This window comes from Streptomyces inhibens, from assembly GCF_022221585.1.
GTDB lineage: Bacteria > Actinomycetota > Actinomycetes > Streptomycetales > Streptomycetaceae > Streptomyces > Streptomyces inhibens.
The window spans coordinates 6,595,505-6,826,190 of record NZ_CP084681.1 but is presented as its reverse complement, the minus strand read 5'-3'; the positions used below and the strand labels follow the sequence as shown (position 1 = coordinate 6,826,190).

The window sequence follows — 230,686 nt, the reverse complement described above, 5'->3', positions numbered from 1 at the left end:
GTGGTCGGTTCGTCCGCGATCAGTAGCTCGGGGTTGTTGACCAGCGCCATCGCGATCATGGCGCGCTGGCGCATACCGCCGGAGAACTGGTGCGGATGGTCGTCCACACGCTTGTCGGGCTGCGGGATGCCGACCCGGTCGAGCATCTCGATCGCCCGCTTGCGCGCGGTCTTCTTGTCGACGTCGTTGTGGACGCGGTACGCCTCCACGATCTGCTGGCCGACCGTGTAGAAGGGGTGCAGCGCGGACAGCGGATCCTGGAAGATCATCGCCATCTCGCGGCCGCGCAGCCGGCGCACCTCGTCCGGATCGGCGGAGACCAGCTCCTTGCCGTCCAGCCAGATTTCGCCGGACATGTTCACCTTGCTGCGCTGCTGGCGGGAGGCCCGGTGCAGCCCCATCACGGCGAGCGAGGTCACGGACTTGCCGGAGCCGGACTCGCCGACGATGCCGAGCGTCTTGCCCTTCTCCAGGCTGAAGGTCAGGCCGTCGACGGACTTCACCACGCCGTCGTCGCTGGGGAAGTGCACCTTCAGGTCCCGCACTTCGAGGAAGGCGGAGGGCGTCCGAGAGCCGGCCGCGGCCGGCTCGTCCACCGCTGTGGCGGTCTTGTCCTCGGAGGAGTCGGTCACGAGAGCCTCACCCGCGGGTCGACGGCGGCGTACAGAACGTCCACCACCAGGTTGCAAATGACGATGAAGAACGCGGCGAGCAGGGTGACGCCGAGAATGTTCGGCAGGTCGTTGGCGTTGATCGCCTCGACGGCGAAGGCACCGACTCCCTTGAGCGAGAAGACCTGTTCGGTGATCAGCGCACCGCCGAGCAGCAGGCCCAGGTCCATACCGAAGACCGTGATGATCGGGGTGAGCGCGGCCCGCAGACCGTGCCGTACGACCACCTTGCGCTCCTCCAGGCCCTTGGCGCGGGCCGTACGGATGTAGTCCTCGCTCAGCGTCTCCAGCATGCCCGCTCTGGTGAGCCGGGCGTAGAGCGCGGAGTAGAGGAAGGCCAGCGTGACCCAGGGCAGGACCAGGGTCCGGGCCCACAGGAACGGATCCTCCAGCAGCGGCACATAGTCGCTGCGTTCGAAGATCGGCCACTGGTAGGTGAACAGGGCCAGCGCCAGGGCGCCGGTGAAGAACATCGGGAGGGAGACACCGGCCAGCGCGACGCCCATCGCCATCCGGTCGAAGACCGAGCCGGGGCGCAGCGCGGACAGCACACCGGTGGCGACACCGGAGACGACCCAGAGCACGGCGGCACCGGCGGCCAGCGACAGCGTCACCGGGAGCCGGGACTGGATCTCGGGCCAGACCTCGATATGCGTCTTGAAGGAGTAACCGAAGCACGGCACATGGCACTTGGCCGCTTCCGGACCGAATTTGTAGTCGACGCCGACGAAGATGCCCTTGAGGAATTCCCAGTACTGCTCGTACACGGGCTTGTCCAGGCCGAGATTCTTCTTGACCGCGGCGATGTCCGCGGGCGTGGGGGCCTTTCCGATGTACTGCTGGGCAAGCTGGTCGGTGGTCTGCCCGGCCAGTTTCGGCAGCAGGAAGAAGATGCCGAAAGTGACCGCGCTGACGATCAGCAGCAGGATCACTGCGCTGATCAACCTGCGGATGATGTACGAGAACACGGGGATGCGGCGTCGGCGCCGCGAGCCGGCCTGGGCCGGCCCGCGGACACCAATGCCTTCACCTGCCTTCCAGGGCTGCTACTTCTTGACGCCGATGTTGAGGTAGTCGTACTGACCGCTGAAGGCCGAAGTGGACACCAGGTTGGTGGCCTTGGGCGAGCGGTACATCAGGACCTTGAAGTAGGTGAGCGGGACCAGCGCCGCCTGCTCCATCGTCTTCTTGTCGATCTCGGCGTACGCCTTCTCGCGGGCCGCCTTGTCGGTGTTGGCGATGGCGCTCTCGAGCAGCTTGTTGATCTCCGGGTCGTCCAGCTCAGAGAGGTTGGTGTTACCGGACTGGCTGATCGCCTTGCCGTTGAGGATCTGCTGCAGGTAGCCGTAGCCGGTCGGGAAGTCCGAGCCCCACTGCATCATGATCAGGCCGACGTTGTTCTTCTTGTTGAACTTCGGCACACCGGCGTAGTCCGAGAAGTACTTGCTGGTGGGGTACGACTGGATCTTGGCGGTGACGCCGATCTTCTTGAGCGAGTCGATGACCGAGGTGGCCGCGTCGACCTCGTCCTGGCGGTCGTTGCGGGCCAGGATCGTGGTCGTGGTCTTGCCGGCGCCGCACTTGTCCCAGTGCTTCTTGGCCTCGGTCAGGTCCAGCTTGTCACCGTCGTACTTCTGCGGGTACAGGTCGTACTTCTGGTAGCCGTCGATGTCGGTCGGCAGGACCGTGGAGGCCAGCTCGCCGCGTATCGGGCCACCGAGCGAGGTCTGCACGGCCTTCTTGTCGATCGCGTACTCGACGGCCTTGCGGCACTCGATGTTGTCGAACGGCTTCACCTTGGTGTTGAGCGCCGTGTAGACCAGACGCTGACCGAGCGCGTTGTCGGTGTTGGCCTTCTCCTTGGGGTCCGTCAGGAGCTGGGCCTGCGTCTGGCCGTCGACGCCGCGGCCGGCCAGGTCGACCAGGGTGTTGCCGGACTGGAGGTCCTTGTCGATGGTCGACTGGGCGACCTTCAGCTTGAGGACGATCTTGTCCGGCAGCTGCTTGCGCAGCGGGTCGGTCTTCGCGGACCACTGCGGGTTGCGGACGAGGGTGAGCTGCTTGCCCTCCTCGTAGCTCTCGAACTTGTACGAGCCGGTGGACAGCACGGACTTGGTGTAGTCCGCGCCCTTGTCCTTGGCCTGCGGGACCGGGGCGGTCTGCGGGGCGCTGACCAGGTAGTCGAACTCGGCGAACGGCTTCTTCAGGTGGAAGACGATCGTCTGGTCGTCAGGGGTCTCGATGGACTTCAGACCGGCCTTGCTCTTGTCCTTGTAGGGACCCTTGTAGCCGCCGTCGTTGTCCTTGAGGAACTGCTGGAAGTAGTTCGGACCCAGCGAGAGGGTGTCACGCGCGAAGTTGCTGCGCTCGACGGCGTACTTGACGTCCTGCGAGGTGACCGTGGAGCCGTCGTCGTACTTGACGCCCTTGCGGAGCTTGTACGTCCAGGTCTTGCCGCCGTCGCTGGGCTTGCCCATCGACTCGGCGAGGTCCGGGGTCAGCTGGTTGCCCTTGGAGCCGGGGCCCGGCTTGAAGGTGGTCAGCGGGCGCGCGTAGAGCCGGCTGAAGTTGTAGATGAAGGCGTAGTACGTGTTGCCCGGGTCGAACGACTCGGGGGCGTCGCTGATCGCGTAGGTGACCGTGCCGCCCTTCGCGTCCGAGGCGTTGACGATGCCCTTGGTGGCGGCGTTCGCCTCGCCCGAGCCCTCCGAGGAGCCCTTGCTCCCGCTGCAGCCGGCCAGCAAAAGGCCCGCACTGGTGATGGCCGCGACCGCCGCGACCGGAACTGACCTTCGCATGATGGTCGGTGTCCCCTTCGTTCGTCGAGAAACGTGAAACTTCGAAACGTCACAAACACAGTTGAGACATCTGGGCGGGCGCCCCGCACCGCCGTCAGCGGCTGCGCGGGTCCAGCGCGTCCCTCAGACCGTCACCGAGCAGGTTGAACGCGAGCACGGTGACGAAGATCGCGAGGCCGGGGACGATCATGTACTGAGGGTCGACCTCGTAGTACTTGACCGCCTGGTTGAGCATGCCGCCCCAGGACGCCTGAGGCGGCTGGATGCCGACGCCCAGGAAGCTCAGCGCCGCCTCGAAGAGGATGTTGGAGGGGATCAGCAGCGTCGAGTAGACGATGACCGGACCCACCAGGTTGGGCAGCAGCTCCCGGAAGAGGATGAACGGGCCGCGTGCACCCATGCCGCGGGCGGCGTCCACGAATTCGCGCTCCCGCAGCGACAGCGTCTGCGCGCGCACGATCCGCCCCATGTACGGCCAGTTGAAGAAGCCGATCACGAAGATCAGCACCGAGATGTGCAGCGGCAGACCCTCCAGACCGAAGGCCCCGCCCTGCAGCGACGCGGAGATCGCGATGGCGAACAGCAGCAGCGGGAAGGCCAGGAAGACATCCATCATCCGGCTGATGAAGGAGTCCACCCGCCCGCGGTAGAAGCCGGCGACGACGCCGAGGACGGTGCCGATGGCGACCGACAGCAGGGTCGCGCCGAATGCCACGATCAGCGACACCCAGGAGCCCTCCAGGATCCGGGCGAGCAGATCGCGGCCGAACTTCGGGTCCACGCCCAGCGGGTGATCCCCGCTCATACCGCCGAAGTCGCCCTTGGGGAGCGTGGTGTTGGGGTCGATCAGCGACTGATTGGGACTGTTCGGGTCCAGACCCAGCAAGGCCTGGAGGGGGCGCGAGAGCGCGGCGACGGCGATGAGCAGGATGACAACGATGGCACCCGCCACCGCAACCTTGTCCCGCCGGAAGCGCAGCCATGCGATCTGCCCGAGCGAGCGCCCCTCGATGCGCTTGCCCTCCACGCCCTTCAGCACCGCTTCCGGCTGCGCCTCAGCAGCCGCCCCGGTGGTCTCGATCGGTGCGGTCACGGTGCTTTTGACCCCTCTCGGCCGACGATGGCCGGCCCATGCCCGCCGCGGTAGCGGCCTGATTCACATCACTGGTGCAAGTCCTCGGGACATCGCGGGAGTTCGCTCGGTCGAAGCCGGAAGGCTCGCGCGACGCCGTACGGGATGACGCTCGTACAAAGGACCGAGGCCCTCTGTTTCGGGAGTCTTCATCCCACTCGCGATCACTCACCAGTCCTGAAGGTGAATGGATGCGTAACTGTGATGTGGTCCACGGCTTTCCGTTATACGGACAGCAGTTCGGGCTGAGCGGAGCGAAAGCCGGCGGGAGAGGGCCTCAACCGCCGGGCGTACTGGGCGAATTCACCCCAAGATCGACGCCGGAGCCGCGCCGGAGTGGCACGGTCGGGAGTCGGAGACAGACTGTCAGTAAGGGCGCGGGTAGCCGTAGCCGTACGAGGGCGCGGGCGCGACGGCCGACGGCTGGGCGTAGCCGTCGCGGTCGAAGAAGGGTCGGGCGGAGGCCCGCATCCACATCCCGACCGGGTCGTACTCGTCGTTCATCGCGACCGTGGAGACCGGCAAGCCGTCCGGAACCGCACCGATCGACTGCTGGATCATCAACCGCACCGAATCCACCGATTGTTGGCCGGTGTCGTACAGATCCAGCCCGATCGCCAGATAAGGGGCGCCGAGCGCGGGCTGTACCCAGGCCCGGCGCAACGACCGTACGGCGGGCGTACGGTGGGCGTTCTGGGCGAGCAGGGCGTAGAACTGCGGAATGTCGATGACCGGTTCCGAGATCCGCAGCGGTCCGGCGGGCAGCCGGTCGAGGCCGCCGGCGATACGGCGCAGATCCAGCCAGGGGATGCCGACACCACCGCCGGGAGCGTGCGGATTCAGCCACAGGCCCCAGCGGTCGGGGAAGAGCGAAGCGGCGATCTCGACGCCGGTGACGACTTCGTGGTCGCGGTTCCAGCCGGAGGCGGCGAGTTCGGGCGCCGAGGTCACACACGGCGCATAGCCGAGGCCGTCGACCTCCATGTTTCCGTACTGCGCATCGGGCATACCGGCCCGGCCGTGCCAGAGCAGCATCCAGACCTGGCCGGCGGCGAGTGCCTGCAGCAGCGCCTCATAGGCGTCGTAACGGCCGGGCGAGACCTGCTGTAGCAGCTGCTCCAGCTGTCCGGCCGCCGCCGGTCCCTGATGCGCACCCGCGCTCACGTGTCCGTCCCTTCTGTCAGCAGGGCACGTGTGGGTGCGCCCGCCCGTCATCCAACCAGCTTACGAGTGGTGCGGAGAGTAGAAGGGCCGCACACGCTCCAGCATCCAGTCCGCGACCGGGTCACCCTGGGCCAGATCGAGCATGACGAGCTGTACGGGCCAGGGCACCGGGACGGCGCCGAGCGCACGTCCGAGGGCTGCCAGGACCGTCTCGCGGGCGCTGCCGTCGTGCAGTGCGGCGGGGGGTGCCGCGACCTGAACACCGACGAACAGTGCGGGCGTGTCGCCCTCGACACTTGCCAGGGCACGTCGGGCACTCAGGACAATTCCGGCGCCGGAGAACTCCAGTCCGGCGGCGGCCAGAAAGTCCACCGGCTCCTCCTGCCAGTCCGGTTCGAAGAGCCGCACCCGGCCGCCGCTCGGCAGCGGGCCCGATTCATGACGCCCCTCCCGGCACAATTCGGCCACCGCGGGCGGCGGCAGCGGAACGCCGATCATGCCGTCGGGGTTGACCGCGATACCGATCCGCGGCGGCAGACCACGGGCGAACTCCCGGGCCGGGGCCACGGTGAAGGACATGTGCGAGCCGACGACCCTCAGGAACTCCTGCTCGGAACTGAAGACCGGGACATAGGCCGCACCGTCGATCTCGACGGTGGGCAGATCGAGGCCGCGGGAGCCGGGCCCGGCGCTCTCCGGGCCACCGCCGTTGGGCAGCGGCACCCACACCCGGCTGCGGCCAAGGACCTCGACGATCCGCCCGCCGGCGCCCGGATGCCCGACCGAAGCGCCCAGCACCTCTTCGAGCTCATTCGCCGGCCACGCCAGCTGCGGTATCCCCTGCTGCTCCGGAAAAGTCATCTGCACCCACCCGCTCCAAAACCGCGCCGTCTGGCCGAAAACACTAGACGAGAAAGCGGGAGGTGGAGCGTGCGGGGGCGGGCCCGGGGACAGGTGCACGCCGCTGACCGAAAGCGGCCGTCTCCTCAGTCGAAAGTGACCGTCTCCAGTGCGGTCGCCGCCCGACGGTCCAGCAGGACCGCCGAGCCGAAGCCCTTGGGCAGACGGGTCGACTCCGCCGCGTCGACCAGTCGGGTCACCGCCCTGCGGTGCCGCGCGAAGGCGTACCCCGATACCCCGCGCCCCCGCGACTCCTGGCCGGACAGCGCCACCTGGGGCGGTACGTCGAGCAGCACCAGATGCAGCCCGCGGCCACCGCGCGCTGCCGACCGCGCGATCCAGCGGCGCACCCACGCCAGCGTCCCGCAGTCGTGCACCACCACACTGTCGCCGGAGCGCAGCGCACGGCGCAGCGCCAGATAGTGGGCGGCCCGGACCAGCGGGCGGTACAGGCCGTAGGGCAGCCGGCGCAGCCTGCCGCGCTCCCAGCGCTCGCGTACGTCCTGCGAATCGATGCGGTGCACCGTGACGCCGTGCCCGTCCAGCGGTGGCACGAGGCGATGCATCAGGGTGCTCTTGCCGCTGCCCGGCAGTCCGGAGACCACGACCAGGTCACCGGCCGGAAACCGCAGCTCGGTGGTGGCGGACCCGGTCTCCTCGGCGCGCAGGTCCTCGACCTGGGCGCCGCGCCCCGGGCGGACGACGGACCGCGCCGGGCGCCGGGCCCGGGATCCGGCGGACGACGCCACCGGCAGGGCGTCCGGGGGCACGGCCCCTGCAGTGGCCGCGCATGCCGCTTCCCTGTGCACCGTGATCGCCCTCCCCGCCCGCTACTGGTCCGGTTGGAGTCCGTCCCTTACCCGCAGAGTGTCAAGAAAAGGTAATGCCCATCAAGGCGATTGTCCGATCTGCCCACGTCGTGGGCGGTGCGCCGACCGGGTCTCCTGTATCCGGCGATCCCGTGCAATGATGTGGCCGCCACGTGCACATCTCAGCTCACCTGTGCACCGCCAACTCCATACCGGCCGCTTGAATCCGCGCGGGAGAGTCCCCGGCCGCCACGGCGGGGCGCCGAAGGAGCAAGTCCTCCCTTGAATCTCTCAGGCCCCTATACCGCGCGGGCGAGGCAGATCTGAAAAGCGAGCCACTGCCCGGCCTACGGGACGGCTCCACCCAAGGTGCAAACCGGGTCCGTTCGTGGGATCCCGGTGAACCTCTCAGGTTCCGATGACAGATGGGGAGAACGTCTTGTCACCCATGCCTGGGAGCCCAGAACCATGACAGATGCCCCCCGCCGCACCGCGCTGGATGCCACGCACCGCGCGCTCGGCGCGACCATGACCGACTTCGCCGGCTGGGACATGCCGCTGCGCTACAGCAGCGAGCGCGACGAACATGTCGCCGTCCGCACCCGCGCCGGTCTCTTCGACCTCTCCCACATGGGCGAGATCACCGTCACCGGCCCGCAGGCCGCCGACCTCCTCGACTATGCGCTGGTCGGCAACATCGGCGGCGTCAAGACCGGCCGCGCCCGCTACACCATGATCTGTGAGGCCGAGGGCGGCATCCTCGACGACCTGATCGTCTACCGCCTGGCCGACCAGGAGTACATGGTCGTCGCCAATGCCTCCAACGCCCAGGTGGTGCTGGACGCGCTGACCGCGCGCGCCGGCGGTTTCGACGCCGCGATCCGCGACGACCGGGACGCCTACGCGCTGCTCGCGGTGCAGGGCCCGGAGTCCCCCGGCATCCTCAAGGCGCTCACGGACGCCGATCTGGACGGTCTGAAGTACTACGCGGGCCTGCCCGGCACGGTCGCCGGTGTCGACGCGCTGATCGCCCGTACCGGGTACACCGGCGAGGACGGCTTCGAACTGTTCGTCCGGCCGGCGGACGCGGTCGCCCTCTGGGAGGCGCTGACCGAGGCCGGCAAGGACGTCGGTCTGGTCCCCTGCGGTCTGTCCTGCCGCGACACGCTGCGCCTGGAGGCGGGCATGCCGCTGTACGGGCACGAGCTGACCACCGCGACCACCCCGTTCGACGCGGGCCTGGGCCGGGTCGTGAAGTTCGAGAAGACGACCAACGGCGGTGACTTCGTGGGCCGCGCCGCGCTGGCGGCGGCCGCCGAGCGCGCCGAGACCCAACCGCCGCGCAAGCTGGTCGGTCTGATCGCCCAGGGCCGCCGCGTCCCGCGCGCCGGATACCCGGTCGTCGCGGCCGACGGCACGGTCATCGGCGAGGTCACGTCCGGCGCCCCCTCCCCCACGCTCGGCAAGCCGATCGCCATCGCCTACGTCGACGCGGCCTACGCCACACCGGGTACCGAGGGTGTCTGTGTGGACATCCGTGGAAGCCATGAGCCGTACGAGGTCACCGCGCTGCCGTTCTACAAGCGGCAGAAGTAGCGGTTCACCCACGGCAGGCCCGGCAGTGGCGCGCCCGCGCGTCTCACTGTGCAAGACCCTCCCCCAGACTTCGTCCGGGTGGGGTCCCCCAGCGGCAGCTGGGGGAGTGCCCCGATTCACGATCACACCCTCGCGTACAGGAGAATCGAGCCATGAGCAACCCCCAGCAGCTGCGCTACAGCAAGGAGCACGAGTGGCTGTCGGGCGCCGAGGACGGCGTCTCGACGGTCGGCATCACCGAGCACGCGGCCAACGCACTCGGCGACGTCGTCTACGTGCAGCTCCCGGAGGTCGGCGCCACGGTCGCGGCGGGCGAGACCTGCGGTGAGCTGGAGTCGACCAAGTCGGTCAGCGATCTCTACTCGCCCGTCGACGGCGAGATCGTCGAGATCAACGAGGATGTCGTCAACGACCCCTCGCTGGTGAACTCCGCCCCGTTCGAGGGCGGTTGGCTGTTCAAGCTGAAGATCAGCGGCGAGCCGGGCGAGCTGCTCTCGGCCGACGAGTACGCCGCCTTCATCACCGGCTGAGCCGTCCGGCCCCTCCCCCACTCGCGGCTTCGCTCGAGCGGGGGACCCCCACCCCGCCCCTGACTCCTCCAGGAAAGACTCATGTCGCTTCTGAACAGCTCCCTCCATGAGCTCGACCCCGACGTCGCCGCCGCCGTCGACGCCGAGCTGCACCGCCAGCAGTCCACCCTCGAAATGATCGCCTCGGAGAACTTCGCCCCCGTCGCCGTCATGGAGGCCCAGGGCTCCGTCCTGACCAACAAGTACGCCGAGGGCTACCCCGGCCGCCGCTACTACGGCGGCTGCGAACACGTCGACGTCGTCGAACAGATCGCCATCGACCGCATCAAGGCCCTCTTCGGCGCCGAAGCCGCCAACGTCCAGCCCCACTCCGGCGCACAGGCCAACGCCGCCGCCATGTTCGCCCTCATCAAGCCGGGCGACACCATCCTGGGCCTCAACCTCGCCCACGGCGGGCACCTGACCCACGGCATGAAGATCAACTTCTCCGGCAAGCTCTACAACGTCGTCCCCTACCACGTCGACGAGAAGACCAACCTCGTCGACATGGAAGAGGTCGAACGCCTCGCCAAGGAACACCGCCCCAAGCTGATCGTCGCCGGCTGGTCCGCCTACCCCCGCCAGCTCGACTTCGCCGCCTTCCGCCGCATCGCCGACGAGGTCGGCGCCTACCTCATGGTCGACATGGCCCACTTCGCCGGCCTCGTCGCCGCGGGCCTGCACCCCAACCCGGTCCCGCACGCCCACGTCGTGACCACCACCACCCACAAAACCCTCGGCGGCCCCCGCGGCGGCGTGATCCTCTCCACCCAGGAACTCGCCAAGAAGATCAACTCCGCCGTCTTCCCCGGCCAACAGGGCGGCCCCCTCGAACACGTCATCGCCGCCAAGGCCGTCTCCTTCAAGGTCGCCGCCTCCGAAGAATTCAAGGAGCGCCAGCAGCGCACCCTCGACGGCGCCAAGATCCTCGCCGAACGCCTCATCCAGGACGACATCAAGCAGCACGGCGTCTCCGTCCTGTCCGGCGGCACCGACGTCCACCTCGTCCTGGTCGACCTGCGCGACTCCGAACTGGACGGCCAGCAGGCCGAGGACCGCCTCCACGAGGTCGGCATCACCGTCAACCGCAACGCCATCCCCAACGACCCCCGACCCCCCATGGTCACCTCGGGTCTGCGCATCGGCACCCCGGCACTGGCCACCCGCGGCTTCCAGGCCGAAGACTTCCGCGAGGTCGCCGACATCATCGCCGAGGCACTCAAGCCCACCTACGACACCGAAGCCCTCAAGGCCCGGGTCACCGCGCTGGCGGACAAGTTCCCCCTTTACCCGTCGCTGTGACGCGTCTCATGCAGTGAGCCCTCGCACCGCCGGTGATCGGCGGGCGAAGGCTGAACGGGCCGTGAGCCCGGGGCCGTTGGTCCCGGGCTCATGGTCTGCATGCTCGATTTCCCCTTCCCCTTGTGCGAAATCGCGGCGAATTCTGATGATTCGCGAGAAATAAGGTGTCAGCTGCACACGGCAGCGGCCCTTCAACGGCGAGGGGGCAATCGGCAACGGCAGGACGGACCACTCACCCCATGGACATGAGCGCGGGCGACCGGAAGGGGCTCAGCCTCTTCGCCCTCATCATGATCGGCATAGGCTCGATCTTCGGCTCCGGCTGGCTCTTCGGCGCCGGTGCCGCCGCCCAGGTGGCGGGCCCCGCGGCACTGCTCGCCTGGGTGATCGGCGCCGTCTTCATCGGCATGATCGCGATGACCTACGCGGAGGTCGGCTCGGCCTACCCGATCCCCGGCGGCATGGCCCGCTACGGCCATCTCTCCCACGGCCCGGTCCTCGGCTTCCTCACCGGCTGGGCGGTATGGATCGCGGTCGCCTCGCTCATCCCGATCGAGTCGATCGCCGCCACCCAGTACATGACGTCATGGGGCTTCGCCTGGGCGAAGGACCTGGTCGATCCGGCCGGCCAACACCTCACCCTCTCCGGCACCGGTGTGGCGCTGATCCTGACCGTCGCGCTCTGGCTGACCTGCTACTGGTCGGTCCAGCTGTTGGCCCGGGCCAACACCGTCCTCACCCTGGTCAAGTTCGCGATCCCGGTGCTCGCCGTGCTCGCGCTGATCGGGTCCGGCTTCCACACCTCGAACTTCACCTCGCAGGGCGGCTTCGCCCCGTACGGCTGGCCGGCCGTGCTCACCGCCGTCACCACCTGCGGTGTGGTCTTCGCCTTCAACGGCTTCCAGGCCGTGGTCAACCTCGGCGGTGCCGCCAAGAACCCGGGCCGGGCCATCCCGATCGCCCTGGTCGGCGCGCTCTCGCTGGGCCTGGTGATCTATCTGGCGCTGCAGACCGCGTTCCTGGGGTCGGTGCCGCCCGAGCAGCTGGCCCGGGCGGGCGGCTGGCAGGGCGTGGACCTCAGCTCGCCGTTCGCCGATCTCGCCCAGCTGCTGATGTTGCACTGGGTCGTCATGATGCTGCAGTTCGGCGCGTTCATCTCACCGGCCGGATCCAACATCGCCAACGTCGCCTCGGCCGCGTACATGGTCACCAATCTCGCCGAGACCGGCTTCTTCCCCAAGAAGCTGGCGGCGGTGCACCCGCGGTACGGCACCGCGCGCCCCGCGATGTGGGTCAATCTCGGCTTCTCCGCCCTGCTCCTGGTCACCGTCGGCCGCAGCTGGCAGGCGCTGGCCGGGGTGGTCTCGGCGGCCATGGTCATCTCGTATCTGATCGGCCCGATCGCGGTGGGTGTTTTCCGGCACACCAAGCCGAATCTGCCGCGCCCCTTCCGGCTCCCCGCCGCCACGATCCTCTGCCCCGTGACCTTCGCCTTCGCCGCCTGCGCCCTGTACTGGTCGAAGTGGCCCGACACCGGCAAGGTGACCCTGCTGACGCTGGTCTCCGTGCCGATCGCGGCGCTGGTGCTGCGGCGCAAGGGCGAGACGCGGCTGCTGCGGCAGTTCGCGCCGGCCTGGTGGATGATCCTCTTCCTGGTCTGGATGGCGACCCTGTCGGCGCTGGGCAGCCCGGATTTCGGCGGCCGCGGCATCATCCCCGGCGGCCTGGACATCGCCCTGGTCGCCCTCTCGGCGCCGGCCTTCTACTTCTGGGCCGTACGCGCCGGGATCGCGGCCCACCGGGCCGGGCTCCCGGGCCCCGACCCGGTGCTCGACCGGACCCACGGCCACGCTTCCGACCGGACGGCGGGCAACGCGGAACCCGCGCACAGCCCCGCCCCCGCCGCTCCCGTATCCGCTTCGACACCCCCTGTTACCCCCGACGACGGACGCCCGATGGTTTCCGTCTGACGGCACCGCGCCGGGTCCGGGTTACGCTCGACAATCGGCGCAGAAACGTACCTCCTGTCCCATAGCTCCACCGTCCACCACGAGCAGACAAGGGAGTCCGCCCCCGTGGCCATCTCCGTCTTCGACCTCTTCTCCATCGGCATCGGCCCCTCCAGCTCCCACACCGTCGGCCCCATGCGCGCCGCCCGGATGTTCGTCGGACGCCTCAAGAAGGACGGTCTGCTCGCCCAGACCACCTCCGTACGCGCCGAACTCTTCGGCTCCCTGGGCGCCACCGGCCACGGCCACGGCACCCCCAAAGCCGTCCTCCTGGGCCTGGAAGGCCACTCCCCCCGCACCGTCGACGTCGAAAGCGCCGACGACGAAGTCGAACGCATCCGCACCACCAAACGACTGCGACTGATGGGCGCCGAAATAGGCACCGCCCACGAAATCGACTTCGACGAATCCACCGAACTCATCCTCCACCGCCGCCGCGCCCTGCCCTACCACGCCAACGGCATGACCCTCTTCGCCTACGACACCACAGGCGCACCCCTCCTGGAGAAGACCTACTACTCCGTGGGCGGCGGCTTCGTCGTCGACGAGGACGCGGTCGCCGGCCAAAACCCCATCGTCCCCGACGACACCGTCCTGGGGCACCCCTTCCGCACCGGCGACGAACTCCTCCGCCTGGCCCAGGACACCGGCCTGTCCATCTCCGCCCTCATGCTGGAGAACGAAAAAGCCTGGCGCACCGAGGAAGAAATCCGCTCCGGGCTGCTCGACATCTGGGGCGTCATGCAGGCCTGCATCCAACGCGGCATGTCCCGCGAAGGCATCCTGCCCGGCGGCCTCAAGGTCCGCCGCCGCGCCGCGAACTCCGCCCGCCAACTGCGCGCCGAAGGCGACGCGCAGGCCCGCGCCATGGAGTGGATCACCCTCTACGCCATGGCCGTCAACGAGGAGAACGCCGCCGGCGGCCGCGTCGTGACCGCCCCCACCAACGGCGCCGCCGGCATCATCCCCGCCGTCCTGCACTACTACATGAACTTCGTGCCCGGCGCCGACGAGGACGGCGTGGTCCGCTTCCTGCTCGCGGCCGGCGCCATCGGCATGCTCTTCAAGGAGAACGCCTCCATCTCCGGCGCCGAGGTCGGCTGCCAGGGCGAGGTCGGCTCCGCCTGCTCCATGGCCGCCGGCGCCCTCGCCGAAGTCCTCGGCGGCAGCCCCGAACAGGTCGAGAACGCCGCCGAGATCGGCATGGAACACAACCTCGGCCTGACCTGCGACCCCGTCGGCGGCCTCGTCCAGATCCCCTGCATCGAACGCAACGGCATGGCCGCCGTCAAGGCCGTCACCGCCGCGAAGATGGCCATGCGCGGCGACGGCAGCCACAAAGTCTCCCTCGACAAGGTCATCAAGACCATGAAGGAGACCGGCGCCGACATGAGCGTCAAGTACAAGGAGACCGCACGCGGCGGACTCGCCGTCAACATCATCGAGTGCTGAGGTTGTAGGCCCTGACCAGCGCGTTTCCTCTCTTTCAGCGCTGTCAGGGCCTTCTCTGCGCACGCGGCGGAAAGCCCCTGAACCGCCCTTTACCGGTCGGCGGAGGCCTTCCCGAGCAGCGAAGTGAGGATCGACTCGGCGTGTGTCCATAGCAGCGCGCCGCCGATCCCCGGTACGACACGGCGATGCGCACCGGGCATACGGGTAGCGAGCAGTGCTCCGTTGTCGGGAGAGTGGCTGGTGTCCCGCTCGCCGTACCAGATGTCGACCGGTACATCGATCTCGTCGAGGGCGAACGGCCACCGCCCCATGGCCAGGACCGTGTCGCGGGCGTAACCGGCCGCACCTTGGACAAAGCCCTCGTCCAAGGCCCTGCGGTAGGCAACCGCGAAATCAGGATCCCGGTACACCGCGAGGTCGCACCCCGGACTTCCGGTCATGACCATGCCCCACATCGCCTGCGCGCTGAAGCCCGCGAAGAACTCCTCGGCGCCCACCGGGTCGCACGCGGTCCGCTCGACCAGGCCACGCAGATCCGCCGCCAGCGCGGAAGCGAACTCCGGCGCGGCGACCTCATCCGCCCCGGAGACGACAGCCAGTGCGGAAGCGACGCCTTCCTCGGCACAGGCTAGAGCGAACGGCGCACCTTGCGAGTTCCCGACCACAGCCGGGCGCCCCAGCCCTCGTAGCACGCCGAGTTGACGGATGTCACCGGCGAAGTCGGAGAACGTCCGACCGGGTGCGGGTGTGGAGACACCGAGCCCCGGGCGGTCCACGGAGACAAGACGCACTCCGAGCGCCTCAACGACACCCGCGCCGAACCCGAGCCACCGGCTCGTGGCCGCACCCGGACACAACACAACGGGCGCCCCGTCCGGCGGCCCCCACTCGGCCCACCCGAGCAACCGTCCATCGGACAGACGGCTCTCACCGAGCCGGGCAGGTTCGTCGGCGAACACGGTCATGATCAGCATCATGGTCAGGGACGGGACGCTTCGCACCGGATTTTCGCCGTAGCCCTGTCCAGGGCGATCCGGCCTTCCTCGCCCGCCCCCTCCTGGACACAGGCCAGGGGCAGAGCCGCCATATGTCCGCGACCGTACTTTCGGCCGGCGGGCTCACCCTCGCGGCGGAGGCACGGCAGACGCAGGGCGCCGCAATGTGGACGGAAGGCCCACCCGTGTCAGGAGAGTCAGTGACCACCGCCGTACCCGAGTCGCCCCCTGTGCCCGTCCCCGTGCCCCGGCGTCGTATCGACGCGCTCGATGCCCTGCGGGGATTCGCGCTCTGCGGGATTCTGCTGGTCAACATTCCACAGATAACCCATATGCGGGGTTATAGGGTGCCCGGTGAGTTGCTGCCCGTGCGCGAAGCACTGGACCTGTTCGTCCAGCACCGGTTCTTTCCCCTGTTTTCCTTCCTCTTCGGGCTGAGCTTCGTCCTCTTCCACGAGGGCGCCGCGGCTCGCGCAGCCAAGCCCCGCGTTCTGCTGTTGCGCCGGCTCCTGGCGCTGGGTGTGCTGGGCGTCGGGCACCACGCTCTGCAACCGGGTGAGGCACTGCTGCCGTACGCGATCGTCGGTCTGCTCGTACTGCTGCCCTCGACCCGGCTCTCGCGCCGGCTTGTGCTGATCGGCGGCATCGTGCTGACCGTGGCCGGTACGACCTTGGTCAGCGGGGGGCAAGCGGTGATCCCGGGGCTGTTCCTGCTGGGTGCGGCGACCGCCCGTTACGGCGTCGCGGACACGCTGGAGCGGCGTGACGGCCAACTGGCCGTGCTGCTCGCGGTGTCCGCGCCCGCCGCCGTGGCCGCCGCCTTCTGGCAGCGGGACGCCTGGGCGACCGACCTCGGCCCCCGCGCGGCGTCCGTCGCCGGGCTGCTGATGGCCCTCGCCTACGCCTGTGGCTTCCTGCTGCTGTTGCGCACCCCCCTGCGTGGCGCCATGGCGGCGGTCTTCGCGCCGCTGGGTCGGATGGCGCTGACCAACTACCTCACCGCGACGTTGATCGTTGTCGCCGTCGCACCCGTGCTTGAACTGTTCGAGTCCACCCGCTGGGGCGCGGCGCTCGGCCTGGCCGCCGTCATCCTCGCCGTGCAGACCGTCCTGAGCCGCCTGTGGCTGAGCACTTTCCGGTACGGGCCGCTGGAGTGGGCCTGGCGGTGTGTGACCTGGTGGCAGCTGGTGCCGATCACCAAGTCACAGGGTCGGCGCGGGCACTGAGCCGTACGACCGGAGAATCAGCAGGCCGTGACAGAGCCCGTCTCCCAGGCCCAGGCGGCGATCTCGACGCGGTTGCGCAGCCGCAGTTTGGCCTGGATGCCGGTCAGATGTGTCTTGACGGTGGACAGGGTGATGGACAGTTCGTCGGCGATCTCCTGGTTGGTGCGGCCGCGGGCCACCAGGCGTACGACCTCACGTTCGCGCTCGGACAGCGACGTGAGCGGTGCGAGCCCGGCGGCCTGCGAAGGGGGCCGTCCGGCCAACGGCCCCTGTTGTTCGCGCAGGTGCTCCAGGAGGCGCAGGGTCACCGCCGGCGAGACCAGCGCGTCGCCGCGGGCCGCGGCCCGTACCGCCTCCAGCAGCAGCTCCGGCCCGGCGTTCTTGAGCAGGAACCCCAGCGCGCCCGCGCGCAGCGCCCCGTACAGGTAGTCGTCCTGGTCGAAGGTGGTGACCACGACGACCTTGAGCGGGGCGACGGCACCGGCGCCCGCAAGCGCGCGGGTGACGTCCAGGCCGTCCAGCTTCGGCATCCGCACGTCGACCAGACACACATCGGGGCGCAGCCGCCGGGCCAGCTCCACACACCGGGCGCCGTCGCCGGCCTCCCCCACCACCTCCAGGTCCGGCTGGGCGTCGATGATCAGCCGAAATCCGGTGCGCACCATCTCCTGGTCGTCCGCGATCAGGACCCGGGTGCGTGCGCTGGGCAGAGCATTCATGCCTGCGATCCTCCCAGCCCGGGCGCGGCGGTGACGGGGCGCTGCGGGCGTACGGGGAAAGTGCCTGCCACCTGCCAGCCACCGTCGGGTGCGGTGCCGGCGGTAAGCGTGCCGCCGACCGCCTCGATGCGTTCGCGCAGGCCGATGAGACCGAAGCCCCCGCTCCTGCCACCGGGAGGCATCGCGCCTGAGGGTGGGCCGTTGACCACTTCCGCCGTGAGTGTCCCGGGGCTCGCCGTCAGGCTGACGCGTGCGTCCCGCGCGCCGGGCGCGTGTCGGGTGATGTTGGTCAGGGCTTCTTGGACGAGGCGGTGCACGGTGGTTTCCACCTCGGGGTCGAGTTCGGCCGCACGCGCCTCGGCGGACACGTCCAACCGGGCGGTGGGGTGGCCTGCCTGCCCGAACCGGGATATGAGCAGGGCCAGTTCGGCCAGGAGATCGTCGGGGCGTACGGTGCCGCGGTCCTGCTCGCGCAGGACGCGTACCAGGCGATGCATGGAGTCCAGGGTTTCGTTGCCCGCCTTTTCGATGCCGCGAAGCAGCGGCTCCACCTGCTCGGGGGCGTGCTCGCGGATGGCCAGGGCGGCCTGGGCCTGGACGACCATGCCGGTGACGTGGTGGGCGACGAAGTCGTGCAGATCATGGGCGAGTTGCAGCCGCTCCCCTTCGCGTACGGCGATGATCGCCCTGGCCCTGCGGTCGTCCAGCATCCGCAGATGGCAGCCGAACCCGGCCGCGGCCACGGCGGCCAGCAGCAACAGGGAAGAGAACCCGGACCAGTACGCGGCATACCGCAGCCCGCTGCGCGCCGGCCCGGCCACGATCGTCGCGCCGAGCAGCAGGCACAGGCCGAGTGCGGCCCATGGCCGGGCGGTGCGCGCGGTGCGGGCAAGGAGCACAAGGAGCACGGCGGACTCCAGCGTCCCCGAGCCCGGCCCGCCCTCCGACGCCCATACCAACCACCCGGTCACCGTCAACGACAGCCCGGCGGCCACGACAGCGCGCCCCTCGATCCGCACCCGCACGGGCGCGAACACCACCACCGCCATGGCCACCCCCGACAGCACCGGCAGCCACGCACTGGCGGGGAGGGTGCGCATGTACTCCAGAGGCATGCGGCTCCAGATGTCCGCCAGCCCCATCAGCAGGAGCCACGCCGTGATCAGCGCGGCCAGGGTGCGCCGCCCTCTCGGCGACAGGGCGGGAAAGCCGTCTTCGTCCATGCGTCAAATCTACGGATGCATCGTCAACCGGCCGGAGCATGTCCGCCGTTTCCCGCCCGTGGCCTGCACCCTTGAGGAGCGGCAGCGGAGGCCGATCACGGCGCGTCTCGTCCTGACCACGCCGCTATCTGCCGATCTCCCAGGCGAACGGCGGGAGTTCACGGGCCCGGGAGTAGATGTCCAGGGCGTGGTGCGCGGGGACGAAGGGGTGCACACGGGCGCCTTCGAGGCCGGCCAGGATGCGGGCGCAGTGCTGGACGCAGCCGGCGACCTCCCGGCCGTTGCGGTCGACGATGGTGGCGGCGTCGTGCGGGCCTTCGCACGGGGTGGGGTCCTTGGCCGCGGCGGCCGGGCAGCGGCTGTGCGGGGCGGTGGGTGGTGCGGCCCCCTCGTGGGCCGACGGGTGCGGTAGTGGCTGGTTCATGCGCGATGTCCCCCTGATGGCACGGTGGTACCTGGCGTGAGCGGTGCCGGTGGCCGGATCGCTCCCACGGCCCCGGCGCCCAGGACAGTGCTGCTCGGTGCGGGGCGCGTCCATGCCGCCTTGGGGAAGACCTGGTCCGATCGTCAGCTATTCATGGAAATGCGCTTCAGGGGGACGGAATCAGGAGCGGTCGGGGCGGCGGAGGGCGAACGGCTCCAGGAGCAGGGCGAGGGCGAGCAGGGCGGCGGCCAGGAGCCAGCCGCCGAGGACATCGCCGGGCCAGTGGACGCCCAGGTAGACGCGGGTGAGGCCGACCCCGGCGGCCCAGAGGGCGAGCACCGCGCACCAGGTGCGGGCGATGGAGGGCCGGGCGCGCTGCGCGATGCCCCAGGCCAGCAGTCCGGCCGCGAGCGCCGAGGTGGTGGCGTGGCCGGAGGGGAACGCATGGCCGGAGGCGTGCCCGGCCCAGTCGACGGCCGGCGGACGGGGGCGGGCGAGCAGCTCCATCAGGCCGTAACGGAGCGCCTGCCCGACGGCGAGGACGATCACGGCGCAGGTCACCGCGCGGAGCCGGCCGAGGGCGCTCCGGCCGGCCAGCAGGCCGGCGAGTACGGCCATCGCGTACGGGGTCACGCCGGTGCCGGTGGCCGTCAGCGCGCGGGCCAGGGAGCGCAGCGGCTCACCGTGGTGTGCCGTGGACCAGTGGACGGCGCCCCGTTCGGGGGCGAGCGGGGCGCCGTGCCGTACGGAGACGGTGACGGCCGCGGCGGCGAAGAGCGCCGCGCAGACCGCGGCGAGGGCGATGAGCGGGCCGGTACCGGGCCGTCGGTGCGGGCCGGGGCGGAGGCCGGGGCCCGGCTCCGGCCGGTGGCCGCCTTCCGGTTCCCGCCCGGACGCCGTCACCTCGCTGCCACCAGGGGGCGCAGCCGGGTGGCGCGGAGGCGGTCGACGGCGGAGGCCGCACGGCGGGCGATCCGGCCGAGCCGCCGGTCGCACAGCAGCAGGGCGACCGCGGCGGCGGTGATCCGGGTGTACGGGCCGCCGTCGATCGAGGCTCCGCCGAGGGCGAGGTGGTTCACGGGGGTTCTCCTTGGCGGCGTGGTGCCTCGTGCGTGGTGCGGTGGTGCGGGGTGGTGCGCAGCCGTGCGGGGGTCAGGCGCCGGGTGGCGTCCGGGGGCCGGTCGTCGTTGCCGGGCGTTTGCGGGAGCGGAGCAGTTCGACGGCGAGCGGGGTCAGCGACACCAGCACCACGAGGGCGACCAGCGGCAGCAGATAGCGGTCGACGTTCGGTACGGACGCGCCCAGGGCGTATCCGGCGAGGGTGAGGCCGAGGGTCCAGATCAGGCCGCCGGCGATCTGCCAGAGGGTGAAGGTGCGGGCGGGCACGTTCAGGGCGCCGGCCAGCGGGTTCAGGACGGTGCGGACGACGGGGACGAAGCGGGCGAGGACGATCGCCTTGGCGTGGCCGTAGCGGGCCAGGTACTCCTCGGCGCGGGCGGCGCCCTCGTGCAGCCGACGGGCGCGGCTGCGGGTCAGCAGGGCGCGGCCGCCGCGTCTGCCGATCCAGTAGCCGGTCTGGGATCCGGCGAGCGCGCCGGCCGCGGCGGCCGCGAGCACCTGCGGCAGCGCGAGATGCACGGCGCCACCGGTGCCGGGGGCGCACAGCAGTCCGGCGGTGAACAGCAGGGAGTCGCCGGGCAGGAAGAAGCCGACCAGCAGTCCGGTCTCGGCGAACAGCACGACGGCGACGCCCAGCGCGCCGAACGCCGCGAGCAGCGAACCGGCGTCGAGCACATTGACGGCGGCCTGGGTCACGCCTGTCACCTGCGCAAATGCGGCGGCTACGGCCATGTCGGCAGGCCCTCCCATAATGGGTTGCGGGCCTGCCGTGCGGCCGACCCGACCGACTACAGTCACGTAGACGGTCTACGGAACTGTAGACGACGAAAAAGGTGAAGGGCGTTCCATGTCGGAGACATCACCCGTGCAGCGGCGCCCGTCCGGCGAGCTGGAGGCGAGCGTCCTCGCGGCGCTCTGGGCGGCCGACGGGCCGCTGAGCCCCGCCGAGGTGCAGAGCGCCCTGGGCGGCCGGCTCGCCCGTACGACCGTCACCACGATCCTCACCCGGCTGCACGACAAGGGCGCGGTGTCCCGCTCCCGGGCCGGCCGCGGCTTCGTGTACTCGCCGATACAGGACTCCGCGGGGCTGACCGCCCGGCGGATGCGCAGCGAGCTCGACAAGCAGGACGACCGCACCACCGCGCTCGCCCGCTTCGTCTCGCAGCTGACCAGCGAGGACGAGCAGCTGCTCCGGTCGCTTCTGGAGGGTGCCGACGGCGCCCCGGAGGAGCCGGCCGCCGGTCCGCGGTCCGGCCCCGGGGCCGCCCCGTGATCGTCGCCGTGTGGATTCCGCTGCTGATGCCGCTGCTCGCGGTGCCGGCCGCCCGTCGGCTGGCGGAGTCGCTGCCGCCGCGCGCCGCGGCCTGGCTGCTGACCGGCTGCGCCGTCGCGCTGGCCGGCTGTACGACCGCGGCGCTCGGCCTGCTGGTGGCCGCCGGGGCGCTGCGGCTGCCACCGGTCGCCGCCCTGGGCCATCTCTCCCTGCCGCTGCTCGGCGGCGATCCCGACGTGACGGTCCCCGTGGCGTATGCCGCCGGTGGGCTGCTCACCGTCTGCGCGGTCGCCGTCGTCCACCGCGCCCGCCGCCACGGCACCGAGCTGCGCACCGCCCGGCGCAGCGCCGAGGCACACCCCGTGTCCGGCGACCTGTGCGTGCTGCCGGACTCCGCGCCCGACGCCTACGCCCTGCCGGGGCGGCCGGGCCGGGTGGTGGTCACGGCCGGCATGCTGCGGGCGCTGCCGGCGGCCGAGCGGGAGGCGCTGTTCGCCCATGAGCGTGCCCATCTCGCGGGCCGGCACCATCTGTTCCTGCTCACGGTCGCGCTTACCTCGGCCTGCCATCCGCTGCTCCGCTCGCTGCGGGCGCCGCTGGCGTACGCCCTGGAGCGCTGGGCCGATGAAGCGGCCGCGTCCCGGGTGGGCGACCGCCGGGTCACGGCCCGGGCCATCGGCCGCGCCGCGCTGGCCGCCCGCCCGCATGACCGGGGGCCGCTCCGTCCCGGCGCCGTCCTCGCCGCGACGGCCGGCCCCGTACCGCGCCGGGTCGCCGCCCTCCTGACCCCCGACCGGACAGCCGGTCACCCCCCGATACGCACCGGCTTCCGCGGCCGCCGGCTGATCGCCGCGGCCCTGCTCGCCTGCATCGCCTTCTCCGCGGGCGCCGCCCTGGACGCCGCGGCCGACCTGCACGAGACGGTGGAGGTCGCCCAGGGAGAGACGGCGCGCTGAGCTGCCGGGGAACGGGTGGCGGGCCCTACTCTCCCGCCCCGGTTCCCGTGTGCGCCCCGGTTCCCGTACCGCCGCCCTTCCCCCTGCCGACCGTGAAGCCCAGCGTGGCACCGCCGCCCGGGCGGTGGACGGCGAAGGCGTAGCCGCCATGGGCGGTGGCGATCTCGCGGACGATGGCGAGGCCGAGGCCGGAGCCGGGCAGGCCGCGGGCGGCCGGCGCCCGGTAGAAGCGGTCGAAGACCCGGGTGAGGTCGGCTTCGGCGATGCCGGGACCGCGGTCGAGGACCTCGATGCGGGCGCCGATGACCACGACCTCGATCGGCTCCGTCCCGCCCGCGTCGAACTTGGCCGCGTTCTCCAGCAGATTGGTGAGCGCACGGTGCAGCGCGGCGGGGCGGCCCTCGACCACCGCCGGGCGCGTGGTCCGTACGGTGATCTCACGGCCGGTGCGGCGCCGGGCGGACGCGGCCGCCTTCTCCGCCACCTGGGCCAGGTGCACCTCGGACAGCGGGTCGTCGTCGCGCTGCCCGGCCGCCAGATCGACCAGCTCGTTGACCAGATCGCTGAGTTCCCTGGCCTCGCCCGCCAGATCGGTCAGCAGCTCGTCGCGGGCGTCCGGCGGCAGTTCCTCGAACCGCTTCAGCAGCGAGATGTTGGTACGCAGCGAGGTCAGCGGGGTGCGCAGCTCATGGCCGGCGTCCTGGACCAGGCGCTGCTGGTCCTGGACCGCGCTGGCCAGCCGCCCGAGCATGTCGTCGAAGGCCCGCCCGAGCCGGGCGACCTCGTCCCGGCCCGCCACCGGCACCGGTACGTCCAGCCGCCCGTGCTCCGCCACGCTCTCGGCGACCGAGGTCAGCCGCACCAGACGGCCGGTGATCCGGCGCGCCAGCCACCAGCCGGCCGCGCCGGACAGCGCGATGACCGCGGCCGCCAGCAGGGCGGTGCGCTGCTGGCGCGCGGAGAGCAGATCCTCGGTCTCGCTGAACTTCTGGGCGACCTGGACGGCCCCGCGGCCGCCGCCGAGCGCGACGGTGGCGACGTGGTACTCCTCGTCGCCGATGTCCGCCTCCCGCTCCGTGTACCCGCCGGCGTGTGCGTCCGTGGCGATCCGGCGCTCCGCGGCACCGACCGGCAGGGCCGGGCGCCCCAGCTCGACGATCCGGCCGCCGGCGCCCAGGATCTGTACATCGGTACGGGTGGGCCGGGTGAGGTCGTCGCGCGGCCCGTCGTGGTCGGGGTCGGCGGTCGCATAGTCGGAGGGCGCGAACGGCTTCTCCCGGACCTGGGTCCGCAGATCCCGTACGACCCCGGAGAACACCGACTTCTCGTCGACCCGCACCAGCCGGGCCGCCGCGTCGTAGCTGAGGAATCCGACGAGCAGGGTCACCGCGGCGGCCCCGATGGCGAACGCCACCGCGAAGGCGGTGCGCAGGCTGGCGGGCTTACGGGTGCGCAGCCAGGCGGCCGACCCGCCGCCGCGCACGGCACGTGTCCAGGCACGCAGCCGGGCGCGCAGCCGACGGCCGCGCCGGGCCCGGGGCCCGGAGCCGGCCCGACCGCCGCGCCCGGGCATCTCAGTCCTCCCGCAGGACGTAGCCGACGCCGCGCACCGTGTGGATCAGCGGGCGGCTGCCCGGGACATCGACCTTGCGGCGCAGATAGCCCACGTACACCGCGAGGTTCTTCGAGCCCGGTCCGAAGTCGTAGCCCCAGATCCGGTCGTAGATCGTCGAGTGGTCCAGGACGATCCCGGCGTTGCGGGCGAGCAGTTCCAGCAGCTCGAACTCGGTCCGGGTCAGCTCCAGCTCACGCTCCCCGCGCCAGGCACGGCGCGAGGGCCCGTCGATCCGCAGATCGGCCGCCTCGACCAGACCGCTGTCCGCCACCCGGACGTCGTACGCCCCACCGGCCGCACCGGCCTCGCCGAACTCACCGGCCTCCTCGCCACCGGCGCCGTACTCCGCCCCGGGCGCCGCCGCGCCCGCCGTCGTCCTGCGCAGCAGCGCCCGCAGCCGGGCGAAGACCTCCTCGACCTCGAACGGCTTGACCACATAGTCGTCGGCCCCGGCGTCCAGGCCGGCGATCCGGTCCGCCGTCTCGACCCGGGCGGTCAGCATCAGAATCGGGGTGCGGTCCTGCTCGGCCCTCAGCACCTGGCACACCTGCAGCCCGTCGATGCCCGGCATCATCACGTCCAGCAGGATCACGTCCGGCCGTTCGCGGTGCGCCGCGGCGAGCGCCTGGATGCCGTCGGCGACGGCGGTGACCTGGTACCCCTCCAGGGTCAGGGCACGCTCCAGCGCGGTGCGGATGGGACGGTCGTCCTCGGCGAGCAGTACGGAATGGGTCACCCGGCAAGTCTGCCAAGGCCGCGGGGGTGCGGCGGCGGCCGGCCGGTCCGGCGGTGGGTTTCTTACCCGGCTCTCACCCGGGGTCTTACCGGGCTCTCACCCCGGCCACGCCCTCGGCTTACCCCTTGCCGACACGGTTGCCCCGTGCCGGACGGGCCTCGCGCGGCGACCCGGCCGCGACGAGCTCCCAGCCGGTCGCCACGACTCGGCACACCTCGGGAAGAACACGACACCGTATGAAGATCACCCTGCTGCTGCACAACGCCTACGCCATCGGCGGCACCATCCGCACCACCTTCAACCTCGCCGCCGCGCTCGCCGACCGGCATGACGTCGAGATCGTCTCGATGATGCGGCACCGCGAGGTCCCGCGGTTCACCGTGGACCCCCGGGTGCGGCTGGTGCCGCTGGTGGACACGCGGGTCGGCAGCGAGGACATGGCGGACCCGCGGTTCGGCGAGCCCGCGCGGGACTTCCCGCTCGCCGAGAAGCGGCACCACCAGTACAACCGGCTGATGGACGTGCGCGCCGCGGAGTTCCTGCGGACCACCGACGCGGACGTACTGATCGGCACCCGGCCCGGCATCAATGTCTACCTGGCCCGCTTCGGCCCCCGCCGGGCGCTGCGGATCGCCCAGGAGCACCTCCGGCACGACGCGCACAGCAAGCGGCTGCGCACCGAACTCGCCCGCCACTACCGGACGCTGGACGCCCTGGTCACCACCACCGAGGCCGATGCCGCCGTCTACCGCGCGCGGATGCCGCTGCCCGGCGTACGGGTGCTGGCGGTACCCAACATCGTGCCCGCGCCGGCCGGACCGGCCTCCTCGGGCACCTCGAAGGTGATCGCCGCGGCCGGCCGGCTGGTCCGCGGCAAGCGCTTCGACCTGCTCATCGAGGCGTTCTCCGCGGTCTCCGCCAAGCACCCCGACTGGCGGCTGCGGATACACGGCGGCGGCGCCGAGCGCGCGCAGCTCCAGGGGCTGATCGACGGGCTCGGGCTGGCCGATCGGGCGGTGCTGACCGGGCCGCGCTCGCCGATCGAGGCGGAGTTCGCCAAGGCGTCGATCGTCGCCTCGGCCTCGGACGCCGAGTCGTTCGGCATGACGCTCGTCGAGGCGATGCGCTGCGGAGTGCCCGTCGTCAGCACCAACTGCCCGCTGGGCCCCGCGGAGATCATTCACGACGGCAGGGACGGGCTGCTGGTGCCGCCCGGTGACGGGCGGGCGCTGGCCGGCGGGCTGCTCGACCTCATCGAGGACCCCGCGCGCCGCCGGGAGATGGCCGAGGCCGCGCTGAAGAGCTCGCGCCGCTACGACCCGGAACCCATCGCCGAGCGCTATCAACTCCTCTTCCAGGAACTGTGTTCGACCCGCACCGGCCGCGCCTGGCAGCGCGCTCTGGGGCGCGGCCGGGCGCGCGCCCGGAGCGTGCTGCGGCGGGCCCTGCGGCGGTAGAGCCAGCGGCTCTGGCGAGCCGGCGGTGCCGGTCCGGTCGGCGGGACCGGCCCCGCCTTCAACCCGCGTACGGCGTAAGGAACTTCTCGACCACGATCTGGCGTCCCCGGTAGCGAACATGCTGAACTGCTGGAACGAAACTGAATCGCACGGAACTCCCGGAACGCTCGGCTCGCACAGCACGCAGGAACGCACGGAAACGCACGAAACGCAGGGCACACGGAACACGCTGCAACGCAGTTGATGCTTCGAGCAGTTGACGCTTCGAATCCGCAGGTCCGATCGGCAGGAGGCCGTTCATGCTGCACGGTGTCGATGTCAGCTCCTACAACACCTCGTATTCCACCGAGGGGCTGGACTTCGTTTTCGTCAAGGCCACCGAAGGCCGCTCCTACATCAATCCCCACCAGTCCGCGCAGGCCGCGAAGGCCCGTAAAGCAGGATGCGTGGTCGGTTTCTACCACTTTCTGTGGCCGGGGAATATCGCCGCCCAGGCGAAATACTTCGTCGAGAAGTGCGCATCGGTCCAGGGCGACATCCTGGCCTGCGACTGGGAGCGCACCGGCGAGGGCACCTACGCGAGCAATGCGCAGAAGGATCAGTTCCTAGTCGAGGTGAAGAAGCTGCGGCCCACGCACCGCGTGATGCTCTACTGCAACCGCGAATTCTGGCTCAACCACGACACCACGTCCTACGCCGCCGACGGCCTGTGGATCGCCGACTATGTCTCCGCCGGGCATCCGCGGATCAAGGCGAAGTGGCGCATCCACCAGTACACCGACCGGCCGCTGGACAAGGACGTGGCGGCCTTCGAGAGCAAGGCCGCCCTCAAGAACTGGGCGCGTCCCGCTTAAGGTTTCCTTTCGGCACGCGGATTCGCGTATCCAGGAACCGTGCGTACGCGCCAGGGGAACACTGCGTACGCCGCACAGGAACAGCGCGTCACCAAAACCGCACGACGCAGCACGAGAACAAGAGGAGCAGCCGTGAGCGACCCGGCGTCCAAGGCCCTGCAGCAGGAGATCGCCCGGGATCTCCAGGTGACCGCGTCCTTCGACGCCGAGCAGGAGATCGAGCGCCGGGTGGCCTTCCTCACAGAGCGGCTGACCTCCACGGGCCTGCGCTCGCTGGTCCTGGGCATCAGCGGCGGCGTCGACTCCACGACCACGGGCCGGCTCTGCCAGCTCGCCGTGGAGCGGGCCCGCGCCGCCGGGCACGACGCGACGTTCTACGCGATGCGGCTGCCGTACGGCGTCCAGGCGGACGAGAAGGACGCACAGCGGGCGCTGGAGTTCATCCGCGCCGACCGGGAGCTGACCGTCGACATCCGCCCGGCGAGCGACGCGGCGCTGCAGGCCGCGGTGGACGGCGGGCTCACCTTCCGTGACGCCCACCACCAGGACTTCGTCCACGGCAACATCAAGGCGCGGCAGCGCATGATCGCGCAGTACGCGGTCGCCGGTGCCCATGACGGTCTGGTCGTGGGCACCGACCACGCGGCCGAGGCGGTCTCCGGTTTCTTCACCAAGTTCGGTGACGGCGCGGCCGATGTCGTGCCGCTCACCGGGCTGACCAAGCGCCGGGTGCGGGCCGTCTCGGCGGCGCTGGGCGCCCCGGCGGAACTGGTCGGAAAGGTTCCGACCGCCGACCTGGAGACGCTCGACCCGGGCAAGCCCGACGAGGACGCGCTCGGCGTGAGCTACGACCAGATCGACGACTTCCTGGAGGGCAAGCCGGTCGACGACACCGCCTTCCAGGCCATCGTCCGCCGCTACCGCCTCACCGATCACAAGCGCGCGTTGCCGGTCGCGCCGTGAGCCGTGGCCGGTCGCGCCGTGAGCCGTGGCCGCTTCAGCGGCCCGGCAGCTGCCCGCGGGAGGGGCGGGGCCCCACCCCCACCCCTCACATGTCATGGACCGGCTAGGGGACTGTCACCGTCCCGGTGCTAAATCGTGGGCGTGAGCGGGCATGCATCCGGCCATGGGAAGCCACGAAGTGCGATCGGAAGATCAACTGTCAGTGGGTCCGCCTACGCTCCAGGGCATGGGTTACGCAAACCTGCGCGAACTCCAGACCGCGCTGACCACCGCCTCCGACCTTGCCTCCGCCCTGCAGTCCGCGCCCACCCGGCGCGATGCGGACCAACTCGTCGACGTCCTCCGCCAAGCGCTGACCGCTGCCAGCTCGCTGGGCGCGGAGACCGGCCCGACCGGCTGCGCCATACATCCGAACGGCGCGGTCGACCCGTTGTACGGCGACCCGGAGGACCCCCTCCCGCCGGGCTACGGAAAGTGCCTGCTCTGCAACGACCGCCGGCGCCGTGCGGACGCCCACCATCCGCACGCCCGCCCCCACGCCCGCCCGCATCCGCACTGGCGGCGACGGCTGAGCGCCTAGGGGTGGGCGACGGGGCAGGACTACCATCCGCGCATGCGACCTGCCAGATACAGCGATGAGGATCTCGAACAGCACTCCCTGCGCCGACGGGTGTCCGACGACGGACAGCGGTCCGGGTTCGAGCATGACGTCGACCGGATCCTGTACTCGACGCAATGGCGGGCACTGGCCGGCAAGAGCCAGGTGGTGGCCAGCGCCGAGCTGGGCGCGTACCACACCCGGCTGACGCATTCGATGAAGGTGGCCCAGCTGGGCCGGCGGATGGCGGAGCGGCTGGAGCGCCAGTACGGCGGGCCGAATCCCGCGCTCGTCGAGGCGGCGTGCATGGCCCACGACATCGGCCATCCGCCGTTCGGGCACGCCGGTGAGCTGGCCCTGCGCGCCACGATGGACGAGCTGCACTTCGCGGACGGGGTGCTGGACAGCTTCGAGGGCAATGCGCAGACCCTGCGGGTGCTGACCTTCCTCGCCGCCCACAAGTACCCGGGCCATCGCGGACTGCATCTGACCCGCGCCTGTCTGGACGCCGCCACGAAATACCCGTGGGAGCGGGCGCCGGTCGACCAGGATCCGGCGCGGCATGTGAAGTGGGGGGTGTATGTCGCCGACCGGGAGGCGTTCGCCTGGGTGCGGGCCGGCCGCGAAGACACCGCAGTACCGGTCGAGGAGCAGGTCATGGACTGGGCGGACGATGTCACCTACGCCTGCCACGACGTCGAGGACTTCTACCGTACGGGCCTGATCCCGCTGGCCGCGCTGTTCCCGCCGGACGGCGCCGCGGGCGGTGACACCGAACGGGAGATCCGCCGCTTCCTGGACTATGTGCAGGCCAAGCGGGCGCGGGAGGGCGAGCCGTTCGACCGCGAGGCGGCGCTGGTGATGATGGCGGACATCGGCAAGCGGCTGGCGGTGCCCGCCCCGTACAGCGGCAGCCATGAGGACGCGGTCGCGGTCAACCGCCGCACCGCCGATCTGATCTCGTACTTCACCCGCGGGATCGAGCTGGAGGTGGGCGGCCCGGCGGCGATCCGTTACGGGGCGCGCCTGGTGATCCCCGAGGAGCGGCGGGCCACCTGCGATCTGCTCAAGGAGCTGGTGTGGTGCTACGTCATCGACCGCCCCGCGCTGGCCACCCAGCAGCACGGCAAGCGGCGGGTGGTCGGCGAGCTGCTGCGCTGGACGCATGACGCACCCGAGCTGCTGCCGCCGGACCGCGCCGAGGAACTGGCGCTGCACGGCGACCGGCTGCGCGCCGCGGCCGACCATGTCGCCTCGCTCACCGAGGACCAGGCGCTGGCCCTGCACCGGCGGCTGTCCGGCACGGGCCTGGGCTCGGTCAACGACAACGTGTGGCTGTAGAGCGGAGGACGGGGGCCGGGGGCCGGGGAGGGACGAGGGGAAGGCGGCGTGGGCGCGTCGCGCCCACGCCCCCCAGCACGCCCCGTCCCCCGTCCGTCCCGTCCCCCGTCCGCCCCGTCCCCCGTCCGTCCCGTCCCCCGTCCGTCCCGGCCCTCCCCCGTCGCAGCCGCTATTCGTCCCCGCCCCGCGGCTTCTTCTCCGGCCGTAGCGCGATCCGGCCGAGCGCTGCGGCGACCACCAGCGCGGCCACCGCGATCAGTACGGAGTCCGGTACGCCGTTCCCGATCCGCGTCACCCCTTCCTCAAGCCGGAATTCGGCGTCCGCGTCGAGCATTCCGGGCAGCGCGCTGGTCCCGTTGAAGCGCAGGAAGAGCACGCCGATGCCGATGAAGAACAGCCCGGACAGCAGCGAGGTGGTGTGCAAGCGCAGCTTTCCGAGGGTGAATTCACGGCCGCGCAGCCAGCCGCGGCTGCCCAGCTTGCAGCGGTCCCACAGCAGCGCCAGGACGAACAGCGGCAGCGCCATACCCAGCGCGTAGACGGCGAGCATCGAGGCGCCGTAGACCGGTGAGCCGCTGACCGCCGTCACCGTCAGCACCGCGCCCAGGATCGGGCCCGCGCAGAATCCGGCGAGGCCGTAGACACAGCCGAGCAGGAAGGTGGAGACCGCCGACCGCGGGGTGATCCTGGCGGCGGCGGCCTGGGCGCGCCGGGAGGCGAATCCCAGGCCCAGGATCTGTGCGAGGCCCATCGCGATGACGACCCAGCCGCCGACGGCGATCAGCAGATCGCGGTGGCCGTTGAACAGCCGGCTGGCCGCCGTACTGGCCGCGCCGAGCGGCACCAGCGTCGTGGCCAGCCCCAGATAGAACACGCCGGTGCGGGCCAGCAGCCGGCCGGGGCCGGTGAGGGAGTACGCGAAGAACGCCGGCAACAGCAGCGCGCTGCACGGGCTGAGCAGGGCGAGCGCACCGCCCAGGAACGCCGCGAGGTAGCCGATGTCGGTCACTTCCCGGCCCCCTTGGCCGCCGGCCCGTTCTTGGCCGCCCGTGCCGCGGCGGCCTCGACGGCCTGCGCGAAGACCTCGGTGGGCTGGGCCCCGGCGACCGGCCGGCCGTTGATCAGGAAGGACGGTGTGGACTGCACACCGAGCTGGTAGCCCTCGTCCTGATCCTTCTTCAGCGCCCGCTCGGCGCCCGCGCTCTTCATGTCCGTACGGAACTTTTCGAGGTCGGCCACGCCGCTCGCGCGGGCCAGGTCGACGAGCTTGTCCTCGGCGAGCGCGGCGCCCTTGCGGGTCTTGGCGTACAGCGCGTCGTGCAGCTGCCAGAACTTGCCCTGCTGCCCGGCGGCCCAGGAGGCGCGGGCGGCTCGTTCGGAGTCGGCGCCGAAGACGGTGAAGTTGCGGAACTCGATGCGCAGGGTGCCCGCGTCGACATACTTCTTGATCAGCTCGGGCTGGGTGTCGCGGGTGAAGCGGCCGCAGAACGAGCACTGGTAGTCGGCGTATTCGACCAGGATCACCGGGGCGTCCTTCTTGCCGACGGCCAGCGGGTCGCCGTCCGCGCGCCGGCTGGTCCGCCGGGCGAGGTCGTCGAACATCTTCTGCTGTGCGGCGTCCTCCTGGGGGTCGACGGAGGCGGCGGCCTCGGGTTCATCGGCGCCGGTGGTGCCGCGACCGCCCTCGACGGACTTGCCGACGGCGATCCCGATGGCGATCACGGCCACGACGAGCGCGAGGACCGCGCCGATGGCGGCCAGTTTGCGGGTGGGAGAGGCAGAAGTGGGCATGCGGAAGCTCCAGACGTACGGGGAGGGAATTTCGGCCTTGTGCGTCGGGGCAGCGGCCTATATCCGCAGTACGGGGAGGAGCGCGGTGTGGTCGACGGCGGGCGCGGTGCCCGTGGGCGGCCGGGCGAGCGCGAACTGCGCGGGCAGGTCGGCGGCGAGCGGCCCCGGGCCGGTGATGGTGGGGGCAAGGGGCTCACCGCGGTGCGGGGCGGGCAGCGGGGCGGACTCGTCGGGCCCCGGAGCATGCCGGTCCGAGCACCTCTTGGGCACGGTGGCCACGGCCGGGCGCGTTGTGTCCACAGCGGCGGTCGCGTCGGCAGGGGCGTTCGCGTCGGCAACGGTGCTCGCGTCCGTCGCAGGTGTGGCCGCGGCGGTCGCCGCCCGGCCGGCCAGCCAGGCCTGGTCGCCGCCGATCCGGCACAGCAGCGGCCCGAAGGTGACCGCGAGGAGGAACAGCAGCGTCAGCGCGGCCGAGCGGCGCACGTGGTGCATGTCCCTTCCTCTCCGTACCGGGCGCGAGCATGAACAGCCCATCCTACGGATCGCCGGCGCGCGACCGGAGCACCGGCCGGATGGCAGGGGTGTCAGCGGTCGGAGACCCGCATCTCGAACCAGGTCGTCTTGCCGCGCGGCAGCAGATCGACGCCCCAGCGGTCGGAGAGCGTGTCGACGAGGAAGAGTCCTCGGCCGCTGGTGTCCATCTCCTGGACCGGCATGAGACAGGGCAGACCACGGGACGGGTCGCGTACCTCGATACGGATCCAGCCACGGCGGCGGAGCATCCGCAGCCCGAAGGTGCGGGCGCCGGTGTGCCGTACGGCGTTGCCCACGAGCTCGGAGACGAGCAGCACGGCGTGCTCGGCGAGCTGGGGCGTCAGGGACCACTGTTTCAGGAGTACGGCGGCGGTCAGCCGGCGGGCGATGCCGGCGGACTGGGGGCGGGACGGGAGCCGGACCTCACCGAGGGTGGGCTCGCCGACCAGATCGAGTGCCGCGGACACCGGGCCGCAGGGAGCCGGTGCCGGGGTTCTGTCCGCACCGGGGATGCCCCGACGTGCGGCGGCCGTATCGCTCCGCGGCCGCGGCTGCTCCATTCCTTCGAGGCCCGCCATGTCCCCCATCATGGCTGTTACTTGGCGGTCACGGGGGCGGAACCGACGTAATCCATTGCCCGGAATTGTCGGTTCCAGACCCCCTGCGGGACATATGCCAACGGCAGTTAAGGTTCCGGCGGGACCGGGCTGACCTGCGACGACGCCTGGCATACGAATGCTCAACCCGGTGCGTCAACAAGGTTGCCTTAAGCCGCGGTTAAGTTTTCCGCGATTCGCCCACACGAGGCATCCAGTCCCGGCCAAACCTCACACACCACGCCAACAACGGTCGTTTCAGCGGAACTTGGCCTTGCCGGGGCCCTCCTCGACGAAGCTCCGCATCCCGGTCTCCCGGTCCTCGGTCGCGAACAGCCCCGCGAACCAGTTGCGTTCAACCGTCAGACCGGTGTCGATGTCCGTCTCCAGGCCCACGTCGACGGACTCCTTCGCGGCCCGCAGCGCGAGCGCCGGCCCGGCCGCCAGCCGCGCCGCCCAGGCGTGCGCCTGCTCATGGACCTCGGCGGCCGGCACCACCCGGTCGACCAGGCCGATGGCGAGCGCCTCCTCGGCCTTCACATGACGGCCGGTGAAGATCAGGTCCTTGGCCTTCGAGGGGCCCACCAGCCGCGCCAGCCGCTGGGTGCCGCCGGCGCCCGGGATGAGGCCGAGCAGGATCTCCGGCTGGCCGAGCTTGGCGTTGTCGGCCGCGATCCGGAAGTCGGCACAGAGCGCCAACTCACAGCCGCCGCCCAGCGCATAGCCGGTGATCGCGGCGACCACCGGCTTGGGGATCCGGGCCACGGCGGTGAACGAGTCCTGGAGCGCCTTGGAACGTACGACCATCGCCGAGTGGTCCATGGCCTGCATTTCCTTGATGTCCGCGCCGGCCGCGAACACCTTCTCGCCGCCCCAGACGACAACGGCGCGCACATCGTCGCGGCGGGTGACCTCTTCGGCCAGCTCGCGCAGCCGGTCCTGGGTGGCGATGTCCAGTGCGTTCATCGGCGGGCGGTCCAGGCGGATGGTGCCGACGCCGTCGGCCACCTCGAGATTCACAGTCATGCGGGAAGGTTAGTATGCGTTAACGGTGTCGGGCCCGGTGCGCTGTGTCACAGTGCACCGGGCCCGCCGCCGTTCCGGCCGCCTTGCTGCTCGGCTACTGCTCGGCCTTCCACTTCTCCCAGGACAGGTTCCAGTCGCTGAAGCCGTTGTCCGGCTGGATCGTTTCGTCATGCGAGTTCTTGACGATGACGACGTCACCGACGACGGAGTTCCGGAAGAACCAGGCCGCCGGGGTGGAGCCGTCGCCGCCGCCGCGCTGGTCGAAGAGGCCCACACAGCCGTGGCTGGCGTTGCGCGCGCCGAAGGTCGGCCTGCCCGACCAGTAGTTGCCGTGGATGAACGTGCCGGACGTGCTCAGCCGCATCGCGTGCGGAACGTCCTTGATGTCGTACTCGCCGCCGAAGCCGACCGTGTCGCCGTTCATCCGCGTCACGATGTGCTTCTCGCTGATGACCATCGTGCCGTTGTACGTCTCGGTGCCCGGCGCCCCCGCGGTGATCGGGATGGTCTTGATCGTCTTGCCGTCGCGGACCACGGTCATCTTCTTGGAGCCGGCGTCGACCGTGCTGACCTGGCTGCGGCCGACGGTGAAGGAGACCTTCTTGGCCTGGGTGCCGTAGACCCCGGGCCGGCCCTCGACGCCGTTGAGGTCGAGCTTGAGGGTGACCTTGGTGCCGGGCGCCCAGTACTTCTCGGGGCGGAAGTCGAGCCGGTCGTTGCCGAACCAGTGGCCCTCGATCGGGACCGACGGCTCGGCGCTGACCTTGATGGCGTCCTCGACGGCCTTGGGGTCGGTGATACCGCGGGTGAAGTGGATCGAGACCGGCATCCCGACGCCGACCTGCTGGCCGTTCTCGGGGCTGTACTGGCCGATGAAGGTGTTCTTGGGAACGAGCGTGGTGAAGGTCGAGTGCTCGGCGGCCGCCCGGCCCTGGCCGTCCACCGCTATCGCGTCGACGGTGTACTCCGTCGAGGCGCCCAGATGGCCGCTCGGCTGCCACAGGGCACCGTTGCCGGATATCTTCCCGTCGACCTCGTTGCCCTTGCCGTCCTTGACCTTGACGGACCTGAGCCTGCCCTTCTGGGCGGTGACCTTCAGTGCGCCGCTGGTGGCGACGTCGTCGGCGCCGTCCTTGGGCGCTATCGTCACGGCCGCCTGCGAGGCGGCCTTGTCGCCGCCCGCCTTGCCGGCCGGCTGCTTGTCGTCGCCGTCATCGCCACCGCACGCGGTCACCAACAGCAGCATCGCGCCGAGCACTACGGCGAGCGGGCCCCCGCCCTTGTTTTTCGGCCACCGACGCCGGCGAGCCGGCACCCCCGGATTCGGCTGGACGTTCACGACTGGCCCCTTTTCCCCTCGCACGGCCCGCGGTCCCCCGCACGCGTCTGCGGACAGCCGCGCGCTTGCCGTTAGATAACCACACAGCGGTGACAGTGAACTCCCCGCGAATGTCACCGTTTAGTCCCAAGTGCGGGGGTGGGACAGGGGGATGGTGCGGAGGCGGGGCGCGGACCGGCTCACGGAGCCGGCCGGGCGCCACTTCGGTTCAGCGCGGAACCGGCCCGCCACTGCGCCCACGGCATGTTCCAGCCACCGAGGCCGTTGTCCGGTGCGACGATGCGTTCCGGGGAGTTGTGCACCACTACGGTGTCGCCGACGATCGACTGGCCGAAGAACCAGCCGGCCGGGGTGTGGGGGCCGCCGCCCTTGATGTCCTTCAGCCCGACGCAGCCATGGCTGGTGTTGAAGCCGCCGAAGACCTCGGGCGGCGCCCAGTAGTTGCCGTGCAGAAAGGTCCCGGACCGGGTGAGGCGCATGGCGTGCGGCACGTCCGCGATGTCGTACTCGCCGCCGAAGCCGACGGTGTCGCCGTCCATCCGCGTCATCGAGGCCCGCTCCAGGATCACCATCCGCCCGTTGTAGGTGGGGTTCTCGGCGTCGCCGGCGGTGACCGGCAGCACCGCCACCACCCGGCCGCCGCGCCGCACCGTCATGGTGTGCCGCGCGGCGTCGATGCTGCTGACCTGGTCCCGGCCGACCCGGTAGCGGACGGTCCTGCGCTGCGTCCCGTAGGTGCCCGGCCCGGCCTTCACCCCGCGCAGCCGCAGCTGCACGGTGATCTCGGTGCCCGGACGCCAGCGGTCGCGCGGCCGGAAGTCCAGCCGGCGGTGGCCGAACCAGTGGGCGGCGACCTCCACGTGTGGCTCGGCGCTGACTCTGACGGCGCGTTCGACGGCCGCGCGGTCGGCGATCGGCCGGTTGAAGACCATCGAGAAGATCAGTCCGGTGCCGACGGTGGCGTCGCGCTGGGGCGAGAAGTAGCCGGCGTAGTGCCGGGTGGGCGCGGAGGTGGTGAAGGTGGTGTGGCGGGCGGAGCGGCGGCCCGCGCCGTCCAGCGCCACCGCGTCGACGGTGTACTTGGCGCCGAGGTGGAGGCGTCCGGGCGCCGGGCGCCAGACCATCCCGTCCGGCGAGATCCGGCCGGCGACGGACCGCCGGCCGGCGCCCCCGGTCCGGCTGACCTCGACCCGCTCCAGCCGCCCCTCCGGCACCCGGATCTCGAACCGCCCGTCGGCGCGTACGCCGTGTGCGCCGTTGTGCGGGACGACCCTGATCGTCTCCTCCGGAGTGCGCGGGGTGCCGCCGACGATCACGTCCGGGTCCCCGCAGCCGGTCAGCGCCACCGCCCCGGCGATCCCGGCCACGGCGGCGAGGGCGACGCGGATCCGGCGGGCCGCCCGCCCGGTCGCCCGGTGTCCCGCCCGGCCCCGCGCCCGGTCCGTCATGCGCCCGCGCACACTCCCGCGGTTCGTCGCTCGGTCCCCTGCTCGGCTCTGCTGATGGGCGGTCATATACCGAATTGTGACGGATGATGCCTGAGTTAGGAGGTATGCCGCGTAACGGAATGTCACGGACAGGGCATGGACAGAACAATGAGCCCCCGTGCCGGGAAACGTGAGGCAACGCCCGGTTGCGGGAAGAACAACGGGGAGGGCGGAGTCACCTGCACGGCCGGGACCGCCGGGCCGGGGGCACCGCCCGACCGAGCCATGAGCCGCAGGAGGCCGGCACGTGTCGAGCGCACCCGAGCAGGAGGCGGTGGCGGACGAACCACTCGCCCCACCCGCGGACATCCGCCCCGGCAGTCCGACGCCCCTGGGGGCCCGTTGCCGCACCGGGCCCGATGGCGTCACGGGAACCAACTTCGCCCTGTGGGCAGGCGGCGCCGAGGCCGTGGAGCTGTGTCTCTTCGACGACGCCGAGCACGAGACCCGCCATCGGCTGACCGAGCTCACCCATGAGATCTGGCACGGCTTCGTGCCCGGTGTCCGCCCCGGGCAGCGCTACGGCTACCGGGTGCACGGCCGCTGGGACCCCTGGACCGGCGCGCGCTGGAATCCGGCCAAGCTGCTGCTCGACCCGTACGCCAGGGCGGTGGACGGCGACTTCGGCGCCCGTACGGAGCCGTCCGGCACCGGAGCCGCGCTCCCCGCCCAGCTCTACGGACATGTCCGCGACTGGCCGCAGCAGCAGATCGCCGACACCGTCCGCGACGACCGCGACTCGGCACCGTACGTCCCCAAGGCCGTTGTGGTCGGCGACGACACCGGGGACGACGGGAGCCACGACGAATGGCAGGATGACCGCCGCCCCAAGACACCCTGGCCGGATTCCATCCTCTACGAGCTGCATGTGCGCGGCTTCACGATGCGCCACCCCGGTATCCCGGAGCAGCTGCGCGGCACCTACGCGGGCCTGGCGCACCCCGCCGCGCTGGAGCACCTCGTCCGGCTCGGCGTCACCGCCGTCGAGCTGCTGCCCGTCCACCAGTTCGCACACGAGGACCACTTGGTGCGCCGGGGGCTGCGCAACTACTGGGGCTACAACTCCATCGGCTACTTCGCGCCACACGCCGGTTATGCCGCCACCGGCACCCGGGGGCAGCAGGTCGGCGAGTTCAAACGGATGGTGCGGGCGCTGCACGACGCCGGCATCGAAGTGATCCTCGACGTCGTCTACAACCACACCGCGGAGGCCGGCGAGCTGGGCCCGACGCTGTCCCTGCGGGGCATCGACAACCGCGGCTACTACCGCCTTGCCGGCGACGCCCGCCGCTACGCCGACTACACCGGCTGCGGCAACACCCTGCATGTCGTACAGCCCCATGTGCTGCGCCTCATCACCGATTCGCTGCGCTACTGGGTCACCGAAATGGGCGTGGACGGTTTCCGCTTCGACCTGGCGGCCGCGCTGGCCCGCTCCATGCACGACGTCGACATGCTCTCCCCGTTCCTCGCGGTGATCGCCCAGGACCCGGTGCTGCGCCGCGTCAAGCTGATCGCCGAGCCCTGGGACGTGGGTTCCGGCGGCTATCAGGTCGGCGCTTTCCCACCACTGTGGACGGAGTGGAACGACCGCTACCGCGACACCGTCCGCGACTTCTGGCGCGGCGCCCAGCACGACGTCCGCGACCTGGGCTACCGGCTCTCCGGATCGAGCGACCTCTACGCCTGGGGCGGCCGCCGCCCGTACGCCTCGGTCAACTTCATCACCGCGCACGACGGTTTCACCCTGCGCGACCTAGTCACCTACGAGCACAAACGCAATGCGGACAACGGTGAGAACAACCGCGACGGCAACAACGACAACCGGTCGTGGAACTGCGGCGCCGAGGGCGAGACCGACGACCCGGCGGTGACCGCGCTGCGCCGCCGCCAGCTGCGCAACCTCCTGACCACCCTCCTACTGTCCACCGGCGTGCCGATGCTGGTCGCCGGCGACGAGATGGGCCGCACCCAGCACGGCAACAACAACGCCTACTGCCAGGACAACCCGACCAGTTGGCTCGACTGGTCGCTCCTGGACGACCCGGGCTGGCGCCCGCTGGCCGATCTGGCCGCCCGCCTGATCGCGCTGCGCCGCGCGCACCCCGTACTCCGCCGCCGGGCGTTCTTCTCCGGCCGGCCGGATCAGCAGGGCGGTCTGCGCGACCTGGCCTGGTTCACCGCGGACGGTACGGAGATGACCGAGCGGGACTGGTACACCCCGGGAGCCACGCTGGGCATGTACCTCTCCGGGAACGACATCTCGCAGCGCGACGCCCGGGGCATCCGCATCGTCGACGACAGCTTCCTCGTCGTGCTGCACGCCGGCGCCCACCCTCGCCCCGTCACCCTCCCCGGCCCGCCCTGGGCCCGGGCGTACGAGCTCCTTGTCGACACCACACGGGAGGAGCAGCCGGGGACGGCGGAGACCGGGTACCCGGCCGGCAGCACGCTCACCCTTCCCGGGCGGTCGGTGATGCTGTTCCGGGCGGTGCCGGGCTGAGGCCGGCGGCCCGCCGCACCGGCGCGGGACGGCGGCCCGGCCGGGCTCAAAACAACAGCCCGGCAGGGCCGTTCGGGAAAATTCCCAGGAGCGTTGTCAGTGGTGCACCTTACGCTCGCGAGTGATGGCCGAGACCACGCGAACGCCCGAGACCGACCGGACCGCCCCGACCCGACACTCCGCAGTGCGCTCGCTGTTGCGCCTGTGGCCGTTCGTCCGCCCCGTGCGGGCGCGGCTGATCACGGCCGCGTGCGTGGCGGTGATCGCCTCGTGCATCGGACTGATCATCCCGCTGGTGCTCAAATGGCTGGTGGACGGGCCGGTGGCGGAGCGCGATCCGGGCGGGGTGTGGCTGGGCGGCGGGTATGTGCTGCTGCTCGGGCTCGCGGAGGCGCTGCTGTTCGGACTGCGGCGCTGGCTGGTGGCGCGCCCGCTGGCCGGGGTCGAGGCGGCGATGCGGGAGGCGCTGTACCGCCATCTCCAGCGGCTGCCGGTCGCCTTCCACGACCGCTGGCCATCGGGCCAATTGCTGTCGCGCGGCACGACCGACCTTCAGCTGCTGCGGATGTTCCTCACCTTCCCCCTGACCTTCTTGCTGGTCAACGGCACCACCATCCTGGTGGGTGGGGTGATCCTGCTGGCCCAGCGCTGGTCACTGGGGCTGGTGCTGCTGGCGCCGGTGCTGCCGCTGATGGTGCTGTGCTCGGTCTTCGAGGCGAAGTACGGGCGCGCGGCGCGCCGGACCCAGGACCAGCTCGGCGATCTGACGACGGTGGTCGAGGAGTCGGTGCTCGGCATCCGCATCATCAAGGGCTTCGGCCGCCACCGCAGCCAGGCGCGCGCCTTCAAGGAGCTGACGCAAAGGCTCCGTGCGTCCGAACTCCGCAAGGCGCGACTGCTGGCCTGGATCTGGGGGTGCAACACCGCATTACCGGAGATCGCGATCGGCGGCGCCCTGGTGCTCGGCACGCTCCAGGTGGCCGACGGCGCGCTGTCCGCGGGCACCCTCGTCGCCTTCCTGTCGGCGGCGCTGGCGCTGCGCTGGCCGGTGGAGTCGATCGGCTTCCTGCTGGCCATGAGCAACGAGGCGGCGGCGGCCACCGACCGGTACTTCGAGGTCATGGACGAGCGGGCGAGGGCGGACGACGGCGACGACGCGGACGGTGGCGGCGGTGACGGCGGTGACGGCGAGCGGACCGAGGGCAGCGACGTCGGCGCCAACGGCGGCAGCGGCAGAGACAGCGACCGCGACCGCGACCGCGACGACGACGACGCAGCCGGCGGACTGGTCTTCTCCGGCGTCGAGTTCCGCTACCCCGATGCCGCGCCGGACAGCCCACCCACCCTCAAGGACATCACTCTGCACATCCGGCCCGGCGAGACCATGGCGCTGGTCGGGGCGACCGGCAGCGGGAAGACCACACTGACCGCGCTGGTACCACGGCTTTACGACCCCACCGCCGGCCGGATTACCCTCGACGGGCGCGATCTGGCGACGATCGGCCGGGGCGAGGCCCGCGCTCTGGTCGCGGTGGCCTTCGAGGAGCCGACGCTCTTCTCGGCGACCGCCGCGGAGAACGTCCTGATGGGCGGGGAGCACGCCCAGGAGTCCGATCTCCGGCGGGCGTTGCGGGTGGCGCAGGCCGACGGATTCGTCGACGCCCTGCCGAACGGCGGCGCGACCGAGGTCGGCGAGCAGGGCCTGAGCCTGTCGGGGGGACAGCGGCAGCGGCTCGCCCTGGCCCGCGCCGTGGTCGGCCGGCCGCGCTTCCTGATCCTCGACGATCCCCTGTCGGCCCTCGACGTTCACACCGAGGCGTTGGTGGAGGCGGCGTTGCGCCAGGTCCTGGCGACCACCACCGCCCTGGTCGTCGCGCACCGCCCGTCCACGGTCCTGCTCGCCGACCGGGTGGCGCTGCTGTCCGACGGCCGGATCACCGCCGTCGGCACCCACCACGAACTACTCCGGGACAACCCCGAGTACGCCACGCTGATGTCCGGCGAGGGAGAGGGCGCCCGATGACGACCACCACGACCGGCCAGCCACCGCACCCACAACAACCCGAGCCCGGGGACTCCTTCGCACAGGACCGGCTCCCCACCCCCAAGGGCGCCTCCCGCTCCCTGCTCGCCTCCCTGCTGGCGCCGCACCGGCGCCGTCTCTGGGCGGTGGCCGTCGTCCTGCTCCTCCAGCAGGCCACCGTGCAGGCCGGTCCGCTGTTGGTCGCCTATGCGCTCGACCATGCGGTGCCGGCGCTGCGGGCGGGCGACCACGGGCCGCTGATCGCCGTGGCGGTGGTGGCGACGCTGTGTGCCGCGCTCTCCGGCGGCCTGCAGTTCGGCTTCATCCGGATCTCCGCCCTGGTCAGCCAGGATGTGCTGCTCGACCTCCGCGGCCGGATCTTCCGGCACGGCCAGGCGCTGAGCCTGGACTTCCACGAGCGCTATACGTCCGGCCGGCTGATCTCCCGGGCCACCACCGACGTGGAGGCGCTGCGCGAACTCCTCGACGAGGGCCTCCAGGAACTGATCACGATCGTCCTCTCGACGGTCTTCATCACCGCGACCCTGCTCTACCTGGACTGGGGTTTCGGCGCGGCGGCCCTCGCCTCCGCCGGGCCCCTCCACCTCTTCGTACGCTCCTTCCGGCAGCGCTCGCAGCGGGTCTACAGCGCGAAGTCCACGGCGATGGCGAGCGTCATCGTGCAGTTCACCGAGACCCTCAACGGCATCCGCCCGGTGCAGGCGTTCCGTCGCGAGCGGCCGAACAACGCCGCGTTCGCCCGGCTCAACCACCACCACGAGCGGGTCAACGGCTCCGCGCTCCTGGAGATGGCGCGCTATGTCGTCTCCTCCCGGCTGGTGGCCAATATCGCGGTCGCCGCGATCGTCCTGTGGGGCGCCTACCGCGTGGCCTCGGGCAGTCTGGCGCTCGGCGTGCTGGCCGCCGTGGTGCTCTATCTGCGCCGGCTCTACGACCCGATCGACCGGCTCGGCATGTTCCTCAACTCCTACGAGTCCGCGGCCGCTTCGCTGCACAAGATCGCCGGGCTGCTCGCCCAGCGGCCCACGGTCCCGGAGCCGGCGGCGCCCGTCACGCTGCCGGCCGTCGCGGCCACCCGGCCGGGGCGCGAGGTCGCCTTCCACGACGTCCGTTTCGCCTACCGCACCGGCGGCGAGGTGCTGCCCCGCTTCGGGCTGAACCTCGCGGCCGGCACCACCGTCGCCGTGGTGGGGGCCACCGGCGCCGGCAAGTCCACCCTCGCCAAGCTGCTGGCCCGCTTCTACGACCCCACCGAGGGCCGGGTCCTGCTCGACGGCGTCGATCTGCGCGAGCTGTCCACGGCCGAGCTGCGCCGGGGCGTCGTCATGGTGACCCAGGAGGCGTTCCTGTTCTCCGGCACGGTCGCCGACAACATCGCCATCGGCCGCCCGGACGCCACCCGCGAGGAGATCGAACTCGCCGCGAAGGCCATCGGCGCCCATGACTTCATCACCGCCCTGCCCGACGGGTACGACACCGACGTCCGCAAGCGCGGCGGCCGCATCTCCGCCGGTCAGCGCCAACTGGTCGGCTTTGCAAGGGCCTTGCTGGCCGACCCCGCCGTCCTCATCCTCGACGAGGCCACCAGCTCTCTGGACATACCCGGCGAACGCGCGGTGCAGCGCGCCATGGACACTGTCCTACAGGGACGTACGGCACTGGTGATCGCGCACCGCCTCTCGACGGTCGAGATCGCCGACCGGGTCCTGGTGATGGCCGACGGCCGGATCGTCGAGGACGGCTCACCCGCCGAACTCATCGCCGACCGCGGCCGGTTCGCCGCGCTGCATCAGGCGTGGCGGGACAGCGTGGGGTAACGGGCGGAGTCGATGCGGGGGGGGGCGGATGACATGACGGACACCGCGAGGGGGCCGGGCGTCCCCGACCACCGCAGTGCCGGGCGCTATCTGTGGTGGCTGGTGGCCAGTCAGCGCGGGCGGGTCGCGGCGGGGGCGTCGTACGGGAGTCTGTGGATGACCGGGCTGATGCTGCCGCCGTATGTGCTGTCGCGGGCGATCGACGAGGGGCTCGCGCCGGGGCGGATGCCGGCGCTGATCGGCTGGACGGCGGTGCTGCTGGCCGTCGGGGTGCTGAACGCCTGGCTGGGCATCATGCGGCATCGCACGATGACCAGGATCCGGATGGACGCCACCTTCCGTACGGTGCGGGCCATCGTCGCGCACACCCTGCGGCTGGGCGCCGCGCTGCCCCGCAAGGCGACGGCCGGGGAAGTCGTCACGATCGGGATCGGCGATGTCGGCGTGATCAGCCAGACGCTGACGATGACCGGGCCGGGCGTCGGGGCGGTGCTGGCCTATGTGGTCGTCGCCGTGCTGATGCTGGCCGTCTCGCCGCTGCTCGCCGTGGTCGTGCTGCTGGGCGTACCGCTGCTCGCGGTGCTGGTCGGGCCGCTGCTGGGGCGGTTGCAGGGGGTGGAGACCCGGTACCGCGAGCGGCAGAGCGGGCTGGCGGCCCGGCTGACGGACCTGGTCGGCGGGCTGCGGGTGCTCAACGGCCTCGGCGGGAAAGAGGTGTTCGCCGACCGCTACCGGCGCGAGTCCCAGGCGCTGCGGAGCGAGGGCTACCGGGTCGGCTCGGTGACCAGCTGGATCCAGGCGCTCGGCGTCGGCCTGCCGACGCTGTTCCTGGCCGCGGTGACCTGGCTCGCGGCGCGGATGGCGGCCCAAGGGACCATCACCGTCGGCGAATTGGTTGCGGTCTACGGGTATGCGGCGGCGCTGGTGGTGCCGGTGTCGTTCTTCATCGAGGGCGGCTACGACCTCACCCGGGGGCTGGTCGCCGCCCGGCGGGTGGTGCGGTTCCTGGATCTGGATCCGGATTCCGCGGGGGGCCGGAGAACGGCGGCCGCCGCGCAGGACGCGCCCGAAGCGGCGTCCGCGCTACGGGATCCGGCCTCGGGCGTCGAGGTGGTGCCTGGGCTGCTGACCGCGCTGGCCGCCACCCGGCCGGCCGAGTCGGCGGCGGTGGTCGACCGCCTGGGACGGTTCGCGGATTCGGCGGCGACCTGGGGCGCGCTGCGCCTCGACGAGATCGCCCTGTCCCGGATCCGCGACCGGATCCTGGTCGCGGACAACGAAGCGGATCTGTTCGCCGGGACGCTGCGCGAGGTGGTCGGCGGACGCCGGGACCGCACCGAGGAGGCGATCGACCGCGCCGTCCGTGCGGCCCTGGCCGAGGACATCGTCCGCGGTCTGCCGGACGGCCTCGACTCCGTGGTCGAGGCGCAGGGCCGCAATCTCTCCGGCGGGCAGCGGCAGCGCCTCCGCCTGGTGCGGGCGCTGCTGGCCGACCCCGAGGTGCTGCTCGCGGTCGAACCGACCTCGGCGGTCGACGCGCACACCGAGGCGGGCATCGCGGCCCGGCTGCACTCCGCCCGGGCGGGCCGTACGACCGTGGTCACCAGCACCTCACCGCTGTTGCTCGACCGGGCCGACCTCGTGTACTTCCTCGTCGACGGCAAGGTCACGGCCGCCGGCAGCCATCGTGAACTCCTCGCCGGGCAGCCCGGATACCGCCGCCTGGTGTCACGCGGCGAGGACGAAACAGAGGGCGGGGCCGAAGTGGCCGTGACCGAGGAGGGCGCGCGATGACGGCGAGCACCACCCGCACCACGGGAGCCGACGATCTGCCGGACGGTGCGGCGCTGCCGGTGGCCGACCCGGCCACGACCCGTCGGGCGGCGAGGCGGCTGATCCGGCTGGACGGGCGGGCGTTCGCCCTGATGCTGGCGCTGAACGCGCTGGCGGCCGGCGCCGGCCTGGTCGGCCCGTGGCTGCTCGGCCGGATCGTGGACACGGTGCGCAACGGCGGCGGGGTACGCACGGTGGACCGGCTGGCGCTGGTCATCCTGGTGTGCGCGCTGGCGCAGCTGCTGCTGGCGCGCTACGCCCGCTATGTCGGGCACCGGTTCGGCGAGCGGACCGTGGCGCGGGTCCGCGAGCAGTACGTCGACCGGGCGCTGGCACTGCCCGCTGCGGCCGTGGAACGGGCCGGTACGGGCGATCTGACGGCCCGCGGCACGACGGATGTCACCTCGGTCGCCCGAACGCTGCGGGACGCCGCGCCGGAGGTGTTCATCGCGGCGGCGCAGGCGCTGTTCCTGCTCGGTGCGGTCGTGGTGCTCGATCCGCTGCTCGGGCTGTGCGGGCTGGGGCTGCTGAGCGGCCTGCTGGCCGTCCGGTGGTATCTGCGCCGGGCACACACCGCGTATCTGGCGGAGGGGGCGGCGACCTCGGCGCTCGCCGAGCTGCTCGCGGCCACCGCCGCGGGCGCCAGGACCGTCGAGGCGCTGGGGCTCCACGAGCGCCGGACGGCGGCGAGCGAGCGGGCGATCGAGCGGTGCCGCCGCACCCGTACCCGCACGCTGTTCCTGCGCAGCGTGCTGCTGCCCGCCGTGGAGGTCTCGTACGTCATCCCGGTGGTCGGCGTGCTGCTGGTCGGCGGGGCGCTGCACGGGCGGGACGGGATCAGCCTGGGTGTGGTCGTCTCCGCGGCGCTGTATCTGCGGCAGTTGTCCGAGCCGATGGCGACGATCCTGCTCTGGATCGAACAGTTGCAGAGCAGTGGCGCCGCCTTCGCCCGCGTCGAGGGCCTGGGCCGGACCCCCGCCGCCACGAAGGCCGTCCCGCACCAGTCCGCGGCCCCCTCCCCCGCCCTCCCCACCGACGACCGCATCGACGTCACCGCCGTCCACTACGCCTACGACAACGGGGCCGCCGGCCGCGGCCCCGACGGCGACAGCGCCCCCGACCCCGCCCCCGACCGCGATGTCCTGCACGGCGTGGACCTGACCATCCGCCCCGGGGAGCGGATAGCCCTGGTCGGTCCCTCCGGGGCCGGCAAGTCCACCCTGGGGCGTCTGCTGGCCGGAATCGACGCGCCGCGCAGTGGGTCGGTGACGGTCGGGCGGGTGCCGATCGCCGAGCTGGACCCCGAGGTGCTGCGCCGCCAGGTCGTCCTCGTCACCCAGGAGCACCATGTCTTCCTGGGCACCGTCCGCGACAATCTGCGGATCGCCGCGCCCGATGCCGATGACACCGCGCTGCGCGCCGCGCTGGCCGCCGTCGGAGCCGAGTGGGCCGAGGAGTTGCCGGCCGGCCTGGACACCGAGCTGGGTGCCGGCGGGCACCGCCCCGACGGCACCCAGTCCCAGCAACTCGCCCTGGCCCGCGTGGTGCTGGCGGATCCGCACACACTCATCCTCGACGAGGCGACGGCGCTGCTCGACCCGCGCACGGCACGGCACACGGAGCGCGCACTGGCCGCCGTGCTGAAAGGCCGTACGGTCATCGCCATCGCCCACCGTCTGCACACCGCCCATGACGCGGACCGTGTGGCCGTCATGGAGGGCGGCCGGCTGACCGAACTCGGCACCCACGACGACCTGGTGGCGACGGATGGTGCGTATGCCGCGCTCTGGCGGTCCTGGCACGGATAACGGCACGGCGGAGCCGGGTTACCCGTGAGGAAGATCACAAACCGTCCGGTTTCCGGACAGCGATTTCGCGCAACGGACGGTTTCCGGCCAATTAGTTGAGCGGACCCTGACAACAAGCCAGGTGCGGTGGGACTCTTCCCGGCAACCGCCGCACGGGCCCCCACAGCACCACGCCCCGCGGCAGGCGATTTCCACTGCACCATCCGCTCCACCAGTACGTCAGGAATCTCGCGTACGTCTCCCCCCACACGCTCCAAGTGTTCTGCCTCGCTCTGCCCGGACGGCCGCTTCGCCGCCCGGTCCCCCTCGGCCGCCGTCATGTAGCGGCCACCGCAGAAGGAGTCAGTGTGAGACGCACCCCCCATAGACGCGCCGTTGCGACCGGCGCGTTGGTCGCCGTCACGGCGATGCTGGCCGTCGGTGTTCAGGCCGGCACCGGCACGGCGGCCGCCCCGCGGCCGGGCACCGCGCATGCCACGCCCGACCCCGGCGCACTGCCGGTCAAGCTGTCCCCGTCCCAGCGTGCGGAGCTGATACGGGCAGCCGGCGCGACCACCGCCGAGACCGCGCGGGAGCTCAAGCTCGGCGCGCAGGAGAAGCTGGTCGTCAAGGACGTTTCCCGGGACGTCAACGGCACCACGCACACCCGCTACGAGCGCACCTACCAGGGACTGCCCGTCCTCGGCGGTGACCTCGTGGTGCACGAGAGCAAGAGCGGCAAGCTCAAGGGCGTGACCAAGGCCGTACGGTCCCAGCTGAAGGTCGCCACCACCACCGCGAAGGTGAAGCCGGCCACCGCCGAGGCGAAGGCCGTCAAGTCGGCCCAGGCGCTCGGCTCGAAGAAGACCGAAGCCGCCAAGGCACCGCGCAAGGTGGTCTGGGTCGCCGACGGCAAGCCGGTACTCGCGTACGAGACGGTGGTCGGCGGGCTGCAGGAAGACGGCACCCCCAACCAGCTGCACGTCATCACGGATGCCACGACCGGCGCCAAGATCTTCGAGTACCAGGGGATCGAGAACGGCGTCGGCAACAGCGAGTACAGCGGCAAGGTCACCCTCGGGACGTCGGGCTCGGCGCCGAACTTCTCGATGACCGACCCCACCCGCGGCAACCACAAGACGTACGACCTCAAGCACGGCTCGTCGGGCACCGGTTCGCTCTTCACCGACGCCGATGACACCTGGGGCGACGGCACACCGCAGAACGCCCAGACGGCGGGTGTCGACGCGGCCTACGGCGCGCAGGAGACCTGGGACTACTACAAGAACGTGCACGGCCGCAGCGGTATCCGCGGTGACGGCGTGGGCGCCTACTCGCGCGTCCACTACGGCAACAGCTATGTCAACGCGTTCTGGGACGACGGCTGCTTCTGCATGACGTACGGCGACGGCAGCGGCAACGCCGCCCCGCTGACGTCCATCGACGTGGCCGGCCACGAGATGTCGCACGGTGTCACCGCGGCCACCGCCAACCTCACCTACAGCGGTGAGTCCGGCGGCCTCAACGAGGCGACTTCGGACATCTTCGGTACGGCGGTGGAGTTCTACGCCAACAACGCCGCCGACCCCGGTGACTACCTCATCGGCGAGAAGATCGACATCAACGGTGACGGCACCCCGCTGCGCTACATGGACAAGCCGTCCAAGGACGGGGGGTCGGCGGACTACTGGTCGAGCAACGTCGGCAACAAGGACGTGCACTACTCGTCCGGTGTCGCCAACCACTTCTTCTACCTGCTGTCCGAGGGCAGCGGCCCGAAGGACATCGGCGGCGTCCACTACGACAGCCCGACCTTCGACAACCAGCCGGTCCCGGGCATCGGCCGGGCCAACGCCGAGAAGGTGTGGTTCAAGGCGCTCAGCCAGTACATGAGCGCCAACACCAACTACGCGGGCGCCCGTGACGCCACTCTGAAGGCCGCGGCCGACCTCTTCGGCCAGGGCAGCGCGTCGTACAACACGGTCGCCAACACCTGGGCGGCGGTCAACGTCGGCTCCCGTGTCCCGGACGGCGGGGTCACCGTCACCAACCCGGGCAACCAGACCAGCACCGTGGGCCAGGCGGCAAGCCTGCAGATCAAGGCCACCAGCGGTACCGCGGGCGCGCTGTCGTACGCGGCGAGCGGGCTGCCCGCCGGGCTGTCGATCAACGCGAGCACCGGTCTGGTCTCCGGTACGCCGACCACGGCCGGCACCGGCACCGTGACGGTCACGGTCACCGACGCCGCGAAGAAGACCGGTACGGCCGCCTTCACCTGGACGGTCAACCCGGCCGGCGGCGGCAATGTCTTCGAGAACGCCGACGATGTGCAGATCCCGGACGCCGGCGCGGCGGTCACCTCGCCGATCACCGTCAGCCGCAGCGGCAATGCGCCGAGCACGCTGAAGGTCGGGGTGGACATCGTGCACACCTACCGCGGTGACCTGGTCATCGACCTGATCGCCCCGGACGGTACGGCCTACCGGCTGAAGAACTCCAACGCGATGGACTCGGCGGCCAATGTGAAGACGACCTACACCGTCAACGCCTCCTCGAAGGCCGCGAGCGGTACCTGGAAGCTGCGGGTCCAGGACGTCTACGCACAGGACAGCGGTTACATCAACGGCTGGAAGCTGACGTTCTGACCCAACGGCAGCACTTCGGCGTCACCCTCGTGTGAAATAGGCGGGTCGGAAGAGCACACCGAACCACAACTGACCTGCTGGACAACCTAGTTGGGCGTCGTTCCCGGAACTCCGGGGGCGGCGCCCAGCTCCGTTATGCGAACAGCGATCACCTCCCTGCGGACGATTTTCAGCCAAGTTGTTAACACCCTCCTGACATGAACGCGTTCGAATGGCAGTCTTCCGGACGCAGTCACACCCGCATCGCTTTGCACCCCCACCACTTGGCAAAGTTGAAGGAGCACGCGTGACCCCCCACATATCCCGTAAGACCCGTGTGACCGGTACCGCCCTCGCTGCCGCGGCCCTGCTGGCCGCCGGCATCACCGCGGGTACCGCAGGCGCCTCGCCCGCACAGACCCCCACCGCGGACGGTTCGCCTCTCAAGCTCAGTGCCTCGCACCGCGCGGAACTGCTGCGTGACGCGAGCGCCGTCAAGGCGCAGACCGCCAAGGAACTCGGTCTCGGCGGACAGGAGAAGCTGGTCGTCAAGGACGTCATCAAGGACGCCGACGGCACCACGCACACCCGCTACGAGCGCACCTACGGCGGACTGCCCGTCCTGGGCGGCGACCTGATCGTGCACACCGCCAAGGGCGGCGCGATCAAGAGCACCACCAAGTCGACCGACAAGACCATCAAGGTGGCCTCCACCACGGCGAAGATCGCCCCGCAGGCCGCCGCGAAGTCGGCGCAGGGCACCGCGGCCAAGTCGCTCGCCGCGAAGAAGGCCGACGCGCAGACGCCCAAGAAGGTCGTCTGGGCCGCCTCCGGCACCCCCGTCCTCGCCTACGACACCGTCGTCAAGGGCGTCCAGAAGGACGGCACGCCCAGCCGGATGCACATCATCACGGACGCCAACAGCGGCAAGAAGCTGTTCCAGTACGACGAGATCCGCACCGGCAAGGGCGAGAGCGAGTACAGCGGCAGCGTCGAGCTGGGCACCTCCAAGGAGGGCAACGGCTTCACGCTGACCGACGGCGAGCGCGGTGGTCACAAGACCACCAACCTGGAGAACGGCGAGTCCGGCGACGGCAAGGCCTTCACGGACGACGACGACGCCTGGGGCACCGGCAAGCCCGACGACCCGCAGACCGCGGCCGTCGACGCGCACTACGGTGCGGCCGAGACCTGGGACTACTACAAGACCGTGCAGGGCCGCAGCGGCATCAAGGGCGACGGCAAGGGTGCCTCCTCGCGCGTCCACTACGGCGACAGCTACGTCAACGCCTTCTGGGACGACAGCTGCTTCTGCATGACGTACGGCGACGGCGAGGGCAACAAGAAGCCGCTCACCGCCATCGACGTCGCGGCGCACGAGATGTCGCACGGTGTCACCTCCGCCACCGCCAACCTCACCTACAGCGGTGAGTCCGGCGGCCTCAACGAGGGCACCTCGGACATCTTCGGCACCTCGGTCGAGTTCTACGCCAAGAACGACAAGGACCCGGGCGACTACCTCATCGGCGAGAAGATCGACATCAACGGTGACGGCACCCCGCTGCGCTACATGGACAAGCCCAGCAAGGACGGCCAGTCGCAGGACAACTGGGACTCCAACACCGGGGGCCTGGACCCGCACTACTCCTCGGGCGTCGCCAACCACTTCTTCTACCTGCTGTCCGAGGGCAGCGGCGCGAAGGAGATCAACGGCGTCAAGTACGACAGCCCGACGGCGGACGGCTCCAAGGTCGAGGGCATCGGCCGGGACAAGGCCGAGAAGATCTGGTTCAAGGCCCTGACCGCGTACATGACCTCGAACACGGACTACAAGGCCGCGCGCGAGGCGACCGTCAAGGCCGCCACCGACCTCTACGGCAAGGACAGCGCCGAGGTCAAGGGCGTCGAGGCCGCCTGGACCGGTGTCGCCGTCAAGTGACGCGATGCGCAGGAACGCGCTGATCGTCCCGGGGTAACGTGAACCCGGAGCGGGCGGTGTCCGGAGACCCTCCGGACACCGCCTTCGCGTGTAACGGGGGTTCCGGATGAGCCGAATGACCAGAGTGCTGCTGGCCGACGACGAGACGATGATGCGGGCCGGTGTGCGCGCGATTCTCGGCGCCGCGCCCGATATCGAGGTCGTCGCGGAGGCCGCCGACGGCCGCGAGGCCCTCGACCTGGCCCTGCGTCACCGGCCCGATGTCTGCCTGCTGGACGTCCGTATGCCGCACCTGGACGGCCTCGGCGCCGCCGCCGAACTGGCCAAGGCGCTGCCCGAGACCGCCGTGGTGATGCTGACGACGTTCTCCGAGGACGAGTACATCGCCGGCGCCCTCGGCTCGGGCGCCGCCGGCTTTCTGCTCAAGTCCGGGGATCCACGGGAGCTGATCGCCGGAGTGCGGGCCGTCGCCGAGGGCGGCGCCTGCCTCTCGCCGTCCGTCGCCCGGCGCGTCATCTCCCGCCTGGGGGACGGGCAGTTGGGCCGGGGCGCGGCCGCCCGCGCCCGGGTCGCCGAGCTGACCGGCCGCGAACGCGAGGTGCTCGGCCTGGTCGGCGCCGGGCTGTCGAACGCGGAGATCGGCCGGCGGCTGTTCCTGGTCGAAGGCACCGTCAAGGCGTATGTCAGCGCGATCCTCGCCCGTCTCGGCGTCAAGAACCGCGTCCAGGCGGCGATCCTCGCGTACGAGGCGGGCCTGGTTCCGGCCTCATGACGCCCCGGCGGCGCCCGGACGCGCGGCGGCTGCGCGCACTGCTCCCCGGGTTCGCGCTCTGGCTGACGCTGTGCACCCCGCCCGCCTGGACGCTCGACGCCCCCTCGGGCCTCCAGCGATGGGCGACGCTGGCCGGTTTTCCTCTGCTCGGTCTGTCCGTGCTGCTGCGCAGGTCCTGGCCACTGGTGTCGGTGGCGATCCCGCTCGCGACGAGCCTGGTGCTCTCGGTGCAGCTGTTCACCGCCGCGTACTGCCTCGCCCTGGCCGTGCTCGGCTATCTCGCCGGTGTCCGGATGGTGCGCGCCCGCCCCGCGCTGTGGTTCTTCGCCGGGATCGCGGCGGCCGGTGTACCGCTGTGCGCGGTCGTCAGCCGCAGTCTGTGGCCCTGGTTCAACTTCTTGATGGCGCTGCTGCTCAATGTGGTGCTGCCATGGCTGCTGGGCCGCTATCGCCGCCAGTACGGCGAGCTCGTCCGCACCGGCTGGCAGCTCGCCGAGCGCATGGAGCTCGAACAGCAGGCGGTCGCCGACCGTACCCGGCTGCGCGAACGCGCCAGAATCGCCGGCGATATGCATGACTCCCTCGGCCATGACCTGGCGCTGCTCGCGCTGCGGGCCGGGGCGCTGGAGGTCGATCCCGGGCTGGACGCGGACCGCCGGGCGGCGGCCGGGGAGCTGCGCGAGGCGGCCGGCGCGGCGACCGAACGGCTGCGGGAGATCATCGGCGTCCTGCGCACGGACGATGAGAGTGCGCCCCGGGTGCCGGCGGACGAGAGCGTGGAGCGGCTGGTGGAGCGCGCGCGGGCGTCGGGGATGACGGTGACGCTGGAGCGGGTGGACGAGGAGGCCCGCGGCTCCGGCGAGGCGCCGGGCGGCGACCCCGTGGCCGCGCTGCCGCCCATGACCGGCCACGCCCTGCACCGTGTCGTCCAGGAATGCCTGACCAACGCCGCCAAGCACGCACCGGGCGCCGCCGTCCACCTCCGGCTCGTCCGGGCCGCCGGGCAGCTGCACCTCACCGTGGCCAACGGTCCCCGCCCGGCCGGTCCCGCGCCGGATCCGGTCTCCGGCGGCAGCGGGCTGGTGGGCCTGGACGAGCGGGTACGGCTGGCGGGCGGGACGCTGCACAGCGGCCGGACGCCGGTGGGCGGCTTCGCGGTCACGGCCCGGCTGCCGCTGACCGGCGGGCCGGTCACCCAGGCCGGGGCGCCCGAACCGACCGCCGCCGCACGGAAGTTGGCGCAGGCCCGCCGTCAGGTACGGCGCCGGCTGCGCCAGACGGTGGCCGTCCCGCTCGCGGCGACCGCCGCCCTGTTGCTCCTGATGGCCGTCTTTGCGCTGGTCAGCTCCCCGTGGACGGTGCTGGAGCGGGCGGACTACGACCGTCTGCGGATCGGTATGCCGCGCGCGCAGGTGGCCGACGTGGTGCCGTTCTTCTCCCTGGACTCCCCGCCGGACGGCACCCCGCCACCCCCGCACGGCTGGTCCTGTGCGTACTACAGCGTCCACCCGGACACCGTCTCCGCCTACGAGCTCTGCTTCGCCGACGACCGACTGGTCGGACGAGGCGTCGTCCACCGCCGGGACCGCTAGGGCGATCCGACATCCCCAACTCGCTTACCGTGCAGGTGAGTCGACGGATTCATCCGGGCCCGGAACCCTGCCCTACCGCCGCGTCCGCCGATATGGCTGATTCCACCCCCTCATGCGCTCTTGTACCTACTCCCTCCTGGGGGGAGGCTGCGGTGTGGCGTCGATGGGCCCCGGCGCGACACCGGACATCCGCACACCGCAACTCCGCTGTGATCACACCGAGTTGAGGAGGCGAACGCCGACCGTGTCAGCGCAGCTCCGCAGCCGCCCGCGAGCGGGCAGGGGTATGTCCACCGGGTCACGTCGCGCCCTTGGTTACGTACCAGTAGTTCACATTCCGCCGGATTTCCCGGCCGTCGTCCGCGGGAAGGCTCACCGGGTACGCCGTTCCCCCCTCGCGACGCACCGACGACGCAGCACACATTCCGCCGAGGGCGCTCCCGACCACCGGCCGGCGCAGCATCGACTCGGCCGGCCGTGTCATCCGCCAGCCGAGTGAAAGCGGACACGAGCGCCCATGCCCGCACCCGGTCCTCCTACCGTGGAGCGGATACAAAGGACAAAACCCCGCAAAGCATCACAAGCCCAGGTGAGCCCATGATCGGTCGCATCCCTGTTCTGGACATCCGCCCGCAGATCGATTGCGGCCGCCGCCCGGCGAAGGCCGTGGTGGGTGAGACCTTCGAGGTCTCGGCCACCGTCTTCCGAGAAGGGCATGACGCGGTCGCGGCCAATGTGGTGCTGCGCAACCCCGCCGGCCGCTGCGGCCCCTGGACCCCGATGCAGGAGCGGGCGCCCGGTACCGACCGGTGGAGCACCGAGGTCACCCCGGACATCGAGGGCCGCTGGACCTTCACCGTCGAGGCCTGGTCCGATCCGCTCGCCACCTGGCGCAAGCACGCCTCGATCAAGATCCCGGCGGGCATCGACAGCGAGCTGATGCTCGCCGAGGGCGCCGAACTCCATGAGCGGGCGGCCGCCGATGTCCCCAAGAGCGACGGCCGGGAGTCGGTGCTCAGCGCCGTGGACGCGCTGCGCAACCCAAAACTCCCCGCCGCCACCCGGCTCGCCGCGGCGCTCTCCCCCCAGGTCATCGAGGCACTGGAGCGCCATCCGCTGCGCGAACTGCTCACCGTCTCGCGCCCGATGCCGCTGGTCGTCGAGCGCCGCCGGGCCCTGTACGGCTCGTGGTACGAACTCTTCCCGCGCTCCGAGGGCGCCTTCGTCGCACCGGACGGTACGGCCGTCAGCGGCACCCTGCGCACCGCCGCCGAGCGACTGCCGGCCGTCGCCGCCATGGGCTTCGACGTGGTCTATCTCCCGCCCGTCCACCCCATCGGCACCGCCTTCCGCAAGGGCCCCAACAATGCGCTGTCCGCCGGCCCGGACGATGTCGGCTCCCCCTGGGCCATCGGTTCGGCAGCCGGCGGCCATGACGCCCTCCACCCGGACCTGGGCACCTTCGAGGACTTCGAGCACTTCGTACGGACCGCCCGCGATCTGCGGATGGAGGTGGCGCTGGACTTCGCGCTGCAGTGCTCGCCCGACCACCCCTGGGTCACCCTGCACCCCCAGTGGTTCCACCACCGCACCGACGGCTCGATCGCCTACGCCGAGAATCCGCCGAAGAAGTACCAGGACATCTACCCCCTCGCCTTCGACACCGACTTCCGCGGGCTGGTACGCGAGACCGAGCGGCTGCTGCACTTCTGGATGGCCAAGGGCGTACGGATCTTCCGCGTGGACAATCCGCACACCAAACCGGTGGCGTTCTGGGAAAAGGTGATCGGCGACATCAACCGCACCGATCCCGACGTGCTCTTTCTCGCCGAGGCCTTCACCCGGCCCGCGATGCTGCACACCCTCGCCCAGATCGGCTTCCACCAGTCGTACACCTACTTCACCTGGCGTAACACCAAGCGGGAGCTGACCGACTACCTCACCGAGCTGTCCGGCGAGAGCGCCTCCTACCTGCGGCCCAACTTCTTTGTGAACACCCCGGACATCCTGCACGCCTACCTCCAGGAGGGCGGCCGCCCGGCCTTCGAGATCCGCGCCGTGCTGGCCGCCACCCTCTCCCCCACCTGGGGCGTCTACGCCGGATATGAGCTCTGCGAGTCGACGCCGGTACGCCGCGGCAGCGAGGAGTACCTCGACTCGGAGAAGTACCAACTCAAGCCGCGCGACTGGGATGCGGCGGCCAGAGAGGGGCGCACCATCGCCCCGCTGATCACCGCGCTCAACCGCATCCGCCGCCGGCACCCTGCCCTGCAACAGCTGCGCAATCTGCAGTTCCACCGGGTCGACAACGACGCCGTACTCGCCTTCTCCAAGCGCGCGGGTCACGGCGACGCGGCCGACACGGTGCTCACGGTGGTCAACCTCGACCCGCACCACACCCACGAGGCGACGGTGTCGTTGGACATGCCGGAACTCGGCCTCGGCCGGCACGAGTCCTTCCCGGTGCGCGACGAGCTCACCGGCGATACCTACCACTGGGGCAGGGACAACTATGTGCGCCTTGAGCCGGGCCGCTCTCTCGCGCCCGCTCATGTGCTGTCGCTGCGACCGTCCTCACCGATCGGAGGGTCACCCAATTGATCGTCAATGAGCCAGTCCCCGACACGTTCGAGGACACCCCGGCGAAGGACCGCGATCCCGACTGGTTCAAACGGGCCGTCTTCTACGAAGTCCTGGTGCGCTCCTTCCAGGACAGCAATGGCGACGGCATCGGCGACCTCAAGGGCATCACGGCCAAGCTCGACTATCTGCAGTGGCTGGGGGTGGACTGCCTCTGGCTGCCGCCGTTCTTCAAATCCCCGCTGCGGGACGGCGGTTACGATGTCGCCGACTACACCGCGGTGCTCCCCGATTTCGGCGATCTGGCCGACTTCGTGGAATTCGTGGACGCCGCGCACCACCGCGGAATGCGGGTCATCATCGACATGGTGATGAACCACACCAGTGACCAGCACCCGTGGTTCCAGGAATCGCGCAACGATCCCGAAGGGCCGTACGGCGACTATTACGTCTGGGCCGACGACGACAAGCAGTACGCCGACGCCCGGATCATCTTCGTCGACACCGAAGCCTCCAACTGGACCTTCGACCCGGTCCGCAAGCAGTACTACTGGCACCGCTTCTTCTCCCACCAGCCGGATCTCAACTACGAGAACCCGGCGGTCCAGGAGGAGATGATCTCCGCCCTGCGGTTCTGGCTCGACCTGGGGATCGACGGCTTCCGGCTGGACGCGGTGCCGTATCTCTACGTGGAGGAGGGCACCAACTGCGAGAATCTGCCCGCCTCGCACGCCTTCCTCAAGCGGGTCCGCGCGGAAATCGACGCGCACTACCCGGACACCGTCCTGCTGGCCGAAGCCAATCAATGGCCCGAGGATGTCGTCGACTACTTCGGCGATTACGGTGTCGGCGGCGACGAATGCCATATGGCCTTCCACTTCCCGGTCATGCCGCGCATCTTCATGGCGGTACGCCGCGAATCGCGCTACCCGGTATCGGAAATCCTCGCCAAGACCCCGGCGATCCCCTCCGGCTGCCAGTGGGGCATCTTCCTGCGTAACCACGACGAGCTGACCCTCGAAATGGTCACGGACGAAGAACGCGACTACATGTACGCGGAGTACGCCAAGGACCCGCGGATGCGCGCCAATATCGGCATCCGCCGACGGCTGGCCCCGCTGCTCGACAACGACCGCAATCAGATCGAACTGTTCACGGCCCTGCTGCTGTCGCTGCCCGGCTCGCCGATTCTTTACTACGGCGACGAGATCGGCATGGGCGACAACATCTGGCTCGGCGACCGTGACGCGGTGCGTACCCCGATGCAGTGGACGCCGGACCGCAACGCCGGTTTCTCCTCCTGCGACCCGGGCCGGCTCTTCCTGCCGACCATCATGGATCCCGTCTACGGCTACCAGGTCACCAACGTCGAGGCCGCGATGAGTTCGCCCTCCTCGCTGCTGCACTGGACCCGCCGGATGATCGAGATCCGTAAGCAGAACCCGGCGTTCGGGCTCGGCAGCTACACCGAGCTCTCGTCCACCAACCCGGCGGTGCTGGCCTTCCTGCGGGAGTCGCCGGGCACCGGTGGCGCGGACGACGACCTGGTGCTGTGTGTGCACAACTTCTCGCGCTTCGCACAGCCGACGGAGCTGGATCTGCGGGCGTTCAGCGGCCGCCATCCGGTGGAACTCATCGGCGGCGTCCGCTTCCCGGCCATCGGGGAACTGCCGTATCTGCTGACCCTGGCGGGCCACGGGTTCTACTGGTTCCGGCTGCGCAAGAACGCGGGAAAAGCAGCCTAGCGCCGGTGCCCTGACCGGGCACGGGCGCCGAGGACACCGCCCGTACGCGGCCGCATGGCGCGTACGGGCGTTTTTTGACCTTTCGTTCGGGCAGTCTCCCTACTACCGCACGGGCCGGGTGAGCCCTCGTCGGTCCCCGGCTCGGGAGGGGGACCGCCGCGCAGCGGAAGCGCACACGCCGAAACACCGCTGCCGTACGGACGGTCTCGCCCGGCGCTCTTGCCGGAGTACGTCCGGGGGGGACCCCCACAGCGCCTCCGTCCGGGGGTACCGCCACCGCGCCACCGCACTGTGAAGGCCGCATTCCGGGACACTTTGCCCTACCTGTCGTGTGCCCGGGGAAAGGACGCGACGCCATGTCGGACACCGCCCCGACCCGTGCCACCCGAAACAGCCCTGACCGCCGCCCGCTCGTCACCGCACCCGATCTGCTGTCCTCCCTGGCACCCCTGCTCGCCGAATGGGTGCCACGCCAGCGCTGGTTCGCCGGCAAGGGACGGCTGCTCACCGGCTTCACGCTGCTCTCGGCCACCGAACTGCTGCCGTGCACCGCCGACGGCAGCGCACCGGGCCTGCTGCAACTGCTCGTGCGCGCCCAGCAGAGCGCGCCACCGACCCGTACCCCGGCCGGCGGCGACCGCTACCAACTCCTGCTGGGGGTGCACCCGGCGCTGTCGCCGCAGCTGGCGCCCGCGGTGATCGGCCGCCCGGCCGGCGGCCCGCTGCGTGGCCGCACGGTCTATGACGCCCTGCTCGACAACCGGCTGTGCGGGCTGCTGCTGGAGCGGCTGCGGGTACCGGGACGGCTCGGCGCGCTGCGCTTCTGCCGGGAATCCGACGTGGACATCCCCTCCGGGCTGCCTGCCCGGCCGATCGCCGTCGAGCAGTCCAACTCCTCGATCGTCTTTGGAGATTCGTTCATTCTGAAGGTCTTCCGGCGGATCGAACCGGGCATCAACCCGGATCTGGAGCTGCCGCGGGCGCTGGCGGACGCCAAGTGCGCGCGGGTGCCGGCGCCCGCCGCGTGGTTCGAGTCGGCGACCACCGAGGCGAACGGCGAGGCGACGACGCTGGGCGTGCTCCAGCCCTTCCTGCCGGGATCGGCGGACGGCTGGCAGCTGGCGCTCAATGCGCTGGCCGTACGCGCCGACTTCACCGGCTCGGCCCGGGCGCTCGGCCATGCCACCGCCGAGGTGCACACCGCACTCGCCCAGACGCTGCCGACCACCGAGCTGCGCCGCCCGCAGCTCAATGTGATCGCCGCCCAGATGAACGAGCGGCTGGAGGCCACCGCCCGTGCCGTGCCCGTACTGCAGCCCTACCGCGCCCGGCTGCGCACCGCCTTCGACGCGCTCGCCGCCATGGGCCACGACGGCCGCAGCTGGGCGGCCCAGCGCATCCACGGCGATCTGCACCTGGGCCAGACGCTGCGCTCCGCCGACGAGGGCCGCTGGTCACTGATCGACTTCGAGGGCGAACCGGCCCGTCCGCTGGCCGAACGGCGCCGCCCGCAGCCGGCGGTGCGCGATGTCGCGGCGATGCTGCGCTCCTTCGACTATGCCGCGCGCAGCGGGCCGGCCGGTGCCGACCCCTGGGCGCTGGAGTGGGCGCGGCGCACCCGCGCCGCCTTCTGCCGGGGATACGCCGAGGCCGGCGGGCTCGATCCGCGCTCCGCACCCGAACTGATGCGCGCCTACGAGACCGACAAGGCCGTCTACGAGGTGCTCTACGAGGCCCGGCACCGGCCGGACTGGCTGGCCGTCCCGATGGCCGCCATCCGTCGGCTGGCGGCGGGCGGGGAGCGGGCCGTGGAGGTGGACGGGGCCGGCCCGTCCCGGACCGACGGCCGGGGGTGAGGGCGCCGCAGACGATCCGCCACACCGCCGCCCGTACGACTCCCAGTGATCCGACCGACACCCCGCCCCCTAGGAGGCACTTCTCGTGACCGCCCGTCCGCCGTCCCGCCGCACCACTCCCGACACCGTCGCTCCCGGCGACCCCGCGTCCGCCTCGCGACCGCCCGCTCCCCGGGAGGCGGCCGCGGCACCCGACGGGGCGGCCGAGCCCGCGGCCCCGTCCCCCACGGCGAGGCCGCGGCCCGGGGGCCACGGGGTCCGGGCCGCCACCCCGCTGTCCGACGAGGACCGCGGCCGGCTGCTGGGCGGCGCCCACCACGACCCGCACGGGCTGCTCGGCGCGCATCCCGTGCGCGGCGGGCTGCTCATCCGGGTGCTGCGGCCGTGTGCGCAGGGCGTCACCGTCCTGGCGCCGGGGCTCCGCGCCGACCTGCACCCCGAGGGCGACGGGCTGTTCGCCGGGATCCTGCCGCTGCACACCGTCCCGGACTACGAGCTGCTGGTCGACCACGGCACGTCCACCGTGACCGTGCGGGACCCCTATCGCTTTCTGCCCGCGCTCGGCGAGATGGATCTGCATCTGTTCGCCGAGGGTCGCCACGAGCAGCTGTGGCAGGCGCTCGGCGCACGGACCATGGACCACCAGGGGGTGACCGGCACCCGTTTCACGCTCTGGGCGCCCAACGCGCAGGGCGTCCGGGTCGTCGGCAACTTCAACTGCTGGGACGGCACCGGCCACCCGATGCGCTCGCTGGGCTCCTCCGGCGTCTGGGAGCTCTTCCTCCCGGGCATCGGCGAGGGCGAGCTGTACAAGTTCGAGATCACCCGGCCGGACGGCTCCAGGACCGTACGCGCCGACCCGATGGCCCGGCGGACCGAGTGCCCGCCCGCCACCGCCTCGATCGTGGACGCGTCGCACCACCGCTGGCAGGACGACGGCTGGATGGCCCGGCGCGGTGAGCGTCCGGTGCACGAGGCGCCGTTCTCCGTCTACGAGGTACACCTCGCCTCCTGGCGCCCCGGTCTCACCTATCGCCAGCTGGCCGCTCAACTCCCGTCCTACGTCAAGGACCTGGGCTTCACCCACGTCGAGTTCATGCCGGTCTCCGAGCATCCCTTCGGCGGCTCCTGGGGCTATCAGGTCACCGGGTTCTACGCGCCCACCGCCAGGATGGGCACCCCGGACGACTTCAGGTTCCTGATCGATGCGCTGCACCGGGCCGGCATCGGGGTGCTGATGGACTGGGTCCCCGCGCACTTCCCGCGCGACGACTGGGCACTGGCGGAGTTCGACGGCCGCCCGCTGTACGAGCACCAGGACCCGGCACGGGCCGCGCACCCGGACTGGGGCACCCTGGAATTCGACTACGGCCGCACCGAGGTGCGTAACTTCCTGGTCGCCAACGCCGTGTACTGGTGCGCGGAGTTCCATATCGACGGGCTGCGCGTGGACGCGGTCGCCTCGATGCTCTATCTCGACTACTCGCGCGAGGACGGCGGCTGGACCCCGAACGTCAACGGCGGACGGGAGAACCTCGACGCGGTCGCCTTCCTCCAGGAGATGAATGCGACGGTCTACCGCCGCTGCCCCGGTGTCGTCACCATCGCCGAGGAGTCCACGGCGTGGGACGGTGTCACCCGCGCCACGCATCACGTCGGGCCCGGCGGCTTCGGCGGTCTGGGCTTCGGGCTGAAGTGGAACATGGGCTGGATGCACGACTCCCTCGGCTATGTGTCCAAGGAGCCGGTGCACCGTAAGTACCACCACGGTGAGATGACCTTCTCCATGATCTACGCCTACTCCGAGAACTATGTGCTGCCGATCTCGCACGACGAGGTCGTGCACGGCAAGCGCGCGCTGGTGTCGAAGATGCCCGGTGACTGGTGGCAGCAGCGCGCCAACCACCGGGCGTACCTCGGTTTCATGTGGGCCCACCCCGGCAAGCAACTCCTCTTCATGGGGCAGGAGTTCGCCCAGGGCGCGGAGTGGGCGGAGAGCCATGGGCCGGACTGGTGGCTGCTCGACCCGTCCTACGAGGCCGAGCCGGACCACCGGGGCGTACGCGATCTCGTACGCGAGCTGAACCGCCGTTACGCCGCCACGCCCGCGCTGTGGGAACGCGACACCGATCCGGCCGGCTTCTCCTGGATCGACGGCGATGCGAGCGAGGACAATGTCTTCTCCTTCCTGCGCTTCGCCGCCGACGGCTTCCCCCTGATCGCGGTCACCAACTTCTCCCCCGTCGTACGCCATGCCTACCGGCTGGGCGTCCCCGACCACGTCCCCGCCTGGCGCGAGATCCTCAACACCGACGATCCGCGCTATGGCGGCAGCGGCGTCGCCAACCCCGACCTCCTCAAGACCGAACCGACCCCCTGGAACGGACGCGCCGCCTCCCTCGCCCTCGTCCTCCCGCCGCTGGCCACCCTCTGGCTGCGACCGGCCTGAGCCCTTACGGCGCGTGCTTGTCGGATCCTGCTCCGTCCGCCGCGGCATCGACCGGCGCCGCCCCCGCCATGCCCCGCCTCAGAACGACCCCGAGTCCCCGCCGAACCCAACCGTCCTCCACGTCCCCATACCTGGCTCCTCACGTGCTCGTACCCCCTGCGCAACCGGCCCCGGCCGGCTGCGTTTTCCCCGTCATCTGCATGGTGCCAGGGGGCACTGACAATCGACCCGCGGCGGGGAAAGCAGCAGGTCAGAGCGGCATGAAGGGCAGCTTCACCCCGGGTACGCCGAAGGGGCGGGTGCCGGATCCGGCACCCGCCCCTTCTCCCCTCCTACGCGGCCCGGGGCTCGGGGAATCAGACCTTGGCGGACGTCTTCGCCGCCCCGCCGTCACGCGGCTCGATGATCTGCGCGGCCGGCGGCCGGCCGTGCGCGTCGTCGACCAACGTCTTCTCGTCGAACGGCACCCGGCCGGCCAGCACCTCCGTCACCCGGGCTTTGTCGATCTCCTTGGTCCAGGTGCCGATCAGGACCGTGGCGACCGCGTTGCCCGCGAAGTTGGTCAGGGCGCGCGCCTCGCTCATGAAGCGGTCGATACCGACGATCAGTCCGACGCCGTCGACCAGTTCGGGCCGGTGCGACTGCAGTCCGCCGGCCAGCGTGGCCAGGCCGGCGCCGGTGACACCCGCCGCGCCCTTCGACGCGATGATCATGAAGACCAGCAGCGAGATCTGCTGGCCGAGCGCGAGCGGCTTGCCCATCGCCTCGGCCACGAACAGCGAGGACATCGTCAGGTAGATGGCGGTGCCGTCGAGGTTGAAGCTGTAGCCGGTCGGGACGGTGATGCCGACCACCGGCTTGCTGACGCCCAGGTGCTCCATCTTCGCGATCAGCCGGGGCAGCGCCGACTCCGAGGAGGAAGTGGAGAGGATCAGCAGGAATTCGCGCGCCAGGTACTTCAGCAGCTGGAAGATGTTGACGCCGGCGAACAGCCGGAGCAGCGCACCGAGCACCACGATCACGAACAGCAGACAGGTGGTGTAGAAGCCGACCATGATGATGGCCAGCGACTTCAGCGCGTCCAGTCCGGTCTCGCCGACCACCGCCGCTATGGCGCCGAAGGCACCCACCGGCGCCGCCCACATGATCATGGAGAGCACCCGGAAGACCAGCTTCTGGAGGTGCCCGACACCGCGCAGCACCGGCTCGCCCGCCGAGCCCAGCGCCTGCAGCCCGAAGCCGACCAGCAGCGCCACCACCAGCGTCTGCAGCACCTGGCCCTCGGTGAAGGCGGAGACCAGCGTCTTGGGGATCATGCCGAGCAGGAACTCGGGCAGGGACTCGCCGCCGCCGCCCTCGGTCTGGGCCTGGCCCGCGTGCCGCACGGTCTCGGTCAGATGCAGCCCGGAGCCGGGCTCCAGGATGTTGCCGACGACCAGGCCGATGGCCAGCGCGACGGTGGACATCACCATGAAGTAGCCGAGGGCCAGTCCGCCCACCGCGCCGACCTTGGCGGCCTTACGGACCGAGCCGACGCCCAGCACGATGGTGCAGAAGATGACCGGCGAAATCATCATCTTGATCAGGTTCACGAACCCGGTGCCGAGCGGCTTGAGCTCGACGGCGACACCCGGGGCGGCGAAGCCCACGATGATGCCGAGCAGCACCGCCCCGATGACGGCGATGTAAAGGAAGTGGGTCCGGTCCCGCTTTACCGGCACGGTCTCCTCGGTGATGCCCCCACGCGGCGGGGTGTGTGCAGCCACGGCTGCCTCCTCGGGTCTACGGCTGTGCGCTGATCTGCGGCTCTGCGACACAACAAGTCCCGGCGACTATGCACGCCGCTGTGGCGCCCGTCACCCTTACGTACATTTCGTTCACGTGAAAGTGACCGTGCAGACTGTTCTGTATGCGACTCCCCCGACCCCGGCGACCCCGCCGGCTGCGCGGCCCCCGCAGCCTCGCCGGGCAGCTCTTCGCCATGCAGGTGGTGCTGGTGGCGGTGGTCGTGGCGGGCTGCGCCGTCTTCGCGTACGTCAGCGCCGGCCGGCAGGCAGAGGAGACCGCGCGGCGGCAGGCGACCGCGGCGGCCACCGCCGTCGCCGACTCCCCGGCCGTGGTGGCGGCGGCCCGCACCAAGGACCCGACGGTCGCGCTCCAGCCGTACACCGAGCGGCTGCGGCGCGACGCGGGCGTCGACTTCGTGGTGGTGATGGCCCCGGACGGGACGCGCTGGACGCACCCGGAGCCGTCCGCGATCGGCAAGAAGTACCTGGGGCACATCGGCCCGGCGCTGCACGGCAAGATCTTCCCCGAGACGCATATGGGCGTGCTCGGCCCGTCCGTACGGGTGGTGGCGCCGGTCCGTGACCCGCGGCGCGGCGGCCGGATCACGGCGCTGGTCAGCTCCGGGATCACCATCAAGACGATCAGTCAGCAGCTGCGTGACCAGGTGCTCGCGCTGGTCGGGGTGGCCTCGGCGGCTCTCGCGCTCGGCGGGCTGGGTACGTATGTGATCAATGCCCGGCTGAGGCGGCACACCCATGGGATGAACGCCCAGGAGCTCAGCCGGATGCACGACTACCACCAGGCCGCGCTGCACGCCGTACGCGAGGGGCTGTTGATGCTCGACGGGCAGCGCAGGGTCGCCCTGATCAACGACGGCGGACGGGAGCTGCTGGGACTGTCCGGCGATGCGGTGGGCCGGCTCGTCACCGAGCTGGGGCTGCCGGAGCCGCTGACCGAGGCGCTGCGCTCGCCCGGTCCGCGGGTCGACGAGCTGCATCTGACCAGCGAGCGGGTACTGGTCGTCAACTCCGCACCGGTCTCCGGCGGCGAGCACCGCGGCAGTGTGGTCACCCTCCGCGACCACACCGAACTCCAGGCGCTGTCCGGCGAGTTGGACTCGGTACGCGGCTTCACCGAGGCGCTGCGCTCGCAGGCGCACGAGGCCGCCAACCGGCTGCACACGGTGGTTTCGCTGATCGAGCTGGGGCGGGCCGAGGAGGCCGTGGAGTTCGCCACCGCGGAGCTGGAGCTGGCGCAGGCGCTGACCGACCAGGTCGTCGGCGCGGTCGCCGAGCCGGTGCTCGCCGCGCTGCTGCTCGGCAAGGCGGCGCAGGCCAATGAGCGCGGCGTCGAGCTGACGCTGACCCCGGACAGCCGGATCGACGACGGGCTGCTGCCGCCCGGGCTGCCGGCCCGCGATCTGGTGACGGTGCTGGGCAATCTCATCGACAACGCCATCGACGCCGCGGCCCCGACCCAGGAGCACGGCGCCATCGAGCCGCCGCGGGTGCGGGTCACCGCGCGGGCGGCCGAGGGCGAGCTGCTGCTGCGGGTGGCGGACAACGGGCCGGGGGTGGCCGCGGAGGCCGCCGAGGAGATCTTCCGGCGGGGCTGGAGCACCAAGCAGAGCGGGACCGGCCCGTTGGCGCGGGGCCGCGGGCTGGGCCTGGCCCTGGTCCGGCAGGCCGTACGGCGCAACGGCGGCACCCTCACGCTCGACCGGGCGGCGGAGGGCGGCGCGCGGTTCACCGTACGGTTGCCACTGCGGGCGGAGGCGACGGCATGACGGCCCCGCCCACGGCGTCAGCCGGCGCCGGCGCGGCGGCCGGTCCGGTCCGTACGGCCGCGAAAGCCCGTGCGGCCACGAGAGGATGTGCCCGGTGACCTCCGCCGACATCCGGGTCCTGGTCGTCGAGGACGATCCGGTGGCCGCCGCCGCGCACGCCCTGTACGTCGGTCGGGTGCCCGGCTTCACCGTCTCCGGCACCGTGCACTCCGGCGGCGACGCCCGCCGCCACCTGGAGCAGCACGCCGTCGATCTGCTGCTGCTCGACCTCTATCTGCCCGACGGCCACGGGCTGCAACTGGTGCGGACGCTGCGTGCGGCCGGCCACACCGCCGACATCATCGCGGTCACCTCCGCCCGCGATCTGGCGATGGTGCGCGAGGGCGTCTCGCTCGGCGTGGTGCAGTACGTGCTGAAGCCGTTCACCTTCGCGACGCTGCGCGACCGGCTCACCCGCTACGCCGAGTTCCGCGCCACCACCGGGGAGGCCAGTGGGCAGGACGAGGTGGACCGGGCGATCGCCGCACTGCGCTCCCCGCGCCCGGCCGCGCTGCCCAAGGGGCTGACCGCGGCCACCCTGCGGGCGGTGACCGATGTGCTGCGGGCCGCCGAGAGCGGGCTGACGGCCACCGAGGCGGCCGCCGACGTGGGCATCTCCCGGATCACCGCGCGCCGCTATCTGGAACATCTCGTGGAGAGCGGCCGGGCCGCCCGCGCCCCGCAGTACGGCCAGGTCGGCCGCCCCGAATTGCGCTATCGCTGGTCGGGCCATTGACCCGCTGTGAGCGGTGACTTACTTTCAGCGGGCAGTACGCCGTGGTTGGTTGACCGTGGTGTGTTGACCGTGGTTCGTCGCTGGAGGTCGTGCCGTGCGCCCCACCGCCCCGCTGATTCTTCTCGCCGCCGCCGTCGTGGCCGCCGGCACGCTCACCGCCTGCGGCAGCGGGTCCGGGAGCGACAGCAACACCGTCAAGGTCGCCTTCATCAAGGACACCAACAGCAAGGTCACGGTCCGGGACGACTACATCCGCCTCGTGGCGAAGCAGTTCGAGAAGGACAACCCCGGCAAGAAGGTCAGACTCGTCCCGATCCAGGCGTCGGAGAACGACTACTACACCAAGATCCAACAGATGATGCGCTCCCCGCGGACCGCGCCGGACCTGGTCTACGAGGACACCTTCCTGGTCAACTCCGACATCAAGGCCGGGCTGTTGCGGCCGCTGGATCCGTACATCGGCAAGTGGGACGACTGGCGGCAGTTCGAGCCGGCCGCCAAGGCCGCGGCCAGAGGGCAGGACGGCAAGACGTACGGCGTCCCGGACGGCACGGACACCCGCGGGCTGTGGTTCAACAAGAAGATCTTCAAGAAGGCCGGGCTGCCTGCCGACTGGCAGCCCAGGACCTGGGACGAGGTGCTGGACGCGGCCCGGACGATCAAGAAGAAGGTCCCCGGCGTCATCCCGCTGAACGTCTTCACCGGCAAGGGCGCGGGCGAGGCCGCCGTGATGCAGGGCTTCGAGATGCTGCTGTACGGCACCGGCGAGAACCAGCTCTACGACCCGGGCAGCAAGAAGTGGGTCACCGGCACCAAGGGCTTCAAGGACAGCCTGACCTTCATCGACACGGTCTACAAGGAGAAGCTCGGGCCCGAGGTCTCCGATGCGCTCAGCCCCAACATCCAGACCAATGTGGCCGCCGAGCTGCTGCCCGAGGAGAAGCTCGCCATCGACCTCGACGGCTCGTGGCTGGGCCAGCAGTGGCAGAAGACGGGCGGCGGCAACCCGTGGCCCGAGTGGTCGACGACGCTCGGCCAGGCGCCGTTCCCCACCCAGCACGGCACCCCGCCCGGGAAGGTGAGCCTGGCCGGCGGCTGGACCTGGTCGGTGCCGCAGCGGTCCCAACAGCCCGATCTGGCCTGGAAGTTGATCCAGACCTTCCAGTCGAGGCAGAACGCCCTGGAGTGGTGTGTACGGGGCGCCCAGATCGCGGTCCGCAAGGACGTCGCGGCCGACCCGCGCTATCTCAAGTCCGTGCCCGGTATCGGCTTCTTCACCGGGCTGGTCAAGATCAGCCAGTACCGGCCCGCGCTGCCCGCCTATCCGAAGGTCGCCGCGGCGATCGGTGAGGCGATGGAGGCGGTCACCGCCGACGACTCCTCGCCGGACAAGGCGGCCAAGGACTATGACACGGCGCTGAAGTCCCTCGTGGACGGCCGAACCGTCGCCAAGCCATGACCGGCGCCGTCGACAGCACCGCGCCCCGCGCCGGTACACCGCGTGCCCGCACACCGCATGCCCCTACGCCGCACACCCCGAAGGCCCACCGCGCCCGTACGCGTCTGCTGCGCTGGTCCCCGCTCGCCCCGGCCACCGTCCTGCTGCTGCTCTTCCTCGCCGGCCCCATCGGCTACTGCGTCTATATCGCCTTCACCGACACCCAGTTGACCGGCCAGGAGTCGGCGTCCTTCGTCGGCCTGGCCAACTTCCGGCAGGCCTTCGGCGACCCGGCCTTCCTCAACGCGGTCGTGCTGACCCTGGTGTTCACCGTGATCTCCTCGATCCTCGGACAGAACACCCTGGGTCTTGCGCTGGCCGTTCTGATGCGGCGGGCCTCGCGGCCCGTACGGTCCCTGACCGGTGCGATGGTGATCACCGCCTGGGTGCTCCCGGAGATCGTCGCGGGCTTCTTGCTCTACACCTTCTTCGAGCGGCGCGGCACCCTCAACGCGCTCCTCGGCTGGCTCCATCTGCCCACCCAGAACTGGCTGTTCACCCTGCCCATCCTCGCCGTGTCGTTCGCCAACGTCTGGCGCGGCACGGCGTTCTCGATGCTGATCTACTCCGCGGCGCTCTCCGAGATCCCTCAGGAGATCACCGAGTCCGCCCAGGTCGACGGCGCGGGCGGACTGCGGCGGCTGTGGCACATCACGCTGCCGATGATCCGCCGCTCCATCGGCACCAATCTGATGCTCAACACCCTCCAGACGCTCTCCGTCTTCGGGCTGATCTGGGCGATGACGCGGGGCGGACCGGGAAACCGCAGCCAGACCCTGCCGGTGTTCATGTACGACCAGGCGTTCCTGAAGTCCCTGATCGGCTACGGCACCGCGGTGGCGCTGCTGTTGCTGCTGGTGGGCGCGGTGTTCTCGGTCGTCTATCTGCGCCTGATGCGCGAGGAGGTCTGAGCCGTGCCGCTCCTCCACCGTCTCCCCCGCCGCCTCCTCCCCCAAGCTCTCCGACAAGCTCCGAGCCGGGGGCGCCGCCAGCGGCTGGCCGCCGACGCCGGGCTGCTGGTCGCCGCGGTGGCGTTCGCGATTCCGCTGGTCTGGCTGGTGCTGTCGTCGCTGGATACGGAGGCGACGCTGCGGGTGCGGCTGCCGAAGTCCCCGACGGTGGACAACTTCTCGGCGGTGCTGACCGACGAGATCACCTTCACCCCGATGCTCAACAGCCTGCTGATCTGCGGCGGTGCCACGCTGCTCACCGTGGCCTGCGCGGCGCTCGCCGCCTATCCGCTGTCCCGCTTCCGCTCCCGCTTCAGCCGCCCGTACCTGCTGACGATCCTGTTCTCGACCTGTCTGCCGATCACCGCGATCATGGTTCCGGTCTACGGGCTGTTCGTGCAGGTCAATCTGATCGACACCCGGTACGGCACCGCGCTGTTCCTGGCCGCCGCCCAACTCCCGTTCGCCATCTGGCTGATGAAGAACTTCATGGACGGGGTCCCGAGGGTCCTGGAGGAGGCGGCGTGGACGGACGGCGCCTCCTGGTCGCAGACCCTGCTGCGGGTGATTCTGCCGCTGATGGGCCCCGGCCTCGCCGTCGTCGCGATCTACACCTTCATCATGATGTGGGGCAATTTCTTCGTGCCCTTCATGCTGCTGCTCTCCCCGGAGCAACTGCCCGCTTCGGTAAGCATTTTCAATTTCTTCGGCAATTACGGCGCCATCGCGTTCGGCGAACTCGCGGCATTTTCGATCCTGTACTCGACACCGGTCATCCTGCTGTACATCCTTATCTCCAGGCGGCTGGGCGGCGGCTTTGCGCTGGGCGGTGCGGTGAAGGGCTGAGCGCGACTCCTTGGCGGAAAGCCCGCCCAGGCCAGACCGGAAAACCGGCTGACTAGTAGCTTCCTACGACTTTCAACCCTGTGTATCCGCACGATAGGTGCGAAGCCACTTCGTCACTTACCGTGTGCCGGTGAACACGCAAGCCGGGGAGCCGCGCACGCCCCCTTTCAATGCCGAAGCCGCCCGCCGGCTCCGCGAGGCCCTCGGCATGACCCCCGCCCATGTCGCCTACGGAATATGGGCCGCCTACGGAATACAGATATCGCCCGCGACGGTGGCCTCCTGGGAATTGGCGGAAAGCGCCCCAACGGAAGCCGAACTGACCGCGCTGGCCGGCGCCCTGTGGTGCGCCCCCGCGGAGCTCCTCGGCGCACCGGGCACCCTGCGCGAATACCGCCTCGCGCTCGGCCTCGCCCCCGACGACCTCGCGCTGCGCATCGGCATGGACCAGAGCGCGTACGAGCGGCTGGAGGCCGGCGGGAAGTGGAGCGGCAACGACCGGCAGGCCGCGGCGCTCGCCGAGCAGCTGGATCTGCCGCTGCCCGCGCTGATCCGGTTCACCGGGCAGGACAAGAAGCTGACCGAGCTGCTGACCAGCGCCGCCGCCACCCGCTGGCAGGCCTACGTCCGGCCGGTCGGCAAGCTCGTCCCGCTGCCCAAGCAGCACATCCAGGACGTCCTCCAGGAGCTGCACACCGACTATCAGGCGTCCATGACGGCTACGCTCAACTGGGGCGGCGGCGAGGGCACCGATGACTCCGGCAAGGCGGGGCGCGCCTTCCTCGACGACATCCTGGCGGAGTTCTGGGAGCGGGTCGGCAGGCAGCGCCCCTGAGCCACCCCTGAGACATCCCGTCGGCCACAGGTCGGACCGCCGTCCCCCCAGAGGATGACACCGGGGACGGTGATGGCACTTCCGGCCGGTCCGGGTTCGGTCCCCGCGGGTGACGCCCCGATGACCTGCGCATTCAAGAATGGGGACGTCGAATTTTCCGTCCCCTTTCAGGAGTACCCGTGTCCCACGCGGCCGCCGTTTCCGGTTTCCCCGGTTTTGCCCCCACCCGTGCCGTCGCCGCGCGGGCTACGGATCTGAGCAAGGTCTACGGCCAGGGGGAGACCCGTGTGGTCGCGCTGGACTCCGTCTCGGTCGAGTTCGGCAAGGCCCGGTTCACCGCCATCATGGGCCCGTCCGGCTCCGGCAAGTCGACGCTGATGCACTGCATGGCCGGGCTGGACGCGATCTCCACCGGCTCAGCCCGGATCGGCGATGTGGAGCTGGCGTCGCTCAACGACAAGCAGCTGACGCGGCTGCGCCGGGACAAGATCGGCTTCATCTTCCAGGCGTTCAATCTGCTGCCGACGCTGTCCGCGCTGGAGAACATCACGCTGCCGATGGACATCGCGGGCCGTAAGCCCGACCAGGGGTGGCTGAACGCCGTCATCGAGACCGTCGGCCTGTCGGGGCGGCTCACGCACCGGCCGGCGCAGCTCTCCGGCGGTCAGCAGCAGCGGGTCGCGGTCGCCCGGGCGCTGGCCGCCCAGCCGGAGATCATCTTCGCGGACGAGCCGACCGGCAACCTCGACTCCCGCTCCGGCGCCGAAGTACTGGGCTTCCTGCGGGAGTCGGTGCGGGCGATGGAGCAGACGGTGGTGATGGTCACCCATGACCCGGTCGCCGCCGGCTATGCCGACCGGGTGGTCTTCCTCGCGGACGGCCGGATCGTCGAGGAGCTCCACGACCCGACCGCGGACGCCGTCCTGGAGCGGATGCGGCTCTTCGAGGCCAAGGGCCGGACGAGCTAGCCAAGGGCCGTACCGGCTGACGCGGGCGCACCGCGCGCCGCCCTTCCGTATCCCGAGCACCGGACCCCAGGACTGACACCACCACCATGCTGCGTACCGCCCTGCGCAATGTTCTTGCGCACAAAGCCCGATTGATGATGACCGCGCTCGCGGTCCTGCTCGGCGTCGCCTTCGTCGCCGGCACCCTCATCTTCAGCGACACCGTCGGCGAGGCCGTCAAGAACGCCTCCGCCAAGAACCTCAAGGACGTGGCCGTCTCCGTACAGGCCATCTCGGCCTCCGACGGCCCCATGCCGGAGCCGGGCGAAAAGCGGGCCACCGCCCTCGACAACAAGCTCGCGGACCGGATCCGCGCACTGCCCGGCGTGCAGTCCGTACGGACCGGCGTCACCGGCTCGGCGACGCTCGCCGACACCGACAACCAGCCGATCGGCAACGGCTGGCAGAACCGCGCCACCAACTACCAGCCGGGCAAGGACGGCAAGGACAGCCGCTATCCGCTGGTCCTGGGCCGCGGCCCGGCGGCCGACGACGAGATCGCGCTGGCCGAGACCACCGCGAAGGCGGCAGGCGTCGCGATCGGCGACACCATACGGTTCGCCACCGACGGGCCGGTGCTGAAGAAGCGCCTGGTCGGCGTCGTGGCGAGCGACGACCCGCAGGTGACCGCGGGCGGCAGCCTGGCTCTGTTCGACACCGCCACCGCGCAGAAGCTCTATCTGCACCCCGGCCAGTTCGACGAGCTGATCGTGACGGCCACGCCCGGCACCGACCAGCAGGCGCTGACCGCGAAGGTCCGCGAACTGCTGCCGAAGAAGCGGGCCGAGGCGACCAGCGGCAGTGAGCTGGCCGCCCAGCAGTCCCGGATGATCGCCGAGCAGAACAGCACGATGAGCAAGACCCTGCTGACCTTCGCCGGTATCGCCCTGTTCGTCGGTGTGTTCATCATCGCCAACACCTTCACCATGCTGATCTCCCAGCGCAGTCGTGAGATCGCGCTGCTGCGCGCGGTCGGTGCCTCGCGCCGGCAGGTCGTCCGCTCGGTGCTCGCCGAGGCCGGGCTGCTGGGGCTGATCTCCTCGGTCGTCGGCTTCGCACTGGGTACGGGGATCGCGGTGGGGCTGCGGGCGGTGCTGAACGCCAACGGGGCGGGCTTCCCGGACGGGCCGCTCGTCATCAGCCCGACCGCGGTGCTCTCCGCGCTGGGTGTGGGTGTCGTGGTGACCGTACTGGCCGCCTGGCTGCCGTCCCGTAAGGCGGCGAAGATCGCGCCGGTGGAGGCGCTGAGCAGCGTCGAGGCGCCGCCCGCGCTGCGCAGCCTGGTCGTCCGCAACATCATCGGCTCGGTGATCACCGGTCTCGGCGTCGCCGTGATGCTGTGGGTCTCGACCCTCAGGTCCGGTGACGATCTGCCGATCGCCATGCTGGGCTCGATGCTGACGCTGATCGGCGTGATCGTCCTGGCGCCGCTGCTGTCCCGTCCGCTGGTCTCGCTGGCGGGCCGGGTCACCACCCGGCTGTTCGGCATCGGCGGCAAGCTGGCCAAGGAGAACGCGCTGCGCAACCCGCGCCGTACGGCGGCCACCGGGTCCGCGCTGATGATCGGCCTCACCCTGATCACCGGTATGACGGTCGTCGGGCATTCGGCGCAGCTGGGCATGGACAAGATGGCGGCCAACGGGCTGACCGCCGACTACCAGATCAAGACCTCGACCTATGTCGGGCTGGATCCCCGGCTGTCGAAGAAGGTCGCGGAGGTCCCGGGCGTCGAAGCGGTGGCCCCGTTGCGCGGCACCGGCTTCACCTCCAAGGGCGGCTTCGGCTACATCCGGGGCACCGACCTCTCGCAGATCGACAAGGTCACCCACCTCACCTTCCGGCAGGGCTCGCTGGATGCCGTACGGGCCGGCGGTATCGCCGTCTCGCAGACGGTGGCCAAGCAGCACGGCTGGCGGGCCGGTGACACGGTGAGCGTCGGGTTCGACGACAAGAAGCAGACCCGGCTGAAGGTCGCCGCCGTGTACGCGGACAACGAGGTGCTGGGTGAGTCCTTCGCCGATGTCTCGCTGCTCGACCCGCATCTGACGCAGGTGAAGAACGAGGAGCTGCTGGTGAAGGCGGCCGGCGGCGGCTCCCCGGCGCTGGTCAAGGACATCCGGCGGGCGCTCGGCGACAGCCCGCTGTTGAAGGTCCAAACCCGCGACGATCTCCGCAAGGAGACCGCCGGCCAGATCGACACCGTCGTGAACATGGTCTACGGACTGCTGGCCATGGCCGTCATCATCGCGGTGGTCGGCGTCGTCAACACCCTGGCGATGTCGGTGTTCGAGCGGACCCGGGAGATCGGGATGCTGCGGGCGATCGGTCTGGCGCGCAGCGGCATCAAGCAGATGGTGCGGCTGGAGTCGGTGGTGATCTCGCTGTTCGGCGCGGTGCTCGGCATGGGCGTGGGCATCTTCCTGGCCTGGGCCGGCGGCAAGATGGTCGGCTCGTCGTTCCCGACGTACGAGATGGTGCTGCCCTGGGGCAGGCTCGGCCTGTTCCTGCTGATCGCGCTGGTCGTGGGCGTGCTGGCGGCCCTGTGGCCGGCCCGGCGGGCGGCCCGGCTGAACATGCTGGAGGCCATCGGCTCGCAGTGATCCCGCACCACGAACGGCGGCGCGCCTACCCTCGACCGAGGGGAGGCGCGCCGCCGTTGTGGTCTGCAAAAGCGGGCTCAGAAGACCGACTCGGCCTCGTCCATCCGCCACTCGGGCACCGTCTTGAGCTCGGTGACCGCATCGGCCAGCGGCACCATCGTGATGTCGGTGCCGCGCAGCGCGGTCATCTTGCCGAAGTCGCCGCGGTGCGCGGCCTCCACGGCGTGCCAGCCGAAGCGGGTGGCGAGCACCCGGTCGTACGCGGTCGGGGTGCCACCGCGCTGGACATGGCCGAGGATGACCGGGCGGGCCTCCTTGCCGAGGCGCTTTTCCAGTTCGATGGCGAGGTGGTTGCCGATGCCGGAGAACCGCTCATGACCGAACTGGTCGATCGCGCCCTTCTTGTAGTCCATGGTCTCGGCGGCCGGGTGCGCGCCCTCGGCGACACAGACGACGGCGAACTTCTTGCCCCGGGCGAACCGCTCCTCGACCATCGTGACCAGGTCGTTGACGTCGAAGGGGCGCTCGGGCAGGCAGATGCCGTGGGCGCCGCCGGCCATGCCGGACTCCAGCGCGATCCAGCCGGCGTGCCGGCCCATGACCTCGACGACCATCACGCGCTGGTGCGATTCGGCGGTGGTCTTGAGGCGGTCGATCGCCTCGGTCGCGACGCCGACGGCGGTGTCGAAGCCGAAGGTGCGGTCGGTGGAGGAGATGTCGTTGTCGATGGTCTTGGGGACGCCGACGACCGGCAGTCCGGCGTCCGACAGCATCCGGGCGGCGGTGAGGGTGCCCTCGCCGCCGATCGGGATCAGGACGTCGATGCCGTAGTCCTTGGAGTGGTCCTTGGCGTCCTCGCAGGCCTCACGGAGCCGGGCGCGCTCCAGCCGGGACGAGCCGAGGATGGTGCCGCCGCGGGCGAGGATGCCGCTGACGGCTTCGAGGTCGAGCTTGCGGAAGCGGCCGTCGAGCAGACCGGCGAAGCCGTCCTCGAAACCTATGACCTCGTCACCGTGGCCGGTGAGGGCGCGATGGACAACAGACCGGATCACAGCATTCAGGCCGGGGCAGTCGCCGCCTGCGGTGAGGACTCCGATACGCATCGTGCTGTGTCTCCTGTGCTCGCTGTCGGTTCCTGACCCGGTCCGATTGTTTCACGGTCCGACAGACACCCGCCTCACTCTTGGCCCCTACCCCTACTGTCCCCGCACGGGCTCCACAAGGGAAACTGGGAGAGCGACTTAGCCACACGCGCAGGTATTGTCAAGAGGGACAAGCGCACAATAACGGCTGATTTTGACCTTGTGACCAACGGAATGGATCGGAGAGCACGCGTGACGCGCAGCGTGTACGTGACCGGTATCGACCGCGGCGACGGCCGCCAGGTCGTGGAGCTGGGAGTCATGGAGCTCCTGACCCGCCACGTCGACCGGGTGGGGGTCTTCCGCCCGCTGGTCCACAACGACGGACCCGACCGACTGTTCGACCTGCTGCGGGCCCGCTACCGGCTCACCCAGTCCGCCGACACCGTATACGGGCTGAGTTACGAGGAGGCCGCCACCCTCCAGGCCGAGCGCGGCACCGACGAGCTGGTCTCCCGGCTCGTCGACCGCTTTCACGCCGTGGCCAGGGACTATGAGTACGTCCTGGTCCTCGGCTCGGACTACGCCGCCACCAGCCTCCCGGCCGAGCTGAACCTCAATGCCCGGCTCGCCAACGAATTCGGCGCCGCGGTGCTGGCCGTCGTCGGCGGCCAGGGCCAGGAGGCCGAGTCCGTACGCGCCGAGGCCCGCAACGCCTACCGCGCCTACCACTCGCTGGGCTGCGATGTCGTGGCCATGGTCGTCAACCGGGTGGCCCCCGAGCATCGCGAGGCCGTCGTCGACCGGCTCTCCGCCCGCCTGCCCGTGCCCTGCTACGCGCTCCCCGAGGACGGCTCGCTCTCCGCGCCGACCGTCGGCCAGATCGTGCACACCCTGGGCGCCGAGGTGCTGCTCGGCGACGACTCCGGGCTCGCCAGGGACGCCCGTGACTTCGTCTTCGGCGGCGCCATGCTGCCGACCTTCCTCAAGGCGCTCACCCCCGGCTGCCTCGTGGTGACCCCCGGGGACCGGGCCGACCTGGTCATCGGCTCGCTCGCCGCGCACAGTGCCGGCGCCCCACCGATCGCCGGTGTGCTGCTCACCCTCGACGAGAAGCCCGGCCCGGACATCATGGCGCTGGCGAGCCGGCTCGCCCCCGGGACCCCGGTCGTCTCCGTACCCGGTGGGTCCTTCCCGACCGCGGCCGAGCTGTTCGCGATCGAGGGCAAGCTCAACGCCGCCTCGCCGCGCAAGGCGGAGACCGCCCTCGGCCTGTTCGAGCGGCATGTGGACACCGTGGAGCTGACGAATCGTATCTCCGTGGCCCGCTCGGGCCGGGTCACGCCGATGATGTTCGAACACGAGCTGATCGAGCGCTCCCGCTCCGGCCGCCGCCGCGTCGTCCTCCCGGAGGGCACCGAGGAGCGGGTGCTGCGCGCCGCCGATGTGCTGCTGCGTCGCGACGTCTGCGATCTGACGCTGCTGGGCGAGGAGGAGGCGATCCGCAAGCGCGCCGCCGACCTGGCCATCGACCTGGCGAACGCCCAGATCATCGACCCGCAGACCTCCGAGCTGCGCGAGCGGTTCGCCGAGCGGTACGCCGCGCTGCGCGCCCACAAGGGCGTCAGCGTCGAGCTGGCCTTCGACGTCGTCGCGGATGTCTCCTACTTCGGCACGCTGATGGTCCAGGAAGGCCTGGCCGACGGCATGGTCTCGGGCGCGGTGCACTCCACCGCGGCCACCATCCGCCCCGCCTTCGAGATCATCAAGACCAAGCCGGGCGCCCAGATCGTGTCCTCGGTGTTCTTCATGTGCCTGGCCGACCGGGTGCTGGTCTACGGCGACTGCGCGGTCAACCCGGACCCGAACGCCGAGCAGCTGGCGGACATCGCCATCCAGTCGGCCACCACCGCCGCGCAGTTCGGTGTCGAGCCGCGGATCGCGATGCTGTCGTACTCCACCGGCACCTCCGGGTCCGGCGCGGACGTCGACAAGGTCCGTAAAGCCACCGAGATCGTCCGCGAGCTGCGCCCCGATCTGCTGGTCGAGGGCCCGATCCAGTACGACGCGGCGGTGGACACGGCGGTCGCGCAGACCAAGCTCCCCGACTCCGACGTCGCCGGCAAGGCCACCGTGCTGATCTTCCCCGACCTCAACACCGGCAACAACACCTACAAGGCCGTGCAGCGCTCGGCCGGTGCGGTCGCCGTCGGCCCGGTTCTGCAAGGCCTGCGCAAGCCGGTCAACGACCTCTCGCGCGGCGCCCTGGTCCAGGACATCGTCAACACCGTGGCCATCACCGCCATCCAGGCGCAGGGCGCCCAGCCCGGCGCCGGGCACACCGCCTGACCCGGCCCCCGCACCCGTCCCCCTCCCCATCGGAAAGCGCTACATGACTGCCAATGCCACCCGCGTCCTCGTCCTCAACTCCGGCTCCTCGTCGGTGAAGTACCAGCTGCTCGACATGGGCTCCGGCACCCGGCTCGCCGTCGGCCTGGTCGAGCGGATCGGTGAAGAGACCTCGCGCCTGTCCCACACCCCACTGGCCACCGGCGGCGACAAGCGCGAGACGGAAGGCCCGATAGCCGACCACGACGCCGCGCTGAAGGCCGTCGCCGCGGAGCTGGCCGCGGACGGTCTCGGTCTCGACTCGCCGGAGCTGGCCGCGATCGGGCACCGGGTGGTGCACGGCGGGCTGAAGTTCACCGCCCCGACCGTGATCGACGACGCGGTGCTCAAGGAGATCGAGCGGCTGGTGCCGGTCGCGCCGCTGCACAACCCGGCCAACCTCACCGGCATCAGGACCGCCCAGGCGCTCCGCCCCGACCTGCCGCAGGTCGCGGTCTTCGACACCGCCTTCCACACCACGATGCCGGAGTACGCGGCCCGCTACGCCATCGACGTGGAGACCGCCGACGCCCACCGCATCCGCCGCTACGGCTTCCACGGCACCTCGCACGCCTATGTCTCGCGCAAGACCGCGGCGCTGCTGGGCAAGGACCCCTCCGAGGTCAATGTCATCGTGCTGCACCTGGGCAACGGCGCCTCCGCCTCGGCGGTGGCCGGCGGCCGCTGTGTGGACACCTCGATGGGCCTGACGCCGCTGGAGGGCCTGGTCATGGGCACCCGCTCCGGTGACATCGACCCGGCGGTGACCTTCCACCTCAGGCGGGTGGCGGGGATGTCGACGGACGAGATCGATGTGCTGCTCAACAAGAAGAGCGGTCTGGTCGGGCTGTGCGGCGACAACGACATGCGGGAGATCCGGCGCCGGATCGACGAGGGCGACGAGCGCGCCGAGCTGGCCTTCGACATCTACATCCACCGGCTGAAGAAGTACATCGGCGCCTACACCGCGGTGCTCGGCCGGGTCGACGCGGTGGCGTTCACCGCGGGCGTCGGCGAGAACGCCGCCCCGGTGCGTGAGGCCGCCCTCGCCGGTCTGGAGGAGCTGGGCATGGCGGTGGACGCCTCACGCAACGCCGTACGGTCCGACGAGCCCCGGCTGATCTCCCCCGACTCCGCCCGGGTCGCGGTCGCCGTCGTACCCACCGACGAGGAACTGGAGATCGCCCAGCAGACATACGCCCTGGTCAACGCCTAGACATTGGTGTTTCCACCTACCGGAATATTCCGCTCTGAAACAAACCGATAGGATTCCGCCATGCGCCGTTCCAAAATCGTCTGCACCCTGGGCCCCGCCGTCGACTCCTACGACCAGCTGAAGACGCTGATCGAGGCCGGCATGAACGTGGCCCGATTCAATATGAGCCACGGGACCCAGCCGGAGCACGAGGAGCGGTACCACCGCCTCCGCAAGGCTTCCGAGGAGACCGGCCGCGCCGTTGGCGTACTGGCCGACCTCCAGGGCCCCAAGATCCGCCTGGAGACCTTCGCCGACGGCCCCGTGGAGCTGGTGCGCGGCGATGAGTTCGTCATCACCACCGAGGACGTACCCGGCGACAAGACCATCTGCGGTACGACCTACAAGGGCCTGCCCGGCGATGTCTCCAAGGGCGACCCGGTCCTGATCAACGACGGCAATGTCGCCCTCCAGGTCACCGAGGTCGACGGCCCGCGGGTGCGCACCATCGTCATCGAGGGCGGGGTCATCTCCGACCACAAGGGCATCAACCTGCCCGGCGCCGCGGTGAACGTCCCCGCGCTGTCCGAGAAGGACATCGAGGACCTCAAGTTCGCCCTGAAGATGGGCTGCGACATGGTCGCGCTGTCCTTCGTGCGGGACGCCAAGGACGTCCAGGACGTGCACCGCGTCATGGACGAGGTCGGCCGCCGGGTCCCGGTCATCGCCAAGGTCGAGAAGCCGCAGGCGGTGGCGAACATGCAGGAGGTCGTGATGGCCTTCGACGCCGTCATGGTCGCCCGTGGCGACCTGGCGGTGGAGTACCCGCTGGAGAAGGTCCCGATGGTGCAGAAGCGCCTGGTGGAGCTGTGCCGCAGGAACGCCAAGCCGGTGATCGTCGCGACCCAGATGATGGAGTCGATGATCACCAACTCCCGGCCGACCCGCGCCGAGGCGTCCGACGTCGCCAACGCCATCCTCGACGGCGCCGACGCGGTCATGCTCTCCGCGGAGTCGTCCGTCGGCGCCTACCCGATCGAGACCGTCAAGACGATGTCGAAGATCGTCGAGGCGGCCGAGGAGGAGCTGCTCTCCAAGGGCCTGCAGCCGCTGGTGCCCGGCAAGAAGCCGCGTACGCAGGGTGGTGCGGTGGCCCGTGCGGCCTGCGAGATGGCCGACTTCCTGGACGGCAAGGCGCTGGTGGCCTTCACCAAGTCCGGCGACACCGCCCGCCGGCTGTCCCGCTACCGCGCGGCCCAGCCGATCCTGGCCTTCACCACCGACGCCGCCACCCGCAACCAGCTCACCCTGAGCTGGGGCGTGGACAGCTTCGTGGTGGAGCACGTCGACAACACCGACGCGATGGTCGACCTGGTGGACGCCGAGCTGCTCAAGCTCCAGCGCTACAGCAAGGGCGACACCATGCTGATCACCGCCGGTTCGCCCCCCGGCGTCCCCGGCACCACCAACATGGTCCGGGTGCACCACCTCGGCGGCCAGAGCGCCTGACCCGGCCGTCATGACGAACGGCGGTGGGCCGCCCCCTGTCGGGGGCGGCCCACCGCCGTTTTCGCGACTCCCGGAAAAGCTCCGGCCGGGTGGTTCTCCCGGTCAGTTCTCGATGGTCACATGCATGCCCGGGACATGGAGATTGCCGCCGAACTGGCCCGCCTGGTCGAGCTTCACCTTGGTGAAGTAGGCGAACGGGACATTGATGGGCGGCGGGTGCTCGGGGTCGAACACGATCGGGATCAGGCCGAAGAGGTTGCCCTGCAGCCGCTCGGTGTACAACGTCACCTTGCCGCCACGGATGGTGGACGTGGACCCCGGTGTCGACCGGACGTGGTACTTCTTGCCGGACGCCGGGTCGTCGACGATCTGGTGGAGATCGCCGATGTCGATGCTGTCCGCCGTGAACTTCAGGGCCTGCTTGGTACGGCCGCCCTGCGTCGTGACATTGACGACGCCCTCGTAGTCCAGGCCGCGCAGGGTGAGCCCGCTGGACTCCAGGTGCCAGGGGGCGTCGGGCAGGGTGACGGGCGTCTGCTCGTCCTTGCCCTTCTGCTTGTTCTCGACGACACAGGGGAACGCCTTCTTGCCGCTGGCGTCCTTGCCGTCCAGGCCGCCGCCCGGCAGGGCGTTGTCCGCCGCACCCACGGCGCCGTGGACGGTGTCGTTGACCGTCTTCGACCCGTTCGTGGCGGCGTCACCGGCCTTGTCGGCGCCGTCCTTGAGGCCGTCGACCGTGTCCGTGACCGGCTTGGTGACCTTGTCGGTGGCGGACGCCGTGTCCTTGGCCGGGTCGCCCGTGGCCGACTCGTCCTTGGAAGCGGACGCCGACGGCGAGGGGCTCGGGGAGGCGGAAGCGCTCGGCTCCTCGGACTTGTCGCCGCCCAGGAGACCGCCGAGCGCGTCACCGATGCCGCCCAGCAGACCCCCGTCGTCCTTCTTCTCCTCGGAGGCCGACGGCGACGGGGTCGCGGAGCCGGAGGGCTCGTCGGTCTTCGCGGAGCCGGACGGCTCGGGCTCGGGCGCCTTGCTCGCTTCCTTGCTCGCCGAGGGCGAGGGCGAGGGCGAGGCGGAGGGCTTGTCGGACGGCTTGGCGTCGTCCTTCGTGTCCTTCGCGCCGTCCTTGGACTTGGTGTCCTTCTCGTCCACCTTGTCCGGGGCGGTCACGCACGGACCGTCCTTGTAGGGGCTCTTGGGCGCCGACTTGGCGATCGCCATCTGGGGCGTCAGCCCCATGCCCATGAGCACGGCGGACGGCATCGCGGCGATGGCTATCGCCTTGCCCGCGGGCACGTGCAGCCGAGTCAGCAGCGGCTTCCTCGGTGCCGCGTGCCTCGGCCCGGTTCTCGCCCCGGCGGCTGCGTTCTCCTCGTGCAGCTCGTCACCCGGCACGGTGCCTCCCGTTCGTTCCGTTGGTCGGGCTCGTTCCTGACAGGTCGTCCAGTCCGTTGCCCGACTCCGGGTCGTGACCGGTCGCCGCCGCGGGTCGCGCATCGACGAAGACCGGCGGGCCGGCCGTGGGACGAGCCGGCTCGTCGGCCCCGTCCTCCGCCTCGGCGGCCGCCTTGCCCGGTGCCCAGGAGACGCCCAGGGCTCCGCCGATCAGCCCCAGAAGGAAGCCGACCAGGAAGGCGCCGAAGTTCGAGACGACCAGGGAGACCAGGGAGAGCAAAATCGCCGCCACGCCCGCAAAGACGCGCGAGGCCGGCTGGAACCACATGGTCAGACCGAGCACGACCAGCAGTACGCCGATGATCAGCGAGCCGGCGCCGGCGGTGGTCGCCATGCGGACGGTCAGGGAACCGATCGTGAGATTCGCGTAAGGGAGGTACATGATCGGGATGCCGGCCAGCAGAGTCAGCAGACCGCCCCAGAACGGGCGGAGTCCGCGCCATTCCCGGAACGAAAGCCGCTTCCGGCCGGAAGTCTCGATCAGCCGTGGTCGCGTTTCGGCGCTCATGTCGTACAGCTCCTCGGGACTGGCAAATCGGTGGTTCTGAGCTGGGGTGTGCTACTTGGCGCTACCCGGCGTACGGGCACGGGGAACGGCGTTGGCCGCACAGCTCGCCCCGCGCCCGCACGCTCAGTGCGTCAGTAGCACTCGCTCTTGCCCTTGGCGACGCTCATCTTGAGGCCGCTGAGCTTGAACGTGCCGGCCGTCGTGGCCCAGGCAGTCTGCTTGACGTGGGTCAGCACGGCCGAGTCGGCTTCCTGGGCGAAAGAGCCCGGGTCTGCCTTGTCGCCCTTGTGCATGCCGGGGCCCTTGGACGTCGAGCCCGCAGCAACACCGATGTTGATGTTGTTGAAGGTCGCGTCCGCGTCCAGCTGGTCGAGGTCGATGTAGAGGTTCTTCGCCTCGACAGGCGTGTCACCGCCACCGGCCGACAGCTTCATCGACACATCGCCGAAGACCGGTACCGGCACCACCACCGACTGGCACAGGTTCTTGATCTTGGCGCTCGAGAACCCCGAGACCGCCACCGGAACCTGCTTGCCGCCCTTCTGGGCGTCAATGGCTCCGTACTGAACGAAGCCGGTGCCTTCCAGCCGGTCGGTGGTGACCTTGAACTGCTGGCCGGACACGCTGAACGACGCCGCGAGCGCACCCTGCGAGAGGGCGACACCGATCGCGGCAGTCGCCGCGACGCTCGGCACCATGACGACGGCGAACCGCTTCCATCTGGTCCCGCCACGAGCCAGGGACTCCATGACTTTCCTCCTTCTCGGACGTACATCTCCGGTACCCCTCGCCCCGGTTGGGACTGCGGTACCTGGGATGGGAGAAGTGCTACGTCCTCGGGAAGGAGAGCGCCCGTCCTCGGAGGCACATCGTGTTCCGAACACCGGCGATCACCCCCGAGCGACAACCACTGGCCACGCTCTCGCGCAACCTCCTGGACAGGCCCTGCCGGATGGGGCAGAGACCCCCCTGTCCACGGCCGGCGCCACTGCCGCCGACCACTCGGTGGGGACCCCAAGTACCCCGCTGCACCGACCGGATGCCGAGCTGCGGGAAGGGACCGAGCGTGGCCGATCGTGGTGCATTCGCGGCCGCCGCACAAGGGGCTCGTTACTTGCGGGTAACGGCCCGATAACCGAGGGGCGACCGACCGGGATCGACCGGGCACACAGGGTCGCCACTCGCTACGAAGGGGCATTGGGCAATTGCGGACACAGCGCCGCAAGGGGGTCGTCGGGACTTACTACAAGTAACAGCGGCTACGTTTACCAAGTTTTGGTAAAACGTAGCCGCTGTTCCGTTTGTTTGGTCAACGCCGGGAGGTCGTACAGGTCAGAAGCGGGCGACTCGGAGACAGCGGGTCAGAACAGCACCCGGGCAAGCGCGGTACGCCCCGCCGTCACCCGCGGATCATCCGCCCCGATGACCTCGAACAGCTCCAGCAGCCGCAGCCGCGCGGCCTCCCGGTCGTCACCGGCCGTCCGCTTCACCGCGTCGACCAGCCGGCCGAACGCATCCTCGACATGACCGCCGACCAGATCGAGGTCCGCGGCACGGATCTGCGCCTGCACATCGGCCGGGTTCTCGGCGGCCTCCTTGCGCACCGCCTGCGGATCCAGGTCCTGCACCCGCTGCAGGAGTTCGGCCTGCGCCAGACCGAGGGTGGCCTCCGGGTTGGTGGGGTCGTCGGAGAGCACGTTCTTGTACGCCTGGATGGCACCGCCCAGATCGCCGGAGTCCAGCGCCTGATTGGCGGCCTCCAGCAGCGCGTCGTACGGACCGACCGGCGCCGGCGCCTCGGCCGCCGGCTGCTCGCCCGCGGCCTGCGGGTCGACCGGCGCCCCCACGATGCCGAACTGCTGCTCGGCGGCCTGCACCAGCTGGTCGAGCACCTGCCGGATCTGCGCCTCCGGGGCCGCGCCCTGGAACAGCGGGATCGGCTGGCCCGCGACCACCGCGAAGACCGCCGGGATGCCCTGCACCCCGAACTGCTGGAACAGCATCTGGTTGGCATCGACGTCGATCTTGGCCAGCACGAACTTGCCGGCGTACTCCGCCGCGAGGCGCTCCAGCAGCGGACCCAGCTGCTTGCACGGCTCGCACCACTCGGCCCAGAAATCGATGACGACCGGAACCTCGGTGGAGCGCTGCAGGACGTCCTGCTGGAACCCCGCCTCATCGACGTCGAACACCAGACGGGCACCGCTCACGGGCGCCTGACCCGTACGGGCGGCCTCGGCGCGCGCCTGCTCCGCCTTCTGCTTCGCTTCCCCGGCCGCCTTCACGGCTGCGAGGTCGACGACTCCACTCATGGACATATTGCGTGGCTGCATGGGTCCATCCTCCCCCCTGGACGGTCCGTTCCGAAAAGCGATCCGGAAAGCGATGCGGTCGGCGACGCAAATGGTGCGGAAACCGGTGCTGCGGTAGCGGTCCGGCCGCGCCGCCGGACCTTCTGCCGGGCACCGCATCCGTCCGTACGCCCCGCCGGAATGCCGGCGTACGGACGGGTTCGCTGCCCGTTCGGTCCCGAGGAGGACCTGTGTCCGGTCCCGAGGAGGACCGTCGTGCGCGGCCGTGGGTCCCCACCCACAGCCAGTGGCTGTCGCTCTTACGCTACGACCCGTAGCGTAACTCGGGGCGACCCCCGCACGACAACCGGTTCCGGCCCCGCACGAAGTGATCTCCCTCACGGGGCGCACGGGGAATCCCGGGGCTCACGTCTTACCGGCCGGTATGGTCGCCCGCATGCACCACTCCGCCAGCCCCCGCAAGGGCCGCACGGGCCGCCCGCGCAGCGTCGAGACCGACCATGCGATCCTCCGCGCGACCCGTGCCGCGCTCGTCGATCTGGGCTGGGGGCGGCTCACCATGAGCGATGTGGCGGCCCGCGCCGGAGTCGCCAAGACGACGCTCTACCGCCGCTGGGCCAACAAGAACGAGCTCGTCGTAGACGCCGTGGCGGTCCTCTTCGACGAGCTCGAACTCCCCGACCGGGGCTGTCTGCAATCCGACATAGAGGGTGTGGTGCTGCAGTTCGGGGCGCTGCTCGCGCGGCCGGAGACCAAGACGGCCCTGATGGCCGTGGTCGCCGAGTCCACCACCGACGAAGCGCTGCGCGAACGGATCCGCTCGGCGATCGTCGACCGCCAGAAGCGGCTGGTCGTGCTCGGCCGCGAACGCGCCCAGCAGCGCGGCGAACTCCCGCCGGACGGCACCGGACCCGAGGGCGAACTGGCCGCCGCACAGGCCGTCGGCCTGATCTTCGACGTCATCGCCGGCGCGATCGTGCACCGCACCCTGGTCACCGCCGAACCGGTGGACCCCGCATGGGCCCACCAGTTCTCGACGGTGCTGCTCGCGGGTCTGCGCGGCCTGAGCTGACGGCCCGCCGGAGACGCCCTAGACCTGGTACCGGTCCGCCCGGAACAGCTCCAGATGCCCGGCCACCCACGCCGAGGTCCGCTCCAGCCCCTCCTCCAGCGACACCCGCGGCTCCCACGAAGCCCATTCGCGCGCCCGGGAGTTGTCCGACAGCAGCCGCTCGACCTCACTGCCCGAGGGCCGCAACCGCTCGGCGTCCACCACCACCTCGGCCTCCCGGCCCGAGGCCGCGATCAGCGCCTCGGCGAGCGCCCCGATGGCGATCTCCCGGCCGGTGCCCAGATTGACGACCTGGCCGAGCGCCCGGTCGCAGTCGGCCATCGCCAGGAACCCCGCCGCGGTGTCCGTGACATAGGTGAAGTCGCGGGTCGGGGTGAGCGAGCCCAGCTTGATCTGCCGGGCGCCCGAGTGGAGTTGCGCCAGGATCGTGGGGATCACGGCACGCGCGGACTGCCGGGGCCCGTAGGTGTTGAACGGCCGCACCACCGTCACCGGCAGTTCAAAGGCGTGCCAGTGCGACAGCGCCATCATGTCCGCGCCGATCTTCGAGGCGGAGTACGGCGACTGCGGCTGCAACGGGTGGTCCTCGCCGATCGGCGCGGTCAGCGCGGTCCCGTAGACCTCACTCGTGGACGTGTGCACCAACCGCCGCACCGCATGCCGCCGGCAGGCCTCCGCGACATTCTCCGTACCCACCACATTCGTCTGCACATACGCGCCCGGCGCGTCATAGCTGTACGGAATCCCGATCAGGGCGGCCAGATGGAAGACGGTGTCGCAGCCGGCGACCGCGTCCATCACCCGGCCCGCGTCCCGTACATCCCCCGCGATCATCTCGACCGGACCGCCCGGCGCCAGATAGCGCGCCAGATTGCCCTTCTCCGCATACGGCTTGTAGTGCACAAAGGCGCGCACCTGCGCCCCGGCCTCGACCAGCATGTCGACCAGGGTGGACCCGATGAAACCCTCGGCCCCGGTGACCAGAACCTTGCGTCCCGCCCACTGCTGCGTACTGCTGTTCATGCTGACTCCTTCATCGTGAGGTGATCGGCGTACGGGTGGCCGGCCAGCGCCAGCGCCTTGGCGGCCAGCAGGTCGGCGGCCCGCGCATGGGTGCCGGGGTCGGCGGCCGCGCCCATCGCGGCCAGCCGGTCGGGATCGGCCAGGAGCGGGGTGACCAGTGCGTCCAGCCGCTCCGCGGTGGTCTCCGCGTCGGCCAGCAGCAGCGCGGCCCCGGCATCGGAGAGCACCCGCGCGTTGTGCGTCTGGTGGTCGCCCGGCGCATGCGGATACGGCACGAGGACGGCGGGCATCCCGATCGTGGCCAGCTCGGCGACGGTCGCCGAACCGGCCCGGCACACCACGAGATCAGCGGCGGCATACGCCAGATCCATCCGGTCCAGATACGGCACCGCCTCGGCGACGGCGACCCCGCCGTTCGCCACCAGCAGCGCCCGGGTCTCCTCCAGGGCCGCGGGCCCGGTCTTGATCAGCAGCCGAAGATCGGTGCGCGAGCGGTAGCGGCCGGCGAGGCCCACCGCGGCCTCGGTGAGCCGGGCCGCGCCCAGGCTCCCGCCGTTGAACAGCAGCAGCCGGGCCCCGTCCGGGACGCCCAACGCCCGCCGCGCGGACGGCCGCAGCCGCGCCCGGTCCAGCTCGGCCAGCGGCCCCACCAGCGGCATCCCCACCGTCTCGGCGCGCTCGCCGCCCGCCAGATGCTCCCGGCTGCGGTCGAAGGCGAGCGCGAGATGCGGGGTGAGCCGGGCCGCGAACTTGTTGGCCCGGCCGGGCACCGCGTTGGACTCGTGGACCAGGCTCGGCAACCCGGCCAGCCGCGCCCCGACGATCACCGGGGCACTCGGATAGCCGCCCATACCGACCGCGACCTGGGCGTTCTGTTCCTTGAGGATGGCCCGGCACTGGGCGCCCGATCGCAGCAGCGCGGCCGGCAGCAGATAGCGTCGGGCGCCGAGCGAGGGATCGAAGGGGATCATGTCGACGGTGTGCAGCCGGTATCCGGCCTGCGGTATCAGCCGTGTCTCCAGCCCGCGTTCGGTCCCCACGAAGGAGATCACCGCGTCGGGCACGGCCCGGCGGAGCGCGTCGGCAAGGGCGAGTCCGGGGTAGATGTGGCCGCCGGTGCCGCCCGCACCGATCACGACAGAGAGTGGTGTGCGCATGGCCGCCACGCTCGCCCTGTGCCCTAAGAAGCTTCTAAGAGAGGTGTTTGGCAGCCTATGTCCATGCCGCCCACTCCCGGGAACACCCCAGCCGCCAAGATCCTCGTCGTCGACGACGAACCGGAGGTGCGCGCCGCCGTGGAGGACGGCCTCGCCGTGGAGGGCTATACGGTACGCGGCGCCGCCGACGGCCTGGCCGCCCTCTCGGAGGTGGCCGCCTGGCAGCCGGACGCCATCGTCCTGGACGTGATGATGCCCGTCCTGGACGGCCTGGCCGTCTGCCGCCGGCTGCGCGCGCTGGACGACCGCACCCCGATCCTCGTACTGACCGCGCTGGACTCGGTCAGCGAACGGGTCGACGGTCTCGACGCCGGCGCGGACGACTACCTCGTCAAACCGTTCGCCCTGGACGAGCTGGTCGCCCGCATCCGGGCCCTGCTGCGCCGCGCCGCGACCACCGCCGTCGAGGACACCCGGCTCTCCTTCGACGACCTGGTCGTCGACCCGCTGACCCGCACCGGCCACCGGGCGGGCCGCCCCCTGGAGTTCAGCCGCACCGAATGGGCACTGCTGGAACTCCTTCTGCTGCACCCGGGCCAGGTGATGCCGCGCGAGATGATCCTGGAGCGGGTCTGGGGCCGCGACTTCGGCCCCGACTCCAACTCGCTGGCCGTATACATCGGTTATCTGCGCCGCAAACTGGAGGCCGGCGGCGAGAGCCGCCTCGTCCACACCGTGCACGGCGTCGGCTACCGCCTGGACCACCCGGAGGGCCGATGACCGGCACCCGCGGCCTGGGCGCCCGCTGGCGACGCCGCCGCCCGCTGCGCACCCGGCTGGCCCTGGCCGCATCCGCCGCGGTGGCGCTGGTGGCCATCGGCGTCTGCGCCGCCGCCTTCGCCATCATCCACTACCAGATGACCCGCCAGCTCGAACTGAACCTCGCCCAGACGGCCACCCAGCTCACCCAGCGGACCCGCAACTGGGGCCCGACCCCGGGCGACGCCTCCTGTCAGTACCAGGCCGTCCCCTGCGTCCAGATCGTCCCCGCCGACCCGGCCAAGGACCCGCGCAAGGGCTTCACCACCCTGCCGGTCACCGACGCCACCCGCCAGGTGGCGAACGGCGAACGCGCCGCGTACTACAGCAAACTGACGGTCGCCGGCCGGCCGGTGCGGATGTACACCACCCGCCTCCCCGGCAGACACGAGGCCCTCCAGGTCGCGCTGCGCTCGGACACCGTCGAACGCGGCGTCCAGCACGCCGCCTGGGCGCTCCTCGCGGTCGGCGGCGCCGGCGTCCTGCTGGCCGCCGCGCTCGGCTACTGGGTCTCCCGTACGGGCCTGGCCCCGGTCGCCCGCCTCACCGCCACCGCCGAACGCATCGCCGCCACCCGCGACGCCCGCCACCGCATCGAACTGCCGGCCGGCTCCCCGGCCCGCGAGGACGAGATCACCCGCCTCGCCACCACCTTCAACACCATGCTCGCCGAGCTGGAGCAGTCCGTCACCGCCCAGCGCCGGCTGGTCGCCGACGCCTCCCACGAACTCCGCACCCCGCTGACGGCGCTGCGCACCAACGCCGAACTCCTCGCCCGCGCCGACCGCCTGACCGACGCCCAGCGCGACCGCGCCTCGGCGGCCCTCGGCCGTCAGCTGCGCGAGGTCACCACCCTCGTCAACGACCTGATCGAACTCGCCCGCGACGAGGAGCCCCAGCCGCTGGTCGAACAGGTACGCCCGGCCGCCCTCCTGGAACACGCGGTGGGCGCCGCCCGCGAACACTGGCCGGAGATCACCTTCACCACCGCCATCGCCCCGTCCACCACCGAGCTCACCCGCCCCGGCGTCCCCGCCCGCCTCGCCCGGCTGTTGTCCAACCTTCTCGACAACGCCGCGAAATTCTCACCACCGGGCGGCCCCGTGGAGACCGAACTCGCCCGCGTACAAGGCGCTTTGGAACTGACCGTACGCGACCACGGCCCCGGCATCACGGCGGACGACCTGCCCCATGTCTTCGACCGCTTCTACCGCGCCGAGTCGGCCCGCGCCCTCCCCGGCTCGGGCCTGGGCCTCGCGATGGCCCGCCAGATCGCCCGCGCACACGGCGCCGACCTCACCGCGGAACAGGCCCCGGGGGGCGGCGCGCTCTTCCGGCTGCGGATGCCGGTCCCCTAGGCGGCCACCGGCGGCCCGCCCCACCCGGGCCGCCCCCCCCGGGGCGGCAGCCGTTCAGAATCCGGCCGGCTCGGTGTAGATGCCCCACTCGTCCCGCAGCGTGCCGCAGATCTCGCCGAGTGTGGCCTCGGCGCGTACGGCCTCCAGCATCGGCTCGATCATGTTGCCGCCGTTCCGTGCGGCCTCCAGCATCGCCTTCAGCGCGGCCTGTACGCGGGCGTCGTCGCGAGCGGCCTTGCGCTCCGCGAGCACCCGCACCTGCTCCCGCTCGACCTCATGGCTGACCCGCAGGATCTCCAGATCGCCGGTGACCGAACCGTGGTGGCAGTTGACGCCGACGACCTTCTTGTCGCCCTTCTCCAGCGCCTGCTGGTAGCGGAAGGCGGATTCGGCGATCTCGCCGGTGAACCAGCCGTCCTCGATGCCGCGCAGGATGCCGGAGGTGATCGGACCGATGGGGTGCTCACCGCTCGGGACCGCGCGCCTGCCGCGCTCCTTGATCTGCTCGAAGATCTTCTCGGCGTCCGCCTCGATGCGGTCGGTCAGTGACTCGATGAACCACGAACCGCCCAGCGGGTCCGCGACATTGGCGACACCGGTCTCCTCCATCAGCACCTGCTGTGTGCGCAGCGCGATCTCCGCGGCCTGCTCACTGGGCAGCGCCAGGGTCTCGTCCAGCGCGTTGGTGTGCAGCGAGTTGGTGCCGCCGAGCACGGCCGCCAGGGCCTCGACGGCGGTGCGTACGACGTTGTTGTACGGCTGCTGGGCGGTCAGCGAGACGCCGGCGGTCTGGGTGTGGAAGCGCAGCCACTGCGCCTTCTCGCTGGTCGCGCCGTACACGTCCCGCATCCAGCGGGCCCAGATCCGGCGCGCGGCGCGGAACTTCGCGATCTCCTCGAAGAAGTCCAGATGCGCGTCGAAGAAGAAGGACAGACCGGGGGCGAAGGTGTTGACGTCCAGGCCGCGGGAGAGGCCCAGTTCCACGTAGCCGAAGCCGTCGGCGAGCGTGTAGGCCAGCTCCTGCGCGGCCGTCGCGCCGGCCTCACGGATGTGGTAGCCGGAGACCGAGAGCGGCTTGTACGCGGGGATGCCGCGCGCGCAGTGCTCCATCAGGTCGCCGATCAGACGCAGATGCGGCTCGGGCTGGAAGAGCCACTCCTTCTGCGCGATGTACTCCTTGAAGATGTCCGTCTGGAGCGTGCCGTTGAGGACGGCCGGGTCGACGCCCTGACGCTCGGCGGCGACCAGGTACATACAGAAGACCGGGACGGCCGGGCCGGAGATCGTCATCGAGGTCGTGACATCACCGAGCGGGATGTCCTTGAAGAGGACCTCCATGTCGGCGGCGGAGTCGATGGCCACACCGCAGTGCCCTACCTCGCCGAGCGAGCGCGGGTCGTCGGAGTCGCGGCCCATGAGGGTCGGCATGTCGAAGGCGACGGAGAGGCCGCCCCCGCCCGCCTTCAGGATCATTTTGTAGCGCTCGTTCGTCTGCTCGGCGTTGCCGAAGCCCGCGAACTGGCGGATCGTCCAGGTCCGGCCCCGGTAGCCGGTCGGATACAGCCCACGCGTGAAGGGGTACTCGCCCGGCCAGCCGATCCGCTCGAACCCCTCGACCGAGTCCCCGGGCCGCGGCCCGTACGCCGGCTCGACGGGGTCGCCCGAAAGCGTGGTGAAGTCCGCGTCCCGCTTCCGGGCGGAGTCGTACCGAGCCTGCCAGCGGCGGCGGCCCTCATCGATCGCGTCAGCGTTCATACCTTCGAATTTACTAGGACGTCCTAGTACTTGTCGACGGCAGAGGGCCATGAGTCGTGGTGCATTACCGTCCGTAACCGCTACGGACAACGCAAACGCGCCCGTCCACCGAAGGGACAGGCGCGTAGGAGGAGGTCGGCCGGCGTCAGACCTTGACCGGCTCCGGCACATCGCCGGCGATCAGCGGCTCGATCTCCCGCACGACCTTGCGCTCCACGAAGAACGCGGCGGTGGGGATCGTGCCCGAGATCAGCACCCACAGCAGCTTGCCGAACTGCCACTTGGCCTTGGAGCCCAGGTCGAAGGCGAAGACCAGGTAGATGATGTAGAGCACGCCGTGGATCTGCGAGACGACGAGGGTGAGGTCCTTGCCCATCCCGAAGCCGTACTTGAAGATCATGCACGTGCAGAGCACCAGCAGCATCACGGCGGTGATGTAGGCCATCGCCCGGTAACGGGTCAGGACGCTTCGCTTCATGCCCATGAGCGTAACCACCCGTTCCGGGGCGATCTTCGCCACCCCCCTGCGGACGCCGGACCGTTGTGTCCATGGACGCCGGACCGCCCTCGCCGGAAGGCCGGCCCGCGCCTACTCGTCCTTGAAATCCTCCGCCGCCACCCGCAACGGCCGCAGCATCGCGAAGATCTCCGCGCACTCCTCGCCGTCGTACGCCCCGAGCCCGAAGTCCATCGCCATCAGGTCACGGGTGGCCGCGTCACACACCTCGCGCCCCTTCTCCGTGATCGAGGCGAGCGTGCCCCGCCCGTCATTCGGATTGGGCCGCTTGGCGACGAGCCCGGACTTCACCAGGCGGTCGACGGTGTTGGTCACCGAGGTCGGGTGCACCATCAACCGCTCGCCGATCTTCGACATCGGCAGCTCACCGGCCTTGGAGAAGGTCAGCAGCACCAGCGCCTCGTAGCGCGCGAAGGTCAGCCCGTACGGCTTGACCACCGCGTCCACCTCGGACAGCAGGATCTGATGCGCGCGCATGATCGAGGTGATCGCGGCCATCGAGGGCACGGCGCCCCATCGCTGCTGCCACAATTCGTCGGCGCGCGCGATGGGATCGAAAGCAAGGCTGAGCGGCTTCGGCACGCATCTGACCCTACCCGGCGGTCATATTGTGGTCAGCCTTGTCTCAGTTTTCGGTCGTACGAACCGGTCCGAGCGTTCCCTGCGCCCCACCCTCCGTACGCCGTACCTCCACCATCACCGCCACCACGCAGACGGCCCCCACCACCCCCGCGGCCGGCATCACGACCCGTAGGGGCGCGTACTCCGCTGCCACGCCGGCCAGCCCCATCGCCAGCCCCATCGCCGTCATCCGCCCTGCCTGCATCACCGTCATCGCCTGCCCCAGCAGCTCCTCGGGGACCGCGGCGACGAACCACCGGTCGACACCGAAGTTGTACGAGATCCCGGTGCCGGTCAGCACCAGCAGCAGCACCGCCCAGCCGAGCGAGGGCCGTGCGGCGAAGCCCAGCGAGGGGAGCACCGTGAAGACGCCCATCGGGAACGTGAGCCGGGCGCGGGTCCGCGGGCCGAGGAAGGAGCCCACCAGGGTCTCGGCCACCACCGCACCGATGGGCATGCCGCACATCAGCAGCCCCATGCCGGCCGGCCCGACGCCGAGCAGATCGGAGTAGGGGATCAGCAGCGCCTCCGGAACCACGACGAACGCCGGCGGCAGCCAGGACAGCAACAGCAGCGCGCGTACCCTCCGGTCCGCCAGCAGCCGCCGGACCCCGCCCAGCGAGGCGCCCAGCAGGGCACCGCGCTCCGCACCCCGCGCCCCGTCACGCGCCGGCCGCGCCACGGTCCCCAGCCGCAGCAGCAGCGCCGAGCCGGCGAACGTGGCCGCGGTGATCGAGAGCACCGCCCCGGGAGACGCGACGGCCAGCAGCAGACCCCCCGCCGCGAACCCGGCGAGCTGCGCGCTCTGGTTCACGATGCGGATCACCGAGCGCCCCAGGACGAACAGCTCCCCCTCTCCGAGGATCTCCCCCAGCGTCGCCCCGCGCGTCCCGGCGAAGACCGGCGCGATGGCGGCGATGACGCAGCGCAGCACGAGCAGCACCGCGACCGGTGTGCCCGGCAGCACCATCCCCGCCGCGGCCAGCGCGCACAGCACATCGCAGCCGACCAGCACCCGCCGGGCCGGATACCGGTCGGCGACGGCCGACAGCAGCGTGCCGCCGACGACGTACGGCAGCAGCCCCAGCGCAAAGGTCAGCGCGCTCAGCAGCGGCGAGTCGGTGAGCGTGAAGACCAGGACGGACAGCGCGATCTCGCAGACGACCACGCCGAGCGAGGAGAGCAGATGCGCGGCGAAGACGAACCGGAATTCGGGGACGGCGAAGACCGCGCGATAGCCGGCCGAGCGCTCCTGGTCCGCACTCGGGCCCGGACCGGCGGGCGGATCGGGGCGGGCATCGGTGCCCGCATCGGTGCCCGCATCGGGGCAGGCTGGGGTACGGCCCGGCGGCACGGGCCCGGAAGGCAGCGGCATGACGGAAGCCTGCCGGAGGCCGAAGCCGCCTCGTAGTCTTTCGGCTGCAGCCGAATCCCGGAGGGAGGGGGAGCGCGGCCATGCCGATCAACCTGCATTTCGGCGCCGACGATCTGCTCCGTATCCGTTTCGCCATCTCGCCCCTGTGCGAGACCCATGAGGCTGTACGGACCCTGCGCCGCGCCGACCGGCACGGCTATCACACACCGTGGCTGCGCCGGATGCGCGCGACGGTGGCGGGGCTGGACCTGACACCGCTGTGGCTGTTCATGCCGTCGCCGCCGCCCGGCTACACACCGGATTTCCTGGGCCGCCCGCCGGACACCCCGATGGCCGATTTCGACGAGGAGCTGGCACGGCTGCGGGCCACCGACCCGGCCCTGGCCCGTGCCGAGATGGCCAAGTCCCTGGCGTGTACGCCGGGTGCCGCGGAATCGGCGCGCGGCCGCGCGGCGCTGGCGGATCCGGCCCGGGCGATCCATGAGCTGGCCGATGTCACCGAGCGGGCCTGGCACGCGCTGCTCGCCCCGGACTGGCCGCGACTGCGGGCGCTGCTGGAGGCCGAGATCGGCTATCGGTCGCGCCAGTTGGCGGGCGGCGGACTCCAGCGGCTGTTCGCCGATCTGTATCCGCGGCTGTCCTGGTCGGACGACACGCTCACCGTCCGCACCCGTACCGATGTCCTCCAGATGCAGGATCTGGACGGCCGCGGGGTGCTGCTGCTGCCGAGCGTCTTCGTATGGCCGGACGTGGTGAGCGGCTTCGAGCCGCCGTGGCAGCCCACCGTCATCTATCCGGCGCGCGGTATCGGCGGCCTGTGGAGCGAACCGGAGACCGGCCCGGCGCTGGCGCGGCTGCTGGGAGTGAACCGCGCCGCCGTACTGGCCGCCCTCGACGCGCCGTCGACCACGTCCGCCCTGGCCCACCGTCTCGGCCTGGCGCCGTCGTCCGTCTCGGCGCATCTGTCCGTGCTGCGCGACGCCGGTCTGCTGGCCTCGCGCCGGCACGGACATCAGGTGCTGTACGAGCGCACACCGCTGGGCATCGCCCTGGCGGCCGGCGGCTGAAGCCGCCCCGGGAGCGCTCAGGGGCGGCTCAAGAGCTGCTCAGGGGTGGATCAGGGAGCGGCCGGAGGCTGCTCGGGGTTGCCGGGGGTTTCGCCCCCGGCGAGGTGGCGCTCGACGGTCTCCACCTTCGACGTCAGGCCGTCCGTGACGCCGGGCCGGATGTCGGCCTTCAGCACCAGCGAGACCCGTCCGCAGCGTGCCTCGACGGCCGCGACGGCACGCTTGACGACGTCCATGACCTCGTCCCATTCACCTTCTACGGAGGTGAACATCGCGTCCGTACGGTTGGGCAGCCCCGACTCGCGCACGACCCGGACCGCGTCGGCGACATACTCGCCGACGTCCTCACCGACGCCCAGCGGGCTCACGGAGAAGGCAACGATCATGCGTTCACCACTCCTTCTTTGCGGGCGCGGGCCGCGATCACGCCGGCCTCCTCCTCACGCTTGAGGACCCGGTCCCCGTAAAGGCCGCCGAACGGCACGACCGCGAGCAGGAAGAAGAAGGCGACGCGCTTGAAGGGCCACTTGGTGCGGTTCCACACGTCCAGCAGCAGCACCACGTACGTGATGAACAGCAGGCCGTGGATCAGGCCGAGCGGCATCACCAGGGAGTCGTAGTCGAAGGCCAGACGGAAGCCGGTGCCGAAGATCAGCAGCGCCGGGAAGGAGATGGCCTCCGGGATGGAGGCCAGGCGCAGGCGGTGCAGGGCGGCGGCGGTCTTGATGTCCACGGGAACCTCGTTCGGGTGGCGGGCGAGGAGCACTGCTTGTGCAAGAGTTCACAAGCTTCGTCCCATTGTTACAGCCGCCCCGTGGATCACCGCGCCGGGGGGAGGTACAAGACGACCGCCACCGGGTCCGCCCCGGCCGGCATCAGGGAGAACTCAGGGCGACGTCAGGGGCGAAGGACCTCCCCCACACGGCCCCGGCCGACTACCGTCTGACGCGTGGCTCAGTTTCGGCTCCAGGGGAGCAAGGTGCTCGCCGTCGATATGACCGGCGACGCCGTCAAGGCGAAAAACGGTGCGATGGTCGCGTACGACGGCCAGATGTCGTTCAAGAAGATGACCGGCGGCGGCGAGGGCCTGCGCGGCATGGTCACCCGGCGGCTCACGGGTGAGCAGATGGCCGTGATGGAGGTGAAGGGCCACGGCACCTGCTACTTCGCGGACCGCGCCAGCGAGATCAACCTGGTCCAGCTGCAGGGCGAGAAGCTGTACGTCGAGGCCAGCAACCTGCTGTGCACGGACGCGGCGCTGCGTACGGGCACGACCTTCACCGGCCTGCGCGGCGCCTCCCAGGGCAACGGCCTGTTCACCACCACCGTCGAGGGCACCGGCCAGGCGGCGATCACCTCCCACGGGCATGCGGTGGTGCTGCGGGTCACCAAGCAGTACCCCCTCCAGGTCGACCCGGGCGCGTATGTCGCGCACACCGGCGAGCTCAAACAGCACTTCCAGTCCGGGGTGAACTTCCGCACCTTCATGGGAGAGGGCTCCGGAGAGGCCTTCCAGATCCGCTTCGAGGGCGAGGGCCTGGTCTACGTACAGCCCAGCGAGCGCAACACCGTGGGAGGTGAGGTCTGATGCCGTTCACGGTGCTCAACTCCCGCATGGTGGAGGCCAGGATCGGTCCGGGCCAGCGGATGTTCAGCCAGCGTGGCGCGATGCTCGCCTACCGCGGCGACGTCGCCTTCACCCCGAACATCCAGGGCGGCCAGGGCGGCGTCGGCTCGATGATCGGCCGCCGGGTCGCCGGTGAGGCCACACCGCTGATGACCGTCGAAGGCAGCGGCACGGTCATGTTCGGACACGGCGGCCACCACGTCCATGTCGTCGATCTGACGGGCGAGACGCTCTATGTCGAGGCCGACCGGCTGCTGGCCTTCGACGGCTCGCTCCAGCAGGGCACGATGTTCATGGGCTCGCAGGGCGGCGTGATGGGCATGGTCCGCGGCCAGGTCACCGGCCAGGGCCTGTTCACCACGACCCTCAAGGGCCAGGGCTCGGCCGCGGTGATGGCACACGGCGGCGTCATCGAGCTGCCGATCACCCCGCGGGGCCCGGTCCATGTCGACCCGCAGGCCTATGTCGCCCACCGCGGCGACGTCCGCAACAAACTGTCCACGGCGCTCGGCTGGCGCGACATGGTCGGCCGCGGCTCGGGCGAGGCCTTCCAGCTGGAGCTGTCGGGCCAGGGCACCGTCTACGTACAGGCGTCGGAGGAAAAGCTGTGACCGGTCCCGTCGTCCACGACGTCTACTCGCTCCCCGTCGACGACAACGTCAATCCCTATGCCTTCAGCGTCGATCTGAACGGCCAGTGGTTCCTGCAGAAGGGGAAGATGATCGCCTACTACGGGCAGATCGACTTCCAGGGCATCGGACACGGCCGGCTGGACCGCCTCATCGCCGGAAGTTTTCATTCGCCACTGCACGCCGCGGACTGGGTCGTCGCCGAGGGCCAGGGAAAGATGCTGCTCGCGGACCGTGCCTTCGATGTGAATTCCTTCGATCTCGATGAGGGCAACCTCACTATTCGCTCAGGCAACTTGCTCGCGTTTCAGCCATCTCTGTCGCTGAAGCAGTCGATCATCCCGGGCTTCCTCACCCTCATCGGAACGGGCAAGTTCGTGGCCGCGTCCAACGGCCCGGTGGTCTTCATGGAGCCGCCGATCCGGGTGGACCCGCAGGCGCTCGTCGGCTGGGCGGACTGCCCCTCCCCCTGCCACCACTACGACCATCAGTACCTGCGAGGACTCCTGGGCGGACTGCGGGCGCACACCGGGATCGGCGGAGCCTCGGGCGAGGAGCACCAGTTCGAGTTCGTGGGCGCCGGCACGGTCCTGCTGCAGTCGACGGAGCAGCTGATGCCGGAACTGGCGACCGGCGCGGTACCGACCGAAGCGGGCGTTCCGGGCGGGGGCGGACACGTCCCGCAAAGTGGCTCACAACTGCCCCAGCTACCCGGCAACCTCGGGAGCCTCCAGCGCCGCTTCGGGCTGTGAGCGGTACTCTGCGCACGGTGACCTCGAACGTCTGACCAACACCGGCCCCGGCCGGCCGACGGCACCATCCTCACGGCGATTAATTCATTATTCAACTTTCACGGGTAGAATTCATCCATGACGACCGACAGCGACACCCCCTGGCTGACCGACCAGGAGCAGCGTGCCTGGCGCACTCATCTGGACGTCAGCAGGCTGCTGATGCACCAGCTCGAGCGCGATCTGCAACCGTTCGGCCTGACGAACAACGACTACGAAATCCTGGTCAACCTCTCCGAGGCCGAGGACCGCCGGCTGAGGATGAGCGACCTGGCAACCAGCACCCTGCAGTCCAAGAGCCGTCTCTCGCACCAGATCACGCGGATGGAGAACGCCGGTCTGGTACGCCGCGAGAGCTGCGAGTCGGACCGTCGTGGCCTCTACGCCGTCCTGACGGAGGAGGGCTGGGACACCATGCGCCGGGTCGCCCCGCACCATGTCGCCTCGGTCCGCAAGCACTTCATCGACCTCTTCACCGCCGAGGACCTCGAAGCGCTCCGCACCTCGCTCACCCCTGTGGCCGAACACCTCCGCAGCAAGCGCGGCAGCCTCTGACCCAGGGGCCGCGGCCCCCGCACCGGGGCCGCGGCGCCGGTGGCCGGCTCAGCCGGCCACCGGCAGCCGCAGCTCGAACACCGAGCCCTCCCGCACGGCCAGCGAGCCACCGTGCCGCACCGCGACATCCCGCGCGATGGCCAGCCCCAGCCCGGCCCCACCGTCGTCCCGCGCCCGCGCATCGTCGAGCCGTACGAACCGCTCGAAGATCCGCTCCCGCTCCCCCGTCGGCACCCCGGGCCCGTCGTCGTCGACCCGCAGCACCGCCCACTCCCCCTCGCGCACCACGGCCACCCGCACGGACGAGGCGGCATGCCGCTGCGCGTTGTCCAGCAGATTCCCCAGCACCCGCGCCAACTGGCCCCGCGCCCCGGCCACTTCCACGCCGGCCAGCTCGCCGACCCGCACCGGAACCCGGTCCCCGACCCGCTGCGAACTCTCCTCACTCACCATCGCCGCCAGATCGACCCGGGCCTGCGCGGGACGCTCCCCCGCGTCCAGCCGGGCCAGCAGCAACAGATCGGCCGCCAGCCGCTGCAGCCGTACGGTGTCCTCCACCGCGCCCGGCACATCCAGCAACTCCGGGTGCGCCACGCCCACTTCCAGCTGTGTCCGCAGACTCGCGATCGGGCTGCGCAGCTCGTGCGAGGCATCCGCGACGAACCGCCGCTGCCGCTCCACGGACGACTCCAGCGCCGCCAGCGTCTCGTTGGTCGTACGCGCCAGCCGGCCGATCTCGTCCCGCGACGACGGCACCGGCACCCGCCGGCTCAGATCCGTACTCGCGGTGATCGCGGCCATCTCCCCGCGGATCCCCTCCACCGGCCGCAACGCCCGCCGGGTCACCAGCCAGGTCACCCCGGCCACCACCACGAGCAGCAGCGGCAGCCCGATCAGCATGGCGGTGCGCACCGACCCGACGGCATTGCGCTCCGGCGCCAGCGCCGACCCCGCCCGCACCGTGGCCTTCTCCCCACGGGTGTCCTTCGCCTCGACCACCGCGAACCGGTAGTCGGCCACCGTGCCGTCGACATCCGCGGTCACATCCCGATACCGCACATCCTCATCAACCTCACCCGGCCGGAGCCCGCCGACATCGTCGTCATCGTCATCGCCGCCCTCGTCATCACCCGACCGCCCCGGCCCGGCACTCCCCGCCCCCTGCTGCGCCCGCCCCACCGGCTTCCCGTCCACCGCCCGTACGTCCTCGCCGACGGCCAGCACCCGCCCGTCGTCATCGGCGACCACCACCGGATGCTCATCACCGTCCGGCAGATCCAAGTTGCCGTACGCCGTGCCCGTGGCGATCTGCGAGGCCACCTCGCGCGCCGCGACCTCGGCCTGCAGCCCCGCCTGGTCCTGCAGAGTGCTGCGCAGCACCAGCAGCACCGCCGTACCCGCGGCGATCAGCGCCAGCGCCACCACCACCGTCGCGCCGGCCGCCGCCCTGGCCCGTACGGAGCCCAGCACCCTACCCACCGGCCACCAGCCGGTACCCCGCGCCGCGCACCGTCTCGATGTGCCCGGCGCCGAGCTTGCGCCGCAGTGCGCTCACATACACCTCGATGATGTTCACATCGCCCTCGTAGGCGAAGTCCCAGACATGCTCCAAGATCTCCGCCTTGGAGACCACATCCCCCGCCCGCACCGCCAGCTGCTCCAGAACGTCGAACTCCTTGGCGGTCAGCGCCACTTCGGCGCCGTCCCGCTCCACCCGCCGCGCCCCCTGATCGATGGCCAGCGGCCCCACCCGCACCACCGTCCGCGCACTCCGGCCACGCCGTCGCAGCAGCGCCTTCACCCGTGCCACCAGCACCACGTACGAGAACGGTTTGGTCAGATAGTCGTCCGCGCCGGTGTCCAGCCCCTCCGCCTCGTCGTACTCGCCGTCCTTGGCGGTCAGCATCAGCACCGGCACGTCATGGCCGGCCGCCCGCAGCGCCCCGCACACGCGGTAGCCGTTCATCCCCGGCAGCATGATGTCCAGCACGACCAGGTCGTAGCCGCCCTCACCCGCCCGGTGCAGCCCCTCCAGGCCGTCGTGCACCACATCGACCGCATACCCCTCGGCCATCAGGCCCTTGGCCAGCGACAGGGCCAGCCGCTTCTCGTCCTCCACGATCAGAAGTCGAAAGGGGTGGCGCGGTGGGGGTCCCCCCGGACGGAGTCCGGGGGAGCTTCCGGCAGGGCGGTGGTGGGCGACGGGTGGGAGCATGCGCTCACCATGCCACCCCGAACCTGAAGACCCCTTCAGGTGGCTTCAGCTCCCCTTCAGCTTCCCTCGGCCACTGTGATGGCACAGCCGATCGCAAGGGGAGAACACATGAAGCGCCACCTCGTCATCGCCACCGCCGCCGCGGCCGCCCTCGTCGCCGGCGGCACGGTCACCGCCGTCGCGGTCAGCAACAACGACGGCGCCGGCAGCGCCCGCTCCGGCGCGCAGATCTCGGCACAGCCGGCCGCGCAGAACTCGGGTGCGCAGGGCGCGGGTACGGAGGGCACGGGTGCTCAGGGCGCGGCACAAGGCGGCAGGTCCAGCATCCGCATGCAGGACGACGACGCCAACGGCCGGGAGGACATCCGCGAGGCCAACGCCGCCAAGGTGACCGCTCCGGACGCCGCGGCCGCCGCGCTGAAGGCCGTCCCCGGCACCGTGGCCGGACTCGACCTGGACGCGGACCGTCCCGGCCTGGTCTGGGACGCGGACGTGCTGGGCAAGGACGGCAAGTGGCACGAGATCACCCTCGACGCCGGTACCGCGCGGGTGCTGAACCAGCACATCGAGCACGAGGACGACGACAGCGGTCAGCTCCGCGACGACCTCAAGGCCGCCAAGACCGATGCCTCGACGGCCGCCCGTACCGCCGCTGCCTCGTACGGCACGGTGACCTCCGTCGAACTGGACGACGACCACCGGGCGAAGGCCGTCTGGGAGGTCGAGACGGTCACCAAGGACGGCAAGGAGCACAAGCTGCTGGTCGACCCGCAGTCGGGCAGGCTGAGTGTGGCCGCGGCGCGTGGCGCGGACGACTGAGCCACTTTCACGCCTGGCGGCGGGGCCCTGGGGGCGGGTTCCGCCGCCGTCGTTCGTGGCTGAGGCGGGTTCGCTGTCGCGTGGTGGGTGGGTGGGCCGGAGGGGACACCCGGTACCCCGTCCTCGGCGCGGGCGTCGCGGCTCCATGGGATTGATTACCCCGGCGTTTGCTCCAGGTCCTGCGGGCGGGGCACCGGGCATCCCCTCCGGCCTCCGCGCGTGGGCGACCGTCCCGCCGTACCTATGACTGTTACGAACTGACGCGGCTCGGGTCTCGCCGTAAGTGTCGGCGCTGGGGCTGTGGTCTGTGGTCTGTGACGGGCGGTGCCGCCGGGCGGCAGACGGGACGACACGTAGGCCGGAGGGGACGTACCGGGACCCGCCCGCAGGACCTGGAGCAAACGCCGGGGTGCGGATATCTGGGACCCGAGACGCCCGCGCCGTGGGGGCACCTCCCGGCCGAAGGCTGGGGGAGGGTTCCGGTGCGGCCCCTCCGGCCCCCGCGACACACACGCAACCCGCAAGGCCCCAGCCGCCACCCCGGCGGCAGCCGCAAAGGAGCGCTCAGCCCCCGTTAGTCAACCCATCGACCAACTCATCCGCCGCCCGATACGGATCCGTCTCACCGGAGACGATCCGCTCGGCCAGCGCGTCCAGGCGGCGATCCCCCCGGAGATCGCCGATCCGTTCCCGCAGAGCCGTCACCGCGATCGTCTCGACCTCGTGGGACGCGCGGGAGTGGCGGCGCTCGGCGAGTACGCCGTGCTCCTCCATCCAGGCCCGGTGCTTCTCCAGGGCCTCGACGACCTCGTCGACGCCCTCGCCGCGGGCCGCGACCGTTTTGACGATCGGCGGCCGCCAGTCCCCGGGGGCGCGGGATTCGCCCAGCCCCAGCATGTGGTTGAGCTCGCGGGCGGTGGCGTCGGCCCCGTCCCGGTCGGCCTTGTTGACGACGTAGACGTCGCCGATCTCCAGGATTCCGGCCTTGGCCGCCTGGATCCCGTCGCCCATGCCGGGAGCGAGCATCACCACGCTCGTATCGGCCTGCCCGGCGATCTCCACCTCGGACTGGCCGACGCCGACCGTCTCGACGAGGATCACGTCGCAGCCGGCCGCGTCCAGCACCCGGATCGCCTGCGGTGCGGCCCACGCCAGGCCACCCAGATGGCCGCGGGTGGCCATCGAGCGGATGTAGACGCCGGGGTCGGAGGCGTGCTCGCTCATCCGGACGCGGTCGCCGAGCAGCGCACCGCCGGAGAACGGCGAGGACGGGTCGACGGCGAGCACGCCGACCCGCTTGCCCGTCTTGCGGTACGCCGTGACCAGGGCCGACGTGGTGGTGGACTTGCCGACGCCGGGTGAGCCGGTCAGCCCGACGACATAGGCGTTGCCGGTGAGCGGTGCCAGCGCCGCCATCACCTCGCGCAGCTCCGGTGACGCCCCCTCCACGAGGGAGATCAGCCGGGCCACCGCCCTGGGCCGGCCCTGCCGTGCCTGCTCCACCAGCTGTGGGACGTCCACCATCGCTGCTCGGCTCCTTCGGCTCGCTCGTACGCGTTCGGCTCGGCCGTACGCGCTTACTTACCCGGTACGCGAATGATCAGCGCGTCGCCCTGGCCACCGCCACCACACAGCGCGGCGGCACCCACGCCACCGCCCCGCCGGCGCAGCTCCAGCGCGAGGTGCAGCACGATGCGGGCGCCGGACATACCGATCGGATGGCCCAACGCGATGGCACCGCCGTTGACATTCACCTTTTCCGGGGATACCCCGAGGTCCTTCATTGACTGCACGGCGACGGCCGCGAACGCCTCGTTGATCTCGATCAGGTCAAGATCGTCGACGGTCAGGCCGTCCTTCTTCAGGGCGTGGTTGATGGCGTTGGAGGGCTGGGACTGGAGCGAGTTGTCCGGGCCCGCGACATTGCCGTGCGCGCCGATCTCCGCGATCCATTCCAGGCCCAGTGCCTCGGCCTTGGCCTTGCTCATGACGACGACGGCGGCCGCGCCGTCGGAGATCTGCGAGGAGGTGCCGGCGGTGATCGTGCCGTCCTTGGCGAAGGCCGGCCGCAGCTTGCCGAGCGACTCCGTGGTGGTCTCGCCGCGGATGCCCTCGTCCTTGCTGAAGATGACCGGCTCGCCCTTGCGCTGCGGGATCTCCACGGGGGTGATCTCGGCCTCGAAGAGCCCGTTCTTCTGGGCGGCGGCGGCCCGCTGGTGGGAGCGCGCGGCGACCTCGTCCTGCTCCGGTCGGGCGATACCCAGCCGGGTGTTGTGCTTCTCGGTGGACTCGCCCATGGCGATGTTCTCAAAGGCGTCCGTGAGGCCGTCGTGCGCCATCGCGTCGAGCATCTCGACGGCGCCGTACTTGAAGCCCTCGCGGGACTTCGGGAGCAGGTGCGGGGCGTTGGTCATGGACTCCTGGCCGCCGGCGACGATGATGTCGAACTCACCGGCGCGGATGAGCTGGTCGGCCAGGGCGATGGCGTCGAGGCCGGAGAGACAGACCTTGTTGACGGTCAGCGCGGGGACGTTCATGGGGATACCGGCCTTGACGGCGGCCTGGCGCGCCGGGATCTGCCCTGCCCCGGCCTGGAGGACCTGGCCCATGATCACGTACTGGACCTGGTCGCCACCGATGCCCGCCCGGTCCAGTGCCGCCTTGATGGCGACGCCGCCCAGGTCGGCGCCCGAGAAGGTCCGCAGGGACCCCAGGAGCCGGCCCATGGGGGTGCGCGCTCCTGCCACGATCACTGAGGTGGTGCCGTTCGTGCCGTTCGTTGCAGACATGCGGTGCGGCCTTCCTTTGCAGGGAAGTTAACGAGGGTTCCCGTCAATGTACTGAGCGGTACGCGCCGGGTCACCGGCAAGCGGGTGTGATCGCGCGCACGTTGCGTAACCAGCCGTGTGAGCGGTGCACTGGAGCCATGCTGACGCGAATCGACCACATCGGGATCGCCTGTTTCGACCTCGACAAGACTGTCGAGTTCTACCGTGCCACGTACGGCTTCGAGGTGTTCCACTCCGAGGTCAACGAGGAGCAGGGTGTCCGGGAAGCCATGCTCAAGATCAATGAGACGTCGGACGGCGGCGCCTCGTATTTGCAGTTGCTGGAGCCGACCCGCGAGGACTCCGCGGTCGGTAAGTGGCTGGCCAAGAACGGTGAGGGCGTCCACCACATCGCCTTCGGTACCGCGGACGTGGACGGCGACTCCGAGGCCATTCGGGGCAAGGGCGTCCGGGTCCTTTACGACGAGCCCAGGAAGGGTTCGATGGGGTCCCGGATCACCTTTCTGCACCCCAAGGACTGCCACGGTGTGCTGACCGAACTCGTCACCGCGGCGCCTCCCTCCGAGACGGACCACTGACCTTCACGTTCCCCGGCCGGTAGAGTGCAGCCTCGGCCGGGGTACGGGAGTGGGGCTCGGTCCATACTCTGCCGATGATCTGACACCATTTCTTCGGAAGGGTCAGCTCCGATGGGTGCCAGTCCGGTACGACGTGACGTGTACGGGACGAGCACTGCAGGAACGGAGACGGCCGCCACCATGACCAGGGGACGGATGGGACCGCGCAGTGCGGGGCAACGACCGCTACGAGGCTGACGACCACCTCTCGCAGTTCGAAGCCGAGATGGAGCGGCTGAAGACCGAGCGGGACAAGGCCGTCCAGCACGCCGACGATCTCGGCTATCAGGTCGAGGTGCTGCGCGCCAAGCTGCATGAGGCGCGCCGCAACCTCGCGACCCGCCCTGCCTACGACAACATCAGTCACCAGGCCGAACAGCTGCTGCGCAATGCGCAGATCCAGGCGGACCAACTGCGTTCGGACGCCGAGCGCGAGCTGCGCGAGGCGCGGGCACAGACCCAGCGGCTGCTGCAGGAGCAGGCCGAGCGGCAGTCCCGGCTGGAGGCCGAGCTGCACGCCGAGGCGGTCAGCCGCCGGCAGCGGCTCGACGAGGAGCTCAACGAGCGCCGGCAGACCGTCGAATCGCATGTCAACGAGAACGTCGCCTGGGCCGAACAGCTGCGCGCCCGTACGGAGTCGCAGGCCCGCCGGCTGATGGAGGAGTCCCGGGCGGAGGCCGAGCAGGCGCTGGCGTCCGCGCGGGCCGAGGCGCAGCGGCTGGCGGAGCGGGCCCGTGAGCGGCTGGGCACCGAGGCCGAGCAGGCCCGTGCCGAAGCGGAATCCATCCTGCGGCGGGCGCGTACGGACGCCGAGCGGCTGCTGAACGCCGCCTCCAACCAGGCCCAGGAGGCCACCGATCAGGCCGAGCAGCTGCGTACCAGCGCCGGCACCGAGTCGGAGGAGGCGCGCCGGCAGGCCACCGAGCTGACCCGCGCCGCCGAGGCCCGTATCCAGGAGGCGGATGCGGCGCTGCGCGAGGCGCGCGCCGAGGCCGACAAGCTCGTCGAGGAGGCGCAGCAGAACGCCACCAAGCGGCTGACGGCGGCCGAGTCGGAAAACGAGCAGCGCACCCGTACGGCCAAGGCGGAGATCGCGCGGCTGGTCGGCGAGGCCACCAAGGAGTCCGAGGCGCTCAAGGCGGAGGCCGAGCAACTGCGGGCGGATGCCCGCGCGGAGACCGAGCGCCTGATCGCCGAGGCGCAGGAGACCGCCCGGTCCAAGGTGGCGGAGGACTCCGCGGCGCAACTGGCGAAGGCGGCGCGCACCGCCGAGGAGGTGCTGACCAAGGCGTCGGAGGACGCCAAGGCCACCACCAAGGCGGCCGCGGAGGAGGCCGAACGGCTGCGCAGCGAGGCCGAGGCCGAGGCGGACCGGCTGCGCGAAGAGGCGCATGACACCGCGGCGCAGCTCAAGGGCGCGGCGAAGGACGACACGAAGGAGTACCGCGCCAAGACCGTCGAACTCCAGGAGGAGGCACGGCGGCTGCGCGGTGAGGCGGAGCAGCTGCGGGCGGACGCGGTCGCCGAGGGCGAGCGGATCCGCGGCGAGGCCCGCCGGGAGGCGGTCCAGCAGATCGAGGAGGCGGCCGGTACCGCCGAGGAGCTGCTGGCCAAGGCCAAGTCCGATGCCGAGGAGACCCGTTCGGGTGCCGTCGCGGAGAGCGAGCGGGTGCGGACGGAGGCCATCGAGCGCGCCTCGTCGCTGCGCCGGCAGGCCGAGGACGCGCTGGAGCGGGCCCGTTCGGAGGCCGAGCAGCTGCTGACCGAGGGCGCCGAGGCCGCGGAGCTGGTGACCACCGAGGCCGACAAGGCCGCCGCGAAGCTGCGCTCGGAGGCCGAGGAGGCCGCGCAGGAGCGGCGCGCCGAGGCGCAGGCGGAGCTGGACCGGCTGCGCAGCGAGGCGGAGGAGCGGGTCACCGCCGCCGAGGAGTCGCTGCGCGAGGCACGTGCCGAGGCGGAGCGGCTGCGCCGCGAGACGCAGGAGGAGGCGGCCCGGCTCAAGGCGGAGGCCGCGGAGCGTCGGCGGACACTGCAGCAGCAGGCCGAGGAGGAGGCCGAGCGGCTGCGTACCGAGGCCGCCGCGGATGCCTCGGCGGCGCGTTCCGAGGGCGAGTCGGTGGCCGTACGGCTGCGCAGCGAGGCGGCGGCCGAGGCGGAGCGGCTCAAGGCGGAGGCGCAGGAGACCGCGGACCGGGTGCGCGCGGAGGCGGCGACCGCCGCGGAGCGCACGGGTACGGAGGCGGCGCAGGCGCTGGCAGCGGCCCAGGAGGAGGCCGCGCGGCGGCGCCGGGAGGCCGAGCAGCTGCTGGGCGAGGCCCGCGAGGAGGCCCACCAGGAGCGCACCGCGGCGCGCGAGCAGAGCGAGGAGCTGCTGGCATCGGCCCGTACGCGGGTCGCCGAGGCGCAGGAGGAGGCCGCGCGGCTGGTCGAGGACGCGGACCGGCGGGCCGGCGAGCTGGTGGCGGCGGCCGAGCAGACCGCGCAGCAGGTGCGGGACGCGGTCGCAGGGCTGCACGAGCAGGCCGGTGAGGAGATCGCCGGGCTGCGTTCGGCGGCCGAACACGCGGCCGAGCGCACCAAGTCCGAGGCGCAGGACGAGGCGGACCGGGTCCGCAAGGACGCCTACGAGGAGCGGGAGCGCGCCTCGCAGGACGCGGCGCGGGTGCGGCACGAGGCGCAGGAGGCGTCGGAGGCCGCGAAGTCCCTTGCCGAGCGGGCGGTTTCCGAGGCCATCGAGGAGGCCGAGCGGCTGCGTACGGAAGCGGCCGGTGTGCTGGACGAGGCGCGCCGGGACGCCAACACGGCGCGGACCGAGGCGGCGGAGCAGGCCGACCAGCTGGTGTCGGAGGCGACCGCGCAGGCGGAGAAGCTGGTCGCGGACGCCTCGGCGAAGGCGCAGCGGCTGCGTACGGAGGCCTCGGACGCGCTGGCCGCGGGCGAGCAGGACGCGGCGCGGGCCCGTGCGGAGGCGCGGGACGACGCGAACCGCATGCGCTCGGACGCCGCGGAGCAGGCCGATGCCCTGATCACCGAGGCGCGGGCGGAGGCCGAACGGATCGTCACCGAGGCGACCGAGCTGACGTCTTCGGCGCAGGACGACGCGGACCGTACGGTCCGGGAGGCACAGCAGGCCGCCGACCAGCTGCGTACGGACGGCGAGCAGCAGGCGCGCGCCCTGGTGGCGGAGGCGACCGAGGCGGCGGACCGGCTGCGGGCCGAGGCGGCCGAGGTGCTGGAGAGCGCGCGTACGGACGCGGAGCGCACCGGCGACCAGGCGCGCGAGGCGGCCAACAAGACGCGTTCGGACGCCGCGGAGCAGGCCGACCAGCTGATGTCGGAGGCGGCCTCCGAGGCGGAGCGGCTGCGCACCGAGGCGGCGGAGACGACCGCGGACGCCGAGCGGGACGCGGACCGTGCCCGGGCCGATGCCCGGGAGCAGGCGGACCGGATGATCGCGACGGCCACCGCGGAGGCGGACCGGCTGCGGGCAGAGGCGGCCGAGACGGTCACCGCCGCGCAGGAGCACGCCAACCGCACCCGTAACGAGTCCGCGAAGGTCAAGGAGGACGCCGAGGCGGCCGCCGAGCAGCTGCGTACGGAAGCTCAGCAGGAGGCGGACCGGCTGCTCGACGAGGCGCGCAAGGACGCCGCCAAGCGCCGTGGGGACGCCGCGGAGCAGGCGGACCAGCTCGTCGCCAAGGCGCAGGAGGAGGCGCTGAAGGCGGCCACCGCCGCCGAGGAGCAGGCCGACACGATGGTCGGGGTGGCCCGCAAGGAGGCCGAGCGGCTCGTCTCGGAGGCCACGGCCGACAGCAATGCCCGGGTGGAGAAGGCCCGTACGGACGCGAACACGCTGCTGGAAGAGGCCCGCGGCGACGCCACGGCCATCAGGGAGCGTGCCGAGGAGCTGCGGCAGCGGATCGAGTCCGAGATCGAGGAGCTGCACGAGCGGGCCCGCCGGGAGTCGGCGGAGACGATGAAGAACGCCGGCGAGCGGGTCGACAAGCTCATCGCGCAGGCCACGGCGCAGCAGGTGGAGGCCGAGGAGAAGGCCGACCAGCTGGTGTCGGACGCGAACAGCGAGGCGAGCAAGGTCCGGATCTCGGCGGTGAAGAAGGCCGAGGGTCTGATCAAGGAGGCCGAGAACAAGAAGGCCGAGGCGGTGCGCGACGCGGAGCGGATGCGTTCCGAGGCCAAGGCCGAGGCCGCCCGGATCGTGGACGAGGGCAAGCGGGAGCTGGAGGTCCTGGTGCGCCGGCGCGAGGACATCAACACCGAAATCTCCCGAGTTCAGGACGTTCTGGAAGCCCTGGAATCGTTCGAAACACCCGGCGGGGGCGGCGACGGCAAGGGCGGCGGGGTGAAGGCGGCCGCGGGGGCGGGTGCAACTCGTTCGAGTGGCAAGCAGTCTGAGGGGTAGCCACTCAAACGAGGGGTCATTCTCCAGATCAAACGGGCAATGACTCGATGACACGCCGTTGTGACCCCTAGGATTCTCCTTATCACCTCACCGGTCTCTTTCGACAGGAACCCCATGAGCGACACTTCCTCCCCCTTCGGCTTCGAGCTCGTGCGGCGTGGGTACGACCGCGGTCAGGTGGACGACCGCATTACGAAGCTCGTCGCCGACCGCGACAGCGCGCTGGCCCGCATCACGTCGCTGGAAAAGCGGATCGAGGAGCTGCACCTCGAAACGCAGAACGCCCAGGCGCAGGTCAATGACGCCGAACCGTCCTACGCGGGCCTCGGTGCGCGCGTGGAGAAGATCCTCCGTCTCGCCGAGGAGGAGGCCAAGGACCTGCGCGAGGAGGCCCGCCGGGCCGCCGAGCAGCACCGTGAGCTGGCCGAGTCGGCCGCCCAGCAGGTCCGTAACGACGCCGAGTCGTTCGCCGCCGAGCGCAAGGCGAAGGCGGAGGACGAGGGCGCCCGGATCGTCGAGAAGGCCAAGGGCGAGGCGTCCACGCTGCGCTCCGAGGCGCAGAAGGACGCGCAGTCCAAGCGCGAGGAGGCGGACTCCCTCTTCGAGGAGACCCGTGCCAAGGCCGCGCAGGCCGCCGCCGACTTCGAGACCAACCTCGCCAAGCGCCGTGAGCAGTCCGAGCGCGACCTGGCCTCGCGTCAGGCCAAGGCCGAGAAGCGCCTCGCGGAGATCGAGCACCGCGCCGAGCAGCTCCGCCTGGAGGCCGAGAAGCTGCGTACGGACGCGGAGCGCCGGGCCCGCCAGACGGTGGAGACCGCGCAGCGCCAGGCCGAGGACATCGTGGCGGACGCCAACGCGAAGGCGGATCGTATCCGCAGCGAATCCGAGCGCGAGCTGGCGGCGCTGACGAACCGCCGCGACTCGATCAACGCGCAGCTGACCAACGTCCGCGAGATGCTGGCGACGCTGACCGGTGCGGCGGTGGCCGCGGCCGGTGCCCCCGGCGAGGAGGAGCCCATCTCCCGCGGCGTCCCCGCCCAGCAGACCCGCTGAACCGCCGGCAGGTTTCGCCCCGTACGACAGCGCCCCCGTACCGCCCTCTGTGGCGGTCACGGGGGCGCTGTCGTACGGGGGGTCAGCCGGGCGGCCCCGCCCCGGTGGCAGGGGGCACCGGACGCGCCTAGCGTGCGGTACATGATCGAGCTCGAGGGGCTGACCAAGCATTACGGCGACAAGCTCGCCGTGGACCACCTCACCTTCACGGTGCGGCCCGGCATCGTCACCGGCTTCCTCGGCCCCAATGGTGCGGGCAAGTCGACGACCATGCGGATGATGCTCGACCTGGACAACCCGACCTCGGGGACGGTCCGGATCGACGGCAAGCACTACCGGCAGTTGCAGGATCCGCTGACGTACATCGGCGCGCTGCTGGAGGCGAAGGCGGTGCACGGGGGCCGCAGCGCCGCCAACCATCTGCTGTGTCTGGCGCAGAGCAACGGCATTGCGCGCAACCGGGTCGCCGAGGTGCTGGACATGGTGGGGCTGAGCACGGTCGCCAAGAAGCGTTCGAAGGGGTTCTCGCTCGGAATGGCGCAGCGGCTCGGTATCGCCGCGGCGCTGCTCGGCGATCCACAGGTGCTGCTCTTCGATGAGCCGGTCAACGGCCTCGACCCCGAAGGCATCCACTGGATCCGCAATCTGATGAAGAATCTCGCGGCCCAGGGCCGTACGGTCTTCGTCTCCTCCCATCTGATGAGTGAGATGGCGCTCACCGCGGACCATCTGGTGGTGATCGGACAGGGCCGGCTGATGGCCGACACCTCGATGAAGGACTTCATCCACCAAAACTCCCGGTCGTACGTCCGGATGCGGTCCCCGGAGCAGCAGCGGCTGCTGGACGTGCTGCACACCGCGGGCATCAACGCGGTGGCGGTCGGCAACGGCTCGCTGGAGATCGACGGGGTGCCCGCCGACCGGCTGGGCGAACTGGCCGCCGAGCACCGGCTGGCCCTGCACGAGCTGAGCCCTCAGCAGGCCTCACTGGAAGAGGCGTTCATGCAGCTGACGGCCGAGTCGGTGGAGTATCACGCGCACGACGGCGATCCGGTACCGGCACAGGCCGGTCTCTCGCCGCACACCCGGACCCCGGGAGAACCGCAGTCGGCCGGGGCAGCGCCGGGCGAGCCGCAGCCGACCGGCTGGGGCACGGACTGGCAGAGGAAGAGGAGCTGACGGATGGCGGCGGTCGGGCAGGTCATTCGGTCCGAATGGACCAAGATCAGGTCGGTGCGGTCGACGGTGTGGACGCTGGGCATCGCCGTGGTGGTCACCATCGTGCTGGGTGTGCTGATCTGCACCCTGGCCAGCAACGACTTCGACTCGATGCCGGTCAGGGACCGGCTTTCTTTCGACGCCACCAATATCAGCTTCGCGGGGATGGGCCTGGGGCAGCTGGCGATGATCGTCTTCGGGGTGCTGGTGGTCTCGAACGAGTACAGCACCGGCATGATCCGCGCCTCGCTGGCCGCCGTACCGCAGCGCGGCACCTTCCTGTTCTGCAAGCTGCTGGTGGCCACCGCGCTGGTCTTCGCCGTCGGCCTGGTAACCAGTTTCTTGACGTTCTTCGCGGGGCAGGCGGCGCTGGGCGACCTCCGGGCGTACATCGGCGATCCCGGGGTGCTGCGGGCGGTGATCGGCGGCGGGCTCTATATGACGCTGATCGCGCTGTTCTCGATGGCGGTGGCCACGATGCTGCGCAGTCCGATGCTCTCGCTGGGCATCCTGATGCCGTTCTTCTTCCTGATCTCGAACATTCTGGGAAATGTCTCGGCGACCCGGAAGCTCGGCCGCTTTCTGCCGGACCAGGCGGGCTCGAAGATCATGCAGGTGGTCGCGCCGGCCAACGACAATGTGCCGTACGGCCCGTGGGGCGGGCTCGGCATCATGATCGCCTGGACGGCGGCCGCGCTCATCGGCGGGTACGTCCTGCTGAAGAAACGGGACGCCTGACCGCCGGACGCGCCCGTCCCCTGGGGTGATCCTCACGTCCCTTCCGTTTTGACGGGAACCGTCAACGGACCGATAGCCTCCTAACCCTCACGGGGGCACGAGGGCGCCTCTGCCCCGACCAATCTCGCGAGGGGCGGAGAATGATCGAGGCAGTCGGCCTGACAAAGCGCTATGGCGCCAAGACGGCCGTGTACAACCTGTCGTTCCAGGTACGGCCGGGCACGGTGACCGGCTTCCTGGGGCCCAACGGCTCCGGTAAGTCGACGACCATGCGCATGATCCTTGGCCTGGACGCACCGACCTCGGGGCACGCCACCATCGGTGGCCGGCCCTTCCGCAACCTCCCCAACGCGCCCCGCCAGGTGGGCGCGCTGCTCGACGCCAAGGCCGTGCACGGCGGCCGCAGCGCGCGCCAGCATCTGCTCTCGCTCGCCCAGCTGTCCGGCATTCCGGCCCGCCGGGTCGACGAGGTGCTCGGCGTGGTCGGCCTGCAGGAGGTCGCGGCGCGGCGCTCCAAGGGCTTCTCGCTCGGCATGGGCCAGCGCCTGGGCATCGCGGCGGCGCTGCTCGGCGATCCGCAGGTGCTGCTCTTCGACGAGCCGGTCAACGGTCTCGACCCCGAAGGCATCCTGTGGGTGCGCAATCTGATGAAGCAGCTGGCGGCCGAGGGCCGTACGGTCTTCGTCTCCTCGCATCTGATGAGTGAAATGGCGCTCACCGCCGAGCACTTGATCGTGATCGGCCGCGGGCAGCTGCTGGCGGACATGTCGGTCAAGGACTTCATCTCGGCCAACTCCGCCGATTTCGCCCGGGTCCGTACACCCGACACCGAGCCGGAGCAGCGCGAGAAGCTGACCGCCGCGATCGGTGAGGCGGGCGGACAGGTCACGCCCGAGCAGGACGGTGCGCTGCGGGTGACCGGGCTGCCGCTCCCCCGTATCAGCGATCTCGCGCACGGGGCCGATGTCCGGCTGTGGGAGCTGTCGCCGCACCAGGCCTCCCTGGAAGAGGCGTACATGCGGATGACGCAGGGCGCCGTGGACTACCGCTCGACGGCCGACCCGCGGGCCGGTCTGCAGGAAGCCCCCGCCGGGTACGCCCCGCAGGGCGGCGCACCGCAGGGGTACGCCGGTGGCCCGGGGTACCCGGCCGGTCAGCCCCAGATGCCCGGCCAGGTTCCGGCCGGTGTCCCCGGCCAGGGGCAGCCGAATCCGTACGCCCAGCCCGATCCGTACGCCCAGCAGGCGCCCGGGGCCGCTCCGGGGCCCGGATATCCGCCGCCCGGACAGCCTCAGGGTCACCCGTACGGGGCACCCGCGTCATACGGTGCGCCCCACCCTTACGGGCAGCAGCCCGCCGCGCCGATGCCGCCCGCGGCCCCCGCGCAGCCCGCGCCCACCGCCCCCGCCGCCATGCCCACGCCGCACAACGAGGACGCCCGATGACCAGCCCTCAGCAGCCGCAGCCCCAGCCGCAGCCTGAGCGCGGACCGCACGACACCGGCGCGCAGGAGCAGCCGGTGCCGCCCGCGCCGCCGATGCCGCCCACCGCACCGCCGGCCGCACCGCAGCAGCCGCCCGCCCAGGCCGCACCGGCCCCGCCCGCCCAGCCACAGCAGCCCGCGCCCGCCAAGGAGGCCGGCACGATGATGCTCCAGGCCCAGCCGGCACCGGAGCAGCCCGCGCCGGCCAAGGAAGCGGGCACGATGATGCTCCAGGCCCAGCCGGCGCCCGAGCAGCCCGCGCCGGCCCCGGCGCCGGCCCCGGCCCCGGCTCCTGCCAAGGAGGCCGGCACGATGATGCTGCAGGCGCAGCCGTTCCCCGAGCCGCAGCCGCTCGCGGCGCACGGGCCGGGCAAGGAAGCGGGCACGATGATGCTCCAGGCCCAGGCCCAGGCCCCGGCCCAGGCGCCCGCCCATCCCCAAGCCCATCCCCATCCTCATCCCCAGGCCCAGCAGCCACAGCAGCAGCCGGCCCAGCCCCACCCCCAGGCCTCCTACGCCGGACCGGGCGCCGCCGGCGGCTATGTATCGCCCATCCCGGTGCGCCCCACCCACCTCGGCCATGCGCTGGCCTCGGAGTGGACGAAGATCCGCTCGGTGCGCTCGACGATCTGGACGCTGGGCATGATGGCCCTCCTCGTCCTCGGCGTCGGCGCGCTGGTCGCCACGACCGTCTCGACGAACGAATCCATCGGCGCGGTGTCCCCGCTCTTCTTCGGATTCTTCGGGATGCTGCTGGGCATTCTCTGCGTCCTGCCGCTCGGGGTGCTGGTCACCTCCTCCGAGTACGGCACCGGCATGATCCGTACGACGCTGACCGCCTGCCCCAGCCGGAGCAGGGTGCTCAGCGCCAAGGCGATCGTCTTCTTCGCGCTGACTTTCGTCGTCACCACCGTCGTCACCGGCCTCGTGGCGGTCATCGACAACGCCCTGCTCGGCGACCTGAGCAGGGTGGACGTCACCGGCGGTGAGTGGCTCAAGTCGACCGTCGGTATCGCCCTTTACGTCTCGCTGCTGGGGCTGCTGGCGCTCGCCGTCGGCTCGCTGATCCGGCACTCCGCCGGCGCGATCACGATCATGATCGGCGTCGTTCTGCTGCCGTTCGTGCTCTCGATGTTCATGCTCACCGAGAGCCTGGACGACCTGCGGAACTTCCTGCTCGGCTACTCGATTCCCAACCAGCTCACGGTCATGTACGGCAGCAAGTTCCCGTTCGTGGACGGCGGCCCGTCCGGCTGGGAGCCGTTGTGGATCATGGCGGGGCTCGTCGCCCTGGCCCTTGGCGGCGCTTACGCGGCCATGCAGAAGCGCGACGTGTAACGCGTCAATATCTGGGTGCATTCCGGGACCGCTGGAGCCTCGCGCTCCGGCGGTCCCGTGCGTTCCAGCACGCCCTGTGCCAGTGCCGGCGGTCGTCGACATCGCCGTCCTGCGGCCAGGCGACGACATGCGGCACCCCAGGCGGGATCTCCTGGTCGCAGCCGGGGCAGCGGTAGTGCTTGGCCGCGCCGCCGCCCCCGACCTGCCGGACGACCCAGTCCTCGCCGCGCCACTCCTCGGTCCTCCCCCAGCTACCGCTGGGAGGTGCCCCCATCCGGCCGTCGCGGTCACCGCCCGCGCGGTCGATGGGCTTCGCACCGCCGTGCTGGCGGTTTCGACGCGGAGACACAGCACACCTCGGATAGTTACGGGGTCACGGGATGTCACCAGCGTACGCGGCGCGGTCAGGGGTAGGCGCCGCTCGGCAGGATTCTGCGATCATCGGGAAATTTCCCGTCAGGCCGTGCCCTTGGCACGTGTCGGACGTTGGTGCCTGTAAGGGGGGAGTCGCGTCGGCTGCGAGGAGGCAGAGAGCGATGCGCGTTGGCGCTTTCATCCTGGCCGCTCAATTCCCCGGTCAGGGACAGGGGGAAGCACTGCACCGCGCGGTGCGCTCCGCGGAGGTCGCGGAGGAGGCCGGACTCGATGATGTCTGGCTGGCGGAACATCACTTCGTACCCTACGGCGTCTGCCCGAATGCGGTCACGCTGGCCGCGCTGCTGCTGGGGCGGACCCGCAGGATCGGCGTCGGGACGGCGGTGAGTGTGCTGCCGACCCAGCATCCGGTGGCGCTCGGTGAGCAGGCGGCGCTGCTGCATCTCACCTCCGACGGCCGTTTCACGCTCGGCGTCGGCCGGGGCGGCCCCTGGGTGGATCTCGAGGTCTTCGGCTCCGGGCTGGGCGCGTACGACCACGGTTTCCCGGAGTCGCTCGATCTGCTGATGCGCTGGCTGCGGGAGCCGCGGGTCGGCGCGCAGGGCGAGCGCTATTCCTTCCGGGAGGTGGCGGTGGTGCCGCGGCCGTCCGAGGCGCTGGGCGCCCCGGACGATCCGGGTGCCGTCCCGCCCGGCCCGCCGGTGGTGGTCGCCTGCACCTCACCCTCGTCGGTCCGGACGGCCGCCGAGCGCGGGCTGCCGATGATGCTGGGCATGCACTGCGGGGACGAGGAGAAGGCGGAGATGGTCGCGCTGTGGCGGTCGGCCGCGCTGGCGGCCGGCCGGGACGGCGACGAGGTGGCCGCGGCCGAGCATCTCTCGGCGGGTGTGGTGCAGATCGCCGATTCCCGCGCGGCCGCGGCGGAGAGCCTGACGAAGGCGATGCCCGGCTGGCTGCGGCAGGGCCTGGGCGCGCATGTGACGGTCGACGGCCGCTATCGCGCGATGCGTGACCCGCTGGCCTATACGGAGCTGTTGTGCGGGCTGCACCCCGTCGGACCGTCGCAGCTGTGCGCGGACCGACTGGCGGCGTCCGCGGAGCGTACGGGCATCACACGGTTCGCGCTGCTCGTCGAGGGCTCCGGCGACCTCGCGGCGACGGAGGAGAACGTGCGCCGGCTGGGTGCGGAGGTCCTGCCGCAGCTGCGGTGATCCGGCAGAGTGCGGCGGGACGGCGAGCAGCGGTCGGCATGCGGGTGCCGGCTGGGTGTGGTGCCTGCGGTGCGGTGGTGCGACGGCGCCGTGCTCCGGGGAGGTCATCGTCCTGTGGTGGTGCTGCCGCTGGCGCACCGGAACGGTGCGTGTCGCAACCCTGTGCGCAGCGGCAGCAACTCCGTTCAGCAGTCGCGGAGTTCGGGCGACTGGTTCAGCAGCTGACCGCGGATGGAGGTGAATCGGGCCAGGCGGTCGTCCACCGCCGGGTCGAGCGGGAAGACCGCGACCCGGTGGCAGTTCTGAAAGGCGAGCCGCACTCCGAAGTGACGCTCCAGCGAACCGCGGATGGCGTCACTCGCCAGCGCGCGCAGCAGCTGGCCGCGCGCCTGCTCGTCCGGCGGCGGCGTCTGATTGTCGGCGAACTCTCCGCCGTCCACCTTCAGCTGTGCCACCAGAGAGCTGATCATCCCCCATGCAAAGGGCAGGGAGTTCCGGACGCAGTCGACAAATGCGGCTTCGTCGACCTCGCCTCGCTCGGCCTGTTCGAGGAGGGCCGGTGAGACGTCGAGCGACATGAGGTTCTCCTCTCGCGGCCCTGTCGGGACGGACGGGGCCTAGGGACGGGACTAGGGGTTCCGCGACGGAGCGTATTCGCCTCACAACCCCCCGCTTCAACGGTATGCCGCACAAGGGGCCCGCACCAGGAGATTGCACATACAACCGGCCAATGGCGAGCGCCGGGGGTGCGGGGGTTTCCGCCGTAAAGGCACCGTGGTCCGGGGCGAATCGCGTAGGGGGCCTCCGGTCGAGTAGCGTGACGCCCCATGCGTCTCGTCATCGCCCGCTGCTCCGTGGACTACGCGGGCCGGCTCACTGCCCACCTCCCCTCGGCCCCTCGTCTCATCCTGGTGAAGGCGGACGGCTCCGTCTCCATTCACGCGGACGACCGGGCCTACAAACCCCTCAACTGGATGTCCCCGCCCTGCACTCTCAAGGAGGGTGACGGGGATGTGTGGACGGTCGAGAACAAGGGTGGCGAGAAGCTCATCATCACCCTCGAAGAGGTCATGCACGACTCCTCGCACGAGCTCGGTGTCGACCCGGGGCTCATCAAGGACGGTGTGGAGGCTCACCTCCAGGAACTGCTCGCGGACCGGATCGAAACCCTCGGGGAGGGCTACTCCCTGATTCGGCGTGAATACCCCACTGCCATTGGCCCGGTGGATATCTTGTGCCGGGACGCTGATAGCCAGACCGTCGCCGTCGAGATCAAGCGGCGTGGTGAGATCGACGGGGTCGAGCAGCTCACCCGTTATCTCGAACTCCTCAACCGTGACCCGCACTTGGCCCCGGTCAAGGGAATCTTCGCCGCTCAGGAGATCAAGCCACAGGCGCGGGTGCTGGCCACCGACCGCGGTATCGGCTGTGTCGTGCTGGACTACGACGCGCTGCGCGGCATCGAGGACGACAAGCTCCGCCTGTTCTGACCCGCCGGCCCCCTGGAGGGGCGGCACAGCGCAACGGCCCGGTACATGACCGGGCCGTTGCGCTGTTCTGTGCCGGGAGGGGCGTCAGGCCACCGGGGTGCTCCCCGTACCGGAGGAGCTGTCCGACGGGGTGCTCGCTCCGGACGACGACGGGTCGCCCGCCGGGCTGCTGCCGGAGGCGGCGGTCTGTGACGGGCTCCCGGTCGTCGGCGTGGGGTCGCCGGTGGGCGTCGGGTCGTCCGTCGGCGTCGGCTCGTCCGTCGGCGTCGGATCGGTCGGCTCGACGGTCGGGTGGTGGGTGGGGGTCGGCCGGCCGGTGGGCGTGCTGGGCTTCCCGGTCGGCGGGGTCGGGTCGTCCGTCGGGTCGTCCGTCGGCTCGTCACCGGGGTCGGTCGGCGAGCCGCTGGTGGCGGGGCCGCCGGTCGACGGGGACGGGTCGGCCGAGTGGCCGGGGGTGCCGGGCTTGGACGCACCGTGGCCGGTGGGCGGCAGGCTGGAGCCGGTACCGGGCTCCTCGGCCGGCAGCTCCGGGCTGTCGCCGTCGTCCGTGGTCTGTTCCGTGTTGACCTTGCCGTCGTGGGTGTCCTCGCCGCCGGATGTCACGCCGAGGGTGACGACGGTGCCGAGGACGGCCACCAGCAGTGCGCCGGCGCCCGCGGCCACGAGGTTGCGGCGGGCCCCGCCGAACACCCGCTTGGCCCCCTTGCCGGCTCCGGGGCCGGCGGCGGCCGCGGCCGGGACGGCCTTGGTGGCGGCGGTCGAGGTGGCGGTGCGGGCGGCGGTCGGTGCGGCGGCCCGGCCCACGACCGTCGCCGCGGTCTCCTCGGCGCGCGCCAACCGCAGCTTGGCGGTCGATACGGCGTCGGGCGACCCGGCGGCGGAGGTCTTCGGCGGGACCGGCTGCTGCGCTCCCGCGGCGGCCCTGGGGACGGCCGTGGTGGCCGCAGACGCGGCCCGCGAACGGTCGGTGACCAGCGCCAGCGCCCGGCGTCCCGCCACCGCGCCGTTGCGGTCGGAGAGCACCCCGCGCAGCCCGATGGACGCCTCCAGCTCGGCGCGCGCCCGGTCGACGTTGCCGGTGCACAGCGCCAGCACGCCCAGCTCGTGGTGGAAGTAGGCCTCTTCGGCGACCTCACCGGCCAGCCGCGCGGCCTCCTGGCCGTGCCGCAGGCTGCGCTCCCAGGCGCTCCAGTGCAGCGCCGCGGCGAAGGCGGGGGCGGCCGTACGGGCGAGCAGCACGGCCGCGCTGGCGTGTCCGCTCTCGCGGCTGCCGGTGAGCACGCCCATCGCGGCCAGCGCGACATCGGACTCGGTGGCGGCCCGCTCGGGGGTGACCGAGGGGTGCCCGGCCCACCAGGCGTAGTGCTGGGCGGCGGTGTGCGCACGGGTGGCGGCGCCTTCGGCGTAGCCGGCCGCCGTGAGCTGGTCCTGGACGGTGGCGGCGAGCCGGTAGTGGCCGCCGACCGGGGTGATCAGGCCGCAGGCCAGCAGCTCGCCGAGGGCGGCGTCGGCGTGGGTGTCCTCGGTGAGGGCCGGCAGATGCGCCTGGTGCGGCAGCTCGCCGCCGAGCGCGACGGCGAAGCGCAGCGACTCCCGGGCGGCGGCGCTCAGCCGCGAGGCGAGCAGCGGGGCGGGTGCTGCGGCCTCGCCGAGGGAGGGCAGCGGCACGTCGGGGCGCTCGCCGGACTCCGCGGCGGCGTTGGCGTCCGGTGTCTTCTCGGGGAACAGTCCGTAGCCGTCGTCGAGGGCGCCCGGCGCGGAGCTCATCCGGTCGCACTGCCGCAGCAGGGCGGCGGCCTGGACGAACCGCAGCGGCAGCCCCTCGGACTCGAACCACAGGTCGGCGGCCCAGGCCCGCTCGTCGTCGGTGAGCGGCCGGTCCACGGCGCGCTCCAGCAGCCGTACGCAGGCGTCGCGGCCGATCCCGCCGAGGAAGACCTCTTCGAGGTGCGAGCCGGCGCTGGGGGCCGCGACGTCGGGGGTGGCGGCGAGCAGGAAGGCGCATTCGGGGGTGGCGTCGAGCAGCTCGTCGAGCGCGGAGCCGCCGAACTCCAGGTCGTCCAGGACGACGATCGCGCCGATCTCGGCGACCATGCGCAGCAGTTCGGGCCGCTCCGGGCGGTGCTGCGGGGCCCGGTGGACGGCGGCGAACAGCGCGTACAGCAGGTCGGTGGCGGTGCGGTGGTAGCCGGAGAGCCGAACCACGCCGTCGGGGGCGAGGTCGGCGCAGGCGGTGGCGACGGCGTCCAGCAGCCGGGTGCGGCCGGAGCCGGAGGGCCCGGTGACGCGTACGGAGCGGCCGCGGGAGAGCAGCCGTACCAGGCGCTCGGTGTCCTCGGTGCGCTCTTCGAGTGCGGTCTCGTGCCCGGCGAATCCGGGCGGTCCCGGGGGCAGCGGGGGCGCTGCGGCGCGGGCGGCCGCGGCGCGCTCCTGCGGGTCGAGTTTGCCGGGCGCCGCGGGGCGCTCTCCGGGCGGGCAGGGTTCTATCTCGCTGCCGTCGACAGGGTTGACGGTGACGAGGTAATTGCCCGAGATGAGCCGGACGACGCGGGCGAGCCCTCCGGAGCCGCCCTGCGCGCCGCCGAACGCGGGGGCCGGCGGTTCGGCAGGGTGGTCCTGCTCGCCGTACTCCTCAGGTCCCCGGTGAGTGTTCGGGTCCATGCTGCAAGCTCCCAGATGCTTCGTTCCACTCCGCCTCCGCCACGCGTCCTTGCCCAGGAGGCGGAGCGGCGTGCCGACTGCGCTTCCGGCCGTCCGCACCCCGCCGGCTCCGGCAGTCGTCCTCAGCTGTCGCGTCCGGTCCGGTGCCCGTCGCGGATGATGGCATACGGCGGGAACCGAACCTTAGACCTGGCGAGCAAAACGTTGCACCGCCGGGGGCCGGTCCTGACCGGAACTTCCGGGATTGGCCGGTATCGCGCGGTTGACGACATTTCCGCCGGCAGACCGTGGATGCTTCGTCGCGCTTTGCCGTGCGGTCCTGTTCGTTCGGGGGGCGTCCCGGGCGCGGCCGTCGGGCGGCCGCGGCCCGTGTCTCACACCCGAGGAAGCGATTCCGCTTCGATGCCGCCCTCGATGGCGAGGATGCGGTGCAGCCGGGTGGCGACCAGCAGACGCTGCATCTGGGGCGGCACTCCGCGCAGCACCAGCCGGCGGCCCACCCGGCCCGCGCGGCGGTGCGCGCCCATGATCACGCCGAGGCCGGTGGCGTCCCAGGAATCCAGCTCGGTCAGGTCCAGCACCAGATCACCCCGACCGGAGTCGACGGCGGTGTGCAGGGCCGTACGGGCGTCCGCCGCGCTGCGGACGTCGAGGCGGCCCTCGACGACCAGCTCGGCGTGGTCGCCCCTGATGTGCATATGCGCTCCCCGGTGTCATGGGTGGTGGTGCTTGGACGTCTACAGAACTGACTGCCTCTCATGCGGCGAAGTTGCCGCCTGTAAGCGAACCGATACCGAATTCACCCCGGAGGGTGACACCATCGGACCCCTGATCCTGACGGGGGCCCTGACGCGGCATCAGTGCTCGTAGAAGCCCTGCCCACTCTTGCGGCCGATATCGCCCGCATCGACCATTCGGCGCATGATCTCCGGCGGTGCGAACTTCTCGTCCTGGGACTCGGTGTAGATGTTGTCGGTGGCGTGCAGCAGGATGTCGATGCCCGTCAGGTCGGCGGTGGCCAGCGGCCCCATCGCATGGCCGAAGCCCAGCTTGCAGGCGGTGTCGATGTCCTCGGCGCTGGCCACGCCGGATTCGTAGAGCTTGGCGGCCTCGACGACCAGCGCCGAGATCAGGCGGGTGGTGACAAAGCCGGCCACATCGCGGTTGACGACGACACAGGTCTTGCCGACCGACTCGGCGAATTCCCGGGCGGTGGCGAGGGTTTCGTCGCTGGTCTTGTAGCCGCGGACCAGCTCGCACAGCTGCATCATCGGCACCGGCGAGAAGAAGTGCGTACCGACGACCCGCTCGGGACGGGAGGTGGCCGCGGCGATCTTGGTGATCGGGATCGCGGAGGTGTTGGAGGCCAGCACCGCCTCGTCCTTGACGAGCTTGTCCAGCGTCTGGAAGATCTCACGCTTGACGTCGATCCGCTCGAAGACGGCCTCGACGACGATATCGGCGTCGGCGGTGGCTTCCAGGTCGGTCGTGGTGGTGATGCGGGCCAGCGCCTGCTCGGCGTCGGAGGCCGCCAGCTTCCCCTTGGCGACGAACTTCTCGTACGAGGCCTCGATGCCGCCCTTGCCGCGGGCCAGCGCCCCGTCCGTCACATCGCGGAGGACCACGTCCCAGCCCGCCTGGGCGGAGACCTGCGCGATACCGGACCCCATGAGTCCGGCGCCGATGACGGCGAGCTTCTTTGCCACTGCTGTCCCCTCACACCCTGTGCATTTGAAAGCCTGTCGGTCTTGGGGTGACGTTAGCGGTCGTAAGCGATCCTTTGGTGGGTAAGAGATGCGCGTCACGCCCGCCCGTCACCCGACCACCCTCCCCTCAACGAGGCCCTTCGGGCCGCAGCGCCAATTTTTCATGACGGACATCACACCGACGGGGTGCGCCCCGTGGAGCGCGATCCGGACAGCCCGTCGTCAGTCGGCCGCGCGTACGGCGTAGTTGAGGACCTTTTCGCTCAGCAGCTCCTCCATCTCGTCCAGCAGGACGAGGGCCTCACGGGAGACGACGGACGGCTTGCGGCCGGCGATCATCTCGTGGGCGATGGCGGCCATCAAGGTCTCGTGCACCCAGCCGATCTGGCCGGCCATCAGACCGGGCATCGGGTCGTCGTCCGCGGCGCCGGTCTCCTGCCTGAGGGTGGCCTCCAGGTTGTCGTACTGCTCCCGCTGCACGTACCAGAGGCGGGCCTGGAGGGCGGCCGAGCCGTGCACCACCTTCATGAAGCGGTCGAACCCCTCGATCAGCCCGACCTTGGGCGAGACGCTCTCCACCTCCTCGCGCAGCTCGCGCAGTACGGCGGCGGCGGCCGACTCCCCCGCGGCCCGGGCCCGTACGAAGCGGGACAGCCGGTCGACCAGCCCCTTGCTCCGGTCCAGGAAGAGGTCCTCCTTGGACGGGAAGTAGTTGTGAAGTCTCCCAGGATTGCCGCCTGGGCTTCCCTCGCGCATCGCCATTCATGCGGTTACCACGCGATTCGGTTGACGATTCGGCTGCAGCCAACGCCGCGGCCTGCGTCTCCGCCAGGCGGGGACGCTGCGTCCGTCCACCCTGCTCCCCAGGGCGGTCAAGCATGCCAGTCCACGCGGCCACTCGTAGGTATGGATGGCATCGGTCTTGATGTTGTACGCGGAATTCACATCGGCGTTCACCGGTCCATAGCCGCATTCGGGATTCGTGCACTCGAAGACCGCTTGGCTCTTGCGATTCTTCGCATCCACGTGCCCGCAGGCGGAACATCTCAGCGAGGTGTTCCTGGCTGGCACCGGCACGACGACACCACCGCGCTCAACAGCTTTGTAATCCAACAGTGCGAGGACGCGTGACCACCCTTCGCCGAGAATCGCCCGGTTCAAGCCGGTCTTCTGCGCCACACGTCTGCTCGGCCGATCGGCACTGCCGCGAGGGGAGGCAGTCATCGCGCGGACATTCAACTGCTCGACGCCGACCAAGCCGTAGCGAGCAGCAAGCTCCGTGGTCACCTTGTGGTGCCAGTCCGCCCTGCGTCGCTTCTCCCGGCCGCGCAGCTCCACAATATGCGCGTACGTACGTTGCAGCCGGCTCGATGCCGGTTGGCCTCGCTGAGCCGACCGCCGCTGACGGGCGGCCTTGCGCTCCAGGCGGCGCAGGCGTTCCCTTTCCTTCGGGTGCAACCACGGCCCGTGACTAACAAACGGCCTGCCGGGGTCCGAGGTAGCGAGTGGCACCGCTACGCCTCGGTCCAGCCCTACCGCAGGCCCGGGGTGAGACCCCGGCGCGGGGTTTTCTCGTTGGAACGCGCAGCGGAAGGCTGCATACCAGCCTTCCGTCTCCCGTACCAACCGCGCTCCGGTGACCCTGCCGGCCGGGGCCTGATCGCCGAGCCCCGGCAACTCGCGTGAATACCGAAAACGCACCCGCCCGACCAATGGAAGGCTGGCCTCGCCCCATCTGCGGTTCAGACGCGCAATCTTCATCGCGCCTGCCTGGGGCACGTCGATCGACAACCGCGTTCGGGCACGCGAGTGGAAGTGCGGACGGCGACGGGCGCCCCTGCGAGCGGCCTGCCACGCCTGGACGTACAGCTTCAGCACCTGTTGACACGTCTGGGCAGGCAGGGCGGAGAGCCAGTCGATCTCACGCCGCGCCTGGCGGATGGCCTCATCCGCCTCAGCAATCGACGGCCACCGCTGTGGGGCGTGGAACGTGTACCACTCGTGCAGCAGATTCCAGAGCGTCCGAGCGGCGTGTCCCTGACCGACAAGAACCAGCTCCTGCTCAGGCGTCGGGTACAACCGCAGCTTCACCATGCGGCGTACTCCGGACTGCCCGGCGGTCTGCTTGGTGCGCCGTGGTCGCCTCTGCTCTCCGTCCCCCATGTGACACAGCTTGCAACCTCGGTGCCCCCTACTGCCCGCATTCGCTCAAACGAACCTCGAACGAGTGACACGCTCGCCGCCCAAGAGATCGGGCCGGTCATCAATGCCGTCACCATGCCCTCGATGCTGCTGTCCGGGCTGATGCTGCCGATGACGCTGGGGCCCGCGTGGCTCGATGTGCTCTCGCACTTCATGCCGTTCCGCTATCTCGTGGACGCGGTGCGGGCCGCGTTCGTCGGCTCCTACGCCTCCTCGGCGCTGCTCTACGGCGTCCTGGTGGCGGCCGCCTTCGCCGTGGTGTCCGTGACCTTCTGCACCCGGGCCTTCCGCAGGCCCGCGGCGTAGGCTCGCCCACATGGTGAATCTGACGCGCATCTACACCCGCACCGGCGACAAGGGCACCACCGCCCTGGGCGATATGAGCCGTACCGCCAAGACCGATTCCCGGATCTCGGCGTACGCGGACGCCAACGAGGCCAATGCGGCGATCGGCGTGGCGCTGGCGCTCGGTTCGCTGCCCGAGGAGGTCGCCGCGGTGCTGCTGCGGGTGCAGAACGACCTCTTCGACGTCGGCGCGGACCTGTCGACGCCGGTGGTGGAGAACCCCGAATTCCCGCCGCTGCGCGTCGAGCAGAGCTATATCGACAAGCTGGAGGCCGACTGCGACCGCTTCCTGGAGGAGCTGGAGAAGCTGCGCAGCTTCATCCTCCCCGGCGGTACGCCCGGTGCGGCCCTGCTGCACCAGGCGTGCACGATCGTCCGCCGCGCCGAGCGCTCCACCTGGGCGGCCTTCGAGGAACACGGCGAGACGATGAACCCCCTCACCGCCACCTACCTCAACCGCCTGTCCGACCTCCTGTTCATCCTGGCCCGTACGGCCAACAAGGAGGTCGGAGACGTGCTGTGGGTGCCGGGCGGCGAGCGCTGACCGGCTGCCGGACCGCTAACGCAGCGTCTTTTCCTGGGGCCGGGCCGCTTCCTCGGTGGCGGTGGTCCGGCCGGGGTCCTTCTTCTGCCAGATGAGGTAGGTCAGCGCGATCACAGCGTGGATGCTGACGATCTTCAGCGAGGTGCCCTGCCATTCGTGCAGCGACTTGGTGTCGCCGCCGTCACCGACGTACCAGATCGCGACCTGTAGCAGCGCGCACGCGACCACGGCCATCAGCACCGTGCGCAGCCACACCTTGCCCTCGTGCGCGGCGCGGGCCAGGCCGTAGAGCTTGACCGGCGGCGGGCCGCCCGCGAAGCGGTGGGCGAAGTGCCCGTCGACCCACTTGATCGTGTAGTGGCCGTAGGCGACCGTGAAGCCGATGTAGACGGCGGCCAGGCCGTGTTTCCAGTCCGCCGCGGCCCCGTTCTTCAGGTCGATCGCGGTCACGACCAGCAGGATCAACTCCAGCAGCGGCTCCATCAGGAGCAGCATGGCTCCGGTGCGCGGCATCCGTGCCAGGTACCGCAGCGCCAGGCCGGCGACCAGCAGCACCCAGAAGCCGACCTCGCAAGCGATGATCAACGCGACGACCACGGCAGTCTCCTCTCGGGGCTCTCCGACCGAACACCTCAAGCCTCCCAGCGGCCGGCGCCCGGTACGTCGTCGCACGCGATGATCCCGGACTGCATCTTTCGATGTAGCGCGCGAAGGGCGCGGATGACGCGGACGTGGAGGCAGCGGGCCCCGGCGCCGTGTTTGATGGAGGGGTGACCGCCAGATCCCTCGCCGCCGTCGGCCGGCCGCACCGACTCGATGTGCTCATCGCGGGCGGCGGGCTGCTCGGCGGGCTGCTGCTCTGGGCGATGAATCTGCACGGCGGTCCGGCGCGCCTGGGGCTGCCGACATCACTCACCCTGGTCGCGCTCACCGCGATGTCGGCGGCGGAACTGCTGCGCCGTACGGCCCCGATGACGGCGCTGGCCATCGCGGTACCGGCGCTGGTGCTGGACATCTGCACCGGCACACTGGTCGCCACCGTCCTGATGTTCACGGACGTGGTCTATGCGGCGGTGCTCTACGGCCCGGCGAGCGCGGCCCGCCGGATCCCGCAGCACTCCGTGCTGGTGACGGTGCTGGCGGCCATCGCGCTGACCGCGCTGTGGCAGGACCCGCAGGTCGTGATGGCCGTCATCGGCATCGCGCTGGTCACCATCGCGCCCGCCTGGACCGGCATCATCATCCGCAATCACCGGGACGCCGCCCAGTCCGCCCGGCTGCGGGCCGAGCGGATCGCGCTGCTGGCGGAGCGGGACCGGACGCAGGCGGTGGCGGGCGAGCGGGCGCGGATGGCACGTGAACTGCACGACATGGTCGCCAACCATCTGTCCGCCATCGCGATCCACTCGACCGCCGCGCAGTCCATCGACGACCCGTCGGCGACCCACGAGGCGCTCGGGGTGATCCGCGAGAACAGCGTGCAAGGTCTGGCCGAAATGCGTCGTCTCATCGGGCTGTTGCGGGACCCGAAGACGACCGAAACCGCGGAGGAGCCCGCCGCGACCCCCACGCTCGACGGGCTGGACGCGCTGATCACCCAGACCCGTGCGAACGGTACGTCCAGCGGGCTGACCTTTGTGCTGGACGACGCCCGGAGCCCGGACGGCCAGGGAGCCGGGCGGACACCGGCGGCGGTCGAACTGGCCGCGTACCGCATCGTCCAGGAGTCACTGACCAACGCGCTCAAGCATGCCGCGCCCGGCGAGGTGCGGGTGCGGATCGCCCACGAGCGCGGCGGAGCGCTCACCGTCGCCGTGCGCAGCCCGTTCGCCGACCGGCCGGGTCCCCGTGCACCCGGCTCCGGTACCGGCCTGGTCGGGATGCGCGAGCGGATCGCCCTGCTGGGCGGAGCATTCGAGGCCGGCCCGGAGAGCGGGCCGGCCGGCAGAGTCTGGCTGGTGCGGGCAGTGCTGCCCGCCGCCGAGGAGGAAGAACAACGATGACAGGCGCCGACGCGCAGCCGATCCGGGTTCTCGTCGCCGAGGACCAGTCCGCCGTACGGGCGGGGCTGGTGCTCATCCTGCGCTCCGCCCCCGACATCGAGGTCGTCGGGGAGGCCGAGGACGGCGAGGAGGCGGTACGGCTCGCCCGCGAGCTGCGCCCCGCCCTCGTCCTCATGGACATCCAGATGCCCCGGCTCGACGGGGTGTCCGCCACCCGGCAGGTGGTCACCGAAAAGCTGGCGGATGTGCTGGTGCTGACCACCTTCGACCTGGACGAATATGTCTTCGGGGCGCTGCGCGCGGGGGCCGCGGGCTTTCTGCTCAAGGACAGTGATGCGGCCGCGCTGCTGACCGCGGTGCGCACGGTGGCGTCCGGCGAGGGGCTGATCGCGCCGGCGGTGACCCGGCGGCTGATCGCGGAGTTCGCCAGCCCCCGTACGGCGAGGCGGCGCCCGGCCCGGGACGGCGACGCGCCGGATCCGGCGGTCCTGGACGCGCTGACGCCGCGCGAGCGGGAAGTGCTGGGGTGTCTGGGGCGGGGGCTGTCCAACGCTGATATCGCGTTACGGCTGGCGATGGCGGAGGCCACCGTCAAAACGCATGTCAGCCGGCTGCTGGCGAAGCTGGATCTGCGCAGCCGGGTCCAAGCAGCCGTGCTGGCACAGGAGTTGGGGGTGGACGGCCCCTAGCGGGCGCGCGCGACGTCACGCCGCATTCACCGCTCCCCCGGACTCCGTCCGGGGGCCCACCCAAAGAGAACCCCTACCTACGCCACATTGACTCTCTGGCCGGGCGGCGCCGCCTCCAGCCAGGCCAGGAAGCCGGTGAGGGCGTCCTCGCTCATCGCCAGTTCCAGGCGGGTGCCGCGGTGCCGGCAGGCCAGCACGATGGAGTCGGAGAGCAGTGCCAGCTCTTCCTCACCCTGGGGGGTGCGGCGCTCCAGGACCTCGATGGCGGAGCGCTCCAGGAGGCGGCGTGGCCGGGGCGCGTACGAGAAGACCCGGAACCATTCGATCCGGTCGCCGTTGTAGCGCGCCACACCGTAGATCCAGCCCTTGCCGCCGGTCTCGTTCTCCGGCACGTTCCAGCGCAGGCTGCAGTCGAACGTGCCGCCGGACCGCTGGATGAGCCGCCTTCTCAGTCCGAAGACGAACAGTCCCAGCAGCACCAGTACCACGACCGCGCCGCTCACAAGCAGAGCGAGGACCATCTCGACCGACCTCCTCGCCTCGATGGGGGTGCCCCCGGACGGAATCCGGGGGAGGGAAACGCACCTGCATTGCCTCAGCCGCGGGCCGCTCCGGAGAATTCCGGGCAGCCCGCGGCTGAGGATCGATCTCGTCGGCGACGGGGCTCAGTGAACGCCCGTCACCGCACGCAGCCGGACATCGGCGCGACGCTCGGCGGCCGCGTCAGCGTCCGACTTCGCTCGCTCCAGGGCCCGCTCCGCGCGCTGGACATCGATCTCGTCCGACAGCTCGGCCACCTCTGCAAGCAGGGACAGCTTGTTGTCGGCGAACGAGATGAAGCCGCCGTGCACAGCGGCGACGACGGTGCCGTCCCCGCTCTCGCCGGTCGTACGAATCGTCACCGGGCCCGACTGCAGCACGCCGAGCAGCGGCTGATGTCCGGGCATGACGCCGATGTCGCCCGACGAGGTGCGCGCGACGACCAGGCTGGCCTCGCCGGACCAGACCTGACGGTCCGCGGCGACCAACTCGACGTGCAGCTCAGCCACGATGGCTCCTCGGGTCTCCACCTGCCTGGCGTGGCAGATGTTGGGTCAAATACTAGTGGTCGTACGGGCCGGGGGCGGCCAGGGCCGCCCCCGGGACCGATGCCGGGGTCAGGAGACGCCCAGCTCCTTGGCGTTCTTCTCCAGGTCCTCGATGCCACCGCACATGAAGAAGGCCTGCTCGGGGAAGTGGTCGTAGTCGCCGTCCGCGATCGCGTTGAACGCGGTGATCGACTCGTCCAGCGAGACGTCCGAGCCGTCGACACCGGTGAACTGCTTCGCCACGTGGGTGTTCTGCGACAGGAACCGCTCGATACGACGGGCGCGGTAGACGGTGAGCTTGTCTTCCTCGCCGAGCTCGTCGATACCCAGGATGGAGATGATGTCCTGGAGGTCCTTGTACTTCTGCAGGATCGTCTTGACGCGCGAGGCGCAGTCGTAGTGGTCCTGCGAGATGTAGCGGGGGTCCAGGATCCGGGACGTCGAGTCCAGCGGGTCGACCGCCGGGTAGATGCCCTTCTCCGAGATCGGGCGCGACAGAACGGTCGTCGCGTCCAGGTGGGCGAAGGTGGTGGCCGGCGCCGGGTCGGTCAGGTCGTCCGCGGGGACGTAGATCGCCTGCATCGAGGTGATCGAGTGACCGCGGGTCGAGGTGATGCGCTCCTGCAGCAGACCCATCTCGTCCGCCAGGTTCGGCTGGTAACCCACCGCGGACGGCATACGGCCGAGCAGCGTGGAGACCTCGGAACCCGCCTGGGTGTAGCGGAAGATGTTGTCGATGAAGAAGAGCACGTCCTGCTTCTGCACATCGCGGAAGTACTCCGCCATGGTCAGACCGGCCAGGGCGACGCGCAGACGGGTGCCCGGGGGCTCGTCCATCTGACCGAAGACCAGCGCGGTCTTGTCGATGACGCCGGAGTCCGTCATTTCCTCGATGAGGTCGTTGCCCTCACGAGTGCGCTCGCCGACACCGGCGAACACCGACACACCGTCGTGGTTGTTGGCCACGCGGTAGATCATTTCCTGGATCAGAACGGTCTTGCCGACACCGGCACCACCGAACAGACCGATCTTGCCGCCCTTGACGTACGGGGTCAGCAGGTCGATGACCTTGACGCCCGTCTCGAACATCTCGGTCTTGGACTCGAGCTGGTCGAAGGACGGAGCCTTGCGGTGGATCGGCCAGCGCTCGGTGATCTCCGACTCGGCCTCGGGCTTGTTCAGGATCTCGCCGAGGGTGTTGAACACCTTGCCCTTGGTGATATCGCCGACCGGGACGGTGATCCCGGCGCCGGTGTTGGTCACCGGGGCCTGGCGGACCAGACCGTCGGTGGGCTGCATCGAGATCGCACGGACCAGGCCCTCGCCCAGGTGCTGGGCAACCTCGAGGGTCAGGATCTTCTTGACCCCGGCCTCGGCCGGGTCGGCGACCTCGACGGTCAGCGCGTTGTAGATCTCCGGCATCGCGTCGACGGGGAACTCCACGTCGACGACCGGGCCGATGACCCGGGCGACGCGGCCCGTGGCGGCGGCCGTCTCAACAGTGGTCGTCATTACTTGTCACTCCCCGCGGTCGCGTCGGCCAGGGCGCTGGCGCCACCGACGATCTCGCTGATTTCCTGGGTGATTTCGGCCTGTCGGGCCGCATTGGCAAGCCGCGAGAGCGACTTGATGAGGTCTTCTGCGTTGTCGGTCGCCGACTTCATCGCACGACGCGTGGCGGCGTGCTTGGAGGCGGCGGCCTGCAGGAGCGCGTTGTAGATCCGCGACTCGACATACCGCGGAAGCAGGGCGTCGAGGACGTCCTCGGCCGACGGCTCGAAGTCGAACAGCGGAAGGATCTCGCCCTTGGACTCCGCAGCCGTCTCCGCCACCGTCTTGTCGAGGCTGAGCGGCAGCAGGCGGTCGTCGAGCGCGGTCTGCGTCATCATCGAGATGAACTCGGTGTAGACGATGTGGAGTTCGTCCACGCCACCCTCGGCGGTGTCCTGCTGGACAGCATCGATCAGCGGTGCGGCGATCGCCTTGGCGTCCGCGTACGTCGGGTTGTCGGTGAAGCCGGTCCACGACTCCACGACCTTGCGCTCGCGGAAGCTGTAGTACGACACACCCTTGCGCCCGACGATGTAGGCGTCGACCTCCTTGCCCTCGGCCTTGAGCCGCTCGGTGAGCTGCTCCGCGGCCTTGATGACATTGGAGGAGTAGCCGCCGGCCAGACCGCGGTCGCTCGTGACGAGCAGCAGCGCGGCCCGCGAGGGCTTCTCCGCCTCCGTCGTCAGCGGGTGCTGGGTGTTCGAGCCCGTGGCAACCGCTGTCACCGCGCGGGTCAGTTCACTCGCGTACGGCGTCGACGCCGCCACCTGGCGCTGCGCCTTGACGACGCGCGAGGCGGCGATCATCTCCATCGCCTTGGTGATCTTCTTGGTCGCGGTGACGGAGCGGATGCGACGCTTGTAGACCCGGAGCTTGGCTCCCATGGATCAGGTCCCTTCCGTCGTCACTTGCTGGTGCCGGCCGGGGCGTCCTCGCCGAGCAGCTTGCCGTCCGAGGTCTCGAACTGCCGCTTGAAGCCGTCGACGGCCTCGGAGATCGCACCGATGGTGTCGTCGGACATCTTGGCGCCCTCGCGGATGCTGGTCAGCAGGTCCTTCTTCTCCCGGTGCAGGTGGTCCAGGAGCTCCCGCTCGAAGCGGCGGACGTCCTCGACCGGGACATCGTCCATCTTGCCGTTGGTGCCGGCCCAGATGGAGACGACCTGGTCCTCGGTGGAGTACGGGGCGTACTGAGCCTGCTTGAGCAGCTCGGTCATGCGCTTACCGCGCTCCAGCTGCGCCTTGGAGGCCGCGTCCAGGTCGGAACCGAAGGCGGCGAACGCCTCCAGCTCGCGGTACTGGGCGAGGTCCACGCGGAGCCGGCCGGAAACCTGGCGCATGGCCTTGTGCTGGGCCGAGCCACCGACACGGGAGACCGAGATACCGACGTTCAGCGCGGGACGCTGGTTCGCGTTGAAGAGGTCCGACTCCAGGAAGCACTGGCCGTCGGTGATGGAGATGACGTTGGTCGGAATGAACGCCGACACGTCGTTCGCCTTGGTCTCGACGATCGGCAGACCGGTCATCGAGCCGGCGCCCATCTCGTCGGAGAGCTTGGCGCAGCGCTCCAGCAGACGCGAGTGCAGGTAGAAGACGTCGCCCGGGTAGGCCTCACGGCCCGGCGGACGGCGCAGCAGCAGGGACACGGCGCGGTAGGCGTCGGCCTGCTTCGAGAGGTCGTCGAAGATGATCAGGACGTGCTTGCCCTGGTACATCCAGTGCTGGCCGATGGCCGAGCCGGTGTAGGGCGCCAGGTACTTGAAGCCCGCCGGGTCGGACGCCGGGGCGGCGACGATGGTGGTGTACTCCAGGGCGCCGGCCTCCTCCAGCGCACCGCGCACGGACGCGATGGTGGAGCCCTTCTGGCCGATGGCGACGTAGATGCAGCGGACCTGCTTCTTGGGGTCGCCGGTGCGCCAGTTGTCGCGCTGGTTGATGATCGTGTCGACGGCCAGGGCGGTCTTGCCGGTCTGGCGGTCACCGATGATCAGCTGACGCTGGCCACGGCCGATCGGCACCATCGAGTCGACGGCCTTGTAGCCGGTCTCCATCGGCTCGTGCACCGACTTACGGACCATGACGCCCGGAGCCTGCAGCTCCAGGGCGCGGCGGCCCTCGGACTCGATCTCGCCGAGGCCGTCGATCGGGTTGCCCAGCGGGTCGACAACGCGGCCGAGGTAGCCCTCGCCCACGGCGACCGAGAGCACCTCACCGGTGCGCTGCACCGGCTGGCCCTCCTCGATGCCGCTGAACTCGCCGAGGATGACCGCACCGATCTCGCGCTCTTCCAGGTTCAGCGCAAGACCGAGCGTGCCGTCCTCGAACTTCAGCAGCTCGTTCGCCATCGCCGAGGGAAGGCCCTCGACCTTCGCGATGCCGTCTCCGGCCTCGCTTACCGTGCCGACCTCCTCGCGCGAGGCCGCGTCCGGCTTGTACGCCTGGACGAAGTTCTCCAGCGCGTCCCGGATCTCCTCCGGCCGGATCGTGAGCTCCGCCATCTGGGTTCCCTGCTCTCCTTGTTGGGCCCGAAGTTACTTGCGGGGGTCTGGGGGGCTGTCCCCCAGGGGGTTTCCGCTTACGGCCCAACTCGGGCCGCCGTCATGCATGTGCTGGTCCCCGGGGCTTCTTCCGGACCGCAGCCGGACCTCTCGGTCCGGCCGGCTGGTCCGGCGCCTGGCCGCCGGTTGTGCAGCTCTTGAGTTGGTGGCTGGGTCAGCCGGCCATCCGCCGGGCCGCCTCTTCGAGGCGCTCCGCGATGGTCCCGTTGATGACCTCGTCGCCGATCCGGACCTGGATTCCGCCGAGGACCTCGGGGTCCACGTCGAGGTTCAGGTGGATCTGCCGTCCGTACAGCGCGGCCAGGGAAGCACTCAGGCGCTCCCGCTGCCCTTCGCTGAGGGGCACCGCAGAGGTGACCACCGCGACCATCCGGTCCCGGCGGCTCGCCGCCAGCTTGGAGAGGGCATCGAGCCCCGCTTCCAGGCTACGACCCCGCGGCTGTACGACAAGACGGATCACGATCCGCTCGGTGACCGGGTTGGCCCGGCCGCCCAGCAGCGAGTGCAGCAGCTCCGTCTTGGCCGAGACCGATGCGTTCCGGTCGGTCAGCGCACGGCGCAGCTCGACGTTGGAGCTGACGATCCGGCCGAACCGGAACAGCTCGTCCTCGACGTCGTCGAGCTGGCCGGCCCGCTGTGCCGCGACGAGGTCGGCGCTGAACGCCAGCTCCTCGAGCGCGTCCGCCAGGTCACGCGAGCGCGACCAGCGGGAGCGGACCATGCCGCTGACCAGGTCGACGGCCGGGCCGCCGACCTGGCTGCCGAGCAGCCGTCCGGCCAGTTCGGCACGCGCCTCGCCGGCCTGCGCCGGGTCGGTCAGGACCCGACGCAGCGACACCTCGCGGTCGAACAGAGCGGTGACGGCAGCCAGCTCCTCGGCGAGCTTCGCGGCGTCGACGGAGGTGTCGTCCGTCAGCGCGTTGAGTCGCTCGCGTGCGGAGGCGAGTGCCTCGCGGCTGGCTCCGTTCATCGCCCGGCCTCGGCCTTCGTCGCGTCCGACGCCGCCTGGGCCTCGATCTCGTCGAGGAAGCGGTCGATGGTCCGGCTCTGCCGGGCGACGTCCTCGAGGGACTCGCCGACGAGCTTGCCGGCCAGTTCGGTGGCGAGCTTGCCCACGTCCTGACGCAGCGAGTGCGCAGCCTGCTTGCGGTCCGCCTCGATCTGGGCGTGACCGGCAGCGATGATCTCCTCACGCTGCCGCTGGCCCTCGGCGCGCATCTCAGCGATGAGCGTCGCGCCCTGCTCCTGCGCCTCCTGGCGCAGTCGCGCGGCCTCATGGCGGGCATCGGCCAGCTGTGCCCGGTAGTCCGCGAGCACCTGCTGAGCCTCGGCCTGAGTCGCCTCGGCGTCCTCAATCCGGCCTTCGATCTGCTTCCTGCGCTCGTCCAGAACCTTGTTGATGTTCGGGAGAAGCTTCTTGGCGAGGAAGCCGAAGACGATGAAGAAAGCGATCAGGCCGATGACCAGCTCTGGAATCGGCGGGACCAGGGGGTTCTCGGGAACCTCCGCCGCCATGTTGACCAGGGCGTTCACATCAGTGCCTTCCGTCTGAATGGATAGTCGATGCGGTTCGTTTACTTGTAAACGAAGCCCATGACGATGCCGATCAGGGCGAGCGCCTCACAGAAGGCAAAACCCATGATCTGGTTGGTGCGGATCAGGCCGGCAGCTTCGGGCTGACGGGCCAGAGCCTGGGTGCCGTTACCGAAGATGATGCCGACGCCGACGCCGGGGCCGATCGCGGCAAGGCCGTAGCCGATCGAGGCGACGTTGCCGACGACAGTGGTCTTGGCAGAGCCGACGGCGAGGTTGACCATTTCGAGAGCAGCGGACATGCCGTTACTTCCTTCTCATTTCACGGACCGGTGGGGGTTGGCCACCGGACAGCTGTTGGGCTGGGAGGCGGGGTGCTCAGTGGTGCTCGGCGAGCGCGCCCTGGACGTAGTTGCAGGCCAGGAGGACGAAGACGTACGCCTGGACGGCCTGAATGAAGAGCTCGAAGGCGGTCATCACGATGGTCATCACGAAGGATGCCCCCGCGTAGACGATGCCGATGCCGTTCAGCATGTACCAGCTGGCAATGGTGAACAGCAGGATCAGCAGGTGACCCGCGAACATGTTCGCGAAGAGTCGGACCGCGTGAGTGAAGGGGCGGATGATCAGGTGCTGGAGGAGTTCGAGCACCATGATCAGCGGCAGCACCCAGCCGAGCGACTTGTCGTAACCCGAGATGTTCTTCAGACCGCCGACGAAGCCCTGCTTCTTGAACGTCAGGAACAGCCAGAGGACATAGACGACCAGGGCAAGGCCTACGGGGAAGGCGATGACCGACGTCACGGGGAACGAGAAGAGCGGAATCACCGACCAGAGGTTCATGATCCACACGAAGAAGAACAGCGAGACCATGAAGGGGACGTATTTGTCGCCCTCCTTCTTCCCCAGCGCGTCATAGACGAGCCCGCGACGCACGAAGTCGTAGCCCGCCTCGCCGACCATCTGCAGCTTTCCGGGCACGACCTTGGCTTTGCCGAAGGCGGCCCAGAAGAACCCCACCACGACGACCGTGCTGAGGAAGGCCAGCAGCATCGGCTTGTTGAACTCGAAGCCACCGATCGTGAAGAGGGGTTCGAATACGAACGAATGAAGACCCGGGGCCTCGAAGCCACACCCCGGAATGAAGAGGTGGCACTCCGTGTCGAAGGCGAGCATCGTTTCAGCACTCACCGCGGGCTCCTTCAGCGTGGCGCATGGGTACGGCAACCTCGTTGTGTCGGCGCGGCATTGAGCCACGGAGCGGCACTGGACTGGTCTTACGGATTAGGGGGCGGCGGCCGGCCGGCGCTGGGCCGGGCCGAATCACAGGCATCGGCCGCGAGAACTGCCCGTTCCATCGAGTGAAACTCGGGAGCTCAGCCGCCTGCGCCATCTGTGCCGCAGTTGGCACCGGACGATAGCAGGCCCGCATGAGGGCATTTATTTCGGCCCTACGTGTCACGTCGGCGACCCCGCCGTCTCCGCCTTCTTAGGGTCGGCGGAGTCGGGATCCACGTACAGAATCTTCGCCTTCATATGACCGCGGGTCTGCGCCGCGATCCATACGAGGGTGGCACCGAGCAACGTGAACGCAAATGCCTTGGTGTCAAAGAGCGTTGTGTCCTTGAAGACGATGAGGAAGACCAACACGAACAGGATCTGCACCGTGTACAGCAGCAGGCCCATCATCTGGAACAGCTGCGGAAGGTTCTTCGCGGTCTTCTGCAGGGCGACGAGACCGGCCCCCATGACGAGCACCACCAGCGCGGTGCCGATGACAGCGCCGATCGCTCCCGTCCCGCCCGCGACCACTGCGCTCACAGCAACGGCGATGGCGCCGATGGCGAGCGTGGGCACAACGGCGTGAAGGAGTAGTCGGGCGTCATTCGACTGCATGGCGGCGCTCCGGCAAGGGGTGGGGGTGTGTCGTCAGGGACGAGCGTAGACCCGGCCTGAGGCGGAACCTGAGGCCAAAGAACCGTCGCACTACGGTCCTTCGGCTCTATCGCCGGGTTTCGTGAACGGTATCACAAACTATTTGATGAGGTCTTTACCTGGTTCGTGTGGAGCCTGTCACACTTGAGCGTGAACGTGCGCGTTGGTGCACTGGCAGCCAGCCATTTGTCTGGTATGAGGTCAACCCGCCCGATTTCTGATCCCCGTTCGGGCGACCCGACCCCGGGATCAGTGGTGACTGCTCGCCCTCCGGCGGTCCACGAAGCGTGACCGGTCGCCGATCGCGGTGGCACCGTGGATGCCCGCGGGGATCGGCTCGCGCGCCTCCTCCGGCGCATCGCCCTCGCCGTCGGCCACCGCGGCCGGAGCCACCGCCGTACGGACGACCCGGCGGTAGCGCGGCGGGACCATCCACTCCGCCCAGCGCGGGGCCCGCGGCGTGAAGCGCGGCAGCAGAAGCAGCACCAGACCCACCGCGCTCAGCAGCACGATGCCCAGCACGATCCACATGCTGGCGTTGTTCGCGGAGTAGGCGACCGCGCCGAACGCGATCAGCGCCGACCAGAAGTACATGATCAGCACGGCCCGGCTGTGCGAGTGGCCGATCTCCAGCAGCCGGTGGTGCAGATGTCCGCGGTCGGCGGCGAACGGCGACTGGCCCTGCCACGTACGCCGCACGATCGCCAGGATCAGGTCGGCGACCGGCACCGCGATGACCGTCAGCGGCAGCAGCAGCGGGATGTAGACCGGCACCATCGCGTGGGTCGCCTCACGCAGACCGCCCGCCTTCAGGTTGAGCAGGTCCGGGTCGACCTGGCCGGTCACCGACACCGCGCCGGCGGCCATCACCAGACCGATCAGCATCGAGCCGGAGTCGCCCATGAAGATCCGCGCCGGGTGCATGTTGTGCGGCAGGAAGCCCAGGCACATACCCATCAGAACGACCGAGAACAGCGTTGCGGGCGCGGCCGCCTCGATGCCGTAGCCGAACCACATCCGGTACGCGTACATGAAGAACGCGGCGGCCGCGATGCACACCATGCCGGAGGCCAGACCGTCCAGGCCGTCCACGAAGTTCACCGCGTTGATGGTGATCACGACCAGCGCGACGGTCAGCAGCGTGCCCTGCATCGGGGTCAGCGAGACCGTGCCCACACCGGGGATCGGGATCCACAGAATCGTCAGGCCCTGAAGGACCATCACACCCGCGGCGATCATCTGGCCACCCAGCTTGACCAGCGCGTCCACGCCCCACTTGTCGTCCAGTACGCCGAGGATCCAGATCAGCGCGGCGCCCGACAGCAGCGCCCGCGGCTCGTTGGAGTTCTCGAAGACGCTCTTGAGGTTGGTCAGATGCGAGGCGACCAGAAGGCCGGCGCACAGCCCGCCGAACATCGCGATACCGCCGAGCCGAGGTGTCGGTTCGCGGTGCACATCACGCGCGCGGATCTCCGGCATCGCACCGGCCGCGATCGCGAACTTCCGCACCGGCCCGGTCAGCAGGTAGGTCACCGCGGCCGTGACGCACAGCGTCAGCAGGTATTCACGCACGGGCTGCCCCATTGGTATAGCTGGCCATCACAGCCCCACACCCTATGCGTGTCAGCGCCCTGGCCGTGAATACAGGACTAGACGCATCGCGTCAGCGGATGGTTCCCGCCGTTATCCAAGATCGGGATAAGGCGGAAAGCCGTGGACCAATGCGACGGTCCTGGAGCGGGCCGTGCCGTCCTCCTGGAGCGCCGCCACGATCAGCTCGGCGACCGTCCGCATCTCGGCCTCGCCCATGCCCTGCGTCGTCACCGCGGCGGTGCCCAGCCGGATGCCGGTCCTGCGGACCGCGGGCGCGTCGCTGCAGGGCAGCGCGCAGGTGTCCAGCACGATCCCGGCGGCCGCCAGCCGGCCCCGGGCGGTGCGCGCGTCCAGGCCCAGCGGCGCGGTGTCGGCGGTGATCAGATGGGTGTCGGTACCGCCGGTGGTGATCATCAGGCCCTGTTCGGCCAGCGCCCCGGCGAGCGCGCGGGCATTGGCGGTGACCTGATGGGCGTACGCGCCGAAGGCGGGCGTGGCGGCCTCCGCGAAGGCGACGGCCTTGGCGGCGACGGAGTTCATCTGTGCGCCCCCTTGGGTGAAGGGGAACACCGCGCGGTCGATGCGTTCGGCCAGCTTCGCACCGCACAGGATCAGCCCCCCGCGCGGTCCGCGCAGCACCTTGTGGGTGGTGCCGCACACCACATGCGCGTACGGGACGGGGCTGGGCGCCGCTCCCCCGGCGATCAGCCCCAGGGGGTGCGCGACATCCGCGATCAGATAGGCGCCGGTCTCGTCGGCGATATCGCGGAAGGCGGCGTAGTCGATGTGCCGGGGGTAGGAGATCGAGCCACAGACGATGGCCTTGGGCCGGCGGGCGCGGGCCAGGTCGCGGATCGCGTCGTAGTCGAGCAGCCCGGTCTCCTCGTCGACGCCATAGCCGGCGAAGTCGAACCAGCGGCCGGAGAAGTTGGCGGGCGATCCGTGGGTGAGGTGTCCGCCGTGCGGGAGGGACATGGCCAGGACGGTGTCTCCAGGGCGCAGCAGGGCGGCGTAGGCGGCCAGTACGGCCGAAGACCCGGAGTGTGCCTGGACGTTGGCGTGTTCGGCGCCGAAAAGGGCCTTGGCGCGCTCCACCGCGATCCGCTCGGCGAGGTCGACGATCTCGCAGCCGCCGTGGTGCCGGGCGCCCGGATAGCCTTCGGCGTATTTGTTGCCCAGCGGGGAGCCGAGGGCGGCGAGGACGGCCGGTGAGGTGAAGTTCTCCGCGGCGATCAGCTGCAGCCCGTCACTCTGACGGGCGCTCTCGCCGAGCACCACGCCGGCGATCTCGGGGTCCTGGCGCAGCAGCGCGCCGAAGTCCGGCGCACCGGCCGGCCGGGTGACACCGTCGCGGGCCGCGGCGCGCGCCCGGTCCTCGATCGTCTCGGTTTCGCCGGCACCGGCGGGGGGCTCGGTGGCCGGAATTCGACTGTCCGGGGTCTCGCTACGGGGTGACGCGGTGGTGGCAGGCATCGCTTGCTCCCGGCCTCGTACGGGGACGTAGTCCCAATGTAGGCGCGGTGGGGCGATCGGGCGCGGTGTGCGGGCCGCTCGGGGGCCCGTGGGCCCCGTGGGGTCCTGTGAGGTCCGCGCCCGCGCCCGTGACCGTCAGGCCCGGGCCGGGAGTCCCGTAAGGGCCGTGACGACCGGGTCGAGGGCCTGGTTGATCTCGTCGCCGATGGAGCGGAAGAAGGTGATGGGGGCGCCGTAGGGGTCGTAGACCTCGTCGGACTCCGGGTTGGGCGCCAGCAGCCAGCCGCGCAGCGCGGCGGCGGCGCCGACCAGTGCGCGGGCCCGCTCGACCAGCCCGCCCTCCGGCAGGTCCGGGTCGGGCTCGGGCAGCGTTGCCGGGTCTATGGCCCGCACCAGCCGGTTGAACTCCTTGAGCGTGAAGGTGCGCAGCCCCGCGGAGTGCCCCATCGAGATGACCTGGGCGCGGTGGTCCCGCGTCGCGGTGAGCACCAGGTCGGCGCGGATGACGTGCTCGTCGAGCAGCTCACGGCCGATGAAGCCGGCCGGGTCGGCGCCGTAGTCCGCGAGCACCGTCGCGGCGTGCGCCTCCATCGGGGCGCCTTCGTGGCCCCAGGTGCCGGCGCTCTCCACGAGCAGCCCGCCGCTGCGGTCCGTACCGAGCCGCAGTTCCAGGGCATGGCGGTGCAGCCGCTCGGTGATCGGCGAGCGGCAGACGTTGCCGGTGCTGACGTGGAGAATCCGAAAAGGGGATGCCGGGGGCAGGAGGGTGTCGTCGCCCGGTCCCGCTATGCCACGCCCCAGGGGCGCCATCAATTGGCCACCTCGAGCTCGGGTACCACCTTGCGCAGCTCCTCCGCGCTGATCGCGCCCGCGCGCAGCAGCACCGGGATCTTGCCGGTGACATCGACGATCGAGGACGGCACGGCGGCAGGCGTCGGACCGCCGTCCAGGTAGACGGAGACCGAGTCGCCCAGCATCTCCTGTGCGGCGTCGCAGTCCTGCGGGGACGGGTGGCCGGTGAGATTGGCGCTGGAGACGGCCATCGGGCCGAAGTCGGTGAGCAGCTCGATCGCCACGGGGTGCAGCGGCATCCGTACGGCGACCGTGCCGCGGGTCTCGCCCAGGTCCCAGGTCAGCGACGGCTGGTGCTTGGCGACGAGGGTGAGCGCGCCGGGCCAGAAGGCGTCCACCAGCTCCCAGGCCTGCTCGGAGAAGTCGGTGACCAGGCCGTGCAGGGTGTTGGGGGATCCGACGAGGACCGGGGAGGGCATACCCCGCCCGCGGCCCTTGGCCTCCAGCAGGTCGCCGACGGCCTCGGAGCTGAAGGCGTCCGCGCCGATGCCGTAGACGGTGTCGGTCGGCAGCACGACCAGCTCGCCGCGGCGGACGGCCGAGGCGGCCTCGCGCAGACCGGTCGCGCGGTCGGTCGCGTCGCTGCAGTCGTAACGCCGTGCCATTTAACGGACCTCCTCGTGCGGAACGGATACATCGGATGCACCGGTGCCGGATGCATCGGGCGTCGAAACGGGTCGCGTCATGGCGTCGCCCGGCGCGCGGTGGCGAAACGGGGCCGGTTGTTGAGGTCGGGGTGGTCGGCCGCGTCGGCCCAGCCCCGCTCCTCGGTGAAGATCCATGGCACCTGTCCGCCCTGGGTGTCGGCGTGCTCGATGACGACCACTCCGCCGGGCCGCAGCAGGCGGTGTGCGGTCCGCTCGATGCCTCGGATGGTGTCCAGGCCGTCCTCGCCCGAGAACAGCGCGAGCTGGGGGTCGTGGTCGCGGGCCTCGGGTGCGACGTACTCCCACTCGGTCAGCGGGATGTACGGCGGATTGGAGACGACCAGGTCGACCTGCCCGTCCAGTTCGGGAAGCGCGGTCAGCGCATCACCCTGGTGGAGAACGACGCGGGACCCCTCGACGTTCTTGCGGGCGTACTCCAGAGCCTCTTCGGACAGCTCCACGGCGTGCACCCGCGAGCGCGGGACCTCCTGCGCCAGGGCGAGGGCGATGGCCCCGGAGCCGGTGCACAGGTCGACGATCAGCGGCTCGACCACGTCCATGGCGCGTACCGCGTCTATCGCCCAGCCGACCACCGACTCGGTCTCCGGGCGGGGCACGAACACCCCTGGCCCGACGGCGAGTTCGAGGTAGCGGAAGAAGGCGCGGCCGGTGATGTGCTGGAGCGGCTCACGGGCCTCGCGGCGGGCGACGGCCTCCCAGTAGCGGGCGTCGAAGTCCGCGTCCTTGACGTTGTGCAGCTCACCCCGTTTGACGCCGTGCACGAACGCGGCGAGTTCCTCGGCGTCGAAGCGCGGCGAGGGCACACCGGCGTCGGCCAGCCGCTGGGTGGCCTGGGCCACCTCGGCGAGCAGAAGGTTCACGGGGCCTTCCTCCTAGTGCGCTGCGTCTTCATTGTGCGGTCCGCCGTCGATCGGCCGGGGGTCCGGGGGTTGCCCCCCGGGGGGATGAGGTACAGGTCTTGCTGCCCTACTGGGCGGCGGCGAGCTTGGCGGCCGAGTCGGCATCGACACAGGCCTGGATGACCGGGTCGAGCTCGCCGTCGAGCACCTGGTCCAAGTTGTACGCCTTGAAGCCGACCCGGTGGTCCGAGATGCGGTTTTCCGGGAAGTTGTACGTACGGATGCGCTCGGAGCGGTCGACCGTACGGACCTGGCTGCGCCGGGCGTCCGACGCCTCGCGCTCGGCCTCTTCCTGGGCCGCGGCGAGCAGCCGGGAGCGCAGGATCCGCATCGCCTGCTCCTTGTTCTGGAGCTGGCTCTTCTCGTTCTGGCAGGAGACGACGATGCCGGTGGGCAGGTGCGTGATGCGGACCGCGGAGTCGGTGGTGTTGACGGACTGGCCGCCGGGGCCCGAGGAGCGGTAGACGTCGATCCGCAGGTCGTTGGGGCCGATCTCGACCTCGACCTCCTCGGCCTCGGGCGTGACCAGCACACCGGCCGCGGAGGTGTGGATCCGGCCCTGCGACTCGGTGGCGGGCACCCGCTGGACGCGGTGCACCCCGCCCTCGTACTTCAGCCGCGCCCAGACGCCCTGTCCGGGCTCGGTGGCACCGCCGCCGCCCTTGGTCTTCACGGCGACCTGGACGTCCTTGTAGCCGCCGAGGTCGGACTCGTTGGCCTCAAGGATCTCGGTCTTCCAGCCGGCCCGCTCGGCGTAGCGCAGATACATCCGCAGCAGGTCGCCGGCGAACAGCGCCGACTCCTCGCCGCCCTCGCCGGCCTTGACCTCGAGGATGACGTCCTTGTCGTCGCTGGGGTCGCGCGGGACGAGCAGCAGCCGCAGCTTCTCGGTCAGCTCGTCGCGCCGGACGTCGAGCTCCTTGACCTCGTTGGCGAAGTCCGGGTCGTCCGCGGCGAATTCGCGCGCGGTCTCCATGTCCTCGCCGGTCTGCTTCCAGTCGCGGTACGTCGCGATGATCGGGGTCAGCTCGGCGTAGCGCTTGTTGAGCCGCATGGCCTCGCGCTGGTCGGCGTGGACCGCGGGGTCGGCCAGCCGCTTCTCGAGATCGGCGTGCTCGCCGATCAGTTCTTCGACCGCCTCGAACATCGTGGGGTTCCTCTGCTGGCTGCTGTGGTGACCGGGGGACCTGGGGCGCCGGGCACATCGGGTGCCGCGCCGCGGGCCCCGGCACCCCCGTAAGGGAGCCAAGGGCCAGGGCGACGCCGCGGGAATCCGGGAGACATCCCCCGCATCCCCGGCAAAAAAGGCGCCGGTCCGGTCACCCCTGGGCAGGGGCGACCGGAGACCGGCGCCTTGTGCGTCGCTACTTCTTCGCGGCCGCGGCCTTGCCGAAGCGGGCCTCGAAGCGGGCCACGCGGCCGCCCGTGTCCATGATCTTCTGCTTGCCGGTGTAGAACGGGTGGCACTCGGAGCAGACGTCGGCGCGGATGCTGCCGCCGGCAACGGTGCTGCGGGTGGTGAAGGACGCGCCACAGGTGCAGCTGACCTGGGTCTCGACGTACTCCGGGTGGATGTCGCGCTTCAAGGGATTCTCCTAGGTTCGGGAGTGCACCGGGTCGTGTCGCGGGTTGCGTCACGTGAACCGGGGCCGACGGTCCAGTCTGCCAGGACTAGCCGTATCTCCCAAAACCGGGGTTCGTGCGCAACTATTCCCCCGCCGATTCCGGGGCCCGCCGGACCCCGGAACCACACCGTCCGCCTACTTGACGTAGTTGTCCGTGCCGCCCTTGTCACCGGCCGAGCCCTTGATCGCGGACTTGGGGATGTCCTTGTCCTGCCGCAGCGCGTCCCAGACCAGCCGGCTCTGCTTGGCCAGCGGCAGCACCCGGTCGGGGTCGGCGGTGTCGTACGCCACCGGCAGCGTCATCATGTCGATGTTCTCCGACCCGATGTTGCCCAGGCTCTTGGCCAGCCCGGTCAGTTCGCTGACCGAGTTGAGGTCGGTGTCGGTGGTGATGGCCTTGGTGGCCGTGTCGGCGATGTCGTAGAGCTTGGTGGGGTTGGTGAGCACCCCGACGTTCTTGACCTGGTTCATCAGGGCCTTGATGAACGTCTGCTGCAACTGGATGCGGCCCAGGTCGCTGCCGTCACCGCCGGGGACGCCGTGCCGGGTCCGTACGAGACCGAGCGACTGCTCGCCGTCGAGGGTGTGCTTGCCGGGCTGCAGATGCAGATGGCTCTTGTCGTCGTTGATCGCCTTGCTGGTGGTGATCTCCACCCCGCCCAGCGCGTCGATGAGCTTCTTGAAGCCGGTGAAGTCGACCTCGATGAAGTGGTCCATACGGATCCCGCTGATCGACTCGACGGTCTTGACCGCGCAGGCCGGCCCGCCGACCTCGAAGGCGGTGTTGAACATCACTCGCCGCGCGCCGGTGACGGTCCTGCCGTCCTTGGTGCAGTCGGGGCGCTTGATCAGGGTGTCGCGCGGGACGCTGACGACGGAGGCTTTCTTACGGCCCTTGTACACGTGCATGATCATCGCGGTGTCGGAGCGCGCACCGCCCTCGTCCCTGCCGTACTCGTCGTTCTTGCCCGCGCGGGAGTCGGAGCCCATGACGAGGATGTCCATCGAGCCGTCGTCGACGTTCTTCGGCCGGTCGTGCCCGAGGGCGGCGTTGATGTCGACGCCCTTGAGATTGCCGTTGAGCTTGAAGTAGACGTACCCGAGTCCGGCGCCACCGAGCAGTACGACGCTGACCAGCGCGCACAGCGTGATGGTCAGTGCTCGGCGGCGTCGGGCCGGCCCCTTGCGCCGGCGGCCGGTGGCACGTATGCCGCGGGCACGGCTTTCGGCCGTCTGCGCGGTCCCGTTGCTGTCCGCCATCTGCTCCTCAGTCCTTGTTCGCTCGGCTGCCCCTCGCCGCCACCGTGCTGCGTGCCGTCACGGCTTGTTGCTCCTTGTCAGACGGGAGGTCGACGGGAAGGGTTGCACAGCGAGACATGAGTGCTTTCTTAGAAAACTTCCGCGGCGGTCCACGAGGGCGCGCGAGCGTCGCCCTTCCCACCTGGGCTTTCGTCCCGTTTTCCGGCATGGCTGGAACCGTGCGGGTTGCACCCGATCTGTGCGGAAGGTCTCAGACAGGCCGCCCGCCCAGCCCTTGGAGCGCGGCGCAGGTCACATCCCGCCCCTCCGTGGCGCGCACCGTACGGGGCACCGCAGCGCAAAGCCCCCCTCACTCGTAAGAGCGAGGGGGGCTTTGCTCCCCCAGCTAACGCTGGGAGGTGCCCTCACAGGCGCAAGGGCGCGCCCTACGGGCGTCAGTCGTTGTTACCGCCCATGCCCGGCGTGGTCTTCTGGATCTGCAGCAGGAACTCCGCGTTGGACTTCGTCTGCTTCATCTTGTCCAGCAGCAGCTCGATCGCCTGCTGCTGGTCCAGGGCGTGCAGCACCCGGCGCAGCTTCCAGACGACGGCCAACTCGTCGGCGCCCATCAGGATCTCTTCCTTACGGGTGCCGGACCCGTCGACGTCCACCGCCGGGAAGATGCGCTTGTCGGCGAGCTTGCGGTCGAGCTTGAGCTCCAGGTTGCCGGTGCCCTTGAACTCCTCGAAGATCACCTCGTCCATCCGCGAGCCGGTCTCGACCAGCGCGGTGGCCAGGATCGTCAGCGAACCGCCGTCCTCGATGTTGCGCGCGGCACCGAAGAAGCGCTTCGGCGGGTAGAGCGCGGTCGAGTCGACACCACCGGACAGGATGCGGCCGGAGGCGGGGGCTGCGAGGTTGTACGCGCGGCCCAGGCGGGTGATGGAGTCCAGCAGGACGACCACGTCGTGACCCAGCTCGACGAGACGCTTGGCGCGCTCGATGGCCAGCTCGGCGACGGTGGTGTGGTCCTCGGCCGGACGGTCGAAGGTCGAGGAGATGACCTCGCCCTTGACCGACCGCTGCATGTCGGTGACCTCTTCGGGACGCTCGTCCACGAGGACGACCATCAGGTGGCACTCGGGGTTGTTGCGGGTGATCGCGTTGGCGACCGCCTGCATGATCATGGTCTTACCGGTCTTCGGCGGCGCCACGATCAGACCACGCTGGCCCTTGCCGATCGGCGCGACCAGATCGATGATCCGGGTCGTCAGCGCGCCGGCCTCGCCCTCCAGCCGCAGTCGCTCCTGCGGGTAAAGGGGCGTCAGCTTCCCGAACTCCGGCCGTCCGCGGCCCTGTTCGGGCGCCACGCTGTTGACCGTGTCGAGCCGGACCAGCGCGTTGAACTTCTCGCGCCGCTCGCCGTCCTTGGGCTGGCGGACCGCGCCGGTGACGTGGTCACCCTTGCGCAGACCGTTCTTACGGACCTGGGCGAGCGAGACATACACATCGTTCGGGCCGGGCAGGTAGCCGGAGGTCCGGATGAACGCGTAGTTGTCGAGGATGTCGAGGATGCCCGCGACCGGGATCAGCACATCGTCCTCGGACACCTGCGGCTCGTTGCCGAAGTCCTCACGGCCACCACGGCTACGGCCCCGGCGGTCGCGGTAGCGGCCGCGACGGCCACGGCGGCCGCCCTCGAAGTCGTCTTCCTCATCGGTCCGGCGGTCGCGCTGACGCTGGCCGCCCTGGCTGCCCTGGCCGGAGTCGCCCGCGTCGCCCTTACGGCGGTCGCCGCGGTCACGGTCACGGTCGCGCTGACGCTGGCCGCGCTCGCCGCGCTCCCCGCGCTCGCCCTTCGGCCCGCGCTCCTGGCGGTCGCCACGGTCCTGACGCTCGGCGCCCTTGGCGGGCCGGCCCTCGCCGGTCTCCTGCGGGGACACCGCGGTCTCGGTCTTGGCCTCGGCCTTGACCTCGGTCCTCGTCTCGGCCTTGGTCTCGGTCTTGAGGTCGCCCGAGGCGGCCTCGGGGCTGCCCGCGGCGGCGGTGGCGCGGCGCCGGCGGCGCTCGCCGGCCGGCTGCTCGTCGCTGACCGGCTGGCCCGGGATGTCGATCTGCTGCTGGGCCCCGGCCTTGTCCGCGGCCTTGGCGGCCTTGTCGGACTTCTCGGCCTTGCCGGCGGCCGGCGCCGTGCCGTCCTCGCCGGTGCGGGCCTTGGAGGTCGTACGGCGCTTGGGCTTGGTCTCGGCGGGCGCGTCGGCCTTGGCCGCGGAGCCCGAGCCCCCGGCCTGCCTCTCCTTGATGACCTCGATCAGCTGGCTCTTGCGCATCCGCGCGGTGCCCTTGATACCGAGGCCGGAGGCGACCTGCTGCAGCTCTGCCAGGACCATGCCGTCAAGGCCGGTGCCGGAACGGCGGCGCCGCGTGGTGGCGGGAGCGTCCGTGGCGGGCGCGGTGGCACTGCCGTCGGTTCGCGCGCCCATCAGATCGGTGGTGTCGCTCACGAAGGGTCCTTCCCTGGAGCGGGCGTCGGCCTGTCTGGCTCGGCGACCGGTTGTGCTGTCCGGCTGGGTCCTTGGTCTTGTGGACCGGGCCGGGGCGGTGGTCCCGCCGGAAGTGGCGGAGAGAATCAGTTCATGGCTCCGGCGTGAAGAGATGCACAGTGGCCCATGTCGTCACGCCGATTCCGGAGCGTGCTCACTACTGCTCAGGCCATTGCTCCAAGCAGTTTGGGAGGCTCCCGGAAGAAAGTGGTCCCGATGGGGGACACGAAGCACCGCGCCACTCAGGCGTCGAGTACTGACTTGAGGTTAACACTACCGGATCCAACAAACATTCCCCCTCTCCAAGACCGGCAATCGTCGATCACCCGCGTGATCACCCGGCGAGCGGCAGCACACAGGCACCTGCCACATCGAGGGCCAGCCGGTTGGCCGCCCACCCCTCTCCCGCCAGCGCCGCGACCTTCTCGGCCGCCGCGTCCTCGACCAGCGCGAGCACCGTCGGGCCCGCACCGGACACAACTGCGGGGACGCCGTCCGCGCGCAGTCGGTTCACCAGGGCCACACTCTCCGGCATCGCCGGGGCGCGGTACTCCTGGTGAAGTCGGTCCTCGGTCGCGGCGAGCAGCAGCTCGGGGCGCCTGGTCAGGGCCTCGACGAGCAGTGCGGCGCGGCCGGCGTTGGCCGCGGCGTCCACATGCGGGACGGTACGCGGCAGCAGTCCGCGGGCGGTTTCGGTCAGCACCGGCTTCCCGGGCACGAAGACCACCGGAACGATGGAATCGGCGGGATCCATCCGGATCGCCCGCGCGGTTCCGGTGTCCATCCAGGCGAGCGTGAAGCCGCCCAGCAGACAGGCGGCGACATTGTCGGGGTGGCCCTCGATCTCGGTGGCCAGCTCCAGCAGCGCGGCGTCGTCGAGCTTTTGCTCGCCGCCTATCGTCACGGCGCGGGCGGCGACGATACCGGCGCAGATGGCTGCCGAGGAGGACCCCAGACCGCGGCCGTGCGGAATGCGGTTGGCGCAGACGATTTCCAGGCCGCGCGGCTGTCCGCCGAGCAGCTCGAAGGCGGTGCGCATCGACCGTACGAGCAGGTGGCTCTCGTCACGCGGCAGGGTGTCGGCGCCCTCACCTGCGATGTCGATGTGCAGCCCGGAGTCGGCGACACGCACCACGACATCGTCGTACAGGCCCAGGGAAAGACCCAGGGCATCGAAGCCGGGACCGAGATTGGCGCTGGTAGCGGGGGTGCGCACCCGGACGGCGGCGGCGCGGAACGCGGGACCGGCCATCGCTCGATGACTCTCCTTGATTGATGCTGCGGTACTGCCCCGGAGCGCCGCGGCACCGAAATGCCCGGCCGGCTCCTGGGGTCTGTTCTGACCTGCCCTGAACACCACTGCGTTATGCCGTGGGGAGGGGAGTTGGCTGCCAGCCTATCGAAGGAAGGTTCTGTCGCGACATAGGGCGCACAGGAGGCGCACGATGCGTGTCGCACATCTTCCTGTGCCCCGGTGCTGTCTTCCAGGGGCTTTGCAGCCTTTGCGCAATTTGCTGCGCGGGTGGTGACGGGGCGCTCACCGCCCCGTCACCGTATGCCGTACGCGCAGGTCACTGCCCGTACGGCGGCGCTTCTAGGCGAGCCCGAGGTGCTCGGCCGCGGCGTCCGCGTCGATCGGGACCGTGACCGGCTGCGGCGCTCCGGCCACCGCCCAGTCCGGGTCCTTGAGGCCGTTGCCGGTGACCGTGCAGACGATGCGCTGGCCCGGGTCGACCTTGCCCTCCTCGGCGGCCTTGAGCAGACCGGCCACCGAAGCGGCCGAGGCGGGCTCCACGAAAACGCCCTCCTGCGCGGCCAACAGGCGGTAGGCGGCGAGGATTTGACGGTCGGTCACGTCGTCGATGAAGCCGCCGGACTCGTCCCGCGCCTGCTCCGCGAACTTCCACGAGGCAGGGTTGCCGATGCGGATCGCGGTGGCGATGGTGTGCGGATCCTTGACGACCTCACCGCGCACGATCGGCGCGCTGCCGGAGGCCTGGAAGCCCCACATGCGCGGGGTGTGCGTGGCGATGCCGTCGGCGGCGTACTCCTTGTAGCCGCGCCAGTACGCGGTGATGTTGCCGGCGTTGCCAACGGGCAGCACATGGATGTCGGGCGCGTCGTCGAGCATGTCGACGATTTCGAAGGCGGCGGTCTTCTGGCCCTCGATACGCACCGGGTTGACGGAGTTCACAAGTGCGACCGGGTAGTTCTCGGACAGACCCCGGGCCAGCGTCAGACAGTCGTCGAAATTTCCGTCGATCTGCAGGATCTTCGCGCCGTGGACCAGCGCCTGGCCCATCTTGCCGAGCGCGATCTTGCCCTGGGGGACGAGCACGGCGCAGACCATGCCGGCGCGGACCGCGTAGGCGGCGGCCGAGGCGGAGGTGTTGCCGGTGGAGGCGCAGATGACGGCCTTGGCACCCTCCTCCTTGGCGCGCGTGATGGCCATCGTCATGCCCCGGTCCTTGAAGGAGCCGGTGGGGTTGGCGCCCTCGACCTTGAGGTGCACCTCGCAGCCTGTGCGCTCGGAGAGCACCTGGGCCGGTACGAGGGGAGTGCCGCCCTCCCGGAGGGTGACGACCTCGGTCGTGTCGCTGACCGGAAGCCGGTCACGGTATTCCTCGATGATTCCGCGCCACTGACGGCTCGCGGTGGAATTGGCAGACATGGGTTCCTTTACTCCCCTTCGACCCGCATGATGCTGGCGACACCGCGCACGGTGTCCAGCTCGCGCAGTGCCCCGACGGTCGACGACAGGGCCGCGTCGGCCGCTCGGTGGGTGACGACGACGAGGGATGCCTCGCCGTCCTTGCCCTGCTGACGGACCGTATCGATCGATACCCCGTGTTCGGCGAAGACCGTCGCGACCTGCGCGAGAACGCCGGGCTTGTCGGCCACGTCGAGACTGATGTGGTACCGCGTGATGACCTCGCCCATGGGGCTCACGGGCAGGGCCGTGTACGCGGATTCACCCGGCCCGGTGGCACCGGCGAGCTTGTTGCGGCAGACCGCCACCAGGTCGCCGAGGACCGCGGAGGCGGTCGGCGAACCGCCCGCGCCCGGTCCGTAGAACATCAGCTGACCGGCCGCGTCGGCCTCGATGAAAACCGCGTTGTACGCCTCGCGGACGGAGGCGAGCGGATGTGTCAGCGGGATCATCGCGGGGTGCACCCGCGCGGTCACGGACGCCCCGTCCGCGGCCCGCTCGCAGATGGCCAGCAGCTTGACGGTGCAGCCCATCCGCTTGGCGGAGGCCATATCGGCCGCGGTGACCTCCGTGAGGCCCTCGCGGTGCACATCGTCGATGGTCACGCGGGTGTGGAAGGCGATACCGGCCAGGATCGCGGCCTTGGCGGCGGCGTCGAAGCCCTCGACATCGGCGGTCGGGTCGGCCTCGGCGTATCCGAGCGCGGTCGCCTCGTCCAGCGCCTCGCTGTAGCCCGCCCCGGTGGAGTCCATCTTGTCGAGGATGAAGTTGGTCGTGCCGTTGACGATGCCGAGCACCCGGTTGACCTTGTCGCCGGCCAGCGACTCGCGCAGCGGCCGCACCAGCGGGATCGCACCCGCGACGGCCGCCTCGTAGTAGAGGTCCGCGCCATTGGCCTCGGCCGCCGCATGCAGCGCCGCGCCGTCCGCGGCGACCAGCGCCTTGTTGGCCGAAACCACGCTCGCGCCGTGCTCGAAAGCGGTGGTGATCAGCCCACGGGCCGGCTCGATACCGCCGATGACCTCGATCACGACATCAATGTCGCCACGTTTGACGAGCGCGGTCGCATCGGTGGTGACCAGCTCGGCCGGGACACCTTCGCGCACCCTGTCGGGGCGGCGGACGGCGATCCCGGCGAGCTCCACGGGCGCACCGATGCGGGCGGCGAGGTCGTCGGCGTGCGTCGTCATGATGCGCGCCACCTCTGAGCCGACGACACCACAGCCCAGGAGCGCCACCTTCAGCGGACGCGTACGCATCATTCGACCTCTGCTTCTCATCGATCAGCGATTTTCAACTTGCTAGTGCACCAGTCTCACGCACCGGACGGCAGTTTCCGTCCGTCGTCCGGATGCCGAGACATTTATTTCATCCGGGGCCGGTCCCCGGCGATCCGGCCCTACCCGACATCCAACCGCAGGAGATCTTCCTCCGTCTCCCGCCGGATGATCACCCTCGCTTCGCCGTTCTTGACGGCCACGACCGGCGGCCGCAGCGCATGGTTGTAGTTGCTCGCCATGGACCGGCAGTACGCACCGGTGGCCGGCACCGCGAGCAGATCGCCGGGCGCGACATCCGCCGGCAGGAACGCGTCCCGCACGACGATGTCCCCGCTCTCGCAGTGCTTGCCGACCACCCGCGACAGCATCGGCTCCGCGTCCGAGGTCCGCGACACCAGTGCCACGCTGTACTCCGCGTCGTAGAGCGCCGTCCGGATGTTGTCCGACATCCCCCCGTCGACGGACACATACGTCCGCAGCCCTTCCAGCTCCTTGACGGTGCCGACCTCGTAGAGCGTGAAGGCGGTGGGGCCCACGATCGCCCGCCCCGGCTCGACCGAGAGCCGCGGCACGCTCAGCCCCGCCGCCGCGCACTCCTTGCCCACGATCTCGCCCAGGGCCTTGGCGATCTCGTGCGGCTCGCGCGGATCGTCGTCCGAGGTGTACGCGATACCGAGCCCGCCTCCGAGGTCGATCTCGGGCAGCTCGATACCGTGCTCGTCGCGCACCTCGGTCAGCAGCTGCACCACACGGCGCGCGGAAACCTCGAAGCCCGCCATATCGAAGATCTGCGACCCGATATGGCTGTGAATCCCGATGAGCTCAAGACCGTCCAGCTTCAGCGCACGGCGTACGGCCTCGGCCGCCTGTCCACCGGCCAGCGCAATTCCGAACTTCTGGTCCTCGTGCGCGGTCGCGATGAATTCATGCGTATGCGCCTCGACACCGACCGTGACCCGGATCTGGACCCGCTGCCGCTTTCCCAGCCGCTCCGCGATATGCGCGACGCGCACAATCTCCTGGAACGAATCCAGCACGATCCGGCCCACCCCGGCCTCCACGGCCCGGGTGATTTCCTCGGCGCTCTTGTTGTTGCCGTGCAGCGCGATCCGCTCGGCCGGCATCCCCGCCGCAAGCGCCGTGGCCAGCTCGCCCCCGGAGCAGACGTCGAGGTTCAGCCCCTCTTCGTCCAGCCATCGCACGATGGCCCGGGACAAGAACGCCTTCCCGGCGTAGAACACATCGGCTCCCGGCCCGAAGGCGTCCTTCCAGGCCCGGCAGCGCGCCCGGAAATCGTCCTCGTCCAGGAAGTACGCCGGCGTACCGAATTCCTCGGCGAGCGCGGCGACATCGAGCCCGCCGACGGTGAGCACACCATCGGCATTGCGCCGGACCGTACGGGACCAGACGCGCGGGTCAAGGGTGTTGAGATCGGCAGGCGGCCCGGCGTAGTGCCCCTCGGGCAACACGTCAGCATGCCGGGGCCCTGCGGGATGCGCGGAACGACTCATAGCAGTGAGGATCCCCTCAAGATCTTTCAGAGGTATTCAGGAGCGGAGATGCCGAGCAGGCGCAGGCCGTTGGCGAGCACCGTCCCGCTGGCCTCGGCAAGGGCCAGCCGGGCACGGTGCACGGCCAAGGGTTTCTGCTCCCCGACGGGCAACGGCGGAAAGTCGTCATGCCACCGGAAGAACGCGTCCGCCGTCGCCTCCAGATGCCGCGCCACCCGGTCCGGCGCCCGTAGCCGCGCGGCGACCTCGATTTCGGACGGGTAGGTGGCGAGGAGGGTGAGCAGTGCCTGGAGCGACTGCGCCACCGGGGCTGCCTGCGCCGCGGTCCCGCCGAGCGCCTGCCCCACGTCCCCCGGCCGGCCCTCGAACCCCAGCTCGGCCGCGTTGCGCACAAGCGCCCGCACCCTCGCGTACGCGTACTGCACCCGGAACCGCGGATTGCTCTCCCGCTGCACGGGCCGCTCGGGCACCCGCACCGGATCATGCGCGGCGGGCCGCAGCAGAACCCAGCGCGCTTCGTCGGCCCCGAGGCGGGCGGCGAGGACGGCCAGCTCATCAGCAGCCCGCTCATCGACGACATACGCATCGTCGCCGACGGCACCGGCTGCACCGGCCGCGTCCGGCAGCCCCTCCCCCGCAGCCGCCCGAATCCGCCCCAACGCCTCGGCCACGGCCAGCCCTCGCGCACCATCGGGAGACGGCACACGGACCGGCTCACGGACCGGTTCACGGGCGGACGTTCGGACCGGTTCACGGGCGGACGTCCGGACCGGCGAAGGACCCGGCACTCCCCCACGGCCACCGGCGCCACGCTCTCCATAGGCGGCACCCTGCGCCAGCACATCCCGTACCAGCGCGACCTGCGCCCCGTCCCCCAGCGTGAAATTCAGGAACCCCGGCCCGGCGATCTCGACGCGGGCGATCCCGGCGCTCCCGACCAGCCGCTTCCGCAGAATCTCGGCGACCTCCCGGGCCGGCCGCCCCGCCTGCTGGGCGAGCTGCAGCGCGACATTGGAGGCATAGTCCCCACACCCGGGCCGCGGCGGCGGCTGCACCACGATCCGCGCCGGCACAGGCACGGAGAGCTCCTGCTCCTCAACGGCACCACGCACGGAGCGCAGGACGGTACGGGAGAGCTCGGCGGGGGTCACGGGACAAGCGTATGGGAGAACAGGGGTGGACATGCGACCCGGTTTCGCCCTATGGACACTCCGCGCGCCACTTCAGCACGGCCTCCAGGGCTCACCCCCCGGCACCGCGCCCCCTTCCTCATCCCCTTACTCATCCCCCGGGCCGGGCCACGGACGCCCCGGATTCCCCACCCGCGTCCACCATCCCCACCCCACCGGCCGCCGGACTCCCACCGGACGCGACAGCCCCACCGGATGCCATGACCCCATCGGACGCCATGACCCCATCGGACGCGACAGCCTCACCGGTCGCCGTGCCCACACCGGACGAAGCAGCGCACTCCTCCCCGCTACTCCGCTCCCCCTCCTCGCCGACCCCTCCCCCGCCCTCTTCCCCGGCCCCACCCTCGGGCCCACGCTCCCGCTGCCGGCCCTCGCGCACCAGCTTCCCCACGGTCCGCACCAGCTCGGTCGGCTCGAAGGGCTTCGCAAGGAAGGCGTCCACACCCACCGACTCACCGTTGTCCATATCGCCCTGGCTGCATGCGCTGACGATGGCGATCGGGATGTCCCACGTCCGCGGATCGGAACGCAACCGTGCCGCGGTGTGCAGACCGTTGAGCCGCGGCATCACGACATCAAGGGTCACGACATCAGGTCTCACGTGGTGCACGACGTCCAAACGTTCGGCACCATCAGCCGCGGTCACGACCTCGAAGCCCTCCAGCTCGAGATTGACCCTGATCAACTGCCGGATCACCTTGTTGTCGTCCACAACAAGGATCCGACCGGACAAGCCAGGCACACCATGAGACTAGGGCTCCACCTGCGACTGCGTCCCGGTTTTCCCCACTTCCGCCCCCATGCGGGGGACCTTTCCCCGACCGCCGCCGACACGCCCACGCCATGCGCTAAGGACTCTCCCCACCCCTTCCCCGCCTCCCCCGAAACCTGTTCATGAACACCCCATCAGAGCTGGTAGGGTTCTACCCGTCGCCGCACAAACCGGCGACAACGCCCCCGTAGCTCAGGGGATAGAGCAACGGCCTCCGGAGCCGTGTGCGCAGGTTCGAATCCTGCCGGGGGCACTTCGCAGGAAGTGCCTGAAGGACCCTCCATCCAGTGAAAACTGGGAGAGGGTCCTTTTCATATTCGTCTTCTGCGATCGCGGACATCGGACGCAGAACGATCGACTCCGCTCCAGGCCGCCCGGTCCGGCGGAGGAAGCTGGACGGAGGGGTGCGGCTTCGCTCGCCGACGCCGTATCGGAACGCGGCCGCGCCCGCCACTCTCCGTGTCGCGGTCGCCGACTGCCGGGGTGAGAGGCTCCCCCGCCCGTGCCCGTGGCTCAGCCGACGAACGAGCGCGGGTCCCGCCCGCACGCAGACGCGCGCCCGCTCACAGGCCGTGTTCGTCGAGCCTCCGCATCAGGTTGCGCTTGCGTTTCTGGTCGGCGCGCAGGTCTGCGAGGTACCGCGTGAACTCGGGCTCCGTGCCCAGGGCTCGATGGCAGGCGCGGGCCGAGAGCAGGAGCTCTGTCATACGTTCGTAGGCGGGATGGCCGGTCTGCTGCTTCAGTGGGGTGAGGGCGCGCAGGTAGACGGGCAGGGCGTCGGCGGGGTGTTGCTCGCGTACGGCGTCGGCCAGGCGCACCCATTGAGCGAGGGTGGTCGGCACGCTCGGCGCCGTTTCCCAGGCGGTTTCGGCGTCGCCGTCGTCGAGCAGCGCCTCGATCAGGACCGGGCCGGTGTGGGGGCGGCGGCCGGTGTGTTCCCCGGTGGCGTCGGCGCGCAGGAGAGCCAGGGCGCGGGGGCGTTCGGCGGACCAGCAGTGGGCGGTCCGGCAGGCGGTCCGCAGGCTGCGGTATGTGTCGAGCGTGCCGTGGTGGCGGAAGTCGTCGCGGCGTAGGCGTACCAGGTCGGTGAGGCGGCCCACCTCCTCGTAGTGGTGTGCCAGAAATTCGACGAGGCGCCGGTCGCGTGGCGGGGCCGTTTCGGTGTCGGACAGGCCGCGTTCGGCCCATGTCACGGCTTCGTCGCGGCGGCCTGCCCGGTCCAGTTCGAGGGCGATGGCCAGGTGCGTGGAGCCGTCCGGCTCCAGCTCGGTGGAGAGAGCGGTCACCAGCTCGTCCACTCTGCCGTCGGCCTTGAGCACGGACTCCAGTACATAGCGCTCCGTCCAGCCCGAGGGATGGCTGCGGTGGGCTTCGTGTGCCAGGCGCCTCAGCTCCGCCCAGCCGGGCTCGCCGAGAATTTCCCGGTATGCGGCGGGGTCGAGTTCCGGCAGATGGCTCCAGTCGCCGAGGAGGTGGGCGGCGAGCCACTCGGCGGTACGGACCGGATCGGGGAGGAGGAGGCGGCAGACCTCCAGGTGTGCCTGCGCCATGTCCTGGGCGGCGTCCGAGAGTTCGCCGTCCGAGTCGTCGATCCGCTCGGTGGCCTCGCCGATCACTTTGATGGCTGTTTCGGCCAGTGTGACCGCCTCGGCATCCTGCTCGGTCGCAGCGAGGGCGCGGATGGCGGCTGCCGCCTCGGTGAGCTGTGCCGCGTACCCGGCGGCGTCGCGTCGGTCGACGACGCCGTACTGCTCGAAGGGGCGGGTGTCGAGCAGGCGGAGGATGTGGGCGCGTACGGCGAGGGTGTCGGAGCCGGCCGCGGCGGCGCGTAGTTCCAGGCGGCGGTGGAACTCCGCGTCCGTGGCAAGTTGTTCCCGCAGCAGTTCTCGCAGTTGGCTGCGGTCGAGTGAGTTCAGCCAGTTGTCCAGGGTCTGCGCCCGCCGGGTCGTCTCGGCGCGCAGCCGCGGGAGGTCGTCTGGCCGGTCGAGAGCGGTGAGCCCGACAGCGACGCAATGCTTGCAGAAGTGTCCGTCCTGGCCGTAGGGGCAGTCACAGGAGCCGGTGAGGCGCGGGCCGGCCAGGAGCAGGACGACGTGGTAGGGCTCGGAGCCGTACACGGTGGCGGTGATCCGGTCCTCGGCGGCGGAGAGTTCCGCCACGTCGGAGAGGTAGTTCTGGCCGCGTGCGAAGGAGCGTGCTCCCGCCAGGCGGGAGAGGTCTTCTTCGGTGAAGGAGGGTTCTGTGGGGTCGTGGTGCGCAGGTCGAGTGGTCATGGTGAGCCCTGACTTCCCGGATTTTTTGGCTTGTACGCGGCGTCCCCTCCCGGTCTTCTTCAGGTTCGGGCGGCGGAATCGTCCCCCTCCGGCGTTCAGTGCGTCTTCGCGAGCACCACCACGTGGAGGAACCACTCCAGCACCGCGGAGATCTCGTCCCCCTGGCCGGCGAATACCTCCACCGGGAAGGACGGGCGCAGGTCGAGTTTCGCCTCGGCCAGATCGATGCCGTCGATCTCGTTCAGTCTCGCCATCAGCTCGCGGCGCATGGGCTCGTCGTCGAACGGCGGCCGGCGCTTCAGATGTTGGAAGACCACCTCGACGGTGCCGGTCACCGGGTAGATCGCGATCGGCCACAGGGCCGGCGCCCCGGGCGCGTTGCCCACGGTGATCAGTGGGGAGCAGCTTGTCTCGCTTGCCGTGCCGTACGCGCGGTGACCCCCTTGCCGTTCCCAGAACCGTAGGGCGGTCAGCACCCCTTCAACCGTCTCCGGGGTCTGATTGTCGCGCAGCAGCGTCTCGAACCGGGCCGCTGACTGCTGCTCGTCGTCCGCATGGGCTGCTGGTGGTGCCTCCTCGGAGCCGTTCTTTCCGACCAGAGCCGCCAGGTCAGCGGTGGTCAGGCGGTGGGCGCGATCGGCTCGGTGCTTGTCGTCGAAGGGCACCCCCTCCGCCTCCAGCAACGCTCGCGGGTCGCCCGCGTGCTGGTCGTCGACCCAGTGGAAGCCCTCCGCGATACGGCCGTCCGCTGTCATGACGCGGTAGGCACAGTGCAGCCCGGGCTTGGATGCCACATGGCCGGCGACCGAGATGGCGTGGGTCCCTATGAGGGCGGCCAGATCGCCGTACGACGTCCATGTCCCGGCCGGCATGGCGAGGAGAGCGGCGCGCAGCTCCTTCCAGCCCGGCCATTCGTCATCCGCGTGGACGAGACCTTCGATGGGGCCGGGCCACAATTGCAACGTTTTCTCGGCCAGTTGGTCGGCCCGGGTGAGGATCTCCGCCCGGCCCCATCGTTCCTGCGCCGCGATCTGCTGGTTCATCCGTAGGGCGCTGGAGTCGAGGATCTGCTGCTTGCGCCGGAAGGGGTGGTTGGACAGCCGGGCATTGTCCGCGGAGAGCGTGAGGTTGCCCAGTGTGTGCACCAGCAGGCTGTGGAGCTCGTCCGGGCTCTGACCGTCCTCGGCCTCCTCCGCGAGCAGGTCGAACCACTGCTGCGCCGGGCGCTGCGGCAGGACGTGCTCCACCGTGAGGTGCGCCTTGTCGTAGTCGACGGGCTCGCTGGGGCGGTAGCTCTCTTCCAGGCGGCGCAGCACCTGGAAGCGTTGGTTGCTCCGGCCCGCCTTGTAGAAGGGCCGGGTGCGGATCGCCTCACGGACGGCGTCGTCTCCCGGCCAGACACGAGCCCCCGTCTTGTTCCTGGACAGGAACCGGCGTACGGATTCGGCCGGGGACCCGTCCTTCTCCAGTTCCTTGGGGAGCTCCATGAAGACCCGGTTGCTGCCGGTTGTCGAGAGCCCGGTGATCAGACGCCGGACCATGTAGCTCTCTGCGTACGCCAAGGCCTGGGCTGCCTCGTGCGCGGTGGTCCGGCCGCTGTCGACCAGGTCGAGGAGGCCAAGTGCCAGTGGGTAGTGGGTCTGGCCTCCCCAGCGGGACAGCCTCTCCAGCGCTTCCCGCAGTTCCCCTTCCTTCTCGCGTGACGGTTCGAGGATGCGCATGAGCCGCTCCGCCCGCTGTGCCAGCTGGGTGATCTCGGCCTGGAGCGCGTCCTCGTCACCGCTCAGCGGTTCCAGGCGCCTCTTCTGGTCACGGTAGATCTCGCTCTGCTTGGCCCTGCCGTTTCCCGCGACGACGAGGTCGAGCCAGACCAGCAGTTCCAAGTTCTCCGGGCCGAGGAGCTCCTGCATGGGCAGCCAGAGAGTGCGGTAAACCGACTCGCCGCGGGTCGGCAGGCACATGAAGAGGAAGTTGCGCAGCAGATCGCTCTGGCTGAGGCCCACACCGGTGTTGTTGATCGACTCGAAGATCCGGTAGACGTTGTCCCCTTCGGCCGCGGTGATCTCGACGATCGACAGCAGGCCGCCCAGCACTGTCTCCACAGCATCCGTCCACGCCTCGCCACCGCTCTCCTCGCCCTCGGCCAGGGCTCCCAGGAAGAATCGGTAGGCGCCACCCACATTGCCGGGGCCGCCCGCCTTCGGCGAGGATTCGACACAGGCGGTGTACGCGTCACGGTCCGCCTGGGTCGGCAGCAGCCGGTACCGCTCCTCCCCGTCCCGGTAGCTGTTGACCAGCAGGAGGTCGTGGATGCGCGCGGCTTTCTTGTCGGCCCCGCGCTCGCGGTGCCGGTCGCGCAGCGCGGTGAAGGCGAGCATGAGCGTGGTGAGCCGCTGCTGACCGTCGACGACGAGCCAGCGCTGTATGCCGCCCGCGGTGATCCGGCCGGGCGCGAGCACCACCGAACCCACGAAATGCGCGACCGGCGGCCTGCCGTCCAGCTGCTCGTCAACCAGTTCCAGCACGTCGTCCCACAACTGCTGAAGCTCTTCGCGCTGCCAGCTGTAAGTGCGCTGGTACAGCGGAACCTGGAACTGCTTCTCACCCTGGACGAGTTTGCTGAACGTGGTCTCCTGCGCGTGCACGCGCGTCCCCTCCCCGGCGTTGCCCTGCTGGCGGCCATGATCTCGCACCTGTATGCCGCGGTCAGGGAATTGGGGAACGCCGTCCGGATTTCCCGCGCGCATCGGACACCAAAAACCGGGCACTCGGCTCAGATGCCAAGTGCCCGGTCATGGTCGGGCGGGGACGATGGGCCTCGGGGTCAGCCGTCGAGGCGGACCGGGAGGGATTCGATTCCGTAGACGATGGAGAGTTTGCGGAATTCGAGGTCCTCCGGTTTGGCTGCCAGGCGCATGTGGGGGAAGCGGCGTACCAGGGCGGGGTAGGCGGCGCGGAGTTCCATGCGGGCCAGTTCGGCGCCGACGCAGCGGTGGATTCCGTAGCCGAAGGCGAGGTGGGACGGGACATTGCGCGAGGGGTCGAACTGTTCCATGTCCGGGCCCAGTTTGCCGTCCCGGTCCGCACCGCTCAGTGAGCACAGCACCACATCTCCGGAGGCGATCTGGACGCCACCGATTTCCAGGTCCTCGCGGGCGAAGCGCGGGAAAGCGACCTGTACGACGGTCAGGTAGCGGAGGAGTTCCTCGACGTAGCGGTCGACGACGTCATCGCCGTCGTTGAGGGCCGCGAAGTGCTTGGGGTCCTGGAGGAGGACCAGGGCGCCGAGCGCCAGCATGCTGGCGGTGGTTTCGAAGCCGCCGGTGAGGACGCCGTCGGCAAGGCCGGCGAGTTCTTCGTCACTGACCGAGTCGCCGTGTTCCTTCACGATCATGCCGAGCAGGCCGTCGCCGGGGTTTTCGCGCTGCTTCTTGACGATGTCCCGGAAATAGGAGAGGGATTCGGATATGGCGCCGAAGGAGGCATTTGCGCCGCTGAAAAGGTCGAAGCGGGCGGCACTGAGGCGCTCGAAGTCGGCGCGGTCCTCGTAGGGGACTCCGAGGAGTTCGCAGATAACGAGGGAGGGGATGGGGAGGGCGAAGGAGTGGACTATGTCGACCGGGTCGCCGTTCTTTCCCGCCTGCTCCATGGCGTCGAGGCGTTCCTCGACGATCTCGTGGATGCGGGGGGTGAGCCGGCCGAGACGGCGCATGGTGAATTCAGGCGTCAGGAGCCGGCGCAGGCGGGTGTGTACGGGCGGGTCGGCGAATCCGAGGCCGCCGGGATTCTGTTCGGCACCGGCGCCGGCCTTGCCGACGAGGTTGGTGAAGTCCGAACTGAAGGCATTGGCCTTTCCGAGCACCGCCTTGATCTCGTCGTAGCCGGTCACCAGCCAGACGTTGGCGGCTATCGGTACGGGAAGCTTGCTGATGGGCTCCCGCTCCCGGACGGCTGCCAAATCGCCCACAGGGTTGAGTCCATCGCGCCGCAAAGGCATCAGGACGGACTCGGGCAAGAAAGACATTCGAGACAGATCGAAGCCTTTCTTCTGTGTTCTCGCCAGATACATGCGGCCGGCCCAGGCGATGATCCGGGAACGGAGAGTCGTCATGACGCTAATACTGCCTTTCGTCGAGGGGGACGGTCACCCGCGCTCGGCGCCCCAAGGGGGCCGGGACAGCACGGGACCTCCCCTCGGCGTGCACGGGTGTGACGTACGCCATAGCCCCTCGCTCACGGTGGTCATGGCGCAGGTCCATGCCATCGACCGGTGTCTCGGTCGTCCGCATCAGCGTGACGAGCTCGGCCTTCTTCTATTCGGTCTGGAAGAGTTTACAAACTGCCATTGGGCGCGTTCACGGAACAACCCGGAACAACCCTGGATCGCCCCGGGGGAGTCCCTGATTCTCCCCTTAGGTATGCCACATCGGCGGGCGGGCCTCCGGTCCGGGGAACCTCTCATCGGGGCGCCCGGCGCTGGACACGCCTGCGCCTGCGCGCGCCCCTCGGTGGCGGCGCCTGCCGCTATGCGGGGCCGGTACCTTCGCGTACTTCCATGTGCGCCACCTTGCCGTCGCGGAAGGTGTAGACGTGGTCGATGATTCCGTCGGACCAGTGGTCGCCGTTCGCGTCCCGCAGGCCCTTGCGTACATGGACGGCGATGCGGCCGTCCGGCTCCGCGGCCATTCCCTCGATGCGTACGAGGGGATGCGCGACGGCGAACTGGCGCTTCCAGTAGGCCAGCACGCCGTCGATGCCGTGGATCCGCTTGCCTTCCAGGACGTTCGGTCAGTCGACGTCCGGGTGGAATTCGGCCCGGGTGAAGTCGTCGACGTCCTGGGTGTTGAAGATCTCATACATGCGGTGGAGCAGGTCCGCCTGGGCGGCGGGGATTTCTTCGGTCGGCATGGGGAGCAGCAAAGCGCATTCCGGGGAGCGGGGTGACTCGTTCCGTTTTGGCGAACGGAAGGAGTGGCGGGCTGCGGGGCGGTGCGATGCCGGTGAGTGGGCCGCGAGGGTCGCCCGATGGTGTGTGCGGGTGGGTGTTCGGGTCACCGCACGGTGCGAATGGCGGGGCGGTGAGGGCGACCGGGGCGGCGGGGTCTCCGGGGGCTTGATCGGGGGTGCAAAAGGGGCGCCGAGGGAGGTGAGTTGGGGGCCGGGTGGTGGGGTCGGTGGCGCTTGGTGCCCCGGGGTGGATTGCCGGGGCTCGGCGGCCGGAGGGTTTCATTACGGAATGTGATGAGTTGCGGACCCTACGGGGTCTCTCTAGCGTGAGAGGGGAGCGAGGTAGGCGGCGTGACGCGGCGCGAGACAGCGGTGCGCAGGGCAGAGGGAAGCCGGAGGCCGCACTCGCAGCCGGGGAAGGGTGCAACAGGCACCGCGCCGGCGGGGCACAAGGCCCCGACCCGTCCGTCAAGCGACGCCCGGCGACTCCGTTCGATCACCCGCGACTCCACTCGATTCACCCCGCAGGGATTCCCCTAGGGCTCTCCCCTTCGCAGGAGGAAGCGCATGTTTCCGAAGTCGAAGTCCGGCAAGTTTGGTCTGTGTGTCGTTTCCGGTGCGTTGGCCGGCGCCGTGGTGGCCGGCCCGGCAGTGGCGGCCGACGACGATGAGGGCGAAGGCGAGGACCGCGCCCTGTACGAGGGCCGGGTCGTCGCCAGGTCGGGCCTGGTGGTGCGTACGGGGCCGAGCACCCACTACAGCACGGTCGGTTCGAAGGAGTACGGGGCGGTCGTGGGCATCACCTGCAGGCTCAACGGGCAGCGCGTCAGGGGCAACCCGGTCTGGTACAAGCTCAGCGATGCCTCGTACGCCTGGTCCTCCGTGCGCGACATCGTGAACGACGGGGAGGATCCGCGGTGGTGCTGAGCCTCCTAACCGGCGCCCGGCCCGTTCCGAGGAGAGTGGGTACGCCCCGAACGTCGTATCCGACATAACGGAAATAGCGGCCGCCGCTTGCTACGTTGCCAGGCATGACGGCAATGGCAAGGTCGGCGGCCGCGGCGCGCCCGGCGGACGCTCCCCCACCCTTGCCGCTACTGCCCAAGCGGCGAGGCATCGAACTGGCCCTCCTCCTGGGTGCCGTCCTCATCAGCGTCTGCGGGTATGTCGTCGTGGGCCTCGCCAGGTGGCATGCCCTCCCGGCCGGTGCGGCCCGCTACGGCGCGGGGCTCGGCGGGCTCGCGCTGCTGGCGCATCTCGCCGTACGCTTCCGCGCCCCGTACGCCGATCCGCTGCTGCTCCCCACCGCCGTGCTGCTCAACGGGCTCGGGCTCGTACTGATCTTCCGGCTCGATCTGGAGACCCCGGCCGACCACGCCGCGCCCACCCAGCTGATGTGGTCGACCGTCGGGGTCGCGCTCTTCATCGCGGTGGTGCTGCTGCTGCGCGACCACCGCATGCTCCAGCGGTACGCCTACGTCTGTGCGGCACTCGCGCTGCTGCTCATGGTCGCGCCGATTCTGTTCCCGGCCATCAACGGGGCGAAGATCTGGATCCGTATCGCCGGATTTTCCATTCAGCCCGGAGAGTTCGCCAAGGTTCTGATCACCGTCTTCTTCGCCGCCTATCTCGCCGCCAACCGCAGCGCGCTGGCGCACACCGGCCGCCGTATGGGGCGGCTGCGGCTCCCCACCGGCCGGGTGCTCGGTCCGATCGTCGCGATCTGGCTGGTCAGCGTGGCGGTGCTGGTCCTCGAACGCGATCTGGGCACCTCGCTGCTCTTCTTCGGGATCTTTGTGGTGCTGCTGTACGTGGCCACGGGGCGGACCGGCTGGATCGCCATCGGGCTGATCCTGGCGGGTGCCGGGGCGACCGCCGTCGGCAAGCTGGAGCCGCATGTGCACAGCCGGGTCGCGGACTGGATGCATCCGTTCGCCGGTATCGCTGCGGGCAATGGGCCCGGTCAGCTCGCCCAGTCGCTGTTCGCGTTCGCCGAGGGCGGGTTGCTCGGCACCGGCCTCGGCCAGGGCCACTCGTATCTGATCGGCTTCGCCATGAAGTCCGACTTCATCCTGGCGACCTTCGGCGAGGAGCTGGGGCTGGCCGGGCTCACCGCGCTGTTCCTGCTGTACGCGCTGCTGGTGGCGCGCGGTTACCGTGCCGCGCTCGGGCTGCGGGACCCGTTCGGCAGCCTGCTGGCCGTGGGCCTCGCCGCGCTGCCCGCCCTCCAGGTCTTCGTCATCGCCGGCGGCGTGATGGGGCTGATCCCGCTGACGGGGATGGCGATGCCGTTTCTCGCGCAGGGCGGGTCGTCCGTCGTCACGAACTGGATCATCATCGCGCTGCTGCTGCGGATCAGCGACCGGGCGCGGGCGCCACGGCCGGAGGGGAGTGGGGCGGGGAACGGGGCGGTGAGCGGAGCAGGGAGTGGGACGGGGCCCGGTGCGGGGAGTGATGACGCCGTACGCCGGGCGGGAAGCGATGCCGTGTTCGGGTCGGGGAGCTGGGTGGCCGGGTTCATGAAGCAGACCCAGAGCGAGCAGAACCAGAGCCGGCCACCCCGGAGCGGGCAGGCGCAGAAGCCGAGTCGGGCGCAGAAGCCGAGTCGGGCGCAGAAGCCGAGTCAGGCGGATGACGGGACGCCGACGACGCCCGCCTCCGCCGACGACGCCCCCGCCCCGGAGGCCGGCCGTTGATCCGCTGTATCCGGCATACCGCCGCCTTCACCTTCCTTCTCCTCGTCGCGCTGCTGGTCAACGCCGCCCGGGTGCAGGTCTTCAAGGCGGAGGGCTATGCCGGAAATACGGCCAATCGCCGGGTGCCGATCGTCCGTTACGACAAGCCGCGCGGGGCGGTGCTCGTCGCGGGCAGTCCGGTCACCGGGTCCCGGGACAGCCGTGGCCGGCTGCGCTACGAGCGCACGTACACCGAGGGTCCGCTGTACGCGCCGGTCACCGGCTACTCCTCGCAGATCTACGGGACCTCGCTGCTGGAGCGGGCCGAGGACGGCATCCTCTCGGGCGCCGACGACCGGCTCGCCACCTTCCCCTGGTGGGACCATCTGACCCGCACCCACCGGGCGGGCGGCAGCGTCCACACGACCATCAACCCCAAGATGCAGCGCGCCGCGTTCGACGGGCTGGGCGGCAAGAAGGGCGCGGTGGCCGCGGTCGAACCGCGTACGGGGCGGATCCTGGCACTGGTCAGCACGCCCTCGTACGACCCGGGTGAGCTGTCCGGCAACAGCCCCGCGGTCAGCGAGGCCTGGCGCCGGCTGAACGGTGCCGAGCAGCGGCCGATGCTCAACCGGGCGCTCCGGCAGACCTATCCGCCCGGCTCCACCTTCAAGGTCGTCACCGCGGCGGCCGCGCTGGAGAGCGGCAAGATCACCGACATCGACGCCCGTACGGACTCACCCGATCCCTACACCCTGCCCGGCACCGCCACCCGGCTCGGCAATGCGGCCAGGGGCTGTGAGGACGCCCCGCTCAAGGACGCCTTCCTGGTCTCGTGCAACACCGTCTTCGCGCGGCTGGGTGCCGAGGTCGGGCTGCGCGGCATGGTCGAAGCGGCCCGGCGGTTCGGTTTCAACGACCGCCGGCTGCGGATCCCCTCCCGCGTGGCGCCGAGCAACTTCGATACCCGGATGGACCCCTCGCAGGTCGCCCTGTCCGCCATCGGGCAGTACGACACCGCCGCCACGCCGCTCCAGATGGCGATGGTCTCGGCGGCGGTCGCCAACGGAGGGCAGCTGATGCCGCCGTACCTCGTCGACAAGGTCACCGACGCCCGAGGTGTCACGGTCGCGGCCGGTCCGCACCGCCCCACCCGCGAGGCGATGGGTCCCGCCACGGCGCAGCAGCTGCAGGAGATGATGATCGACGTCGTCGCGCACGGCAGCGGCCGGCGGGCCGCGATCAAGGGCCTCACGGTCGGCGGCAAGACGGGCACCGCGCAGCACGGCGTGCGCAACGAGGGCACGCCGTATGCCTGGTTCATCTCCTGGGCGAGGGAGAAGGACACCTACGAGCCGACGGTGGCGGTGGCCGTGGTCGTCGAGGACGCGGCCGCCGATCGCGAGGACATCAGTGGCGGGGGGAGCGCGGCGCCGATCGCGCGGGCGGTGATGGCGGCGGCGGCAGGCTGAGGTGCGTCTCCCTCTCGACCATGCCCGGTGCCCTGTGCCCGGCGCTCCGTGCCGCGTACTCCGTGCCCGGGTCACAATGGCCGCATGGCTGACGCGAACCCGCCCATGACACCCGCCCGGCCGCCGCGGCTGTCCCTGGCCGAGGTGGCGGCGCTGGCCCGGCGTGCGCACGCGGGGCAGACCGATAAGGCGGGCCGCCCGTATGCCGAGCATCTGGCCGCGGTCGCGGCGGGCGTACGCGAACGCGGTGGCAGCGACGAGCAGATCGCGGCGGCCTGGCTGCACGACGCGGTCGAGGACAAGGCGCTGAGCCAGGAGTGGCTGGCCGGCGCGGCGCTGAGCGAGGCGACCAAGGCGATGGTCCTGGCCGTCACCAAACGGGCCGGTGAGCCGGTCGAGGAGTACACCGCGCGCATCCTGGCCACGCCCGGCGCGCTGCTGATCAAGGAGTCCGATCTCGCGCACAACGCCGATCCGGCCCGGCTGGCCGTGCTGGACGCGCCGACGCGGGAGCGGCTGACGGCGAAGTACGCACAGGTACGGGCCCTGTTGGGGCTGACCTGACCCCTCCCCTCCCCGGGTTCCGCGCATCGGACACCCGCGCAGAAAGATGTCGTACACAGCTAGTCTGCGGCGATGACCTCTACACAGCCCTTGGAGCGCCCTGAGCCCGCAGCAGCGCGTGTGATCGCCGCCCTGGAGGGCGTCGGCGTCCGTCGCCACACCACCGGCCAGGTCATCCTCGACTCCCTCGACTGGACCGTACGCTCCGGCGAGCACTGGGCGTTGCTCGGTGCGAACGGCGCCGGCAAGACCACCGTCCTGCGCCTCGTCGGCGCGCAGATGTTCCCCACCGTGGGCACCGTCGAGGTGCTCGGCCACCGGCTCGGCTCGGTGGACGTCCGTGAGCTGCGCGCCGTCATCGGGCTGGTCTCCAGCGCGCAGAAGGTTCCGCAGGACGCGACCGGCCACACGGTCGTACTGACCGGCGCGACCGGGACCGTGCAGCCGCTGTGGCGCAAGTACGACGAGGCCACCCGCGAGCGCGCCCATGAGCTGCTCGCCGAACTGGACTGCAAGGAGCTGGCGGACCGCCCGTACGGGGTGTGTTCGGGCGGCCAGCGGGCCAGGATCCTGATCGCCCGCGCGCTGATGGCCGATCCCTCGCTGCTGCTGCTCGACGAGCCGTTCAACGCGCTCGACCTGCCCTCCCGCGAGGATCTGATCGACGCGCTGCACCGACTGGCCCTGGGGCGCCCGGAGTTGGCGACCATCACGGTCACCCACCACCTGGAGGAGCTGTCCCCGGCGATCGGCCACGCCCTGCTGCTGCGCGACGGCCGGGTACAGGCGCGCGGCCCGGTGGACGCGGTGCTGACCGGCGAGCGGATGACGGCCTGTTTCGGCCGCCCGATCGAGGTGTCCCGGCACGAGGGGCGCTGGCTGGCCAGGTCGGGCAGGCGCCAGGGCTGACCCTCCCTACGGTCTGTCCGCCGCCTCGGCCGTCTCCCCCTCCCCGGCAGTCTCCCTCTCACCGACCGTGTCCCCCTCCCCGGCCGTCTCCCCCTCCCCGACCGTGTCCCGCACCCCGCTCAAGAACCGGCGGATCGCGGCCTGTTCGCCCGGCTCGAAGGTGGCGAGCAGGGCGAGGGTGCGGTCGATCAGCGGGCCGAAGAACGACTGGCCCAGGGCGACCGCGCGCTCGTCGACCTCCAGCAGGACGCGGCGCCGGTCGCGGGTGTCGCGGACCCGGCGGATCAGACCGAGCCGCTCCAGGCGGTCGATGAGTGCCGTGGTGCCGGCGGAGTTCAGGCCGAGCCCGGCGCCGAGCCGGCCGGGGGTCGACTCGGTGCCGGCGCGGGCCGCGTCCAGCAGGCCGATCAGCGCACGGAGATCGGTGGGGTGCAGGCCGTTGCGGCCGGCGAACTGCGCTCCCGCGAGGTCCAGTCGGAGGGTCACCTCGCGCAGGAGATGGACCAGATCCATTCCGTCCGGTTCCGGTAGATCCACCATGGCCGACCGCCTTTCCTCATTCCGACGCCTCACCCAACCATCCCCCCTATTATCTCGTTCAGCGAGATACTTGCCGAACGAGGGGATGTGCACCATGCCGGCAGACATCACCGCAGACGCTCCCGCCCCCACCGCCTCAGCCACCTCCCGTGCCGCTTTCCATGCCGCCTACGAGCAGGCGATGGCGCTGTGGCCGGTCCCGGTGGAACGGCTCGATCTGGTATCGGAGTTCGGGACCACCCGCGTCAACGCCTGTGGTCCCGCCGACGGTCCGCCGCTGGTGCTGCTGCACGGCGGGGGCGTCACCTCGGCCGTCTGGTACGCCAACGCCGGCGCGCTCTCCCGTACGCACCGGGTCTACGCGGTGGACCAGATGGGCGCCCCGGGGCTCAGCCTGCCCTGTGGGCGGGCGCTGCGGCGGCCGGAGGATCTGTTGGCCTGGCTCGACGGTGTGCTCGACGGGCTCGGTCTGGACTCGGCCGCGGTGCTGGGGCATTCGTACGGCGGCTGGGTCGCCCTGAGTTACGCGGTGCATGCGCGAGACCGCGTGGACCGGCTGGTGCTGCTCGACCCGACACAGTGTTTCGCCGGGTATCGGGCGTCGTACCTGCTGCGTGCGCTGCCGCTGTTCGTACGGCCCGGGGAGCGGAGCACCCGGCGGTTCCTGGCATGGGAGACCCGGGGCGCGCCGCTCGCGCCGGAACTGGTGCGGCTGATGGGGCTGGGCGCCCTCGCGTTCCGCGGGGCGAAGGTGGTCACCGGGCCGCGGCCGGACGCCGCCCGGCTGGGCGGGACCGGGGTGCCGGTCCTGGTGCTGCTGGCGGAGCGCAGCCGGGCGCATGATCTGCGGCGGGTCGCCGCAGGGGCCGGGCGGACGCCGGCGGACGTACGGATCGAGACCGTGGCGGGCGTCAGCCATCACTCGTTGCCGGACGGCCGGGCCGAGGAACTCGACCGGCGGGTGCTCGACTTCCTGACGGCCTGAGCCGGCTCACGGCCACCGCCCAGAAGCGGGAGGAATCCCCACCCAAGCCCTTAAGGAGCAGGGAGGGCCCCCGCCCAGGTCCTTAAGGAGCCGGAAGGACCCCCGCCGGCAGCGGCTCCCGGCGCTCCCGCCACTCCTCGGGGAGCGCCACCACCCCCGTACGGGCCGCGACCACCCCGCCCACGATGGCGCAGGTGGTGTCCACATCGCCGAGGCCGGCCGCGGTGGTCCAGAGGGCGGACTCCAGGTCGTCTGGGTGGCCGGCCGCGCACCACAGGGCGAACGGGACCGTGTCGTCGGCGCGGATCCGGCGGCCGCTGCCGAGCGTCTCGGCGGCCTCGACGGGGTCGGTCTCCCGTGGCAGGCCGACGGCGCGCAGCAGGCCCTGCCGTACCGGCCCGTCGGGGGTGAGGGCGGCGACGGCGGCGAGCGCCGGCGGCTCGCCGCGTGCCGAGAGGGCCGCCGCCACGGCCACCGCGATCGCGCCCGCGATGCCTTCGGGGTGGGCGTGGGTGACCTGGGCGGAGCGTGCGGCCTGCTCGATGACGCGGTCGAGGTCGTCGTGGAACCAGGCGCCCAGCGGGGCGACTCTCATGGCCGCGCCGTTGCCAAGGCTGCCCTCGCCGCCGAAGAGCGCGGACGCCAGTTCCTCCCACGCGGCGGGGGATGCGGCGACGCGGGGCAGCAGGGCGTGCATGCCCGAGCCGTAGCCGCGGCCCGCGTCCGCCCGGTAGGTCTCGGCGAACTCCCTTGCCAGCGGCTGGAGTTCCACCTCTCCGTACTTCCGGAGCACGCGCAGGAGGGCGAGCGCCATCGCGGTGTCGTCCGTCCAGTGCCAGCGCGGGTCGGGCGGGGTGCGGCGCGCCGCGATCAGCTCACGGGACGCGTCCACGGGACGGAACAGCGGGAAGAAGCGCTCCCCGAAGGCGTCGCCGAACGCCAGGCCTTCGATGCTGCCGCGCACCGCGGCCCGGTGGGGGTGGTCGTCCATGGCCGAATCCTGCCACGCGGGGCGATGACCCGCCCCGTTCAGCCCTCCCCCGCTCCCTCCGCGATCGCTGCCGCGACCTCCGCCGTACGGGCCTCCTCCTCGGCGGCGAAGCGTTCCGCGTCCAGCTTTTCGGCGAGCTCCTCGTCCTGGGCCATCAGCAGATCGAGATTGGAGTCGCCCAGGTCGAAGACGCCCATGTCCACATAGGCGCGCTGCAGCCGCTCGCCCCACAGGCCGATGTCCTTCACGCACGGCACTATGCGGCTGAAGAGCAGCTTCCGGAAGAGGTGCAGGAATTCGGAGCGCTCGGTGAATTCGGCGGCCTCCTTGGGGGGAATGCCGAAGTTCTCCAGGACTTCCAGGCCGCGCAGCCGGTCGCGCATCAAATAACAGCCCTCGATGACGAACTCCTCGCGTTCGCGCAGTTCGGCATCGGTGAGCTGCTTGTAGTACTCACGCAGCGCCATCCGCCCGAAGGCGACATGGCGCGCCTCGTCCTGCATGACGTACGCGAGGATCTGCTGGGGCAGCGGCTTGGTGGTGGTGTCGCGGATCATGCCGAAGGCGGCCAGCGCCAGGCCTTCTATCAGCACCTGCATACCGAGGTACGGCATGTCCCAGCGGGAGTCCTTGAGGGTGTCGCCCAGCAGCGCCTGGAGGTTGTCGTTGACCGGGTAGAGCATCCCGATCTTTTCCTGGAGGAAGCGGCTGTAGATCTCGGCGTGCCGTGCCTCGTCCATGGTCTGGGTGGCGGAGTAGAACTTCGCGTCGAGGTCGGGGACGGATTCGACGATCCGCGCCGCGCACACCATGGCGCCCTGCTCGCCGTGCAGGAACTGGCTGAACTGCCAGGAGGTGTAGTGCTGGCGCAGATCGCCGCGGTCCTTCTCGGACATTTTGTCCCAGTACTTGGTGCCGTACAGGGACATGGACTCATCGGGGGTGCCGAGCGGATCCCTGGGATCCACCTCCAGCTCCCAGTCGATCCGCAGATTGGCGTCCCACTGCTTGTCCTTGCCCTTCTGATAGAGCGCGAGCAGCCGGTCGCGTCCGTCGTCGTACTCCCAGCTGAAGCGGGCCGCGCCGGAGGCGGGCACCTTCCACAGCGGGTCGCCAGGATCCTGCACATAGAGGTCTCGGGTCGACACGGGGCGCCTCCTCGGCTCGCCAAACGCCTTGCCATGGGCGGTGGTTGGCAGGCTCACACGTTTCTTACCGGCGGGTCAATAACTCGTGCACGAGGGATTGACGAGCTTGCTGACAAGCAGTCTCATAAGAGCTGACCGCGGACAGGGCCTGTCCGACCCTGATCCGCCGGACAGTCCCTGACCCACTAGCGAGGTAGCCACAGCCATGACGAGCGCGCCCACCGCAATGACCGTGACGGACACCGAAGTCCTGCGGGACGCCCTCGGTCTGCTCAAGGACCGGGAACAGGTCGCCGAGCGGTTGCTCGACTCCTCCGCCAAGCACTCCTTCGACCCCGACACCGAACTCGACTGGGACGCGCCGCTCGAAGCGGGCAAGTGGTTCTGGCCGCCGGAGCTGGTCTCGCTCTACGACACGCCCCTGTGGAAGAAGATGTCGCTGGAGCAGCAGCAGGATCTCTCCCGGCACGAGGCCGCCTCGCTCGCCTCGCTGGGCATCTGGTTCGAGATCATCCTGATGCAGCTGCTCGTACGGCATATCTACGACAAGCCGGTGACCAGCGCACATGTCCGCTACGCGCTCACCGAGATAGCCGATGAGTGCCGGCACTCCAAGATGTTCGCCCGCATGATCCAGAAGGGCGGGGCGCCGACGTACCCGGTCTCCCGGCTCAACCACAACCTCGCCCGCGTCCTGAAGACGGTCTCCACCACCCCGGGTTCGTTCGCCTGCACCCTGCTCGGCGAGGAGATCCTGGACTGGATGCAGCGGCTGACCTTCCCGGACGAGCGGGTACAGACCATCGTGCGCGGGGTGACCCGGATCCATGTCGTCGAGGAGGCCCGGCATGTCCGCTACGCCCGCGAGGAGCTGCGCCGCCAGATGGTCACCGCGCCGCGCTGGGAACGGGAGTTGACCCGCATCAGCTCCGGCGAGGCGGCACGGGTCTTCTCCATCGCCTTCGTCAATCCCGACGTCTACGCCAATGTCGGGCTGGACAAGCGCGAGGCCGTCGCCCAGGTGAGGGCCAGCGGTCACCGCCGTGAGGTGATGCAGTCCGGCGCCCGGCGGCTGACCGACTTCCTCGACGAGATCGGCGTACTGCGCGGTATGGGCCGCAGGTTGTGGCGCAGCTCGGGCCTGCTGGCCTGAAGCGTCCGCCGGAGGCACGAGCACATGTGCGAACCGAAATCCGGGGCGGTTACGCTGCTGCTCATGAACGGCAGCGGCACCGCCCCAGCAGTACCCCGACCCGCCTATCGCAGGCTGAGCGTCGAGCAACGCCGCAGCCAACTGCTCGCCGCCGCGCTCGGCCTGTTCGCGCAGCGCGCGCCCGAGGATGTCTCGCTGGACGATGTCGCGGCCGCCGCCGAGGTCTCGCGCCCGCTCGTCTACCGCTACTTCCCGGGCGGCAAGCAGCAGTTGTACGAGGCCGCGCTGCGCAGCGCGGCCGACATCCTGGAGCGCTGCTTCGCCGAGCCGGAGACCGGCCCGCTCACCCAGCGGCTGTCCCGCGCCCTGGACCGCTATCTGGCGTTCGTCGACGAGCACGACGCCGGGTTCAGCGCCCTGCTGCAGGGCGGCAGCGTCGTGGAGACCACCCGTACGTCCGCGATCGTGGACGAGGTACGGCGTGCCGCGGCCGACCAGATCCTGCGGCATCTGGGCGAGCCCGAACCGGGCCTGCGGCTGCGGATGACCGTCCGGATGTGGATCACGGCCGTCGAGGCCGCGTCCCTGATCTGGCTCGACGAGGACAAGCAGCCCGCCCTCGACGAGCTGCGGGACTGGCTGGTCGACCACTTCATCGCGCTGCTGACCGCGACCGCGGCCCGGGATCCGCAGACCGCACGGGTGACCCGCGCCGCGCTGGCGCTGGAGACCTCCGACGGCCCGGCCGGCGATCTGGCCGGCCGCATACTGCCCGTCGTGACCGACGCCGCACACCTGCTGCGACCTGCGGCTCCGCCGCGGTGACCGCTCGGCGCGCCCCGGCGGCCCGGGGCCTGGCCGCGCGCCCGGTGGTGTGAGACTGAGGGTGTGAGAAGCGAGAACACCCTCTTCGTCGGCGGGCCGCTGGACGGCCGGGTCCTGCCGGTGCTGCTCGGGATGACCGGCCAGCCACCGAAGACGTACGAGGTCCCGGTGCCCCACGACGACGGGCGGCCGCCCACGCTGCATGTCTACCGGCGGGTCCCGGGGCGGGTGGGACGCCTGGGGCTGCCGAAGGGGTGGAAGTACGAGTACGACCCGGAGGGCAAGCCGTCGGGCGGCCTCAAGTGGCCCTGGCGAAAGACCCCTTGAGCCCTCCTGCCCCGGACGCACACCCTCGTCACCCATCTGGTCCGGACCATTGACAGCAGTGGTCTAGGGCCTGTCCGATGGGTCAGGGTCGGAAAGGCCGCGGCGTCTGGTGCACTGCACTCTCCCCCACGCCTTAAGGGCGCGGGAGGGGCCCCCACCGCTCGCTCCGTCTCGGCTCTTTGATTCATCCTTCGGATGCCGAGCTGCATCGCAAGGCGCCGGAGCGGCTCGATAGCGGAGCTATTGGGACGTTTCGACAACGCCGCGTGGGGGCACCTCCCAGCGTTAGCTGGGGGAGTGCCGTGCCAGACGCCGCGGGCCCGGCCATGACCCATCGGACAGGCCCTAGTCCTGTTTGCTGCCTGCCCAGGGAGCCGCCCCGCGCCTCTCCGGCAGGCCCCACCCCTCAGGGGCGGCCCCCTCCCCACTCGACCCGCGCGCACCCCCTCGTAGCGCCGTCGGCAAAAGGAGCAGCCCCCATGCGCCTCCGTTCCCCCCTGCTGATATCCGCCGCCCTCGCCGGCGCCGTGTCCGTCCTGGGAATCACCCCCGGGGCGAGCGCCGCGCGGCCCGCCGTCGCCCTCCCCTCGCACGCCCTCGTCGGCTATCTCCACACCAGCTTCGCCAACGGCTCCGGCTACACCCGGCTCGCCGACGTCCCCGACAGCTGGGACATCATCGATCTGGCCTTCGGCGAGCCGACCTCCACCACCTCCGGCGACATCCGCTTCTCGCTCTGTCCGCGGAACGAGTGCCCCGGAGTGGAGTCCGAGGACGAGTTCAAGGCCGCGGTCAAGGCCAAGCAGGCGGCCGGCAAGAAGGTGCTGATCTCGATCGGCGGGCAGAACGGGCAGGTCCGGCTGGCCACCACCGCGGCCCGGGACACGTTCGTCGCATCGGTCGGCGCGATCATCGACCGTTACGGACTGGACGGCCTGGACATCGACTTCGAGGGTCACTCGCTGTCCCTGGACACCGGTGACACCGACTTCAAGAACCCGAAGACCTCCGCCGTCGTGAACCTGATCTCGGCGGTGAAGACCCTCAAGGCCAAGTACGGCGAGAAGTTCACCCTCACCATGGCGCCGGAGACCTTCTTCGTCCAGCTGGGCCACCAGTACTACGGCTCGGGCCCCTTCGGCGGCCAGGACCCGCGGGCCGGCGCCTACCTCCCGGTCATCCACGCACTGCGCGACGACCTCACCCTGCTGCATGTGCAGGACTACAACTCGGGCCCGGTCATGGGCCTGGACGAGCAGTACCACACCATGGGCGGCGCGGACTTCCACATCGCGATGACGGACATGCTGCTGGCCGGCTTCCCGGTGGCCGGCGACAAGGACAATCCCTTCCCGCCCCTGAAGCCCTCCCAGGTCGCGATCGGCCTGCCGGCCTCCGTCAACGCGGGCAACGGCCACACCTCCCCCGCCGACGTCACCAAGGCCCTCAACTGCCTCACCAAGAACACCGACTGCGGCGGCTACCGGCCGCACGGCGCCTGGCCCGATCTGCGCGGGCTGATGGCCTGGTCGGTCAACTGGGACCGCTACGGCAACTGGGAGTTCCAGAAGAACTTCGACGGCTACTTCGGCGGCTACTTCGGCGGCTGAGCGCATACGCCGGTAGGCGTCCGGCCACGGGACTCCCACAGCCACGGGTGGTAGTGGCTGAGGCCCGCGATGTCCCCGCTGTGTGCCGCGGTCACCGCCGCGACGATGGGCCACCCCAGGCAGCTCAGCAGTACCGGCAGGTAGCCGACGTCGGTGGCCACCGCCACCACGACCGTCTCCCCCGTGTACACCGCACCGCCGAGCACCGCCGTCAGCAGACCGCGGAGCAGTCCACGCGCGGTGATCCACCTGGGGAGGACGACCAGCAGTCCGCCGGTGGCCAGACCGAGCAGCGCGCCCACGGCCAGGCTGCCCCCGATGGCGGCGGTGGCGCGCTGGAGCCCGAACAACCAGTCGACCGGCGCCCGCGACACCAGGGCGGCGAGCCCCGCCAGGCCGCACGGGATGGCGAACCCCACCGCATGGAACGTTCCCACCCGCATGCCGAACCGCAGTCCGCGCCGGACCGTCCCGTTGCCTCGCATGATGCCCCCGCGGCCCCCGCGGCCCTCACGCTCCGAAGCGGAGCGAACGGGGTGAAGGTAGCGCACCCCGGCGTACGGGCCTCGCCCGCCCGCCGGGGTCGGCGCAGCTCAGCCGGTCAGCCGGTCTGCGACGCCAGGTACGCGTTCGCCTTGTCCGGGTCGTAGAAGTAGTTCTCGAAGTCGGACGGGTCGTTGAAGCCGTTGGCGAAGCGGTCGGCGACGCTCTGGAGCTGGCCGGCCGCGCCGATGATGTTCAGTACGTGCTCCGGCGGCGGGGCCAGCATCGCGTTGGTCCACTTGGTGACGTGCGAAGCGGTGTTCCAGTAGCGCTCGAAGGTGCTCTGCATCCAGTCCTCGTCGAAGGGCTGCTCACCGCGCTCGACGATGGAGGCGAGGTAGGACGCCGCGCACTTGGAGGCCGAGTTGGAGCCCTGGCCGGTGATCGGGTCGTTGGCGACGACGACATCCGCGACGCCGAGGACCAGACCGCCGGAGGGCAGCCGGCCGATGGGGTTGCGCACGGTCGGGGCGTAGCGGCCGGCCAGCGTGCCGTTGGCGTCGGTCAGCTCGGCCTTGGTGCTGCGGGCGTACTCCCAGGGCAGGAACTTCTCCATCAGCTCCAGCGTCGTGGCCAGGTGCTCGTTGGGGTCCTTGACGGTCTGGAAGACGTCCAGCGGGCCGCCGGGGATGCCCTCCCAGAAGAGGATGTCGGCGCGGCCGGAGGTGGTGAGGGTCGGCATGACGAAGAGTTCGCCGACGCCGGGGACGAGGTTGCAGCGCACCGCGTCGTACTCGGGGTGCTCGGGGCGCGGGCCCAGGCCGTGGACGTAGGCGACGGCGAGCGCGCGCTGTGGGGCGTCGTACGGGGAACGGTCGGCGTTGCGGCCGAACATGGACACCAGCTCGCCCTTGCCGGCCGAGACCAGGGTCAGGTCGTAGCGGCTCGCGAAGAAGTCCAGGTCGGATACGGCCGCGCCATGGATGACGAGCTGCCCGCCGCGCTGCGCGAAGGTCTCCATCCAGCCGGCCATCTTGACCCGCTGGTCGACGGACTGGGCGTAGCCGTCGAGCTTGCCGACCCAGTCGATGGCGCGCTGCGATCCGCCGGGCTCCGCGTGGCTGCCGGGCGCGGCGACCGAGACCCCCAGGCCCTCGATGCGCGGGGCCTGGCTCTCCCAGAAGTTGATCTGGAGGTCACGCTCGTTCTGGAGCGCGGTGTCGAACATGCACTGCGTCGACATGACCCGGCCGGAGCGGATCTCGTCGGCGGTGCGGTTGGACATGAGGGTGACCTCATAGCCCTGGAACTGGAGGCCGAGGGCGAGCTGGAGACCGGACTGGCCGGCTCCGACGATGAGTATTTTCCGCATGGCGGCACTCTTCTCTGCTACTGCTGATGTTCGGGGGTGAAGGGTGTGAGGGGTGTGCGGGGTGCGCCGGTGTGACGGAGAGGCCCCGTACGGGGGCCGGTTATTCCGGCGCGGCTTCCAGGGCGTGGCCGACCAGCGCGAGCAGCGACTCGATCACCGTGACCCGTTTCCGGGCGTCCATGATCACTACCGGCACGTGCGGGGGCACGGTCAGCGCGTCGCGGACGTCCTCGTCGTCGTAGGAGTCGGTCCCCTCGAAGTGGTTGACCGCGACGACATACGGCAGTCCGCAGCTCTCGAAGTAGTCCAGGGCCGGGAAGCAGTCCTCCAGGCGGCGGGTGTCGGCCATCACGATCGCGCCGATCGCACCGCGCACCAGGTCGTCCCACATGAACCAGAAGCGCTGCTGTCCGGGCGTGCCGAACAGATACAGCACCAGCTCCTGGTCGAGGGTGATCCGGCCGAAGTCCATCGCGACCGTGGTCGTGGTCTTCTCCGGGGTGGCGGTCAGATCGTCCGTATCGGCACTGGCCTGTGTCATCACCGCCTCGGTCTGGAGCGGGGTGATCTCCGAGACCGCTCCGACGAAGGTGGTCTTGCCGACGCCGAAACCGCCCGCCACCACGATCTTGGTGGCGATCGGCGCCCGCGAACGGTCCGTCTGCCAGCTCTGCAGCCCCGCGTCGGCGGCCGGAGCCACCGGGTCGGCCTGCCCCACAAAACCGGCGGTCGTCGTCGGCCCGGCCGATATCGAGTCAGAGCCTGTGAAGTCCACTCAGCACCCTTTCGAGCAGCGCGCGGTCGGGCCGGCCGGAGCCGTGCCCGGTGCCGTAGACGCGAATCTTTCCCTGGTCGGCGAGGTCACTGAGCAGTACGCGGACCACGCCCAGCGGCATCTTGAGGAGGGCGGAGATCTCCGCCACCGAGCGCATCCGGCGGCACAGCTCGACGATCGCGCGCATCTCCGGCATCACCCGGTCGCCCCAGCCGCCGGACGTCAGCTCGCGTCGCTCCTCGGGCGCCTCCAGCGCGGCCACGAAGGTCTCGACGAGCAGCACATGGCCGAAGCGCGTCCGCCCGCCGGTGAGCGAGTACGGCCGTACCCGCGAGGGTTTGCGGTCCCCGCCGCGTATGGGGAGTTTGGGATTACTCACTGGGCGCTCTCCATCGACTTGCGCAATTCGCTGCGGAGTTCGGGGGTGAGGACATGGCCGGCCCGGCCGACGAACAGCGCCATGTGATAGGCGATGACACTCATGTCGCAGTCCGGGGTGGCGTGCACACCGAGCAGCGAGCCGTCGCTGATCGACATGACGAACACGCTGCCCTCGTCCATCGTGATCATCGTCTGCTTGACCGCCCCGCCGTCCATGAGCTTGGCGGCGCCGGCGGTGAGGCTGCCGAGCCCGGACACGATGGTGGCCAGGTCCGCACTGGATCCCCTGGGCCCGTCACTCCCCTCCGGCCGTGCCGCCTCTTCGGTACGGTCCGGATCGGAGTTCAGCAGCAGCAGGCCGTCGGAGGAGACCACCGCAACCGAGCGGATACCTGGTACCTCGTCCACCAGGTTGGTCAGCAACCAGTGCAGATTGCGTGCCTGGCTGCTCAGTCCTTGTCCGTAAGCAGTGGGCGCTTGCGCCTTCAATCGCGTGCCTCCTCGACAACGTGGCTCTCTCCCGGGGCCCCCGCTCCGTCGGTGTCCGTCTGTGGGATGGTCTGCTCCGCTGTACGTTCAGCGATTTCGGCCTCGACCTCCCGTCGGCCGTCTCGCGCCCCCGCCTGAAATCCGCCGAGCCGTCGCCGCAGCGCCTCGGCGTTGGCCGCACCGCTCTTGCGCGGGGCGGCGGGCGCCTGATGCTGCGCCACGACCTTGGGCGTGCGCTTGGGCAGCCCCGTGGCCGTCCGCCGCTTCCCCGCGGGCGGGGCGTCGGCGGTCTGTGGGTCGGCCGGGGAGGCGTCGGCGGGTGCCGGGTCCGCCTCCGTGGGTGCCGCGTCCGTGGACGTCGATTCCGTCCCCGGGCGCGTGTGCTGGTCCGGGCCGATGGCGTACGGGTCGGACGCCGGCTGTGCCGCCCGGTCCACGGCCGGGGCCGCGTCGTCCTCGGGCCGTGTGTGTTCGCCGCTGCCGCTGGTGGTGGCGGCGTACGGGCCGGACGACTGCGGGCCGTACGGGCCCGGTTCGCCCGCGGCGTGCGTGGTGGGGCCCGTGGGCTGCTCGGCGGCGGGCGCCGGTGCCGGTTCGGCGGTGCCGCCGAGCCCGGCCGCGTCGATCGCGCGCTCCGCGGCGGCGACGAACGGGTCGGGGCCGGAGGCCGGGGCGGGCGCGGGCTCCGCGTCGGCGGTGTCGTCGTGGCCGGGGCCCGGCGCGCCGTCGTGCCCGGCGGGCTGCTCGGCGGTCCGGGAGTCGTCCTGGGCGGTGTCCTGGCCGGTGTCCTCGGCGGGATCCTGACCGGTCTCCTGGGCCGGGACCGGGGCGGCGGCCGCACTGCCGCCCACCGCCACCGGCTCCACCCTCGTCACCCGCGTCTGCAGCGCGTTGGAGTTCGCCTCGGCGACCGAGCCGGGCAGGGTGTGCGTGACGTCCGGGGTCGCCGACGAGGGCGCGGACGCCGGAGCGGGGCGGGTGGGCAGGATCGAGCCGGGCAGGACGATGACGGCGGTGACGCCGCCCTGCTTCGCGTCCCGCAGCTGGACCCGGATGCCGTGCCGGGCGGCCAGCCGCACCACGACGTACAGGCCGAGGCCCAGCGCCTCGTCGACGGTCTCGGAGATCGAGGCGGCCTCGACGTCCGTCAGCCGCTCGTTGAGCTCGGCCATCCGCTCCGCGGTCATCCCTATGCCCTCGTCCTGGACCGAGAGCATGACCTCGCCGCTCTCCAGCAGCCAGCCGGACAGCTCGACATGGGCGTCCGGCGGCGAGAACGCGGTGGCGTTCTCCAGGAGTTCGGCGACCAGGTGGCTGAGGTCGTCCGCGGCGAAGCCGGCGACCTGGGAGTGCGGCGGCAGCGACTGGATACGCACCCGCTCGTAGCGCTCGATCTCACTGATCGCGGCGCGCAGCACGTCCAGCAGCGGTACGGGTCCCGGGTGGCTGGTGCCGTGCTGTTCCGCGCCGGCGAGCACGAGGAGGTTCTCGCTGTTGCGGCGCATCCGCGCGGCGAAGTGGTCCAGCTTGAAGAGGGTTTCCAGCCGCTCCGGGTCCTGCTCGCTCTCCTCCAGCGACTCGATGACGCCGAGCTGGCGCTCCACGAGGCCGAGGGTGCGCAGCGAGAGGTTGACGAACCGGCCGTGCACGCCGGCGTGCACGGCCGCCAGCCGCTCGGTGAGATCGGCGATCTCCTCCTTGAGCGTCTCGCCCTGCTCCTGGAGAACCTCGCGCTCGGCGACCAGCCGCTGCCGGCCGCCGACCAGCCGCTTGCGCTCGCCCTCCAGCTCCGCGGTGCGCCGCGCCAGCTCGCCGACCTGGGCGTGCAGCGCGTTGACCGACCGTACGGCGGCGGCGAATTCGTCGTTGCGGCCCTTGTAGGTGATGGGCTCCTCGTGCGCAGGGTCGGCGGCCACCCGCCTGGCGCCGATCCGCAGCGCCGCCAGCGGCTGGGTCAGGGAGCGGGCGGCCCAGATGCCGGCGCCGACGGCCAGCAGCAGGCAGAGCGCCTCCAGCCCGATGCGGATCTCCAGCTCCGTCACATCGTCGTCACGCAGCGCGCCGAGCCGCTGGATGTCGGCGGTGGCCATGGCGGATTCGACGCCCCGCATCAGCCCGATACGGGCGGTCAGGGCGGTCTCCACCCGCTGGCGGCTGAGCCGCAGATCGGCGGCGTCCAGGCGGGGCTGGTCGGTCAGCCGGGTCAGATAGCGCTCGGCGGTGTTGACGTCGGCGCCGTTGACGGTGCGGTCGTAGCGGTCGCGGGCCCCCTGGCTCGCGGACTGCTCGAAGTCGCCCAGCGCGCCCTGTTCGCGCAGGTGCGCCACCTGGGCGGCGGCGGTCAGCCGGGGCTGGCTGCCGCCGGCGTTGAGGCCGGCGAGCAACAGGGCGCGGGCGCCCGCCGCCTGGTCGGTGGCGCGGCCGAGGGCGGGCAGCGCCTGGGTGTCGGCCTCTGCGGAGTCCGCGCGGGCGGGCAGTCCGCGGGCGATGTCGTCGCTGATCGCGCCGAGCGCCTGGATGACCTGGGTGTAGGCCTGGTAGATCTGCTCGGCCGAACCGGGCCCGGTCAGCGCCTGTTGGCGGGTCTGCGGCAGCGCGGCCAGAAGCTTGGCGGCGGCCGCGTACACGGCGGTGTCGCCCGAGGCGTCCTGGGCCTCGGAGCGCAGCTCGCCGATCTGCCGGTCCACGCGGGCGCGCTGGGGCCCGGAGACCCCGGCGGCGTCGGTGCCCACGCCGTTGGCCGCTGTCGCATTGGTCCCGGTGGTGTTGGTCCCGGTGGTGTTGGTCCCGGTGGTGTTGGTCCCGGTGGTGTTTGCACCGGTACCGTTCGTCCCGGCGGCGTTCGTCCCGGTGCCGTTGATTCCGGTGCCGTTCGTCCCGGTGCCGTTCGTCCCGGTGCCGTTGACCGTGGTGTTGTCGGCCCCCGCGCCCGTACGGCTGCCGCGGCCGGCGGCGACATACGCCGTCATTCCGTCGCGCTCGTCCGCGAGGGAGTGCGCAAGCGCAATGGCGCGGGCGTTCAGCTCGGCGAGATCGACCAGTTGCTGACTGTTGTTGGCGTTGTCGGCCGTGCCGGCGAGACCGGGGGCACCGGCTCCCAGAACGGCGGCGGCCACGACGGCCACCGCCCCGACGAGCCGGTTGCGCACCCGTGCGGGACGCCGTCCCTCGCGGTCCTCACCGCCGTCGGCCGAACCCGGCCCCTTTCCAGGACCCGAGCCCGTGCCCGGTCCCGAGACCGAACCGGCCGGTGAACCCGGCTTCCCTGCGCCGCCCCGAAGCCGCATCTTCCGCACCGCTGCTCGCATTCCTGTCTCGCCTGCCCACGCCATATGGCGTCGCGGACCCGGCTCGCTCTCCGCTCGCGGGTGCGGATCTGTGCGAGGACCGCAGCAGCGCACACTTCCGCGAGGGGAACAGCCCGGCTCTGCGCGTCGCGACGAACGTCCTGGCCCCACCCCATGATTCGGGCAACGACCATTCCACCGGCGCCGCGCAGTGGCTCGGCAACACATGCCCGGCCACCTGAACGAGTGAACATCAATCGGAGTTTGACCATCAACTTCCGTGCGGCAACGTTTTCGGCCGCAACCCCGGGCAACCCCCGGACGGGTTTGGAGATGCGTCCCGGTCCTGGCAGGATGCGCGCCCGCACACCGCCGGCCCTGCGGTCCTTACCTTCGGTAAGCCGCGTACCTGGCCGCACGCCAACGCCGCTGCGCGTACCCGGCCACCGGGGTAGAACCGCGGTCTTCGGCAGACTGACGGGCATGCGCATCGAACTCGCCACCGAGCCGGGCGACCCCCAACGCCCAAACGAGGACTACGCGTCAGTAGCCCTGCCGGCCTCCGGCCAGGGCGGAGTCCTGGTCCTGCTGGACGGCGTGACGCCACCCCCGGAGGACTACGGCTGCGTCCATACGGTGCCGTGGTTCACCGCGCGCCTCGGTGGCGCAATGCTCCAACTGTCGGTTTCACACCGGGATATGACGCTCACTGAGGCGCTCGCCGCGGCCATCTCCCGGACGGCCGATATTCACCGGGCCTCGTGTGACCTTTCTCACGTCCGTACTCCGCAGGCAACTGTGGTCGCCGTACGGTGGTCCGGGGACACCGTCGAGCATCTCGTGCTGTCCGATTCGGTCCTCCTGTTGGAGCGGACGGACGGCTCGGTGCACCCGGTGCTCGACCCCCGGCTGGACGAACTGCCGCCCGCGCTCCGCGAGCGGCGCGCCGCCGTACGGGCGCTGCCCCGCGGCTCGGCGGAACGGGCCGCCGCGGGCCGGGAGTACGGCCGCGCGGTCGAGGCGCTGCGCAATGCCGAGGGGGGTTTCTTCACCGCGGCCGCCGATCCCGCGGTGGCCGCCCGCGCGGTCACCGGCAGCACACCGCGCGCGGAGATCCGCTCACTGACCGCCCTCAGCGACGGCGCGAGCCGCTGGGTCGAGGTCTTCCAGGAGGGCTCCTGGGCGGACTGCGTGGCACTGGTTTCCCGGCAGGGCCCGCAGTCGCTCATCGACCACGTACGTGCGGCGGAGGCGGCGGACCCGGAGGGCGCGGCCCATCCGCGCGGCAAGGCGCGGGATGACGCGGCGGTGATTTTTGTGATGCCGTGAGCAACGGCGGCGGGCGGTCGCAGGCCGCGCGCTACGCCTCGTCCGCCTCCTGCTCCGCGTTCAGCTGGTGCAGGAGACGGGCCAGTTCGGCGACCTCGGCGCGGTCCCAGGAAGCGAGGCGGCGGGCGTACTGGGCGCGGCGGCCGGTGCGGACGCGGGTGAAGCGGTCGCGGCCCTCGTCGGTGATGCGGACCAGGACCGCGCGGCCGTCGGCCGGATCCGGTTCGCGGGCGACCAGGCCGAGCCGCTCCAGGGCGTGCAGCTGGCGGCTCATCGTGGCCTTGCCGACGCCGAAGAAGCCGGCGAGGTCGGTGGCGCGCTGGGCGCCGGCGTCGGCCAGCCGGACGAGGAGGCCGTACGCGGCGGGCTCCAGGTCGGGATGTACCTCTCGCGCCAATTCGCCGGAAGAGGCTCGGGCCCGGCGGAGAAATACCGCCAATTCACGTTCCAGGGCGAGAAATACGTGGTCCACACCAATCGGCTCGCCGTCCGCCGCCGTACCGTCGGCTCCGGTGTTGTGCACGTCAGCGCCCATTCCCGCTTTCCCTCATCTGAAAGTTTCCGCCATCGGCGGCCGAAGCCGCAGCTCGGCCAGTATTTCGCAGGATTAGACCAACGGCAGCCCAGGGACCCTCTTTTGTCACGCCGGTCTACGCGCGTATCGTGATTTCTGGCATGGCCACACCAAACGGCAAACGTTCCACCGCGCGTCATGCACCGCGCACCTCCGTGTCAGCACGCCGGCGCCATGCCGTCAGATCATCCCCCCTCAGGTCAAACCCACCGAGATCTTCGGAGGCACGTATGTCCGTGCTCAGATCCGGCTCCCCCCATCGCCCCGCACGCTCGCTCGCGACCGTGGCCGGGACCCTTCTCGCGATCGTCTCCCTCCTGATCGGCCTGCCCGGCACCGCCGGTGCGGCGGCCACGCAGCGCGCACCGGAACCCAGCCACCCCGGACAGGACTGGGCCGGTTCCCAGATCGCCAAGCACGAGGGCACGGCGGCCGGCATCGCACCGCCGGCCTCCTCGCTCGCGGCGTCCGTCGAGGGCGTGGACGTCAGCAGCCACAACGGCAATGTCGCCTGGTCAACGCTCTGGAACAGCGGAGTCCGCTTCGCCTATGTCAAAGCGACGGAGTCCACGAGCTACACCAATCCGTCCTTCGCGCAGCAGTACAACGGCTCGTACAACGTCGGCATGATCCGCGGCTCGTACCACTTCGCCACGCCCAACACCTCCAGCGGCGCCGCCCAGGCCAACTACTTCGTCGACCACGGCGGCGGCTGGTCCAGGGACGGCAAGACGCTGCCCGGCGCGCTGGACATGGAGTACAACCCCTACGGGGCGACCTGTTACGGGCTGAGCGCGGCCGGACTGGTCAACTGGATGAAGGACTGGTTCGCCACCTATAAGGCGCGTACCGGACGGGACGCCGTCATCTACACCTCCACCAGCTGGTGGAAGCAGTGCACCGGCAACTCCGCGGCCTTCGGCGCCATCAACCCGCTGTGGGTCCCCCGCTACGGCTCCTCGGTCGGCGAACTCCCGGCCGGCTGGGGCTTCCACACCATCTGGCAGTACACCTCGACCGGCCCGACGGTCGGTGACCACAACCGCTTCAACGGCGCGCTGGACCGGCTCCAGGCGCTCGCCAACGGCTGACGGCGCAGTGGCGGCCGGCCCGCCCCTGGTACGAGGGGCGGGCCGGCCGCCATGGTCAGGCCGCGACCGGGACCTCGGGCGCGGCGCCGTTCGACGCCGGTGTCAGCGCCAGCTCCAGGACCTGGCGGACATCCGCGACCGGGTGGACCTCGAGGTCTTCGAGGATCTCGGCCGGTACATCGTCGAGATCCGGCTCATTGCGCTTGGGGATGATGACGGTGGTGATCCCCGCGCGGTGCGCCGCGAGCAGCTTCTGCTTGACGCCGCCGATCGGCAGCACCCGCCCGGTCAGCGAGACCTCACCGGTCATCGCCACATCCGGCCGGACCTGCCGACCCGACAGCAGTGAGGCCAGGGCCGTCGTCATCGTCACGCCCGCACTCGGCCCGTCCTTGGGGACGGCGCCCGCCGGTACGTGCAGATGCACTCCGCGCTCCTTCAGGTCGGCGACCGGAAGCTCCAGCTCCGCGCCGTGCGAGCGCAGGAACGACAGCGCGATGTGCGCGGACTCCTTCATGACATCGCCGAGCTGGCCGGTCAGCTGGAGCCCGGACGCGCCGGTCTCCGGATCCGCCAGCGACGCCTCCACATAGAGCACATCGCCGCCGGCGCCGGTGACCGCGAGACCGGTGACCACGCCGGGCACCGCGGTGCGCCGCTCGGCCGGGTCCTGTGCCGACTCGGGGGTGTGGTGCGGCCGCCCGATCAGCGGGCGCAGCTCGTCCGCCCCCACCGTGAACGGCAGCTTCCGCTCGCCGAGTTCGTGCTGGGCGGCCACCTTGCGCAGCAGCCTGGCGATCGCCCGCTCCAGGTTCCGTACGCCCGCTTCACGGGTGTACTCGCCCGCCAGCTTGCGCAGCGCGTCGTCCTCCAGCGTCACCTCTCCGGGCTCCAGACCGGCCCGCTCCAGCTGACGCGGCAGCAGGTGGTCCCGGGCGATGACGACCTTCTCGTCCTCGGTGTAACCGTCCAGCCGGACCAGCTCCATGCGGTCGAGCAGCGGCTCGGGGATGGCTTCGAGGACGTTGGCGGTGGCCAGGAAGACCACATCGCTGAGGTCGAGTTCGACCTCCAGGTAGTGGTCGCGGAAGGTGTGGTTCTGCGCGGGGTCCAGGACCTCCAGGAGGGCGGCGGCCGGGTCGCCCCGGAAGTCGGATCCCACCTTGTCGATCTCGTCGAGCAGCACCACCGGGTTCATCGACCCGGCTTCCTTGATAGCCCGTACGATCCGGCCGGGCAGCGCGCCGACATACGTACGGCGGTGACCGCGGATCTCCGCCTCGTCCCGGACGCCGCCGAGCGCGACCCGGACGAACTTACGGCCCATGGCCCGCGCGACGGACTCGCCGAGCGAGGTCTTGCCGACACCGGGCGGCCCGACGAGCGCCAGCACAGCCCCTCCGCGACGGCCTCCCACGAGGCCGAGGCCGCGCTCCGCCCGCCGCTTGCGGACGGCCAGGTATTCGGTGATCCGCTCCTTGACGTCCTCCAGGCCCGAGTGGTCCGCGTCCAGGACCTCCTTGGCGCCGGCGATGTCGTAGGCGGAAGCGCTGTCATCAGTTCGTTCGTTCCACGGCAGTTCGAGGACGGTGTCCAGCCAGGTGCGGATCCAGGAGGCGTCGGGGCTCTGGTCGCTGGACCGCTCCAGCTTGTCGACCTCCTTGAGGGCGGCCTTGCGGACGTCCTCGGGCAGGTCGGCGGCCTCCACACGGGCGCGGTAGTCGTCGCTCTCGTCCTCCGGATCGCCATTGAGCCCGGCGAGTTCCTTACGGACCGCCTCCAGCTGCCGCCGCAGCATGAACTCCCGCTGCTGCTTGTCGACGCCCTCCTGGACGTCCTTGGCGATGGACTCGGCGACATCCTGCTCGGCGAGGTGGTGGCGCAGCGCCTCGGTGGCGAACTTCAGCCGTGCGACCGGGTCGACGGTCTCCAGCAGCTGGACCTTCTGTTCGGTGGTCAGGAACGGCGAGTAGCCGGAGTTGTCGGCGAGGGTGGGCACATCCTCGATCTGCTGGACGCGGTCGACGACCTGCCAGGCGCCGCGCTTGCGCAGCCAGCTGGTGGCCAGCGCCTTGTACTCCGTGACGAGTTCGGCGACCGAGCCGGGCAGCGGTTCGGGGACCGTCTCCTCGACGGTCGTCCCCTCCACCCAGAGCGCGGCACCGGGCCCGGTCGTACCGGAACCGATCCGCACCCGGCCCAAGCCTCGGATCAGGGCTCCGGGATCGCCGTCGGACAGCCGTCCGACCTGCTCGATCCGCCCGAGCGTGCCGATCCCCGCGTAGGTGCCGTCGACCCGGGGCACAAGCAGCACCCGCGGCTTGTTACCCGATGAGGCGGCGGCCTGCGCGGCCTCCACCGCGGCGCGGACATCCGCGTCGGACAGGTCCAGCGGCACCACCATGCCCGGGAGGACGACCTCGTCATCGAGGGGCAGCACGGGCAGAGTGAGCGATGTGGACGTCGAAGCCATGATCTCCCCTTCGGCAAGCAAGTTGAGCTTTACCCACTCAATGCAGCCGGGGCAGGGGATGTTCCCTCTCGCGCGTTCGCTGTGAGCGATCAGGGGCGGCTGCCGGCCGCGCCGCCCGGCCCACCGCCACGGCCGTGGCCGACAGCTGGGCCGGGCAGGCGACCCTTCACTACCAGTGGGCCGGCCGGTTCAGCGCCGCCGGCAACTTGGTGGCGGCGTCGCCCCTGGCCGCGTTGAGCTGGGCCTGGGTGAGGAAGATGGCGCCGGTCAGGTCGGCGCCGCGCAGATCGGCATCCCGCAGATCCGCTCCGATCAGGTCCGCCGTGCGCAGGTCCGCGCCCTGGAGGTCGGCCGCTATGAGATACGCCCCGCGGAGGTTGGCGCCCTGGAGGTTCGCCCCCTTGAGCCGGGCGCCCATGAGGTCGGCGCCCCGCCGCTCCTTCTTACGGCCCGGGACCTTGGCCCGTACGAGCTCACTGGTGCGCAGCAGCAGCGCGTTGACCTCGCCCCGGTGGGCCGCCACCTCCAGCTCCGCGAGCTCCTGGGCGCTGCCGCGGGTGAGACCTTCGGTCTTCTCCAGCGCGGCGCGCAGATCGGCGTGCACCGGGCGGGCGGGCCGCAGGGTCAGCGCCTCGGCCAGGTACCAGAGGAGTTCGTGCAGCTGCCGCATGACGGGGAAGACGTCGAACATCTGCCGGGCGGTGCCCGGCGCCTGCCGCCAGTCCTGGCCGCCGAAGGTGACCTGGGAGACCTTCTGTCCGGCGCCGAAGCAGTCGAAGACGGTGCAGCCGGAGAAGCCGCGCGGCCGCAGTTCGGTGTGGATGCCGCAGCGGAAGTCCGTCTGCAGATTCGGGCAGGGCCGGCCGGCGTCCTTGTCGATCGCGAAGTCCGCCGAGGCGGCGAACGGCAGCGCGACACAGCACAGTCCGAAGCAGCTGCCGCAGTCGGACTGCAGGCCGAGATCGACGATGTCCGGAATTGATTGTTCGCGGTCTGTCGATCGCGCGCGGTCTGGGGACAAGGTGCGTGTACTCCTGCGGCCGGCCGGCGGGCGTGGCTCAGGGCCGCGCCCGGAAGGAAGCCACCATTCTCCCAGGAGGAGAAGCGGGCCCCGCCCGGCCGGTTTCGATCGCCGCGGCCGGGCACCGCGCCGTCCGCCGCCCGGCGTTGTCGGTGGTCGCCCCTAGCCTCGGGACCATGAGCATGATCGGAGAGTACGCACGTGTCACACCTGCCGAACTCGACCGCGCCCTCGGCGATCCCGAGTGGGCGCTGAAGCTGGTCATCGGGCGGATGGAAGCCGAGTCCGCGCAGCGCCCCGAGCCGGCGCGGGCGCGCTGCCTGGACGTCGACAAGGCCTGGGACGCCCTCGGTTTCCTGCTGCGCCGCGCGGCCTTCCCGGTGGACATCGTCCATGGCGAGCAGGCCGTCCCCGACGCGGAGGACTGGGGCTACGGCCCACCCCGTTACCTCACACCCGGGCAGGTGCGAACCGCCGCCGGGGCGCTGGCGGAGATGTCCGGCGCCGGCCTGACGGCCGGTGTCGGGCCGGAGGACCTCGCCAGGGCCGAGGTGTATCCGGCGATCGTGTGGGAGCGGGGCGAGCCGCTGGACTATGTGAGCGGGTACTACGACCTCCTGCGGCCGTTCTTCCGCGCGGCCGCGGACAAGGGGGACGCCATGCTCATATGGCTCGGCTAGAGACGCGGGCCCAGCCGGCGGACCGGGGCGGGGCCGTCCCCCGCCGCTGCTCCTCACACCTCGTCAGGGCTGCTACCTTCACCGCATGTTGCAGCGGATGTCCGGTGTATTCATCGGTGCACTCTTCGGGACGATCTTCGTGGTCGCCAATGCACACGATCCGCTGAATCCCGCGGTCGGTATCGCGCTCCGGGTGGTCGCGGTGCTCACCTTCGCCGGGCTGCTGGCGCTCGCGCTGCTGGCGGGCCGGCGCGGGCGGTCCGCGCCGGACGACGCCGAGGCTCCCCGAGCGGACTGGTTCCGCGGGAAGTTCGGCTTTGTCGTCGGGGCCGAGGCGGTGCTGCTGATCGGCGGCAATCTGGCGCTGCGCGCGGCGGGAGCCCCCGAGGAGACCGCGGTGGCCTGGATCGCGCTGATCGTCGGGCTGCACTTCGTGGCGCTGATGGCGGTCTGGAAGCGGCGCAGCATCGCCGTGCCCGGCGCGGCGCTGACCGCGCTCGGCGCGATCGGGCTCGGTATGGCGGCGACCTCCGCCGTGGCGTGGGTGCCGTTCGTCAGCGGTGTGCTGTCCGGCGTGGCGCTGCTGGGCGGCTGCGGGTACGCCATCGCCCACACGTACCGCAGGACCGTCCTGCCGTAGGCCCCGCGGCCCCACCCCGGAACTCAGTACGTCCGCACGCCCCGCAACGCCGGATGGCCCAGATCACCGAGGAGCGGCGCGGGCCCGGCGCGGCGCTCGCGCCAGCAGCGCAGCAGCGGCCAGCTCGCCACCCCCAGAGTGAGCGAGAGCAGATGGCCCCAGTCGCTCAACGGGTCGGCGTAGACGAGCAGATCGGTGAGGGCCAGATAGCCGACGCCGGTCAGCAGCGGCAGCCGCGACCAGGCGGGCAGCAGCCCGGCGAGGGCTCCGGTGCAGGTCATCACGCCGAAGCTGATGCCGTAGTCGAGGCGGTGCAGGGAGCTCTCGGGCAGCTGTCCGGCGGCGACCGAGAAGGCGACGGGCATTTCGGTGGCGAGGGTGGCCAGCACATGCCCACCGAAGAAGACGGCGGCGGTGCGCAGCCCGCCCATCCGCCGCTCCAGGGCGGTCAGCACGAAGAGGAAGGCGACCGCGTAGGCGGAGGTCATCCCGCCGGCGATCCACAGGGCGCTGGCGACCAGCACCAGCAGCGGGGCCTGCGCGAGATGGACGACGTCGGTGCTGGAGCCCTGCAGCAGCTGGGAGACCAGCGCCGGGTCGGCGTACTGGGCGAAGAGTGAGGTGGCCGCGAGGAGGACGGCGTAGCCGAAGGTGAAGGGGGTGCCGACGGGGGTGGGCAGCAGCCGCAGCAGCCGCCCTCGCGCACCCGGCCGGCCGGCGTCCGGCGCCACGTCCTCCGCGGCGGCACCGGCCTCCTGGCCCGCGCGCTGCCGGGGGATTCCCGCGAGCAGCACCGGCCGGTCACCCGGCCGGGTGACCGGTCCCGTGGTCCCGGCCGGCGCACGATCGGCCTGCATTCTCCCGGCGGTTCCCAGCCAGCTCACGGTCCGAGGCCCCTTCCGTCCATCGCGCATCCGGTGAGCCACGCCCGATCGCCCGGCCGTGGTCGCTCTGCCCTGCACTACGTCGCGCACCAGCCTGCACGCTCAACCCATGAAGAACCTGTGTGAGTGATATCCATCACACCGGGCAACCGTCCTTCGATACGTCACGTCAGCACGGCCGACGGCGCGCGCCTCCCCCAAGGTGTTGGACCGCCGCGGCCCGTATTGGCCACCATGGACGCCATGGTTCCCGTGACTCCGCCGCAGGCAACGACCGGCCCGTCGCCCGCCCCACGCACGATCGACCGCCGCGAGGGCCCGTACGGCGAGGTGGTGCTGCGGCAGCGGGGCGGGGCCCCGGAGCCCGGACCCGAAGGCCCCGCGGCGCCCGTGGTCTACGAGATCATCGCCAACGGCTGCTTCCTGATGGACACCTCCGACGGCCGCTCCGAGCGGCTGCTGATCGACGCCGCGCTCGCCGAGCTGCCGGCCGGCCGTGCGCGACCCGCCGTGCTGATCGGCGGCCTCGGCGTCGGCTTCTCCCTGGCCAGGGCGGCCGAGCAGCCGCGCTGGGGCCGGATCGCCGTCGTCGAGCGTGAGGAGGCGGTCATCGACTGGCACCGTACGGGCCCACTGTCGGCCGTCTCCGCGGCGGCGCTGACCGATCCGCGCACCGAGATCCTGCACACCGACCTGGTCGCCCACCTCTGCGACGGGGCGGGTCAGGACACCTACGACGCGCTGTGTCTGGACATCGACAACGGCCCCGACTGGACCGTCACCGAGGGCAACGACAGCCTCTACTCCCCCACCGGGCTCGCCGCCTGCCGTGACCGGCTGACACCCGGCGGAGTGCTCGCCGTCTGGTCCGCGCAGCCCTCTCCAAAATTCGAACAGGCCCTACGAAATGCCGGGTTCAGCGGGGTACGGACGGAAGAGATCACCGTTGTCCGAGGCGTCCCGGACGTGGTCCACCTGGCGCGGAAGGGTGCGTAGCCGACAGTCACACCATGCCCGTACGCTGCTGCCCAGCAGTACGCGACCACGCAGGGGACATGCAGGGGCGGGCGATGGACCAGACTCAGACAACGCAGGGCGGCGCCGCCGCTGCCACGCCGGGCGCCCAGCGCCGGGTACTGGTCGTGGAGGACGACCCGACGATCGTCGATGCCATCGCGGCCCGGCTGCGCGCCGAGGGCTTCCAGGTGCAGACGGCGACCGACGGCCCGGCCGCGGTGGACACCGCCGAGGCCTGGCAGCCCGATCTGCTGGTCCTCGATGTGATGCTGCCGGGCTTCGACGGCCTGGAGGTCTGCCGCCGGGTCCAGGCACAGCGGCCGGTCCCGGTGATGATGCTCACCGCCCGCGACGACGAGACCGACATGCTGGTCGGCCTCGGCGTCGGCGCCGACGACTACATGACCAAGCCGTTCTCCATGCGGGAGCTGGCCGCCCGGGTGCATGTGCTGCTGCGCCGGGTCGAGCGCGCCGCGCTGGCCGCGCACACCCCGCGCAGCGGCATCCTGCGGCTGGGCGAGCTGGAGATCGACCACGCCCAGCGCCGGGTCCGGGTGCGCGGCACCGATGTGCATCTGACGCCCACCGAGTTCGATCTGCTGGTCTGCCTGGCGAACACCCCGCGCGCGGTGCTCTCCCGTGAGCAGCTGCTGGCCGAGGTGTGGGACTGGGCGGACGCCTCCGGGACGCGCACGGTCGACAGCCACATCAAGGCGCTGCGCCGCAAGATCGGCGCCGAGCGCATCCGTACGGTCCACGGCGTCGGCTACGCCCTGGAGACCCCGCCCGCATGACGCGGCGGTGGCGGACGCAGATGAGCGCGCTGTGGCAGCGGGTCTGGGACGGGCTACGGCCGCTGGACCCGTACCGCTCCGTCAAGGCCGCGCTCGGCGCGCTGGTCAGCGTCTCGGTGATCATCACCACACTGCTGGTGTTCGTCGCGATGCACTCGGCGACCGAGCTGCGGGTGATCACGATCTTCTCGATCATCGCCTCGCTGCTGATCACCCAGTTCGTGGCGAACAGCCTGACCGCCCCGCTGGGCGAGATGACGGATGTCACCCGCTCGATGGCACACGGTGACTACAGCCGCCGGGTGCGCTCGGAGCGCCGCGACGAGTTCGGCGACCTGGCGGAGGCCTTCAACCGGATGGCGGCCGACCTGGAGGCGGTGGACACCCACCGCAAGGAGCTGGTCGCCAATGTCTCGCACGAGCTGCGCACCCCCATCGCCGCGCTGCGCGCCGTCCTGGAGAACGTCGTCGACGGCGTCTGCGAGCCCGATCCGGAGACGATGCGTACGGCGCTGAAGCAGACCGAGCGGCTGGGCCGGCTGGTCGAGCACCTCCTGGACCTGTCCCGGCTGGACAACGGAGTGGTGCCGCTGCACGCCCGGCGCTTCGAGGTCTGGCCGTATCTGTCGGGGGTGCTGAAGGAGGCCAATATGAGCCGCGGCGCCTCCACGCTGTCCGGACTGGCCGGCTCCGGCACCCACACCCGTACGGACGTCCATCTCCACCTCGATGTCTCGCCACCGGAGCTGACCGCGCACGCCGACGCCGAGCGGCTGCACCAGGTCGTGGCGAATCTCATCGACAACGCGATCAAGCACAGCCCCCGGCACGGCCGGGTCACGGTGCACGCACGGCGCGGCGAGGGACCGGAGAGCCTGGAGCTGGACGTGCAGGACGAGGGGCCCGGCATCCCCGCGTCGGAGCGCCACCGGGTCTTCGAGCGGTTCAACCGCGGCGGGCCGTCGCCCTCGGGTCCCGGCAGCGACGGCGGCACGGGCCTGGGCCTGGCGATCGCGCGCTGGGCGGTGGATCTGCACGGCGGGCGCATCGGAGTGGCCGAATCACCTCGGGGTTGCCGGATCCGGGTCACTCTTCCGGGGCTGGAGTCGGCTCGAAGCTGACGGCCGCTGACGTAGGGTCGGTGGTAGGAGCACTCATCCCGTGGGTGCGACGGCGGTGAGAGCTACCCGCACGCGGGCAAACTTGATGTGTTTCCCGCCAAGTCCTGCCCCGAAACCCCTCGCGGAATGTGACGTACACGACGAGTAGCCCTCCCGGACTGCACCGAAGGTCACAAGAGGCGTAGCCTTTATTCCCGCTGTCCACCACCTTAGGAAGCGGAAGAGGGCGGTTGCCGCCGTGTCGCTACAGTCCCCCAACAGCTCGAGCATCTCGACCGACCAAGAGGGGCAGGGAAAGAACCCTGCTGCCGCGTTCGGTCCCAATGAGTGGCTCGTCGACGAGATCTACCAGCAGTACCTCCAGGACCCGAACTCGGTAGACCGAGCCTGGTGGGACTTCTTCGCCGACTACAAGCCGGGCGGCGCCACCGCGCCGAGCAAGCCGACGGAGGGCTCCGCCCCCGCTCCGGCCGCCCCGGCCCCGTCAGCCCCGGCCGCGCCTGCCGCCGCAGCGGCTCCCGCCGCGGCCGAGCCGAAGCCTGCGCCCGCCCAGCCGGCAACCCCGGCGAAGCCTGCCGCGAGCGCTCCGGCGCCCGCCCAGGCCGCTCCGGCGAAGGCAGCTCCGGCGAAGGCCGCCCCGGCCAAGCCCGCCGCGAAGCCGGCTGCCGCGGAGGGCCTGGCCCCCGGCGGTCCCGAGTTCGTCACCCTGCGCGGCCCCTCGGCCGCCGTTGCGAAGAACATGAACGCCTCCCTGGAGCTGCCGACGGCCACGTCCGTCCGTGCGGTCCCGGTGAAGCTGCTCTTCGACAACCGCATCGTGATCAACAACCACCTCAAGCGCGCCCGTGGCGGGAAGGTCTCCTTCACCCACCTCATCGGGTACGCGATGGTGCAGGCCCTCAAGGCCATGCCGTCGATGAACTACTCCTTCGCGGAGAAGGACGGCAAGCCGACGCTGGTCAAGCCCGAGCACATCAACCTCGGTCTGGCCATCGACCTGGTGAAGCCGAGCGGCGAGCGCCAGCTGGTCGTCGCGGCCATCAAGAAGGCCGAGACGCTGTCGTTCTTCGAGTTCTGGCAGGCCTACGAGGACATCGTCCGCCGGGCCCGCGACAACAAGCTGACGATGGACGACTTCACCGGAGTCACCGCGTCGCTGACGAACCCGGGCGGCATCGGCACCGTCCACTCCGTGCCGCGTCTGATGCCCGGCCAGTCCATGATCATGGGCGTCGGCGCGATGGACTACCCCGCGGAGTTCCAGGGCACCTCCCAGGACGCCCTGAACAAGCTGGGTGTCTCCAAGGTCATGACGCTGACCAGCACCTACGACCACCGCGTGATCCAGGGCGCCGCCTCCGGCGAGTTCCTGCGCATCATGAGCCAGCTGCTGCTCGGTGAGAACGAATTCTTCGACGACATCTTCAAGTCGCTGCGGATTCCTTACGAGCCGGTCCGCTGGCTGCGCGACATCGACGCCTCGCACGACGACGATGTCACCAAGGCCGCCCGGGTCTTCGAGCTGATCCACTCCTACCGGGTCCGCGGCCATGTCATGGCCGACACCGACCCGCTGGAGTACCACCAGCGCAAGCACCCCGACCTCGACATCACCGAGCACGGCCTCACCCTGTGGGACCTGGAGCGCGAGTTCGCGGTCGGCGGCTTCTCCGGCAAGTCCATGATGAAGCTGCGCGACATCCTGGGCGTGCTGCGCGACTCGTACTGCCGCACCACCGGCATCGAGTTCATGCACATCCAGGACCCCAAGCAGCGCCAGTGGATCCAGGACCGGGTCGAGCGTTCGCACAAGTCGCCCGAGCGCGATGAGCAGCTGCGCATCCTGCGCCGGCTGAACTCCGCCGAGGCGTTCGAGACGTTCCTGCAGACCAAGTACGTCGGCCAGAAGCGCTTCTCCCTGGAGGGCGGCGAGTCCGTCATCCCGCTGCTCGACGCCGTGATCGACGCGGCCGCCGAGTCGCGCCTGGACGAGGCCGTCATCGGCATGGCCCACCGCGGCCGCCTCAACGTCCTCGCCAACATCGTCGGCAAGTCCTACGCGCAGATCTTCCGCGAGTTCGAGGGCAACCTCGACCCGAAGTCGATGCACGGCTCCGGCGACGTGAAGTACCACCTGGGCGCCGAGGGCACCTTCACCGGCCTGGACGGCGAGCAGATCAAGGTCTCGCTGACCGCCAACCCCTCCCACCTGGAGGCCGTGGACCCGGTCGTCGAGGGTGTCGCGCGCGCCAAGCAGGACATCATCAACAAGGGCGGCACGGACTTCACGGTCCTGCCGATCCAGCTGCACGGTGACGCGGCGTTCGCCGGCCAGGGCGTGGTCGCCGAGACGCTGAACATGTCCCAGCTGCGCGGCTACCGCACCGGCGGCACGGTGCACGTCGTCATCAACAACCAGGTCGGCTTCACCGCCGCCCCGGAGTCGTCGCGCTCGTCCATGTACGCCACCGACGTGGCCCGCATGATCGAGGCGCCGATCTTCCATGTGAACGGCGACGACCCCGAGGCCGTCGTCCGCGTTGCCCGTCTGGCCTTCGAGTTCCGCCAGGCGTTCAACAAGGACGTGGTCATCGACCTGATCTGCTACCGCCGCCGCGGCCACAACGAGTCGGACAACCCGGCCTTCACCCAGCCGCTGATGTACGACCTGATCGACAAGAAGCGCTCGGTGCGCAAGCTCTACACCGAGTCGCTGATCGGCCGGGGCGACATCACCCTCGAAGAGGCGGAGCAGGCGCTCCAGGACTTCCAGGGACAGTTGGAGAAGGTCTTCACCGAGGTCCGCGACGCCACGACGGCGCCGGTGGCCCCCGAGGTGCCGCAGCCCAAGGCCGAGTTCCCGGTCTTCGTGGACACCGCGATCTCCCAGGAGGTCGTCAAGCGGATCGCCGAGTCCCAGGTCAACATCCCCGAGCGGGTCACCGTCCACCCGCGTCTGATGCCCCAGCTGCAGCGCCGCGCGGCCCAGGTCGAGGACAACACCATCGACTGGGGCATGGGCGAGACCCTCGCCATCGGCTCGCTGCTGATGGAGGGCACCCCGGTCCGGCTCGCCGGCCAGGACTCCCGCCGCGGTACGTTCGGCCAGCGCCACGCGGTCCTCATCGACCGCGAGACGGGCGAGGACTACACGCCGCTGCTCTACCTCTCCGAGGACCAGGCCCGCTTCAACGTCTACGACTCGCTGCTGAGCGAGTACGCGGCGATGGGCTTCGAGTACGGCTACTCGCTGGCCCGCCCCGAGGCGCTGGTCATGTGGGAGGCCCAGTTCGGTGACTTCGTCAACGGCGCCCAGACCGTCGTCGACGAGTTCATCTCCTCCGCGGAGCAGAAGTGGGGCCAGACCTCCGGCGTCACACTGCTCCTCCCGCACGGCTACGAGGGCCAGGGCCCGGACCACTCCTCGGCCCGGATCGAGCGCTTCCTCCAGCTGTGCGCGCAGAACAACATGACCGTCGCGATGCCGACGCTCCCCTCCAACTACTTCCACCTGCTGCGCTGGCAGGTGCACAACCCGCACCACAAGCCGCTGATCGTCTTCACCCCGAAGTCGATGCTGCGTCTGAAGGCCGCGGCGTCGAAGACGGAGGAGTTCACCACGGGCGGCTTCCGCCCCGTCATCGGCGACTCCACGGTCAAGGCCGAGGACGTCCGCAAGGTCGTCTTCTGCTCCGGCAAGGTCTACTACGACCTGGAGGCCGAGCGCGTGAAGCGTGGTGCCAACGACACCGCGATCGTCCGCATCGAGCGCCTCTACCCGCTCCCCGGCAAGGAACTCCAGGCGGAGATCGCCAAGTTCCCGAACGCCGGGAAGTACCTGTGGGTCCAGGAAGAACCGGCGAACCAGGGTGCCTGGCCGTTCCTCGGCCTCAACCTGATCGACCACCTCGACCTGGCCGTCGGCGCCGACGTCCCGCACGGCGAGCGCCTGCGCCGCATCTCGCGGCCGCACAGCTCGTCCCCGGCCGTCGGCTCCGCCAAGCGCCACCAGGCCGAGCAGGCACAGCTGGTCGCGGAGGTCTTCGACGCGTAAGCGCCGGAGCCACCGGGTGAACCGGTAACGCCGAAAGGGCCCGTCCTCGCTCTGCGGGGGCGGGCCCTTCGGCTGTGCGCGCCGGGTGGCGGCGCGCCGCGGCGGCCCGTTATACGGGCTGCGGTTCGAAGTCCCAGTACGGGCGCCGACGGCGCCGGGCGGACAGGGTGTGCGGGTGTTCGGCGCCCAGCGTCTCGGAGAGCTGCAAGATCGCCTCCTGCTCCAGTTTCGACGCCTCCTGGCCGCGGCGCAGCGCGCGCAGATCCTCGGCGAGGGCCGTCTTGGCGGAGAGGGTCAGCGGGTGGGTGTCACCCAGCATCGACTTGGCCCGCTCCAGGGTGTCGCGGCCCAGCTCGACCGCGCCGTCCTCGTCCTCGACGCGGTTTCGCGCGGCGCCGACGTTCAGCGCGCAGCCCAGGGTCCACGGATGGTCGGGGCCGACCACCTGGGTCATCCCGCTCAGTGACCGCTCGGCGATCTCCAGCGCCTCCGCCAGTTCACCGAACTCCGCGCGGACCAGGCCGGTGTTCCCCAGGGTGCCGACGGTGTACGGGTGGCCCTCGCCGACCAGCGAACGATAGGACTCGGCGACCTCCTCGGCGAGCTCGCGGGCCTGCCCCAGGTCACCGTGCTCGCGCAGGAAGGTGGCGTGGTCGGCGCGGACACTCAGCGTCTCGGGGTGCCGGGGCCCCTGCACCCGGCGGGACCGCTCGACGAGGGCGGCCATCAGCTCGCCGGATCGCGCGGCCTCGCCCGAGCGGCGCAGACACAGCGCGAGGTCGTGCTCGGAGCGCAGGGTCTGGGGAGTGTGCGGGCCCATGACCTGGAGATGCAGCCGGGCGTTGAGTTCCTGGCTGGAGGTGGCGTCGCGGTAGCGCCCGATCAGGCGCAGCGTCCGGGCGTGTGCGGCGCCGGCGTTCAGGGTGAGGTGGTGGCGGGCGCGCAGCTCGCGCTCCCGGTAGGCGAGTACCTCGCGATGGGTGACCAGCGCTTCCTCGTAGCGGCCGAGCAGCGCCAGTACGCATCCGAGGTTGTGGCGCGAGGAGAGGGTGCGCGGGGCCTCCGGGCCGAGCAGGGCGACGTAGGCGCGCCAGACGGCGTCGAAGAGGGCATGGGCCTCGTCGTAGGAGCCCAGCGCCATCAGGGTGCCGGCCAGGCCGTCCTGCGCGCGCAGCAGATCGGCGTCGGAGGCGCCCCGTTCGGCGGAGAGCTGGTCGACGACGGCGCTGCCGACCGCCTCGGCCTCGCGGTAGCGGCCGAGCCTGCGCAGCATATTGGCGTGCTGGTGGGTGAGCACGAGCATGGTGCGCTGGGTGGGTTCGAGGCGGCTGCGCCAGCGGGACATGAACAGTTCGCACAGCCGCAGGCCCATGCGGTACTCGCCGCGGACCCGCAGATATTCGACGCAGTTGAGGAGCAGCTGCTGAACGGCCGGGTCGGGGCTGTCCAGGACGCCGGCCGGCTCCAGATGCGGGATGAGTTCGGCGTAGCGGTCCCAGTAGCGGGTGTCGGCGGGGTTCTGCGGGTCGGCGGTGACCAGCACCCGGCAGGCCGCCGCCGACATCAGGTCGCGCTCGTCCTCCGTCATGTCGCTGCGCAGGAACCGGTGGTAGAGCCGGTGCATGAGCGCGGTCTCCACGGCCGGGTCGGAGTCCTCGGAGACCTGGTAGTCGAGGCGTACGGCGGTGGATTCGGTCAGCCGGCGCAGTGCCGTGTTCCAGCTGATCGGCTCCGCGGCCAGGTCAGCGAGATATTCGGGCAGATCGCCGCGGCGGGCCTTGGCGAGCATCGGCACGGGGATGGCGTCGGGCGCGAAGAACGCGAACAGCTTGAGGAGTTCGACCGCCCCGGGGCTGCGTTCGCGCAGGGTGTTGAGGGTTATGGCCCAACTCGTCTGGAAGGCCATGGGGTAGTCGGAGGAGATACGGATGCCCACGAGGCTGGGCTCGCCGCGCCGGATCAGCTCGATGTACTCCTTGGGGGACATCGGGTTGGCGTCGAGCCAGGCGGCGGTCTGGGCGAGCAGCAGCGGCAGGTCCTGTACGGCGTCGGAGAGCAGGTCGGCTTCCATCGGCGTCAGCCGTGGTGCGCGCCGCCGGGCGTAGGCGACGCTCTCGATGCGGGTGAAGGGCCGTACCTCGATCTCCTGGGCGCTGCCGGATCCCGACCAGTCGCGGGTGAGGGTGGTGATCAGGACATGGCCGCGGCCGTCGGGGACCAGGTCCTCGATCTGCTCCATGTCGTCGGCGCTGTCGAAGATCAGCAGCCAGCGGCGGTAGGGGCGGCCGATGCGGAGGGCCTCGTGGACGGCGCGGATGCGGTCGCCCAGCTCCCGGCCGACGGGGAGGCCGAGCCGGGTGGCGAGCTCGGCGAGCTGTTCGCGGGCGGCGCCGCGGTTGGTGGCGCTGATCCACCACACCACGTCGTAGTCGTTGCCGAAGCGGTGGGCGTATTCGGCGGCGATCTGGCTCTTGCCGACGCCGGAGGTGCCGTACAGCGCGATCCGGGTCTCCAGCGGCGGGCCCGCGCCCGCCCCGGAGCCGGCCAGCTTGCCGTGCAGCTCTTCGAGTACGTGGTCGCGCCCGGTGAAGCGGTTGTTGCGGCGCGGGATGTTCCACACCTCGGGCGGGTTGTTCGGGAAGCGGGGCGCGCCGGGCGCGCTGTCGTCCACGGTCCGGCCCGGGGTACTGATGCCCAGCCGGTGCAGCAGCCGGCGGTTGGCCTCGCGGGCGTCCAGGTCGCGCAGGTCGGCGGGGCGCAGCAGGGAGGCGGTGGCCGGCAGGCTCTGGGTGGCGACGCTCACCGCGGCGAATCGGTCGGCGTGCTGGGGCACCACCTCGCGCAGCGCGGCCGTCCACTCGTCCTGCGTCTTGGGGCCGAGCCGGAAGTACCAGTCGTCCAGCACGATCAGCAGCCGGCCCTCGGCCTCCAGCAGCCCCGTCAGCTCCTCCACCAGCGCGGTGTCCACATGCGGGTCCCAGCGCAGCATGGTCGTGCCGTGGCCCTGCTGCTCCAGCTGGTGGGAGATCCAGGCGGCCCATGGGCGGGTGAAGCCCGCATAGCTGATGGTGATGTGTTCATTGGAGCCGGTAGGACCAAAAGAACCGGAAAGACCAGAAGAACCAGAAGAAGTGGCCTGATCGACCATGCGACCGTCTCCCTGAGATGCGATGGTGCGCGCGTGCGGAGGCTGGCTCATCAGGCACGCCCTGGCTCTTTGGCACGATAGCCCAAGTGTCCCTCCATATGACGACAGTGCGTCAGGTCATGTTGAAGGCACATCAGTTGAGCGAAACCGCGGCATCAAGACGGTCGGCGATATGCCGTATCAGGCGCTCCAGGTCGGCGCAGTACACGGACGGATTGGCGAATCCGCCGGTATCCGCGCGGTAGCGGTGCGCGTAATTGCCGCCGCCGCACACCTCCACCAGGGCGCAATTGCGGCACTGTGCGCCGAGCCCGTCCCGGCCGCGTTGGCGGACGGCCATGCCGGGGTGCGCCAGGGCCTCGTCGAAGGTGTGGTGGAAGACGTCGAGACCGGTGGCGGCGGCGCCTTCGTAGGTGGATTTGAGCGAGTCCACCTGTTCGATGGCGCCGTCGGTGTCGACGACCAGTGCGACGACCGGTGAGAGGCCGACCGCCTCGCTGGAGCTGGGGCGGCCCAGAAGGAGGCCGAGGATTTCGGTGAACACCCGCACCCGGGGGCCGGGGCCGCCGTCCCACCACAGGTCGAAGACGGTGCACAGCCAGTCGCCGTACGGGGTGCGGCCGGCGGGCCCGAGGGGGGCGGGCGGCGGGCTGGACCAGTTGGCGTGCGGGAGGAGGAAGTCGAGCATCGGGGGGTCGAGTGCGCGCAGCGAGCGGTAGACCTCGGCGGGGTCGGTGGTGATGTCGATGGTGCACAGGATGCCGCCGAAGATGTCGGGGCGGCCGGAGAGCAGGTCCACCGCGCGGGAGACCGCGGGCCAGGAGGGCCGCCCCGCATGGTCGATACGGCGGCGGTTGAGGCCGGCGATGCCGCCGTCGAGGCTGAGGCCCAGCCGGAATCCGGCGATGCCGAGCACCTCGATCATCTGCGGGGTGAGCAGGGTGCCGTTGGTCTGCACGCAGAAATCGGCGCTGCAGTCGGCGGGCAGCGCGGCGCGGATGGCGGCGGCCTGTTCGAGGAGCGGGCCGGGGCCGGTGAGCAGCGGTTCGCCGCCGTGCAGATCGATGCGGACCGCGCGCAGCCCGTGGGTGCGGGCGTGTTCGGCGATGCGCAGGGCGGTCTGCCGGATCGTGGCGGCCGGGACGGTCTGCGGGCGCCGGCGCCAGCTGTGGTCGGGGCCGGCGTAGATGTAGCAGTAGGTGCACGCGAGGTTGCAGCGGCTGTGGACCTTCAGCACGAACTGCCGGAAGGGCACGGCAGCGGTCCGGCCGGTCTGCACCCCCGCCACGGCGTCGCCCCCTGCCCTCGTCGGTGTCCGGTCTCGTCAACTTCCGCCCGGTACTTGGTACATGGCTCTGCCAATGATCGAAGAAGCAAATTCGCTCAAAAGGTGGCCGATTTCCTTGCACGTTTGCCCAAAAACAACGGTTCCTGAGCATCAGCGCAGGACGTTCTACGCGCCGTCCTCGTAATAGGCCACCGCGTCGTCCGCCGAAGGCCAGTGGCGCAGCAGCCGCGCCACCACCTCTCCCAGCACCGCATGGTCCGTCCGGGCCGCCAAGACGCCCACATCAACCCCGGCGAAATCCGGCAACGGCTCGGCCGAAGGCCCCGAGGGGGCGGCCGCAGCCGGTTCGGTGCGGGGGGTAGTCGCCACGCTGTTCTCCTCTGGCCGGCTGGACGGGGGTGTTCCCGAACTCCTGTCCACAGAAACACGTTCGGGGGCCGGCTGCCAGGCGGCCGGCCGGGGGCTCAGGGCGCTCAGGCGGTGGATTCGAGGGCGCGCATACGGGCGCGGGTGCGCTGGGCCTCGGGGCCGCTGTCCTCGGCGGCGCGCTGCCACTGCTCCCAGCTCTCGCGGTAGGCGTACAGCGCGGAGCGGGGGCCGGCGGTGACCTCCAGGACCTCGCCGCGGCGGTGGTGGGCGCGGGCGGCCAGCAGGGCGCTGTCGGCCCGACCGGCGGCCGCGGCGGCGCGGCGGAAGCAGGCGGCGGCCCGGTCGTGCCGCTCCCGGGAGTCGAAGCGGCGGTCCAACAGGAGCTGGACATCGCCCACTTCCAGCCATGCCTCGGCCGACACCGCGGCCGGTACGTCCGCGCCGCGGGCGGCGAGCTCCAGGATCCAGTCGGCCTCGTGCAGATCGGCGAGCGAGGGCTGGCGTTCATGGCGCAGCCGCAGGGCGCGGCCGAACAGCAGCCGGTGGTTGCCGAGGTCGGGGTCCTGGGGAGCGACCCGGGCCAGCGCCTCGCGCAGGACGTGCACCGCCTCGTTGGCCAGCCGCTTGCCCGGCCCGTCGGCCGGCTCCAGGCGGGCCCGCAGCAGCAGCGCCGCGCCGCGTTCGGCCAGCAGTGAGCTGTGCTCGGGCGAATCGGGGGCGGTCAGGCGGAGCGCGGCGGCCAGCGCGGCGATGGCGTCGTCGAGGGCGGTCAGGGAGCCGGTACGGGTGTGTACGGCGCGCTGGGCGGCGGCCGTACGGCACAGGCTGTCGGCTTCCAGGGCGGGGTCGTCGAGTGCGCGGGCCATCGCGCGGGCGCGTTCGAGGGTGGGGAGTACGGACGGCAGCCCCGTGCCGCCGTTCAGTTGGCGGGCCGCCGCGAGATCGAGCAGCGTCTCGCAGACCAGCCGGTCGGCGGCGCTGCCGCGGCGGCGCAGCAGCACGGTGGCGGTGTCGAGGTCGTCGGCGGCGCGTACGGCGAGCGCCTCGGCGGGGCGCGGTCCTTCGGGGTGGCCATGGGCGGCCCGGCGGGCCTGGTCGAGCAGGACACCGCCCCGGGCGGCGTAGACCTCGCCGGGGACCTGCTCGCCGCTGGGCCACTGGTCGAGGAGGGTGGTGAGGGAGCGTTCCGCTTCGTCGAGCGGGTCGGGTGGGTCGACGGGGCCCGGGGGGCCGTGAGGGCCGGGGGAGCCCATTGTTCCGCCGGCGTCCGATGCGACGGCTGTTCCGTCGGGCTCGGGCACGTCGGCCATGGTGGGCAGGGCGGCCAGACGGCGCAGGACCTCGGTGCGTAGCACCATGCTCTCCAGGACACGGGGGTCAAGCAGGCTCATCAGCCCGCAGGCGGTGTGCAGATGACGGGCGGCGTCGACGAGCGCGGCGCGTTCCTCGTCCGGGTCGCCGGCGGCGCGGCGTTCCTGGGCGCGGGCATGGCCGACCCGGCCGAGCACGATCAGCGCCCGGGTGCGTTCGGCCTCCCGCCCGGGGGCGGCGCTCTCCTCGCCGCGGGCGGCGCTCTCCTCGCCGTCGGCGTCCTCCTCCCCCGCCGTGGCCCGCTCCGCGGCGCGTACCGCCCGCTCCGCCTCCTCCAGGGCGTCCGGCTGGCGCCATTTCGCCCAGGCGTGCAGCAGGGCGCGGGCGAGGTCGGTGCCGGCCGGTGGCAGCCGTCCGGCGGCGGCGCGCAGCAGGCGGACGGCCTCGATCAGATCGCGGACGGCGCGGTCCTGTTCGTAGCGCTCCAGGAGGGCCGCGCCCTCCGCGGCCGGGCCGTCGGACACATACGGGCGCCGGTCGGGCGGGCGCAGCGCGGGTTCGAAGCGGCGCAGTACGCGTTCGGAGACCCGGGCGAAGGGTTCGGGGACGGCGAGCTGGCCGGTCTCCGGCTCGCGGCCGCTGCCGGAGAGCATGGCGACCGCGACGGCCGGGAAGTTGCGGGCGCTGCGGCCGAAGGTGCGCTCGATGTAGAGCGAGCAGTGCTTGAGGACCAGGGCGGCCTCGCCCGCGCTGAGCCGGCCGAGGAGCGCGTCGCGGACGCCGGGCACGAAGTCGTACCAGGGGCCGGCCACCCCGCCCTGCTCCCCCGACGGTCTCTCGTCCGGCGGGAGTTGCGTGACCAGGCCGCTGAGCAGCACCTCCGCCAGCTCGGCCGGGCCGGTCTGCGGCAGCATCGCGCGCTGGACGAGCTGGATGACGGGCAGCGCGAGCGGGACGGCCGAGAGGTGGACGGCGAGCAGCCGGGCGGCGGGCGAGGCCTGCTGGTCGAACTCGCCGACCATACGGGCCGGTTCGCCCCGTCCGGGCGCGGGCGGCGGTCCGGCCGGGGGCTCGGAGCCGTGGTCGGCCCGGACGACGGAGGCGGCACCGCGCAGCGAGAGGCCGGCGTCGGCGGCGGCCAGCCGGGCCCAGGAGCCGAGGGCGGAGGGGGTGGCGGACAGGACCGGGACGGCGCGTTCGCGGACCGCCCCTGCCGATGCGCCCGGTGTCGCGGCCGGCCGGCGGCGGCGTCGGGCGGGCCGGAAGTCAAGGGCCTGGTAGGGGCCCTGGCGGCGGACGAGGGTGCCGGCGACGGCGGGCAGAAGCGTGCGCGCCCACATCCGCTGGGGCAGCGGCTGGACCACGGCGAGCGGGGCGTCGGCCGCCCAGCGGTAGAGGAGCCGCTGCATCCTGCCGTCCCGCCACAGCGGGCCCGCGCAGTCGCTGATGACGAGGGTGAGGTGGTGGCCCGTGGGGTCGTGCAGCTGGTCGGCGGGGCGCAGCGGGCGGCCGGGGCCCGGGGCCGCGGCGACGCCGACGTCCTCGCCGTGCGGGTGGAGGTAGTGCACGGTGACGTCCCGGAAGGCGCCCACCCGCTCGCAGACCTGGCGCAGGTCGTGCAGCATCTGCTCCCAGACGGCCATCGAGGACGAGCCGTCCATCAGGAGCCGCAGTGCGGACGCGCGGCGGTGCACCCCGCGCAGCACCGGGATGATCATTTCGGCGTGGGCAGAGAGCTCGGCGGTGGCGGGCTCGTCCAGCTTGCGGCGGGTCGGGGCGGCCGGCGGACGGTAGTGCTGGACGGGCCGCAACGCGCGCTGCAGCGGCAGCAGTCCGGGGAACGCGGAGGCGATCGGGACGGCGACCTCGCCGAGGCGGTGATGGTCCGGATCGGGCACCCGGTCGTCCTGGGTGGGCAGCAGCTCCGCGACCCGGTGCCGGGCGCTGTCCTGGAGCACGGACGACGACGGGTCCTCGGCCGATGGCGCGGGGCCGCCGTCGCTCGGCGGCGTCCCGGCGTCGGGCACGGGGTCCGACGATACGGCCGATCCGACGCGGAAAGTGGCCGGATCTGTACGGTCGGCGGAGGTCGCGCGAAGGGGACCGCCCTCGTCGGAGGCATCGGGCCGCGGCGCGGGCGGCGTGATCCACTGGGCGAGCCAGAGCGCGTCGGCCATGCCACGGGCATCGGCCGGCACCCCCGCCGCGGTCAGCCGGGCGACGAGCTCGTCAAGGGGGCCGGGGCCGGGCTCCCCGAGGGGCACCGCACTCACCTCGTCCGATCAAGAGGTCGCATCAGCTCCGCCGTCAGACGCCGCCGGGTCTCTTCCTCGTCCTCGTCCGTCCAGCCGGCCTTCTGGGTGAGGTGGATGGCGTTGAAGAGCTGGTCGACGGCGCGCACATCGCCGGGCTCGCGGTCCAGGAAGCGGTCGATCACCGCTTCGTAGCGCTCGGCGGCCCCCTCACCGAAGTGGGCCCGCACCATCGCGGCGAGCCGCTCCTTGTCGGGGGCCGGGATGTGGAGGTGGATACAGCGGCGCAACAGGGGCGCCGGGAAGTCCCGTTCGCCGTTGCTGGTGAGGACGATGAAGGGGAAGGCGTGACAGCGCACCCGGCCGTCGCGGACCGTCACCCGGGTGCCGTCGTCGCTGAGCACCGCCACCTCGGGGGCGGATCCGGCCAGCCGCTCCAGCTCCGGAATCCTGAACTCCCCTTCCTCCAGGACGTTGAGGAGGTCGTTGGGCAGGTCGATATCGCTCTTGTCGAGCTCGTCGACGAGCAGTACGCGGGGCCTGGCGGCGGGCAGCAGGGCCGTACCGAGCGGGCCGAGGCGGATATAGCGGCCGATGCCGCCGCCGGGTTCATCGGCGGCATCCGCACCCGTTGCCGCCGCGGCCTCCTCGGCGGTCGGGGCGACACGGGCGATCTGGAGGTCCTGGAGGCGGCCGATGGCGTCGTAGTCGTACAGGCCGTCGCGGAGCGTGCTGCGGCTGACGACCGGCCAGCTGAGCACCCGGCCGAGGCCGAGTTCATAGGCGACCGAATGCGCCAGGGTGCTCTTGCCGCTGCCCGGCGCGCCCGTCACCAGCAGCGGCCGGCGCAGATAGAGGGCGGCGTTGACCAGCTCGCGCTCCGTCTCGCCGGGGCGGTGATGGCTGGCCTCCCGGTGCTGGACGCCCAGCCTGCGCTCGGAGGCGGGGTCCAGGGCGGCGGGCGGCGCCACGAGGGGGCCGCCGTCGAAATCGCGCCAGGGGGGTGGCGGCGGAAGGTGCTCAATTCCGTCGTGCGGTGCCCCCGCGCCACGGTAGATGAGCCAGTCGCTCACGTCGGAACTCCTCGTCGCCGGCCAGGCATCGGTCTGGAGCGAGGGCCATGGAGGCCCACCGGAGACGTCGGCATCCGCCCCGGCCTCCCCCGCGCCCGCCACGCACACTCATCGCCATCACGTCGTCACGAACAAGTCTTCCACGACGCTATGACAGTACCCATCCATACGGAAGCGCACGGGGCGGTTTCCGGTCTCGCGTGGTGGCGCCGCGGGGCGCCAAGTGCTGTGTACGGGGCGCCACTTGCCGCAGTGGGGCGGAGGCGGCCGGGGCGGGCACCGGGCGCATGCGGGGCGTACGCGGCGCTCGCTTCGCCCAGGGGCAGCGCCGGCCCGCTCATCGCGGCGACACCTGTGGCCGGTCCGTGAACAGTTGCGGTATCGGGTCCTCCGGATCGTCGTAGAGGAGCACCAGGTCGCGGGCCCAGTGCGTGCCCTCCTCCGTGGCCTCGGAGGCCTGCGCGCGCAGCTTTCTGACCAGCTCGGGCAGCCGGACCAGGCCGCCCGAGCCCTGAAGCAACTCCCGCACCCCGCGGTGGAATTCCTCGCACGAGGCATCGCACTCCCGCTCCTCGCCGTGGCCGCGGGCCGGCCACAGCCCGGCCGGGAAGCCGGTGTCCAGGGCGACGCCGACGGCGTCCCGCCCGAACCCTTCGGCGACCGTGTGGCACAGCGCGGGCAGCGCGCCCTCGTCCGTCTTCTCCAGCAGCCGCCAGATCGCCTCGGCGGAGCCAGCGCCGGGCCGCGCGCCGGCGCGCGGCGGGAGGCGCAGCGCCTGTAGTTCGGGCGCGGCGGCAAGGCCCTGCCAGCGGCGCAGCCAGGCCGGATCGACCTGTTCGCGCCGTCCCTGGTCGCGCAGGATCACCGCGCGCCCGGGGCCCACCGGCCGCAGCCGGGCGGTGCGCCGGGTCGAGGCCGCGACCTCCCACTGGCCGGCGGCGGTGTGCCAGCGGCCTTCGGGGACGGCGACCTCCAGGCGCACCCGGGCGCCCGGCCCGGCGTCGCTGTCGGCCCGCAGCAGCCGCCCGCCGAGCCGCCGCAGCATCTGCTCCCTGGCCTCCTCGAAGGGCACCCCGCCGGCCGACTCCTGGACATCCACCCGCAGCCACTGCCCCTGGCCGTAGCCCTCGCTGACCGACCAGTTGAACAGCTCGTGCCCGCCCTCGTCGTAGAAGAGCGGCTCGAACTCGACGAGCACGGAGCGCGGCCGGCGCCGCACCGGCCCGATCCTGCGGCGGTCCTGCGGCTGCAGCACCACCGCCTTGGCCTGCACGAACTCCGTGAGGCGGGCCGCCTCTTCGCGGACCGCGGCGGCCTGTTCGCCCGGTACGTCGCGCACCTCGTCGGCGGTCAGCTGGGCCACGATGCGCAGATAGTGCACAAAGGTGCGGAGCTCGGTGTACGGATCGCTGCCCTGGTAGAGCGCGCCATGGCCGTCCCGCCAGGTACGCAGCGACCAGGCCCCGGGCCGCTCACCGCGGTCCAGCACCTCGCCGACCGCCGCCTCCACGGCCAGCGGGTCGCGCGGTGCGGGCAGCCGGGCGAGCAGATCGAGCGCCTGCAGCCGCTCCTGTACGCCCCACAACCGGCCCCGGCCCGCCATGATCGCGTGCTGGGCGTCGAACCAGGTGGACCCGCCGCTCCGGCCGAGGTCCTGACCTGCCCAGTGCCAGCGGTCGTGCAGGCTCATCAGCGCGTGGTACGGGTCAGGGCCCAGGCCCTCGGCGCCCGCGACCAGATGCTCGGGGCCCAGCCCGCGCAGCGCGGTGACCGGCACCGCGAGCCCGACATGATCCTGCTGGTGGCGGCCCTTGACGATGCCGACCACCTCGCCGCGGTCACAGTCCAGCAGCGGCCCGCCGGACGCGCCGGGCGTGACCCGCACATCACTGCCGAACTGGAGACCGCGGGCGTCACGGGCGCCGAAGCGGACGGCGATGAAGGGGTCGACGGGGGTGGTGGGGGTACGGGGGGCGGCAGGTGCGGCATCGGCGCCGCCGCCGTCGTGTGCCTCCTGCGCTCCGCGTACGCCGTCCCCGTCGCCCTCCGACTCACGTATTACGCGTTCCCCCGCCGGACCCCCGGCCGCACCGCCGCTCACACCGCCTGCTCCGGCCCCGCCGACCCCGCCGGCCCCGGCCGCACCCCCGCCTCCGCCTCCGCCTCCGCCCGACCGATCGTGCCCGCGGAAGATGTACGCGTCCTCCAGGAGCGTCGCCGGCTGGTCGCTGAGCCAGGCACAGGGGTGCTCGATCTCCGGGTCGAGCAGCCGGACCAGGGCGAGATCGGCGCGGGCGGCGGCGGGCCCGGCCGCCGGGTCGGGCCGGCTCAGGTCGTACGCCCAGCGCGCGGGCACGACCTGGCCGCCGAACGCGACCCCGAAGACACCGGCCGGGCCGGTCTCGCGGCGCCGCCCATCGCTCGCCGCGAGCACATGGGCGCAGGTCAGCACCCATCCCGGCGCGATCAGCACACCGCTGCCCCACAGCCGGGTATCGGTCGCGTCCGGCGCGGCGCGCAGTCCGACGGTGGTGCGTCCGGCGTGGTCGAGGAGTTGTGCGTAGTGGGCGCGGTCACCGCGGCCGGTGGGCTGCCCCTCGGAGGTCGCCATCAGCGGCTCGAATCATCCGGCTCCCGGCGGTCGGCCGCGTTCGCCCGCCGCGGCCCCTCCGGAGAGGAGCCGGCGCGCTCGCTCCGCCAGGTGAGCGTGATGGAGAGGTTGGCCTTCGCCTCACCGTCCGCGAGCAGGGCGACGGCCTTGCCGGGCTTGGCCGACAGCTCCACGCCGAAGGTCACACTGGTCTCGTGCGGCGCGACCCGCTCGGTGGCCTGCCGGACGCTGTCGGCGACCCCGCCGATCACCTCGCGGAGCCCCTCGACCCGGGCACCGAGCGCGTCCCAGGCGCCGACGTCCTCGAAATCCTCGTCCGCCGTCCCGTCCGGATCGTCCACCCCGTCGAGCCCGGGCGCGTCCAGCCGGGAGACCCGGGCCCAGACCTCCGTGCCGTCGGGCAGTTCGATGCGCTGTGCGCGATCTTGCATCACGGCCTCCTGCTCCCCCTGGACGGCAATTCCCCAATTGCCGCAGGACCGTTGACAGGTGATCAGGCTAGCCCGCGGGCGCCTGTGGCGCGAGAGGTCCGTGGGCCTGCCTATCCTGGCCGGGAATGTCCCATGACCCCTGGTGGAGAGCGCGTGTATTTCACTGACCGTGGCATCGAGGAGCTGGAGAACCGGCGCGGCGAGGAGGAGGTCACCCTCGGATGGGTGGCCGATCAGCTGCGTACGTTCGTCGACCTGAACCCGGACTTCGAGGTTCCGGTCGAGCGGCTGGCCACCTGGCTGGCCCGCCTGGACGACGAGGACGAGGACGAGTAGGCCCGGACGGGCAGACCCCGGACAAGCAGGCCCCGGACGCGTAGGCCCCGGACGCGTAGGCCCTGGGCACGTAGGCCCTAGGGGACGCGTCGGGGGCGAATAGGGGCAAGCTCCGGGGCGGGGCGCTTGACTTCCGCAACCCGCGATATATCGTGTCTGGAGAAGACGCGATATGTTGCGTTGCACGGCTATCCAGGGGAGGCCAGGAATGTCAGCCCGGACCGAGTGGTCGCAGTATCCGATGCAGGTGGCCGAACCACGCAAGCTGGAGATCACGGAGCCCGTCGAGGCGCTCAACGTGCGCGTGGTCGGCGGCACCGTCAATGTCGTCGGCACCTCGGACGGCAGCCCTGCCCGCCTGGAGATCAGCGAGCTGCACGGCCCGCCGCTGACCGTCTCGTGCAGCGGCGGCACCTTGTCCGTCGGCTACGAGGACCTCCCCTGGAAGGGGTTCTTGAAGTTCCTCGACCGCAAGGGGTGGAACCGCGGCGCGGTGGTCTCGGTGACCGTGCCCGCCGACACCCGTGTCGAGGTCGGCGTGGTCGGCGCCAGCGCGGTGGTCTCCGGCATCACGGGGCGTACGGACGTCCGCGGCGTCTCCGGTGACAGCACGCTCGTCGGGCTGGCCGGTGCGGTGCGGGCCGACACGGTGTCGGGCGATGTCGAGGTGCAGGCGCTCACCGGCGCTCTGCGGTTCAACTCCGTCTCGGGGGATCTGACGGTCATCGACGGCGCCGGCGGCGCGGTGCACGCCGACTCCGTCAGCGGCAACATGGTCCTCGATCTGGACCCCGCGCAGGGCGCCGACATCCATCTGACGACGGTCTCCGGGGAGGTCGCCATCCGGCTGCCCGACCCGACCGACGCCACGGTGGACGCCAACACCACGACCGGCACGGTCGCCAACGCCTTCGACGCTCTGCGGGTCAGCGGCCAGTGGGGGGCGAAGAAGATCACCGGCTCGCTGGGTGCGGGCACCGGCACACTCAAGGTCACCACCGTCTCCGGCGGCCTCGCGCTGCTGCGCCGGCCCGCCTTCGAGGACGAGGAGAACCCGCGGAGCGACCCCGGTGACGGCCCCGCGGGCCCGGGCGACGGCCCGGCCCCGGGCCCGCACAAGGACTCGCCCACCACCCCGCCCGCCGAGAAGAAGGTGCTCTGAGCATGCCTCCCGTCTTCGCCCATGGCCGCCTCCGCCTCTACCTCCTCAAGCTGCTGGACGAGGCCCCGCGGCACGGCTACGAGATCATCCGCCTCCTGGAGGAGCGCTTCCAGGGCCTGTACGCCCCCTCCGCCGGCACGGTCTACCCCCGGCTCTCCAAGCTGGAGGCCGAGGGCCTGGTGACGCATGCGACCGAGGGCGGCCGCAAGGTCTACTCGATCACCGACGCCGGCCGGGCCGAACTCGCCGACCGCGGTGGCGAGTTGGCCGACCTCGAGCTGGAGATCAGGGAGTCGGTCGCCGCGCTCGCCTCCGACATCCGGGAGGACGTGAGCGGTTCGGCGCGGCATCTGCGCCGCGAGATCCGGGAAGCCGCACAGCAGGCCCGCGCGGGTGCGGGCGCGTCCGGTAGGGCCGGGCGGAACGGCGACGGGACGAAGACCGGCACGGACGACGGCGCCGGACGGCCGTTTTCGGACGCCTCCGACTACTTCGACGGCGCATTCGGCGACAAGGAGTCCTGGCGGCAGGCCAAGGAGGAGTTCGGGCGCGCCAAGGAGGAGTGGAAGGAACAGGCGCGGCGGGCCAAGGAGGAGAGCAAGCGGGCCAGGCAGGACGCCCAGCGGGCCCGTAAGCAGGCCCGGGAGGCCCAGGTGTTCGCGCGCGAGGAGATCCAGCGGGTCATCAAGCGCGTACAGGAGCAGGCCCAGGGGGCGGTGCGGACCGGCGACTGGTCGGGCGCGGTGCGCGAGGCGCTGTCCGAGGTGTCCCGCGAGGTCGGCCGCTTCACCGGCGGTCAGCCCGGCGAGGACCGGGCCGGTGCGCAGGACGGCGGCGCGCGGAACGGCGACGCCGACGCGGTCCGGGTGACGGTCGAGCGCGTCGATCCGGCCAAGGAGGGCCCGGCGGCCGAGGCTCCCCCGGCGCCGGAGTGGGCGCAAGAGCCGGCCGGCGACGATCCGGCCCGCGACTTCGACCGGCTGCTGGACCGCTTCCGCGACGATCTGCGGGACGCGGCGCGCGATCATGGCGTCACGGCCGAGCAGCTCAAGGAGTCCCGCCGCCGGCTGTCGACGGCCGCCGCCCACATCGGCGCGCTGCTGCGCCACCCGGAGCAGTACTCCTCGCTCACGGATCCGGACGACTAGCCGCGACCAGCCGGACGAGCGGGGCGAGGCAACCGCCCGGTTGCCCGACCCCGGTGAGGGCGGACGCGCCGGAGTGCGCCCGCCCTCACCGCGGCCGACCGGCCAAGCGCCCGGCGCCGGCGGCACGACACCCCCGGGGCCGGGCCCCGGACCCTACCCCCCGACGCTGTCCCGCAGCGCCCCGATGAGCCGTTCGGCGCGCTGGTCATCGCCGCCGCCCATCCGGTCGGCGACCTTGCGTCCGTCCACGAACACGGCGAGCGCGGCGCCGAGTTCACCGCGCTCCGCGAAGTTCCGGGCGAATTCGTCGCAAGGGCACCGAGGCCCTCGTCAGGTGCGGGGGCCGCCCGCGTTCGACCGAAGATCGCGCGGACGTCCCGAGCGGACGGTCCGCGGGGCCTCCTGCACCGGCGGCCGAAACCCTCTGCGCCCCAACCAGGCGTCAGCTACACAGAGTTGTCATCTACGTGCTGGATTTACGCGGCGTAATCGGGGAAGTCAGTATTTCGCACGGCTTTTCGTCCGGCACCGGGTTCCAGGGAGCCCCAGCTGCCCGATTCCTCGGACCGACGGCCGTGTTCCGGACTACGGTCCAACCCTCCCTGTCTGCCCACGCATCGTGAAGGCCATGAGGTAAAGCGATGTCGGAATACCTTTCGGTCGCCCGCCGGATGTGGCACGTACTGGAGCCACTGCACGCCACGCTGTACTTCGCCCCCGAGGCCCGCCAGGTCGCCGCCGACCTCGGCTATGACGTCGCCACCCGCTGGCCCAGCTATTTCGCCTGGCGTACGGCTCCGCTGGGCGCCGCCGGGCCCGAGCTGGTGGCCGCGACGTACTACAGCTTCAGCCCGCGGCTGATCGCCCGTCATATCCCGCAGATCTGGACCGTCGCGGAGCCGGCCAAGGTGCTGGACGCACGGCTGCTGGCCATGGACCGCGCACTGACCTCCCTCATCGGCGGCCGGCTCAGCGCCGCCCAGCTCGGCGAGGCGGCCCGGCTGGCCCGCCAGGCGGCCGAGAACGCCGGCCCGGCCGCCCGCCCGCTGGCCGCCGCCAACCTCGATCTGCCCTGGCCCGACGCGCCCCATCTGGTGCTCTGGCAGGCCGCGACCGCACTCCGCGAACATCGCGGCGACGGCCATCTGGCGGCGCTGCTGACCTGCGGACTGGATCCGTGCGAGGCCCTGGTGTCGTTCGCCGCGATCGGAGCCGCGCCGGCCGCCGACTTCGCGGGGCGTGGCTGGAGCGCGCAGGAATGGAGCGACGCCCGGCACCGCCTCGCCGCCCGCGGGTGGATCGCCCCGGACGGCAGCGCGACCGAGCGCGCCCACAAGGAGCGCGAGGCGATCGAGCGGATGACGGACCGGCTGGCGGCCGGACCGTGGCGGGCCCTGGGCCACTCCCGCGCCGAGCGGCTGGCGCACCTTCTCCACCCCGTAGTGGGCGCGGTCTTCGAGGCCGGCTATCTCCCGCGGCGCAGCACGCTGGGGATCGGGGCGGTGAAGGTCGGGGCTCCGTAGGGGCCAGGCCCACCGGCAGTCCCATAGGGGCGGGCCCACCGGCAATCCCGTAGGGGCAGGCCCACCGGCAGCCCCATAGGGGCGGGCTCACCGGCAGCCCCGCACGTGCAGCCCCCGGCGGCCACCCGCACGTGCAGCCCCCGGCGGCCACCCGCACGTGCAGCCCCCGGCGGCCACCCGCACGTGCAGCCCCCACCACTCAACTCGCGCGCCTGCCCCGGGCCTCCCCCAGCTCTCGCACCACATCGCCGTACGTCACCCCGTGGTCCGCCAGCACCGCGGCGGCCGGTCCGGGCCTCGCGGTCAGGGCCATCAGCAGATGCTCGTCACCGATGTACCGGTCGCCGCGGCCGACCGCGATCCGCAGGGCACGCTCCAGCACGGACTTGGCCTCCGCACTGAACGGCCGGCGCGCCCGCTTGCGACGCCCGGAAGGCCCGTCGGCGGACAGCGCGCCCACGCCGTGCGCCTGCTCCACCCGCGCCACGATCTCGTCGAGGTCGATCCCGAGCCCGGCCAGCGCCGCCGCGTCCGCCGTCGACATCCCGCCCCGCCGTCGCACCGCCGCGAGGGCGTCCGCCACCGACTCCCGCCGCTCATGCACACCGAGCGCGCCGAGCGCCTCCGCGGCCGGCGAATCCGCCCGGTCCAGCAGTGCGAGCAGCAGCTCCGGTTCACCGACCGTGCCGCTGCCCGTACGGTCCGTCTGCTCGACCGCGCCACGCACCACCGCGCGCGCATCGGCCGTGAACTTCTCGAACATCAGCGCCTCCCGTGCTTCTTGTGCACTGCCTGTCTGCTGACCCCCAGCTCGGCCGCGATCTCCTGCCACGACCAGCCCTGCGCGCGGGCGCTGCGCACCTGCACGGCTTCGAGCTGCTCCAGCAGCCGACGGAGCGCGGCTACCGCACGGAGCCCGACCCTGGGGTCCCGATCACCCGCCTGCTCGGCGAGATCCGTTGCTTCGGTCATGACGTCAATTTACGTTGACACTTCCCCACTGTCAACCATCGTTGACACGCACCCACCGGCGACGATCCCTCCGCCTCAACCGCCGCCACGCCCACCACCCTTGACCTCAAGCACACTTGAGGAGGCAGGCTCCGACTCATCAGCACCCACGGCGCGGAACGGAGCCCCCGATGCCCCCTCCCACGGAATTCACGAAACTCACAGAGCTCACAGACTTCCCCGACTTCCCCGACTTCCGGCGGGACGACGCCGGGACCGTCCTCCTCAGCCCATGGATCGTGCCGGACGCCGCATTCCAGCGCCCGGCGGCCGACTCGGTGCTCGCCGAATGGGAGCACCGGCAACGGCCGGACGCGATGCTCTCGCTCACCGCCTTCCTGAGCACCGACGGCAGCCATGTCCTCCACTACGCGCAATGGACGGATGACGACGCCCACCGGGAATGGGGGCGCACCAAGCGACCCGCGGTCGTCGGCCGGATCGACGCGGCGATCCCCGGCATCCGGCGGCCGGGCCTGGTGCGCTACCGGCGCTACCGCAGCTATGTGCCCCCACGGCCCGTCGGCCGGCGCCCCGCGCTGCTGGTCACCCCCGCCTTCGCCACGGCCGGCGCGGACGCCCAGCGCGCTCTCGCCGACACCGTCGTCGACCTGCTGACCCGTGAACAGGTGCCGGGACTGCTCGGCGCCCACTTCCACCTCAGCCAGGACGGTGAGCGGGTGCTCAATGTCGCGGAGTGGACGGACACTTCGGCCTGGCGGGAATTCGTCGACCACGGAGCATCGGCCAGGCTGCTGAGGGCGGCGGTCGATGCCCTGGCGGGCGTGACACCGGCCCCGGCGGTCCTCGCGCAGCCCGCGACGGCAGCGGACGACCCCGGCGGCCCCGAAGCGCCCCAACTGCCCGCCGTGCCGCAGTATCACCTGTACAAGAGCCTGATCAACATCTCTGCCCGCACACCCACCGAAGGGACCTGACATGTCCTACCCCGAGCCCCGCTACCTCGGCGACAACGGCGAGATCTCCGCGGTGCACCGCCCGGCGGACACCCCGCCCGACCTGGTCGCGGGAGCCAACCGCACCCACTACCTGGCGACGCACACCACCACCGGAGGCGAATTCGGCCTGTACCGGGCGGACTTGGGACCCAGAGCGGCGGGGGCGCGCACCCACTTCCACCGGACCATCTCGGAGTCGTTCTTCGTGCTGTCCGGCGCGGTGCGGCTCTACGACGGCGACCGCTGGATCACCGGCGGCGCGGGCGACTTCCTCTACGTCCCGCCGGGCGGACTGCATGCGTTCCGGAACGAGACCGACGACCCCGCGTCGCTGCTGATGCTCTTCTCCCCGGGCGCCCCGCGCGAGGAGTACTTCGAGCGCGTCGCCGAAATGGCACAGCGTGGCGGGCAGGAGTTCACGGACTTCCTCGTCCGGCACGACAGTTACTTCATCGACGAGAAGCCGGGCGACGCCCCGAAGAGCTGACGGAGCCGGGGCCGGACAGGCCGATCACCGCCGCGACACCGTCCGTCCGCAGCGCGACCGGCGCCGCGTCCGGCCCGGTCAGCAGCGCCGCGTCGAACCGCTCCAACCGCTCCCCCGGCTCCCCGGCCCCGGGCTCCGTGAGCTGCGTACGCCCCTCCACGGCAACGATGAGCGCCCCCTGGCCGGGATCCGCACCGCCCCCCGGCCGCACCACCTGGCTCCCCCGCACCAGCTCCACCGTCGCGCCGGCCCGCCCGTCCCGGAGCATCACATTGAGGTTGACGACCGGGCCGCCCAGCAGCCGGCAGTCGGTGGCCGCGCCGCCGGGGAAGGCGAACGGGCGGTAGCGGTCCGGGAGGAGCCGGGTGGTGCCGTCCACCGTCAGCTCCAGCCCGGCGCCGTCGACGACGGTGAGGATCCGCCGGACGCCGGGCAGCGGCGAGTACGGCCCGTCCCGGGTCACATCGGCCAGGCTGACCCGCCAGACGAAGCCGTCCCACCCGGCGCCGGGCGGATGGACGGCGATCTCCCGGGTCACCCCGCCGCCGTTGCTCCACGGCGCGGCGACCCGCCCCTCCGCCCGCAGGATCCGCACGTTCCCCAGCCTCCGATCACCCGCCGATTGAAGAAGAAACGTCAGACCGTCAGCACGATCTTGCCGAAGAGGTCGCCCTCCGCCATCCTCGTGAACGCCTCGCGCGCCCGGTCCAGCGGCAGCGTCGAGTCGATGACCGGCCGGACGCCCTTGGCCGCGCAGAAGCTGAGCAGCGAGGCCAGCTCCTCCTTGCTGCCCATCGTGGAGCCGACGACCTTCAGCTCCAGGAAGAAGATCCGGTTGAGTTCGGTGCGCTCGGGGTGGTATCCGCTGGTGGCGCCCGAGATGACCAGAGTGCCGCCGGGGCGCAGCGACTTGACGGAGTGCGACCAGGTGGCGGCGCCGACGGTCTCGATCACCGCGTCCACCCGCACCGGCAGCCGCTCACCGGTCGCGAACGCCGCCTCGGCGCCCAGCTCCAGCGCGCGCTTGCGCTTGGCCTCGTCCCGGCTGGTGGCGAAGATCCGCAGCCCCGCGGCGGCGCCCAGCACGATGGCGGCGGTCGCCACACCGCCGCCCGCGCCCTGCACCAGGACGCTGTCGCCGGGCCGTACGCCCGCGTTGGTGAACAGCATCCGGTACGCGGTGAGCCAGGCGGTGGGCAGACAGGCGGCCTCCTCGAAGGAGAGTTCCTTCGGCTTGGGCAGCACGTTCCAGGCGGGCACGGTGACCTGCTCGGCGAAGGTGCCCTGGTAGCGCTCGGTGAGGATGGAGGGCTTCTCCCGGGGGCCGACGCCGTGACCGGTCTGGCCGATGACGGAGTGCACGACGACGTCGTTGCCGTCCGCGTCCACTCCGGCGGCGTCGCAGCCGAGGATCATCGGCAGCGTCTCCTCGCTGATCCCCACCCCGCGCAGCGACCACAGGTCGTGGTGGTTGAGGGAGGCGGCCTTGACGTTGACGGTCGTCCAGCCGGGGCGTACGTCGGGGGCCGGGCGCTCCCCCAATTCGAGGCCGTTCAGCGGCTGGTCACGGTCGATGCGGGCGGCGTAGGCAGCAAACATGATCCCAACGTAGGCCGCGGCCGCGCGCTGCGGTACCGCGTACGGGTGTGACACGCACCGCGCCGCCCCGAGCGCGCCGCCACGACAACGGGCCGGGCCCGCACCCGTGTCAGGTGCGGGCCCGGCCCGTCGGCGTACGGCGGCGGGTCAGCGGCGCGCCACGCCCTCGGCGCGGGCGGCGGCCGCGACGGCGGCGGTGACGGCCGGCGCGACGCGCTCGTCGAACGGGGAGGGGATGACCCGGTCGGCGCTGAGTTCATCGGCGACGACGGCGGCCAGCGCCTCGGCGGCGGCGAGCTTCATGCCCTCCGTGATCCGCGAGGCCCGCACCTGCATGGCACCGGCGAAGATGCCCGGGAAGGCCAGCACGTTGTTGATCTGGTTGGGGAAGTCGCTGCGCCCGGTGGCGACCACGGCCGCGTACTTGTGCGCGACATCGGGGTGGATCTCCGGGGTGGGGTTGGCCATCGCGAAGATCAGCGAGTTCTTCGCCATCTTCGCCACCGCCTCCTCCGGCACCGTGCCGCCGGAGACCCCGATGAAGACGTCCGCGCCGTCCAGCGCGTCCTCCAGCGAGCCGGTCAGCCGGCCCTTGTTGGTGAAGCCGGCCACCTCGCGCTTGACGTCCGTGAGGTCGCCGCGGTCCGCGGAGACGACGCCCTTGCGGTCACAGACCGCGACGTCTCCGATGCCCGCCTCGATGAGGATCTTGGCGATGGCCACGCCGGCCGCACCGGCCCCCGAGATGACCGCACGCAGCTGGCCGAGCGAGCGGTCGGTGAGCTTGGCCGCGTTGCGCAACGCGGCCAGGGTGACCACGGCGGTGCCGTGCTGGTCGTCGTGGAAGACCGGGATGTCCAGCGCCTCCTGGAGGCGGCGCTCGATCTCGAAGCACCGGGGTGCCGAGATGTCCTCCAGATTGACGCCGCCGAAGGACGGCGCCAGCCGGATGACGGTCTCCACGATCTCGTCGGTGTCGGTGGTGCCGAGCGCGATCGGCACCGCGTCCACGCCACCGAACTGCTTGAAAAGGATGGCCTTGCCTTCCATCACAGGAAGCGAGGCCTCCGGGCCGATGTCGCCCAGGCCCAGCACCGCGGTGCCGTCCGTGACCACGGCGACGACCTGGGACTTCCAGGTGTAGTCGTACACGAGTTCGGGCTGTTCCGCGATGGCGCTGCACACCTTGGCGACGCCCGGCGTGTATGCGAGGGACAGGTCGTCCTTGTCGCGGACCGGGACGGTCGCCCGGATGGCCATTTTGCCGCCGCGATGCAGCGCGAAGGCCGGATCGAAGGTTCCGTCGGGAGCACTGCCCGCGCCTTCGTCCGCGCCCGTATTGCCGTCGCTGCGAGGATTGACGATCTCCGCTGCCACTTGTCTTACCCCTTTATTCGTAAATCTGTTGAGGGTGGCCACTCCCTGGTTAAGGGGTGGGCGGGCACCGCGTCCGCGCCCTGCCTGGCGGATGGCCGCCCAGCGGGGGGAGGTACGGACGCCGGGCGCGCCGCACACGCGCCCTGAGCCCCGGATGAGGGGTGTAACGAACCTTTCTACCGGACGGGCGCGGGCCCCGACGAGTCAGATTCATTACTCTCGGGTTCAGGGATCCGACAATAACGGCGAAATGCATCAAAAACGGAGAAGAGCCACCCATCTGCTGTCCGGAATCCGAGACATCCGAAGCGCTCCGGGCGCCCCTTGCGCCTCACGGGTGACCGGTCTCCCTTGCGACACAAGGGCGCCACCCCGTCTTACCCGTCCGTTATCCGATTTTGACCTGTACAGCAGTCCGAATACCGGAGTCCGGATGGCAGGATTCCGTCACCAACCGAGGTCGCGACGCTCGAAGGTGTGTGCCCGACCCTTTTCGTCACGTCGGCTTCTCCATCCGCAGGAGGATCAGCATGACCGCAAGCACCATCCGTCGCCCGGCCGCCGGCAGGTCACGTACAGCCGTGGCCGCGGTGGCCGCGGTCGCCGCCTCGATGCTGCTTCTCAGCGCCTGTGGCGACCAGACGGACGCGGCCATCGCCAAGCGTGAGGCGCAGAAGAACCGCAACGTCAACGCGCCGCTGTTCAAGCTGCTGCCCAAGGACGTCCAGGAAAAGGGCCTGCTCCAGGTCGGCTCGGACATCACCTACAAGCCGGTGGAGTTCCGCTCCAACGGCGCGGTCGAGGGCATCGACCCCGATCTTGCGGCGGCGATGAGCAAGGAGCTGGGCATCAAGCTCAACTTCAACAACGCCACGTTCGACACCCTCATGGGCGGCCTGAAGTCCAAGCGCTACGACATCGCGATGTCGGCGATGACGGACACCAAGGAGCGCCAGGAGGGCATCGACAGCAACACCGGCAAGAAGATCGGCCAGGGCGTCGACTTCATCGACTACCTCAACGTCGGCGTCTCGCTCTACACCCAGAAGGGCAAGACCAAGGGCATCGACGGCTGGGAAACGCTGTGCGGCAAGAAGATCGCGGTACAGCGCGGCACCGTCTCGCACGATCTGGCCAAGGACAAGTCGAAGGCCTGCGAGAAGAACGACGAGCAGCCGATCGCCATCGAGGCGTTCGACAACGACTCCGAGGCCCAGACCCGGCTGCGTACCGGCGGTGTGGACGCCGTCTCCAGCGACTACCCGGTCGCGGCGTACGCGGTGAAGGTCTCCGGCAAGGGCAAGGACTTCCAGATGGTCGGCGGTGCGCCCCTGAAGGCGGCCCCGTACGGCATCGCGGTCCCCAAGGGCCAGGAGAAGCTGCGCGACGCGCTCAAGGCCGCCGTGGAACGCACGATCAAGAACGGCTCGTACGCCAAGGTCCTGGACAAGTGGGACGTCAAGGACGCCGCGGTCAAGGAAGTGAAGCTCAATGGCGGCACCTGAGCCGCTCCGAGCTGTGCCCCCGTCCCCTCTGCGCACCTCCCGCCGAATGCTGAAAGGCAACACCCGTGTCAGTTGACGTCGACAAGTCGGCCCAGCCGCCGGCGGACGCTCCGCCGCCCCACCCCGAGCCCATCAAAGCCATCCCGGTCCGCCATTACGGGCGCTGGGTCGCGGCGATCGTCGTCATCGGGCTGGTCGCTCTGCTCTTCCGGGCCTTCGCCTCGGGGAACGTCAACTGGGACGCCATCCCGGAGTACATGTTCAACGGGGACATCCTCAAGGGTCTGCGCAACACCCTGCTGATCACCGTGCTCTCGATGATCATCGGCGTCGTGGGCGGCGTGATCCTGGCCGTGATGCGCCAGTCCAAGAACCCGGTGACGTCCACGGTCGCGTGGTTCTACGTCTGGTTCTTCCGCGGTACGCCGGTCTACGTCCAGCTGTTCCTGTGGTTCAACCTCGGCCTGGTCTTCCAGTACATCGACATCATGCCGATCTACAAGGACGAGTGGTCGGACTTCATGACCCCGTTCCTGTGCGCGCTGCTGGGCCTCGGCCTGAACGAGGCGGCGTACATGGCGGAGATCTGCCGGGCCGGCCTCAACGCCGTCGACGAGGGCCAGACCGAGGCGGCGCACGCGCTGGGTATGAGCCACGGCAAGACGCTGCGCCGGATCATCGTGCCGCAGGCGATGCGGGTGATCGTGCCGCCGACCGGCAACGAGGTCATCAACATGCTGAAGACCTCATCGCTGGTCATCGCCGTCCAGTACTACGATTTGCTGCAGGCAGCGCAGAACGTCGGACGGGACTCCGGTGTCGTGGTGGAGATGCTGATCCTCGCCGCCGCCTGGTACCTGATCGCCACCACCGTGCTGAGCATCGGCCAGTACTACCTGGAGCGCTACTACGCCCGCGGCTCCAGCCGCCAGCTCCCGCCCACCCCGCTCCAGCGCGCCAAGGCGAGGCTGTCCGGCGGCTTCAACCGCGCCGGAGGTGCAGCATGACCACAAGCAAGATGACGACGAGCAAGGCCGCGGGTACCTCCGGGGGCCCGATGGTCAAGGCCGAGGGCGTCCACAAGTCCTTCGGCGCGGCCCACATCCTCAAGGGCATCGACCTGGAGGTCGCGCCGCGGGAGGTCTTCTGCCTGATCGGCCCGTCCGGCTCCGGCAAGTCGACGTTCCTGCGCTGCATCAACCACCTGGAGAAGGTCAACGCCGGCCGGCTGTCCGTCGACGGCGAACTGGTCGGCTACCGCGAGCACAACGGCAAGCTCTACGAGCTGCGCGACCGCGAGGTCGCCGCCCGCCGCCGCGATATCGGCATGGTCTTCCAGCGCTTCAACCTCTTCCCGCACATGACCGCGGTGGAGAACATCATGGAGGCGCCGATCCAGGTCAAGGGCGAGTCGAAGTCCGCCGCCCGGGAGCGGGCGGTCAAGCTCCTGGACCGCGTCGGCCTGGCCGACAAGGCCGGCAACTACCCCTCGCAGCTCTCCGGCGGCCAGCAGCAGCGCGTCGCCATCGCCCGTGCGCTGGCGATGGAGCCGAAGCTGATGCTCTTCGACGAGCCGACCTCGGCGCTGGACCCGGAGCTGGTCGGTGACGTTCTGGACGTCATGAAGGACCTGGCCGCCGACGGTATGACGATGATCGTCGTGACCCATGAGATGGGCTTCGCCCGCGAGGTCGGCGACTCGCTGGTCTTCATGGACGACGGTGTGGTCGTCGAATCCGGCCACCCGCGCGAGGTGCTCGGCAATCCGCAGCATGAGCGGACGAAGTCGTTCCTGTCGAAGGTGCTGTAACGCGACGGCTCGCTGCTTTCCCCGCGCGGTGGGGCCTTCTCCTCCGGGAGAAGGCCCCACCGCGGGTTTTCGGCCCTACTTCAGGCCGAGCACCAGTGCGTCCGTGGGCGAGGACCACACCGCCCGGGCCTCCGCGAAGCCCGCGTCGTGCAGCGCGGCCGCATGCCACCGTGCCGAGGGTGTGTCGCCGTCCGCGTGCTCGCCGTAGATCTCGAAGCGTTCGGCGGTCGGCCCGGCCAGCCGCGGGTCGGCGGCGGCCAGCTGCCACCACTCGGCCCAGTCGACCGCGCCGGCGGCCTTCGCCACGTCCATCCGCGCATGCCGGAACGCCCGTTCCGCGGCATTGATCCGCGGGGTCGCCTCCTCGGGCATCCGGTCGGCGTTCATGAAGACCCCGCCGTCCCGCACCAGCTCGCCGAGCTGCCCGTAGAGCCCGCGCAGGTCCTCGGTGTGCAGCCAGTGCAGCGCGGTGGCGGTGAGCACCGCGTCGTACGACGCGTGCGGCAGCTTCGCCGTCCACCGCGGGTCCTTGAGATCGGCCCGTACGAAGCTGACCCGGGGCTCGCCCCCGAAGTACCCTTCCGCGATGGCCAGCAGCGCGGGATCGAGATCGACGCCCACACTCTCGGCCTTGGGGAACCGCTTCAGCAGCCGGTCGGAGATACTGCCCGTACCGCATGCAAGATCCAGCACCCGGGGCTCGGGGCCCACCAGCGCCTCGACCATGTCGAGCATCACCCGGAACCGCTCCTCACGGTCGGGGAGGTACCACTCCTGCTGGCGGTCCCAACTGTTCTGCCACGCCTGCCAATCGGCACCGACGGCGGTCTCGGTCATCGCTTCCCCTCCATGGCGTAATACCCTCGTACTAGCAACACCCATTACCACGAACAAGTAATCCGCACCCTAGCCCCCGCCCGTAAGGACTACAAGTGGAACTGGCCTATTACTCGGACTATGCCGTGCGACTGGTCAACACCGAGCAGCCCGAGCGCGGTGGCGACACCCTGACCTCGGTGGAGGCCGTACGCGAACTCTTCGGCCCCGCCCAGCAGGCCGCCCGGCGCGCCACCGACAGTGACGTCACCCGGCTGCGCGCGGTCCGCGCCCGGCTGCGCGCCATCTTCGAGGCCGCCGACGCCGGCGACGAGGTCCTGGCCGTGGACCTGCTGAACGCCCTGATGATGGAGTTCCCGGTCAGCCCGCAGATCTCCGGCCACGAGTACCGGGACGACAACGGCCGCCCCAACTGGCACATGCACATCGCCGACCACGCCGCCAACGCGACCGCGGGCTTCACCGCGACCGCCTGTATGGGGCTGGCCTTCCACCTGACCGAACTGGGCGTGGACCGGCTGGGCATCTGCGAGGCGAGCCCCTGCCGCAACGTCTACCTGGACACCTCGACCAACCGCTCCCGGCGTTACTGCTCCGACCGCTGCGCCACCCGCGCCAACGTCGCCGCCTACCGCGCCCGCAAGCGCCTGGAGAGCGAGCGCTCGGCCCGCACCGGCCGGACCGCCGACACCGCCCAGGACAGCACCCCGGTGACCGACCGCTGAATCCCCCGCGGCGGCCGCACCCGCATCCATGCGCGCGCGATGACCAGCTCGTCAGGGACCACCCCGAACTCCCGGCTGTCGTTCTCGACGAACGGGTTGTCCCCCTGGACCCACCAGCCGCCGTCGCGCCGCTGCACGGCCCGCTTGACGATCAGCAGATCCTGCCGGAACGGGTGCCGCAGCACGACGACATCACCGGGCCGCACCGCCGCCCCGTACTGCACCACGAGCTGGTCACCGGGCTGCAGCGTCGGCACCATCGACGGGTTGTACACCTCCGCCAGCCCGAACGCCCGGAGCAGCCCGTTCCGCTCATGCCCCGGCTCCACGCCCTCACCCTGCTCCGGCCCGCGCTCGTGCACCCGCTCCGGCATCCCGTACCTCCCGGTCAAACCCCGGTCCGACCCGCTCACCGGTCCATCCTCCATCAGTCCCACCTTGGCACTGGACTTTTGCCCTAAGTCCCCCGGGCCGCCCGAGAAAAGCCTTCCCGCACCGAGTAATCTCGCACCTGAGAAGACGATCACGAGGAAGGACTGAACATGCTTTCCCGCCTGTTCGCCCCCAAGGTCAAGGTCAGCGCCCACTGCGACCTGCCCTGCGGCGTGTACGACCCGGCCCAGGCCCGCATCGAGGCCGAGTCCGTCAAGGCCGTCCAGGAGAAGTACCAGGCCAACGAGGACGCGGACTTCCGCACCCGCGCCGTCCTGATCAAGGAGCAGCGCGCCGAGCTGGCCAAGCACCACGTCTCGGTGCTGTGGAGCGACTACTTCAAGCCCCCGCACTTCGAGAAGTACCCGGAGCTGCACCAGCTGGTCAACGACACCCTCAAGGCGCTCAGCGCCGCCAAGGGTTCCAACGACCCGGCGACCGGCCAGAAGGCCCTCGACTACATCGCCCAGATCGACAAGATCTTCTGGGAGACCAAGAAGGCTTGAGCCTTACCTAGGCAGTCTGACCTGCACTTTCGCGGGTCGCCTCGCCCAGCTGTCCGCACCCGGTCCGCATACCGCCGAGCACGGCGTCCATGACGGAGCGGGTGCGGTCTTCTTCCCCCGGCCACAGGTGCGCGTAGATCCGCAGCGTGATGACGGCGGACGCGCGGCCGAGAACCAGCTGGACCTCCTTGACGCTCGCCCCGCCGGCGGGCAGCCGTGTCGAGAAGCGGCCCGAAGCCTGGGCCGGGGCCTGGCACCGGTCCTCATCCACGCCGACGCTCGGCACGGGCGGCGGCGTCTTTCGTCAGTGGTTTCCGTCGGCGTTTTCCGTACGGGGCTTGTGGATCCGGTGCATGCCGCCGGCGGCCATCCCTCTGACGGGCAGCTCGGCCGGCGCCGCGCCGGACGGGCCCACGCCCTTGGCCGCCGCCCGTCCGTAGCGGCTCGCCAGCGGGGCGGAGGTGAGGCCGTGCGCGAGGACGCTGAGCAGCACGGTGCAGGCGACCACCGGGACGACCGGCTGTGCGCCGGCGGGGGCCAGCTCCTCCACCGCGAGCAGCCCGAAGATGATCGAAGCCAGGCCGCGGGGCCCGAACCAGCCCACGAACAGCACCGTTCCGGCGTCCAGACCGCTGCCGATCAGGGACAGCGCCACCGGCAGCATGCGGATCACGGTCAGGCTCAGCACCGCGTAGACCACGACCTGCCAGGTGAAGTGGGCGAACGCCTCCGGAAGCAGGACGGCGCCGAAAACCAGCCATACCAACACGGAAAGCAGCGAGGCGGACTGCTCGACGTACAGCAGCACCCGCCGCGGTGCACCGTGCGTCGCGCCGAAGGCCAGACCGGCGACGAAGGCGGCGACAAAGCCGTTGCCGCCGATCGCGAGGGCGGACGTGTAGCCCAGGAGGGCCAGGGCCAGGACGCCCACGCCGGCGAAGTCCTCCGCCGCCCAGCCTCCGCGGAGCGTGGTCCTCAGCAGCCGTCCGGCGGCCAGTCCGACCACCGCGCCGTACGCCGCACCGACGGCCAGCTGCACCAGGGCATGACCGGAGGCGTCCGGTCCCGCGGTGCCCTGGGCCGCGGACATTCCGGCCAGGGCGAGCACCACCAGCGGCGTGACGATGCCGTCGTTGAGGCCGCTCTCGACGTTGATGACCTGGCGGATCCTGGCCGGCACCTCCGGGTTGACCATCATCGTCGCGCCGAGCGCGGCGTCCGTCGGAGCGAGCGCGGCCCCGACATACAGGGCGGCCCACCCCGAAACGCCGGGAAGGAGCACGGACGCCAGCAGCGTGCCGAGTCCCACACACAGGGGAAGCCCGATTCCCAGCAGCCGTACACAGAGGCCGAGTTCCGGCCGCAGGGCCCGGAGGGAGAGCCGTGCGGCATCGGTGAAGAGCACCCAGACCAGGGTGATCTCCGCGAGCACCTTGACCGTCTCGTGCGGGAGGGCGAGGTCGAGGACCCCGGTGCCCTTGCCGAGCAGAAGGCCCATCAGCACGAACGCGGCCGGAGCGGTGAGTTCGAAGCGCTCCATCCGCCGCGAGCACAGGCACCACAGGAACAGCAGGAGCAGTACCAGGGAAAAAGTGCCGTCCACGGGGGTCTCCAGGCTTGGCCGGGCCGGCCTTCGGGGCTCCCACTCTCGGCCATCGCCACGGTGCCCGGCCGCTCCCGGAAGGCCGGGGCGGTGCCTTTCACACGGTTGGTCGAAGGCCGGTGGCAAGAGAGACGGAAGGGGACGGAGGAATTTCCGTGGGGGTGTCGATCCGGGCGAGGACCGTTCGTCGCGTTAGCAAGGGGACGGAATCGGGCCACCGGTCGGCGGCCGTTTCAGGCCACCGATTCCGCCCCGTTCAGACCGATGGACACGCAAAGGAGATGCGCCGTGCGCTACATGATGCTGCTCAAGATCGACGAGAAGTCGATGCCGGCCGGCGGGCCCGGCCCCGAGTTGATGGAGGTGATCGGGAAGCTGATCGACGAGATGACCAAGGCCGGGGTGCTGCTGGACACCGCCGGTCTGACGCCGACGGCGCAGGGCACCCGGGTGCGTCTGTCCGGCGGGAAGCTGAGCGTGACCGACGGGCCGTTCGCCGAGGCGAAAGAGGTGATCGGCGGATACCTGCTCATCCAGGCCGCGTCGAAGGAGGAGGCGGTCGAATGGGCGTCGCGGTTCCTGCGGATGCACGGGAGCGAGTGGGAGCTGACGGCCGAGGTCCGGCAGGTGGAGGAGCCGCCGGGGGCCGGTGCCTAGGCCCGCCGGACATCCGGCGTACCGGACGGGAGCGCCGGGTGCCCGTTCCGCGGTTCGGATTGCCGCGGCGGGACCCGGGTGCTCTGATGGGTGCCCGTGACGGCAACAGGCGATACTCATCGCGCGATCGAAGCGGTGTTCAGGATCGAGTCGGCGCGGCTGATCGCCGGGCTGACGCGGATCGTGCGGGATGTGGGGCTGGCCGAGGAGCTGGCGCAGGACGCCCTGGTGGCCGCGCTGGAGCGGTGGCCGAAAACCGGTGTCCCGGACAATCCGGGGGCCTGGCTGATGGCCACCGCCAAGCACCGGGCGATCGATCTGTTGCGCCGGCAGGAGCGGCTGGCCCGCAAGGTGGAGACGCTCGGGCACGAGGCGGAGCGCGAACCCACCTGGGCGGAGGCCGATTTCGAGCGGGTCCTGGACACCGAGGTGATCGAGGACGATCTGCTGCGGCTGGTGTTCATCGCCTGCCATCCGGTGCTGTCCACCCAGGCGCGGGTCGCGCTGACCCTGCGGCTGCTGGGCGGCCTGCGGACCGATGAGATCGCCCGCGCGTTCCTGGTGTCGGAGGCGACCGTCGCGCAGCGGATCGTACGGGCGAAGAAGACGCTCGCCGCGGCGCGGGTGCCGTTCGAGGTGCCGGCCAGGGAGGAGTTGGCCGAGCGGCTCTCGTCGGTGCTGGAGGTCATCTATCTGGTCTTCAACGAGGGGTACGCGGCGACGGCCGGGGACGACTGGATGCGTCCGGCGCTGTGCGAGGAGGCGCTGCGACTGGGGCGGATCGTGGCCGGGCTGCTGCCCGAGGAGCCGGAGGCGCACGGGCTGGTGGCGCTGATGGAGATCCAGGCGTCGCGGTCGGCGGCGCGGACCGGGCCGACGGGTGAGCCGGTGCTGCTGCTGGAGCAGAACCGGTCGCGCTGGGACCGGCTGCTGATCCGTCGCGGGCTGGCCGCCCTCGCCCGCGCCGAGGAGCTGGGCGGGACGGTCGGACCGTACGCCCTGCAGGCCGCGATCGCCGCCTGTCATGCGCGGGCGCGCACCGCCCAGGAGACGGACTGGCCGCGGATCGCTGTGCTGTACGAGGCGCTGGCGCAGGTCACGCCGTCCCCGGTCGTGGAGTTGAACCGGGCGGTCGCGGTGGGCATGGCGTTCGGGGCCGAGCAGGGTCTGGCCGTCGCGGACGGGCTGGCGGCGGAGCCGGCGCTGGCGGGCTATCACCTGCTGCCGAGCGTACGGGGCGACCTGCTAGCCCGGCTGGGGCGCGCGGCGGAGGCACGGGAGGAGTTCCTGCGGGCGGCCGCGCTGACCCGTAACGCCCGCGAGCGGACGATGCTGGAGGAGCGGGCCAGGGAGCAGGAGTTCCCCGTGTAAGCCGCTTTCGCGGGCCTCTTCGGAGCCGGCCGGGCGGGCGCTACCGACCCACCGGCAGTGGTCCGTCGTGCCGTACGAGCCATGCCCGGTACGCCTCGCTCGCCCAGGCGATCTCCATGTACGCGGCGGTCAGGTCGGCGAACAGGTCGTCGGCGGGGGCGGCCGGGGTGCCGTCCTGGCGGCAGGCCATGAACAGGCGGACCGCCAGCGGGTCGCCGTAC

194 protein-coding genes, 1 tRNA gene, 4 pseudogenes and 2 riboswitches (2 of these 201 cut by a window edge) are annotated in these 230,686 nt (G+C 70.9%); of the genes and pseudogenes, 91 read left to right on the top strand and 108 right to left on the bottom strand.

Going from position 1 to position 230,686, the window contains the following annotated elements; all coding sequences use genetic code 11:
- From KI385_RS30990 to KI385_RS30960, 7 genes are all read right to left on the bottom strand, one after another.
- A protein-coding gene (locus KI385_RS30990) for an ABC transporter ATP-binding protein (RefSeq protein ID WP_238575404.1) crosses the window boundary here: on the bottom strand, positions 1-632 show its 5' portion. The gene continues 475 nt to the left of window position 1, outside the view; only the first 632 of its 1,107 coding nucleotides appear in the window; it begins with the start codon at positions 630-632; its stop codon lies off the left edge, out of view.
- The gene (locus tag KI385_RS30985) at positions 629-1,639 is read right to left on the bottom strand and encodes an ABC transporter permease (RefSeq protein WP_238575403.1); all 1,011 of its coding nucleotides are present in this window, start codon (positions 1,637-1,639) and stop codon (positions 629-631) included. Before KI385_RS30985 ends, KI385_RS30990 begins: the two co-directional genes overlap by 4 nt.
- A gap of 78 nt (positions 1,640-1,717) precedes the next feature.
- On the bottom strand, positions 1,718-3,469 hold the full coding sequence (locus KI385_RS30980) for an ABC transporter substrate-binding protein (protein WP_238575402.1): 1,752 nt from the start codon (positions 3,467-3,469) through the stop codon (positions 1,718-1,720).
- A 94-nt stretch (positions 3,470-3,563) separates the two neighbouring features.
- Entirely contained in the window at positions 3,564-4,562 is a 999-nt protein-coding gene (locus KI385_RS30975) for an ABC transporter permease (protein ID WP_238575401.1), read from the bottom strand.
- Positions 4,563-4,967: 405 nt separating this feature from the next.
- On the bottom strand, positions 4,968-5,765 hold the full coding sequence (locus KI385_RS30970; RefSeq protein WP_238575400.1) for an enhanced serine sensitivity protein SseB C-terminal domain-containing protein: 798 nt from the start codon (positions 5,763-5,765) through the stop codon (positions 4,968-4,970).
- 60 nt (positions 5,766-5,825) lie between these two features.
- The gene (locus KI385_RS30965) at positions 5,826-6,626 is read right to left on the bottom strand and encodes an enhanced serine sensitivity protein SseB (RefSeq protein ID WP_238575399.1); all 801 of its coding nucleotides are present in this window, start codon (positions 6,624-6,626) and stop codon (positions 5,826-5,828) included.
- 125 nt (positions 6,627-6,751) lie between these two features.
- Entirely contained in the window at positions 6,752-7,435 is a 684-nt protein-coding gene (locus KI385_RS30960; RefSeq protein WP_238575398.1) for an AAA family ATPase, read from the bottom strand.
- A gap of 260 nt (positions 7,436-7,695) precedes the next feature.
- Positions 7,696-7,791: riboswitch (glycine riboswitch) on the top strand.
- A riboswitch (glycine riboswitch) is annotated at positions 7,792-7,909 on the top strand.
- 33 nt (positions 7,910-7,942) lie between these two features.
- Here KI385_RS30960 and gcvT point away from each other — a divergent pair.
- From gcvT to KI385_RS30935, 5 genes are all read left to right on the top strand, one after another.
- Positions 7,943-9,070 carry a glycine cleavage system aminomethyltransferase GcvT gene (gcvT, locus tag KI385_RS30955; protein ID WP_238575397.1) on the top strand — a complete coding sequence of 376 codons (1,128 nt, stop codon included), beginning with the start codon at positions 7,943-7,945 and terminating at the stop codon, positions 9,068-9,070.
- 152 nt (positions 9,071-9,222) lie between these two features.
- Positions 9,223-9,600, top strand: coding sequence for a glycine cleavage system protein GcvH (gcvH, locus tag KI385_RS30950; RefSeq protein WP_128511901.1), 378 nt, complete (start codon positions 9,223-9,225; stop codon positions 9,598-9,600).
- Between the two features lie 81 nt (positions 9,601-9,681).
- Positions 9,682-10,941 (top strand): serine hydroxymethyltransferase, encoded by a 1,260-nt coding sequence (glyA, locus tag KI385_RS30945; protein ID WP_238575396.1) that lies wholly within the window; start codon positions 9,682-9,684, stop codon positions 10,939-10,941.
- Positions 10,942-11,180: 239 nt separating this feature from the next.
- A complete protein-coding gene (locus KI385_RS30940) occupies positions 11,181-12,911 on the top strand; it encodes an APC family permease (protein WP_238575395.1) in 1,731 nt (576 codons plus the stop codon).
- A 105-nt stretch (positions 12,912-13,016) separates the two neighbouring features.
- A complete protein-coding gene (locus KI385_RS30935; RefSeq protein WP_238571173.1) occupies positions 13,017-14,402 on the top strand; it encodes an L-serine ammonia-lyase in 1,386 nt (461 codons plus the stop codon).
- Positions 14,403-14,491: 89 nt separating this feature from the next.
- Here KI385_RS30935 and KI385_RS30930 read toward each other — a convergent pair whose 3' ends face one another.
- Positions 14,492-15,367 (bottom strand): alpha/beta fold hydrolase, encoded by an 876-nt coding sequence (locus KI385_RS30930; protein WP_238575394.1) that lies wholly within the window; start codon positions 15,365-15,367, stop codon positions 14,492-14,494.
- A gap of 230 nt (positions 15,368-15,597) precedes the next feature.
- Here KI385_RS30930 and KI385_RS30925 point away from each other — a divergent pair, with 230 nt between their 5' ends.
- Positions 15,598-16,623 carry a DUF418 domain-containing protein gene (locus KI385_RS30925; RefSeq protein WP_238575393.1) on the top strand — a complete coding sequence of 342 codons (1,026 nt, stop codon included), beginning with the start codon at positions 15,598-15,600 and terminating at the stop codon, positions 16,621-16,623.
- A gap of 17 nt (positions 16,624-16,640) precedes the next feature.
- Here the strand turns inward: KI385_RS30925 and KI385_RS30920 are convergent, their stop codons facing one another.
- From KI385_RS30920 to KI385_RS30895, 6 genes are all read right to left on the bottom strand, one after another.
- Positions 16,641-17,342, bottom strand: coding sequence for a response regulator (locus KI385_RS30920; protein ID WP_238575392.1), 702 nt, complete (start codon positions 17,340-17,342; stop codon positions 16,641-16,643).
- The gene (locus tag KI385_RS30915) at positions 17,339-18,565 is read right to left on the bottom strand and encodes a sensor histidine kinase (RefSeq protein WP_238575391.1); all 1,227 of its coding nucleotides are present in this window, start codon (positions 18,563-18,565) and stop codon (positions 17,339-17,341) included. The genes KI385_RS30920 and KI385_RS30915 overlap by 4 nt, the downstream gene beginning before the upstream one ends.
- Positions 18,566-18,689: 124 nt before the next feature.
- Positions 18,690-18,989, bottom strand: coding sequence for a hypothetical protein (locus KI385_RS30910; protein ID WP_238575390.1), 300 nt, complete (start codon positions 18,987-18,989; stop codon positions 18,690-18,692).
- A gap of 180 nt (positions 18,990-19,169) precedes the next feature.
- Positions 19,170-19,892, bottom strand: a complete 723-nt coding sequence (locus KI385_RS30905; protein WP_238575389.1) for a phosphatase PAP2 family protein — start codon at positions 19,890-19,892, stop codon at positions 19,170-19,172.
- Entirely contained in the window at positions 19,889-20,068 is a 180-nt protein-coding gene (locus tag KI385_RS30900) for a hypothetical protein (protein WP_238575388.1), read from the bottom strand. The genes KI385_RS30905 and KI385_RS30900 overlap by 4 nt, the downstream gene beginning before the upstream one ends.
- Positions 20,069-20,141: 73 nt before the next feature.
- Positions 20,142-20,840, bottom strand: coding sequence for a DedA family protein (locus KI385_RS30895; RefSeq protein ID WP_238575387.1), 699 nt, complete (start codon positions 20,838-20,840; stop codon positions 20,142-20,144).
- A 115-nt stretch (positions 20,841-20,955) separates the two neighbouring features.
- Here KI385_RS30895 and KI385_RS30890 point away from each other — a divergent pair, with 115 nt between their 5' ends.
- Both KI385_RS30890 and KI385_RS30885 read left to right on the top strand, forming a co-directional pair.
- Positions 20,956-21,381: a BlaI/MecI/CopY family transcriptional regulator gene (locus KI385_RS30890; RefSeq protein WP_238575386.1), complete on the top strand. Its 426-nt coding sequence runs from the start codon at positions 20,956-20,958 to the stop codon at positions 21,379-21,381.
- Positions 21,378-22,337, top strand: a complete 960-nt coding sequence (locus tag KI385_RS30885) for a M56 family metallopeptidase (RefSeq protein WP_238575385.1) — start codon at positions 21,378-21,380, stop codon at positions 22,335-22,337. Before KI385_RS30890 ends, KI385_RS30885 begins: the two co-directional genes overlap by 4 nt.
- Before the next feature lie 25 nt (positions 22,338-22,362).
- On the opposite strand, the gene KI385_RS30880 is transcribed toward KI385_RS30885, so the two are convergent.
- A complete protein-coding gene (locus KI385_RS30880; RefSeq protein ID WP_238575384.1) occupies positions 22,363-23,910 on the bottom strand; it encodes a sensor histidine kinase in 1,548 nt (515 codons plus the stop codon).
- Between the two features lies 1 nt (position 23,911).
- Entirely contained in the window at positions 23,912-24,688 is a 777-nt protein-coding gene (locus KI385_RS30875) for a response regulator transcription factor (RefSeq protein WP_238575383.1), read from the bottom strand.
- A gap of 236 nt (positions 24,689-24,924) precedes the next feature.
- Between KI385_RS30875 and KI385_RS30870 the strand changes: the two genes are divergently transcribed.
- The 5 genes from KI385_RS30870 (at position 24,925) to dgt (ending at position 29,901) form a co-directional block, all read left to right on the top strand.
- Positions 24,925-26,145, top strand: coding sequence for a glycosyltransferase family 4 protein (locus KI385_RS30870; RefSeq protein WP_238575382.1), 1,221 nt, complete (start codon positions 24,925-24,927; stop codon positions 26,143-26,145).
- Positions 26,146-26,444: 299 nt separating this feature from the next.
- A complete protein-coding gene (locus tag KI385_RS30865) occupies positions 26,445-26,999 on the top strand; it encodes a glycoside hydrolase family 25 protein (protein ID WP_238575381.1) in 555 nt (184 codons plus the stop codon).
- A gap of 132 nt (positions 27,000-27,131) precedes the next feature.
- Positions 27,132-27,962 (top strand): ammonia-dependent NAD(+) synthetase, encoded by an 831-nt coding sequence (gene nadE, locus KI385_RS30860; RefSeq protein ID WP_238575380.1) that lies wholly within the window; start codon positions 27,132-27,134, stop codon positions 27,960-27,962.
- A gap of 226 nt (positions 27,963-28,188) precedes the next feature.
- The gene (locus KI385_RS30855) at positions 28,189-28,542 is read left to right on the top strand and encodes a hypothetical protein (RefSeq protein WP_238575379.1); all 354 of its coding nucleotides are present in this window, start codon (positions 28,189-28,191) and stop codon (positions 28,540-28,542) included.
- A 33-nt stretch (positions 28,543-28,575) separates the two neighbouring features.
- Positions 28,576-29,901: a dGTP triphosphohydrolase gene (gene dgt / locus KI385_RS30850; RefSeq protein ID WP_238575378.1), complete on the top strand. Its 1,326-nt coding sequence runs from the start codon at positions 28,576-28,578 to the stop codon at positions 29,899-29,901.
- 169 nt (positions 29,902-30,070) lie between these two features.
- Here the strand turns inward: dgt and KI385_RS30845 are convergent, their stop codons facing one another.
- The 7 genes from KI385_RS30845 to KI385_RS30815 all read right to left on the bottom strand — a co-directional run bounded on the left by KI385_RS30845 (position 30,071) and on the right by KI385_RS30815 (position 36,635).
- Positions 30,071-30,910, bottom strand: coding sequence for a cytochrome c biogenesis CcdA family protein (locus tag KI385_RS30845; protein WP_238575377.1), 840 nt, complete (start codon positions 30,908-30,910; stop codon positions 30,071-30,073).
- The gene (locus KI385_RS30840) at positions 30,907-31,692 is read right to left on the bottom strand and encodes a DsbA family protein (RefSeq protein WP_238575376.1); all 786 of its coding nucleotides are present in this window, start codon (positions 31,690-31,692) and stop codon (positions 30,907-30,909) included. Before KI385_RS30840 ends, KI385_RS30845 begins: the two co-directional genes overlap by 4 nt.
- Positions 31,693-31,749: 57 nt before the next feature.
- Positions 31,750-32,184, bottom strand: coding sequence for a hypothetical protein (locus tag KI385_RS30835; protein ID WP_238575375.1), 435 nt, complete (start codon positions 32,182-32,184; stop codon positions 31,750-31,752).
- Positions 32,185-32,276: 92 nt separating this feature from the next.
- Positions 32,277-32,816: an ATP-binding protein gene (locus KI385_RS30830; RefSeq protein WP_238575374.1), complete on the bottom strand. Its 540-nt coding sequence runs from the start codon at positions 32,814-32,816 to the stop codon at positions 32,277-32,279.
- A 264-nt stretch (positions 32,817-33,080) separates the two neighbouring features.
- Positions 33,081-33,848, bottom strand: a complete 768-nt coding sequence (locus KI385_RS30825; RefSeq protein ID WP_238575373.1) for an enoyl-CoA hydratase/isomerase family protein — start codon at positions 33,846-33,848, stop codon at positions 33,081-33,083.
- Positions 33,849-33,942: 94 nt separating this feature from the next.
- Positions 33,943-35,187 (bottom strand): L,D-transpeptidase, encoded by a 1,245-nt coding sequence (locus KI385_RS30820; RefSeq protein WP_425356984.1) that lies wholly within the window; start codon positions 35,185-35,187, stop codon positions 33,943-33,945.
- 179 nt (positions 35,188-35,366) lie between these two features.
- Positions 35,367-36,635 (bottom strand): L,D-transpeptidase, encoded by a 1,269-nt coding sequence (locus KI385_RS30815; RefSeq protein ID WP_238575372.1) that lies wholly within the window; start codon positions 36,633-36,635, stop codon positions 35,367-35,369.
- A 286-nt stretch (positions 36,636-36,921) separates the two neighbouring features.
- Here KI385_RS30815 and glgX point away from each other — a divergent pair, with 286 nt between their 5' ends.
- From glgX to glgB, 13 genes are all read left to right on the top strand, one after another.
- Positions 36,922-39,177 carry a glycogen debranching protein GlgX gene (gene glgX, locus KI385_RS30810; protein ID WP_238575371.1) on the top strand — a complete coding sequence of 752 codons (2,256 nt, stop codon included), beginning with the start codon at positions 36,922-36,924 and terminating at the stop codon, positions 39,175-39,177.
- A 124-nt stretch (positions 39,178-39,301) separates the two neighbouring features.
- Positions 39,302-41,200: an ABC transporter ATP-binding protein gene (locus KI385_RS30805; protein WP_238575370.1), complete on the top strand. Its 1,899-nt coding sequence runs from the start codon at positions 39,302-39,304 to the stop codon at positions 41,198-41,200.
- A complete protein-coding gene (locus KI385_RS30800; RefSeq protein ID WP_238575369.1) occupies positions 41,197-43,038 on the top strand; it encodes an ABC transporter ATP-binding protein in 1,842 nt (613 codons plus the stop codon). The genes KI385_RS30805 and KI385_RS30800 overlap by 4 nt, the downstream gene beginning before the upstream one ends.
- Positions 43,039-43,071: 33 nt before the next feature.
- Positions 43,072-44,832, top strand: coding sequence for an ABC transporter transmembrane domain-containing protein (locus tag KI385_RS30795; RefSeq protein WP_238575368.1), 1,761 nt, complete (start codon positions 43,072-43,074; stop codon positions 44,830-44,832).
- A complete protein-coding gene (locus tag KI385_RS30790; RefSeq protein ID WP_238575367.1) occupies positions 44,829-46,679 on the top strand; it encodes an ABC transporter ATP-binding protein in 1,851 nt (616 codons plus the stop codon). Before KI385_RS30795 ends, KI385_RS30790 begins: the two co-directional genes overlap by 4 nt.
- A gap of 347 nt (positions 46,680-47,026) precedes the next feature.
- Positions 47,027-49,303: a M4 family metallopeptidase gene (locus KI385_RS30785; RefSeq protein WP_238575366.1), complete on the top strand. Its 2,277-nt coding sequence runs from the start codon at positions 47,027-47,029 to the stop codon at positions 49,301-49,303.
- Positions 49,304-49,589: 286 nt separating this feature from the next.
- Positions 49,590-51,221, top strand: a complete 1,632-nt coding sequence (locus KI385_RS30780; protein WP_238575365.1) for a M4 family metallopeptidase — start codon at positions 49,590-49,592, stop codon at positions 51,219-51,221.
- Between the two features lie 115 nt (positions 51,222-51,336).
- Positions 51,337-51,993 (top strand): response regulator transcription factor, encoded by a 657-nt coding sequence (locus KI385_RS30775; RefSeq protein WP_238577931.1) that lies wholly within the window; start codon positions 51,337-51,339, stop codon positions 51,991-51,993.
- A complete protein-coding gene (locus KI385_RS30770) occupies positions 51,990-53,585 on the top strand; it encodes a sensor histidine kinase (protein ID WP_238575364.1) in 1,596 nt (531 codons plus the stop codon). The genes KI385_RS30775 and KI385_RS30770 overlap by 4 nt, the downstream gene beginning before the upstream one ends.
- A 597-nt stretch (positions 53,586-54,182) precedes the next feature.
- Positions 54,183-56,186 (top strand): alpha-1,4-glucan--maltose-1-phosphate maltosyltransferase, encoded by a 2,004-nt coding sequence (locus KI385_RS30765; RefSeq protein WP_238575363.1) that lies wholly within the window; start codon positions 54,183-54,185, stop codon positions 56,184-56,186.
- A complete protein-coding gene (gene treS / locus KI385_RS30760; RefSeq protein ID WP_128504098.1) occupies positions 56,183-57,910 on the top strand; it encodes a maltose alpha-D-glucosyltransferase in 1,728 nt (575 codons plus the stop codon). Before KI385_RS30765 ends, treS begins: the two co-directional genes overlap by 4 nt.
- A 356-nt stretch (positions 57,911-58,266) precedes the next feature.
- The gene (locus tag KI385_RS30755; RefSeq protein WP_238575362.1) at positions 58,267-59,766 is read left to right on the top strand and encodes a maltokinase N-terminal cap-like domain-containing protein; all 1,500 of its coding nucleotides are present in this window, start codon (positions 58,267-58,269) and stop codon (positions 59,764-59,766) included.
- An 85-nt stretch (positions 59,767-59,851) separates the two neighbouring features.
- A complete protein-coding gene (gene glgB, locus KI385_RS30750) occupies positions 59,852-62,215 on the top strand; it encodes a 1,4-alpha-glucan branching enzyme (protein ID WP_425356983.1) in 2,364 nt (787 codons plus the stop codon).
- Positions 62,216-62,571: 356 nt separating this feature from the next.
- Here glgB and KI385_RS30745 read toward each other — a convergent pair whose 3' ends face one another.
- Positions 62,572-63,981 (bottom strand): cation:dicarboxylate symporter family transporter, encoded by a 1,410-nt coding sequence (locus KI385_RS30745; protein WP_238575361.1) that lies wholly within the window; start codon positions 63,979-63,981, stop codon positions 62,572-62,574.
- A 143-nt stretch (positions 63,982-64,124) separates the two neighbouring features.
- Between KI385_RS30745 and KI385_RS30740 the strand changes: the two genes are divergently transcribed.
- The 8 genes from KI385_RS30740 (at position 64,125) to KI385_RS30705 (ending at position 74,300) form a co-directional block, all read left to right on the top strand.
- On the top strand, positions 64,125-65,789 hold the full coding sequence (locus KI385_RS30740; protein WP_238575360.1) for a sensor histidine kinase: 1,665 nt from the start codon (positions 64,125-64,127) through the stop codon (positions 65,787-65,789).
- 85 nt (positions 65,790-65,874) lie between these two features.
- Entirely contained in the window at positions 65,875-66,564 is a 690-nt protein-coding gene (locus KI385_RS30735) for a response regulator (RefSeq protein ID WP_425356982.1), read from the top strand.
- 94 nt (positions 66,565-66,658) lie between these two features.
- Positions 66,659-68,023, top strand: a complete 1,365-nt coding sequence (locus KI385_RS30730) for an extracellular solute-binding protein (RefSeq protein ID WP_238575358.1) — start codon at positions 66,659-66,661, stop codon at positions 68,021-68,023.
- Entirely contained in the window at positions 68,020-68,973 is a 954-nt protein-coding gene (locus KI385_RS30725; protein ID WP_238575357.1) for a carbohydrate ABC transporter permease, read from the top strand. Before KI385_RS30730 ends, KI385_RS30725 begins: the two co-directional genes overlap by 4 nt.
- Positions 68,974-68,976: 3 nt before the next feature.
- A complete protein-coding gene (locus tag KI385_RS30720) occupies positions 68,977-69,858 on the top strand; it encodes a carbohydrate ABC transporter permease (protein ID WP_425356981.1) in 882 nt (293 codons plus the stop codon).
- Positions 69,859-69,982: 124 nt separating this feature from the next.
- On the top strand, positions 69,983-70,693 hold the full coding sequence (locus KI385_RS30715; RefSeq protein ID WP_238575356.1) for a helix-turn-helix domain-containing protein: 711 nt from the start codon (positions 69,983-69,985) through the stop codon (positions 70,691-70,693).
- Between the two features lie 179 nt (positions 70,694-70,872).
- The gene (locus KI385_RS30710; RefSeq protein WP_238575355.1) at positions 70,873-71,661 is read left to right on the top strand and encodes an ABC transporter ATP-binding protein; all 789 of its coding nucleotides are present in this window, start codon (positions 70,873-70,875) and stop codon (positions 71,659-71,661) included.
- 86 nt (positions 71,662-71,747) lie between these two features.
- Positions 71,748-74,300, top strand: coding sequence for an ABC transporter permease (locus KI385_RS30705; RefSeq protein WP_238575354.1), 2,553 nt, complete (start codon positions 71,748-71,750; stop codon positions 74,298-74,300).
- A 77-nt stretch (positions 74,301-74,377) separates the two neighbouring features.
- Here KI385_RS30705 and KI385_RS30700 read toward each other — a convergent pair whose 3' ends face one another.
- On the bottom strand, positions 74,378-75,403 hold the full coding sequence (locus KI385_RS30700) for an ATP-dependent 6-phosphofructokinase (RefSeq protein ID WP_238575353.1): 1,026 nt from the start codon (positions 75,401-75,403) through the stop codon (positions 74,378-74,380).
- Positions 75,404-75,634: 231 nt separating this feature from the next.
- Here KI385_RS30700 and pta point away from each other — a divergent pair, with 231 nt between their 5' ends.
- The 3 genes from pta to pyk are packed head-to-tail and all read left to right on the top strand — an operon-like array spanning position 75,635 to position 80,474.
- Entirely contained in the window at positions 75,635-77,731 is a 2,097-nt protein-coding gene (gene pta / locus KI385_RS30695) for a phosphate acetyltransferase (protein WP_128506872.1), read from the top strand.
- Between the two features lie 43 nt (positions 77,732-77,774).
- Positions 77,775-78,986 (top strand): acetate kinase, encoded by a 1,212-nt coding sequence (locus tag KI385_RS30690; protein ID WP_238575352.1) that lies wholly within the window; start codon positions 77,775-77,777, stop codon positions 78,984-78,986.
- Positions 78,987-79,046: 60 nt separating this feature from the next.
- Complete coding sequence (gene pyk, locus KI385_RS30685) at positions 79,047-80,474, top strand: pyruvate kinase (RefSeq protein WP_128506868.1); 1,428 nt, start codon at positions 79,047-79,049, stop codon at positions 80,472-80,474.
- Between the two features lie 102 nt (positions 80,475-80,576).
- Here pyk and KI385_RS30680 read toward each other — a convergent pair whose 3' ends face one another.
- From KI385_RS30680 to KI385_RS30665, 4 genes are all read right to left on the bottom strand, one after another.
- Positions 80,577-81,866: a hypothetical protein gene (locus KI385_RS30680; protein WP_238575351.1), complete on the bottom strand. Its 1,290-nt coding sequence runs from the start codon at positions 81,864-81,866 to the stop codon at positions 80,577-80,579.
- Positions 81,856-82,434: a DUF6114 domain-containing protein gene (locus KI385_RS30675; protein WP_238575350.1), complete on the bottom strand. Its 579-nt coding sequence runs from the start codon at positions 82,432-82,434 to the stop codon at positions 81,856-81,858. The genes KI385_RS30680 and KI385_RS30675 overlap by 11 nt, the downstream gene beginning before the upstream one ends.
- 131 nt (positions 82,435-82,565) lie before the next feature.
- Positions 82,566-83,183 (bottom strand): DUF6230 family protein, encoded by a 618-nt coding sequence (locus KI385_RS30670; RefSeq protein WP_238575349.1) that lies wholly within the window; start codon positions 83,181-83,183, stop codon positions 82,566-82,568.
- Positions 83,184-83,795: 612 nt separating this feature from the next.
- On the bottom strand, positions 83,796-84,767 hold the full coding sequence (locus KI385_RS30665) for a tetratricopeptide repeat protein (protein WP_238575348.1): 972 nt from the start codon (positions 84,765-84,767) through the stop codon (positions 83,796-83,798).
- Between the two features lie 403 nt (positions 84,768-85,170).
- Here KI385_RS30665 and KI385_RS30660 point away from each other — a divergent pair, with 403 nt between their 5' ends.
- Positions 85,171-85,818 carry a TetR/AcrR family transcriptional regulator gene (locus tag KI385_RS30660; protein WP_425356980.1) on the top strand — a complete coding sequence of 216 codons (648 nt, stop codon included), beginning with the start codon at positions 85,171-85,173 and terminating at the stop codon, positions 85,816-85,818.
- An 18-nt stretch (positions 85,819-85,836) separates the two neighbouring features.
- Here the strand turns inward: KI385_RS30660 and KI385_RS30655 are convergent, their stop codons facing one another.
- Together KI385_RS30655 and KI385_RS30650 are read right to left on the bottom strand one after the other, a co-directional pair.
- Positions 85,837-86,841, bottom strand: a complete 1,005-nt coding sequence (locus KI385_RS30655; protein WP_238575345.1) for an SDR family NAD(P)-dependent oxidoreductase — start codon at positions 86,839-86,841, stop codon at positions 85,837-85,839.
- Positions 86,838-87,998, bottom strand: a complete 1,161-nt coding sequence (locus KI385_RS30650) for a UDP-N-acetylglucosamine--N-acetylmuramyl-(pentapeptide) pyrophosphoryl-undecaprenol N-acetylglucosamine transferase (protein ID WP_238575344.1) — start codon at positions 87,996-87,998, stop codon at positions 86,838-86,840. The genes KI385_RS30655 and KI385_RS30650 overlap by 4 nt, the downstream gene beginning before the upstream one ends.
- Positions 87,999-88,055: 57 nt before the next feature.
- On the opposite strand from KI385_RS30650, the gene KI385_RS30645 reads away from it, so the two are divergent.
- Both KI385_RS30645 and KI385_RS30640 read left to right on the top strand, forming a co-directional pair.
- On the top strand, positions 88,056-88,778 hold the full coding sequence (locus KI385_RS30645) for a response regulator transcription factor (protein ID WP_238575343.1): 723 nt from the start codon (positions 88,056-88,058) through the stop codon (positions 88,776-88,778).
- Complete coding sequence (locus KI385_RS30640; protein ID WP_238575341.1) at positions 88,775-90,175, top strand: sensor histidine kinase; 1,401 nt, start codon at positions 88,775-88,777, stop codon at positions 90,173-90,175. The genes KI385_RS30645 and KI385_RS30640 overlap by 4 nt, the downstream gene beginning before the upstream one ends.
- Positions 90,176-90,229: 54 nt before the next feature.
- Here the strand turns inward: KI385_RS30640 and icmA are convergent, their stop codons facing one another.
- The 4 genes from icmA to KI385_RS30620 form a co-directional block, all read right to left on the bottom strand.
- Positions 90,230-91,930 carry a coenzyme B12-dependent isobutyryl-CoA mutase large subunit gene (gene icmA / locus KI385_RS30635; RefSeq protein ID WP_238575340.1) on the bottom strand — a complete coding sequence of 567 codons (1,701 nt, stop codon included), beginning with the start codon at positions 91,928-91,930 and terminating at the stop codon, positions 90,230-90,232.
- Between the two features lie 145 nt (positions 91,931-92,075).
- Positions 92,076-92,408: a DUF3817 domain-containing protein gene (locus KI385_RS30630; protein WP_238575339.1), complete on the bottom strand. Its 333-nt coding sequence runs from the start codon at positions 92,406-92,408 to the stop codon at positions 92,076-92,078.
- Positions 92,409-92,519: 111 nt separating this feature from the next.
- Positions 92,520-93,029 carry a MarR family winged helix-turn-helix transcriptional regulator gene (locus KI385_RS30625; RefSeq protein WP_238575338.1) on the bottom strand — a complete coding sequence of 170 codons (510 nt, stop codon included), beginning with the start codon at positions 93,027-93,029 and terminating at the stop codon, positions 92,520-92,522.
- 43 nt (positions 93,030-93,072) lie between these two features.
- The gene (locus KI385_RS30620) at positions 93,073-94,443 is read right to left on the bottom strand and encodes an MFS transporter (protein ID WP_238575336.1); all 1,371 of its coding nucleotides are present in this window, start codon (positions 94,441-94,443) and stop codon (positions 93,073-93,075) included.
- Positions 94,444-94,523: 80 nt separating this feature from the next.
- On the opposite strand from KI385_RS30620, the gene KI385_RS44020 reads away from it, so the two are divergent.
- On the top strand, positions 94,524-95,510 hold the full coding sequence (locus KI385_RS44020; protein ID WP_281066924.1) for an ArsR/SmtB family transcription factor: 987 nt from the start codon (positions 94,524-94,526) through the stop codon (positions 95,508-95,510).
- Positions 95,511-95,560: 50 nt separating this feature from the next.
- Here KI385_RS44020 and KI385_RS30600 read toward each other — a convergent pair whose 3' ends face one another.
- Both KI385_RS30600 and KI385_RS30595 read right to left on the bottom strand, forming a co-directional pair.
- The gene (locus KI385_RS30600; RefSeq protein WP_238575335.1) at positions 95,561-95,896 is read right to left on the bottom strand and encodes an MTH1187 family thiamine-binding protein; all 336 of its coding nucleotides are present in this window, start codon (positions 95,894-95,896) and stop codon (positions 95,561-95,563) included.
- Positions 95,893-96,243 carry a DUF3817 domain-containing protein gene (locus tag KI385_RS30595; RefSeq protein WP_238575334.1) on the bottom strand — a complete coding sequence of 117 codons (351 nt, stop codon included), beginning with the start codon at positions 96,241-96,243 and terminating at the stop codon, positions 95,893-95,895. Before KI385_RS30595 ends, KI385_RS30600 begins: the two co-directional genes overlap by 4 nt.
- A 216-nt stretch (positions 96,244-96,459) precedes the next feature.
- Here KI385_RS30595 and KI385_RS30590 point away from each other — a divergent pair, with 216 nt between their 5' ends.
- The 4 genes from KI385_RS30590 (at position 96,460) to KI385_RS30575 (ending at position 99,112) form a co-directional block, all read left to right on the top strand.
- Complete coding sequence (locus KI385_RS30590; RefSeq protein ID WP_238575333.1) at positions 96,460-97,098, top strand: AIM24 family protein; 639 nt, start codon at positions 96,460-96,462, stop codon at positions 97,096-97,098.
- Entirely contained in the window at positions 97,098-97,748 is a 651-nt protein-coding gene (locus KI385_RS30585) for an AIM24 family protein (RefSeq protein ID WP_238575332.1), read from the top strand. The genes KI385_RS30590 and KI385_RS30585 overlap by 1 nt, the downstream gene beginning before the upstream one ends.
- Positions 97,745-98,518: an AIM24 family protein gene (locus KI385_RS30580; protein ID WP_238575331.1), complete on the top strand. Its 774-nt coding sequence runs from the start codon at positions 97,745-97,747 to the stop codon at positions 98,516-98,518. Before KI385_RS30585 ends, KI385_RS30580 begins: the two co-directional genes overlap by 4 nt.
- 117 nt (positions 98,519-98,635) lie before the next feature.
- Positions 98,636-99,112, top strand: coding sequence for a MarR family winged helix-turn-helix transcriptional regulator (locus KI385_RS30575; RefSeq protein WP_238575330.1), 477 nt, complete (start codon positions 98,636-98,638; stop codon positions 99,110-99,112).
- A gap of 48 nt (positions 99,113-99,160) precedes the next feature.
- Here KI385_RS30575 and KI385_RS30570 read toward each other — a convergent pair whose 3' ends face one another.
- Positions 99,161-100,591: a sensor histidine kinase gene (locus tag KI385_RS30570; protein ID WP_238575329.1), complete on the bottom strand. Its 1,431-nt coding sequence runs from the start codon at positions 100,589-100,591 to the stop codon at positions 99,161-99,163.
- Positions 100,584-101,327, bottom strand: a complete 744-nt coding sequence (locus KI385_RS30565) for a response regulator transcription factor (RefSeq protein ID WP_281066923.1) — start codon at positions 101,325-101,327, stop codon at positions 100,584-100,586. Before KI385_RS30565 ends, KI385_RS30570 begins: the two co-directional genes overlap by 8 nt.
- Before the next feature lie 108 nt (positions 101,328-101,435).
- On the opposite strand from KI385_RS30565, the gene KI385_RS30560 reads away from it, so the two are divergent.
- On the top strand, positions 101,436-102,146 hold the full coding sequence (locus KI385_RS30560) for a PepSY domain-containing protein (RefSeq protein ID WP_238575328.1): 711 nt from the start codon (positions 101,436-101,438) through the stop codon (positions 102,144-102,146).
- Between the two features lie 564 nt (positions 102,147-102,710).
- Here the strand turns inward: KI385_RS30560 and meaB are convergent.
- Together meaB and KI385_RS30550 are read right to left on the bottom strand one after the other, a co-directional pair.
- The gene (gene meaB, locus KI385_RS30555; RefSeq protein WP_128510390.1) at positions 102,711-103,670 is read right to left on the bottom strand and encodes a methylmalonyl Co-A mutase-associated GTPase MeaB; all 960 of its coding nucleotides are present in this window, start codon (positions 103,668-103,670) and stop codon (positions 102,711-102,713) included.
- 53 nt (positions 103,671-103,723) lie between these two features.
- On the bottom strand, positions 103,724-104,899 hold the full coding sequence (locus tag KI385_RS30550) for an acetyl-CoA C-acetyltransferase (protein WP_238577926.1): 1,176 nt from the start codon (positions 104,897-104,899) through the stop codon (positions 103,724-103,726).
- Positions 104,900-105,072: 173 nt separating this feature from the next.
- Between KI385_RS30550 and mce the strand changes: the two genes are divergently transcribed.
- The 7 genes from mce to KI385_RS30515 all read left to right on the top strand — a co-directional run bounded on the left by mce (position 105,073) and on the right by KI385_RS30515 (position 115,802).
- Complete coding sequence (mce, locus tag KI385_RS30545) at positions 105,073-105,513, top strand: methylmalonyl-CoA epimerase (RefSeq protein ID WP_128510391.1); 441 nt, start codon at positions 105,073-105,075, stop codon at positions 105,511-105,513.
- Positions 105,514-105,721: 208 nt separating this feature from the next.
- A complete protein-coding gene (gene scy, locus KI385_RS30540) occupies positions 105,722-109,972 on the top strand; it encodes a polarized growth protein Scy (RefSeq protein ID WP_281066922.1) in 4,251 nt (1,416 codons plus the stop codon).
- A gap of 114 nt (positions 109,973-110,086) precedes the next feature.
- A complete protein-coding gene (locus tag KI385_RS30535) occupies positions 110,087-111,025 on the top strand; it encodes a coiled-coil domain-containing protein (protein WP_238575327.1) in 939 nt (312 codons plus the stop codon).
- A 141-nt stretch (positions 111,026-111,166) separates the two neighbouring features.
- Positions 111,167-112,204, top strand: coding sequence for an ABC transporter ATP-binding protein (locus KI385_RS30530; protein WP_238575326.1), 1,038 nt, complete (start codon positions 111,167-111,169; stop codon positions 112,202-112,204).
- A gap of 3 nt (positions 112,205-112,207) precedes the next feature.
- Complete coding sequence (locus KI385_RS30525) at positions 112,208-112,981, top strand: ABC transporter permease (protein ID WP_238575325.1); 774 nt, start codon at positions 112,208-112,210, stop codon at positions 112,979-112,981.
- A 140-nt stretch (positions 112,982-113,121) separates the two neighbouring features.
- On the top strand, positions 113,122-114,426 hold the full coding sequence (locus KI385_RS30520; RefSeq protein ID WP_238575324.1) for an ABC transporter ATP-binding protein: 1,305 nt from the start codon (positions 113,122-113,124) through the stop codon (positions 114,424-114,426).
- Between the two features lie 428 nt (positions 114,427-114,854).
- The gene (locus KI385_RS30515) at positions 114,855-115,802 is read left to right on the top strand and encodes an ABC transporter permease (protein WP_425357107.1); all 948 of its coding nucleotides are present in this window, start codon (positions 114,855-114,857) and stop codon (positions 115,800-115,802) included.
- Between the two features lie 4 nt (positions 115,803-115,806).
- Here the strand turns inward: KI385_RS30515 and KI385_RS30510 are convergent, their stop codons facing one another.
- A complete protein-coding gene (locus KI385_RS30510) occupies positions 115,807-116,151 on the bottom strand; it encodes an ATP/GTP-binding protein (RefSeq protein WP_238575323.1) in 345 nt (114 codons plus the stop codon).
- 187 nt (positions 116,152-116,338) lie between these two features.
- Here KI385_RS30510 and KI385_RS30505 point away from each other — a divergent pair, with 187 nt between their 5' ends.
- A complete protein-coding gene (locus KI385_RS30505) occupies positions 116,339-117,388 on the top strand; it encodes an LLM class flavin-dependent oxidoreductase (RefSeq protein WP_238575322.1) in 1,050 nt (349 codons plus the stop codon).
- 185 nt (positions 117,389-117,573) lie between these two features.
- On the opposite strand, the gene KI385_RS30500 is transcribed toward KI385_RS30505, so the two are convergent.
- The gene (locus KI385_RS30500) at positions 117,574-117,966 is read right to left on the bottom strand and encodes an SCO5389 family protein (RefSeq protein ID WP_128506826.1); all 393 of its coding nucleotides are present in this window, start codon (positions 117,964-117,966) and stop codon (positions 117,574-117,576) included.
- A gap of 249 nt (positions 117,967-118,215) precedes the next feature.
- Between KI385_RS30500 and nucS the strand changes: the two genes are divergently transcribed.
- Entirely contained in the window at positions 118,216-118,878 is a 663-nt protein-coding gene (gene nucS, locus KI385_RS30495) for an endonuclease NucS (RefSeq protein ID WP_127153048.1), read from the top strand.
- A gap of 84 nt (positions 118,879-118,962) precedes the next feature.
- On the opposite strand, the gene KI385_RS30490 is transcribed toward nucS, so the two are convergent.
- From KI385_RS30490 to KI385_RS30470, 5 genes are all read right to left on the bottom strand, one after another.
- Positions 118,963-121,539 (bottom strand): ATP-binding protein, encoded by a 2,577-nt coding sequence (locus tag KI385_RS30490; RefSeq protein ID WP_238575321.1) that lies wholly within the window; start codon positions 121,537-121,539, stop codon positions 118,963-118,965.
- A 374-nt stretch (positions 121,540-121,913) separates the two neighbouring features.
- Positions 121,914-122,237 (bottom strand): STAS domain-containing protein, encoded by a 324-nt coding sequence (locus KI385_RS30485; protein ID WP_128503380.1) that lies wholly within the window; start codon positions 122,235-122,237, stop codon positions 121,914-121,916.
- A 159-nt stretch (positions 122,238-122,396) separates the two neighbouring features.
- A complete protein-coding gene (locus KI385_RS30480; protein WP_128503382.1) occupies positions 122,397-123,245 on the bottom strand; it encodes a 3-hydroxyacyl-CoA dehydrogenase family protein in 849 nt (282 codons plus the stop codon).
- Between the two features lie 222 nt (positions 123,246-123,467).
- Entirely contained in the window at positions 123,468-124,001 is a 534-nt protein-coding gene (locus tag KI385_RS30475) for a TetR/AcrR family transcriptional regulator (protein ID WP_238575320.1), read from the bottom strand.
- A gap of 6 nt (positions 124,002-124,007) precedes the next feature.
- Positions 124,008-125,339 carry an RNA-guided endonuclease InsQ/TnpB family protein gene (locus KI385_RS30470; protein WP_238575319.1) on the bottom strand — a complete coding sequence of 444 codons (1,332 nt, stop codon included), beginning with the start codon at positions 125,337-125,339 and terminating at the stop codon, positions 124,008-124,010.
- A 15-nt stretch (positions 125,340-125,354) separates the two neighbouring features.
- Between KI385_RS30470 and KI385_RS30465 the strand changes: the two are divergent.
- Together KI385_RS30465 and KI385_RS30460 are read left to right on the top strand one after the other, a co-directional pair.
- Positions 125,355-125,753: pseudogene (locus tag KI385_RS30465) on the top strand (ABC transporter permease); the annotation flags it as partial.
- A gap of 10 nt (positions 125,754-125,763) precedes the next feature.
- On the top strand, positions 125,764-126,336 hold the full coding sequence (locus KI385_RS30460; protein WP_238575318.1) for a cob(I)yrinic acid a,c-diamide adenosyltransferase: 573 nt from the start codon (positions 125,764-125,766) through the stop codon (positions 126,334-126,336).
- A 15-nt stretch (positions 126,337-126,351) separates the two neighbouring features.
- On the opposite strand, the gene KI385_RS30455 is transcribed toward KI385_RS30460, so the two are convergent.
- Positions 126,352-126,933 carry a hypothetical protein gene (locus tag KI385_RS30455; RefSeq protein WP_238575317.1) on the bottom strand — a complete coding sequence of 194 codons (582 nt, stop codon included), beginning with the start codon at positions 126,931-126,933 and terminating at the stop codon, positions 126,352-126,354.
- Between the two features lie 173 nt (positions 126,934-127,106).
- Between KI385_RS30455 and KI385_RS30450 the strand changes: the two genes are divergently transcribed.
- A complete protein-coding gene (locus tag KI385_RS30450) occupies positions 127,107-128,339 on the top strand; it encodes a sensor histidine kinase (RefSeq protein WP_238575316.1) in 1,233 nt (410 codons plus the stop codon).
- The gene (locus KI385_RS30445) at positions 128,336-129,028 is read left to right on the top strand and encodes a response regulator (protein WP_238575315.1); all 693 of its coding nucleotides are present in this window, start codon (positions 128,336-128,338) and stop codon (positions 129,026-129,028) included. The genes KI385_RS30450 and KI385_RS30445 overlap by 4 nt, the downstream gene beginning before the upstream one ends.
- Positions 129,029-129,105: 77 nt before the next feature.
- On the opposite strand, the gene KI385_RS30440 is transcribed toward KI385_RS30445, so the two are convergent.
- The 25 genes from KI385_RS30440 to KI385_RS44675 form a co-directional block, all read right to left on the bottom strand.
- On the bottom strand, positions 129,106-129,549 hold the full coding sequence (locus KI385_RS30440) for a DUF2550 domain-containing protein (protein WP_128503394.1): 444 nt from the start codon (positions 129,547-129,549) through the stop codon (positions 129,106-129,108).
- Between the two features lie 144 nt (positions 129,550-129,693).
- Entirely contained in the window at positions 129,694-130,077 is a 384-nt protein-coding gene (locus tag KI385_RS30435) for a F0F1 ATP synthase subunit epsilon (RefSeq protein WP_030981912.1), read from the bottom strand.
- 108 nt (positions 130,078-130,185) lie between these two features.
- On the bottom strand, positions 130,186-131,628 hold the full coding sequence (gene atpD / locus KI385_RS30430; RefSeq protein WP_238575314.1) for a F0F1 ATP synthase subunit beta: 1,443 nt from the start codon (positions 131,626-131,628) through the stop codon (positions 130,186-130,188).
- Positions 131,628-132,551: a F0F1 ATP synthase subunit gamma gene (locus KI385_RS30425; protein ID WP_238575313.1), complete on the bottom strand. Its 924-nt coding sequence runs from the start codon at positions 132,549-132,551 to the stop codon at positions 131,628-131,630. Before KI385_RS30425 ends, atpD begins: the two co-directional genes overlap by 1 nt.
- Positions 132,552-132,571: 20 nt before the next feature.
- Positions 132,572-134,164, bottom strand: coding sequence for a F0F1 ATP synthase subunit alpha (atpA, locus tag KI385_RS30420; RefSeq protein WP_238575312.1), 1,593 nt, complete (start codon positions 134,162-134,164; stop codon positions 132,572-132,574).
- Positions 134,165-134,378: 214 nt separating this feature from the next.
- The gene (locus tag KI385_RS30415) at positions 134,379-135,194 is read right to left on the bottom strand and encodes a F0F1 ATP synthase subunit delta (RefSeq protein ID WP_238575311.1); all 816 of its coding nucleotides are present in this window, start codon (positions 135,192-135,194) and stop codon (positions 134,379-134,381) included.
- Positions 135,191-135,757, bottom strand: a complete 567-nt coding sequence (locus tag KI385_RS30410; RefSeq protein ID WP_128503404.1) for a F0F1 ATP synthase subunit B — start codon at positions 135,755-135,757, stop codon at positions 135,191-135,193. The genes KI385_RS30415 and KI385_RS30410 overlap by 4 nt, the downstream gene beginning before the upstream one ends.
- 41 nt (positions 135,758-135,798) lie before the next feature.
- The gene (atpE, locus tag KI385_RS30405) at positions 135,799-136,059 is read right to left on the bottom strand and encodes an ATP synthase F0 subunit C (protein ID WP_238575310.1); all 261 of its coding nucleotides are present in this window, start codon (positions 136,057-136,059) and stop codon (positions 135,799-135,801) included.
- 76 nt (positions 136,060-136,135) lie between these two features.
- Positions 136,136-136,933 (bottom strand): F0F1 ATP synthase subunit A, encoded by a 798-nt coding sequence (gene atpB / locus KI385_RS30400; RefSeq protein ID WP_128503479.1) that lies wholly within the window; start codon positions 136,931-136,933, stop codon positions 136,136-136,138.
- Positions 136,934-137,215: 282 nt separating this feature from the next.
- Positions 137,216-137,653, bottom strand: coding sequence for a Cg1360 family ATP-synthase-associated protein (locus KI385_RS30395; protein ID WP_238575309.1), 438 nt, complete (start codon positions 137,651-137,653; stop codon positions 137,216-137,218).
- A gap of 288 nt (positions 137,654-137,941) precedes the next feature.
- A complete protein-coding gene (locus tag KI385_RS30390) occupies positions 137,942-139,276 on the bottom strand; it encodes an MraY family glycosyltransferase (RefSeq protein WP_238575308.1) in 1,335 nt (444 codons plus the stop codon).
- Between the two features lie 99 nt (positions 139,277-139,375).
- Complete coding sequence (locus KI385_RS30385; protein WP_238575307.1) at positions 139,376-140,758, bottom strand: serine hydroxymethyltransferase; 1,383 nt, start codon at positions 140,756-140,758, stop codon at positions 139,376-139,378.
- 135 nt (positions 140,759-140,893) lie between these two features.
- Positions 140,894-141,571 (bottom strand): arsenate reductase/protein-tyrosine-phosphatase family protein, encoded by a 678-nt coding sequence (locus tag KI385_RS30380; protein WP_425356979.1) that lies wholly within the window; start codon positions 141,569-141,571, stop codon positions 140,894-140,896.
- Positions 141,568-142,215 (bottom strand): L-threonylcarbamoyladenylate synthase, encoded by a 648-nt coding sequence (locus tag KI385_RS30375; protein WP_238575305.1) that lies wholly within the window; start codon positions 142,213-142,215, stop codon positions 141,568-141,570. The genes KI385_RS30380 and KI385_RS30375 overlap by 4 nt, the downstream gene beginning before the upstream one ends.
- 77 nt (positions 142,216-142,292) lie before the next feature.
- On the bottom strand, positions 142,293-143,138 hold the full coding sequence (prmC, locus tag KI385_RS30370; protein ID WP_128503414.1) for a peptide chain release factor N(5)-glutamine methyltransferase: 846 nt from the start codon (positions 143,136-143,138) through the stop codon (positions 142,293-142,295).
- A 106-nt stretch (positions 143,139-143,244) separates the two neighbouring features.
- Entirely contained in the window at positions 143,245-144,324 is a 1,080-nt protein-coding gene (gene prfA / locus KI385_RS30365; RefSeq protein WP_238575304.1) for a peptide chain release factor 1, read from the bottom strand.
- A 217-nt stretch (positions 144,325-144,541) separates the two neighbouring features.
- Positions 144,542-144,763, bottom strand: coding sequence for a 50S ribosomal protein L31 (gene rpmE, locus KI385_RS30360; RefSeq protein WP_033266704.1), 222 nt, complete (start codon positions 144,761-144,763; stop codon positions 144,542-144,544).
- 174 nt (positions 144,764-144,937) lie between these two features.
- Entirely contained in the window at positions 144,938-146,062 is a 1,125-nt protein-coding gene (locus tag KI385_RS30355; protein ID WP_238575303.1) for an LCP family protein, read from the bottom strand.
- Between the two features lie 434 nt (positions 146,063-146,496).
- Positions 146,497-148,545 (bottom strand): transcription termination factor Rho, encoded by a 2,049-nt coding sequence (rho, locus tag KI385_RS30350; protein ID WP_238575302.1) that lies wholly within the window; start codon positions 148,543-148,545, stop codon positions 146,497-146,499.
- Between the two features lie 373 nt (positions 148,546-148,918).
- Positions 148,919-149,836 carry a homoserine kinase gene (gene thrB / locus KI385_RS30345; RefSeq protein WP_238575301.1) on the bottom strand — a complete coding sequence of 306 codons (918 nt, stop codon included), beginning with the start codon at positions 149,834-149,836 and terminating at the stop codon, positions 148,919-148,921.
- Positions 149,837-150,178: 342 nt separating this feature from the next.
- A complete protein-coding gene (gene thrC / locus KI385_RS30340; protein WP_238575300.1) occupies positions 150,179-151,255 on the bottom strand; it encodes a threonine synthase in 1,077 nt (358 codons plus the stop codon).
- An 8-nt stretch (positions 151,256-151,263) separates the two neighbouring features.
- Positions 151,264-152,556, bottom strand: a complete 1,293-nt coding sequence (locus KI385_RS30335) for a homoserine dehydrogenase (RefSeq protein WP_128503429.1) — start codon at positions 152,554-152,556, stop codon at positions 151,264-151,266.
- Positions 152,557-152,693: 137 nt separating this feature from the next.
- Positions 152,694-154,085: a diaminopimelate decarboxylase gene (gene lysA / locus KI385_RS30330; protein ID WP_238575299.1), complete on the bottom strand. Its 1,392-nt coding sequence runs from the start codon at positions 154,083-154,085 to the stop codon at positions 152,694-152,696.
- 26 nt (positions 154,086-154,111) lie between these two features.
- Positions 154,112-155,236: an ArgS-related anticodon-binding protein NrtL gene (nrtL, locus tag KI385_RS30325; RefSeq protein ID WP_238575298.1), complete on the bottom strand. Its 1,125-nt coding sequence runs from the start codon at positions 155,234-155,236 to the stop codon at positions 154,112-154,114.
- A 130-nt stretch (positions 155,237-155,366) separates the two neighbouring features.
- Positions 155,367-155,990 (bottom strand): response regulator, encoded by a 624-nt coding sequence (locus tag KI385_RS44675; protein WP_425356978.1) that lies wholly within the window; start codon positions 155,988-155,990, stop codon positions 155,367-155,369.
- Positions 155,991-156,231: 241 nt separating this feature from the next.
- On the opposite strand from KI385_RS44675, the gene KI385_RS30315 reads away from it, so the two are divergent.
- Positions 156,232-156,303 (top strand) — tRNA-Arg (locus KI385_RS30315).
- 310 nt (positions 156,304-156,613) lie between these two features.
- Here the strand turns inward: KI385_RS30315 and KI385_RS30310 are convergent.
- From KI385_RS30310 to KI385_RS30295, 4 genes are all read right to left on the bottom strand, one after another.
- On the bottom strand, positions 156,614-158,323 hold the full coding sequence (locus KI385_RS30310) for an SWIM zinc finger family protein (protein WP_238575297.1): 1,710 nt from the start codon (positions 158,321-158,323) through the stop codon (positions 156,614-156,616).
- Positions 158,324-158,418: 95 nt separating this feature from the next.
- Positions 158,419-160,968 carry a GmrSD restriction endonuclease domain-containing protein gene (locus KI385_RS30305; protein ID WP_238575296.1) on the bottom strand — a complete coding sequence of 850 codons (2,550 nt, stop codon included), beginning with the start codon at positions 160,966-160,968 and terminating at the stop codon, positions 158,419-158,421.
- 179 nt (positions 160,969-161,147) lie between these two features.
- Positions 161,148-162,434, bottom strand: coding sequence for a cytochrome P450 (locus KI385_RS30300; protein WP_128503436.1), 1,287 nt, complete (start codon positions 162,432-162,434; stop codon positions 161,148-161,150).
- A 413-nt stretch (positions 162,435-162,847) separates the two neighbouring features.
- Entirely contained in the window at positions 162,848-163,069 is a 222-nt protein-coding gene (locus KI385_RS30295) for a hypothetical protein (RefSeq protein ID WP_238575295.1), read from the bottom strand.
- 768 nt (positions 163,070-163,837) lie between these two features.
- On the opposite strand from KI385_RS30295, the gene KI385_RS30290 reads away from it, so the two are divergent.
- From KI385_RS30290 to KI385_RS30270, 5 genes and pseudogenes are all read left to right on the top strand, one after another.
- Positions 163,838-164,197, top strand: a complete 360-nt coding sequence (locus tag KI385_RS30290; protein ID WP_238575294.1) for an SH3 domain-containing protein — start codon at positions 163,838-163,840, stop codon at positions 164,195-164,197.
- Positions 164,198-164,310: 113 nt separating this feature from the next.
- A pseudogene (locus tag KI385_RS30285) lies at positions 164,311-165,672 on the top strand (FtsW/RodA/SpoVE family cell cycle protein); the annotation flags it as partial.
- A 290-nt stretch (positions 165,673-165,962) separates the two neighbouring features.
- Positions 165,963-167,417 carry a penicillin-binding transpeptidase domain-containing protein gene (locus KI385_RS30280; protein WP_238575293.1) on the top strand — a complete coding sequence of 485 codons (1,455 nt, stop codon included), beginning with the start codon at positions 165,963-165,965 and terminating at the stop codon, positions 167,415-167,417.
- Between the two features lie 84 nt (positions 167,418-167,501).
- Positions 167,502-167,981, top strand: coding sequence for an HD domain-containing protein (locus tag KI385_RS30275; RefSeq protein ID WP_425356977.1), 480 nt, complete (start codon positions 167,502-167,504; stop codon positions 167,979-167,981).
- A 72-nt stretch (positions 167,982-168,053) separates the two neighbouring features.
- The gene (locus KI385_RS30270) at positions 168,054-168,890 is read left to right on the top strand and encodes an ABC transporter ATP-binding protein (protein ID WP_238575292.1); all 837 of its coding nucleotides are present in this window, start codon (positions 168,054-168,056) and stop codon (positions 168,888-168,890) included.
- A gap of 6 nt (positions 168,891-168,896) precedes the next feature.
- On the opposite strand, the gene KI385_RS30265 is transcribed toward KI385_RS30270, so the two are convergent.
- Positions 168,897-169,430: a MarR family winged helix-turn-helix transcriptional regulator gene (locus KI385_RS30265; RefSeq protein ID WP_238575291.1), complete on the bottom strand. Its 534-nt coding sequence runs from the start codon at positions 169,428-169,430 to the stop codon at positions 168,897-168,899.
- A 94-nt stretch (positions 169,431-169,524) separates the two neighbouring features.
- On the opposite strand from KI385_RS30265, the gene KI385_RS30260 reads away from it, so the two are divergent.
- A complete protein-coding gene (locus tag KI385_RS30260) occupies positions 169,525-170,415 on the top strand; it encodes an alpha/beta fold hydrolase (RefSeq protein ID WP_238575290.1) in 891 nt (296 codons plus the stop codon).
- Positions 170,416-170,497: 82 nt separating this feature from the next.
- On the opposite strand, the gene KI385_RS30255 is transcribed toward KI385_RS30260, so the two are convergent.
- Positions 170,498-171,406, bottom strand: a complete 909-nt coding sequence (locus KI385_RS30255; protein ID WP_238575289.1) for an ADP-ribosylglycohydrolase family protein — start codon at positions 171,404-171,406, stop codon at positions 170,498-170,500.
- A gap of 38 nt (positions 171,407-171,444) precedes the next feature.
- Positions 171,445-172,554 carry a ferritin-like domain-containing protein gene (locus KI385_RS30250; protein WP_238575288.1) on the bottom strand — a complete coding sequence of 370 codons (1,110 nt, stop codon included), beginning with the start codon at positions 172,552-172,554 and terminating at the stop codon, positions 171,445-171,447.
- Positions 172,555-172,759: 205 nt separating this feature from the next.
- On the opposite strand from KI385_RS30250, the gene KI385_RS30245 reads away from it, so the two are divergent.
- The 4 genes and pseudogenes from KI385_RS30245 to KI385_RS30230 all read left to right on the top strand — a co-directional run.
- The gene (locus tag KI385_RS30245) at positions 172,760-173,707 is read left to right on the top strand and encodes an AurF N-oxygenase family protein (RefSeq protein WP_238575287.1); all 948 of its coding nucleotides are present in this window, start codon (positions 172,760-172,762) and stop codon (positions 173,705-173,707) included.
- Between the two features lie 63 nt (positions 173,708-173,770).
- Positions 173,771-174,532 (top strand): TetR/AcrR family transcriptional regulator, encoded by a 762-nt coding sequence (locus tag KI385_RS30240; protein ID WP_238575286.1) that lies wholly within the window; start codon positions 173,771-173,773, stop codon positions 174,530-174,532.
- Positions 174,533-174,595: 63 nt separating this feature from the next.
- Positions 174,596-174,859, top strand: coding sequence for a hypothetical protein (locus tag KI385_RS30235; protein WP_128503458.1), 264 nt, complete (start codon positions 174,596-174,598; stop codon positions 174,857-174,859).
- Positions 174,860-175,440: 581 nt separating this feature from the next.
- Positions 175,441-176,469: pseudogene (locus KI385_RS30230) on the top strand (chitinase); the annotation flags it as partial.
- Here KI385_RS30230 and KI385_RS30225 read toward each other — a convergent pair.
- The 6 genes from KI385_RS30225 to KI385_RS30200 form a co-directional block, all read right to left on the bottom strand.
- Positions 176,454-176,954 (bottom strand): hypothetical protein, encoded by a 501-nt coding sequence (locus tag KI385_RS30225; protein WP_238575282.1) that lies wholly within the window; start codon positions 176,952-176,954, stop codon positions 176,454-176,456. The pseudogene KI385_RS30230 and the gene KI385_RS30225 sit on opposite strands and share 16 nt — an antisense overlap.
- A gap of 116 nt (positions 176,955-177,070) precedes the next feature.
- A complete protein-coding gene (locus KI385_RS30220; protein WP_238575279.1) occupies positions 177,071-178,324 on the bottom strand; it encodes a styrene monooxygenase/indole monooxygenase family protein in 1,254 nt (417 codons plus the stop codon).
- 100 nt (positions 178,325-178,424) lie between these two features.
- Positions 178,425-179,042: a GTP-binding protein gene (locus KI385_RS30215; protein WP_238577921.1), complete on the bottom strand. Its 618-nt coding sequence runs from the start codon at positions 179,040-179,042 to the stop codon at positions 178,425-178,427.
- A gap of 37 nt (positions 179,043-179,079) precedes the next feature.
- Positions 179,080-179,478, bottom strand: coding sequence for a DUF742 domain-containing protein (locus tag KI385_RS30210; RefSeq protein ID WP_238575278.1), 399 nt, complete (start codon positions 179,476-179,478; stop codon positions 179,080-179,082).
- The gene (locus KI385_RS30205; RefSeq protein WP_238575276.1) at positions 179,475-179,969 is read right to left on the bottom strand and encodes a roadblock/LC7 domain-containing protein; all 495 of its coding nucleotides are present in this window, start codon (positions 179,967-179,969) and stop codon (positions 179,475-179,477) included. Before KI385_RS30205 ends, KI385_RS30210 begins: the two co-directional genes overlap by 4 nt.
- Entirely contained in the window at positions 179,966-183,118 is a 3,153-nt protein-coding gene (locus KI385_RS30200; protein ID WP_238575274.1) for a sensor histidine kinase, read from the bottom strand. Before KI385_RS30200 ends, KI385_RS30205 begins: the two co-directional genes overlap by 4 nt.
- Positions 183,119-183,739: 621 nt before the next feature.
- Between KI385_RS30200 and KI385_RS30195 the strand changes: the two genes are divergently transcribed.
- Complete coding sequence (locus KI385_RS30195; RefSeq protein ID WP_238575272.1) at positions 183,740-184,585, top strand: protein phosphatase 2C domain-containing protein; 846 nt, start codon at positions 183,740-183,742, stop codon at positions 184,583-184,585.
- Between the two features lie 31 nt (positions 184,586-184,616).
- On the opposite strand, the gene KI385_RS30190 is transcribed toward KI385_RS30195, so the two are convergent.
- Positions 184,617-185,120 carry a MarR family winged helix-turn-helix transcriptional regulator gene (locus tag KI385_RS30190; protein WP_238575271.1) on the bottom strand — a complete coding sequence of 168 codons (504 nt, stop codon included), beginning with the start codon at positions 185,118-185,120 and terminating at the stop codon, positions 184,617-184,619.
- A gap of 269 nt (positions 185,121-185,389) precedes the next feature.
- On the opposite strand from KI385_RS30190, the gene KI385_RS30185 reads away from it, so the two are divergent.
- Positions 185,390-186,250 carry a lysozyme gene (locus tag KI385_RS30185; RefSeq protein ID WP_238575270.1) on the top strand — a complete coding sequence of 287 codons (861 nt, stop codon included), beginning with the start codon at positions 185,390-185,392 and terminating at the stop codon, positions 186,248-186,250.
- A 55-nt stretch (positions 186,251-186,305) separates the two neighbouring features.
- Here KI385_RS30185 and lon read toward each other — a convergent pair whose 3' ends face one another.
- Entirely contained in the window at positions 186,306-188,723 is a 2,418-nt protein-coding gene (gene lon, locus KI385_RS30180; RefSeq protein ID WP_238575269.1) for an endopeptidase La, read from the bottom strand.
- A gap of 169 nt (positions 188,724-188,892) precedes the next feature.
- Positions 188,893-189,744, bottom strand: coding sequence for a pentapeptide repeat-containing protein (locus tag KI385_RS30175; protein WP_425356976.1), 852 nt, complete (start codon positions 189,742-189,744; stop codon positions 188,893-188,895).
- A gap of 176 nt (positions 189,745-189,920) precedes the next feature.
- On the opposite strand from KI385_RS30175, the gene KI385_RS30170 reads away from it, so the two are divergent.
- Together KI385_RS30170 and KI385_RS30165 are read left to right on the top strand one after the other, a co-directional pair.
- Complete coding sequence (locus KI385_RS30170; RefSeq protein ID WP_238575268.1) at positions 189,921-190,424, top strand: YfbM family protein; 504 nt, start codon at positions 189,921-189,923, stop codon at positions 190,422-190,424.
- Positions 190,425-190,521: 97 nt separating this feature from the next.
- Entirely contained in the window at positions 190,522-191,064 is a 543-nt protein-coding gene (locus KI385_RS30165; protein WP_238575267.1) for a hypothetical protein, read from the top strand.
- Between the two features lie 23 nt (positions 191,065-191,087).
- On the opposite strand, the gene KI385_RS30160 is transcribed toward KI385_RS30165, so the two are convergent.
- Positions 191,088-191,921, bottom strand: coding sequence for a rhomboid-like protein (locus KI385_RS30160; RefSeq protein ID WP_425357106.1), 834 nt, complete (start codon positions 191,919-191,921; stop codon positions 191,088-191,090).
- Positions 191,922-192,191: 270 nt separating this feature from the next.
- On the opposite strand from KI385_RS30160, the gene KI385_RS30155 reads away from it, so the two are divergent.
- From KI385_RS30155 to KI385_RS30140, 4 genes are all read left to right on the top strand, one after another.
- Entirely contained in the window at positions 192,192-192,944 is a 753-nt protein-coding gene (locus tag KI385_RS30155; RefSeq protein WP_238575265.1) for a spermidine synthase family protein, read from the top strand.
- A gap of 74 nt (positions 192,945-193,018) precedes the next feature.
- Positions 193,019-193,759 (top strand): response regulator transcription factor, encoded by a 741-nt coding sequence (locus tag KI385_RS30150; RefSeq protein WP_238575264.1) that lies wholly within the window; start codon positions 193,019-193,021, stop codon positions 193,757-193,759.
- Positions 193,756-194,880: a sensor histidine kinase gene (locus KI385_RS30145; RefSeq protein ID WP_238575263.1), complete on the top strand. Its 1,125-nt coding sequence runs from the start codon at positions 193,756-193,758 to the stop codon at positions 194,878-194,880. The genes KI385_RS30150 and KI385_RS30145 overlap by 4 nt, the downstream gene beginning before the upstream one ends.
- A gap of 238 nt (positions 194,881-195,118) precedes the next feature.
- Positions 195,119-198,934 carry a multifunctional oxoglutarate decarboxylase/oxoglutarate dehydrogenase thiamine pyrophosphate-binding subunit/dihydrolipoyllysine-residue succinyltransferase subunit gene (locus KI385_RS30140; RefSeq protein WP_238575262.1) on the top strand — a complete coding sequence of 1,272 codons (3,816 nt, stop codon included), beginning with the start codon at positions 195,119-195,121 and terminating at the stop codon, positions 198,932-198,934.
- 109 nt (positions 198,935-199,043) lie between these two features.
- Here the strand turns inward: KI385_RS30140 and fxsT are convergent, their stop codons facing one another.
- The 7 genes from fxsT to KI385_RS30105 form a co-directional block, all read right to left on the bottom strand.
- Positions 199,044-202,082, bottom strand: coding sequence for an FxSxx-COOH system tetratricopeptide repeat protein (fxsT, locus tag KI385_RS30135; protein ID WP_238575258.1), 3,039 nt, complete (start codon positions 202,080-202,082; stop codon positions 199,044-199,046).
- A 133-nt stretch (positions 202,083-202,215) separates the two neighbouring features.
- Positions 202,216-203,370, bottom strand: a complete 1,155-nt coding sequence (locus KI385_RS30130; RefSeq protein ID WP_238575255.1) for an FxsB family cyclophane-forming radical SAM/SPASM peptide maturase — start codon at positions 203,368-203,370, stop codon at positions 202,216-202,218.
- Between the two features lie 165 nt (positions 203,371-203,535).
- Positions 203,536-203,739, bottom strand: coding sequence for a YxD-tail cyclophane-containing RiPP peptide (locus KI385_RS30125; RefSeq protein ID WP_238575254.1), 204 nt, complete (start codon positions 203,737-203,739; stop codon positions 203,536-203,538).
- A gap of 104 nt (positions 203,740-203,843) precedes the next feature.
- Positions 203,844-207,314, bottom strand: a complete 3,471-nt coding sequence (locus KI385_RS30120; RefSeq protein ID WP_238575253.1) for an SAV_2336 N-terminal domain-related protein — start codon at positions 207,312-207,314, stop codon at positions 203,844-203,846.
- Between the two features lie 5 nt (positions 207,315-207,319).
- The gene (locus KI385_RS30115; protein WP_238575252.1) at positions 207,320-208,375 is read right to left on the bottom strand and encodes an AAA family ATPase; all 1,056 of its coding nucleotides are present in this window, start codon (positions 208,373-208,375) and stop codon (positions 207,320-207,322) included.
- Between the two features lie 337 nt (positions 208,376-208,712).
- Positions 208,713-210,986 (bottom strand): VMAP-C domain-containing protein, encoded by a 2,274-nt coding sequence (locus KI385_RS30110; protein ID WP_238575251.1) that lies wholly within the window; start codon positions 210,984-210,986, stop codon positions 208,713-208,715.
- Positions 210,986-211,417, bottom strand: coding sequence for a CU044_2847 family protein (locus KI385_RS30105; RefSeq protein WP_238575250.1), 432 nt, complete (start codon positions 211,415-211,417; stop codon positions 210,986-210,988). The genes KI385_RS30110 and KI385_RS30105 overlap by 1 nt, the downstream gene beginning before the upstream one ends.
- Before the next feature lie 153 nt (positions 211,418-211,570).
- On the opposite strand from KI385_RS30105, the gene KI385_RS30100 reads away from it, so the two are divergent.
- The 4 genes from KI385_RS30100 (at position 211,571) to KI385_RS30085 (ending at position 215,586) form a co-directional block, all read left to right on the top strand.
- Complete coding sequence (locus KI385_RS30100; RefSeq protein WP_030081126.1) at positions 211,571-211,753, top strand: DUF6104 family protein; 183 nt, start codon at positions 211,571-211,573, stop codon at positions 211,751-211,753.
- Between the two features lie 208 nt (positions 211,754-211,961).
- Positions 211,962-212,915 carry a DUF4097 family beta strand repeat-containing protein gene (locus KI385_RS30095; RefSeq protein WP_238575249.1) on the top strand — a complete coding sequence of 318 codons (954 nt, stop codon included), beginning with the start codon at positions 211,962-211,964 and terminating at the stop codon, positions 212,913-212,915.
- Positions 212,916-212,917: 2 nt separating this feature from the next.
- Positions 212,918-214,063 carry a PadR family transcriptional regulator gene (locus KI385_RS30090; RefSeq protein ID WP_238575247.1) on the top strand — a complete coding sequence of 382 codons (1,146 nt, stop codon included), beginning with the start codon at positions 212,918-212,920 and terminating at the stop codon, positions 214,061-214,063.
- Between the two features lie 641 nt (positions 214,064-214,704).
- The gene (locus KI385_RS30085) at positions 214,705-215,586 is read left to right on the top strand and encodes an SCO6745 family protein (RefSeq protein WP_238575246.1); all 882 of its coding nucleotides are present in this window, start codon (positions 214,705-214,707) and stop codon (positions 215,584-215,586) included.
- A 199-nt stretch (positions 215,587-215,785) separates the two neighbouring features.
- On the opposite strand, the gene KI385_RS30080 is transcribed toward KI385_RS30085, so the two are convergent.
- The gene (locus KI385_RS30080; RefSeq protein WP_238575245.1) at positions 215,786-216,349 is read right to left on the bottom strand and encodes a Clp protease N-terminal domain-containing protein; all 564 of its coding nucleotides are present in this window, start codon (positions 216,347-216,349) and stop codon (positions 215,786-215,788) included.
- Positions 216,349-216,558, bottom strand: a complete 210-nt coding sequence (locus KI385_RS30075; protein WP_128512254.1) for a helix-turn-helix domain-containing protein — start codon at positions 216,556-216,558, stop codon at positions 216,349-216,351. The genes KI385_RS30080 and KI385_RS30075 overlap by 1 nt, the downstream gene beginning before the upstream one ends.
- Before the next feature lie 170 nt (positions 216,559-216,728).
- Here KI385_RS30075 and KI385_RS30070 point away from each other — a divergent pair, with 170 nt between their 5' ends.
- Both KI385_RS30070 and KI385_RS30065 read left to right on the top strand, forming a co-directional pair.
- Entirely contained in the window at positions 216,729-217,535 is an 807-nt protein-coding gene (locus tag KI385_RS30070; RefSeq protein WP_238575244.1) for an antibiotic biosynthesis monooxygenase, read from the top strand.
- Position 217,536: 1 nt separating this feature from the next.
- Complete coding sequence (locus tag KI385_RS30065; RefSeq protein WP_238575243.1) at positions 217,537-218,043, top strand: cupin domain-containing protein; 507 nt, start codon at positions 217,537-217,539, stop codon at positions 218,041-218,043.
- Here KI385_RS30065 and KI385_RS30060 read toward each other — a convergent pair.
- From KI385_RS30060 to KI385_RS30050, 3 genes are all read right to left on the bottom strand, one after another.
- Positions 218,006-218,638 carry a HutD/Ves family protein gene (locus tag KI385_RS30060; RefSeq protein WP_238575242.1) on the bottom strand — a complete coding sequence of 211 codons (633 nt, stop codon included), beginning with the start codon at positions 218,636-218,638 and terminating at the stop codon, positions 218,006-218,008. The genes KI385_RS30065 and KI385_RS30060 overlap by 38 nt on opposite strands.
- A 41-nt stretch (positions 218,639-218,679) precedes the next feature.
- Complete coding sequence (locus KI385_RS30055) at positions 218,680-219,642, bottom strand: zinc-binding dehydrogenase (protein ID WP_238575241.1); 963 nt, start codon at positions 219,640-219,642, stop codon at positions 218,680-218,682.
- A gap of 147 nt (positions 219,643-219,789) precedes the next feature.
- Complete coding sequence (locus tag KI385_RS30050; RefSeq protein WP_238575240.1) at positions 219,790-221,019, bottom strand: NAD(P)-dependent malic enzyme; 1,230 nt, start codon at positions 221,017-221,019, stop codon at positions 219,790-219,792.
- A 530-nt stretch (positions 221,020-221,549) separates the two neighbouring features.
- Between KI385_RS30050 and KI385_RS30045 the strand changes: the two genes are divergently transcribed.
- The 3 genes from KI385_RS30045 to KI385_RS30035 all read left to right on the top strand — a co-directional run bounded on the left by KI385_RS30045 (position 221,550) and on the right by KI385_RS30035 (position 224,334).
- On the top strand, positions 221,550-222,524 hold the full coding sequence (locus KI385_RS30045) for an ABC transporter substrate-binding protein (protein ID WP_238575239.1): 975 nt from the start codon (positions 221,550-221,552) through the stop codon (positions 222,522-222,524).
- A 65-nt stretch (positions 222,525-222,589) separates the two neighbouring features.
- Positions 222,590-223,531, top strand: a complete 942-nt coding sequence (locus KI385_RS30040; protein WP_238575238.1) for an amino acid ABC transporter permease — start codon at positions 222,590-222,592, stop codon at positions 223,529-223,531.
- A gap of 50 nt (positions 223,532-223,581) precedes the next feature.
- Positions 223,582-224,334, top strand: a complete 753-nt coding sequence (locus KI385_RS30035; protein ID WP_238577919.1) for an amino acid ABC transporter ATP-binding protein — start codon at positions 223,582-223,584, stop codon at positions 224,332-224,334.
- A 75-nt stretch (positions 224,335-224,409) separates the two neighbouring features.
- Here the strand turns inward: KI385_RS30035 and KI385_RS30030 are convergent, their stop codons facing one another.
- The gene (locus KI385_RS30030) at positions 224,410-225,171 is read right to left on the bottom strand and encodes a class I SAM-dependent methyltransferase (RefSeq protein ID WP_238575237.1); all 762 of its coding nucleotides are present in this window, start codon (positions 225,169-225,171) and stop codon (positions 224,410-224,412) included.
- A gap of 95 nt (positions 225,172-225,266) precedes the next feature.
- On the opposite strand from KI385_RS30030, the gene KI385_RS30025 reads away from it, so the two are divergent.
- A complete protein-coding gene (locus KI385_RS30025; protein WP_238575236.1) occupies positions 225,267-225,896 on the top strand; it encodes a CGNR zinc finger domain-containing protein in 630 nt (209 codons plus the stop codon).
- On the opposite strand, the gene sodX is transcribed toward KI385_RS30025, so the two are convergent.
- Positions 225,800-226,270: a nickel-type superoxide dismutase maturation protease gene (sodX, locus tag KI385_RS30020; RefSeq protein ID WP_238577918.1), complete on the bottom strand. Its 471-nt coding sequence runs from the start codon at positions 226,268-226,270 to the stop codon at positions 225,800-225,802. The two genes, KI385_RS30025 and sodX, sit on opposite strands and share 97 nt — an antisense overlap.
- A 168-nt stretch (positions 226,271-226,438) precedes the next feature.
- On the opposite strand from sodX, the gene sodN reads away from it, so the two are divergent.
- Positions 226,439-226,834, top strand: coding sequence for a superoxide dismutase, Ni (gene sodN / locus KI385_RS30015; RefSeq protein WP_030085982.1), 396 nt, complete (start codon positions 226,439-226,441; stop codon positions 226,832-226,834).
- A gap of 7 nt (positions 226,835-226,841) precedes the next feature.
- On the opposite strand, the pseudogene KI385_RS30010 reads toward sodN, so the two are convergent.
- Positions 226,842-227,048, bottom strand: a pseudogene (locus tag KI385_RS30010) (tyrosine-type recombinase/integrase); the annotation flags it as partial.
- A gap of 90 nt (positions 227,049-227,138) precedes the next feature.
- Positions 227,139-228,437, bottom strand: a complete 1,299-nt coding sequence (locus tag KI385_RS30005; protein ID WP_238575234.1) for a cation:proton antiporter — start codon at positions 228,435-228,437, stop codon at positions 227,139-227,141.
- Positions 228,438-228,734: 297 nt separating this feature from the next.
- On the opposite strand from KI385_RS30005, the gene KI385_RS30000 reads away from it, so the two are divergent.
- Positions 228,735-229,094 carry a YciI family protein gene (locus KI385_RS30000; RefSeq protein ID WP_238577917.1) on the top strand — a complete coding sequence of 120 codons (360 nt, stop codon included), beginning with the start codon at positions 228,735-228,737 and terminating at the stop codon, positions 229,092-229,094.
- A 90-nt stretch (positions 229,095-229,184) separates the two neighbouring features.
- The gene (locus tag KI385_RS29995) at positions 229,185-230,465 is read left to right on the top strand and encodes an RNA polymerase sigma factor (protein ID WP_342593478.1); all 1,281 of its coding nucleotides are present in this window, start codon (positions 229,185-229,187) and stop codon (positions 230,463-230,465) included.
- A 40-nt stretch (positions 230,466-230,505) separates the two neighbouring features.
- Here the strand turns inward: KI385_RS29995 and KI385_RS29990 are convergent, their stop codons facing one another.
- Positions 230,506-230,686 carry the end of a LysR family transcriptional regulator gene (locus KI385_RS29990; RefSeq protein ID WP_281066921.1) on the bottom strand. It continues 779 nt past the right edge of the window, so 181 of the gene's 960 nt are visible here — the last part of the coding sequence; its start codon lies beyond the right edge, outside the window; its stop codon occupies positions 230,506-230,508.

Excerpts from the sequence above, each read along its gene's own strand:
- KI385_RS30980 (WP_238575402.1), bottom strand. The coding sequence starts at position 3,469 with ATGCGAAGGTCAGTTCCGGTCGCGGCGGTCGCGGCCATCACCAGTGCG.
- KI385_RS30965 (WP_238575399.1), bottom strand. The coding sequence starts at position 6,626 with ATGACTTTTCCGGAGCAGCAGGGGATACCGCAGCTGGCGTGGCCGGCG.
- gcvT (WP_238575397.1), top strand. The coding sequence starts at position 7,943 with ATGACAGATGCCCCCCGCCGCACCGCGCTGGATGCCACGCACCGCGCG.
- gcvH (WP_128511901.1), top strand. The coding sequence starts at position 9,223 with ATGAGCAACCCCCAGCAGCTGCGCTACAGCAAGGAGCACGAGTGGCTG.
- glyA (WP_238575396.1), top strand. The coding sequence starts at position 9,682 with ATGTCGCTTCTGAACAGCTCCCTCCATGAGCTCGACCCCGACGTCGCC.
- KI385_RS30940 (WP_238575395.1), top strand. The coding sequence starts at position 11,181 with ATGGACATGAGCGCGGGCGACCGGAAGGGGCTCAGCCTCTTCGCCCTC.
- KI385_RS30930 (WP_238575394.1), bottom strand. The coding sequence starts at position 15,367 with ATGACCGTGTTCGCCGACGAACCTGCCCGGCTCGGTGAGAGCCGTCTG.
- KI385_RS30920 (WP_238575392.1), bottom strand. The coding sequence starts at position 17,342 with ATGAATGCTCTGCCCAGCGCACGCACCCGGGTCCTGATCGCGGACGAC.
- KI385_RS30915 (WP_238575391.1), bottom strand. The coding sequence starts at position 18,565 with ATGGACGAAGACGGCTTTCCCGCCCTGTCGCCGAGAGGGCGGCGCACC.
- KI385_RS30910 (WP_238575390.1), bottom strand. The coding sequence starts at position 18,989 with ATGAACCAGCCACTACCGCACCCGTCGGCCCACGAGGGGGCCGCACCA.
- KI385_RS30895 (WP_238575387.1), bottom strand. The coding sequence starts at position 20,840 with ATGGCCGTAGCCGCCGCATTTGCGCAGGTGACAGGCGTGACCCAGGCC.
- KI385_RS30890 (WP_238575386.1), top strand. The coding sequence starts at position 20,956 with ATGTCGGAGACATCACCCGTGCAGCGGCGCCCGTCCGGCGAGCTGGAG.
- KI385_RS30880 (WP_238575384.1), bottom strand. The coding sequence starts at position 23,910 with ATGCCCGGGCGCGGCGGTCGGGCCGGCTCCGGGCCCCGGGCCCGGCGC.
- KI385_RS30870 (WP_238575382.1), top strand. The coding sequence starts at position 24,925 with ATGAAGATCACCCTGCTGCTGCACAACGCCTACGCCATCGGCGGCACC.
- KI385_RS30865 (WP_238575381.1), top strand. The coding sequence starts at position 26,445 with ATGCTGCACGGTGTCGATGTCAGCTCCTACAACACCTCGTATTCCACC.
- KI385_RS30855 (WP_238575379.1), top strand. The coding sequence starts at position 28,189 with ATGGGTTACGCAAACCTGCGCGAACTCCAGACCGCGCTGACCACCGCC.
- dgt (WP_238575378.1), top strand. The coding sequence starts at position 28,576 with ATGCGACCTGCCAGATACAGCGATGAGGATCTCGAACAGCACTCCCTG.
- KI385_RS30840 (WP_238575376.1), bottom strand. The coding sequence starts at position 31,692 with ATGCCCACTTCTGCCTCTCCCACCCGCAAACTGGCCGCCATCGGCGCG.
- KI385_RS30835 (WP_238575375.1), bottom strand. The coding sequence starts at position 32,184 with ATGCACCACGTGCGCCGCTCGGCCGCGCTGACGCTGCTGTTCCTCCTC.
- KI385_RS30830 (WP_238575374.1), bottom strand. The coding sequence starts at position 32,816 with ATGATGGGGGACATGGCGGGCCTCGAAGGAATGGAGCAGCCGCGGCCG.
- KI385_RS30825 (WP_238575373.1), bottom strand. The coding sequence starts at position 33,848 with ATGACTGTGAATCTCGAGGTGGCCGACGGCGTCGGCACCATCCGCCTG.
- KI385_RS30815 (WP_238575372.1), bottom strand. The coding sequence starts at position 36,635 with ATGACGGACCGGGCGCGGGGCCGGGCGGGACACCGGGCGACCGGGCGG.
- KI385_RS30805 (WP_238575370.1), top strand. The coding sequence starts at position 39,302 with ATGGCCGAGACCACGCGAACGCCCGAGACCGACCGGACCGCCCCGACC.
- KI385_RS30800 (WP_238575369.1), top strand. The coding sequence starts at position 41,197 with ATGACGACCACCACGACCGGCCAGCCACCGCACCCACAACAACCCGAG.
- KI385_RS30795 (WP_238575368.1), top strand. The coding sequence starts at position 43,072 with ATGACGGACACCGCGAGGGGGCCGGGCGTCCCCGACCACCGCAGTGCC.
- KI385_RS30790 (WP_238575367.1), top strand. The coding sequence starts at position 44,829 with ATGACGGCGAGCACCACCCGCACCACGGGAGCCGACGATCTGCCGGAC.
- KI385_RS30775 (WP_238577931.1), top strand. The coding sequence starts at position 51,337 with ATGACCAGAGTGCTGCTGGCCGACGACGAGACGATGATGCGGGCCGGT.
- KI385_RS30770 (WP_238575364.1), top strand. The coding sequence starts at position 51,990 with ATGACGCCCCGGCGGCGCCCGGACGCGCGGCGGCTGCGCGCACTGCTC.
- KI385_RS30765 (WP_238575363.1), top strand. The coding sequence starts at position 54,183 with ATGATCGGTCGCATCCCTGTTCTGGACATCCGCCCGCAGATCGATTGC.
- KI385_RS30755 (WP_238575362.1), top strand. The coding sequence starts at position 58,267 with ATGTCGGACACCGCCCCGACCCGTGCCACCCGAAACAGCCCTGACCGC.
- KI385_RS30740 (WP_238575360.1), top strand. The coding sequence starts at position 64,125 with ATGCGACTCCCCCGACCCCGGCGACCCCGCCGGCTGCGCGGCCCCCGC.
- KI385_RS30735 (WP_425356982.1), top strand. The coding sequence starts at position 65,875 with ATGTGCCCGGTGACCTCCGCCGACATCCGGGTCCTGGTCGTCGAGGAC.
- KI385_RS30725 (WP_238575357.1), top strand. The coding sequence starts at position 68,020 with ATGACCGGCGCCGTCGACAGCACCGCGCCCCGCGCCGGTACACCGCGT.
- KI385_RS30705 (WP_238575354.1), top strand. The coding sequence starts at position 71,748 with ATGCTGCGTACCGCCCTGCGCAATGTTCTTGCGCACAAAGCCCGATTG.
- KI385_RS30700 (WP_238575353.1), bottom strand. The coding sequence starts at position 75,403 with ATGCGTATCGGAGTCCTCACCGCAGGCGGCGACTGCCCCGGCCTGAAT.
- KI385_RS30690 (WP_238575352.1), top strand. The coding sequence starts at position 77,775 with ATGACTGCCAATGCCACCCGCGTCCTCGTCCTCAACTCCGGCTCCTCG.
- pyk (WP_128506868.1), top strand. The coding sequence starts at position 79,047 with ATGCGCCGTTCCAAAATCGTCTGCACCCTGGGCCCCGCCGTCGACTCC.
- KI385_RS30675 (WP_238575350.1), bottom strand. The coding sequence starts at position 82,434 with ATGAGCGCCGAAACGCGACCACGGCTGATCGAGACTTCCGGCCGGAAG.
- KI385_RS30670 (WP_238575349.1), bottom strand. The coding sequence starts at position 83,183 with ATGGAGTCCCTGGCTCGTGGCGGGACCAGATGGAAGCGGTTCGCCGTC.
- KI385_RS30665 (WP_238575348.1), bottom strand. The coding sequence starts at position 84,767 with ATGCAGCCACGCAATATGTCCATGAGTGGAGTCGTCGACCTCGCAGCC.
- KI385_RS30660 (WP_425356980.1), top strand. The coding sequence starts at position 85,171 with ATGGTCGCCCGCATGCACCACTCCGCCAGCCCCCGCAAGGGCCGCACG.
- KI385_RS30655 (WP_238575345.1), bottom strand. The coding sequence starts at position 86,841 with ATGAACAGCAGTACGCAGCAGTGGGCGGGACGCAAGGTTCTGGTCACC.
- KI385_RS30650 (WP_238575344.1), bottom strand. The coding sequence starts at position 87,998 with ATGCGCACACCACTCTCTGTCGTGATCGGTGCGGGCGGCACCGGCGGC.
- KI385_RS30645 (WP_238575343.1), top strand. The coding sequence starts at position 88,056 with ATGTCCATGCCGCCCACTCCCGGGAACACCCCAGCCGCCAAGATCCTC.
- KI385_RS30640 (WP_238575341.1), top strand. The coding sequence starts at position 88,775 with ATGACCGGCACCCGCGGCCTGGGCGCCCGCTGGCGACGCCGCCGCCCG.
- icmA (WP_238575340.1), bottom strand. The coding sequence starts at position 91,930 with ATGAACGCTGACGCGATCGATGAGGGCCGCCGCCGCTGGCAGGCTCGG.
- KI385_RS30630 (WP_238575339.1), bottom strand. The coding sequence starts at position 92,408 with ATGAAGCGAAGCGTCCTGACCCGTTACCGGGCGATGGCCTACATCACC.
- KI385_RS30620 (WP_238575336.1), bottom strand. The coding sequence starts at position 94,443 with ATGCCGCTGCCTTCCGGGCCCGTGCCGCCGGGCCGTACCCCAGCCTGC.
- KI385_RS44020 (WP_281066924.1), top strand. The coding sequence starts at position 94,524 with ATGCCGATCAACCTGCATTTCGGCGCCGACGATCTGCTCCGTATCCGT.
- KI385_RS30600 (WP_238575335.1), bottom strand. The coding sequence starts at position 95,896 with ATGATCGTTGCCTTCTCCGTGAGCCCGCTGGGCGTCGGTGAGGACGTC.
- KI385_RS30585 (WP_238575332.1), top strand. The coding sequence starts at position 97,098 with ATGCCGTTCACGGTGCTCAACTCCCGCATGGTGGAGGCCAGGATCGGT.
- KI385_RS30575 (WP_238575330.1), top strand. The coding sequence starts at position 98,636 with ATGACGACCGACAGCGACACCCCCTGGCTGACCGACCAGGAGCAGCGT.
- KI385_RS30565 (WP_281066923.1), bottom strand. The coding sequence starts at position 101,327 with ATGCTCCCACCCGTCGCCCACCACCGCCCTGCCGGAAGCTCCCCCGGA.
- KI385_RS30560 (WP_238575328.1), top strand. The coding sequence starts at position 101,436 with ATGAAGCGCCACCTCGTCATCGCCACCGCCGCCGCGGCCGCCCTCGTC.
- meaB (WP_128510390.1), bottom strand. The coding sequence starts at position 103,670 with ATGGTGGACGTCCCACAGCTGGTGGAGCAGGCACGGCAGGGCCGGCCC.
- mce (WP_128510391.1), top strand. The coding sequence starts at position 105,073 with ATGCTGACGCGAATCGACCACATCGGGATCGCCTGTTTCGACCTCGAC.
- KI385_RS30535 (WP_238575327.1), top strand. The coding sequence starts at position 110,087 with ATGAGCGACACTTCCTCCCCCTTCGGCTTCGAGCTCGTGCGGCGTGGG.
- KI385_RS30530 (WP_238575326.1), top strand. The coding sequence starts at position 111,167 with ATGATCGAGCTCGAGGGGCTGACCAAGCATTACGGCGACAAGCTCGCC.
- KI385_RS30525 (WP_238575325.1), top strand. The coding sequence starts at position 112,208 with ATGGCGGCGGTCGGGCAGGTCATTCGGTCCGAATGGACCAAGATCAGG.
- KI385_RS30520 (WP_238575324.1), top strand. The coding sequence starts at position 113,122 with ATGATCGAGGCAGTCGGCCTGACAAAGCGCTATGGCGCCAAGACGGCC.
- KI385_RS30515 (WP_425357107.1), top strand. The coding sequence starts at position 114,855 with ATGCTCCAGGCCCAGGCCCAGGCCCCGGCCCAGGCGCCCGCCCATCCC.
- KI385_RS30505 (WP_238575322.1), top strand. The coding sequence starts at position 116,339 with ATGCGCGTTGGCGCTTTCATCCTGGCCGCTCAATTCCCCGGTCAGGGA.
- KI385_RS30500 (WP_128506826.1), bottom strand. The coding sequence starts at position 117,966 with ATGTCGCTCGACGTCTCACCGGCCCTCCTCGAACAGGCCGAGCGAGGC.
- nucS (WP_127153048.1), top strand. The coding sequence starts at position 118,216 with ATGCGTCTCGTCATCGCCCGCTGCTCCGTGGACTACGCGGGCCGGCTC.
- KI385_RS30490 (WP_238575321.1), bottom strand. The coding sequence starts at position 121,539 with ATGGACCCGAACACTCACCGGGGACCTGAGGAGTACGGCGAGCAGGAC.
- KI385_RS30485 (WP_128503380.1), bottom strand. The coding sequence starts at position 122,237 with ATGCACATCAGGGGCGACCACGCCGAGCTGGTCGTCGAGGGCCGCCTC.
- KI385_RS30475 (WP_238575320.1), bottom strand. The coding sequence starts at position 124,001 with ATGCGCGAGGGAAGCCCAGGCGGCAATCCTGGGAGACTTCACAACTAC.
- KI385_RS30470 (WP_238575319.1), bottom strand. The coding sequence starts at position 125,339 with ATGGTGAAGCTGCGGTTGTACCCGACGCCTGAGCAGGAGCTGGTTCTT.
- KI385_RS30460 (WP_238575318.1), top strand. The coding sequence starts at position 125,764 with ATGGTGAATCTGACGCGCATCTACACCCGCACCGGCGACAAGGGCACC.
- KI385_RS30445 (WP_238575315.1), top strand. The coding sequence starts at position 128,336 with ATGACAGGCGCCGACGCGCAGCCGATCCGGGTTCTCGTCGCCGAGGAC.
- KI385_RS30440 (WP_128503394.1), bottom strand. The coding sequence starts at position 129,549 with ATGGTCCTCGCTCTGCTTGTGAGCGGCGCGGTCGTGGTACTGGTGCTG.
- atpD (WP_238575314.1), bottom strand. The coding sequence starts at position 131,628 with ATGACGACCACTGTTGAGACGGCCGCCGCCACGGGCCGCGTCGCCCGG.
- KI385_RS30425 (WP_238575313.1), bottom strand. The coding sequence starts at position 132,551 with ATGGGAGCCAAGCTCCGGGTCTACAAGCGTCGCATCCGCTCCGTCACC.
- atpA (WP_238575312.1), bottom strand. The coding sequence starts at position 134,164 with ATGGCGGAGCTCACGATCCGGCCGGAGGAGATCCGGGACGCGCTGGAG.
- KI385_RS30415 (WP_238575311.1), bottom strand. The coding sequence starts at position 135,194 with ATGAACGGAGCCAGCCGCGAGGCACTCGCCTCCGCACGCGAGCGACTC.
- atpE (WP_238575310.1), bottom strand. The coding sequence starts at position 136,059 with ATGTCCGCTGCTCTCGAAATGGTCAACCTCGCCGTCGGCTCTGCCAAG.
- atpB (WP_128503479.1), bottom strand. The coding sequence starts at position 136,933 with ATGCTCGCCTTCGACACGGAGTGCCACCTCTTCATTCCGGGGTGTGGC.
- KI385_RS30395 (WP_238575309.1), bottom strand. The coding sequence starts at position 137,653 with ATGCAGTCGAATGACGCCCGACTACTCCTTCACGCCGTTGTGCCCACG.
- KI385_RS30390 (WP_238575308.1), bottom strand. The coding sequence starts at position 139,276 with ATGGGGCAGCCCGTGCGTGAATACCTGCTGACGCTGTGCGTCACGGCC.
- KI385_RS30385 (WP_238575307.1), bottom strand. The coding sequence starts at position 140,758 with ATGCCTGCCACCACCGCGTCACCCCGTAGCGAGACCCCGGACAGTCGA.
- KI385_RS30375 (WP_238575305.1), bottom strand. The coding sequence starts at position 142,215 with ATGGCACGGCGTTACGACTGCAGCGACGCGACCGACCGCGCGACCGGT.
- prfA (WP_238575304.1), bottom strand. The coding sequence starts at position 144,324 with ATGTTCGAGGCGGTCGAAGAACTGATCGGCGAGCACGCCGATCTCGAG.
- KI385_RS30355 (WP_238575303.1), bottom strand. The coding sequence starts at position 146,062 with ATGGCGGACAGCAACGGGACCGCGCAGACGGCCGAAAGCCGTGCCCGC.
- thrB (WP_238575301.1), bottom strand. The coding sequence starts at position 149,836 with ATGGCCGGTCCCGCGTTCCGCGCCGCCGCCGTCCGGGTGCGCACCCCC.
- thrC (WP_238575300.1), bottom strand. The coding sequence starts at position 151,255 with ATGTCTGCCAATTCCACCGCGAGCCGTCAGTGGCGCGGAATCATCGAG.
- KI385_RS30335 (WP_128503429.1), bottom strand. The coding sequence starts at position 152,556 with ATGATGCGTACGCGTCCGCTGAAGGTGGCGCTCCTGGGCTGTGGTGTC.
- lysA (WP_238575299.1), bottom strand. The coding sequence starts at position 154,085 with ATGAGTCGTTCCGCGCATCCCGCAGGGCCCCGGCATGCTGACGTGTTG.
- KI385_RS30310 (WP_238575297.1), bottom strand. The coding sequence starts at position 158,323 with ATGACCACTCGACCTGCGCACCACGACCCCACAGAACCCTCCTTCACC.
- KI385_RS30300 (WP_128503436.1), bottom strand. The coding sequence starts at position 162,434 with ATGACGACTCTCCGTTCCCGGATCATCGCCTGGGCCGGCCGCATGTAT.
- KI385_RS30290 (WP_238575294.1), top strand. The coding sequence starts at position 163,838 with ATGTTTCCGAAGTCGAAGTCCGGCAAGTTTGGTCTGTGTGTCGTTTCC.
- KI385_RS30275 (WP_425356977.1), top strand. The coding sequence starts at position 167,502 with ATGGCTGACGCGAACCCGCCCATGACACCCGCCCGGCCGCCGCGGCTG.
- KI385_RS30270 (WP_238575292.1), top strand. The coding sequence starts at position 168,054 with ATGACCTCTACACAGCCCTTGGAGCGCCCTGAGCCCGCAGCAGCGCGT.
- KI385_RS30265 (WP_238575291.1), bottom strand. The coding sequence starts at position 169,430 with ATGGTGGATCTACCGGAACCGGACGGAATGGATCTGGTCCATCTCCTG.
- KI385_RS30260 (WP_238575290.1), top strand. The coding sequence starts at position 169,525 with ATGCCGGCAGACATCACCGCAGACGCTCCCGCCCCCACCGCCTCAGCC.
- KI385_RS30255 (WP_238575289.1), bottom strand. The coding sequence starts at position 171,406 with ATGGACGACCACCCCCACCGGGCCGCGGTGCGCGGCAGCATCGAAGGC.
- KI385_RS30245 (WP_238575287.1), top strand. The coding sequence starts at position 172,760 with ATGACGAGCGCGCCCACCGCAATGACCGTGACGGACACCGAAGTCCTG.
- KI385_RS30240 (WP_238575286.1), top strand. The coding sequence starts at position 173,771 with ATGAACGGCAGCGGCACCGCCCCAGCAGTACCCCGACCCGCCTATCGC.
- KI385_RS30225 (WP_238575282.1), bottom strand. The coding sequence starts at position 176,954 with ATGCGAGGCAACGGGACGGTCCGGCGCGGACTGCGGTTCGGCATGCGG.
- KI385_RS30220 (WP_238575279.1), bottom strand. The coding sequence starts at position 178,324 with ATGCGGAAAATACTCATCGTCGGAGCCGGCCAGTCCGGTCTCCAGCTC.
- KI385_RS30195 (WP_238575272.1), top strand. The coding sequence starts at position 183,740 with ATGCGCATCGAACTCGCCACCGAGCCGGGCGACCCCCAACGCCCAAAC.
- KI385_RS30190 (WP_238575271.1), bottom strand. The coding sequence starts at position 185,120 with ATGGGCGCTGACGTGCACAACACCGGAGCCGACGGTACGGCGGCGGAC.
- KI385_RS30185 (WP_238575270.1), top strand. The coding sequence starts at position 185,390 with ATGTCCGTGCTCAGATCCGGCTCCCCCCATCGCCCCGCACGCTCGCTC.
- lon (WP_238575269.1), bottom strand. The coding sequence starts at position 188,723 with ATGGCTTCGACGTCCACATCGCTCACTCTGCCCGTGCTGCCCCTCGAT.
- KI385_RS30170 (WP_238575268.1), top strand. The coding sequence starts at position 189,921 with ATGAGCATGATCGGAGAGTACGCACGTGTCACACCTGCCGAACTCGAC.
- KI385_RS30165 (WP_238575267.1), top strand. The coding sequence starts at position 190,522 with ATGTCCGGTGTATTCATCGGTGCACTCTTCGGGACGATCTTCGTGGTC.
- KI385_RS30160 (WP_425357106.1), bottom strand. The coding sequence starts at position 191,921 with ATGCAGGCCGATCGTGCGCCGGCCGGGACCACGGGACCGGTCACCCGG.
- KI385_RS30155 (WP_238575265.1), top strand. The coding sequence starts at position 192,192 with ATGGTTCCCGTGACTCCGCCGCAGGCAACGACCGGCCCGTCGCCCGCC.
- KI385_RS30150 (WP_238575264.1), top strand. The coding sequence starts at position 193,019 with ATGGACCAGACTCAGACAACGCAGGGCGGCGCCGCCGCTGCCACGCCG.
- KI385_RS30145 (WP_238575263.1), top strand. The coding sequence starts at position 193,756 with ATGACGCGGCGGTGGCGGACGCAGATGAGCGCGCTGTGGCAGCGGGTC.
- fxsT (WP_238575258.1), bottom strand. The coding sequence starts at position 202,082 with ATGGTCGATCAGGCCACTTCTTCTGGTTCTTCTGGTCTTTCCGGTTCT.
- KI385_RS30110 (WP_238575251.1), bottom strand. The coding sequence starts at position 210,986 with ATGGCGACCTCCGAGGGGCAGCCCACCGGCCGCGGTGACCGCGCCCAC.
- KI385_RS30105 (WP_238575250.1), bottom strand. The coding sequence starts at position 211,417 with ATGCAAGATCGCGCACAGCGCATCGAACTGCCCGACGGCACGGAGGTC.
- KI385_RS30095 (WP_238575249.1), top strand. The coding sequence starts at position 211,962 with ATGTCAGCCCGGACCGAGTGGTCGCAGTATCCGATGCAGGTGGCCGAA.
- KI385_RS30090 (WP_238575247.1), top strand. The coding sequence starts at position 212,918 with ATGCCTCCCGTCTTCGCCCATGGCCGCCTCCGCCTCTACCTCCTCAAG.
- KI385_RS30085 (WP_238575246.1), top strand. The coding sequence starts at position 214,705 with ATGTCGGAATACCTTTCGGTCGCCCGCCGGATGTGGCACGTACTGGAG.
- KI385_RS30080 (WP_238575245.1), bottom strand. The coding sequence starts at position 216,349 with ATGTTCGAGAAGTTCACGGCCGATGCGCGCGCGGTGGTGCGTGGCGCG.
- KI385_RS30075 (WP_128512254.1), bottom strand. The coding sequence starts at position 216,558 with ATGACCGAAGCAACGGATCTCGCCGAGCAGGCGGGTGATCGGGACCCC.
- KI385_RS30070 (WP_238575244.1), top strand. The coding sequence starts at position 216,729 with ATGCCCCCTCCCACGGAATTCACGAAACTCACAGAGCTCACAGACTTC.
- KI385_RS30065 (WP_238575243.1), top strand. The coding sequence starts at position 217,537 with ATGTCCTACCCCGAGCCCCGCTACCTCGGCGACAACGGCGAGATCTCC.
- KI385_RS30055 (WP_238575241.1), bottom strand. The coding sequence starts at position 219,642 with ATGTTTGCTGCCTACGCCGCCCGCATCGACCGTGACCAGCCGCTGAAC.
- KI385_RS30045 (WP_238575239.1), top strand. The coding sequence starts at position 221,550 with ATGACCGCAAGCACCATCCGTCGCCCGGCCGCCGGCAGGTCACGTACA.
- KI385_RS30035 (WP_238577919.1), top strand. The coding sequence starts at position 223,582 with ATGGTCAAGGCCGAGGGCGTCCACAAGTCCTTCGGCGCGGCCCACATC.
- KI385_RS30030 (WP_238575237.1), bottom strand. The coding sequence starts at position 225,171 with ATGACCGAGACCGCCGTCGGTGCCGATTGGCAGGCGTGGCAGAACAGT.
- sodX (WP_238577918.1), bottom strand. The coding sequence starts at position 226,270 with ATGCCGGAGCGGGTGCACGAGCGCGGGCCGGAGCAGGGTGAGGGCGTG.
- sodN (WP_030085982.1), top strand. The coding sequence starts at position 226,439 with ATGCTTTCCCGCCTGTTCGCCCCCAAGGTCAAGGTCAGCGCCCACTGC.
- KI385_RS30000 (WP_238577917.1), top strand. The coding sequence starts at position 228,735 with ATGATGCTGCTCAAGATCGACGAGAAGTCGATGCCGGCCGGCGGGCCC.